Here is a 219,695-nt window from a genome sequence, read left to right on the forward strand (position 1 = left end):
ATTGCCGGTACTGGACGCGCGGCACATTCGTCGTGTCCCCGCTTTTTTGCTCTCAGACCGCTGTTTACGTGACGCCACGAGGCGGGGAAATATCAAGGCCAGGACAATGCCGGACCGCACCACCCGCTTCATCGCCCATTTCACCGCACCGTTCGTGCTCGGTGGCCTGGAAGGACAACTGCCGGCTGGCGACTACGACATCGATCACGACGAAGAGTTGATCGATGGCATGTCGCGGCTTGCCTGGCGCCGCATCGTCACCTTCATCCATCTGCCGGCAAGGGCGATGAACAACCCGCCCACCAGCCAGCTTGTCGCCATCGACTACATGGACCTCGAAACCGCGCTGATGCGCGACCGGGAGAATGCAGCATGATCCGTTTCCAACAGAATGCGCGTCCGCGCACCGACACGCCCTCGCATCTCTTCGCCATCGGCCAGACCGTGCGCATGAAAAGCCGGACCGGCCTGCTCAGCAAGACCGCGGAACTGTTCGAGATCAAGAGCAGGCTGCCGGTCAAGGACGGTTCCCCGCAATACCGTATCCGCAGCGAGCAGGAGACCCACGAACGGGTCACGACGGAAGACAATCTCGAACTGGCCGACAATCCGGTCACCTGAGCGGAAAGCCAGCCGACACGCCCAGCCAACGCGCATCAGGAGCAGTCATGTCCAAGGGTCAGCAGCGAAGCAATCGCGAGGTGCGCAAGCCGAAGAAGGACAAGGTGGTGGCCAAGCCTGCCTCCCCGTTCGGCTCGTCGGTCAAGCAGGCGGAGAGCGGCTTGAAGCCGAAGTCCAAGGGTTGATAGCCCGAGCGGCGCTGAGTGCGCACACCCGCTGCCGTGAGCAGACAATGGACTGACGCAACATGCTCACGCAATATTCCGCTCGGAGGCTTGCTTGAACTTTGTAATCGAATTCTACCGGTCGCGCGACACCGAGGAAGCGACGCTCGACAAGGTGTCGCTGGAGGCGCCGACCCTGCGTGCGGCGCTGCAATGCGCCACCGCGCTGTTCCACAGCCTGTCCATGCCGCAAACCCCCGACCGCCTGCGCATTTCCGACGAGCACGGCAGCGAGCTTTTATGCAGGACCCGCCGATGGGGCGTATCCTGCCTAGGCAGCCATGTTTGGATCTCGCCCGCCGCGCAACCGCAAGCGCCTTGTGACGTTGAGCGTGCACAACCCTATGCAGGAGTTCCGCAATGCCCCTTGCCGCCTTTGCCATCAATTGTTCGCTGAAAGCTTCCGGCGACAAGGAAAAATCGTCCACGGACAAGATCATCGCCGATCTGCTCGCAGCGCTCAAACCGCATGGCGTGAAGGGCCAGGTCGTGCGGGCTGTCGATCACGACATCAAGCCCGGCGTGCTCTCCGACATGGGCAAGGGCGACGACTGGCCTGGCCTGCGAGAAAAGATTGTCGCCGCCGATATCTTCATCCTCGGTCTGCCGATCTGGTTGGGCCAGCCGTCAAGCATCGCCAAGCGCGTCATGGAACGCATGGACGCCTTTCTCGACGAAACCGACGACAAGGGCCGCATGCCGGCCGCCGGCAAGGTGGCGCTGGTGGCGATCGTCGGCAACGAGGACGGCGCGCATCACTGCCACGCGGAATGCTTCCAGGCGCTGAACGACGTCGGCTTCACCATCCCCGCCAATGGCGGCGTCTACTGGGTCGGTGAAGCCATGGGCGACGTCAACTATGTCGACCTGCCGAAGACTCCCGACAAGGTCGCCGAAGCCATCGAAATGGCGGCTTCAAACGCCGCTCATCTGGCCGGCCTGCTCAGGACGAAGGCTTATGTCGGCGTGGAAGAATAACTGCAATTTCCGCTTCTTCGACAAGGAGGGAAGGTAAGTTCTCAGCACGGCCCTTCGCCGACGATGCGATAGTCCGAGGCGCGGGCCTCGCAGGCGTTGGGGAAGGTGCGCATCTCGCCATGCCGGCGGCCGCACACCGGCGCGTATTCGCGGGTGCAGAAGGCCTGCTGGCCGCCACCACCACCACCATCGCGGCAGGGGCTATCGCGCACAATGCGGTAACCCGCCCTGTCGGCAAGGCAGGCATTGGCGAAGGTCTGGCGATCGTCGCCGCGCCGGGCGCAGACCGGCTCGTACTGCTTGGTGCAGAATTGCGGTTCGGGGCGCGTCGGACGCGGGCGCGGTCCGTCATCGACGACGACCGTACAGGCGGCAAGAATTGCCGACAGGAACAGGACGCTAAAACCCTGCCGTGAAAAGATTGCCGCAAGTAACCTCATGATCGTCTCTCCCTCGATCCCCGTCCCGGTGCATACCGCCCAAGACTGCCTGGCGGTTCGCTGACAATGATATCGCTCAAAACAAGATTTAGATCAGTCGCCAATGGCATGATCCTCGCCATTCCACTGTCGATTGCAACCCCGCCCGCGGCCTCTATCGGGAAATGACAGCGGGATCGGTCGGGTCCGCCGCGTCGCCGGCAATCATCGCTTCTGGCCCATGCATGACCGGGGCTGTGGGCCGATGACCCCTCGGCCAACGAAGCCTATCTGCGGCCGGTCGACGCTTTGATCGGTCGATTTATGCGTCGGGATGCGCCCATGGCGGCGGCCCGCGGCGCTATCTTGCAACCTTCACGTTTCCGTGCGATAAATTCTGTGTTCGGGCATTTGCGACCCGGAGAGCGGAACGTTTTGGACGACCTTTCCCCGATACTGTGAATCTCTGACGGCCCCGTTTTTCGGCGGGGGGTTTGACCATGCGCCAATGCATGACTGCCGAAAGCAACCACCAGGAACTGCCCTCGACGCCAGGTGGCGGGCAGGACCACCAAGACTGAACGGGTGAAGGAGTTTCCCCAATGGCCCAGACCGGCACCGTTAAATTCTTCAATGCAACCAAAGGCTTCGGTTTCATCACGCCCGACGGCGGCGCCAAGGACGTGTTCGTCCACATTTCAGCGATCGAGGCCTCGGGCCTGCGCACGCTTGTCGACGGCCAGAAGGTCACCTTCGACGTCGAGCCGGACCGCATGGGCAAGGGCCCGAAAGCGGTCAACCTGCGCGCAGCCTGAGCGATCGGCGCACCGCACGTCCCAGGCGGATAAGCGAACGAGGAGCTTGACCAGCACCTGGGCAGGCAGACAGATTTTTGAAAGGCGCGGCGGTTTTCGCCGCGCCTTTTTCATGTCAGCAGTGCAGCATGAACGCATGTTACCGGCAAGTTCATCCGGGTCCCAGCCAATGACGCGCATCATAACAAGCACTTAAAGCGCGGCGGGCTTTAAGTGCCCGCAAAACTTTCTCTTGCCGATGACGCTAAAATAAAGGACAAATTTCCTCTCGGGCATTTGCCGGCCCGAGACTGGAGTTTATGGGATCAAAGGAGCTTCCCATGCCGCAGACCGGCACCGTCAAATTCTTCAACCATGCCAAGGGCTTCGGCTTCATCACACCGGATGATGGCGCGAAGGATGTCTTCGTGCATATTTCGGCCGTGCAGGCGTCGGGTCTTCCCGGTCTCGAGGATGGGCAGAAAGTGACATTCGACACCGAGCCGGACAAGCGCGGCAAGGGACCCAAGGCCGTCAACCTGTCGGTCGGCTGAGCCGGCTTCGGACGACGCCGGCTCCGGCAGGTCAGGTCCGCGCCCCGAGGGTGCGGCTGTTGATGCCGTGAAAGAATGCGCGTGGTCAAAATTTCGTTCAGCCCCCGTTCAGCCACGGTCTCATATTAGTCACTGGTAAAGCCGGACCGTATCCCCTGCAGACCTGCACGGCCCGGTACGAAGGAGACCAAGATGAACCGCATTTTCAAGACAGCCGTGCTGTCCGCCGCCGTGGTCGCCACCACGCTGGGGACCTTTTCGGCAGCCAATGCCGATGACTGGCGCCGTTGGCACCATCACGGCCATGGCAATGGCGACGCTGTGGCAGCCGGCGTTCTCGGCCTTGCCGCCGGCGCGCTGATTGGTGGCGCATTGGCCAATGACCGGCCGCCGCCCGATTCCGACCGTTATTACGATGACGGTTACTATGATCGTCAGGTGCTCGTGCGCCCGGCTCCGGTCCGCCGCTACTATGTGGAACCGCAGGTGGTCTATGCCGACCGCTACGCCGAACCCTGGACGCGCGGCTGGTACGAGTATTGCTCGGATCGCTACCGCACCTTCAATTCCCGCACCGGCACCTTCACCGGCAGCGACGGCGAACAGCATTTCTGCACCGCCAACTGAGGCTTCCCTGCCCCAGACAAAAAGCGCTGACCGCAAGGCCGGCGCTTTTTTTGTTGTCGGCTTGTTGGGCTTTCGAACCCAGGGCGGTCCAGACCTCATCATTCAGGTCAAAAATGGATTGGTCCGCCGTTCCTCGCCGAAGCGCCCGCCGGGGCCATGGCCGCAAATGAAGCCGATGTCGTCGCCGAGCGGCAACAGCTTGTCCTTGATCGAGGCGATGAGTGCCGCATGGTCGCCGCCCGGCAGGTCGGTGCGGCCGACCGAGCCGCGAAACAGCACGTCGCCGACATGGGCGAATTTGGCGGCGCGGTTGTAGTAGACGACATGGCCGGGCGCGTGGCCGGGGCAATGCAGCACCTCGAACACATGGCCGCCAAACGACACAGTTTCCCCTTCTGCAAGGAACCGGTCGGGCACGCAATTGCGCACGCCGTCGATGCCGTAGCGCCTGCCCTGGTTTTCCAGATTGTCGAGCAGCATCTTGTCGGCTTCATGCGGGCCGATGATCTCGATGCCGAGCGCCTCCTTCAACTCCATCGCGCCGCCGGCATGGTCGATATGGCCATGCGTGATCCATATCGCTTCGGCGGTGATCGCATTGTCCTTCAACACCGCCAGCACCTTGTCGATGTCGCCGCCGGGATCGACCACCACGCCGTGCTTGTCGTCCATGTCGAACAGGATGGTGCAGTTCTGCTGGAACGGAGTGACCGGCACGATACCGGCATTGAGTTGACCCATGATCGTCCTTTCGCTGTGTCAGCGATCATGTAGAGGCATCGGCCAAGACCGTCCACGTCCGGAAGGTCAAACAGTGCGTGTCCAAAAAGAAATGGGCGGCCGAAGCCGCCCATTCTGCCAGCCCGAGATTGGCAGGCTTACTTTTTCATGGCGCCCATGACCGCGCCGAGAATGCCGGTCAGGATCGCGCCGCCGCCTGCGCCACCGACGATGTTCTGCAGGTTGAGCGCGCTGCCCAGGCCGCTGGTGGCCGCCGCGGCTGCGTCAGGAGTGATCGCGCCACCGCCGAGCAGGCTGCCGAGGATCGCCGCGCCGCCAACGCCGCCGATGGCTCCGCCCAGGATTTTGGGAAGCTGACCCATCGCCGCCGTCTTGATCGCCGCGCCGACCGCCTGACCACCGATAATGCCTGTAATGATCTGAATGATGATCGGAAGAAGCGTGTTCATGTCCATATGATTAGTCCCTCCATAGCTGCCAGCCTCCCGGGCCGACACCATCATGAGACGCCGAATTGGACGAAAGTCAAATGCACAAACGCTTAAATAAAAGGGGCGGCCTGAAAACCGCCCCTGCTTGCGAGAAAAGCTGTGACTATCGTTATTCTGCGGCAATCGCATGCTTGGGTTGAACGGCCATAGAATAGTCGTTCATGAGATTCTTGGCGATCTCGCCGACCTCGAATCGGTAAGGGCCGATCTCCGAAACCGGGGTTACTTCCGCTGCCGTTCCGGTCAGGAAGCATTGCTCGAAGCCTTCCAGTTCTTCCGGCAGGATGGCGCGCTCGATGACCTCCAGGCCGCGATCCCTGGCCAGGCCAATGACCGTGCGGCGGGTGATGCCGTCGAGGAAGCAGTCGGGCTTAGGCGTGTGGATCTTGCCGTCCTTGACGAAGAAGATGTTGGCGCCGGTCGCTTCCGCGACCTGGCCCCGCCAGTCGAGCATCATGGCGTCGGCGTAGCCCTTGGCCTCGGCGGCATGCTTGGACATGGTGCAGATCATGTAGAGGCCCGCGGCCTTCGACCGCGACGGCGCCGTGCGCGGGTCGGGCCGGCGCCATTCCGCCACATCGAGACGGATGCCCTTCAGCTTCTGCGCCGGATCGAAATAGCTCGGCCACTGCCAGATGGCGATGGCGACGTTGATGCGGTTGTTTTGCGCCGAAACGCCCATCTGCTCGCTGCCGCGCCAGGCGATCGGCCTGACATAGGCGTCCTGGAAGCCCTGCTTCTTCAGGAGCGTGGTCGAGGCGTCGTTGAGTTCGGCCACCGAATAGGGAATCTTGAAGCCGAGCAGGCGCGCTGATTCATGCAGCCGCTCGGTATGCTCGTTGAGCTTGAAGATCTCGCCGCCATAGGCGCGCTCGCCCTCGAAGACCGCGCTGGCGTAGTGCAGGCCATGGGTCAGCACGTGGATCTTGGCGTCTCCCCACGGTACGAACTCGCCATTCATCCAGATGAAGCCGTCCAGTTGATCGAAAGGAACGGATGCCATGGTAACCTCCCGCGGACAACGGCCCGCATATCTCAGTGTCGTTGCGTGTTCTTTTTTGGCCGCGCCAGGTGATTGGAGACGCCGGCCGGTGTCTCGAAGCGTAAGCGGATAATCGCGCCCTGGCAAACTCAGGAAGTTCCGGAAAAACCGGCCTGCCTTGCCTTTTCGTTCGCAATCCGCCCAAAAGCTTGTCAAAAATTACCATTGCAGGGAAATTACGTCAATAGTACTGACATAATCTCCCGTTCCCATGGAGAAATGATGACGGATAAAAGCCCAGCTGCCGGAAAACCGATCAGGACCGCGATCACCAGCGAGGACGGCATCGACTTCGCCATCATCGAACTCTTCTTCTTCGCCTATCGCGACTTCACCTCCGATCCCGATCAGATCCTGGCCGATTACGGCTTCGGCCGCGCCCACCACCGCGTGCTGCATTTCGTCAACCGCCGGCCGGGCCTGACCGTCGCCGAACTGCTCGACGTGCTGAAGATAACCAAGCAGAGCCTGGCGCGTGTGCTCAAGCAATTGATCGACACCGATCACGTCGTGCAGTTGCAAGGCCCGCGCGACCGCCGCCAGCGCGAACTTTATCCAACGGCCAAGGGCCGCGCGCTGGCGCTGGCGCTGGCGCGGCCACAGTCGCGCCGCATCCATGCTGCATTGGAAGATTCCGGCGCCGCCGAACGGACCTTGGTGGAACGCTTCCTCGAAGCGATGGTCAATCCGGAACTGAGAGCTCAGATCGACGTTGGGTCCGCAAAAATGTCAGGAAAAAGCCATGGAGAGCACTGAGAGGATCGACCAGGCGGCCGCACCGGACGACGACGCACCGCATCTGCTCGTGGTCGACGACGACACCCGTATCCGCAATCTTCTCAAGCAGTATCTGACCGAAAACGGCTTTCGCGTCACCGTCGCCGGCAATGCCGGCGAGGCCCGCCGCAAGCTCGCCGGTCTCGACTTCGACCTGCTTGTGCTCGATGTCATGATGCCTGGTGAAACCGGCGTCGACCTGACAAAGTCGTTGCGCGCCGAAAAGAATGTGCCGATCCTGATGCTGACGGCCCTGTCGGAGACCGACAGCCGCATTTCCGGGCTCGAGGCCGGCGCCGACGACTATTTGCCAAAGCCCTTCGACCCGCGCGAGTTGATCCTGCGCATTAACAACATCTTGCGCCGGGGCGGCCCGGCGGCGACGCCCAAGGTCGAACAGTTGGTGTTCGGTCCCTACACATTCCAGATCGCCAGGCGCGAACTGAAGCGCGGCGGCGAAGCGCTTAAGCTGACCGACCGCGAACAGGAGATCCTGGCGATCTTCGCCGCGCGCGCCGGCGAAACCATCCCCCGCCACGAGCTGGTCGGTGACGATTCGGAAGTCGGCGAGCGCACCATCGACGTCCAGATCAACCGGCTGCGCCGCAAGATCGAGCGCGATCCGTCCAACCCGGTCTGGCTGCAGACCGTGCGCGGTATTGGGTATCGGCTCAGCGTGGAATAGAATGCCGGCGGCGGCTCAAGTGCATGATCCCGAAAACTGGGAACCGGTTTTCGGAAAGATTATGCTCCAACAAAGAGTTAGCCGCGGATGAAAAGAGCCAATGGCGACCACGGAACTGGAACAGCCGGACAATGACGGCCTGAGCGCACGCGCCACGCGGACGTTCAAGGCGGTGCCGCGCATCTGGAACCGGTTCTGGCGTCTCGTTTCGCTTTACATGCCCAAGCGCCTCTATGCGCGCTCGTTGATCATCGTCATCGCGCCGATGATCCTTTTGCAGTCGGTCGTCGCCTTCGATTTCATGGAACGTCACTGGGCAACCGTGACGCAACGCCTGTCGCAGGCCACCGTGCGCGACATCGCCGCCATCATCGACCTGATCGAGACCTATCCGCACGACGCCGACTACGCCAACATCATCCGCATCGCGCAGGACCGCATGCAGCTCAAGGTCGACCTCCTGCCGCCCGATCCGTTGCCGCCGCCCGGTCCAAAACCGTTCTTCTCGATCCTCGACGATGTTCTCTCCGCCGAAATTACCCGCCAGATCAACCGCCCATTCTGGATCGACACGGTCGGCAATTCCAACATCGTCGAGGTCCGCGTCCAGCTCGAAAACAAGGTGCTGCGCGTCTTCGTGCGGCGCAGCCAGGCCTATGCCTCCAACACCCATATCTTCCTGATCTGGATGGTCGGTACCTCGCTGGTGCTTCTGATGATCGCCATCCCCTTCCTGCGCAACCAGATCCGGCCGATCCTGGCGCTTGCCGAGGCCGCCGAGAGCTTCGGCAAGGGCCGGCCGATGCCGCGCGATTTCCGCCCGCGCGGGGCCGAGGAGGTGCGCCGCGCCGGCTTTGCCTTCATCCAGATGCGCGAGCGCATCGAGCGCCAGATCGAGCAGCGCACGGCCATGCTGACCGGTGTGAGCCATGATCTCAGAACCATCCTCACCCGCTTCAAGCTGCAGCTGGCGCTGGCCGGCGGCAAGGCCGAGACCAAGGCGGCGCTGGACCAGGATATCGAGGACATGCAGTCGATGCTGGAAGGCTATCTCGCCTTTGCCCGCGGCGAGGCCTCGGAGGATCCGGGACGTTTCGATCTCGAAGCCTATTTCCAGAAGCTCGGCGAGGAAGCGGGGTTGCGCAAATGCAAGCTGTCGACGACGCTTTCCGGCGATCCGACCGTGCATGTGCGGCCGAACGCCTTCGCGCGGCTCTTGTCCAACGTCATCGGCAATGCCTTCCGCTATGCCAAGACGGTGGAGGTCACCGCCAATCATGGCCGCGGCTCGCTTCTGGTCACCATCGACGACGACGGCCCGGGCATTCCTCCTGACAGGCGGGAAGACGTCTTCAAGCCCTTCGTGCGGCTCGACGAGGCCCGCAACCTCGACGCCAGCGGTACCGGGCTCGGCCTCTCGATCGCCCGTGACATCGCCCGCAGCCATGGCGGCGACATCACGCTCGACGACAGTCCGATGGGCGGCCTGCGCGCCGTAATCAAGGTTCCGGCCTGATTTCTATTTGACTAACTGAGCATGATCTTGCCTGAAAAACGGTTTCGACTTTCCGGGGGCGCGGTCTGCTTCATCCGCCCGTCATGAAACCATGGTCAAGAGCGCGCATGAAGCGCGCGACCGCACTTGATTCGTCCTTGCCGCCTCACTTCGACCCCGTGCCCGCCAGGGTGCGCTGGAGCGAAGCGAGGGCGGCCGCATGGTCGCCGTTCCGGTATCGTTTCAAGGCAACCGCAGACCTCCGAAGCAAAGGGCCGCCATGCGCATATTGATGGTCACCGACGCCTGGCGCCCGCAAGTCAACGGCGTCGTCCACACGCTGGAGCGGCTCACCGAGACTCTGAAGTCCTTCGACGTCGCGGTCGAGTTCCTGACCCCGAACATCTTCCGCACCCTGCCCTTGCCGACCTACCCCGACATCCGCCTGGCGCTGACCACGCCCGGCCATGTCGCGCGCCTGATCGACGGCTACAAGGCCGACCATATCCACATCGTCACCGAAGGGCCGCTGGGCATCATGGCGCGGCGCTATTGCCGCAATGCCGGCCGGCCGTTCACCACCAGCTATCACACCCGCTTCCCCGAATATCTCAGTGCCCGCCTGCCGGTGCCGGAGAGCTGGGCCTATCGCTGGCTGCGCGATTTCCACAATTCAGGCCAGGGCACGCTGGTCGCCACCCAGTCGCTCGCCGACGATCTTGCCGCGCGTGGCTTCAACAAGTTGAGGCCGTGGACGCGCGGCGTCGACACCGATCATTTCCGGCCAGACAAAAGGAAGGACCTCGGTTTCCCCGGACCGGTTTTCCTGTGCGTCGGCCGAGTCGCCATCGAAAAGAACCTCTCCGCCTTCCTCGATCTCGACCTGCCCGGCAGCAAGGTGATCGTCGGCGAAGGTCCCGAGCTTGCCAAGCTCAAGGCGAAATATCCGAAGGCGCATTTCCTCGGCCATCGTCCCAATGACGAACTGGCCGAAATCTATGCCTCGGCCGACGTCTTCGTCTTCCCCAGCCGCACCGACACCTTCGGCAACGTCATCATCGAGGCGCTGGCCAGCGGCACGCCGGTCGCCGCCTATCCGGTGACCGGGCCGATCGACATCGTCGGCGACGGTTTTGGTGGCGCGGTGTCGAACGATTTGCGCGAGGCCGCGCTTACCGCACTCAACGTCAGCCGCGACCAGGCCCGCGAGCGCGCCATGCGCTACAGCTGGAAGGCCTGCGCGGAAATGTTCCTCGACGCGGTTGAGGAAGCATTGGGAACGACACGCAAGCTGGCGGCCTGATAGAGCCGGCGCATAGGATGCGGTGAAGTTCAGGTCTGGTCAAACACGCTCCTTGCGAGAGCTTGTGCGACAGTTGCTTGCGGTGCATTATTCGGTGTGTGTAGTTCGTTGCGGGATGGACGCCGATTTCTACGCTGGACGACGTGCCTGCAGTATCATCGAAGCGCCGCGTCTTGCGCATCGGCAAGACCGTTGCGAGGGTGTTCGGCTATTGCCGCGCGAATGCCTGGCCGCTCTTCGTGGCCGCCTGGTTTCCCTGCTTTCTGACAACGCTTTGTCTGGCGGTGCTTGCTCTTGTTCTTTTTGCCGATCCGGGGAAGGCGCCAACCTGGCTTCTATCGCGGGGCTTTGACCCCAGGACTTGGCTTTCCGCGATTGTCGCCGCGCCGTTCTCGGCGATGGTCCTTGCGTTCGTTCTGGACCGTATGGGAAATGCGCCCGAGCATGGCCGGGTCGTCGTTCGGCGCGGCATTGAGAGTGTCAAGCGCTTCGCTATCCCAGGCGTGCGCTTTGAGCTCGACCGGCGGATTCTTTTGGCCGCCCTGCTTCTCGCAGCCATCCAGCTGTTTTGCGGCTTTGCGGTCGCCGGCGAGCACAGACTGCTTTTGGCCGGCCTGATGGCCACACAAGACCTGCCGCTCCGCCCCGAGGACGTCGCGCCTTGGGTGTCGGCGATGGGCGCCTTCAACCTCCTCGCGGGTGGTTTCGTCCTTGGCTGGACATATCTGTTTGTCGGCGATTTTCTGTGGACGGGATCGTTTGATCCAATCAGCTGCTGGCGTGCGCTGGACGGCAATCTTCTGCGTTTCACCGCCATAATGTTCATCGTTCTGGCAATAGTTGCCATACTCAAATATGGACTGGCCCTGGCCGGAGCTTTGATCCTGATTCCCGCGGATGGCGCGTCGCCTTCCTTCTTGACCCTTATGATGATCCATTTCGGACTGGCCTGGCCGTTCGACGTCCTGCATCTCGTGCTCTCAGCTGCAACGGTCGGAACCATTCTCGGCGCGTTCCGGCCTCGAGCTGTCGCTTCAATCCAGCCGGCTGCAGCACCACCAATGACGCTTGCCGGGGCTTCCTGATCTAGAATAGCCGCCCGCCGTCCGGCACCTTGCGTTCGATGGCGCCCAACACCACGGCGCCCTCTTCATCGGGAAAACCGAGCGTCAGCACTTCCGACATGAACGGGCCGATCTGGCGCGGCGGGAAATTGACCACCGCGAACACCTGGCGGCCGATCAACGTTTCCGGCGTATAGTATTTGGTGATCTGCGCCGACGACTTCTTGACGCCGATGGCGGCGCCGAAATCGATCTTCAGCTTGAAGGCAGGCTTGCGCGCCTCCGGAAACGGTACGGCCTCGATGATCGTGCCGGCACGGATGTCGACACGATCGAAATCGGCGAAGCTGATTTCGGGCTTGCGCTCGTTGCTTGAACTCATCTCGAACGCGTCTTGCTCAGGCGTTGCCGAAGGTCTCGAACAGCACGCCGGCGAGCGCGTCCTTGGCCGAGGTTCCCGACCAGACGACGAACTGGAAAGCCTGGAAGTAGCACTCGCAGGCTTCCAGTGCCGAGGACAAAAGCACCTCGACCTGCTGGCTCGAGGGTTCGACCCCGCCGGCGAGCAGCAGCGACTGGCGGAACATGATGGCGCCCTCCTGCTCCCAGAGGTCGAAATGGCCGAACAGCATCTGCTCGTTGATCAGCGACAACAACCGCATCACTTCCAGCGTGCGGGTTTCCGGCACCTTGATGTCGAAGGCGCAGGCCAGATGCAGCGCCTCGAAATCTTCCATCCACGAGAAGGAGACGTGATAGTCGGTCCAGCTGCCGGCAACCGAGATCGAGATTTCGTCGTCGCCGGCCCGTTCGAAGGACCAGTCATTGTTGTGGGCCACCTGCTCGATCACATCCACGGGATGGATTTCGCGGGAAAATTCGAGTTCGAGAAGTTCCATGGAATGCTTCCTGTGTTCAGGGGAGCGCCACACGCTCCGCGGGGCACACACGACGAACAATCTTGTCTAGAACTCGGACGGCCGGGACTTCTCAACGCAAAGACCCCAGACCGGACCCCACCGCCCGGCGGCATGACCCTGCTCCGAATCATGCAACAAATTCAGTCTATTGATCGGGAGTCGCGTGAACAGCCCAATTTTTCGCACTGCGTCATTCGCATGTGGAAAGGTGCCTGTCACAAAGAGTCACGCAATGCCGGTAAGCGATTCACGGCAAAGCGATTTTCAGGCTGGTGCTTTGTGGAAAAGTTTAACGAATTATTTTTTCGGCTTGGGCTTCGCCGGAGCCGCAGGTGTGGCCTGACCGGTCAGTTCGGCGATCCTGGCCTCGAGCGCCTCGATGCGCTCGGCAAGCCTGCCGTTCTCTTCTCTCGCCTTGGCGGCCATCTCGCGCGCGGCCTCGAACTCCTCGCGCTGCACGACATCCATGGAGTTGAGGATGCGCTCCGCCTGGCCCTTGAAGGCCGTCTCCACCTCGCGCCGCACACCTTGAGCGGCACCGGCGGCATCGGTCATCAGCTTGGCGAATTCATCGAGAATGCGGTTCGGTCCGGTCGACATGGCAAATCCTCGCTTGCTTGATTTGAGTTAGTGGTGCTGCGCGCCGAATGCAAGAACGTTGAGGCCGGTGCGGCATCACGTCGGCGCCAACCTCCCAAACGACTGGTAAGTCGAGCCAATAACTATTATTGTTTTGGAGGGAATATGCAGGAGCACCACCATGGCCATTAGCGCGGATTTGGGCACCCGGCTCGAAGACATCGTCAACCAGCTTGTCAACACAGGGCGCTACAACTCGAAGAGCGAAGTGCTGCGCGAAGGTGTTCGCCTCGTCGAAGAGCGCGAGAAACGCCTTGCGGCTCTCGATGCGGCTCTCGCCAAAGGCCTTTCAGACGCTGATGCTGGGCGCGTAAAGGCGGTTGACGAAGTGTTTGACCGCTTGGAGGCCAAGTACAAGGCAATGGCAGCCAAAAAGTGAAGCGGCTGGTCTTAACCGATCAGGCGGAGGCGGACCTTGAAGCCATTGGCGATTATATCGCGATGGACAACCCATTTCATGCCGTGACATTCGTGCAGGCATTGCGCCACGATTGTATGGAATTGCGCACCATGCCGGAGCGATATCCACTCTTTGAACACCATCGATCTTCCGGCATTCGGCGGCGTCCTCACGGCAACTATCTGATTTTCTATCGCGTTGGCGTAGAAACCGTTGAGATATTGCACATCCTGCACGGCTCAATGGACCTTAGAGCAATTCCGTTCCCGGATAACTGACGGATCGATACCCGAGCATGGACCGGCTTTCGAACGGCTCCTTCTGTACGGCATGGCGTCAATTCGCGTAGTGTGCTGTTTTTCTCACGACCTGCATCGAGCATGAGTCGCTTCCAATCAGGGTACCCAATGGCAACGCCCCCGCGCCGACCGACAAATGCGATGGAAGCCGCCGAAGCTGTCTTCAAGCCGGTCAAGAAGCCGGCCGCGGCTCCGCCTCGCGAACCCTCCACCGCTCCCAATGTCCGCGAGCTTGTCTCGATCAGGATCGACCGGGCCGTGCTCGATCATTTCCAGGAAGATGGTCCCGGCTGGCAGGATAGGATCAACGACGCCTTGCGTGAACTGGTGTCCGCCAAGCCCAGGGGTTGAGCACGCCCACCCGGCGACGGAGCTGGGAGCGATCCTGTTCACGGACCATGGACGGCCGTGACCTTGCCTTGACCCTGCCAAAACCCTGCCGCATGGTCCGCGCCGATCGCAACCGAGAGCTCCCCGTTGAACGAATATTTCCTGCTGCCGCTGGCGTCGCTGCCTTTCCCGAACATCAACCCGATCCTCGTCCAGATCGGGCCGCTGGCGGTGCACTGGTACGGCATCGGTTACATCGTCGGCATCCTGTTTGCCTGGTGGTATGCCAAGCGGCTCGCGGCAAATCCGAAACTCTGGCCCGACGGCGTCCTGCCGATGAAGCCGGAGGATCTCGACGATTTCATCGTCTGGGCGGCCATCGGCGTGGTTCTGGGCGGCCGCACCGGCTATGTCCTGTTCTATGACCTGGCGCGCTATATCGCCCATCCGCTCGATATCTTCGCCGTCTGGCAAGGCGGCATGTCCTTCCATGGCGGCCTGCTCGGCGTCATCCTCGCCATGACGCTGTTTTCCATGAAGCGCGGCATCCGCACATGGTCGCTGTTCGATGTCGTGGCAGCCGGCGTGCCGGTCGGCCTCGGCCTCGTGCGTGTCGCCAACTTCATCAACTCCGAGCTCTGGGGGCGGCCGACCGATGTGCCCTGGGCGATCGAATTCCCCAATGGCGGTCCGTTCACCCGCCATCCGAGCCAGCTCTATGAGGCCCTGCTCGAAGGCCTGGTGCTGTTTGTCGTCCTGCGCATCCTCACCCATTCGCGTCTCAAGCTGAAGACGCCGCGCTTTGTCGGCGGCGCCTTCATCTGCGGCTACGGCCTGTCGCGCATCTTTGTCGAGTTCTTCCGCGAACCCGACCAGCAGCTCGGCTATCTCCTCGGCACCAACTGGCTGACCATGGGCATGATCCTGTCGACGCCGATGGTGCTGGCCGGCATTTGGGCGATGGCGACAGCCAAGCCGGTGACCCAAGCACAACCGCAGGTGACATGACGCGACTGAAATCCCGCATCGTCGACCTGATCGAGGCGGTGGGCCCGATGCCCGTCAACGAATACATGGCGCTGTGCCTGTTCGATCCGCGCGACGGTTACTACACGACCCGCGAACCGTTCGGCGCGGCCGGCGACTTCATCACCGCGCCGGAGATCAGCCAGATGTTCGGCGAGCTCGTCGCCGTCTGGCTTTACCAGGCCTGGACAGCAATCGGCCGGCCGATGCCGGTCACCATCGCCGAGATCGGCCCCGGCCGCGGCACGCTGATGAAGGACATGCTGCGCACCTTGTCGCGGCTCGATCCGGCCTTGGCCGATGGCGCCGCCTTCGCCATGGTCGAGACCAGCCCGCGCCTGACGGAAGTCCAGAAACAGACGCTCGGCGAGACACCATTCGATGTTTCCTGGCACGAGATCATCGACACGCTGCCGCGGCAGCCGCTGCTGATCGTCGGCAACGAATTGTTCGATGCCGTGCCCATCCGCCAGTTCCTCCGCGCCGGCGCCGAATGGCGCGAGCGCATGGTCGGCCTGGACGAGGCCGGCAATCTCTGCTTCTTCGCCGGCGCCGGCTCGGTCGACCCGACGCTGCTCCCCAGGGATGCGGGCGACGCGCCGCAAGGCGCGATCGTCGAAGTCGCGCCCGCCCGCACCGCACTGATGGCGGCCATCGCCGAGCGCATGGCCAGCGACGGCGGCGCCGGACTATTCCCCGACTACGGCCATCTGCGGCCTGGTATCGGCGACACGCTGCAGGCCTTGCGCCGGCACAATCATGAAGATGTGCTGGCCAATCCCGGCGAGGCCGACCTCACCTCGCATGTCGATTTCGCCGCTCTTGCGGCAGTCGTGCGCGCGCATGGTCTCGACGCCCATCTGTCGACGCAGGGCGATTTCCTGCTCGGGATGGGCATTCTGGAGCGCGCCGGCCAGCTGGGCGCCGATGCCGGCCAGGCGGCACGCGACAGGATATCCAATGCCGTCGAGCGCCTCGCCGGCCCGCAAGCGATGGGCGAGTTGTTCAAGGTGCTTGCCGTCATGCCGCGTGGTATCTCCGTCAGGCCCTTCGCCACGGCGGATTGACTTTTTGCCGCTGCCCCTCCCAATCTCCCGTCCGGTAAGAGAGCGGCCGGACCGCCGGCTGCTTTTCCTTGACGAAACCGCCCACACGGACAACAACGCCCACATGCTCAATCAGACCAAACCGGATCCCGTTCGGTCGCCGCTGCTGGACAAGGCGCAGGCACAAGGCATCCGCCACGGCTATTTCACCCGCAATGGCGGCGTCTCCACCGGCATCTACCAGGGCCTCAACATCGGCACCGGGTCGGATGACGACCAGGCGCTGGTGGCCGAGAACCGGGCCCGTGTCGCCACCTGGATGGGCGTGCCCGCAAGCCATCTCCTGACCGCCTGGCAGATCCATTCGCCCGACGTCGTCATCGCCAGGGAACCATTCGCGGGCGAGCGGCCCAAGGCCGATGCCATCGTCACCGACCGGCCCGGCATCGCCATCGGCGCCTCGACCGCCGATTGCGGCCCGGTTCTGTTCGCGGATGCCGGCGCGCGCATCATCGGCGCGGCGCATGCCGGCTGGAAAGGCGCTTTCACCGGCGTGCTCGAAAACACCATTGCCGCCATGGAGAGCCTCGGCGCCCGTCGCGAAAACATCATCGCCGTGCTCGGCCCTTCGATCGGCCCCGACAATTACGAAGTGGGGCCGGAATTCGTCGCCCGCTTCGTCGAGGCCGACAGCGAAAATGCCCGGTATTTCGTGCCTTCGGCACATGCCGGCCATTCGATGTTCGACCTCGCCAGTTACACGGTCGACCGGCTGGCCAGGGCCGGCGTGACGGCCGAGGGTCTCGGCCGCTGCACCTATGCCGAGGAAGATCTGTTTTACTCCTACCGGCGCACCACGCACCGCAAGGAGCCCGATTATGGCCGGCAGGTTTCGGCAATCGTTTTGGAGAAGATATAATGACGCTGCATTTTGAACGATCGGAATTCGACGCGCGGCGCGACCGGCTGATGATCGAGATGGCCGAAAAGAAGCTCGACGCCATGCTGCTGTTCGCGCAGGAAAGCATGTACTGGCTGACCGGCTACGACACGTTCGGCTTCTGCTTCTTCCAGTGCCTGGTGGTGAAGGCCGACGGCTCCATGGTGCTTCTGACGCGCTCGGCGGACCTTCGCCAGGCGCGCAACACCTCGATCATCGACAACATCGTGCTGTGGACCGACCGCGACGGCGCCAATCCGGCGGTCGACCTGCGCAACCTGCTCAACGAACTCGACCTGCTCGGCGCCCGCATCGGCGTCGAATACGACACCCACGGCCTCACCGCCTATAATGGCCGCCGCCTGGACGAGCAGTTGCAGACCTTCGGCCAGATCGCCGATGCCTCCGGCATCGTCGGCCGGCTGCGCCTGTTCAAGAGCCCGGCCGAGGTCGCCAAGGCGGAAAAGGCCGCCAATCTCTCCGACGACGCGCTGGACGCGGCCCTGCCGCTGATCAAGCAGGGCGGCGACGAGGCCCTGATCCTGGCCGCCATGCAGGGCGCGGTCTTCGCCGGCGGCGGCGACTACCCGGCCAACGAGTTCATCATCGGCTCCGGCGTCGATGCGCTGCTGTGCCGTTACAAGGCCGGCCGCCGCAAGCTCACCAAGAACGACCAGCTGACGCTCGAATGGGCCGGCGTCTTCCATCACTACCATGCGCCGATGATGCGTACCGTGCTGACCGGCAAGGTGTCCAAGCGCCATCAGGAGCTGTTCGACGCCGCACGCGCCGCGCTTCTGGCTGTCGAAAAGGCGATGACGCCCGCGAACACCTTCGGCGACGTGTTCGACGCCCACGCCCGCACCATGGAAGCGCACGGCCTGACCAAGCATCGGCTGAACGCCTGCGGCTATTCGGTCGGCGCCCGCTTCACGCCGTCCTGGATGGACATGCCGATGTTCTACCAGGGCAATCCCGAGCCGATCGCGCCGAACATGACGCTGTTTGCCCACATGATCATCATGGATTCCGAGACCGAGACGGCGATGACGCTTGGCCGCACCTACCTGACCACCGAATCCCAGCCGAAGCCGCTGTCCCGCCATGATCTCGACTTGATCGTGCAGTGAATCCATAATGGGAGGCGTTCTTCGCCAAGGAGTTAGAAGGCAAATGAGACGATCGCACGTGACGACCGTGTCATTGCTTGTGGCATTGGCTTTGACTGCCTGCACCAACGCAAAGGACGTTCTCGAACCCTCCGCCATCACCCCGCCGGCAGCCTCGGCACAGCCAGCACCTTCCACGCAAGGCAGCGCCGCCGCGACCGTTCCCGCCCAGACGCCATCGACGGCCGCGCCGGCCTCCACGACGGCGGGCGCACCCGCTGCCTCGCCCGTCACCTCCGCCCAGGCCGCCGCGATCCTGTCGAAGACCCGGCTGCAGATCGCGCCGATCGTCGGCGCTTCGGTGGACGCCGCCACGCCGCTGACGGCGGAACTGCAGACACGCGCCAAGCAGCGCGGCATCACTCTGGCCGGCAGCCAGGACCAGGCCGCGACCCATGTGCTCAAGGGTTACTTCTCGACGATGACGGAGGGCAAGGACACCACCGTCATCTATGTCTGGGACGTCTACGACCCCTCCGGCAACCGGCTGCACCGCATCAACGGCCAGATGAAGGCGCCTTCGACCGGTTCCGGCGGCAGTGCGGCCGACAGCTGGAAGTCGGTCTCGCCAGCCACCATGCAGGCGATCGCCGACCAGACCATCGATCAGTTTGCGGCCTTTCTCAGCGGCAAGGCGAGTTGAGGTGTTGCCAGCCGGTGATGCCGAACAGCTTTCTTAGGCTTAGCCGGCGGATTCGCGATCACGGCGCTTGCAATAGCCGCGCGGGCCGCTAAAAGCCCGGTTAAAAGGCGCAGGAGAGTCTGTTGGGACTCTCCTTCCTCCACCAGGAACGGTGCATGAAACTCTTCGCAGGCAATTCCAACAGGGTGCTGGCCGAAGCGGTCGCTCGCTATCTCAACATCCCGCTGGGCAAGGCCAGTGTCAGGCGCTTCGCCGACCAGGAAATCTTCGTCGAAATCCAGGAGAATGTGCGCGGCGAGGATGTCTTCATCCTGCAGTCGACCTCGTTCCCGACCAACGATCACCTGATGGAACTGCTCATCATGATCGACGCCTTCATGCGCTCCTCGGCCAAGCGCATCACGGCGGTTATCCCCTATTTCGGCTATGCCAGGCAGGACCGCCGCGCTTCCGGGCGCACGCCGATCTCGGCCAAGCTGGTCGCCAACATGATCACACGCGCCGGTGTCGACCGGGTTTTGACGCTGGATCTCCATGCCGGCCAGATCCAGGGTTTCTTCGACATTCCGACCGACAATCTGTTCTCGGTGCCGGTGATGGCCCGCGACGTGAAGGCGAAATACAAGCAGCTCGGCAATGTCGTCGTGGTGTCGCCCGATATTGGCGGCGTGGTGCGCGCCCGCGCGCTGGCCAAGCGCTTCGACGCACAGCTCGCCATCGTCGACAAGCGCCGCGAGCGTCCGGGCGAATCGGAAGTCATGAACATCATCGGCGCGGTCGCCGGCAAGGATTGCCTTTTGATCGACGATATCGTCGATTCCGGCGGCACGCTGTGCAATGCCGCCGATGCGCTGCTCGCCAACGGCGCCACTAGCGTCACCGCCTACATCACCCACGGCGTGCTGTCGGGCGGCGCGGTTGCCCGCATCAGCGGCTCGAAGCTGCAGGAACTGGTGATCACCGATTCCATCCAGCCGACGCAAGGCGTGCTCGACGCCCCCAACATCCGCGTCATCTCGATCGCCGACCTGATGGGCGAAGCGATCTCGCGCACGGCGACCGAGGAATCGGTGTCGAGTCTGTTCGACTGAACCGGGACGCCCCTTTCCCGCCCATCGCCTGCATCGTGCCGCGAGCGAGATTTCCTTACGCGCTTGCCATGGCTGTTGCCCCTCCAAACAATGGAGGAGCAGCAGATGCCGATCATGCAATTCCAGGAACCGCTTTCGCGCTTTCCTGGAATTTCTCCATAGGCCCGAGATCAAGCGCCACTCCAGCGATCGGCAGGGACGCGGAGCAGGAGCATTCAACTGATGATCCGCTGCCGTTCGCCGGTCTCGTCGGCGCGTTCGATGGCGTCGATGACGCGATGACGCCTCACCGCTGTCGCGAAATCCGGCACCAGAGCGGTTCCCGAAGCAAGGTCGCGGGCGAGTTGCGCATAAAGCCGCGCGACATTGGCCGGCGGCCCGGCCAATCCGTCGATGCGGTGCCTGTAGGCCTGCGGTATCGCGATCGGTGCGAAGCCATCGCTTCCCCTTTGCCCGCTGATCGCGAGGTCAGCCATGTTGGCGTAACCGCTCCGCGCCTCGAGCACGAGGCTGCCCTCTCGTCCCCTGATCTCCCACACGAAGTCGCGTCCACGCGATGGGCCGGCGCTGTAGTGGATGGACGCCGCGACGCCGCGGTCGACGGTGGCATTAACCAGCACCTCTTCAGGCATGTCGGCCGGGACCGGCTGGCCATCGCTCAGGCGGATCACCTCGCCGCGTATCTTGAGCTGTGCCGAAAGCGCATCGACCTCGCCAAGCACCGAAACCAGCATCTCCAGCGCATGGCCCAGCACAACCGCCTGCAGCGTGGCGCCATTGTTCTTGTGCGCCATGAATTCGTAATGCGGATCCATGCGCCCGGCCCAGACATCGTCAGGCGCAAAACCCCTGATGTTGGTGCTGACCGGCTCGCCGATAAAGCCCTGCCCGATCAGGTCGCGGGCGAGATGCACCGCCGGGCTGAAATGCCCTTGCAGCCCGATGATGGTTTTCACGCCCGCTTTCGCCGCCTTGCGCTCGAGATCGATCGCTTCAGTGAGATTGCGGCCGAGCGGCCACTCGCAATAGACATGCTTTCCCCTGGCGATTGCATCGGACGCAATCTCGTGGTGTTCGGTCACCTTGACGCCGACCACAACAAGGTCGATCTCGGGCCGCGACACCAGGTCCCGGTGGTTGTCGAAGGCAAGGCCCGCGCCCAAAGCGCGCGCCGTGGCATCCGCCGTCTCCTGCCGCGTGGTGCTGACCCCACGGATTTCGAATGCGTCCAGGCCCCTCAGCGCCGGCAGATGCGCCACGCCCACCCAACCACGCCTGGAACTTGCCCCGACGATCCCGATGCCAATCTTTTTCATGTCTGCACACCAACTCCAATGCGGTCTTCAAGGCGCTGACCATCGGGGATGGCAACCGTGTTTTCCATGCTGGTTTGGCCGGAATTTCTTGCCGTTCGTCCGATCTGCCATCGAAGTTGCTTGAGCCTTCCGGAGGAACGGTGTTAATTTTCCGGCCATGCTTGATAATCTGTCCACATCGGCCTTCGCCTCCGAACGCGACCCGTTGAGCGAAGTGCTGCAGGATCTACGCATTTCAGGCGTCGAATACGGCTATTGCGGCCTGTCCAGACCATGGGCGGTGAGCGTGCCGGGCAATGCATGCTGCGCGTCCATTTCGTCATCAGCGGCGAGTGCTGGCTGCGCCCGCAGGGGCGGCCGCCGCTGAAGCTGGTGAAGGGTGATGCCGCGCTGCTTCCGGGCGGGGCAAGCCACATCGTCTCGGACCATCCGAGCCGCCGCGCACGCCCCCTGTCGGATTTCCCGCGTGAAGAGATCGGCGACCACATCTATCGGCTGAAGATCGGCCAGGCTGCCTTGTCGGCTGTGATGGTGTGCTGCGGCGTCGACTTCGCCGAGCCTGTGATGCATCCGCTGCGGACGCTGATGCCCCCGGCACTCGTCGTTCACGCGGCGAAGGGCATGGACCCGATGCTGCCGATGCTTCTCGACGCCATGGCCGACGAGATCGCCGAGCAGCGCATGGGCTCGGCGACGGTGCTGACCCGGCTTGGCGATGTGCTGATCACGCGGCTGCTGCGGTCCTGGGTCGAGGCCAGTTGCGACGACGCCACGCAAGGCTGGTCGGCCGCCATCCGTGACGCCCGCATCGGCCAGGCCCTGGCCGCGATCCACCGCGAGCCCGGCCGTCCATGGTCGGTCGAAGCGCTGGCCGGCGTCGCCGGCGCCTCGCGCTCGACCTTCTCCGAACGCTTCACCGCGCTGCTCGGCCTGTCGCCGGGCCAGTACCTCACCCGCTGGCGCATGCGCCGCGCCGCCGCCTGGCTGCAGACGGAACGGCTGAGCGTCGCGCAAGTGGCCGATCGGCTCGGCTATGAATCGGAAGCCGCCTTCAGCCGCGCCTTCAAGCGCGTCGTCGGATCGCCGCCGAGCGCGCTGCGCCGGAAATCTACCGCCACCCGCCCGCGGCCGTGATGCGCTCGCCGCTCACCCATCCCGCCTCGTCGGAGGCTAAAAACACCGCCACCTTGGCAATATCCTCCGACTGGCCGAAGCGGCCGAGCGGGGTGACCGCCACCAGCGCCTTTTCGTGTTCGCTACCAACGATGCCGATGCGCTGTAGCCCTTCGGTGTCGACGCCGCCCGGCGCGATCGAATTGACGCGGATGTGGCGGTGGCCGAGCTCGCGAGCCATTGACAGCGTGATCGAGTCTACGGCCGCTTTGGTGGCGGCATAGACCACCGAATTCGGCTGCGGATTGAAGCTGGCGACCGAACTGATGTTGACAATGCTGCCGCCCGTTGGCCCGAAATGCCTGGCCGCTTCCTGGGTGGCCAGCACGACGCCCAGCACATTGGTGTCGAACTGGCGGTGGAAAGCGGCCTCGGTGACCGCCTCCAGCGGCTCGAACTCGAACACGCCGGCATTGTTGACCAGGATGTCGACGCCACCGAACGTGGTTTTGGCCGCTTCGAACAGACCGCGCACATCGGCCGTCTTGGCAACATCGCCCTGCACCGCAACCGCGCGGCCGCCACCCGCCTCGATTGCCGCGACGACACGCTCGGCCCCTTCCCGCGACGAGGCATAATTGACCACCACGGCCGCGCCCGCCGCGCCCAAAGCTTTGGCTGTTGCCGCGCCGATGCCCTTGGAAGCGCCGGTGACGATGGCGACCTTGCCATTCAGACTGCTCATCAAATCTCTCCTTGTGTTGACGATGAGCAGCTATTTAAGATTGCTGGGAATTCATATTAGTCCGATATATGGCCCTTCTTTCCTGCCTGTAATTCCGTAATCAATTCCGTCTCGCCAAGCGATGTGCCGACATGACCACCATCCTCGAAAAAACCGCCGGCCTTGTCGCCTTCGTGCGCACGGTGGATGCCGGCTCTTTCCAGGCCGCCAGCCGATTGATCGGCTCCAGCCCGTCTGCCGTGTCGAAAAGCGTCGCCAAATTGGAGCGTCGGCTTGGCGCGAAACTTATCCAGCGCTCGACGCGGCAACTGGGGCTGACCAGCGAAGGCATCGCCTATTACGAGCGCGTGGCCCCACTGCTACGCGCGCTGGACGATGCCGGGGATATCGTCCAGAACACCGGCACGGCGCGAGGGCTGTTGCGCGTGACCGCCCCGGTGGAACTCGGCCGCGGCCTGATTGCCTCGTGGGCACAGCTGTTCCTCACCGAGCAGCCCGAGGTGAAGCTGGAGCTCAACGTCACCGACCGTCACGCCGACCTGATCCGGGAAAACTATGATGTGGCGGTGCGCATCGGCGCGCTGACGGATTCCGGCCTCACCGCGCGCGGCATCGCCAGCCTGCCCACCCTGCTGGTCGCCGCCCCCGCCTATCTCCAGCGACGAGGCACTCCCCCTCGATCGCGGATCTGCGGGCTCACGATTTCATCCGCTACATCAGGTCCGGCCGGCCGCTCTCGGTCACTTTCGCCGATGGTACCGAAATCATGCCCGACGGCCGCTTCGACACCGATGACGGTGGCGCCATCCGCCACGCCGCACTCGCCGGCGCCGGCATCGCTCACCTCATGCAATTTGCCGTGAAGGAAGACCTCAACGCCGGCCGCCTGCTGTGCGTGGTGCCCGACATGCCACTGCCGACCATGCCCGTGCATATAGTGCACGCCTTCGGCCGACAGTTGCCGGTGCGGGCAAGGTTGTTCGTCGAGTTTCTGGTGCGGCAGATGGGGCGGTTGGATCGATAGCGCCTCGAACCGGATGCAAAGGTAACAGTCTATAGATTCTCCGCAGCGGCCGGCGGCTGAAGAGGATGCCGTACGCTTGGGTGCTCCGATTTTGCATGATCAGGCGCAGCACCGTTCCCGGGATTAACTCAGGGTGCCGGAGCCTCGAGTCGAGGCTGAGTCCGCCGCATGGCTTCGCCATTGTCGCGCGCGCCGCGCATATAGCCGCGCGGCGAGGAGCCGAGCATGCGCTTGAACATGGTGATGAAGGCCGGCACGCTGTCATAGCCGAGATCGAGCGCCACCCTGGTGATCGGCTCGCCATCGGCGAGCCTCGGCAAGGCCGCGAACAGGCAGGCCTGCTGGCGCCACGTCGACAGCGACAGGCCGGTCTGGCGCTGGAAGGCGCGCGTGAAGGAGCGCCGGCTCATGCCGACAGTATCGGCCCATTCGTCGATCGTCGCGTGCGGCGAGGGTGCGGCGACGAAACGCCTGCAGAGCGCCGCCAGCTTGGGATCGGACGGGAACGGCAGGCCGAGCGGCCGCTCCGGCAATTGCGGGATCTCGTGCAGGAGCAGGTTCATGATCAGGCCGCCGCGTCCCTCCAGTTCGCCGCCTTGCGGCAGCTTCTCGGATTCCACGATCAGGCTGTGCATCAGGTCGGTGATGCCGACGACGCGCATGCCCTCCGGCAGGCCCGGGATCGCCTGCGGCATGACATAGACCGAGCGCATCGACACATCGCCCAGCATCTCGACGGAATGTTCGATACCGGCCGGAATCCACATCGCATGGTCGGGCGGCACCATCCAGCGCCCATGCCGCGTCGTTACCAGCACGACGCCGACCAGCGCATGCAGCAACTGGCTGCGGCTGTGGTGGTGGTGCGGCACGTGGTACCCGTCCGGATATTCCGTCGGCAACACCACCGCCGGCCCGACCGCCTGCTCGAGCCACTGCCAACGCAGCCCGTGCAATTGCCCGAGATCGGTGTGGCCGGCGCCGAAAATCTCCCTGGCTTTTGGCATTCGGTATGGCCCACTTGCGAAACTATTGGACCAAACCACGAAAGAAGTCGCTTGGCAACCGGACTATAAGGCTGCCTGCGGGAAGCGCCCGCCACGTCGCCTGCGGGAACAACCCGCCAAAAAGACTACGGAGCCTATCTTGACCGATACGACAGCCACCAGCGTCGCGCCGCCTGCGACCGCCAGTCACGCTTCAGCCCAGGCGACGGCCTTCACCGTCATCCTGGCGGTGAGCCTGTGCCACTGCATCAACGACATCATGCAGTCGCTGCTATCGGCCATTTATCCGCTTCTGAAAGACAATTACGGCCTCGACTTCTGGCAGATCGGCCTGTTGACCTTCACCTTCCAGGTGACGGCATCGCTACTGCAGCCGATCATCGGCGCGGTCACTGACAAGCGGCCGATGCCTTATTCGCTGCCCTGGGGCATGGCGTCCTCGCTGATCGGCCTGGTCGTGCTGGCCTATGCCGGGCACTACTACCTGCTGCTGATCGGCGCCTCGCTGATCGGCATCGGTTCGGCGATCTTCCATCCGGAATCCTCGCGCATCGCCCGCTTCGCTTCCGGCGGCCGGTTCGGCCTGGCGCAGTCGCTGTTCCAGGTCGGCGGCAATTTCGGCCAGTCCATGGGCCCGTTGCTCGCCGCCTTCATCGTCGTGCCCTTCGGCCAGACCAGCATCGCCTGGTTCGCCGTCGGCTCGCTGATCGGCATCGTCATCCTGTGGCAGGTCGGCGGCTGGTACAGCCGTCTGCGCGCCGCGCAAGGCAATCGCAAGACGGCAAGCTTCGTCTCGCCCTTCCCGCGCCGCAAGGTTATGTGGGCCTTGGCGGTGCTGACCTTGCTGGTGCTGACCAAGAACGCCTACATCGCCAGCCTCGCCAGCTACTACACCTTCTACTCCATCCATAAGTTCGGCGTTTCGGTGCAGATGTCGCAGGTCATGCTGTTCCTCTTCCTTGGCTCCTCGGCGCTGGGCATCCTGCTCGGCGGTCCGTTCGGCGACCGCTATGGACAAAAGGCGATGATCTGGTTCTCGATCGTCGGCGTGCTGCCCTTCACGCTGGCGCTCCCTTACGCCAACCTGGAATGGACGATGGTGCTGACCGTGCTGATCGGCCTCATCCTGTCGTCGGCCTTCTCCAACATCGTCGTCTTCGCGCAGGAACTGGTGCCGGGCCGCGTCGGCACGATCGCCGGCATCTTCTTCGGCTTCGCCTTCGGCGTCGGCGGCATCGCGGCCGCGGTGCTTGGCGTCGTCGCCGACATGAAGGGCATCGATTTCGTCTTCCAGATCTGCTCCTACCTGCCGTTCCTGGGGCTGCTGACGGTGTTCCTGCCCAACATGAAGCAAGCCCGCAAGGCGCAAGCAGCCGCTTAAATCATCCGGGCTGTGTCCAGGCAAAGGCACCCGCCTCATGGCGGGTGCCTTTTTCGTTCAGGCGGAAAGGTTTCAGGCCTTGAAGAAGGCCAGCAGGTCGGCGTTGATGATTGCGGCGTGGGTCGTGGCCATGCCGTGCGGAAAACCCTTGTAGATCTTGAGCTCGCCCTTCTTGAGCAGCTTGATGGTCAACAGCGCCGAGTCGGCGATCGGAACGATCTGGTCGTCATCGCCATGCATGACCAGCACCGGCACGTCGATCTTTTTGAGGTCCTCGGTGAAGTCGGTCTCCGAGAAGGCCTTGATGCAATCATAGTGCGCCTTGGTGCCGCCCATCATGCCCTGGCGGTACCAGTTGTCGATGACACCTTGCGAAACCTCGGCGCCCGGACGGTTGAAGCCGTAGAACGGGCCGGTGGGAACGTCCACGTAAAGCTGGGCGCGATTGCCCGCGACGCCGGAGCGGAAGCCGTCGAACACCTCGATGGGAAGGCCGCCGGGATTGGCCGGCGTCTTGAGCATGATCGGCGGCACCGCGCCGAGCAACGCTGCCTTGGCGACGCGTCCGCCCGCTCCATACTGGGCGACATAGCGCGCCACCTCGCCGCCGCCGGTCGAATGGCCGACATGGATGGCATCCTTGAGGTCGAGATGCGCGGCAAGTTCAGCCACGTCGGCGGCGTAGGTGTCCATCTCGTTGCCGACATCTGTCTGGGTCGAGCGGCCGTGGCCGCGGCGGTCATGGGCGATGACGCGGTAGCCCTGTGCCAGGAAGAAGAGCATCTGGGCGTCCCAGTCGTCGCTGCTCAACGGCCAGCCGTGATGGAAGACGATAGGCTGACCGGTTCCCCAGTCCTTGTAATAGATCTGCGTGCCGTCCTTGGTGGTGATCGTGCCGCTGCCTGAGCCTGATTTGGTCTGCGAGGTCATCTCAATCTCCGTTAAATTTGGTGTCGCGATAAACAATATCGCGATATCAATATTGCTAACGCAGCTTGATCCCCGTGTCCACAAAAAATATATATCGCGATATCATTTCTCGTGGTACATACTTGAGGCGCTTAATCGGCAAAGGACTGCCTCGTGCCTCTCCCGTTGGACAATCAGCTCTGTTTCACGCTCTACGCCACCAGCATGGCGATCAACCGCACCTACAAGCCGATGCTGGACGAGATGGGCATCACCTATCCGCAATATCTCGTGCTCAACGCGTTGGGCGAAGCCGACGGCATGTCGGTCGGCGCGATCGCGCACAGGCTCGCTCTGGAATCGAGCACCGTCACGCCGCTGGTCAAGCGTATGGAACAGGCTGGCGTGGTGACCCGCCAGCGCAATCAGGCCGACGAGCGCCAGGTACAGGTCGACCTGACATCCGCCGGCCGCAAGCTGCTCGTCCAGTGCAATTGCCTGAACGAGACCCTGATCGAGCGCTCGGGCATGACGCTGGCCGAACTCGACGCCCTGAACCGGCAGGTCCAGGCACTGCGCGATGCGTTGAGCGGCGACCGGTAGCGACGGCTCTTCGGCCGCCGCTTGCACCTGGGACCACCTTCCGCTATAGAGCCGCCACCCGCGTAGACACCCTTGGAGGCAACGCGGCGGAAGGCTGCCTTCCCCTTGTGATCCCGAACAAAGATCCGCTCGCTGCGGTTTCCGGCATTCGGACATCGAGGTCCGGCGGCTTTCGACGTTTACGGCCTGGCACATCGCCAACCGTAGGCGCTCCATAACACGCGAAAGGAAAAGCCATGAGCCACGATACTTACGAGCTCAAGGCCGAAGCGCGCGAACAGGTCGGTAAGGGGTCCGCCCGAGCAGTTCGCCGCAACGGTAAAGTGCCTGCAGTAATTTACGGTGACAAGCAGCCTCCCCTGGCGATCGCGCTCACCTACAAGGACATCTTCTACAAGATCCATGGCGGCGGGTTCCTGACCACGGTCGCCACGATCGATGTCGACGGCAAGAAGATCCAGGTCCTGCCGAAGGACTTCCAGCTCGACCCGGTCAAGGACTTCCCGATGCATGTGGATTTCCTGCGCATCGGCAAGGACACGGAAGTCAATGTCGACGTGCCTGTCCACTTCATCAATGAAGACAAGTCGCCCGGCATCAAGCGCGGCGGCGTGCTCAACATCGTGCGTCACGAGGTCGAGTTCCACTGCCCGGCCAATGCGATCCCGGAATTCATCACCGTCGATCTCACCGGCGCCGACATCGGCGATTCGATCCATATCTCGGCGGTCAAGCTGCCGGCTGGCGTCAAGCCGGTCATCTCCGATCGCGACTTCACCATCGCGACCATTGCCGGTTCGGCGGCGATGAAGCCGGAGACTGAAGAGACGGCTGAGGTTGCGGCCCCCGAAGCGGCTCCTGCCGCCGAAGAGAAGTAACTCTTTCACGCCCGGAGCAGACGATGCCAGGGAAGACGGCGCTTGTCTTTGCAGGCCTCGGCAATCCGGGCGCGAAATATGCTGAAAACCGGCACAATGTCGGCTTCATGGCGGCGGACGCTATCGCCCGCCGCCATTCCTTTTCGCCCTGGTCGAAGAAGTTCCAGGGCCTGATCGCCGAGGGCACGCTCGGCGGTGAAAAGATCATCCTGATCAAGCCGCAGACCTTCATGAACCTGTCCGGCCAGTCGGTCGGCGAAGCGCTGCGCTTCTACAAGCTCGACCTTTCCGCCCTCACCGTCTTCTATGACGAGATCGATCTTGCCGAAGGCAAGCTGCGCATCAAGACCGGCGGCGGTGCCGGCGGCCACAACGGCATCCGCTCGATCGATGGCCATGTCGGCAACGCCTATCGCCGCGTGCGCATCGGCGTCGGCCATCCCGGCGTCAAGGAAATGGTCCAGCATCATGTGCTCGGCGATTTCGCCAAGGCCGACCGCGACTGGCTCGACCCGTTGCTCGACGCGATCGCCGACAACGCTGCCATGATCGTCAAGGGCGACGAATCCGGCTTCATGAACAAGGCCGCCCTTGCCGTACAGGGCAAGGCGGGCGCCGAACCGGAAAAGCCGGCGCAAAAACAGGCTCCGAAACAGCAAAGCCATGTCCGCCAGGCCCGCCCCCAGCAGGCGCCCGCCAAGTTGCCCGAGACCGGCCCGATGGCGGCGATGCTGAAGAAACTGTTCGGCAACAAGGACTGAGCCGCGGGACCATCGGCGTTACAGGGCTTGACGTTCCCAACCCCTATCGCCCATAGCCCTCATCAAATTTCGCTTTTCCCGATAGGACCGGACAAAATGGGTTTCAAATGCGGCATCGTTGGCTTGCCCAATGTCGGCAAGTCGACGCTCTTCAACGCGCTGACGAGGACGGCCGCCGCGCAGGCCGCCAACTATCCGTTCTGCACCATCGAACCGAACACCGGCGAGGTGGCGGTGCCGGACCCGCGCCTGCAGAAGATCGCCGCGATCGGCAAGTCGAAGGAGATCATCCCGACCCGCATCTCCTTCGTCGATATTGCCGGCCTGGTGCGCGGCGCCTCTAAGGGCGAAGGGCTGGGGAACCAGTTTCTCGCCAACATCCGCGAGGTCGACGCCATCGTCCACGTGCTGCGCTGCTTCGAGGATGACGACATCACCCATGTCGAGGGCCGCATCGACCCCGTCGCCGACGCCGAGACGGTCGAGACCGAGCTGATGCTTGCCGACCTCGACAGCCTCGAGCGCCGCATCGTGCAATTCCGCAAGCGCGCCGGCAGCAAGGACAAGGAAGCCACCGCCGTGCTGCCGATGATGGAGGCAGCGCTCGAGTTGCTGCAGGCCGGCAAGCCGACCCGCATCCTGCTCAAGGGTATTTCGGCCGAAGATTTGCGCATCCTGCAGGGGCTGAACCTGCTCACCTCGCATCCCGTGCTCTATGTCTGCAACGTCGCCGAGGCCGATGCCGCGACCGGCAACGAGCACACAAAGGCTGTGGAGAAAATGGCCGCCGCGCAGGGCGCCGGCACCGTAGTGATCTCGGCGGCGATCGAGGCGGAAGTCGCCCAGCTTTCCGACGAGGAGGAAATGGAATTCCTATCCTCGCTCGGCCTCGACGAGCCCGGCCTGAACAAGGTGATCCGCGCCGGCTACGACCTGTTGCACCTCATCACCTATTTTACCGTTGGGCCGAAGGAGACGCGCGCCTGGACCGTGCACAAGGGCGACAAGGCCCCTCAGGCGGCTGGCGTCATCCACACCGATTTCGAGCGCGGCTTCATCCGCGCCCAGACCATCGCCTACAACGACTTTGTCACGCTGGGCGGGGAAGTGGCGGCCAAGGAAGCCGGCAAGGCGCGCGATGAAGGCAAGGAATATGTCGTCCAGGACGGCGACATCATGCTGTTCAAGTTCAACACGTGACCCTCCTGCCCAGTCGACAATGTCTGGGCGGAAGTAGAGCCGACGAAGCTTTCGTACCACCGGCTCCTCGACGAATTTTTCTGAGTGGCCGATGCCAGCCGGCCCTGCTCGGCTTGTCTTGATTTTGTCATGCCGCGGGTCTAAGCGGCAGCCACACGGTCGGCGTGCGACGAAAAACCGTGCAATCCGACACGATGCGTAACCTCAACGCGGCTCTGGCAGGGAGATTCGGCGATGATCAAGGCCTTCGTCGTCGACAATGATCGCCTGCGCCTCACCGACGACCTGCTGGTCAATGGCGACAAGGTCGTCTGGGCCGATCTCGTCAATCCGACCAAGGAGGAAGAGGCCACCATCGAAAGCTGGCTCGGCATCGCCATCCCGACCCGCGAGGAGATGGAGGAGATCGAGATTTCAAGCCGCCTCTATATCGAGGACGGCGCCTACTTCATGACCGCCACCTTGCCCGCGCAGACCGAGGTCGACGATCCCCTGATGTCGCCGGTCACCTTCGTGCTCGCCGGCGCCAGGCTGATCACCGTACGCTATCACGAACCGAAGGCGTTCAAGACCTTCCCGCTGCGCGCCGAGAAGGTGGCGACCGGCTGCAGCAGCGGCGACACCATCCTGATCGGCCTGCTGGAGGCGATCGTCGACCGCCTCGCCGACATCCTCGAGCGCGCCGGCCGCGATGTCGAAGTGATTTCGCGCGACATCTTCGAGGCGCGCTCGACCAAGGTGTCGAAGCGCAACCGCGACTTCCAGGAACTGCTGAAGGCCATCGGCCGCAAGGAGGACATCGCCTCCTCCATCCGCGACAGCCTGATCTCGCTGCAGCGGCTGGCGGGTTTCCTCGCCCATGTCGCGACTCTGACCAAGATGAGCAAGGACGTCCGCGCCCGCATCAAGACCCTGTCGCGCGACGTGCTGTCGCTTGCCGACCACGCCACCTTCCTGTCGCAGAAGATCTCCTTCCTGCTCGACGCCACGCTCGGCATGATCTCGATCGAGCAGAACGCCATCATCAAGATCTTCTCCGTCGCCGCCGTCATCTTCCTGCCGCCGACACTCGTCGCCTCGATCTACGGCATGAATTTCGATGTCATTCCCGAGCTGAAGTGGGAGTTCGGCTATCCCTTCGCCATTGCCATGATGGTGCTGTCGGCGATCCTGCCTTTCTGGTATTTCCGCCGCCGCGGCTGGCTCTGAACACCCGCTGCCTGGGCCTGGCTCACCAGAAAGGGCTTGACCAAACCGCCCGCGGCCTGCATCCGGGTTTTCCGATCCAAAGGGATCGCGCATTCTACAACCGGATTTGCTGACCATGACCGGAAAGACATGGGCGTATGAGGACTTCGTCGAGGGGGCCTCGTTCGACCTCGGCGCGAAAAAAGTAAGCGCGGCCGAGATCATCGAGTTCGCCAGCGAGTTCGACGCTCAGCCGATGCATCTCGACGAGGAGGCCGGCAAGGCCAGCATCCTCGGTGGCCTCTCGGCCTCGGGCTGGCACACCTGCGCCATGTTCATGCGCATGCTGTGCGATGCCTTCCTGCTGGATTCCACCTGCCAGGGCGCGCCCGGCGTCGATCAGGTCAAATGGAAGAAGCCGGTGCTCGCCGGCGATACGCTGCGGGGCAACCTGGTGGTTCTCGCCAGGCGCCTGTCGAAATCGAAGCCGCAACTCGGCTTCGTGACCATGCGCAGCGAACTGGTCAACCAGCGCGGCGAAAGTGTCTTCGAGCTCGAGAACTCCATCATGTTCCTGACGCGCGATGCCGCTGGGAGCCTGTCATGACATTGGACGAATTCTTCCGCATCGGCACCACGGTGACGCTGGGCTCGCACACATTCGAGCCCGAGGCGATCAAGGCGTTCGCCCGCAAATACGACCCTCAGATCTTCCATATCGACGAGGAGGCGGCGAGGAAGAGCGTGCTTGGCGGGCTCTGCGCCTCCGGCTGGCACACCGCGGCCACCTGGATGAAGCTTAATCTGGAAACCCGCCTGGACGCCGAAGGCTGGGACGGCCCGGTGCCCGAATTCGGCCCCTCGCCCGGATTCAAGAACCTGAAATGGCTAAAGCCCGTCCATGCCGGGCAAACCATCACCTTCGCACGCACGGCGCTTTCCCACCGCCCCATAGCGTCCCGTCCCGGCTGGCGGTTGCTGGCGCTGCTCTGCGAGGCCTCCGATTCGACCGGCGCCAAGGTGCTGGAATTCGAGAGCGCCGTGCTGGTGAAGGTGGAATGAGGTGTCTTTCCCTTCTCCCACAAGGGGAGAAGGGAAAAATGCTCAATGCCCCTCGAACCCGATCAGCGTCCTCACCGGCACGCCGAGCGCTTCGAGCTTGGCGCGTCCGCCCAGATCCGGCAGGTCGATGACGAAGCAGGCGGCGAGGATGTCGGCGCCGATCTGGCGCAGCAGCTTGACCGCCGCTTCCGCCGTGCCGCCGGTGGCGATCAGGTCGTCGACCAGGATGACCTTCTCGCCGGGCGCGACGCCGTCCTTGTGCATCTCCATCTCATCCAGCCCGTATTCCAGGCTGTAGGCGACGCGCACGGTCTCGTAAGGCAGCTTGCCCTTCTTGCGGATCGGCACGAAGCCGGCCGAGAGCTGGTGGGCGACGGCGCCGCCGAGGATGAAGCCGCGCGCCTCGATACCGGCGATCTTGTCGATCTTCTGCCCGGCATAGGGATGCACCAGCTCGTCGATGGCGCGGCGGAAGGCGCGTGCGTTGCCGAGCAGCGTGGTGATGTCGCGAAACAGGATGCCGGGCCTGGGATAGTCCGGGATGGTTCGGATCGACGCCAGCAGCGTGTCTTCGAGAGAGGATTTCATGAAGCGGCTCCGGGTGATCCAGCTGACAGAAGCGAAACGGCGCGGGGCCGATCGTAGCCCGGCGCGGCCGACAACGGCTAGCGCGATGTGACGGTCGACACAAGCACGTCCGGCAAAGGATATGGCGGCAAACGCGAGGCGATTTCCTTGCAGTGGGCGCAGGCCGCGGCCGACACGAAAAGGGGCGCCCGAAGGCGCCCCGCTCGGAAAGATGGCTACCGGCCAGTCCTACATGCCGAGGTCGGAACGAAGCTCCGCCCTGGCCACTTCGTACTCGGCCTTGAAATCCTCGCGGTTGAGCAGGACCGCGGCGATGACGCTGCCGGAAATCTTGCCCATCTCGACGTCGGACGGATAATGGATGCCGCCGACGATGCGGTTGTGGGCGAACTCGGCCGCGCGCGCCATGATCTGGGCCCGCTTTTCCGGAACCATGTCAGCCAGGATGATGCCCATCATCGTGCCGACGGTCGCATGGCCGGGCGGCCAGGAACCGGAGCTCGAGAGCTTGACCACCGGCTTGACGAGATCGCTGAGCTGGTGCGGACGCGGACGCTTCCAGACGTCCTTGGCCGGATCGACGACGGCGCCTTCGGTCTCCACCACGCGATCGAAGAAGGCGCTGAATTTCGGCAGCTTGTCCTTGTTGAAATCCGGCCCCATGACATCGGCGAAACGCCAGACGTTTTCCTCGGCATCGGCGATGGCGCGGGCTTCCATTTCGGGTGTGCGCGTGACTTGCATGGTCAGCACCTCGCCAAGCTCGGCCTTGGTCTCGGCCGAATCATTGGCCGGAGGCGGCGGCAGGATCATCGTCAGGTCGACATCCTTGTTGGTAATGAAGGGTTTCGCGTCTTCGGCGCGGGCCGCGGAACCAACGACGAGCAGCAGCAGGCCTGCCGCAAGCGATGCGTATCTTTTCATGGGCGTGATCCTTTGATGAGAGCACCGCAGGATCGCGATGTGCGATGACGGCCATGTGACACCGCCGACGCGTGGCCTGAGCTATCCACCCCAAAAGCAGAAAAGGGCACCTCGCGGCGCCCCTTTTGAATTCCAGACTATGGCATCGCTTAGTGAGCGACGGCTTCCCATACCTTACGCTTGGTCAGGTAGACCAGGGCGCCAAACAGAAGCAGGAACACCAGCACGCGGAAGCCCATCTTCTTGCGGTCTTCCATGTGCGGCTCGGCCGCCCAGGTCAGGAAGGCAGCCACGTCGCGGGAATACTGGTCGATGGTCTGCGGCGAGCCGTCGTCATAGGTCACCTGGCCGTCGGAGAGCGGCTTGGGCATCTTCAGCGACACGCCGGACATGAAGTACGGATTGTAGTGGGTGCCTTCCGGGATGACCATGCCGGCGGGCGGCGTCTCGTCGTAGCCTGTCAGCAGCGAATGGATGTAGTCAGGACCACCCGCATCATACTGGGTGAAGATGTCGAAGACGAACTGCGGGAAGCCGCGCTCGACGCCGCGCGCCTTGGCCAGCAGCGACATGTCGGGCGGCGCCGCGCCGCCATTGGACGCAGCGGCGGCTTCCTCATTGGCGAAGGGCGCCGGGAAATGGTCGGACGGCTTGCCGGGACGGTCGAACATGTCACCGGCATCGTTGGGGCCGTCGTGGATGGTGTATTCTGCTGACAGCGTCTTGATCTGCGCGTCGCTATAGCCGAGGTCCGACAGCGTGCGGAACGCCACCAGGTTCATCGAATGACAGGCCGAGCAGACTTCCTTGTAGACCTTCAGGCCGCGCTGCAGCTGCGCCTTGTCATAGGTGCCGAACGGGCCGGTGAAGCTCCAGCTCATTTCCTTCGGCTCGTTGATCGGGAAATGCGTGGGTGCCGCCGCGTTGTGCGCTTCTTCGGCCGCGAACGCCCAAGTGCCTGCAACCCCAGGGCCGGCGGCCACAAGGCCGACCAGCGCCAGCGAGGTGAGAATCTTCTTCATGCCAAATCCCCTTAGATTCTCTACCGCTCAGCCCTTGGTCTCGGGTGCTGCCGTGGCGCCCGCCGGATGTCCGCCGCCACCCTTGTTCTTTTCGAGCACCGCCTCGGTGATCGAGTTCGGCAGCCTGCGCGGAGTCTCGATCAAGCCGAGCACGGGCAGCGCGACCAGGAAGAAGGCGAAGTAGAACAGCGTCGCCATCTGCGCCATGAACACATAGCTACCTTCCGCCGGCTGCGAGCCCAGCCAGCCCAGCAGGATGGCATCGGCCACGAACAGCCAGAAGAACAGCTTGTACCAGGGCCGGTAGACCGCCGAGCGCACCTTGGAAGTGTCGAGCCACGGCACCAGGAACAGCATGACGATGGCGCCGAACATACACAGCACGCCGCCGAGCTTGGAATTGATCGGCCCGATGTTGAAGGTGATGGCGCGCAGGATCGCGTAGAACGGCAGGAAGTACCATTCCGGAACGATATGGGCCGGCGTCTTCAGCGGGTTGGCGACCGTGTAGTTGTCCGGATGGCCGAGATAGTTCGGCAGGTAGAAGACGAAGTAGGCGAAGACGAACAGGAACACGATCATGCCGAACGCGTCCTTGATGGTCGCGTAGGGCGTGAAGGCGACGGTATCGGTCTTCGACTTGACCTCGATGCCAGTCGGGTTCGACTGGCCGACGACATGCAGCGCCCAGACGTGCAGCACGACGACGCCGGCAATCATGAACGGCAGCAGGTAATGCAGCGCGAAGAAGCGGTTGAGCGTCGGATTGTCGACGGCGAAGCCGCCGAGCAGCAGTTGCTGGATCCAGTCGCCGACCAGCGGGATGGCGCTGAAGAAGCCGGTGATGACGGTGGCGCCCCAGAAGCTCATCTGCCCCCATGGCAGCACATAGCCCATGAAGCCGGTCGCCATCATCAGGAGGTAGATGATGCAACCCAGGATCCACAGCAGTTCGCGCGGCGCCTTGTAGGAGCCGTAGTAGAGACCGCGGAAGATGTGCAGGTAGACGGCGATGAAGAAGAACGAGGCGCCGTTGGCGTGCATGTAACGCAGGAGCCATCCGGAATTCACGTCGCGCATGATCTTCTCGACCGAACCGAAGGCGAGATTGGTGTCGGCAGTATAGTGCATGGCCAGGACGATGCCGGTCAGCATCTGCGCCACTAGCATGATCGCCAGGATGCCGCCGAAGGTCCACATATAGTTCAGGTTGCGCGGCACCGGATAGGCGATGAAGCTGTCATAGACCATCCTGGGCAGCGGCATGCGGGCGTCGAACCAGCGTTCGATACCGGTCTTCGGCGTATAGGTCGAGTGTCCCTCGCTCATCGAAATATCCCCTGCCTCAACCGATAAGGAGTTTGGTATCGGAAATGAACTTGAATACCGGAATCGCCATGTTCTCCGGTGCCGGGCCTTTGCGGATGCGGCCGGCAGTGTCGTATTGCGAGCCATGGCACGGGCAGAACCAGCCGCCGAAATCGCCTTCCTGGCCGAGCGGAATGCAGCCCAGATGGGTGCAGACCTGAACCATCACCATCCAGGCTTCCTTGCCGGGCGTGGTGCGGTTGGCGTCGGTCGCCGGCGCATCGGACGGCAAATTGGCGTTGCGGGCGATCGGATCCTTGAGATCGGAAAGGCTGACGGCCTCGCCGTCCTTCATTTCCTTCTCGGTGCGGTTGCGCACCACGACCGGCTTGCCGCGCCACTTGACGATCAGCGAGCTGCCGGGCGTCAGCGAGGAGACATCGACCTCAACCGAAGCGAGCGCCAGCGTCGAGGCGTCGGGGCGCATCTGGTCGATGAACGGCCAGGCGACGGCACCGGCGCCGACCACAGCGGCCATGCCGGTGGCGACGTAGAGAAAATCTCGACGGTTGGGATCGTGGATGTCGGTTGCGCTCACGGGTGCCTGATCCTTTCGCCTCTTCCGCGCCGGTGGCTGAGCCTTGTTCCCCGCTCAATCACGCCAACCCGACAGCGCATGGCGAACAGGCTAGCGAATTCCTCCGGCATTTGGACTTCGGTTTATGCGTGAAGCCCGTTTTTGTCCAGACGGGTCAAGGCACAAGGGCAGATTGTCGCGGGGACAAAATCCGCTGTCGCGCGGCAAGGCGGCGAATGGCCGCAAAAGGCGGCTAAACAACCGGGAAACAACCGCAAATCCGGCATCGTTGTTTGCCTCGACATAGGCTGCCCGAGTGATCTATTTTCCCTACCATGGTGCATGTCATCGATCGCGAGGAATGGTCTGTTCGTTCCAACCACTGGAAGGGCGAACTGCAAGGCGGCGTCTACGGCTCCAACTCCTGCCTGATCTTCAATTACTTGCCCGATGTCGGGGGCGGCCCGCGGCTGCACGCTCATCCCTATGCGGAGATCTTTATCATTCGCGAGGGAACCGGCCTGTTCACGGTCGGCGACCAGGAGATCGAGGCCTCGGCGGGGCAGATCGTCATCGTGCCGCCGCACACGCCGCACAAATTCACCAATCTCGGTCCAGGTCCGCTGGAAACGACCGACATCCACGAAAACGGTAGCTTCATCACCGAATGGCTGGAGTAATTCCTGCATAGCCCTGGCGGCGTCCCGGTTGGCGCCTAGATCTACGGCATAGGCGCCAACCGGAAGCCGCGAGGGCCAGGACATGCAAACCTCGACCATCGAAATCGAAGGGCTGAGCATTGCGACCCGCGAGGCAGGCCCCGCTGGTGCGCCGGCTTTCCTTCTGCTGCACGGATGGCCGCAAAGCTCCTACGCCTTCGAGCGGGTGATCGGCCGGTTGGCGGCCGACTACCGGGTCGTCGCCCCTGACCTGCCCTGCATCGGCGGCTCGCAAGGCGTACCCGAGGCTGGTGACAAGAGAACCTTGGCGAGGCTGATGAGAGGCGTCGCAGAGACTTGCGGGCTGCGCCAGCTCGTGGCCGCCGGCCACGATGTCGGCGGCCAGATCGTATTTGCCTTGTTGAGCGACCATCCTGAGATTCTTTCCGGCGCGGCGATCATGGATGTCGTCATTCCGGGCGTCGCTCCGTGGGAGAAGGTCATTCGCAATCCGCAAATCTGGCATTTCGCCTTTCACGCTATTCCAGCCTTGCCGGAAACGCTGGTCAGCGGCCATCAGAGCGCTTATTTCGACTTCTTCTTCAATGTGCTTTCGAAGGATCGAGCCTCGATCCCTGACGACGCCAGGGAAATCTACGCCAAGGCCTATTCCCGGCCGGAAAGCCTCCAGGCGGGGTTCGACTGGTATCGTGCCTTTCCGGAGGATGCCAAGGCCAATGCCGCGCGGCCCGCGAAGCCGATTGCGGTTCCGGTGCTGTATCTCAGGGGTGCGGCCGAGTCCGGCGACATCGGCGACTATGTCGATGGCCTGCGCGCGGCCGGGCACTCAAATGTCGAGGGCGACATCATAGCCGACAGCGGACACTTCGTTGCCGATGAAAATCCCGAAGCGCTTGCCGCCCGCCTGGCGCGTTTCCACAGGGAAATCAGCGCGGCAAGTTCCAACTCTACATGGCGCCAAGCCTGACCAGCACGGCTTTGGGGATGTTGTATTCGCGGATGACGGCGTCGTGCTTTCGAAAGCCGCACAATTCGCGCTGGATGAAATAGGCGTGAACGGCCGCGGCAGCCTCCTTGAGAAGCAAGGGACGCATGTCCTCGTCGGCATTGCTGGTTAGCCGGGCCAGCGTCTCCTCGACCTTTTGACCGGCGCGGCCAAGTGCCGCCGCCTTCTCGGCGAGGATTTCATGGCCAAGCGCGTCAAACGCCGCTTCGGCGGCCGACGCGCCGGCAAGATGAGATGGCGGACGCAAGGACATTTCAGTTCCCTTTCCCGAACACTATGCGGTGGGTGACGAATTCTTCGCCTTCCACGCGCTGAAAGCCAAGCCGTTCATAAAAACCGAAGGCTTCCGGCGGCGCGCGGGTGTTCAACACGGAGAAATATTGGCCGGCCCGATCGATCACGGTCTCGACCAGCATGCGGCCGAGGCCGTTGCGGCGGTGGCGTGCGCTGACGAACAGGTGCCGGACCCGGCCCTGGTCCCTGCCCTCGAAATAGGGATCGATGTTCAGCCCGCACACGCCGGCGAGTTCCCGGCCATGCCATATCCCAAACAGTCCCTCCCCTCGCTTCAGGAACTTGTTGCGGCCACTTGCCCAGCCGTCGCCCAGGCGTACCAGCATCCAGTAGCCTTCCAGCCGGCTCTCGTCCTTCAACGCGTCGAAGGCCGCCACGGTTGGTCGCAAACGCTTGAGCGCGTAGCCGACCCCTGGGCCGAGCTCTGGCCCGATCTCCGGGCTGACCTCTGGCGATCCAGCCATGCGCCTACTCCGCCGGCCGCGTCTCTTCGAGCACGCTTTCCTCGTGATAAAGGAAGCCGCCGGACTGGCGCTTCCACAGCCGGGCATAGAGCCCATCGAGCGCCACCAGCTCGTCATGCGTGCCTTGCTCGACGATGCGGCCGCCGTCGAGCACCACCAGGCGATCAAGAGCCGCGATCGTCGACAGCCGGTGCGCGATGGCGATCACGGTCTTGTTCTCCATCAGCCGCGTCAGATTCTCCTGGATCGCCGCCTCGATGTCGGAATCGAGCGCCGACGTCGCCTCGTCGAGGATCAGGATCGGCGCGTCCTTGAGGAAGACGCGGGCGATCGCCACGCGCTGGCGCTGGCCGCCCGACAGCTTGACGCCGCGTTCGCCGACAAAGGCTTCGTAGCCCTGGCGATCCCTGTTGTCGCGCAAGCTCAGAATGAATTCGTGGGCCTCGGCCTTCTTGGCCGCCGCGATCACCTCCGCGTCGGTCGCATCGGGCATGCCGAGCTTGATGTTGTCGCGCAGCGAGCGATGGAACAGGGCGGTGTCCTGGCTGACGACGCCGATATTGGCGCGCAGCGAATTCTGCGTCACACCGGAGACGTCCTGGCCGTCGATGGTGATCCGGCCGCTTTCGAGGTCGTAGAGGCGCAGGATCAGGTTGGCCAACGTCGTCTTGCCGGCGCCCGATGGCCCGACCAGCCCGACCTTCTCGCCCGGCTTGACGACAAGGTCGACGCCGTTGAGCACGCCAAACCCCTTGCCGTAATGGAACTCGACATTCTTCACGTCGATGCGTCCGCCCGTGACGACCAGCTCTTTCGCGTCCAGTGCGTCGGTCAGCCCCAGCGGCTGCGAGATCAGCGCCTTGGAGTTCTCCAGCACGCCGAGGTTTCGCAAGATACTGTTCATCTGCATCATCAGCCGGCCGAGCAGCATGTTGAGGCGCAGCACCAGCGACAGCGTGAAGGCGACGGCGCCGACGGTGATCGAGCCCTCGACCCAGAGATAGACGGCAAAGCAGCCGATCGCCGTGATCATGATGCCCGACAGCGTCGTCAGCGCCATGCGCACGCCGGTCAACCGGCGGGTGAAGGGGCGCAATGCGTCGAGATAGATGTCGAAGCCGTTCCTGATGTAGCGGTCGTCGCCGTCCGCCGCGAAAAGTTTCAGCGTCTGCACGTTGGAGTAGGAATCGACGATGCGGCCATTGATCATCGAGCCCGCCTCGGCCGTCGCTTCGGCGTGCTTGCGGATTGCCGGCAGATAGCGCCTGGCCAGAAAGCCGAAAGCGGTGATCCAGATCACCACCAATGCCGCCAGCCTGAGATCGAGTCCTGCGACCAGTGCCAGCGTCGTCACCGTATAGACGATCATGAACCAGACGACCTCGATGAAGCTTTCCATCAGGTCGCCGGTCGCCTGCCCCGCCTGCCAGACTTTCGTCGCGATCCGGCCGGCGAAGTCGTTCTGGAAGAAGGCGTAGGACTGGCGCGAGACGTGCCGGTGCGCCTGCCAGCGCACCAGATTGTAGAAGCCGGGCGTGATCGTCTGCTCGTCGACCAGCGCCGAGAGGGCCACGACCATTGTGCGGAGGACCAGCACCACTGCGACCATGAACATCAGTTCGGGGCCGGCGGCGGTCCATAATGCATGCCAGCTCCGCTCGCCGGGCAATTGATCGAGAATATCGACCAGCCGCCCGACGAAATAGAACAGCCCGGCCTCGACCAGCGGCGCGATGCCGCCGACGACCAGCATGGCGAAGAAGGCGAACTTCGCCTGGCCGACATAGTGCCAGAGGAAGCCGGCGACGCTGGCCGGTGGCCGAAGATGCGCCGGCTCCCTGAACGGATAGACCCAGTTTTCGAACCAGCGGTAGACGGCTGTCATCATGCGGCGGCCATCATTCTGCGGCTTGCCCCTTCGCGCCAATGTCGTTGGCGACACTGTCGTTGGCGGCGCCGACCGGACTGTCCTCGAACAGGAATCCACCCGACTGGCGCTGCCAGAGCTGCGCGTAGAGCCCGCCGCCGGCGACCAGTTCCTCGTGCGAACCCTCCTCGATGACGCGGCCCTGGTCCATCACGACGAGCCTGTCCATCGCCGCGATGGTCGACAGCCGGTGCGCGATGGCGATGACGGTCTTGCCCTGCATGAGCTTGTAGAGATTCTCCTGGATGGCGGCTTCCGCCTCGGAATCGAGCGCCGACGTCGCTTCGTCAAGGATAAGAATAGGCGCGTCCTTCAACATAACGCGAGCAATGGCGATGCGTTGCCGCTGGCCGCCGGACAGTTTGACGCCGCGGTCGCCGACATAGGCGTCGAAACCCTTGCGGCCGCTATGGTCCGAAAGCGCCGATATGAAATCCAGCGCCTCGGCCCGCCGTGCCGCCTCGACCAACATCTCATCGCTCGCATCGGGCCGGCCATAAAGGATGTTCTCGCGCACCGAACGATGCAGCAGCGAGGTGTCCTGTGTGACCATGCCGATCTGGGCACGCAGCGAATCCTGCTTCACGCCGGCGATCTCCTGGCCGTCGATCAGGATCCGGCCGGATTCCAGGTCGTAGAAGCGCAAGAGGAGATTGACTAGCGTCGACTTGCCGGCGCCCGAGCGTCCGACGATGCCGACCTTCTCGCCCGGTTTCACCGCCAGCGACAGGTTTTCGATGACGCCCTTCTGCTTGCCGTAGTGGAAGCGGATGTCCTCGAAGCGGATATCGCCTTTGGAAACGTTGATCTCCCTGGCATCCGGCCTGTCCTCGACGAGGCGTGGCAGCGAGATGGAGGCAATGCCGTCCTGCACCGTGCCGATATTCTCGAACAGGCCCGACATTTCCCACATGATCCACTGCGACATGCCCCACATCCGGAGCACCAGGCCGATGACCACGGCGACCGCGCCGATCGTCACAGCTTGCCCCATCCACAGCCACAGCGAGATGGCGGTGACCGAGAACAGCAGAAGCGCGTTCAGTATGTAGAGCGAGCCGAACAGCACCGTCACCAGCCGCATCGACCGGTAGACCGTGTCGAGGAAGCCCATCATGCCTTCCCTGGCGAAGGCGGCCTCGCGGCGCGAATGACTGAACAGCTTGACCGTCTGGATGTTGGTGTAGCTGTCGACGACGCGGCCGGTCATGGTCGAGCGCGCATTGGCCTGCTCCTCGCCGACCTTGCCCAGGCGCGGGATGAAAAAGCGCAGCAACAGGATGTAGCCGACCAGCCAGACCCCGAGCGGCGCGGCCAGCCGCCAGTCGGCCGAACCGACGATCAGCAGCATGCCGAGGAAATAGACGATGACGTAGTTCAGGACGTCGATCACCTTGATGACGCATTCGCGCACGGCGAGCGCCGTCTGCATCAGCTTGGTGGCGATGCGGCCGGCGAATTCGTCCTGGTAGAAGCTCATCGATTGCTTGAGCAGGTAGCGATGCACCTGCCAGCGGATGCGCATGGGATAGTTGCCCATCAGTGTCTGCTGGTTGAGCAGAGAATGCAGCCAAACCGTGCCGGGCAGCGCGAACAGCACGATGAACGCCATGCCGGCGAGCTTCCAGCCCTCCGTCTGCAGGAAGGTCTCGCGGTTCTGCCCCGACAACCAGTCGACGATGCGGCCGAGGAAGCCGAACATCCACACTTCCGCGATGGCGATGGCCGCCACCAGCACCGCATCGATAAGGATATAGGGCCATGCGCCGCGCGTATAATGCAGGCAGAAGGCAACCAGCGTCTTGGGCGGTTCGACCGGTTCCGCGGCCGGGAACGGATCGAGCCTTCTTTCAAACCAGCTAAACAACAACATTAGGGCATGCCTGTAAAATCTGTTTTCCGCTTACGCGGCTTGGCGACGTACAAAGTCCTCGGATCGCATGGCGTCGAGGGCCGACGCTCCGGAATCATCCGGAGCGTCGGCCCTGCTTCGCGCAATATAGGGGCTCGCCGGCTTTTCGCCGACAGCCACCTTTGTCGATGCGGACGACACAGCGCCACCAGTGCGGTTTTTCGCGCCCGGCCGCATCAGCCGGATGATGCGGCGCACCAGCGACGGTCGGCTCGGGTCGGGAACCGCGTGCGAGAAATCGACATCCGGCAGCATGCCGCGATGCGGACGCCGGCGCACTTCGGCATGAACCGCCGACGAATAGGTTTCGCCGATCAGCAGCGCCCAGGTCGGCAGCCGGTGGATATGCAGGCTCCTCGAGCCCGGTATTCTGTATGGATCGAACATCGGTCCGTCCTCCGTGTTGAAATAGAGATAAAAAGGATGATCGACATCGTGCCGCGGGATCGGCGGCTGATCAGTCGGGACGCGTTGAGACGGGGCCATCGGCCCCTTCGGCAGCTTGAAAAACATCGCAGGATTCCTTCGAAGACCAGGGTATGGTTTCGGCGGAGATCGGTGCGGAAGTGCCTAAAAGATCAGGAGAAACGTCGTACCGAAACCGCCAGGGCGCAAGTAAGCCCACGGGTGGGGCGCTGGATGTGCATGGTCATCATGAATTACCCCTCCATCGGTTCGGGTTGACAATGCTGGTCGTATACCCGACTTCGCAGAAAATGGCCACCCGCAGGTCCAGGAATTTCCAAAACCAGGAAGCTGCTGTGGCCGATCTGCCACTTATTAGAAGGACGCGAAAGTGAACCGTGGTCTCCGCATCGCGCTCTACCAGCCTGACATAGCCGGCAATACCGGGACAATCCTGCGCTTCGCCGCTTGCCTCGGCCTTGGCGTCGACATCATCGAGCCGGCCGGCTTCCCGCTTTCCGACAGAGCGCTCAAGCGCGCCGGTATGGACTATCTCGAAATGGCCGCCCTGACCCGGCATGTCGACTGGAATGCCTTCGAGGAGTGGCGCAAGGCCCGCGCGGACCGGCTGGTGTTGCTGTCGACCAGGGCCACGGCCCCCTACACCGACTTCAGCTTCACCGACCGCGACATCCTCCTGTTTGGCCGCGAATCCGCGGGCGTGCCGGATCCAGTCCATCAGGCGGCGGATGTTCGGCTGACGATCCCGATGCAGCCCACCGCGCGCAGCCTCAACGTCGCCCTTTCCGTGGCCATGGTGGCGGGCGAAGCCATCCGGCAACTCGGCTAGGGGATCGCCGGCAGCGCGGTCCGCGGTGATTTTTGCCCAGGCGCACATCCGCCTTCTCCTTCGTTTGCACATCCAGGCTTTCTTGGCTACAAGCTCAACTTAACTTGAGGTCAAGGGGAAAGTGCGAAGATGGCGCCGGTAACGGAATTGACGGTCGGCCAGGTGGCCGTGCGCAGCGGCGTGGCGGTGTCGGCGCTGCATTTCTATGAAGCCCGCGGGCTGATTCGCAGCCACCGCACCTCCGGCAACCAGCGCCGCTACGGCCGCGATGTCCTGCGACGCGTGGCCATAATCCGGATTGCCCAGGAGGTCGGCATCACGCTCGCGGAGATCGGTGTCGCACTTGAATCATTACCTGAAGGCCGCACCCCGACGCGCGAGGATTGGAATCTGCTTTCAACGGCTTGGCGCGATAGCCTCGATCAGAAAATCAGCCAGCTGAAGAAACTGCGCGACGGGCTGACCGACTGCATCGGCTGCGGCTGCATGTCGATCGACAAATGCCCGCTGAGGAACAAGGGGGATCGGCTTGCCGGGGAGGGAACTGGCGCGAGAAGGCTGTTGGTCGAGCGTTAATCCGCTGCCGGCAGGCGCCTGATCGTGAACTCGATCAGATCGCCCGGGCGCTCGAACCAGCTTTCGATCTCGGTCCAGTAGGCCTGCTTGGGAAAGCGCTCGAACCATTCCTTAGCCTTGAGCCGGGCATCGGAGCGCGGCAGGACGAACGTCTCGCGCAAAAAGCCGTCGCGTGGCATACGCGCGCGCTCGGCCCGGCTTTGGTCGAGCCTTTTCTTCAGGCCATCCAGCGGCGGTCTTGCCGGGGTGCGCACGAAGCAACTCCTTACACCCTAAATCAGACGGGACTTGACCCTGACCCTCAAGAGATTAGGGATCGCGCCGGCAAAAGACGAGTCATTTATCGGGAATCCCCACGACGGGTGGCCCACAACCGGAGACGGCACTTGGAACGACCCGAAATACCGGCAGGGCTGCCCGCCGACATCGAAGAGAAGAAGATGAAGGCCCGGCTCTGGTTCGAGGCGCTGCGCGAGCGCATCTGCGCCGGCTTCGAGCAGATCGAGCAGGACCTGCAGGGCCCGCTCGCCTCATGGTCGCCGGGCCGTTTCGAGAAAACGCCGTGGGAGCGCGATCAGGGCAAGGGCGGCGGGGGCACCATGTCGATGATGCACGGCCGCGTCTTCGAGAAGGTCGGCGTCCACACCTCGACCGTCTATGGCGAGTTCTCGCCCGAGTTCCGCAAGCAGATGCCTGGCGCGGAGGAAGACCCGCGCTTCTGGGCATCGGGCATCTCACTGATCGCGCACCCGTGGAACCCCAACGTTCCGGCCGTGCACATGAACACGCGTATGGTCGTCACATCCAGGCAATGGTTCGGCGGCGGCGCCGACCTGACGCCAGTGCTCGACCGCCGCCGCACCCAGGATGATCCCGACACGGCAGCCTTCCACCGCGCCATGCAGTTCGCTTGCGAGAAGAACGCCGACGTCGCCGACTATCCGAAATTCAAGGCCTGGTGCGACGAGTATTTCTTCCTGCCGCACCGCAACGAGCCGCGCGGCACCGGCGGCATCTTCTTCGACTGGCTGCATTCGGGCGAGGAGAAGGGCGGCTGGAACGCCGATTTCAACTTCGTCCAGGATGTCGGGCGTTCGTTCCTCGTCGTCTACGGCCACCTCGTGCGCGCCAACTTCAACGAGAACTGGACCGATGGCGACCGCGATGAACAGCTCATCCGCCGCGGCCGCTACGTCGAATTCAACCTGCTGCACGACCGTGGCACCATTTTCGGGCTGAAGACCGGCGGCAATGTCGCCTCGATCCTCTCCAGCCTGCCGCCGGAGGTGCGCTGGCCGTAGACGTCCGGTGACAGGACGGCGCACGCAGCTTTGATGCAACCATGCCGCCCCTCCCGTGTTATAGCTTTCGCCCCGCTTACGTCTGACCATCCGACCGTAAGCCAAAAGAGGCGGAGCCTCGACCGGCTCCATGGAGCAAGAGGAGAAATCCCATGAAGCAATTTCACTGCGGGTCGCTCGTTCCCGGCTGCGAATGGCACACACGGGCCGACGAGGAGGCCGAGGTGATGCGCCGCGCCGTCGAGCATATGCGCGAGACGCATGGCGAGACGACCATCCGCGAGACGATGATCGAGGCGATCCGCTCGCGCATCGAGAAGGTCCGCGACGCCGCGTAGGTGCGGCGGGGGGTTTTCAGGTAATAACAAAAGAACCGCGGTGCGCTTGGGTAACGCGTGCCGCGTCGATTTATTTGCGAGACAGTGCCTGCATCTCAAAAAATTATATTTGCTCCAGCTAAAATAAACCGTGCGGTAACCGAACCCGTGCGATCGTCGGACTGATTTCCAGACTACAGAGGGCTGCCAGAGAAGCCCGTCGCCGCCAAGCACTGGTCCGGAATCGGTGGGCGAGGTGTTCGCGCATGCGCGAAAAGTCCGGCAATCGTGCCAGTTTGTGCGCAACGGCGCTCCTGCCGTGGGCGCTCCTTGGCGCGTCGCCGGCGATTGCCCAGGACATGACGACATCGCTCATCGACATCCATCAGGGCTCGCCGGTCAGCGACAAGGCGAGAGGCCTGGGTGACGGCGGCTATGAGTTACAGACCGGAAGCCGGGTATCGTTCAACCAGTGGTACCAGACAAACTGGGTCGACACGCATGTGGACCTGATGACGCAGATCACGCAGGACACCGGTATCCTTTGGGGATTTGGCACTGGGGAACAAGGCGAGAAGTATCGCATCGCGCCCAGCCTCAAGCTCGGATTCCTCACACAGCTGCATCCGAGCGCGAACAGCATCCTGTCCCTGTCGTTCACCACGACCTTCGGCGGCAAGCTCAGCGAAAAGCCCTGCCAGGCCGATTATGGCGATCTGGGCACCTTCAGCGTCAATTGCCGGCTCGCCGCCGGGGAGATGGCACCCGAGGAAACCTTGAAATATCTGGCTAACGCTAAACCGGAGAGCCAGCATCTGTGGCTGAATTACCGTGTTACTTTCTGATCGCGAGGGGCCGGGCACGAGATGTCGCGTAGCCGCGGAAGATCCGCGATCCTCCGTCCTAGCTTCTGTTTGAACCGGGGTAAAAACATGTCAAATACGCATTGGAAATTCGCTATTGCCACGGCCCTCGCCCTCCTGCCGGCATCGATTGCCGTGGCTCAGGAAGCTGTCGGTCCAGATCCGCTGTCCGCGCTCTGCGGCGGCGGTCAATCCAACGCATCCATATGCCTGAGCGCAACCCTGCCGGCGGCCACGTCGCAGACCTTGCAAAACTGGATGAGCCCGGATGTCGGGGCCGCATGGCGTGCCGGTTACAAAGGCAAAGGCGTCACCATCACGATCGTCGACGACTTCTCCAGCACCTCGAAGTTCAGCGGCAATTTCGGCATCGGCACCCAGACCCAGCGCCATGGCGAATGGACCCGCGAAGAAGCCAGCATGATCGCGCCGCTGGCGACGATACGGTCGAAAGACTTCTCCACCAGTTCCTCGGTCGCGCTGGCGCCGGGCCTGAACGTGCTCAATCTGAGCTATGGCATGTACGCCAAGGCAGGCTACAGCCCAAGCCAGATCGGATGGAGCGCCGAGGAGGCCTCCATCATCTCCTATGCCACCAAGGGAACGGCCGTGGTTTCGAAGGCCGCGGGCAACGACGCGGTTGCCGTGGGCGGCGTCACCAGCGGCCAGCAGGATTATCTCGACCTCGCCTTGGTCGGAAAGGCATCCGCGATTTTCGTCGGCGCGCTCAACAGCAACGGCACGACGTCGAACAAGGCCACCATGGCCTGGTATTCCAACACCGCCGGCACCAACACGGCTGTGCAGAGCCATTTCCTGGTCGTGGGTGTCACCGGGGACAAGACCGGCCTTTACGGCACCTCTTTCGCCGCGCCGATCGTTGCCGGCTACGCCGCCATCGTGGGCAGCAAGTTCACCAAGGCAACGTCGACCCAGATCACCAACCAGTTGCTGAATACGGCCCGGACCGACACGTTGGCCAACTACAGCGCCTCCGTCTATGGCAAGGGCGAGGCAAGCCTTTCGCGTGCCCTGGCTCCGCTGTCGATCAAGTAGCAGGACGGAACAGCAGGGCAACACCGGCGGAGACCCGGCGTTTCCGACCTACGTGTCAAGCGCTTGCGCGGCGCGTTCGAGCAACGTGTCGCGATCAGGCGCAAATCCCGCCTCGACCCATTCGGCTTCGAGGTTCTTGAGGATTTCGCCGAGCTTCGGTCCCGGCTTTGCGCCGAGCGCCGTCAGATCGGCCCCTCTGAGCGGAAACTCGGGCCGTTCCCATTTGAGCGCAAAGCCAAGCAGGCGCGAAAAGCCGCCCGCTTGAAGCAATGCGTCATTGTCCTCGACGGCGCGCACCCGCGCCGCGGCAAGCGACAGACGCAGGCGGTCGACAAGCCCTTGCCGGTTGCCGCGATAGAGCCGTTTCGCCAGTTCGCCTTCGGTCGTCTTCGGCTCGACGGCCGTGGTGAGGGCCCAATGGAGCATGCGGTCGGCTTCGGCGGTCGAGAACCTGAGCCTCTCGGCCAGCGTCTTCATGCGCGCCGCATCCGGCGGCACGATTGCCTCCAGCCGCAGCATCGGATCCACCGCCCAGCCCAGGTCTTTCTCGGCCTTGGTCAACCCGTGGATCGCATCGATACCCCATTTCTCGCTTTCCGACAGCGCGGCGGTCAGGACACCAGCCTGGCGCATCCACAGCAGTGCGCGTGAGGGATCGGGGGCCGACAAAAGCTTCTTCAGTTCGGACCAGACGCGTTCGGCCGAGAGTTGGCCAAGGCCGTCCTTCAGCCGGGCGCAGGCCTTCAACCCCTCGGCATCCGGCCGGCCGTCGCCATACCAGGCAAAGAAACGGAAGAAGCGCAGGATGCGCAGATAATCCTCGCGGATGCGCGCCTCCGGGTCGCCGATGAAGCGCAGCCGGCGCGCCTCGATGTCGGAAATGCCGCCGACAAGGTCGACAACACTGCCGTCGGCCTCGGCGTAGAGCGCGTTGATGGTGAAGTCGCGCCGCTCGGCGTCGAGCTTCCAGTCGCGTCCGAACGACACCTTGGCGCGGCGGCCATCGGTCTCGACGTCGGCGCGCAAGGTGGTGACCTCGTAGGGTTTGCCGCCCGCGACCACCGTGATCGTGCCATGTTCGATGCCGGTCGGCACCGCCTTGAAGCCTTCCGCTTCGGCACGGCGGATGGTCTCCTGCGGCAGGCAAGAGGTGGCGATGTCGACGTCGGCGACAGGCTGGCCCATCAGCGCGTTGCGCACGGCGCCGCCGGCGATACGCGCCTCTTCACCGCCTTCGGTGAGCGCGCCAAGCAGGCGCTGCAGATGCTTGTCGGAGAGCCAGTCGGCCCTGCCCGCGATCGAAACACTCACGCATAGAGCCTTTCATAGAGCGTACGGATGATACCGGCGGTGACGCCCCAGATGCGCCGGTCACCATAGGGCATGTCGTAGAAGAACCATTCGAGATCGTTCCACATGCGGCTGTCGCGCTTGTGATTGGCGGCGTCCATCAGGAAGCGCAGCGGCACCTCGAAGGCGGCATCGACTTCGTCGGCGTTCAAAGCCAATTGGAAACCCGGCCGCACGATGCCGAGCACCGGCGCGATGCGGTAGCCGCTGCCGGCAACGTAATCCGGCATGCGGCCGATGATTTCGATACGATCCTGGCCAAGGCCGATCTCCTCGAAGGTCTCGCGCAGCGCCGCCGCCTCCGGGCTCGCGTCGGTCGCATCGATCGTGCCGCCCGGGAAAGCCACTTGCCCGGAATGATTGCGCAGTCTCTCGGCCCGTTTGGTCAGGAGAACCGTCGCCTCGCCGTCATGGTCGACCACCGGGATCAGCACCGCAGCGTTGCGCAGCGGCTTGCCCGGGTTGAGGCGTGGGTGGCCGGGATTGAAGCGGTGATCGCCATAGTCGTCGCCGGCATGCGCGTCCGGCTGCGCGGCGAAGCGCGCGCGAAAATCCGCCGATGAGAACGGCGCCGGCGATATCTGGTCCATCACGCGCTCAACCGCTTCAACTGATCCGCAGGCATGATCGGAAACACGGCATTCTTCGAGCGCACCGAAAACATCGTCCGGCCGTCGATCTCGATCTCCTCGCCATGCCCCACCAACTCATACATGACCGGCCGCGCCACCAGCGCCTCCAGCCTGCCGCGCACCAGCAGATATGGCTTCAAACCGCCCGTCTCGTTCTCGTCGACGAAGCGCAGCGGCCGCTCCGGCCCGGCCTCGACCACGTCGCCGACATTGGTGCGGAAGGTGATGACCTGATCCTCGCCTTCGCCCGAAACATCCATCTCGACGGCGATGAACGGCGCATCGGCGACGCGGATGCCGACCTTTTCCACCGGCGTCACCAGATAGGTCCTGCCGTCGGCGTCCTTGCGCAGCACGGACGAGAAAAGTTGCACCAGCGGCATGCGGCCGATCGGCGTGCCCAGGTAGAACCAGGTGCCGTCGGCCTTGATCTCCATGTCGAGATCGCCGCAAAAGTCGGGATTCCAGCGCTCGACCGGCGCCGCGCCCTTGCCGGCACGGGCCGCGCGCGAGATCAGCGCCTCGAGGCCTCGGGCCTCGGTGGCCTGCGTAAGGCTTTGTTGGCGATGTTCGTGGTGTTCGCTCATCGTCACGAAATAGTCACTGTTGTTCCGCTTGTCAGCCTAAGTCTGTGATTTAAGTTCCAGCATAGGCGCTCCGCGAGGCCGAATCGCGGCAACCTATGGTATGGTGCGGGCCAGTATTTCCAAACCATGGCATTTCCAACCAAAGGGATCGATGCGGCATGAGCGTGATGGTCAAGGAAAGCCCGATTAGCGAAACGGACATGGTCGCCGAGGCCGAGAAGGCGCTTGCAGACATCTCCAGGATCCGCGACGGGGTTGGCCGGGTGATCTTCGGCCAGGAGCACGTCGTCGAGCGCACCCTGGTGGCGCTGCTTGCCGGCGGCCACGCGCTGCTGGTCGGCGTGCCGGGCCTGGCCAAGACCAAGCTGGTCGAGACGCTGGGCATCGTGCTCGGGCTCGATTCACGCCGCATCCAGTTCACGCCCGACCTGATGCCGTCCGACATCCTCGGTTCCGAGGTCATGGAGCAGGACGAGACCGGCAAGCGCTCGTTCCGCTTCATCTCCGGCCCGATTTTCGCCCAGCTGCTGATGGCCGACGAGATCAACCGCGCCTCGCCGCGCACGCAATCGGCGCTGCTGCAGGCGATGCAGGAATATCACGTCACCATCGCCGGCGCGCGCTACGATCTGCCCTCGCCCTTCCATGTGCTGGCGACGCAGAACCCGCTGGAGCAGGAAGGCACCTACCCGCTGCCCGAAGCCCAGCTCGATCGCTTCCTGATGCAGGTCGACATCCTCTATCCAGAAATCGAAGCCGAGCGCCGCATCCTTCTGGAAACCACCGGCGTCGAGGGCGCCAAGGCCACCAACGTGCTGCAGCCGGCACGGCTGAAGGAGATCCAGACACTGATCCGCCGCATGCCGGTGCCCGAAAGCGTGGTCGAGGCGATCCTCACCCTGGTGCGCTCGGCGCGTCCGGGCCAAGGCAATGCCGACACCGACAAGCATGTCGCCTGGGGCCCAGGCCCGCGCGCCAGCCAGGCGCTGATGCTGTGCACCAGGGCCCGCGCGCTCTACGACGGACGGCTGGCACCCTCGGTCGACGATGTCAGGGCGCTGGCCGAGCCGGTGCTGCAGCACCGGATGGCGTTGACCTTCGCCGCCCGTGCCGAAGGCACCAGCGTGCGCGATGTGGTGGCGAAACTCGTGAAAGGTATTTGATGGCGCGTATCGGCGAGGTCCAGGCTCCGGCAGCGACGCGCGACGCGCTCGCCCGCGGCCGGTTGCGGGCTTCGCTCGTGCCTGACCTGCTGGTCGAGGCGCGCCGCATCGTCAACACCGTGATCGCCGGCTGGCATGGCCGCCGCAAGCGCGGCATCGGCGAGAATTTCTGGCAGTTCCGGCCCTATGTCGAAGGCGATTCCTCGCGCATCGACTGGCGCCGCTCGGCCCGCGACGACCACACCTATGTGCGCGACCGTGAATGGGAAGCCGCCCACACGGTCTGGCTGTGGGCCGATCCCTCGCCGTCCATGCTCTACAAATCGACCGGCGCCGGCGTTTCCAAGCAATCGCGCGCGCTGGTGCTGACGCTGGCCATGGCCGAGCTTCTGTCGCGCAGCGGCGAGCGCATCGCCTGGCCTGATCTGACCGATCCGTTCACCGCCCGCAACGGCGCCGAACGCATCGCCGCCCAGCTCATGCATGCCGGCGATCTGCCGGCAAAACCCGATCTCTCCGATATCAGGCGCTTCTGCGACATCGTCATCGCCAGCGATTTCCTCGATCCGGTCGAGGAAACCATGGCCTGGCTCAACGTGCTCGCCCGCCACGGCGTGCGCGCGCATCTGATCGAGGTCGCCGACCCGGCCGAGGAAACTTTCCCTTATGCCGGCCGCACCGAGTTCACCGATCCCGAGACCGGCGACAAGCTGACCGCGGGGCGCGCCGAAATGCTGGCCGACGAATACCGCCTGCTCTACACCGCCCGCCGCCAGGAACTGGCCAGTTGGTGCAAGCGGCTCGGCTGGAGCTTTACCGTCAACCACACCGACCGGCTGGCGTCCGACGCGCTGGTGCGCCTGCACATGGCGATGACCGCCGATGGCGGTAAGCCTGGCATTTCCGCCGATGGCGGTAAGCCTGGCATTTCCGCCGATGGCGGTAAGCCTGGGAAGGCTGTCGCATGAGCTGGCTGCCGCTCTCTTTCGGCGCCCCTATGGTGCTGTGGGGCCTGCTGGCGCTGCCGGTGATCTGGTGGCTGCTGCGGCTCACCCCGCCTAAGCCGCAGACCGAGGTGTTTCCGCCGCTGAAGATCCTGGCCCGTGTGCTGAGGCGTGAGGAAACCCCGCAGCGCAGCCCCTGGTGGCTGACGCTGCTCAGGCTGCTGATGGCGGCCCTCGTCGTCGCGGCATTGGCCGAACCGGTCTTCAATCCGCGTGAAAAGCTGCCGGCCGAGGGTGCCGCGCTTGCCCTGGTCATCGACAATGACTGGGCCAGCGCCGCCGACTGGAACAAGCGCGTCGCCACGGCCGAACGGCTGATCAACGACGCCGGCTCGAACGGCGTGCCGGTCGTTATCGCCTTCACCGCCGAAAAGCCCAATGCGGAGATCGGCCCCTTCGATGCCGCCGCTGCACTCGACCGCTTGCGCGCCGCCAAGCCGCGTCCGATCCCGACGGACCGGCCCGCCGTCTATGCCCGCGTCGCCGGCGTGCTGGGGGGCTTGCCCGGCGCCAGCGTCGCCGTGCTCGCCGATGGCCTGGCGGCAAAGGGCGACGAGGCCGCCTTCAACACGCTGTTGTCGAAAAATGCCGCCCGCGTCGTCTGGGCGGTGGCCGACCGGCTTTCCCTGACCGGCCTGACGTCTGCCGAAAACCAGGTCGATGGCTTTGCCCTGACCGCCGTCCGCGCGCCCGGCGATCCCGCCCCGGCTCAGGTCACCGCCGGCGCCTTCGACGACAAGGGCCGCCGCATCGCCGATGCGACCCTGACCTTCGCGCCGGGCGAGGCCGCGGCCACCGGCACCATGGCGGTGCCGTTCGAATTGCGCAACGACTTCGCCTCGATCGCGCTCGATGGCGAGCGGCATGCGGGTGCCGTGCGCGTGCTCGACGAAAGCTCCAAGCGCCGCCGCGTCGGGCTGTTGTCGCAAGCCGAGGCCGACCAGGCGCAGCCGCTTCTGTCGCCGCTCTACTACATCAGGCGCGCGCTGCAGCCCTTCGCCGATCTGGTCGAGCCCTCCAGCGCCGATCTCGCCGACGCCATCCCGCAGATCCTCGACCAGAAGCCGGCGATGATCGTCATGGCCGATATCGGCACCATTCCCGCCCAGGTTCGGCAAAGGCTGGTCGACTGGGTCGACAATGGCGGCACGCTGGTGCGCTTCGCAGGCTCGCGGCTGGCCGCCGCCGGCAATGATGACGATTTGCTGCCGGTCCGCCTGCGCACCGGCGAACGTTCGCTCGGCGGCGCGCTGTCATGGACCTCGCCGCAGCCGGTCACCGAATTTCCCAAGGCCGGCCCGTTCGCCGACCTGGCGCCGCCGACCGAGGTCACGGTGACCAGGCAGGTGCTGGCCGAACCGACACCCGACATCGTCGAGCGCACCTGGGCCGCCCTTGCCGACGGCACGCCGCTGGTCACCGGGCTGAAGAAGGGCAAGGGCACGCTGGTGCTGTTCCACGTCACGCCCGAGGCGACATGGTCGAACCTGCCGATCTCGGGCAGTTTCGTCGAGATGCTGCGCCGCATCGTGCAGCTGTCGCGCAACCAGGGTGCGGCGGTCGCCAATGCCGAAGCCGCCGCCACGTCGCTGGCACCCTATCGCATGATCGCGGCCGACGGCTCGCTGGTGCCGCCGACACCCGATGCACGGCCGCTTGTGCCGGGCGCGGGCACGCTGCCGGTCACCTTCGAGAACCCGCCAGGCCTATATGGTTCGGAGACCGGCGTCTTCGCCCACAATCTGCTCGATGTCGCAAGCACCTTCGAGCCACTGGCGCGCCCGCAAGTGACGGTGCCGGTCACCACCATCCAGTATGCCTTTGACGAATCGCGCAACCTGAAGGGCGCGTTGGTCGCCGCGGCTCTGTTGCTGATGCTGCTCGACACGTTGGTGGTGTTGTGGATGGGCGGCCTGTTTTGGCGCCGGCCGCGCCGCGCCGGTGCCGCTGCAACCACCGCCGCCGTGCTGATCGCGCTTGGCGCGCTGTTCGGCCACGCCGACCTTGCCCGTGCCGACGATGCCAAGCCGAGTGACCAGGGCGCTATCGAGGCAATTTCGAAAACCCGCATCGCCTATGTGCTGACCGGCGTGCCGGGTGTCGATTCGATCAGCCGCGCCGGGCTCGAGGGCCTGACCCGCTTCCTGATCGAGAAGACGGCGCTCGAACCAGGGGCGCCGGCCGGCGTCGACATTTCGAAGGACGAGCTGTCCTTCTATCCCCTGATCTACTGGCCGATCGACCCGGCGGCACCGATGCCGAGCCAGGCGGCCATCGCCCGCATCGACGCCTATATGCAGCAAGGCGGCACGGTGCTGTTCGACACGCGCGACCAGTTCGCCAACGGCATCGGCGCCGATTCCACCAGCCCGGCGACCGAGCGGCTGCGCGACATTCTCGGCAACCTCAACGTGCCGCCGCTGGAGCCGGTGCCGTCGGACCATGTGCTGACCAAGTCCTTCTTCATCCTGCCCGAATTTCCAGGCCGCTTCGCCGGCAGCCCGCTCTGGGTCGAGGCATCGCTCGATGCCAGCAATGCCGACAACCGGCCGGTACGCACCGGCGACGGCGTGTCGCCGATCATGATCACCGCCAATGATTTCGCCGGCGCCTGGGCAGTCGACGAGAATGGCGACCCGCTCTTGCCGACCGTGCCCGCCGACCCGATGCAGCGGGTCTACGCGCTGCGCGCCGGCGTCAACATCATGATGTACATGCTGACCGGCAATTACAAATCCGACCAGGTGCATGTTCCCATCCTGCTCGAACGTCTGGGGCAGTAGGATGATGCGTTTTCTTGCGCCCCTCACGATGATCGATCCTCCCCCGACGCGGGAGGATAGGGCATGAACTGGTCGATCTCCTTCGAACCGCTTCTATCCTGGCCGTTCTTGGCCCTGGTGCTGGTGCCGTTGGCGCTGCTGGCGCTCGTCGGCCTGTGGTTCCGCCAGCGCGGCGCGGTCCTGCGCTTCGTCGCCCTGTTGGCGCTCGCCGCCGCCCTCTTCAATCCGGTGTTCCTCAATGAGGAACGCGAGCCGCTGAAAAGCGTCGTCGCGCTGATCGTCGACCGCAGCCAGAGCCAGGATATTGGCGACCGCACCAAACAGACCGACGAGGCAGTGGCCGGGCTCCAGCAGCGTCTTGGCCGCTTCAAGCAGTTCGACGTCCGCGTCGTCGAGGCCGGCAAGTCCGACGCCGCCGAGGAGCGCACCGAAACGCGGCTGTTCGGCGCGCTGGAAGGCGCCTTCCGCGACGTGCCGCCCTCGCGCATCGGCGGCGCCATCATGATCACCGATGGCGAGGTGCATGACACGCCCTCGGGCATGCCCGATTTCAACGCCCCGCTGCATGCCTTGATCACCGGCAACGATCATGAAAAAGATCGCCGCATCCGCTTCGAGAACGCGCCGCGTTTCGGCCTTGTCGGCAAGCCGCTCGACATGAGCTATCGTGTCATCTCGACCGAAAACGAGACCGGACCGGTCGACGTCCGGGTCTCGGTCAATGGCGAGCAGGTTTCGGTCGAGCATGCCACTGTCGGCCAGGCCATGCCGCTGCAGGTGACCATCCCGGGTGCCGGCCGCAACATCATCGAACTGGCCATCGACCGCGAGCCGGGCGAACTGACCGACACCAACAACCGCGCCATCGCGCTGGTCGACGGCATCCGCGAGAACCTGCGCGTGCTGCTCGTTTCGGGCGAACCGCATGCTGGCGAGCGCACCTGGCGCAACCTGCTGAAATCCGACGCCTCGGTCGATCTCGTCCATTTCACCATCCTGCGGCCGCCGGAGAAGCAGGACGGCACGCCGATCAATGAATTGTCGCTGATCGCCTTCCCGACCCGCGAACTGTTCGTCGAGAAGATCAAGGATTTCGACCTGATCATCTTCGACCGCTACCAGCACCGCGACGTGCTGCCGATCCTCTATTACGACTACATCTCCGAATATGTCGAAAAGGGCGGCGCGCTGCTGATCGCTGCCGGTCCCGAATATGCCGGCGAGGCGTCGATCGCGCGCACGCCGCTGATGTCGGCCCTGCCGGCAATGCCGACCGGCGAGGTCGTCGACAAGGCCTTTTATCCCCGCCTCACCGAACTCGGCCAGCGTCATCCGGTGACGCGCGGCCTCGATGGTTCGGCCACCGAGCCGCCGCACTGGAGCCGCTGGTTCCGCACCATCGGCGTGCAGAACCCGCAAGGCGAAGTGGTAATGAAGGGTGCCGACAACCGGCCGCTGCTGCTGCTCGACCGCAAGGGCGAAGGCCGCGTCGGCATGCTTCTGTCCGATCAGGGCTGGCTCTGGGCGCGCGGCTTCGAGGGCGGCGGCCCGCATGTCCAGCTCTACCGGCGCATCGCCCACTGGCTGATGAAGGAGCCCGAGCTCGAGGAAGAACGGCTGACCGCCGAGGGACGCGGCATGGTGCTGGAGATCCGTCGCCAGACCATGGCCGACGATCCCGGCCCCGCGCAGATCATCACCCCCTCCGGCAAGACGCTCACCGTCAAGCTCGACAAATCCGAACCCGGCGTCTTTCTCGGCAGCGTTCAGACCAGCGAGATCGGCCTCTTCCAGGTCGCCAATGGCGATCTCACCGCGCTCGCCCATGTCGGCCCGGTCAACGCACCCGAATTCGCCGACGTCGTCTCCACGCAGGAGCGGCTGAAGGCGCCGGCGGAAGCCACCGGCGGCAGCGTGCGCCGGCTGGCCTCGTCCACGGGCAGCGACGTGACGCTGCCATCCATCGTGCCGGTGCGTTCGGCCGGCGAAGCGTCGGGCAGCGACTGGATCGGCCTGCGCACCACCGACGACAGCGTGTTGAAGGCCGTGTCGCGCGTACCGCTATTCGGCGGCTTCCTCGGCCTCGGCCTGCTGCTTCTGGCGATGGGCTCGATGTGGTACCGCGAGGGAAGGTAGCGGAGCGCTCTTCCCTTCTCCCCTTGTGGGAGAAGGTGGCCTCGCGAAGCGAGGTCGGATGAGGGGTGCTCCAGCTTGGCGCCGACGACACACCGGCACCCACCCCTCAACCGTCTCGGCGCTGCGCGCCGATCCACCTTCTCCCACAAGGGGAGAAGGAAAAAGCGCCCTCCCCTACTCTTCCGGTTCCGTCGTGAACAACAGCGGATAACCCTTCGCCTTGCCAGCGTCGGTCGCCCGCGTCGCCTTGGTCTCTGCGACATCCCTGGTGAAGACCGCGACCACGCAGACGCCGTGCCGGTGCGCGGTGATCATGACCCGGTGCGCCTGGTCCTCACTGAGCTTGAACTCGCCCTTCAGCACCGTTACCACGAATTCGCGCGGCGTGAAATCGTCGTTGACGAGGATGACCTTGTAGAGCTTCGGCCGCTCTGTCTGCGGCTTGACCTTTACGCGCGGTTTTGTGGCGATTTCAGGCATTCGAACCGACTGTTTCGCGATCGAGCTTAAGTCCGCATTTTGCCACGGGCGGCAGCGATCGTCCATTTGCGGACCGTCGGCGGGCACGCCCGGTCCTTCACGATCATGTGGGAAATGGTCTGTCGCGGTTCAACGGCCCTGACGGCCGCAGATGCGGCGACTAGCATCGGCATCCGCCCGGCGTTCCAGCCATGCCGCGATCGGCCATCCGGCAACGCAGATCAGTGTCGCGCCGGCGAGCACGATCAAGAGCCAGGCCTGCACGGGCGTGATGTAATCCCAATTGCTGGAAATCGCCGGCGCGAACAGCGAGGGCTCGGTGCGCCCACTTGCCGGATCCGGCACGGGGCTGGCGGTGAGCAGAATCAGCACCCTGGCGGCGCCGGTGGCAACCAGGCCGCCGATCACCATGGAGCGAAAAATGGACGAGGGCCGCTTCTTCATGCGGATTGTCCTACAGGGCCGGCATTGCAAACGGGTTAAGCACGATCGAGATGCGTGGCTGGAAGCCGCCGGTGTTCAGCTCATCGATCATGCACTTGGCAGAAGGCCGCCCCAGCCGGTTTGCGGCTGGAGCGGCCTTGCTAGAACTGACCTCGAAGCTGATCAGGGCTTCTTGGGAGCAGCCTTCGCGGGGGCCGCCGTCGCGGGAGCCATCTTCGCGGGGGCCGCCTTCGCGGGGGCCTTCTTGACCGGGCACTTGTGCTTCTTGGTCTCCTTGCAGACGGTCTTCTTGGCGACCTTCTTCGGAGCAGCCTTGGCCGGAGCGGTGGTCGTCGCGGCAGCAGCCGGAGCGGTGGTCGTGGTGGCGGCAGCCGGGGCAGCGGTCGTGGTGGCGGCTGCATAGCCGAGAACCGGCATCGAGAAGGCGAGAGCGACGGAGAGACCAAGGGCGGACAGGATGGACTTGTTCATGGCTTCATTTCCTTTTGTATGCGGGTCTTTTTGAGTGTCACTGGACCGGGTCGTTCGGTGTCACTCCAAGCAGCTTCAGAGCATTGGCGAGCATCCGGATGCCCTGCGCCTGTTTCTTGGCGGCACAGTACCGGTTGCCCTTCCTCTGAAGTGCCTTTGCCGCGGTGACCTGCGTTGCCGTGGCATGGGTTTCGAGGGCTTCATCAAATTGGTGGCTGAGATTGGCGCACCGTTCGCTCCGGGTGAGCGGCGCCTTTGCATCCGATTGGCCGACAGCGGCAGTGAGCAGGCCAAGGCCCAGCAAAACTCCCAACAAACTGATCGACAATCTTGGCATTGGTTTATCCGTGAACCCGGAGACTAGCGTCGCAGCCGATGACCTGACCGCCACGGCACCTTTATGCCGACCTACCTTTTCAGGAGTTTTTCCCGATTGTAGAATTTTGTTTCTGGATTGTGTCTGGCCAGGCCGGGGCCAGGCCGGCCGTCGCTTTCCATGTGGAGAAGGCGGAATTCATTCTCCCTTGAAAAGCAAGGCACTGGCCAACATATGGCCCGAATTCTATCGTGTGGCTCACCAGCCAAGAATGGCTTGGCCGGCAAACCAGACAGGGCAGCTGTGAAATCCGATGCGCACATACTGATCGTCGACGACGACAAGGGCATCCGCGACCTGCTTCAGGAGTTCTTCCAGAAGCGGGGCCTGCACACCTCGGTTGCCGCCGACGGCAACGAGATGGAAGCCATCCTGCGCCGCTCGCAGGTGGACCTCATCGTGCTCGACGTGATGCTGCCCGGCAGGAGCGGGCTGGAACTGTGCCGCGACCTGCGCGCCCAGTATACGACGCCTATCATCATGCTGACCGCCGTCACCGAGACAACGGACCGTGTCGTCGGCCTCGAGATGGGCGCCGACGACTATGTGCCCAAACCCTTCGACCCGCGCGAGTTGCTGGCCCGCATCCGCGCCGTGCTGCGGCGCAATGGCGCCACAGAGCCCAAGCGCGCCACCAGCAAGCAGATTTACCATTTCGCCGGCTGGACGATGGACTGCTCGCGGCGCCGGTTGACCGCGCCCGACGATGTCAGGGTCGAACTGACCATGGCCGAGTTCAACCTCCTGCACACCTTCGTCAAGAGTGCCCAGCGCGTGCTGACCCGCGACCAGCTCATCGAACTGTCCGGCGGCGACAGCGACTATTCCTTCGACCGCAGTATCGACATCCTGGTCAGCCGGTTGCGGCGCAAGATGGAAGATGATCCCAAGACGCCCAAACTGATCCTCACCGTGCGCAGCGGCGGCTACCAGTTCCTGCCCGAGACGACCTCCGAATGAGACGTTTCCTGCCGCAGACCTTGCCTGTCTGGGTGCTGCTGATCGTCATTGCCGGCCTGCTGATCAGCCAGGTCGCGACGCTCTACATCGTGTCGCGCGACCGCGCTGCTGCCAATGACGTGGTCGACCTCTACCGCCTCAACGACCGCGCCTTCTCGCTCGTGCAGCTGATGAGTGGCGCCACGCCGGAGGAGCGCAAGGCGACCGCCGCGGGCCTGTTCAACTCAACATACGCGCTCACCGTCTCGGACACGCCCGCCGTCACCTCCTCGATCGCCGGCGATGACGAACTGGCCGAGCTCGAGGACATTCTTGTCGGCCGGCTGTCGAAGTTCGGCATCACCGACGCGCGCGTGCGCCGCGATCCGGCGACGCGCGAAGCCGACGATGCCGGCGGCGCCGCGCCGGGCCCCGATATCGGCCAGGTCGAGCGGGACCTCCTGGTGCTGGCCGCCGATTTCGCCCAGAGCGACAAGCTGACGGCCTCGCTGCGCTTCGCCGACGGCCAGTGGCTGAACTTCACCGAACCGATAACGCCCGTCGGCCCGATCCTGAGCATCGACAGCCTGCCGCTCTATGCGCTGATCGCCGGGCTGGTGGTGATCATGTCGATCTGGTCGCTGCGCCGGCTGACCGCGCCCTACCGGATGATGGAAACCGCCGTCAACCGGATCGGCAATGATCTCAAGAGCCCGCCGGTCACCGAGAGCGGCAGCCGTGAGGTGCGCGCCGCCGCCAGGGCGATCAACGCCATGCAGAAGAGGCTGCGCGAATATGTCGAGGACCGCGAGCACCTCGCGGCGGCCCTTGCGCACGACCTGCGCACGCCGATGACAAGGATGCGGCTGCGTCTGGAACTGTTGCGCAGATCACCGGCACGCGAAGCGCTCGCCCACGATCTCGCCGACATCGAAGGCATCGCGAGCTCGGTGATAGACTTCGCCAAATTCGAGGTCACGGAAGAGAAGGCCGAGAGGATCGATTTCTGGTCGCTCGTGGAATCGATCGCCGACAGCTACGAGACCGTTTCCTTCGACAATGACGACACCCGCTCACGCGGCCTGATCTGCATGGCGCGGCCGGTGGCGCTCAAGCGCTGCGTTACCAATCTTGTGCAGAACGCCGTCACCTACGGCAAGCATGCGCATCTCAGCCTCAGCCGCTCGGACGGCACGATCACACTCGCCATCCGCGACGAAGGGCCGGGCATACCCCAAGCCCAGATCGACGCCGTGTTCGGCTCCTTCGTGCGCCTCGAACACTCCCGCAACCGCCAGACCGGCGGGCTCGGGCTTGGGCTGACCATCGCCCGCAACATCGCGCGGGCGGCGGGTGGTGAAGTGCGCCTGTCCAACCACCCGCAAGGTGGGTTGCTGACGGAGCTGAGGCTGCCGCTGGCGGCTTGAGCCTTGTCGCTTGGGACCTCTACCGCCGCAGCACCGCGCTCAGCACATCCCTGATGCCGATGGCGCCGACGAAGCGGGACTGGTCGTCGAACAACGCCACCGGCGCCGTCTGCGAGCGGTGCATGGCCAGCATCACGGTTTTCAGCGACGTGCCCGGATTGGCCCAGAACACCTGACCTGCTTCTTCGGGCTGGCCCTCTATCCCGGTGCACGACGTCCACACCGCCGGCTTGCCGTCGCGTTCGGCCGCCGCCACCAGCCCGTGCTCGTCGATCTTGAAACGGGTCGTCTTGCGTCGGTCGAGCCACACCCAGCCGTCCGTGCCCTGTTCGAGATCGCGGCGGTCGCGCATCACGTTCCATGCGGTCAACACCGAGAGCGGGTTCACATTGGCGATGAAGTCGCGGACATAGTCGTTGGCGGGACGCAGCACGATGTCTTCCGGCGCGCCCGTCTGGACGATACGGCCGCCCTCCATGATGGTGATGTGGCTGCCGATCTTCAGGGCCTCCTCGAGGTCGTGGCTGACGAAGATGATGGTCTTCTTCAGCTCCGCCTGCAGTTGCAGAAGCTCGTCCTGCAGCTTGGTGCGGATCAGCGGGTCGAGAGCCGAGAACGGCTCGTCCATCAACAGGATAGGCGCCTCGGTGGCGAAGGCGCGCGCCAGACCGACGCGCTGCTGCATGCCGCCCGAAAGCTCATGGGCGTATTTGTTCGACCATTGATCGAGGTTGACCAGCTTGAGCTGGCGATGCACCCGCTCCTTGCGCTCGGCATCCGGCACGCCGGCGAGTTCGAGACCCAGGCCGACATTCTCTTCCACCGTGCGCCATGGCAGGAGGCCGAACTGCTGGAACACCATCGCCACCTGTTTCTGTCGCAGCCGCCGCAAGGTTGGCTCGTCGCAGGTGACGACGTCGACCGTACGGTCGCCGTCCTTGACCAGCACTTGTCCGCGCGACACCACGTTGAGCCGGTTGACCGCGCGAAGCAGCGTCGACTTGCCGGAGCCCGACAGGCCCATCAGCACCGAGATTTCGCCTTCATGCACGGTGAGGCTGGCGCCGGCGCAGCCGAGCACATTGCCGGTCTTCTCGAGGATCTCGGCCCGGGTAGCGCCCTTGTCGATCATCGCCAGCGAGCCGGCCTGGTCGGCGCCGAAGACGATATCGACATTCCTGAAATCGACGGCGACGGTCATTTCTTGCCTCCAACGCCAATGCGGGTCATCCGGTCGAGCACGATGGCGAGCACGACGATGGCGAGACCGGCCTCAAGGCCAAGGTCGATGCGGCGCGAACCGAGCGCCCGGTTGATTTCCGTGCCCAGACCACCGGCGCCGATCAGGGCCGCGAACACCACCATCGACAGCGACAGCATGATCGACTGCGTCAGGCCCGCCATGATGGTGGGCAGTGCGGAAGGCAGCTCGACCTTCCACAACAGCTGGCTCTTGGTGGCGCCGAAGGCCTCGCCGGCCTCGATGATCGACTTCGGCACCGAGACGACGCCGAGATGAGTGAGCCTGACCGCGGTCGGGATGACGAAAATGATGGTGACGATGAGGCCGGGCGCGTTGCCAAGGCCGAACAGCGTCAGCACCGGGATCAGGTAGACGAAGGTCGGCAGTGTCTGCATCAGGTCGAGCACCGGCAGCATGACGCGGTAGACCTTCGGCTTGTGCGCCGCCCAGATGCCGAGCGGCACGCCGATGGCCATCGCCATGGCGGCGGCGGCCACGACCAGCACCAGCGTCTGCACCGTCTGTTTCCAGAGGTTCTGGTTGATGATGAAGATCAGGCCGAGGAAAACGCCGATGGCGAGCGGCCGCGAGCGCTGCAGCAGCCAGGCGACGACGGCGATCACCAAAGCGAGCAGCACCGGCGGCACCATCAGCAGGATGTTGACCAGCCCGTCGAGGATGAAATTCAGGCCATTCGAGAACGCCCTGAACACAGTGTCGAAATGGTCGGTGAGGAACCCGAAGAAAGCCTTGCCCCAGGGCCCGATCGGAATCTTGTAATCGACCAGGAATTTGGAAATCGGATCCATCTTGCCCCTCTTTGGCCTGCGCCGTCCTTGCCGGACGGTCATCTTCTCACAGCATATGAAAAAGGGCAGCCTTTTCCAGTGGCTGCCCTGTTTTTGAGGTCATGCCGAAATCAAAGTCGGCTCAGCTCCCGAGCGCGGTCTTGACCGCCGCCGCCGCGTCGCCGCCGTCGAAGGTGGTCACGCCGGCGATCCAGGGCTTGATCGCATCCGGGTTTTTCTTCAGCCAGTCGGTTGCCACCTTGTTGGCATCGCTGCCCTTCAGGATGGCGTCCATCATCTGGCCTTCCATATCCAGATTGAACTTCAGGTTGGTGATGAACTTGCCGACGTTCGGGCACTCGGTCGTGTAGCCCTTGCGCACGTTGGTCGAGACGGTGGCGGCGCCGAAACCGCTGTCGCCCATGCCGTCGAGATAGGTGATCTTCATGGCGCCCATCACCGGATGCGGCGTCCAGCCGAGGAAGGCGATCCACTCATTGTTCTTCATCGACTGCTCGGCCTGCGTCAGCATGCCGGCCTCCGAGGATTCGACCAGTTCGAACCCGTCGAGATTGTCCTTCGGGTTCTTGATCATGTCGAGGATGATGCGATTACCGTCATTGCCGGCCTCGATGCCGTAGATCTTGCCGTTGAACTTGTCCTTGAACTTGCCGAGATCGGTCAGCGTCTTGACACCGGCATCCGCGACATAGGTCGGCACGACTATGCCGTAACCGGCGCCGGCCAGGTTCTGGCTGACGGTCTCGACCGAACCGTCGGCCGTGTAGTCCTTGATGTCGTTGGTCATCGACGGCATCCAGTTGCCGAGGAAGACGTCGAGGTCCTTGTTCTTCAGCGACGCATAGGTCACCGGAACCGAGAGCTGGATCACCTGCGGCTCGTAGCCGAGCGCGGTGAGCAGTACCGAGGCCAGCCCGGTGGTGGCCTGGATGTCGGTCCAGCCGACATCGGAGAGGCGAACCGCCTTGCAGCTCGCCGGATCGCCGGCGAAGGCGGCACTCGTGGACAGGAAGGCCGCCAAGCCGAGGCCGGCGACGAAGGAATTCATACGCGACATCTGTATTCTCCCATTGCGATTCTTTGGCGGGGCGAAGTTACGGTTTTTGTGTCCGCCTTGTTTCGTCAGCCAAACACCATTCTGGAGTGGTTTCAAGCGCTAAGACAATCACGATCAACGGCGCTGGCTGGCCAATCAGCGACACCGCTGACGCTTTCCGTGCCAAGCCTGAGCGCAATCTGCCTCGGCAACGGCGGCTTTTTCAGGGGAATGCGGCGGCGGCCCCTCCCCGCGCGGCGGCAAGTCGGCTTAAGGTCTGTTTGGATTCAGGTCAGGCCGCGCCGAAAATGGTGGGCTCCGAGAACCGGAGTGGAGCGTACTTTGAGTACGCGAGCACCGGAAGCGGAGGAACCGCCTTTTGCAGGCCGGCCTCACCTGAATATGAACAGACCTTAAAGGGCGGCATGGCCAAGCTGTATTTCCATTACGCGACGATGAACGCCGGCAAGACGACCATGCTGTTGCAGGCATCGTACAATTACCGCGAGCGCGGCATGACGACGATGCTGTTCGTCGCCGGCCATTACCGCAAGGGCGATACCGGCCTGATCTCGTCGCGCATCGGGCTGGAGACGGAAGCCGAGATGTTCCGCGACGGCGACGACCTGTTCGCCCGCGTGGCCGAGCATCACCAGCACACGGCGGTGCATTGCATCTTCGTCGATGAGGCGCAGTTCCTGGAGGAGGAGCAGGTCTGGCAGCTTGCCCGCATCGCCGACCGGCTCAACATCCCGGTCATGTGCTATGGCCTGCGCACCGATTTCCAGGGCAAGCTGTTTCCCGGCTCGCGCGCGCTGCTGGCGATCGCCGACGATCTGCGCGAAGTGCGCACCATCTGCCGCTGCGGCCGCAAGGCGACCATGGTCGTGCGCCTCGGTCCCGACGGCAAGGTGGCCCGGCAGGGCGAACAGGTGGCGATCGGCAAGGATGTCTATGTCTCGCTCTGCCGCCGCCACTGGGAAGAGGAAATGGGCCGCGCCGCACCCGACGACTTCATCGGCTTTGTCAGCGGTTGAAACGAAGGCCCGCTGGACGTCGGCCTCGGGTAGCCGGCTGCCACCTCTTGCAGCCACGCCATTCTATGGTGCCTTTGTTAAGGTCAGCGCCGTATTTTCACGCGCTCAGCCAGAACTCTCCGGGGTCAGCCATGCTTCGAGCCGTCTTGTCCGCCAGCCTTCTTTTGCTTGCCACTTCCCTTGCCGCCCGGGCCGGAGGCGATCCCATCCTGGGCAAACATGTCTTCAATCGGTGCATGGCCTGTCATGAGGCGGCGACCGACCACGACAAGGTCGGCCCGCATCTGATGGGCGTCGTCGGCCGCAAGGCGGGGACCGCCGAAAGCTTCCTCGGCCATTATTCGGATGCCATGAAGAACGCGGGGGCTGCTGGTCTCGTGTGGGACGAGGCAAATCTTGCCGAATACCTCAAATCGCCCAAGCTGAAGGTGCCCGGCAACAGGATGGCCTTTGGCGGCCTGGGCAATGACGACGACATCGCCAACGTCATCGCTTATCTGAAAGCCGATCCCAAGCCCTGAGCAGCCGTTCGTTGTCGGACGGGGCGACTTGTGCGCGCCGGGTCGGGGCTGCAAAGCGCCAGTTGTTGTCGAGGTTCAGAACGATCCGCTTCGGCGTCGACTGATTGCTTTGCCGGCATGAAAGTTCAAAATCAGCTGAACCAGGCTTGGCCGGCCAGTTGATCCCGCCATGACCACGGCTCCATTACCATTCAAGGGTTCGGCCGAATATTTGTTTTCGCGCCGCGCACTCTCTTCACGTCTTTCAATCCCCTGATACCCCACATATATTCGCCGCTGTTCGCAACCAGCGAGCGGAAGCCGAAGCGGGAGGCCCCTATGGCGACATTGCAGAATTTCGATGCCGAAATTGCCAAGACCAAGCAGGTCGTCCAGGATATGCGCACCAAGATCGAGCAATCCGGCACCGTGCTCGACACGCTCGCAACCGCCGACAAGAAGATTGGCGACGCCAATTTCGACATCGAGAACGCCCGCATCGAGGATGTGCTGAAGCAGCAGAAGGTGATGGAAGGCAACATCGCCGACCTGATCATCGGGCTCGAGGACGCCACCAATGTCTTCGGCGCCGAGTTCGAGAGCATGAAGAACTATACCGGCTGGGAAAACTTCGTCGGCGTTTTTTCGGCGCAGCGCAAGCAGCGCATGCGCACCGACCGCGTGCGCAACATGTCGCTCGCCGGCAATTTGCAGGAACTGCTGGCCAAGTCCGACACCATCGTCGGCATATTGAAGGCGCAGAAGGAAGTTCTCGACCAGCGCTACAAGACCTCCGAGGCCAGCCTGTCGCAGGTTATCGAACGCCGCAAGACCACCATGACCAACCTCGAAGCCGTGCAGAAGCGCATCGAGGAGCTCAATCCGATGTTGCTCGACATTGAGAACAAGATCGCCGCCTCGACCAGCCAGAAGGACCGCACGCAGCTCGAGGGCGAGCGCTCCAAGCTCGCCACCGAATACAATGAAAAGCAGGCCAAGGAGCAGGAGCTGCTGGCCGAAAGCCAGACGCTGGAGCGCTACACCTCCATGTTCCAGACCTTTGTCGATTCGCTCAACAACCAGATCGCCGCGCAGTCGACGCTGATCAACAAGCTGACCATCGATACCGAGCAGCGCATCGTGCTGTACAAGGCTTTGGAAGATTCCTTGAAGACCGCCGCCCAGCAGGACGTCGCCCACAAGATCAACACGCTGGGCAGCCGGGTCGACAACACCGCCGAGGAAACCATGGCCGGCATCGGCGCCGCCTCGCAGAAGCACATTGGTGACCTGCTGGAGATGCACGAGAAGAACATGGTGGCCAGCGCCGACATCCAGCGCCGCAAGAAGCTGGCCGACGATGCCTTCGCCCGCCGCTTCGACGAGGTGCTGAAGAAGCACAATTCGGCCAACTACGTGCAGTCATAATTGCCGCGCGCACCGGTGCGACAATCCCAGGGCTGACAGCATGACCCCCGAAAACGACGCTGCGGCGCGGTATTTCTCGGCAATCACGGCCGCGCTCAGCGGCCTTGACGTGTTCATGCGCGACGACCGCTCGCCGCTCTACCGGCACGGCATCGTCGCCAGGATCGTTGCCGAATACATCGCCCGGCTCGACAAGTCCTTCTCCTGCTGGCGCAATCGGCTGGGCTTCATGGACACGTTCCGCATTTCGCGCGCCGAAAGCGGTTTCCCGGTGTTCCAGAACCTGCTCGAACTGGAGAACGACCGCCGGCAGGCTGATGCACGCCTTGCCAACATCCCGCTGGCCGGCGAACTGCGCGAGGAGATGGCCGACTTCATCCTGCGCCACAAGGCGTTCCCCGAGGCGCTGCAGAAATCGATGGCCGAGCGGCTCTATCTCGAGGACGTCAAGAGCGAACAGACCTTCGGTCCGTTCACGCTGGCGCAGACAGCCAAGGTGTCGGTCAATCCGAAGACGGCGCGGCCTTATTATCTGGTCCACTGGGCGACCTTCGACGGCAGCGCCAACTTGCCCTTGATCTACATGGTGACGGTGGAGGATTCCTCGGAAAGCATGGTCAGCCAGCTTGTCGACCGGAGCGGCAAGCTCAACGACAAGGTCGACATTCCGCTGCCGGTCGACGGCTTGCTCAACCCCGAGCTTGCCCACCGCTTCGACGATTTCACCGAGAAGAATTCGGCCTATACGCTGTCGCCGGCGACCATCGCGGTCAACCTCGACAAGGATTTCGAGCCACTGCACCCCAAGCAGCTGAGGCGCGTGGTGCTCGGTCCCTTCTATTCGGCGGGCATTACCGACAACAATTCGACGGTGACGGAAGTGCTGGCCAAGGTGCGCAAGCCGGAAAACGCCTGGCTTTTGACCTGGACCATCCAGGAGGTCTACTCCAAGGGCGAGAAGCCCGGCCGCAGGGGCCTATTCTCCAGCGAGAAGACGACGCAGGAATTCTTCATCAACACCGACGACCTGGAGGCCGCGCGCCAAGGCGTATCGAGCTACGAAAACCACGCGCTGATCCCGCACGAGGCCTACCAGGCGCTCTACGCCGCCGGCGAAGCGCAGAAGATTTTTGCCGGCTACAAGGTTCACATCCTGTCGAATGGACAGGTGATATCGGATGTTTAGGAACCTGCTTTGCGTCATTGAAAACCACACAGCACCGAGGCGCCAGCAATGACCGCCGCAGCTAAAATATCCGGCAAGAAGCGGCAGCTCGATGCGCTCAAGAGGAGAGTTCGGCCCGGCGCCCTGGAAGGCTTGGAACACAGCCAGCGTATCGACATAACGTACACGTCGAACGCGATCGAGGGAAATACACTGACGGCGGGCGAGACAGCCCTCGTTCTGGAAAAAGGCATCACGATCAGTGGCAAGCCGCTCAAGGATCACCTCGAGGCAATCGACCACGCGCGCGCATTGAGTTGGGTACTCGAAATCGCTTCAAAGGACGACCATCCGATCATGGAGGCGGACATCCGCAATCTTCATCATCTGGTCGTGGCGAATTCCAAGCCGGAGATAGCCGGCCAATACGCCGACAGCGCTCGTTACGTGAATACGAATGTCGGCGTATTCAATTTTCCCGCCCCCGTGGAGATTCCAGCGCTGATGGAGGTTTTTTGCCGGTGGTTGAGCGCAGCGCCAAGCACACCACGAACTGCCTTCGAGGCTCATCGGCGCTTTGTCGCCATTCACCCGTTCAACGACGGCAACGGACGTACAGCGCGCCTTTTGATGAATCTGGTGTTGGCACGCGGTGGATACCCGCCGGTAGCGATCCGCCCGGAAGATCGCCCCGATTACATTGCAGCGCTTGAGATCGACCAGAGCGGCGGTGGGCACATTGCTTTCGACAAGCTGCTTTTCGAAAGGCTGGATCAGACTTTGGACATCTATCTGGACGCAGCGCGTCAGGCGCAGGATCGTTCTGCGGAAGCCGGGAAAGTAATCCCGATAAGGAGCTGACCATGGACACCGGCCTGACCACCATTCCGGAAGCGGCGATCGAAAAGCACCGCGCCACCGCGCAGAGCTTCATCACCCGCATCGTGGTGCTGGAGGATCCCTCGCGCGAATCCGGCACCGCACTCGCCGGCACCAACCGGCGCTTCGTCTCCACCGTTTCGGTCGGCTCGGTGCGCCGCACGCGCGAGGTCGAGCTGTCGAAGACCGTCGGCGCCGTCCATCCCGACGACCAGTTGCTGACCATCCCGCAGCACACGCTGCTCTTTCGCGCCCGGCGCGGCACGGCGATCGCGCTTGCCGTATCGGACGTGTTCGCCGAAGGCTCCGATCTCGAGAGCCTGCAGGCCAGGAACACCCGCGCCCCGCTCGAAGGCGACGAGGCGTCCGCCTTCAAGAAACTGCTGTCGGCTTCGGCCTATATTTCGGCCTTCAGCCTGTCGTCCTATCTGTTCCAGCTGATCGACAGCGACGGCGAGGCGCCAAACGACATTCCGGAACCCGACTTCCTGTTCGACACGCCGCAGGATGCGGTGAAGTCGATCCTGGCAGGCCTCGACAAGGCAATAGCGGGCTCGTCCGACGACACCGACCTGATGACCAGGGCGCGTGCCTTTGCCCGCGTCGCCATCGACGGGCTTTTGGCGCGCAAGGGCCGCTTCGACGGCATCGGCCCGTTCGAGAACGCCCATATCCGCATCGACGCCGACGACTTCACCCTCGACGGCTTCGATGTCGCGCCGGGCAAACGCTCGAAGCCGCTGGTGATGACCTTCAAGACGCCGGAAGAGGTCGTCGGCAACCACATCGCCAAATACCAGTCGGTCAAGCTCGCCAAGATGCTGATGGCCTATGATTTCGAGCGCGAGCTGAACCCTTTCGTGGAACTCGGCGGCTTCCTGTTCACCTTCATCGGCGACGGCGCGCCCGGCACCGGCAAGACGACGCTGATCCAGATGATCGCCGGCCTCGTCAACGGCTATTGCCAGGTTGCCGGCTATCCCTTCGCCTATGAGAATTTCGGCGTCGACCAGATTTCGTCCTACCAGGGCAAGTCGGGCCAGAACTGCCGCCAGTTCATCAACAATGTCTTGAACCCGCGCGTCATCGGCTTCGGCACCATCGACGACATCGACCAGGTGGCCGCCAGACGCTCCGACGACCGCGCCTCGGCCGGCCAGCAGGAGATCACCGGCGTGCTGATGGATGCCTTCGCCGGTGCCGCCACCGTGGTGCGCGGCAATTGCTCGTTCGGCATGTTCTCCAACTACCCGGAAAACGTCGACGACGCGCTGCGCCAGCGCGCCGGCGCCCGCTGGCTGGTCGACGGGCCGCAGACGCGGGACGACTATATCGACATCTTCGTGCTACTCGCCGGCAAGAACCACGAGATCCCTCTGGGCAAGCACGAGCTATACGCGGCGCAGGAAATCCAGCGCGCCGTGACCGAGGCCTATGAGGAGCATGAAAAGCCGCAGGAGGAAGGGCTGATGCGGGTCTATGAGCGCTACATGAAGGAAAACGGCGCGCCCAGGACCATGGCCGACATCGGCACCTACCTGCATCTGATCAAGGATGCCGAACCGCGCTTCACCGGCCGCGCCATCAAGAACGTCACCGACGCCATCAAGATGCGCGCCATGGACATCGAGCTTCCCGACGACTGGTTCGAGAAGCCGGAAGCCTTCATGCACAAGAGCTACGACGACAAGAAAGCGATGATCGAGGACCTGCGCGGTCCGTTCTCGATGGACATGGTCATGCAGGAGATCAACCGCTACGCCGACAGCGAGTTCCGGTATTCCGACAAATCCGACGATGCCGCGGTGGAAAAGCTGCTGCGTGACGCAAGGCTGCGCGAACGCGCCGCGCGTGAGATGGAGGAGATGAAGAAGAAGGGTCTGTGGAATGCGTAAGGTGAGCCAGCCTTCCCTTCTCCCCTTGTGGGAGAAGGTGTCGCCGCAGGCGACGGATGAGGGGTGCTCCAGCTTGGCAAGGACGGTGTTCCTTCGCGCACCCCTCATCCGTCTCGGCGCTGCGCGCCGATCCACCTTCTCCCACAAGGGGAGAAGGGAAGCCCGCGCCCCTCATCCGCCCTTCGGGCACCTTCTCCCCGTAAGCGGGGAGAAGGCATAATGCCCCACGCCAAAAAAACCGACCTCCTTCGCGACAACGAACTCATCTACGGGCGTCTGCTCCCCGTCGACGAAGCCCATCTCATCCAGCGCTACAACAAGGCGCTGGCCGCTTTCGGCCTCAAGCCCACCAAGCTGAAGAGCTTCCAGATCGACCGCACCGGCTTTTCTCCCGAAGTGGCCGAGGAGTGTGGCGACTACGACTATCTCGACCCCAATGAGGTCAACCGCCGCTTCATCATCCTGACGCCGTCGCAGATCGACCTGCCGGTGGTGCACACCGCCTTCTCCAACACCTCGCAGCTGATGTTCGAGTTCATGTCCAGGAACCAGCGCGCCATCGACGCGCTGACCATCAAGGACGTCATCTACGGCGAGATCGAGGATTCCGTTCCCAAGGTCAACGACATCGAGGATCTGCTGTCGATCAACCAGGTCGAGTTCAAGGTGCTGTCGGCGGAAGACGTGCTGGGCAAGGCCGCGGAACTCGGCAAGCTCGTCGACCGGCTGAAGCAGGAGCCCGACGCCTGGCGCGACAATGCCATGCTGACCCGCATGGTCGAACTCGCCAAGGTCTGCGGCGACATCCGCGAGAACGCGCTGGTGCCGGACCAGGTGATCTTCCGCCACAACGCCTACTGGACCAGCCATTTCGGCGGGCTCTACGTGTTCGTCGATCCCGACATGACGACGGTGATCAGCGATCCGGCCGCTCCTGGCTTCCGCCGCTCGCGGCCCTGGCAGGTGAGCTATCTCTCGATCAAGGATGCCGACAAGGTGTTCAAATTCCTGGCAGCCACCGGCCGTATCGAACTGCCGCGCGCCTCCTGGATCGAGGCCTCGGGCTACCTTGAGCATCGCGCCGAAATGGTGGTGCGCGCGCTGATCCGCGACGCCGAGCCGGACCGCAATTTGACCGATGTCGACAAGGTCTGGCTGCAGACCTGGATCCAGAGCCACGCCGACCTGATCACCAAGGACGGCAATTTTCCCTTTCTCAACGCCGCCAAGCGCGAGATCGCGCAGCTCGGCCACCTCAAGATCGAGGATGTCTTCCCCGAGCAGCGCTTCCTGGTGGTCCGCGCCAAACCGGACCACCCCGACGCCTGGCTGACCAACCGGCTGATCTCGGATTTCGTGCCGTCGGACTTCGTCTCGCGCTACATCTTCAACAAGGACGGCTTCTACAAGGACTATGACGGCTTCAGCGACGCCTGGCGATCGCATGTTGTGGACGTTCTGAAAACCACATATTTGAAGGACAAGGTGGCGTTTCGCACACGCCTCTACGGCCTGACCGACTAGAACGAAATGAACCGTCATTCCGTTCTAACTTGTTGTTTTGGTGCATGATGTTATCCAAAAAGTCTGCAACTTTTTGGCATCATGTTGGGGGGTGACATCGCCATGCTCGATCCGATCGTGAACTTCTTCACCGGGATTTTCCAGTGGATCGGCCGCGGCATCGGCCTTTTGATCGGCGTGATCCTGTGGCCGTTCATGTGGGCCGGGCGCTGGTACGGTCAGCGCGGCTGGATCCTGAAGGCGATAGTCGGCCTGGCCCTTTTGGTGCTGATCGGCCTCTACGCCAACTTCTTCTACGCCACCCAGTGGTGGAACAATTTCAACCCGAACTACCCGGACACCTATACGTTCGAGAAGCGCAATGTTTCGGCCGGTGAGCAGGTGGCCGCCGGGACCGGCACGGACACGGCCAAGACTTGCGGCAACTCCGGCATCGCCCAAGTAGCGGCGGACCTGACGGACTTCAACGTCAACCAGAATGCCTGGATTTCGTCGATGATCCTCTACAAGCTCGGCCTGTTCGGCATCGACTGGGACAACACCCCGTGGATGGACAACAAGGCCTCTTTCCAGCGCGGCATCAACCAGGCGGTGCGGCGCACGGCGACCGAGCTTGCCGACAATCTCGGCCGCGTCCGCACCACCTCGCAGATCGACGCCGACCTGCAGGACGCGCGCGGCAATCTGCAGTTCGACGAATACACCTGGTATTTCGGCGTGAGCCCGTTCGGGCCGAAGACGCCGACACCGAGCTACTATCGCGACGCGGTGCGCAAGCTGCGTTCGTTCAATGCCCGGCTCGCCACCTGTCAGGCCACTTTCGATGCCCGCGCCGACAATCTGAAGCAGTATATCGACCGCATCGCCAGTGACATCGGTTCGACTTCCGCCATCCTCAAGGAGCGCGCCGAGAACCACAACAATGGCTGGTTCGACACCCGCGCCGACGACCGCTACTGGTTCGCCTATGGCCAGCTCTATGCCTATTACGGCCTTATGAAGGGCGCCCAGGCCGATTTCGAGGACGTCCTCAAGGAAAAGCACCTGCAGAGCCTCTGGGATACGATGGACGCGCAGTTCGTGTCGGCCCTGCGTATCCAGCCCTTCATCATCGCCAACGGTCGCGAGGACGGCTGGCTGCTGCCGACGCATCTGACGACGATGGGCTTCTACATCCTGCGGGTGCGCTCCAACATGGTCGAAATCAGCAACGTACTGACGCAGTAACGGCATTGGCGGGCAGCGACGGCCCAATGCATGTCGCCCAAAAGTGATCCCGGTTTTGGGAGAACGACATGCATCAGAGATGGCGAATTTGCGCCGTCGCGTCTGTCGCATTCCGTGCATTGTGCGGCTGTTTTGAGACGGCGGAAGCGTCCCTGCTCTGGCTTCTATACGGCGCGGCAAGCGGAGCCATAAAGAACCGGGGATAGCTCGGCCCGCCGCAGAGGAATTTTCTCTATAGGAAACATAGTTGCATGAAAGTTGACGCAACCGCAGCGACAGGGTTAGATGCCCGCGCGTCCGGTTCCAGCCTTCTTGCAAGAGACATCAACCCCGTCCCCTCCACCGTCCAATCCAGAGGAAAGCCGTCATGGCCGAAGTGAAGTCCGACATCGAGATCGCGCGTGGCGCCAAGAAAAAGCAGATCCAGGAGATCGGCCAGAAGATCGGCATCCCGACCGAGCATCTGCTGCCCTACGGCCACGACAAGGCCAAGATCTCAGCCGAATTCATCAAGTCGGTAAAGGGCAACAAGGACGGCAAGCTGATCCTCGTCACCGCCATCAACCCGACGCCTGCCGGCGAAGGCAAGACCACCACCACCGTGGGCCTCGGCGACGGCCTGAACCGCATCGGCAAGAAGGCGATCGTCTGCATTCGCGAAGCCTCGCTCGGCCCGAATTTCGGCGTCAAGGGCGGTGCCGCCGGCGGCGGCTACGCGCAGGTGGTCCCGATGGAGGACATGAACCTCCACTTCACCGGCGACTTCCACGCCATCACCACGGCGCACAACCTTCTGTCGGCGCTGATCGACAACCACATCTACTGGGGCAATGAACTCGGCATCGACACCCGCCGCGTGGTGTGGCGCCGCGTCATGGACATGAACGACCGCGCGCTGCGCGAGATCATCGCCTCGCTCGGCGGCGTCGCCAACGGTTTCCCGCGCGAAGCCGGCTTCGACATCACCGTCGCCTCCGAAGTCATGGCGATCCTGTGCCTCGCTACCGACCTGAAGGATCTGGAAAAGCGCCTCGGCGACATCATCGTCGCCTATCGCCGCGACAAGACGCCGGTTTTCGCCCGCGACCTCAAGGCCGACGGCGCCATGGCCGTGCTGCTCAAGGACGCCATGCAGCCGAACCTGGTACAGACGCTGGAGAACAACCCGGCTTTCGTCCATGGCGGCCCGTTCGCCAATATCGCGCATGGCTGCAACTCGGTCGTCGCCACCACCACGGCGCTGAAGCTCGCCGACTACGTCGTCACCGAAGCCGGCTTCGGCGCCGATCTTGGCGCCGAGAAATTCTTCGACATCAAGTGCCGCAAGGCGGGCCTGAAGCCGGCGGCAGCCGTCATCGTCGCCACCGTGCGCGCCATGAAGATGAATGGCGGCGTCAAGAAGGAAGACCTCGGCAAGGAAAACATCGAGGCGGTGAAGAAGGGCTGCGCCAATCTCGGCCGCCACATCGAGAACATCCGCCAGTTCGGCGTGCCGGCGGTGGTTGCCATCAACCACTTCTATTCCGACACCGACGCCGAGATTCAGGCGATGAAGGACTATGTCGCCTCGATGGGCGAAGAGGCTATCCTGTGCAAGCACTGGGCCAAGGGCTCTGCCGGCATCGAGGACCTCGCCAACAAGGTGGTGGCGCTGGCCGAATCCGGCGCCTCGCAGTTCGCGCCGCTCTATCCCGATGCCATGCCGTTGTTCGAGAAGATCAACACCATCGTGCAGCGAATCTATCGCGGCTCGGAGGCGATCGCCGACAAGTCGGTGCGCGACCAGTTGCACGCCTGGGAGCAGGCCGGCTACGGCAATCTGCCGGTGTGCATGGCCAAAACCCAGTACTCCTTCTCGACGGATCCAAACCTGCGCGGCGCGCCGACCGGCCACACCGTGCCGGTGCGCGAGGTCAGGCTTTCGGCCGGCGCGGGCTTCGTCGTCATCATCTGCGGCGAGGTCATGACCATGCCTGGCCTGCCAAGCAAGCCGTCGTCGGAGAAGATCTTCCTCAACGAGGCCGGCCAGATCGAAGGCCTGTTCTGATCCTTTGTCCCGACAATTGAAAAGGGCGCCGCATCGCCGCGGCGCCCTTTTTGTTTGCGGATCGTGCTACGCGGCGCTGCGCGCCAGTGCCCGCTGGTTGGACACGTAGATGGTGTCGCGTTCCGGCAGCGTGCCGGTCTTCAGGCAGTCGATCCATTCGGCGGTCTTGAGCACGGCAGCGAAACGGGATTGCAGGATGATGCTCACCACGCGATGGATTTCCTCGGCCGAGGCATAGCCGGCGCTGTTGGCGTAGGGCACCGAACCGGTTGCGTCGGACAGGAACTCGACCGCGAAGCCCATATGCACGGCGTGGATGATGGTCGACAGGTCGCAATTGTGCGTCATGTAACCGATGACCGCGATCGTATCGACGGCGTTGGCGCGCAGCCAGGCCTCGAGATCGGTGCCGGTAAAGGCGCTCGGCAAATTCTTCTCGACATAGTGGTCGCGACGACGCTTGGCGATCTCGGGATGCAGTTCGCCGCCATGGCTGCCCTTGGCGAAGATCGGCGACGTCTCGGGCGCCATCTGCTTGACGACCACCACCTTGATGCCGGCAGCGGCGGCGGCATCCATGGCGCGTGTCACGTTGACGACGCTGTCGCGGAACGGCGGATGCTGGATGGCCAGGTTGCCGCCGTCATAGTCGTTCTGGACGTCGATGACGACGAGCGCCCGGCGCGGCGCGGTGTTGGCTAGGTCAGACATGGTGTTTTCCTTCCGGCTTGAATGCGACGGACCGAAAATAGGATGGTTGGCGGGCAGTCAAAAGTGGCCCGATTGACATCATTCGAAAGAATTGGGACAATCCGCATTCACACTGGAAAATCGCCTCATGACCGCTCCCATCATCGCCGTCCTCGCCTTCGACGGCATCAGCCCGTTCCATCTCTCCGTGCCTTGCCTGGTGTTTGGCGCGGACCGCACCGGCCTTGGCCTGCCGCGCTTCGACTTCCGTGTCTGCGGGATCGAGGAAGGGCTGATCCGGACCGATGCCGGGCTGAGCATCATGGTCCCGCACGGGCTTGCCGCGATCGAGGACGCCGATATGGTCATCATCCCGAGCTGGAAGGATCTCGAGGCGCCCCTGGCCAAACCGCTCGAGGACGCGCTCGGCCGCGCCCACCGGCGCGGCGCGCTGATCGTGGGCCTGTGTCTCGGCACCTTTGCCATCGCCGCCGCCGGCCTGCTTTCGGGCCGAAAAGCCACCACCCATTGGGCCTATACGGAGCAGTTGCGGGCTCTCCACCCAGACATTTCGGTCGATGCCGACGTGCTCTATGTCGATGACGGCGACATCGTCACCTCCGCCGGCGTCGCCGCCGGGCTCGACTGCTGCCTGCACATCGTGCGTGCCCGCTATGGCGCGGAGGCGGCACTGCGGCTCGCGCGGCACGTCGTGCTTTCGCCGCACCGGCAGGGTGGACAGGCGCAGTTCATCGAACGCCCCGTGGCAAAAAGCGCCAAGGCCGACCGCTTCACCGGGGCGCTGGACGCGGTTCGCGCGACGCTTGGCGAAACGCACAGCCTCGACAGCGTCGCCGAAGCCGCCGGCCTGACGCGGCGCACCTTCACCCGGCGCTTCCAGAAATCGATCGGCACCAGTTTTGGCGACTGGCTGACCAGCCAGCGGGTCGAACTGGCGCAGCGCTTGCTGGAAGCGACGGAGAAATCGATGGACATCGTCGCCTTCGAGGCCGGCTTCGGCAGCGCCACCTCGCTGCGCCAGCACTTTTCGGCGCGGCTCCGGACCTCACCGGCGCAGTACCGGCGTGAATTTTCCAGGCGGAGCGAGCGGGACGAGCGCACGGCGGGCGCCCTGTCGCATTGATTGCCGACGAAAGCACCCTCAACCGCGCTTGATCACCCGCGCCGGATTGCCGACCACCGTCGTATTCGCCGCCACGTCGCGCGTCACCACCGCCCCGGCGCCCACTATGGCGCCTTCGCCGATGCTGACGCCGCCAAGGATGACCGCGCTGCCGCCGATCCAGGCATTGTCGCCGATCGTGACCGGCCGGGCGATCTCCAGTCCCGCCTGCCGGCCTGCCGGCTCCTTATGGTGCTCGGCACAATAGATCTGCACATTCGGGCCAAGCAGCGTCCCTTTGCCGACGCGCACCGAAGCGGTATCGAGGATGGTGCAGCCGGCATTGAGGAAGGCGCCGTCGCCGAGAAAGATGTTGAAGCCGTAGGCGCAATGGAAAGGCGCCTCGATGCGGGCACCCTCGCCCACGCCGCCCAGCAGTGTCCGTAGGGCTGGCCCGAGGTTCCCGCGCTGACGGGGCGGGAGCGTATTGTGTTCGAACACGGCATCCGCGGCCACGGCGCGCAATGCGCCAAGATCGTCATCCAGGCACCTGTACCATTCGCCGGCCGCCATTCTCGCACGTTCGCTCTGAACCATGGCAGTGCCTCCGTTTGACATCATTGCGAACAACGCCGAGGCAAGGACCAGGACATGAACCCATAAGCCAGGATACGCGGCCTTGCGGAATTGGTCACCGTGCTATCACGACCTTGATTGGAAGCGGCCATTCGCGACCTGCTCCAGCAAATGAAAATAGTTCAAGACCGCTGTCGATTTCCGGCAGGCTCATTCGTCTTCACGATAAGTGGCCGAAGAAATTCGCCCAGGCAAGGAAACGACCGCGATGACAATCACGATCACGGCTTTTGAACGATCGCCCGATGGCGGCAAGGGACTGGCGCGCGATACCCGCGTTCGCTGGGCGCTGGAAGAAGTGGGACAGCCCTATGAGGTTCGTTTTGTTTCCTTCGCGGGGATGAAGGCGCCTGAGCACCTGGCCATCCATCCCTTCGGCCAGATTCCCACCTATGAGGACGGTTCTCTCTCGCTGTTCGAGACCGGCTCGATCGTCTTTCATCTTGCCGAGCAGCATGCGGGCCTGCTGCCGAAGGATCGCAAGGAGCGCGCACGTGCGATCACGTGGATGTTTGCCGCATTGAACACCATCGAGCCGCCGGTCCTCGAATTGACCACGGCAAGGATTTTCGAAGCTGACAAGCCCTGGAGCGAGGAGCGCCTGCCGCTGGTAAAGGACCGTGTTCGCGCCCGGCTGGACAGGCTCTCGGCTCATCTGGGCGTCGCCGACTGGCTGGATGATGCGTTCAGCGCCGGCGATCTATTGATGGTGTCGGTGCTGCTGCGACTGAGAATGTCAGGCATTCTGGACGAGTATCAAAACCTGGCTGCCTATGTCGCGCGCGGGGAAGCACGACCCGCTTATATCAGGGCTTTCGCCGCGCAATTTGCGGTCAACGCACCATCAGTCAACTGAAACATTGACTCATGGAGCCGAGCATGTTCGCTCGGCGCTTCCAGCCCGGCTACGTTTGCACGCTTGTGAGTCTACGGCCTAGTCAAATATCCGGCCTATGGTAGCCTGCCGTCTCAGGGCCGTCCCGGCCCGGGATCGAGGGGGATCGACCATGCTCTACATTCTTGCACTTCTGATCGGCGTCATTGCCGGCCTGCGCGCCATGACGGCACCTGCCGCCGTCGCCTGGGGCGCCTATCTCGGCTGGCTGCCGGTTGCCGGCACCTGGGCGAGCTTCATGAGCCATTGGGCGGCTGTCGGCATCTTCACCATCCTGGCCATCGTCGAACTGGTCACCGACCAGCTGCCGTCGACGCCAAGCCGCAAGGTGCCGCAGCAGTTCGGCGCCCGCATCCTGCTCGGCGCCTTCTCTGGCGCGGTGATCGGCGCGGCCGGCGGCGCCACCATCGTGTGCCTGATCGCCGGCGCCATCGGCGCGGTCATCGGCACACTCGGTGGCGCCGAAGCGCGCGGCCGGCTGGCGGCCGCCTTCGGCAAGGACCCGCCCGCCGCCTTCATCGAGGACGCTGTGGCGATCATCGGCGGGCTGCTGATCGTGGCGGCGGTTGCATGACGACGAAAACCTTCGACGCCATCATCATCGGCGCCGGCCAGGCGGGGTCGCCATTGGCGGGCCGGCTGACGGCCGCCGGCATGAGCGTGGCGCTGGTCGAGCGCAAGCTGGTCGGCGGCACCTGTGTCAACACCGGCTGCATGCCGACCAAGACCATGGTCGCCAGCGCCTATGCCGCGCATCTGGCACGGCGCGCCGCCGACTATGGCGTGACCCTTCCCGGTCCGGTCGGGGTCGACTTTCAAAGGATCAAGGCGCGCAAGGACAAGGTGACGAACGACGCCCGCGGCAATCTGGAGACCTGGATCGCCGGCATGAAGGGCTGCACGCTCTATCGCGGCCACGCGCGCTTCGAATCCGCCAACACGGTGCGCGTCGGCGAAGACCTTTTGACCGCGCCGAAAATCTTCCTCAACACCGGCGGCCGTGCCTCGGTTCCGGACCTGCCCGGCATCCACGACATCGACTACCTGACCAATTCCTCGATGATGGATCTCGACGTGCTGCCGCGCCACCTCATCATCGTCGGCGGCAGCTATATCTCGCTCGAATTCGCGCAGATGTTCCGCCGCTTCGGCTCGGACGTCACCGTCATCGAAAAGAGCCCGCGCCTGACCGGCCGCGAGGACGAGGACGTCTCGGCCGTCATCCTGTCGATCCTCGAAAACGAAGGCATCGCCGTTCATGTCGGCGCCGACGACATCGGCTTCGCCAGACAGGGCGAGGACATTGCCGTGACTTTCTCCGCCGGCCAGCCGCCCGCGATAGGGTCGCATGTGCTGCTGGCGCTGGGACGCACTCCCAACACCGATGACCTCGGCCTCGACAGGGCCGGTGTCGAGGTCGACAAGCGCGGCTTCGTCATTGTCGACGACCAGCTGCGCACCAGCGTGCCCGGCATCTGGGCTATGGGCGATTGCAACGGCAAAGGCGCCTTCACCCACACCTCCTACAACGACTACGAGATCGTCGCCGCCAATCTGCTCGACAATGACCCACGGAGGATCAGCGACCGCATCGAGGCCTATGCGCTCTACATCGATCCGCCGCTCGGCCGCTGCGGCATGACCGAGACGGCGGTGAGGAAATCCGGACGCCGCGTGCTTGTTGGCCAGCGGCCGATGACGCGCGTCGGCCGCGCCGTCGAGAAGGGCGAGACGCAAGGCTTCATGAAGATCCTGGTCGACGCCGACACCAGGGAGATCCTCGGCTGCTCGGTGCTCGGCCCGGGCGGCGACGAGGCGGTGCATTGCGTGCTCGACCTGATGTACGCCAAGGCGCCGGTCGACACGCTGGCGCGCGCGATGCACATTCACCCGAATGTCTCGGAACTGCTGCCCACCATCGCCCAGGAGCTGAAGCCGCTGGCCTGAGCCACTCTCGTCAAGCTCCCGACTTTCTGCATTGCTGCATTGCGGCAATAGACGTTGTGCCCGGCAGGGATCCTCGCGCAGTCTGAAATTGAACCGATTCAGTCTGGACCTCCCATGCCTTTGCCGATCCTTGCGCTTGCCATTGCGTCCTTCTGCATCGGCACCACCGAATTCGTCATCATGGGCCTGCTGCCGGAGGTCGCCGCCGATCTCGGCGTGACGATCCCGGCCGCCGGACTGCTGGTCACGGGCTATGCGCTGGGCGTCGTCTTCGGCGCGCCCGTTGTGGCCATGGCCACCGCGCATCTGCCGCGCAAGCCCGTGCTGGTGGGGCTCGCCGCTTTGTTCGTCGTCGGCAACCTCTTCTGCGCCATCGCGCCCAATTACTGGCTGCTGATGGCGGCGCGCGTCTTCACCGCTTTCGGCCACGGCGCCTTCTTCGGCATCGGCTCGGTCGTCGCCGCAAGCCTGGTGCCGCGCAACAAGCGCGCCAGCGCCATCGCGCTGATGTTCGCCGGCCTGACGCTCGCCAACATCCTCGGCGTTCCGGCCGGCACCGCGCTCGGCGAAGCCTTTGGCTGGCGGGCCACGTTCCTGGCCGTGGTCGGCATCGGCCTGATCTCGGTCGCGGCCATCGCCTGGCTGGTGCCGTCGGACGTCACGGAACCGAGCGGCGGCGGTCTGCGTGCCGAAGTCCGCGTGCTTGGCAAGCTGCAGGTGTGGCTGGCGATGCTGATCGCGGCACTGACCTCGGCCAGCCTGTTCGCCGTCTTCACCTATATCAAACCCTATCTCACCGACGTGTCGGGCCTGTCGACAGCGGCGGTCACCTGGGTGCTTCTGCTGTTCGGCGCCGGCATGACCATCGGCAACATCATCGGCGGCAGGCTGGCCGACTGGAAACTGATGCCGACGGTGATCGGCACACTGCTGCTGATGGCCCTGCTGTTCCTCGGCTTCATCCAGTTCGGCGCCATCGCCAGCGTCGCCATCGGCATCGTCTTCCTGTGGGGCGTGCTCATCTTCGTCGTCGTGCCGCCGCTGCAGATCCGTGTCGTCGAGGCGGCGTCGGAAGGACCGAACCTTGCCGCCACGCTGAACCAGGGCGCCTTCAATGTCGGCAATGCCGGCGGCGCCTGGATCGGCGGCGTGGCGCTGTCGGCGGGCGTTTCCTATGCCGATTTGCCGCTGGTCGGCGCGGTGCTCGCCCTGCTGGCGGTTGGCGTGGCGGTGCTATCGCAGGCGCTGGACAGGCGCGCGCCGGTCGCCGCCCTCCAGCCTGCCGCCGAATAACTGCCTGTCCTCCCAAAAGTGCGCAGCGGTTTTGGGTCAACGACATGCGGCAAGGCAAAAGACTACTCTTGCGCCCATAGCGCGGCGGGCTGGACCAATCGACATCGGCACCTTCAAATGGGCATGTCTTCTCGCTCTTGATGGAGAACGTCATGCAGAAATCGATCGAACGCATCGCCGGTGACAGCGACGGGGTTTCCTACGAATTCCCCGTGTTCCGCTTCGACGGCGCCGACAAGGCGGCCCCGTCGACCTACCTGCAGGCCGCACTCCATGCCGGCGAATTGCCGGGCGTCGTCGCCATCGATGCGTTGATACCGATGTTGAGCAAGGCCGAGGCCGAAGGTCGTATCAAGGGCAACATCACCATCGTGCCCTGGGCCAACCCGATCGGCCGCGCGCAATATCATTTCGGCGAGCACCAGGGCCGCTTTCATCTGGGCACCCGCACCAACTTCAACCGCGGCTTTCCGCTGCTGGCCGCGCCCGACGCCAGGCTCTTGCCAGACGCCACCTTTGGCGGCGCCGACCAGCGGCTGAAGTCGCGCCTAGTGCAGCTTTCGCTCGGCCACGACATCGTGCTCGACCTGCACTGCGACGACGAGGGCCTTGCCTATCTCTATGTCCACTCCAGCCTCTGGCCAGCCATGGCCGATTGCGCCGCCGCCATGGGCGTCGATGCCGTCGTGCTGTGGAGCGAGGACACCGACGGCACTTTCGAGGGCGCCTCGATCATGCCCTACCAGAACGCATCAGCCGATGTGGCGAAGCTTGACAGGCGCGTCGCCACCACCGTCGAATATCGGGGCATCCTCGATGTCGATGGCGCGCTCGCCTCGGCCGACGCGGCAGGCCTCTACCGGCTGCTGGCGATGCGCGGCGTGATATCCGACACCACCCTCCCCGCACCCGGCCCGTTCACGGGTGTCGCGGCGCCGCTGGAAAACATCGACATGATGCCCGCACCCCGTGCCGGTGCCGTCCTCTATGACGTGAAGCCCGGCGACCGCGTCGCCAAGGGCGCGCGCCTCGCCACCATCGTCCACGCACCGGGCGAAGCCGATGGCCGCACCGAAGTGTTCGCGCCGCAGGACGGCATCATCCTGACGCGGCGCTCGCGCCGCATCATCCGCGCCGGCGAGGACCTGTTGAAACTGGTCGGCGACAGGAAGAGCGGCGACGCCAGGTCGGGCACGCTGGAAGACTGAGCCTCCGTCGAATCCAGTTGCGCCGCCGCCCAATCGCCGCTAAGGGAATCGCCATGAACATGCGTTCGACCAAGACCATTTGGTGGTGGGCCTGCTGACAGCGGCCTGTTTTAACGCGTGCGCGTGAAAAGAGAGGTGGCCGCAACGGAATGTCCGGGCGGCCATTTGTTTTTTTCAAGCCATTCCCGGGTCCGTTGCCCAAGTAGCTGATGGAGACGGCAATGACGTTGAAGGTTCTGGAAAACGGCGCTGAAAGCTTCGTGACGGCGGGTGGCATCACCATCACCCGCGTGCGCCACGACCGGCCCTATGAAGGGGCGATCGACACTTATGTCGATGGGCTGAATTCCCGTCGGGGCGCGGTGTTTTCCTCCAATTACGAATATCCCGGCCGCTATACGCGCTGGGATACGGCCATCATCGATCCGCCGCTGGTCATCTCCGCGCGCGGCCGTGCCATGCGCATCGAGGCGTTGAACGGCCGTGGCGAGGCACTGTTGCCGGTCATCGGCAGGACGCTCGGCGGTCTCTCCGAGGTCACGATCGCCGAGACTTCGAAAAAGCTGATCCGCCTCGACGTCGCCAAGCCCGGCCGTGTCTTCACCGAAGAGGAACGCAGCCGCGTTCCCTCGGTCTTCACCGTGCTGCGCGCCATCACCGCTCTGTTCAAGACGGCCGAAGATGCCAATCTCGGCCTCTACGGCGCCTTCGGCTACGACCTCGCCTTCCAGTTCGACCCGGTCGACCACACGCTGGTTCGCAAGGAAAGCCAGCGCGACCTGGTGCTGTTCCTGCCCGACGAGATCCTGGTCGTCGACCACTATTCGGCCAAGGCCTGGACCGACCGCTACGACTATGCGGGCGAGGGTTTTTCGACCGAAGGCCTGCCGCGCGACCAGATCGCCGAGCCGTTCAAGACCGCCGATCGCATCCCGCCGCGCGGCGATCATGAGCCCGGCGAATACGCCAATCTGGTGCGCCGGGCGATGGACTCTTTCAAGCGCGGCGACCTGTTCGAGGTCGTCCCCGGCCAGATGTTCTACGAGCGCTGCGAGACGCAGCCATCCGAGATTTCGCGCAAGCTGAAGTCCATCAACCCGTCGCCCTATTCCTTCTTCATCAATCTGGGCGAGAACGAATACCTGATCGGCGCGTCGCCTGAGATGTTCGTGCGCGTCAACGGCCGCCGCGTCGAGACCTGCCCGATCTCCGGCACCATCAAGCGCGGCGACGACGCCATTTCGGACTCCGAGCAGATCATCAAGCTGCTCAACTCCAAGAAGGACGAATCCGAGCTCACCATGTGCTCGGACGTCGACCGCAACGACAAGTCGCGGGTCTGCGATCCAGGCTCGGTGCGCGTCATCGGCCGCCGCCAGATCGAGATGTATTCGCGCCTGATCCATACGGTCGATCATATCGAGGGGCGGCTGCGCGAGGGCATGGACGCTTTCGATGCGTTTCTCTCGCACGCCTGGGCGGTCACCGTCACCGGCGCGCCGAAACTGTGGGCCATGCGCTTCATCGAGCAGAACGAGAAGAGCCCGCGCGCCTGGTATGGCGGCGCCATCGGCATGGTCAACTTCAACGGCGACATGAACACCGGCCTGACCTTGCGCACCATCCGCATCAAGGACGGCATCGCCGAGGTGCGCGCGGGCGCTACATTGCTCTTCGACAGCATTCCCGAGGAAGAAGAAGCCGAAACCGAACTGAAAGCATCCGCCATGCTCTCCGCCATCCGTGACGCCAAGACGGGCAATTCGACCAGCACCGAGCGCGCATCCGCGCGCGTCGGCGACGGTGTCAACATCCTTTTGGTCGACCACGAGGACTCCTTCGTCCACACGCTGGCCAACTACTTCCGCCAGACCGGCGCCAATGTCTCGACCGTGCGCACGCCGGTGCCGGAGGAAGTCTTCGACCGGCTGAAGCCCGATCTCGTCGTGCTGTCGCCCGGACCCGGTACGCCCAAGGATTTCGACTGCGCGGCGACCATCAGACGAGCGCGCGCCCGCGACCTGCCGATCTTCGGCGTCTGCCTTGGCCTGCAGGCGCTGGCCGAGGCCTATGGTGGCGAACTCAGGCAGTTGCACATTCCCATGCACGGCAAGCCGTCGCGCATCCGCGTCTCGAAGCCGGGTATCATCTTCTCAGGCCTGCCGAAGGAAGTCACCGTCGGCCGTTACCACTCGATCTTCGCCGATCCGGTGCGCCTGCCGGATGATTTCATGGTGACAGCCGAGACCGAGGACGGCGTCATCATGGCCTTCGAGCACCGCAAGGAGCCGATCGCAGCGGTGCAGTTCCATCCGGAATCGATCATGACGCTCGGCCACAATGCCGGCATGCGCATCATCGAGAACATCGTTGCGCATTTGCCGCGCAAGGCCAAGGAAAAGGCAGCCTGACGGTAATGGCCGAAGCCGAGAACACCATGGCGATCACGGCGAGGGCCGCCGCGAAGCGCAAGGTCGCCACCCTTGCCTTCTGGTCGATCGTGATCGCCTTTGTCGTGCTCGCGCTGAAAGCCGCCGCCTGGTACATAACCGGATCCGTGGCGCTCTATTCGGACGCGCTGGAATCGATCGTCAACGTCATCGCCTCGGTCGCCGCCTTCTGGGCGATCCAGGTCAGCTACAAGCCGGCCGACCAGGATCACCCCTTCGGCCACCACAAGGCCGAGTATTTCTCGGCCGTGCTCGAAGGCGTACTGATCGTGCTCGCGGCGCTTTTGATCCTGAACGAAGTCTGGCGCTCCTGGCAGGCGCCGGCTCCGCTCGAACAGCCTTGGAAAGGCCTTGCCGTCAACGGCGTCGCCACCGTCATCAATGCCTTCTGGGCCTGGGCGCTGATCCGCGTGGGCCGAGCCGAAAAGTCACCGGCGCTGGTCGCCGACGGCAATCACATCATGACCGATGTGGTAACCTCGATCGGCGTCTTCGGCGGCTTGGTCGGAGCAATCCTGACTGGCTGGCAAATCCTCGACCCGGCACTGGCCGTCATCGTCGCGCTCAACATCCTGTGGCAGGGCTGGCATGTCATCGGCTCGTCGATGAACGGCCTGATGGACCGGGCCGTCGGCACGGCGGAGCACATGCGCATCCGCGACATCATCTCGGCCAATTGCAAAGGCGCGATGGAGGTGCACGACCTCAAGACCCGCATCGCCGGCCGCGCCACCTTCATCGAATTCCATCTGGTCGTCGACGCCGACATGTCGGTCGGTGCCAGCCACGTCATCTGCGATCGCATCGAGGACGCGCTGAAGGCCGAACTCCCTTCGGTGCGGGTGACCATCCATGTCGAGCCGGATGATGAGGCAAAACTGCCCAAGGGTACGACGGCGGTGCCGTTCGCCTGAGGCGGTTCACCAAGTCTCGATTGAGAGGCCGTTGATGCGCTCGAATTCCCGGACGTTGCGGGTGATCAGAATGAGGCTTCTAGCGCGCGCCTGCCCGCCAATGAGCGCATCATAGGGGCCAATTGGCGTCCCCAACGCTGCAAGCGTTGCCCGAATCTCTCCGGCATGCCTCGCGTCCTCTCGATCGAATTCAAGCACCGGGAATTGCAAAGCTTCGATGCGCGCCAGATTTTCAGCTCTTCTCTGGCTCCTTTCGGCACCATAGTACAGTTCATGTGCCACGATCGCCGAAAGCGCAAAATCCTGCGGCGTGTGCTGTTTCAGAAGCGCGAGTAGACTCGCGTCACCTTTGATGACGGCAATAACGGCGTTGGTATCAAGCAGATAGATCACTTGAAGATGTCGTCCAAGGCAGGTCTATCCTGCCCCTCCTGCCGTTCCAGCGCCGCTTCGACAAAATCCTCGTCGACTGGTCCGATCACCTGGTCAAGCCACGCCCAATCCTGCACGAGTGGCTCAAGTATGACAGTATGCCCATGGCGACGGATCGAAACCTCGTCCGTTTCGAAACGAAACTCTTTGGGCAGACGCACAGCTTGTGACCGGCCCGACCAGAACACCTTTGCCTTGTCCATCATGCCATCCTCAAATGAGATATAGCAAAGATATATCCCTTCGCGGCATTGTAGACAAGCCCGTGCTCACGGCGCACAAGCCGATTGTGGCATCGCCTGCAGCCGATAGACCTTGTCATCCGACTTCGTCTTGCCGTCGGCGGCTTTCGAGCACAGGTCGACGATTGCAATGCTGCTGTTGGGATTGGCCAGCATGATGGTTCCGTTGGCGCCGCGCTTGAGGAAGATTTCCTTTTGCGCGATGTCGCAGGAGAAATCGCTCATCTTGGCGCTCGCCGCGCAGCGCCACTGGTCGGCCTCGCCCTGGCAGGAATAGGTCTGCGTGACCTTGGCCCCCTTCTGCCGCGTGGTGACCGAGATGGCGATGTCGGCGCCGTCGGGCCAGTTCGCGATATCGCCGCCGGAAGCGAAGGATGCCAGTTCAACCGGTCCGCGGAACACCCGGATCGACTGCGTCAACTGGTCGGGATGCGAACTCATATGCGCGGCGTCATAGTCGTGCCCGTAGCAGAAGGCCTGATCGGGTTTGAACCGCTCGCGCAGTGGCGGCCCAAGCGCCGGGTCGATCGGATCGATGCGTGCGAACTCGGCCTTGCAGGTCGCCGCCGGCATCGGGTCGAGGCGAAAATTGTCGTCCTCCGAACCGAGCGCCTGCCTGACATATTCCGCCTTGCCGAGCTGCTCCTCCGAATCCGGATCGAGGTAGATATCGGAAGACAGGTCCGACAGGATCAGCCGGCCCTTGTCGTCGACCTTCAGCGACGCCAGCGTACGGTCGCAATCCATGCCGCAGCGGATCGGGCCCGATTTGTCGTCCTCGGACTCGTGATTGCACCAGCCGCCGGCCCATTCCGGCGCCTTGGCGCCACGCACCGTGGTGGTGAGGAAACCATTGTAGGACGTATCGGAATTCGCGCTCGGTTCCTCATTCGGACGGCTGACCGGATCATGGCCGTAGTAGAAGAAGATCCGCGCCACTTTCTGCTTCGGATGCGCCTTGAGGTGCGCCGCGTCATAGACCCGGCCGAAACAGGCGTCCGCCCCGTTGGGGCTGAGTTCGGTGAGCTTGAGCGTATCATCGGCAAAAGCAGAACCCACAAGTCCGCCAAGCAGTGCGGCGCCAAGTCCGGCGCCGGCGAACGTCTTCCATTCCCAGAACGCCATGTGCCCCCCTCCTCCGCCTCGACAGGACGTAAGGTCAATTTATGCTAGTATTGCGGCAGCGGCCACGCAAATTGCGCTGCGCCGGCAAGCCAGGGAGGGGACGCCATGCGCCGACGTGACATGTTCCGGGCGGTTCTCGCCGGAGCCGGAACGCTTCTCGGCCTGCGGGCGGTCCGGGCGGCAACCACCGAGCCTGCCAGGCTGAAGGTCGTCTATCACCTCAGCGACCTCGACAAGGTCAATTTCGTGCTTGGCAACATCAAGAACCACTATGAGGGCACCGGCGGCAACGTCGAGATCGCGCTGGTCGTGCATGGTCCAGCCCTTGCCGGCTTCAAGTCGAAGGGCATATCGGCGGCGATTTCGGGTCGCTTTGCCGGTCTTGTCCAGCAAGGGCTCGACCCGCATGCCTGCGGCAACACCATGCGCGGCATGGATATTACGCTCGCCGACCTGCTCGACGGCTTCCATGCCGCCGACCAAGGCGGCGTCGTCAAGCTCGCCGAATTGCAAAGCCAGGGCTATGTCTATCTCAGGCCTTGAAGCGGCACCGCCTCGAATGCAAGGGTGGCAAGACCCGCCAACAATATCGGAATCCCCGGAGGAACAGCAGTGCCAGAGACAGCCCTTGGTCTTGTCATCCCCGATCTCGCCGGCAAGGCGGTGCTGGTCACAGGCGCCTCGACCGGCATCGGCGCGGCGCTCGCGCTCGCCTATGCCGAGCAGAAATGCAGGGTGGCGCTGCACTACAATTCCAGCCGCGACGCCGCCGAGAAACTCGGCCAGACCATTCGCGACCGCGGCGGCGAGGTCTTCCTCGTCCAGGGCGATTTTTCTCTTCCCGCCGATGTCGAGCGCGTCGTCGAGGACAGCGCGCGACATTTCGGCCGCCTCGACGGGCTGGTCAACAATGCCGGCGGCATGCTTGGCCGCATCCCCTATGCCGAGCAGACCGAGGCGCATTACGACGCGGTGATGGATCTCAACGCCCGCTCGGTGCTGACCGCCTCGCGCAAGGCGATGCCATGGCTGAAGAAACAGGGCGGCTTCATCGTCAACACCTCGTCGATCGCCGCGCGCAATGGCGCCGGCGGCGGCGCCGGCCTTTACGGCTCGGCCAAGGCCTTCGTCTCCAACGTCACGCGCGGCATGGCCAAGGAACTGATCGGCTTCGGCATTCGCGTCAACGCCGTGGCGCCGGGCACCATCCTCACTCCCTTCCACGAACGCTATTCGACCGACGAGCAGATGAAGGGCATGGTCGCCACCATTCCGCAGGGCCGCGCCGGCACGGCGCAAGATTGCGTCGGCGCCTATCTGTTCCTCTCATCGGACCTGTTGAGCGGCTACATCACGGGCCAGGTGATCGAGGTCAATGGCGGCCAGTTGATGCCTTGACCAGCGACCGGCATACTGGACACACTCCTTTCGCGCCAACCCTGGGGGAGACGACGACATGTACGGACTGATCGGCAAGATGCGGGCGGCGCGCGGCCAACGCGACGCTGTCATGACTGTGCTGCGCGAGAGCACCGGCGCCCTGCCCGGCTGCCTGAGCTATATCATCGCCACCGACCCGGCCGACGCCGACGCGATCTGGGTGACCGAAGTGTGGACCGATCAGGCAAGCCACAAGGCCTCGCTGCAGCTTCCGGAAGTCCAGGCGGCCATCGCCAAGGCGCGGCCCTTCATCGGCGGCTTCGAGTTCCAGGTGGAGACGCATCCCGTCGGCGGCTTTGGGTTGGCTGAGGCCAAAACCGGCTGAGGCGCCGGGACCTGCTTTTCCGGTACGCCGGGGTTCGCATTTTTCGCATCCCGGTCTAAGACCAGAGCATGGATTCCGCGGCCGAGCAGCCACCTCCCGACCAGCCCGCCGTCGAGCGCATGACGCGGCTGGGCAAGCCTTGGCAATGGCTGATCCTGCTGGTTATCTCCGCGCTGTTTGCCGGTGCGCTGGAACTCGCCGCCTTGCCGGCGGCGCTGCTGATCGGACCGATGCTGGCGGCCATCGTCGCCGGCACCAATGGCGCCACGGTGCGTGTGCCGCGCCTTCTGTTCGGCTCCGCCCAGGCTATCGTCGGCTGCCTCGTCGCGGCTTCGATCTCGGCCGATATCTTTCCGGTCTTCTACAAGGAATGGCCGCTGTTCCTCGGCGTGGTGATCGCCACGGTCGCGGCCTCCAGCCTGCTTGGCTGGCTGATCAGCCGCTGGCGCATCCTGCCCGGCACCACCGCCGTCTGGGGCTCTTCGCCGGGGGCGGCTACCGCCATGGTGCTGATGGCCGGCGCCTTTGGCGCCGACCAGCGCCTTGTCGCCTTCATGCAGTATCTGCGCGTCATCTTCGTGTCGATGACGGCGGCCCTCGTCGCCAAGATGTGGGTCGACACCTCGGGCATCGAGGTCCCGGCCATCGTCTGGTTCCCCGAGATCGATCCGCAACCATTCGCCGCCACGATCGGCATGGCAATCATCGGCGGCCTGGCCGGCAGGCTTTGCCGGCTGCCCTCGCCCTTCTTCCTCGGCAGCTTCATTTTCGGCACCATCATCCATCTCGGTCTCGGGGTGCCGATGCAATTGCCGCAATGGCTGCTGGCGCTCAGTTACGCGATGGTCGGCTGGTCGATTGGCCTGAACTTCACCAGGCCGATCCTGCGCCATGCGGCGCGCGCGCTGCCGCAGATCATCGCTTCGATCGTCGCGCTGATCGCCTTTTGCGGCGGCCTTGCCTTTCTCATCAGCCGTCTCGCCGGCGTCGACCCGCTGACCGCCTACCTGGCGACCAGCCCCGGCGGCATGGACAGCGTCGCCATCATCGCCGCCGCCGCGCACAACGTCGACATCTCCTTCGTCATGGCGCTGCAGTCGGCGCGCTTCCTGATCGTGCTGCTAGTAGGCCCGAGCATCGCGCGGCTGGTGGCCAGGAGCATCAGGACGTGAAAGCCCGGCACCGGCGAGTTACCGCGCCGCCGCGAGCCGTTCGGGAAGGAAATCGACGAAGACGCGCACCTTTGGCGACAAATGGCGGTTGGATGGCCACAGCATTCGGAACTGGCCACGGCCATCGACCTGGTCGTCGAGCACGGTACGCAATTTTCCTTCGCTCAGCGCCTCGCGCACCAGGAAATCCGGCATGCAGGCGATGCCCAGACCGGCGATCGTGGCGCCCTTCAAGGCTTCCATATTGTTGCAGGTCAACATCGAGCGGATCTCCGGCTCGGCACTCCCGGTGGCGAACGGCCACTCCAGCAGCCTGCCGCTGTTGAGATAGCGAAAATTTATGCCGAAATGCCTGATGAGGTCGGCCGGCGTGCCGGGCATGCCGTGACGGTCGAGATAGGACGGCGCCGCGCACAGCATCATGCGGAAGGGGGCAATGGGCCTCGACACCAATCGTGAATCGGGCAGCTCGCCGCTGCGGATGGCAACGTCGATGCCTTCCTCGATGACGTCGACGATGCGGTCGTTGAAGTCGATATCGAGCTCGATCTCGGGATAGCGCGCCATGAACTCCGACAGCACCGGCAGCAAGAGGTGGTAGGTGACGATCGGGGTCGAGACGCGAAGCCGCCCGCGCGGCGTCTCCCGTGTCCGCGACAGCATCGCCTCGGCATCGTCGATGTCGTCCAGGATGCGCCGCACGCGCTCATTGAACAGCTTGCCCTCTTCGGTCAGGCCGATCCGCCGCGTGGAGCGCTGCAGCAGCCGCACGCCGAGCTCCTGTTCGAGCCGCGCGACACTTTTGCCTACCGCTGAAGCGGAGATGCCGAGTGCCCGGCCGGCGGCGACGAAGCTGCCGAATTCGGCCGTGCGGGCGAAGGCCAGAAGGCCGCTGAGGCGATCCATCGGGTTGCTCCATTCGAGCGTTTCAGTCCGTTATGTCGAGATATTTAACACTATTTTTCCGGAACTGTCGCTGACCTATCTTGGTCGTCATAGCGGCGCCGCGATTGCGCGGGCCGCCGGTGCAGACTGCTTCAGATAGGAAAATCCATGACCTCGAAGACCACCAGCGGCCCAGCCGAGAGATGGCTCGTGCTTTTGTCGGTATGCCTTGCCGCCATGACGATGCCCCTGACCTTCACCGGCCCGGCCGTCGCGCTCTCCCGCATCGGGGCCGACCTCGGCGGCAGCCCGATCGCGCTCAACTGGGTGACCAACGCCTTCATGCTGACCTTCGCCGCCAGCCTGATGGCGGCGGGCGCGCTTGCCGACAATCACGGCCGCAAGCGGATCTTCCTCGCCGGTCTCGGCCTCTACGTCCTGGCATCGCTCGGCGCGATGCTGGCGCCCGACATCGCCTGGTTCGACATTTTCAGGGCAGCGCAGGGCTTGGGGAGTGCCCTGGCTTTCGCCGGCGGTGCCTCCGCGCTTGCCCAGGAATTCGAGGGAGCGCCGCGGCTGCGCGCCTTCAGCTTCCTCGGCACCAGTTTCGGCATCGGCCTCGCCTTCGGTCCGATCGCGTCGGGCCTGCTCATCGCCGCGTTCGGCTGGCGGTCGATCTTCCTCCTGGTCACCGCGCTTGCAATTGCAGCCGCCCTGCTGGGCCTGCGCACCATCAGGGAATCGCGTGATCCGGATGCGACAGGACTGGACTGGGCGGGCGCCGGCACGTTCACCGTCGCGCTGGCCTCGCTGACCTATGGCGTGCTGCAGGCGCCGCAGAGCGGCTGGGCCGATCCTCTCGTGATAACGCTTCTGGGCGTGGCCGTCCTTTGCTTTGTGCTGTTTGTCGTCGTCGAGCGGCGCGTGCGCCGGCCGATGCTGGATCTCACCCTGTTTCGTTATCCGCGCTTCGTCGGCGTGCAGTTCCTGGCGGCGGCGCCCGCCTATGGCTTCGTCGTCCTGCTCGTGCTTTTGCCGATCCGCTTCATCGGCATCGAAGGCATGGGCGAGATCAGGGCCGGACAATTGATGATCTGCCTCTCCGGGCCGTTGCTGGTCCTGCCCTTGCTTGCCGGCCAGCTGGCGCGCTGGATCGCTCCGGCCACCATCTGCGGCGCCGGCCTGCTCGTCGCCGCGGCCGGCCTGGTCTGGCTGAGCCTGACGCCATCGGTCGGCGCCGCCCTGGTCGCGCCGCTGATCCTGATCGGCGTCGGCATCGCTCTGCCCTGGGGGTTGATGGACGGGCTCGCCGTCAGCGTCGTGCCGACCGAGCGCGCCGGCATGGCCGTCGGCATCTTCAACACCACGCGCGTCGCTTGCGAGGGCGTGGCGCTGGCCATCGTCATGGCGACCCTGTCGGGCTTCACCGCCGCTCAGCTCACCGCCCGGGGCGCGGCGTCTTCCAGCGATGCGTCCGCGGCGGCGCAATTGCTGGTGACCGGCAATGTCGGTGAAACGGCACGGCATCTGCCCATGGCCGGCGCCACAGTTCTGGTCGAGGCCTACGAGACGGCGTTCGACAGGCTGCTGATCGTGCTGGCCGTAATCACCATCGTCACCGCCCTTGTCGTCTTTCTCGGCCTGCGGCGCGCATCGGCGGCGGAACACGAGGCGGTCCCGTTGCCGGCATGCCAGGAAGCGTGATCATCGGCTAGAACATCAGGTGATGACGAGGCTCGCTATGTGGTCACCATCCAGGGTGAAAGTCATGTCGCCCTCGCCATTGAAGCCCTTGCCCTTGACGGCGATGCGGACGCGATAAGTGCCGTCCGCCGGCGTGATGCTGACGATGCCCAGACGTGACTTCACGCCGATATTGTCCGACTGGTTCCATCGCGCGATCTGCTCGCGACCCTGGAACGATCGACCCCAGTCGCTCAGGAACGCGTTGTCGGCAAAGGTATCGAGAAAGGCGTCCGTGTCGCCACTGTTGGTGGCCTCGACAAAGCGGCGGATGGGATCCGGTGTGGTCATCAGTCCAGCCTGTGCATCAGGTCGTCATCCAGCCAGCGGCCGAAGAAATAGACCAGTTGCTTGTGCCACCACGGCCAGTCATGGCTGACGTCGCCGCCCCAATAGTCGACCCAGGCGGGAATGGACTTGTCGCGCAGGATCTGTTCCAGCTGGCGCGTCTCGACCAGCATGCGCTCTTCCCAGGCGCCCTGCCCGCAGCAGAAGATAAGCCTCAGCGCCTTCAGCCGCGCCAGCAATTTCGGGTCGACGATGCCGGGCAGATAATCGAGCGGCGAGTTGTAGAAGATGTCGCCGTCGAGCGCCTTGCCGAAGAAATCGCGGGCCGAATAGACACCCGACAGCGAGATGACGCCGCTGGCGAGTTCGGGAAATCGGAAGACGAAGTTCGAGGAATGGTAGCCGCCCATCGAACAGCCTGAGAACAAGGGCTTCAGCCGCCGTCCGCCATTGGCCTGCGCGGCGGTTTCCAGGAATTCCGGCAGCGCCTCCTCTCGCACATAGCGGAAATAGGCCTCGTGGCGGGCGATGCGGTGCGCGGGGTCGGCACGCTTGTCGAAGAAGGATTCCGAATCGATGCCGTCCACCGTGAACAACTGGATGCGGCCGGTGTCGATGAATTCGGCGAGCGCGCCCACCCCGCCGGAATCCTCGAACTGGTAGAACCGGCCCTGCGAGGTCGGGAACACCACGACGGGCCGGCCGGCATGGCCATAGCGCTTGTACTCCATGTCGCGGCCGAGATTGCGGGCGAAAGCCTTGTGATAGGAAATGTCCATGTCCTCAAGCCTTTTCCGCGTGGATATAGGCAACCGCCTCGCGCAGCTCCGCCTGATCCTTCGAGCGCATCTGGTAGGCGTAATCTCCCATGGCGCGGCTGAAAACCTTCTCGATGGCCTGATGGTGGACGATCTTGTCGCGGTGCGCGGCTAGCACGTCCGCATGGCTGTGCAAATAGTCGAGGTGGCGCTTGCGGCTGGCATAGGCGGTGAAATACTTGCCTTCATAGGGGCCGCCGGCTGCGTCCCTCACGACCATGTCTGCCCAGGCCGCATAGACGTCGATGTCGAACGTGTAGTTGATCGCGTCGGTCATCCAGGCGCCGGGCGGGCGCATGTTGACCTCCAGAGCGATGATGCGGTCGTCCCTGGTCTCGAACAGTTCGATGTGGAAAAAGCGTTCGCGCACGTCGAATGCTTTCAGGATCTTGCCGCCGGCCTCCTCTACGACAGGCCTGATCCGGGGAAAGCAGGTGTAACTCATGTGGCGGTCCTTGTTGACCACCTCCATGACGCTCTGGTCGTAGCGATGGCTGGCCGCCAGCACCACCTCGCCGTCGCGGTTGACCAGCCCGTCATACGTCACCACCAGCCCCTCGATGAACTGCTCCATGACGAAGGTCACATCCTCCGGCTTGTCCCGGAAGAACTGGTCGAGCTCTTTCGCATTCGAGATCTTGAACGTGTTCGAAGCGCCGGAGCCAGAATCCGGTTTTACCACCACGGGATAGCCGACGCGGCGGATGAAGGTCATGGCGCCGGCCCGGTCGGAGCATTTGCGCTGCGCGATGGTCTCGACGCCGCTCTTGCGGAAGAAGGCGCGCATGCGGCTCTTGCGCTTCAGATTCTTCACGAAATCGAGCTTGGTGCCGTAGATGTTGAAGTCGGTGCGGATGTTGGCTTCCAGTTCCAGCCAATGCTCGTTGAGCGATTCGAACCGGTCGATGCGGCCCCATTTGTGGATGAAATGTCCGATCGCCCGGAACACCGCATCGTAGTCTTCCATGTCGGCGATACGGTAATATTCCGAAAGCGCTGCCTTCAGCTTGCCGTCCAGAGCGTCAAAGGGTGCGTCGCCAATCCCGAGCACGGTCGCGCCGGCCTTCTTCAGCCGGTCGCAGAAATCGGCGCCGTTGGCGGGAAAATGCGGCGAGAAGAACACGAAATTCATGGATGACCCCTGCCGGCGGCACCCCGCCACCGTTCAAGTCTGGCGCATTTGCAGCGCGCGGGGAAGAGCATCCGCGTTAGGGATAAAATTCGACCGGGCCGGCCCCGCTTGCCTCCAACAGGCCGCTCCTGTATGAGAGCGGCCATGAACACGCGCGCCACCACCGCTTCCCGTCAGACCGGCTTTGCCGGCGAGACCGTTCGCGCGCTTGCCTCGACCCTGCTTCTTCTCGGCCTTATCGGCGATCGCCGGGTTCGCTGAAGGAGCGCCCGGCGGTCGAACCGCCGCGCAAGCGCATGCTCCTTGGCAAATCATATCAAGCGAACGAAAATCTGGTAAAGGCGCCGCTTGGCACCACATCCGCCTGAAAGGTGGACCGCCAGCCGCCGGGAGAAACGACGATGAACGCACGAGAAGACATCCGCGCCAGCGAGGCCGCGACCGGCAAGCAGGTCGGCCGGGGCATGCCGGACGCAGCCCGAAAATACCAACCTTATCCTACGGTCGGTCTCACCGACCGGACCTGGCCCTCGAAGGTGATCGACAAGGCCCCGATCTGGTGCTCGGTCGACCTGCGCGACGGCAACCAGGCACTGATCGATCCGATGGGCCACGAGCGCAAGGCGCGCATGTTCGCGCTGCTGCTCGACATGGGTTTCGAGGAGATCGAGATCGGCTTCCCGTCGGCTTCGCAAACTGACTTCGACTTCGCCCGCTGGTGCATCGAGGAAGGCAATGTGCCGGCCGATGTGTCATTGCAGGTGCTGGTCCAGTGCCGGCCCGAACTGATCAGCCGCACCTTCGAGGCGCTCAACGGCGCCACCAACCCGATCGTGCATTTCTACAACTCGACCAGCGAATTGCAGCGCCGCGTCGTCTTCGAGAAGGATGTCGGCGGCATCAAGCGCATCGCCACCGACGCCGCCAAGATGATCACCGACATGGCGGCCAAGGCGGGCGGCGGCTACCGTTTCGAATATTCGCCGGAGAGCTTCACCGGCACCGAACTCGAGGTCGCGCTGGAGATTTGCAACGCCGTCACCGAGATCGTCAGGCCGACGCCTGACAACAAGCTGATCATCAACCTGCCGTCGACCGTCGAGATGTCGACGCCCAACATCTATGCCGACCGCATCGAGTGGATGTGCCGCAACCTCGACGCCAGGGAAAACCTGATCATCTCCCTGCATCCGCACAATGACCGCGGCACCGGCATCGCCACCACCGAACTCGGTCTGATGGCTGGTGCCGACCGCGTCGAAGGCACGCTGTTCGGCAATGGCGAGCGCACCGGCAATGTCGACATCGTCACCCTGGCGCTCAACATGTACACGCAAGGCGTCGATCCGGGCATCGACTGCTCCGACATCAACCGGATGAAGGACGTCTATGAATATTCGAATCAGCTGAAGATTCCCGAGCGCCATCCCTATGTCGGCGAACTCGTCTACACGGCCTTTTCCGGCTCGCACCAGGACGCCATCAACAAGGGCATGAAGGCGCTGAAGAAGGCCAACACGCCGCACTGGGAAGTGCCCTATCTGCCGATCGACCCGGCCGATGTCGGCCGCAGCTACGAGGCGATCATCCGCATCAACTCGCAATCGGGCAAGGGCGGCATCGCCTATGTGCTGCAGGCCGATTACGGCCTCAATCTGCCGCGCAACCTGCAGATCGAGTTCAGCCAGGCGATCCAGGCGATCACCGATGCCGAAGGCAAGGAGGTTCCGGCCAAGCGCATTTACGAGCGCTTCCTGGAGACCTATGTCGACCAGCCGGGCGCGCGGCTGAAATTCCTCGACCACCACACCTATCCCGATACCGAGGTCAAGGGCCGGCGGGTGATCGAGGCGGTCATCCTCGACAATGGCAAGGAAGTGACGATATCAGGCACCGGCACGGGCCCGATCGACGGCTTCGTCGATGCGCTGTCGCGCCATGTCGGCGTCGACATGTCGGTGCTCGATTATTCCGAGCACTCGTTGCAGCGCGGCTCGAACGCGTCGGCCATCTCCTATGTCGAGATGGAATATCCCGGGGGCAAACTGTTCGGCGCCGGCATCAACACCAACATCGTCGCCGCCTCGCTGGAAGCGGTGACGTCAGCGGCGAATCGTATCGTCGGTCGCTAGCATCGGCCGGTCGGCGGCGCGGGAGGCAGGAACAGCTCCCCACGCCGCCATTTTTCAAGCCCTCGAAAGGCTTTGCCTCGACTGGCTGATGTTGGCTCTCACGCCCATGCACTGGCCGATACCGGCAGGCTATTAACCACCGGAGAATTCTCCGGTGAGGTACGCGATCGCATAATGGGTGCAGACTTGTGTGCCGGTGCGGGAACTATATGATCGCACCTCAACCTGTGCCGACTTCGAGAGGATCGACACTTGCAGCATGCCACGCCTGCCGCCCCCGCAGTGCGCGAGACACTAGAGCGACTGCTTGCCAGCGAAACGTTCGGACGATCCGAGCGTGCACGCAAGCTGTTGCGTTATCTTGTCGAGCGCGAACAGGCAGGCGAAGCCGACCGGCTCAAGGGCTTTTCCATTGCCATGGATGTCTTCGGCAAGGATGGCGATTTCGATCCTTCGACCGACGCGGTGGTACGCGTGCAGGCGGGCAGGCTACGCGAGCTGCTGCAGCAATATTTCGCCAATGAAGGCGTCGCGGAGCCGTTTCGCATAGCGATACCGCGCGGCAGCTATGTCCCGGCCTATGAGCTCAACGCGATCCGCTTGCCGGAACCTGCGAAACCCGCCGAGCAGATCGAAGCCGTAGCGGCACCATCCGAGCCCCCCGGTGATGCCATTGCCGCCGCTGCATTGCTGGCACCGGCGGCGGCGCCGGAGCCCTCGGTGGCACGCCATCTCCGTTTCTTCTGGATGGCGATCGCCGTGGTCATAGCCATGCTCGGCGTTCTGATATTGCGTCAGGGCAGCGGTGCGCTGCTGGCAGGCGGCGACCCTGCGGCAACGCTCGAGACCGCGACCCTGACCGGCAGCATCGCGCCGTCCGCCGCCAGCGAGGCTTTGCCGCTGGTCTACATCGCCGTCAAGGCCAGTGGCACGGATGCCAGCCGTGTCGCCGCAACGCTGCGTGCCGGACTGAGCGGCTTCGATACGATCGACTTCATCGGTCGCGACATCGTCAACAAGGCCGATCCGGTCGCTAGCGCGACGAGCTTCATCTTCGATATCCTGCCTGGACCGGATACGGGTGACATCACGATCGAACTGCAGAGCGTGGCCACCGGACGGGTGCTTTTGTCGCGCAACCTGACCGCCGCCGACAGCGCGCCGACCACCGTCGAGAGCCGTATAGCCGGCATCTTGACGTCCGCTCTTCCCGCTTCCGGCACGATCTACGGCTATCTCGAACAGAGCGGCATACAAACCGCCCTCACGCAATGCCTGACGCTCAACGACAAATATTATCTCGACCAGAACGCCAGGACCCACGAGGCCGCCTATCGCTGCCTCGAAACCCTCGCCGAAAACGGCGCCAAATCACCGTTGGTCTATTCGGAAATCGCCTCGCTCCACCTGGAGGCCGTGAACGACCACTACGCCTATCCGCCGGATGCCACGATCGAGAAGGCGATGACATTCGCCCATCGCGCCGTGCAGATGGGGCCGACCAGTCCCTACGCGCATCGTTCCTACGGCTACATCAATTCCCGTCTTGGCAACGCCGACGAGGCGCTGCGCTGGATGCGCAAGGCCTATGACCTCAATCCCTACGATCTCGCCATGGCCGCCGCTTATGGCTACGGGCTGATTTTCGCCGGCCGCTATGCCGAGGGGACGCCGATCCTGGCCCAGGCGGTGGACGCCTCCAGCGGTCATCCGACATGGTGGGATTTTGGACTTTTCGCCGGCGAACTCATGCTTGGCGACACGAACAAGGCCGCGATTGCCAGTTCCTCTTTGAGAACAACCGCAACGAAGTCGCACTATCTTGCCGCCCGGCTGATCGGTGCCAAGATCGCCGGTCAGGACAATCTGGCGCGCAAGCTGGTCGACGAGCTGACCGCCAAATTTCCGAAATTCGCCGCCGACCCGCGCGCGACCTTCATCGACCGGAAATATCCGCCCGATCTGACCGAGCGGCTGGTTGGAGCCCTGCGCGCGGCAGGCCTCGGCAACGCGAGCTGACGTCCTCCGAACAGGACTGTTTGGACCAATCGAATTGTTGGCCGCCGAAAGCAGGTGGCAAAGTCCCGATATGACTGATTTGCCGGCTTTGTCGCGCGAACCCGCGAGATCGAGAGGTCGCAAGCGCTAGTCGTCGTGAAGATTTTACTGGCCATCGTTCTGGACAAGGAGCAAACCACCCGCATTTCCTACCTTGCCGTTCCGCAATAAAGCTCTCAGATTTCATGATCGCATCGCTTCACGCCGCCGAAAAGGGTGTTGGCTCGAAGGCCATCGTCTTGCTGCATGGCTTCGGCGGCTGCCACGATATTTGGCGCGAAGTGATCCCGGCGCTGTCGCCTGCGGTGCGCACACTCGCTTATGATTTGCCGGGGCACGGGCTGTCGCTCGATTTCCCCGGTGCCGGCCCGGCCAAGCTGGCGGCAAGGGCCGTCCTGGCCGATCTCACCGCGCGATCGGTAAAGCGCGTTCATCTGGTCGGCCACTCGATGGGCGGCGCTGTGGCGGCGCTGATGGCGCTGGCCGAGCCCGAGAAGGTGGCGTCGCTGACACTTCTGGCGCCTGGCGGCTTCGGCGCCGAGATCAACGGTCCGCTGTTGCGCCGCTTTGCCGCCGCAAGGGACCCATCCGACATCCAGGCGTGCCTCTCGGCGATGTCGGGACCACAGACGCGGCCCATCGATCACGCCGTGGACGCCCTTGGGGACATGCGCGGGCGGCCCGGCCAGGTCGAGAAACTCATCGAGATCGCTGCCGCCATGACCAGCCAAGACCGGCAGGGCGTCATCCCGCGCGACCGCTTGGAAACACTGACCATGCCGGTGATGGTGGTATGGGGAAGCGATGACCCGATGCTACCCGTTGCCCACACCGACAATCTGCCCGTGCAATTTCATGTGCACCACGTCCCGGGGGCTGGCCATATGCTGATCGAGGAGGCGCCAGAGCTGATCGCCACGATCATCCGGCGCAACATGAACCGCCGTGCCAGGCCCTTGCGCCCGAATTAGCCGAGACCGGCTGGGCCAGCGCGACACCACCCGGGCGCCTCGCCGTCTTGATCGCGCCAGTGCATTTTGCCGGCGGCTGTGTTAACTGCGTGTTAACCAACCCCGCGAGGCAGACGCCGATGAAGGACACAGGCGAGAAGATCGATCCGTCAAGCAAACTGTCCGATGCCATCCGTGACGTGAAGAACGCCTTCGCTGACCGCGACGATGTCGTCGTCGACATGCGCGAGGCGCACCGCATGCGCCTCGACCTCCTGGCCGCGGACCTCGCGCCCGTCTTTGCCGATGTTCCGGCCGACATGGATAATTTCGACTTTGTCGTCTCCTCGGGCCTACAGCCGCGCCTGTGGATCGACGCCGTCAGCCATGTCGCGATGGGGCGCGACCGCCGCACCTACCGCTTCCTCAAGGACACTCGCATTGGCCGTGTCGTGCTTGCCGAATCGACCGAGATGAAGCCGGTCGCCGATTCCGTGACGCGTTATGTCGCCGAGCGCATCGTCGAACGCCGGAGAATGATGGAGGGTGGCGTCGAGCCGGCGGTCGCCGGCATGAGACGCGCCGAGGTCACGGAAGCCGAGCCGCCGCTGCGAGCCTCGACGCAAGGCAAGGGCTGGTCGGCCTTCCTGTCGGGCCTTGGGCTGGTCGCCGCCGGCGGACTTGTTGGTCTCGCGGTGTCGGCGGCGCTGTTGTGGGACCGCGTCTCGGCCATGGTTCTCAACTGGCGACCATAGCCGCGTCGGGCTCGACACCGAGTTCCACGGTCTGCAGATCGGAAGGCGGTATGGACGGTCCGGTCAGGCCGCGTCGCGTCAGGCGGATGCGCCAGTTTCCCTTTTCGCCGTCGATGTCGAACAGATTGTACTGTGCTGCCGGGTGATTGCCGCCCGGCGCCTGGCCGGCGGCGGCGACCCCGACGACCGGGACCTTTGCATCGCGAGGCCCGATCTGGAACAGCGACGGCAGGTGCGAATGGCCGTGCAGCACGAGCTCCGCGCCATGGCGGCGGATGATCTTGTGGAAGCGGGCGATGCCGAACAGCCGCTTGTGCTGGGAGACGGCGCCCCGCACCGGCGGGTGGTGGATCATGATCGCACGGAACAGCCCTTGCTTCGCCGCGCTCTCGAGGATCTTGCCGAGGCGAGCCGCCTGCCCCTCCATGAAGAAGCCATTGGCCATGAAGGGCGCCGTGGCGCGCGCCGTCGAGACGCCGATCAGCGCGACATTGCCGCGCACGCGCAGATAGGGAAATGCATTGCGATCGACCGGCGTGTTGACACCGTCGCCGCTCATCCACGCCGCCCATGACCGGCAGATCTTGTCGAAGGCACCGGGCACATAGGCGTCATGGTTTCCCGGCACGACCGAAACGTCATGCGCCGACCCCAGCGTCTCGAGCCAGTGTTTGGCCATCTCGATCTCGCCGTCGAGCGCCAGGTTGACGAGGTCGCCGGTGACAGCGAGATGGTCCGGGCTTTGCGCCTTGATGTCGGCGACGATGGCGTCGATGACGGCATCGTGCATGTGGCGGCGGCGGTTGCGCTGCCAGTTGACGTAGCCGAGCACGCGCTTGGAGGCGAGATCGCGATAGGATACATCGGGGAGCGGCCCCAGATGGACATCGGAAATATGCGCGAGCCTGAACATTCCTCCTTCATAGGCGACGTGCACGCCGCTTTCCACCCACGGTTTCGCTACTGATGCCGACCGACGACGAAGCCGCGTTCCGCCAGACCGGCTGGGCGGGGTTGAGGGCCCGGCTGTTCCATCTCTATTTCGTGCTGCGGCGGCCGATGACGCTCGGTGTGCGCGGCCTGATCCACGATGCCGCCACCAATTCCGTCTTCCTCATTCGCCACACCTATGTGCCCGGCTGGCAGCTTCCCGGCGGTGGCGTCGAGGTTGGCGAGACGCTGGCCGAGGCGCTGGCCCGCGAACTCGCCGAAGAGGGCAACATCGCCATGGCCGCCACGCCGGTGCTGAAGTCGATGCACTTCAACCGCCGCGCCAGCCGCCGCGACCATGTCGGCTTCTATCTCATCGAAAATTTCAGCCAGACCGCGCCGAAACGGCCCGACCATGAAATCGCCGAGGCCGGCTTTTTTCCACTCGATCGCTTGCCGGAAGGCACCACACCGGCGACGCTGCGGCGGATCGCCGAGGTTTTCCGCGGCGTGCCAGCATCGCCCTATTGGTAGATCAGGCCGCCGCCCTCGCGAACTTCGCCCGATCATGCGGCGCGCCATAGTCAAGCTCCGGTCCCGCCGGCACGATCCGCGTCGGATTGATCGTTTCGTGGCTGCCGTAATAATGCGCCTTGATGTGATGCAGGTTCACCGTCCCCGCCACACCGGGCACCTGATAGAGGTCGCGCAGATAGTTCGACAGGTTCGGATAATCGGCGATGCGGCGCAGGTTGCACTTGAAATGGCCGACATAGACCGGGTCGAAGCGCACCAGAGTGGTAAACAGCCGCCAGTCGGCCTCGGTGATGCGGTCACCCACCAGATAGCGTTGCCTGGACAGGCGGTCCTCCAGCCCATCGAGCGTCGAAAACAGCTCGCCGAACGCTTCTTCATAGGCCGCCTGCGTGGTGGCAAAGCCGGCGCGGTAGACGCCGTTGTTGACGGAGGGATAGACCAGCGCGTTGATCGCGTCGATCTCGCCGCGCAGTGCCTGGGGATAGAAATCGAGGCCGGCATCGCCCCATTGATCGAAGGCTGAGTTGAGCATCCGGATGATTTCGGAGGATTCGTTGGAGACGATGGTCTGTTCCTTTTTGTCCCACAGCACCGGCACCGTCACCCGGCCCGAATAGGCGGAATCCGCCCTGGTGTAGATCTGGTGCAGCAACTCGAGGCCATAGAGCGTGTCGCCGGTGGCGCCGTCCTCGGCGACAAACGTCCAGCCGTTGGCGCCGAGGAAATGATGCACGATCGAGACGGAGATGATGCCTTCGAGCCTCTTCAACGCGCGAAAGATCAGCGTCCGGTGCGCCCAGGGACAAGCGAGCGAAACATAAAGGTGATAGCGGCCGGGCTCCGCCTTGAAGCCTCGGCCGCGGCCTTCCGCCGGTGCACCGTCGCGCGTGATCCAATCTCGCCACTGCGATTGCGGCCGCACGAACCTGCCACCGCTGTCCTTGGTGTCATACCAGCGGTCTTGCCATTTACCGTCGACCAACAATCCCATGGAATATCCTTTCGCGTTTCCACCTCATGTAGAGCGCGATGCGGCAAGACGGAATTAGTCAGAACTGAACAGATCGTCAATCGATAGGGCCAGCGGACGGGTCGATTGCGGCGGCGCAAAATTGATGCTAGCGGACACTTTGCATGTTCGATTTTGCTTTGATCCGGTTTGACCGACGACGAAAGGGCGCCCGCGCTTGATGAAGCGCTGACTGGCGAATGCTGCCGTTGCAGCAACCTTTCCTCCTCTACCGGAACGCAAAGACCATGAGCCTTGCCGACGTGAAGTACCTGCCGGAAACCCCGGCGCACGATCCTGAAATCGAAGCAATCAATGACGAGGCCTTCGGGCCCGGCCGTTTCGTGCTGGCCGCCTACAAGATCCGCGAGGCCGGTGGGCATGAGCGTGCTCTGTCCTTTGTCGCGGTCGACGGCGACCTCGTCGTCGCCTCGGTGCGCATGACGCGCATAGCGGCCGGTGCCGGCCGGGCGCTGATGCTTGGGCCGCTCGCGGTACGGCCCGCCTTCAAGAATCTCGGCATCGGCCGCCGGCTGGTGGCGATCGCACTGGAGGCCGCCGCCAAGGCCGGTGCACCCGCCGTGATCCTGGTCGGCGACGAGCCTTATTACGGGCCGCTCGGCTTCAAGCGCATACCGCGCGGCCAGATTTCGATGCCGCGGCCTGTCGACCTCGACCGGCTGCTGTCGCATGAGATCACGCCAGGCGCGGTGGCCAGGCTTTCGGGCGAGGTCGGCCACGCCAGCCAGGCCAGGATCGTCGAGCACGCCTGAAGCAGCTTCGCGAAGGGTATGAACGGGGCTGCGTTCGCCGTTTCTGCAAGACGGCGAACTGCTCCATCTTGACCTCGTCGGTCGATCCGGGCCTGATCCGTCCCCGTCTCATAGGAAGCCCGTTCTCACAGGAAGGATGACACCATGAATCCCAGCGGCCAGATCGCGATCGTGACCGGCGGCGGCTCCGGCCTTGGCGAGGCAACCGCGCGCGCGCTTGCCGCCAAGGGAGCCCGTGTCGCCATCCTCGATGTCGGCATCGAGCGCGCGGCCAAGGTCGCGGCCGAGATCGGCGGCATCGCCGTCCGGTGCGACGTCGCGAGTGCCGACAGTGGTGCCGCCGCCCTCGCCGATGTCGCCGCCAAGCTGGGCGAGCCCCGCATCCTGGTCAATTGCGCGGGCATCGCCATTGGCGTGAAGACGATCGGCAAGGACGGCCCGCATCCGCTCGACCAGTACCGCAAGGTGATCGAGGTCAATCTGATCGGCACCTTCAACATGATCCGCCTGGTTGCCGACCGCGCCGCCAAGCTCGAGCCGCTGCAGGGCGGCGAGCGCGGCGTCATCGTCAACACCGCCTCGGTCGCCGCCTATGACGGCCAGATCGGCCAGGCGGCCTATTCCGCCTCCAAGGGCGGCGTGGTCGGCATGACGTTGCCGGTGGCGCGTGATCTCGCCCGTTCCGGTATCAGGGTCTGCACCATCGCGCCCGGCATCTTCAAGACGCCGATGATGGCCGGCATGCCGCAGGACGTGCAGGATTCGCTGGGCGCCGCGGTGCCCTTCCCCTCACGCCTCGGCGAACCTTCCGAATATGCCGCACTTGCCCTGCACATCATCGAAAATCAGATGCTGAACGGCGAAACCATCCGCCTCGACGGCGCCATCCGCATGGCGCCGAAATAGTGCGAGCCGAAGTTGGCGGAAGACCGAATCCGGCCGGCAACACCGACAAGCGAGACAAATTGTGGCGAGCGCTTCGATGCAGCGAAATCAAGATAGGGATGTGATCCGAGAGACCGACGCCGAGGCGATCCGGTTGGCGAAAACGCTTCTGCGCAGTGCCCGCTTCGGCGCCCTGGCGGTGCTGGAACCACGGACCGGGGCGCCGCTGGCGAGCCGGGTCGGCGTCGCGACCGACATCGACGGCGCGCCGCTCATTCTGGTGTCGATGCTCGCGGCGCACACGTCGGCCCTGCTTGCCGATCCGCGCTGTTCCCTGCTGCTTGGCGAACCCGGCAAAGGTGATCCGCTGGCGCATCCGCGGCTGACGCTGGTCTGTCAGGCATCGCGGCTGGAGCGCGGCTCGCAGGCGCATGCCCGCGCCGAGCGCCGCTATCTCAACCGCAATCCCAAGGCGAGCCTCTATGCCGGGCTCGGCGACTTTTCGATCTTTCGCCTGGAGCCGCAACGCGCCAGCCTCAACGGCGGGTTCGGCAAGGCCTATCTGCTCGAACGGGCCGACCTCCTCACCAATGGGCCCATCATCGAGGAACTTGCCGGAAGCGAACAATCGGCCGTCGAGCACATGAATGCCGACCATCTCGACGCGATCGCCATCTATGCCCGTCATTTCGCCAAGGCACCTGGTGATGGCTGGACGATCGCCGGTTTGGACGCCGATGGCATGGATCTGGTGTCGGGGGACAATGTCTGCCGGGTATTCTTCCCGCAACCGCTGGTAAAGGCTTCGGAATTACGTCCCGCCCTGGTCGAAATGGCCAGGATCGGCAGGGCCGCATCGGAGGCATAAGACGAAACTAAATTGCATTTGATCAAAAGCAACCCTTGAGATTTGAAAGAAATGTTCTAGGCTTAGCTGTGGTGCTGACTCGTCGGCACCTTCACAAGTGAATTTATGGATTCAGGCACCATTGCCCCCATGGCGCCTCGATGAGCAAACAGCATGGGGCATCAATGGTCTCGACAAAGCTAATCGCGAACGCCGAATCGGCTGCCGAATTTCTGATGCTGATGGGCAACGAAAAACGGCTGTTGATCATGAGCTATCTGATCGACGGTGAAATGTCGGTCGGCGCCATCGCCGAAAAGGTGATGCTCAGCCAATCCGCCCTCTCGCAGCACCTGGCCAAGTTGCGGGCGCTCGACCTCGTGGACACCCGCCGCGATCGTCAGATGATCTACTATTCCTGCAAATCCGATGCGGTGCGCGAACTGCTCGCCGTGCTGGACGGCATCTTCGGCAGCAGCAAGGAAGATCTGTCCCAGATGGCGCAGAGATTGCGCCGCGCGGGGACTTGACCGGACGCTGCCGCGGCCGTTTACCTCGCTGACGATTTCCGGAGCGTGGCTCATGTGTCTTTCGCGGCACACGAGCCACGCTCTTTATTGTTGAGCGGGACATGGACCCAATTCGCATCGACGATCCACGCGACCCACGTGTCGCGGCCTATCTTGATATCCGCGAGCGCGACCTGGCCGGCCGGCAAGGCCGCTTCGTCGCAGAAGGCAAGGTGGTGCTCGACCTGCTTTTGTCGTCGAGCCGCTTCAGCGCCGAATCCATCCTGGTCTTGGAAAACCGGCTTGGCGGCCTGGAGGACATACTGCGCAAGACACGAACGGACCTGCCGGTCTATGTCGTCGCCGGCGCGGTGATGGACGCGATCGCCGGATTCCACATGCATCGCGGCATCCTGGCCATCGGCCGCAAGGAGACACCCCTGCCGTCTGGGTCATTGCTGGATGCCTTGCCCGCTCAAGCCCTGGTCGTGGTGCTTGTCGGCATCGCCAACCATGACAATATGGGCTCGATCTTCCGCAACGCCGCCGCTTTCGGCGCCGATGCGGTGTTGATGGACGCGACATGCTGCGATCCGCTGTACCGCAAGGCGATCCGGGTTTCGGTCGGCGCCGCGCTCAAGATCCCTTTCGCGTCCTTCGCCGACACGGCGGACTTCACGGCGGATCTCGATCGGCGGGGTTACGACCAGTTCGCGCTGTCGCCGCGCGGCCGGATCGACATACGCGATGCACGGCGCGGCGAGCGCCTGGCGCTCTATCTCGGCACCGAGGGCGAAGGCCTGCCCGAAAGCCTGCTTGCCCGCTTGCAAACCGTGCGGATCACCATGTCGAATGGCTTCGACAGCTTGAACGTCGCTGCCGCCTCGGCCATCGCCCTGCATCATTTCTCGCGCTGACGGGCGCCGTCTGAGGCCAAGACGCCGGCAGGCCGCCAGCCCGCACCGCGTCAGTTGGCTTCCGCCTTCTGCAAGGCGCGCACGCGGTCGGCGAGACTGCGGTCGTGGCCGGCGGAGCGGTTGTCCTGCGGTGCCGCCAGCGCCTTGGCGATCGGTGAATCCGGTCCTTCGAGCTTGGCTGTCAGGTGGACGACCTCCGCCGCCAGTTCGTTCATCTGCTCACGCAGCGCGGCGCCATTGCCATTCGTCAAACCCGACGATGCCACAGCGCCGAGATCCGCCTTAAGCCGCTTGTTCTCCCGCGCCAGCGCCGTCAGCCTGGCCTCCAGCCGCTCGCGGTCGCTGTCGAGCTTGGCAATCGCGCGGTCCATGTCGTCGCGCTCGCCTGCCTCGTCATGCCGGTCCGACTCATCGGGCTTGCCAACCAGCCGCAAGGCTGGGGCGCCGTCCTCGGCTTTCGTTTTTTCCCGCAACCGCGCCAACTCCTTTTCGCGCCGATCAAGCTTGTCCTCACGGTCGGCGAGCGTTGCCAGCAGCCGCTCGACCTTCTTGTCGAGTTCGGCGGCCCTTTTCTTTTCGGCCTTCAAGGCATCGCGCGCGGCCTTGCTTTCGGCCGCGATCTCCTGGCCGCGCCGATCCGCTTCCTTGCGCTGGCCACGCAGCAGCGAGATGTCGCTGGCGAGCTTCTGCAATTCGGATTCGCGGGCCACCAGTTCGATCTGGCGGCTGCTGGAGGCAAAACTGGCGTCGTCATACATGCGCTCCAGCTTCTCGAGCTCGAGCGCCCGCCTTTCCAGCTTTCGTTCGGTTTCCTTGAGCCGCTCCGAAAGCTGATGCAGTTCCTCTTCGCGCCGCCGCAACGCTTCGCCCTTGGCGCCGAGTTCGGCGAGCGCGTGGTCCTTTTCCGCGCGCTCGACCGCGAGCCCCTTCAGCGCCTCGCGGCCCCGGTTGATCTCGACGAGCTGTTCGGCCACCTTTTCGCGCAGCGTCTTGACGTTGATTTCGAGCCGCCGCGTCGTCATGGCGTACTCGGCCCGGACCCGGTCCTTGTCGGCCTGGATCTCGGCTTGCGTCAGCGGGATGGAGGCCTCGATGCGCCTGCGGGTCAGGGCGACGGCGCGCCGCCAGACGGCCGGAGCCACCATCAGCGCCAGAAAGCCGGCACAGAGAAAGCCGAGGGCAAAGAACAGGACCGACTGAACCAAAGGACTACCCGTTATCGACGACAACTTGGAAGGCTGGACTGTGCCATCTTGGCATGGCGGAAATCCGGCACCGCGGCAAGGGCTTGCCGCGGCTCATTCGGGGCGTGGGCTCGGGAATCCGGTCAAACTGTCCGCGATTCGATCATGTTGGACAGATCAGAACGGGTTCCAGGTCGCCCGCTCGGTCAGTTTCAGATAGCCGAGATTGACGCCGAGCCGGGCGCCGACGCCGGTACGGATCGGCACCAGCAGCACATTGTTGTTCTTCAGCACGTTGAAGCCGACACCCGCCACCACATAGGCCGAACCGGCGACGCCGCCATAGCGATTGTAGAGGTTGCCGACATCGTCGAGATTGTAGACCAGCATCATCACGCGTGACCCCTCGCCGCCGAAATCCCAGCCCAGCGACGGGCCTTGCCAGAACACTTTGTGATCGCCGGCATTCTTGGTGTAGAGCGTGCCTTCGCCATAGGTCAGGCCGCCGATCAGCGCACCGGATCCCTCCTCGCCGAGCAGATAGCCATTGGGCAGACCGTAGGAGGCGAAAATCTTCTCCACGACGGTGGCCAACCCGCCCGACGTCGCGCCGAAGAACTTGTGGCCGGAATCGATAATTTCCTGAGCGGTGTACTCCTGGGCCCGCAAGGGCGATGTCGTGAAGACGAGAACGCCCATGAGCGTGATCGCCATTGAGAGGACGCGGAGAAAACTCCGGTCATAGAATCGGGAAAACATGCTTCCAATCTCCGTCATGAAGCACTTTCGCCGACGCCTCGCATCCGTACGGCTCTTTTTAGGCGGCCGTTAAGGATGACTGTTAGGGGCAAACTATGCCGTAATCCTTTTTCAACCATTAAATTCCCACATGAAGATGGCGGTTCGAAGGCTGTTTGGGGAGCGCGCGGGGCCGGCAGCCTGGGCGAACACGCCATTTGCCCCGACGACAATCTTGGATTTGTTGCTGTACGAACGAGTGCTGTGTATTCAGAAAGCCTCGGGTTGGAACGTGATTCGTGTGGGTAGCGCGATAGCAGGTCGCCCGGTCACGACTAGTGGAATTTGCAGGGATTTTCACCGATGGCCGATCTGTTCACCCTCACCGCCCCCGATCTGGCGGCGCTCTTGTGCAGCCGCGTCTGCCACGACATCATCTCGCCGGTCGGCGCGATCAACAACGGGCTTGAACTGCTCGACGAAGGTGGTGCCGACGAAGACGCCATGCGGCTGATCCGCCAGAGCGCAAAGAACGCCTCCGCCCGTTTGCAGTTCGCCCGGATCGCCTTCGGCGCCGCCGGCTCGGCCGGCATGATGATTGACACCGGAGATGCCGAGGCCGTCGCCATCGCCTTCCTCAAGAACGAAAAGCCGGAATTGGTCTGGAACGGCATCCGCGCGCTGCTGCCCAAGAACAAGGTCAAGCTGCTGCTCAACCTGCTCCTGGTTGCCAATGCCGCCATTCCGCGCGGCGGCAAGCTGGTGGTGACGCTCGAAAATCTCGAAGCCGAGCCGCGTTTTTCGCTTTCGGCCAGCGGGCCGATGCTGCGTGTGCCGCCGAAATTCCTCGAACTGCATTCCGGTCACAAGCCGGAGGAGCCGATCGACGCGCATTCGGTGCAGCCCTATTACACGCTGCTGCTGGCCCGCGAGGCCAACATGACGATTTCGATCCATGCGACGGCTGAAGAAATCGTCCTTTCGGCGGCCTGAAATCGACGCTGGCAGCGCGATCGAACAAAGTATTTCAATCTGAAATATTTCATTGACGCCCCAATCGGGGTGCGATGAACTTTGCCTGCGCGGCAACGCCGAAGCATCCGCAAGGAAAAGCGCGTCGAACGGTATCTTTGCAAAAATTTTACCTAACGGCTTTTCGGCTTCTTTACCAGATCGGTCTAGGCTACGCCGCAGATGCCCCGCACGACCGGATTGCCAAAGGGCAAAGAGGACCCGGAAAATGAAACGCTGCATGTTCGTCGACGATTCAAGCGTCATCAGGAAGGTCGCTAAACGCATCCTGGGCGGTTCCGACATGATGGTCATCGAGGCAGCCAGCGGGCTTGACGCACTGGAGATGTGCGCGGCCGACATGCCCGACATCATCGTCGTCGACGGCGCCCTGCCGGACATGCAGGCGATCGACCTCATCCGGCGCGTGCGCGCCATGGAAAGCCCGATCAAGCCGCAGATCCTGATCTCGCTGGTCGAACTCGATATCGCGTCGATCATGCGCGCCAAGCGCGCCGGCGCCCAGGGCTATCTGTTTAAGCCCTTCAATCGCCCGCAACTGCTCGAGCGCTTTCGCGCCTTGAAGATCGCTGCCTGAACGCTGTTCCAGGAGAACCGCGGCGGCCTGCCGTCTGTCCGGCAGTGCGCAAAAACAAATGATCATCGGCCTACAATGCAAAAACCCGGCCATGGCCGGGTTTTTTTAGAAAAGCTCTGCCGGCTGCGCTCAGGCGCTGACGCGGATGTCTTCCGGTTCGCGCAGCACATAGCCGCGACCCCAGACGGTCTCGATGTAGTTCTGGCCACCGGAAGCGGCGTCGAGCTTCTTGCGCAGCTTGCAGATGAAGACGTCGATGATCTTCAGTTCCGGCTCGTCCATGCCGCCATAGAGGTGATTGAGGAACATTTCCTTGGTGAGCGTGGTGCCCTTGCGCAGCGAGAGCAGCTCCAGCATCTGGTATTCCTTGCCGGTCAGGTGCACGCGCTGGCCACCGACCTCGACGGTCTTGGCGTCAAGGTTGACCACCAGATCGCCCGTGGTGATGACCGACTGGGCGTGCCCCTTGGAGCGGCGCACGATGGCATGAATGCGCGCCACCAGCTCGTCCTTGTGGAACGGCTTGGTCATGTAGTCGTCCGCGCCGAAGCCGAGGCCGCGTACCTTGTCCTCGATGCCAGCCATGCCGGAGAGGATGAGGATGGGCGTCTTTACCTTGGAGAGGCGAAGCGTTCTCAAGACCTCGTAGCCGGACATGTCGGGCAGGTTGAGGTCGAGAAGGATGATGTCGTAGTCGTAGAGCTTGCCCAGATCGACACCCTCTTCGCCGAGGTCCGTCGTATAGACATTGAAACTTTCCGATTTCAGCATCAGCTCGATGCTTTGTGCGGTTGCACTGTCATCTTCTATCAGCAGAACACGCATTTCATTCCCCTTTTCTGCCGCCGGACCATTTCACGACCCGTCCTGCCCCGGAGCAGTGGTTGCCTTGTAGAGAGGCTGCCATCGAATGGTTAACAAAACCTAATTTCCCGTTCATTACGGTATCAGATTTTTTAACCCCTTTCTACACCCTCTTGAATCTAATAACGAATCACAGACCAAAATTCCTAATGCGACACATTAATAACCTGGACTAAGTGACTCCAGGGACTCATCGACGCGGCTTCGCTTCGGCGGCCGGAATTTTTACCCGGCCTTAAGCCCTGACCCGTATGATTAACAATGCCCGTAAACGAATTGTTACCGCCGGCAAAAAACTTTAGGGTTTTGTTTCCCATAGTGCGGGGAAAGCCGGTGGATACGGGCAGTGCTTGGGCCTTTCCAAGTGGTTTGGACGATATGTGCGGGTGTGCGTTTCCGGGAGTACCGAATCATGAAGTCACGTGAAAACCTCGTCCGGCTGAAGCAGTTTCAGGTGAATGAGAAGCGGCGGCAGATGCTGCAGCTCGACATGATGATCGCCGAGTTCGAGCGCATGGCCGTCGAACTGGAGCTTCAGATCACCGCCGAGGAAAAGAAAGCCGGCATCACCGATATCAACCATTTCGCCTATCCGACCTTCGCCAAGGCGGCGCGTCTGCGCCGCGACAATCTCAGGAACTCGCAAGGCGACCTCGCCCAGCAGCGAAGCGCCGCCGAATCATTACTCGGCGAAGCTGAAGCGGAGCTTTCCAAGGCTGAGATGCTGGAATCGCGCGATACCAAGATTCGCGAGGCCGAAACCGGCGGCCGCAGCGCCATGATCGGCTGAACCGGCCGACATCGGCGCTATTCGGCACGCGCACAAGCGCGCCCGCTGTCGGGACGGCAACCTGAACCAGCGCCGGCTGGCGCCGCGAAGTGCTGCTGGCGCACAAGACCTAGGCCGCCCAGTCCGCCTCATTTCCGTTGGTCGCCCTTGCCCGGGCATCCTTGATATCGGGCGCATGCTGCTCCGCCCACGATCTGATCTGGGTAAGCAGTTCCGCCAGGTTCTGGCCGAGCTCGGTCAGTTCATATTCCACGTGTGGCGGAATGACCGGATAGACCTCTCGCCGCACCAGGCCGTCACGTTCCAGCACTCGCAAGGTCTGGGTCAGCATCTTGGGCGTGATGCCTTCGAGCTTGCGGGCAAGCGCACCATTGCGCATCCGGCCTTTGCGCAGCGCGCAGACAACCAGATAGACCCATTTGCTGGCCAGCATTTCCAAAACGGTGTGCGACGGACATGTCCGCCGGAACGCGTCATAGCCTAAGGGGGAGTCGCAATCACTATCCATGAGGTACCTATGTATCAATAAGGTGCATACTAGACAATAGCTCCTTACTCTCCAAATGATAGTGGCATCGATCAGCAGGAGAGATTCATGCGTGCCGTTACCCAGAATGCCGTCGGCGGACCCGACGTTCTTGTCATCGCCGAATTGCCCGATCCCACGCCGAAGGCCGGCGAGGTGCTGGTCCGCGTCAAGGCGGCCGGCATCAATCCCGTCGATGGCGCGGTGCGCGCCGGCTACTATCCGCTGCTCGGCGAGCCGCCTTTCATCCTTGGCTGGGATATTTCGGGGACGGTCGAGGCCCTGGGCGCCGGCGTCACCAGCTTCAAGGTCGGCGACGACGTGTTCGGCATGCCGCGCTTTCCCAAGCAGGCCGCGGCCTACGCCGAACTGGCGGTGGTGCCGGCCGATGAGATCGCGCCGAAGCCGAAGAGGGCGGACCACACCTGGGCCGGCGCATTGCCGCTGGCCGGTCTCACCGCCTGGCAAGGCCTTGTCCGCCATGGCGCACTGCAATCAGGCCAACGCGTGCTGGTGCACGCCGGAGCTGGCGGCGTTGGCCATCTGGCCGTGCAGATCGCCAAGGCGCGTGGTGCTTACGTCGTTGCCACGACCAGCCCGGGCAAGCTCGACTTCGTGCGCAAGCTGGGCGCCGATGAGGTGATCGACTACACCAAGGGTGATTTCACCAGCCAGATCAGCGACATCGACCTGGTGCTGGAGCCGCTGGGCGGCGACCATGCCGATCGCTCCCTGAAGGTGCTGAAGCCCGGCGGCGTGCTGGTGTCATTGCTCAATGTCAACGACGCCACGCGCGCCGACGCCAGTTCGCGCGATATCAGGGTCGAGCGCATGTCGGTGGTGCCCGACCGCGAGGGCCTGCTCGAGCTCGCTGGGTTGATCGACGCGCAAAAGCTTGCCGTCCACGTGGCCAGGACTTTTCCCCTCGACCAGGCGGGAGCCGCCCACGCCTTTCTCGCCACCAGGCCGATCGGCAAGGTGGCACTGACGATCTGAGCGGCGACACCGTCGCTCCGAAAGAAAAAGGGCGCGGCTTGCCGCGCCCTTTGATCGTAGTGAGGCCGGCCTAGTGCCGGTATTGCTGGATACGCGTGGTGCGCAGCCCGGCAAGGCCGTATTCGTCGATCGACGCTTGCCAGGACAGGAATTCCTCCGTGGTCAGCTTGTAGCGCTGGCATGCCTCTTCAAGGCTCAAAAGTCCGCCGCGCACCGCTGCAACCACTTCCGCCTTGCGCCGGATGACCCAGCGACGCGTGTTCGTCGGCGGCAGATCGGCAATCGTAAGCGGGCTGCCGTCAGGCCCGATAACATATTTGACTCTAGGTCTAACCAGATCGGTCATCGTACTCTCTACAAAAAACTCAAAGACCCAATCCCCGCCACGTTACCGCCACAGCTTTAAAAATTGCCTAAGCAGACCCTAATGACTAGGTAAGGATCGTGAACGCCGCGTTAGTCTTTTAGCGGGCATTTGAAATATGCGGCTGGAAGCCCTGTTTTGGCCGGGAGAAATGTATCCATTCGCAGCGTTCGCGACGCGCCGCCGGTCGCCCTGCAAGCTGGCGCAGCAGGAAAGCTTGACCTATATTCTCGACATTGGCATTCAGACGCCGCGTTAGAATGAAAGCACCATGAACAGCCTCGACCTTCCCGGACGCCCAGAAAACACCCGCATCGTCGTCGCCATGTCGGGCGGCGTCGATTCATCCGTGGTCGCCGGCCTGCTGAAGCGCGAGGGCTACGATGTCGTCGGCGTCACCTTGCAGCTCTATGATCATGGTGCGGCAACGCATCGGGCCGGATCATGCTGCGCCGGCCAGGACATCGACGATGCCCGCCGCGTCTCCGAGACGCTGGGCATTCCCCACTATGTGCTCGATTATGAGGAGCGGTTCCGCAAGGCGGTCATCGACCCCTTCGCCGAGAGCTATGTCGCCGGCGAAACGCCCATTCCTTGCGTTTCCTGCAACCAGACGGTCAAGTTCGCCGATCTCCTGGCCACGGCCAAGGATCTCGGCGCCGATGCGCTCGCCACCGGCCACTACATCCGCTCCGGCGCCAATGGTGGCCACCGCGCCCTCTACCGGCCGGTCGACGCCGACCGCGACCAGAGCTATTTCCTGTTCGCCACCACGCAGGCGCAGATCGACTATCTGCGCTTTCCGCTTGGCGGCCTGTCGAAGCCGCAGGTTCGCGCCATCGCCGAGGAGATGGGGCTGACGGTCGCCGCCAAGCAGGACAGTCAGGACATCTGCTTCGTGCCGCAGGGCAAATATTCCGACATCATCGCCAAGCTGAAGCCGGCCGCCGCCAATCCGGGCGACATCGTCCATATCGACGGCCGCGTGCTCGGCCGCCACGAGGGCATATTGCGCTACACGATCGGCCAGCGCCGTGGCATCGGCATCGCATCGGGCGAGCCGCTCTATGTCGTCCATCTCGATGCCGAGCGCGCCCGCGTCGTCGTCGGCCCGCGCGAGGCGCTGGAGACGCACAAGATCTATCTGCGCAACATGAACTGGCTGGGAGACGACGCACTCGCCGATGTTCCCGCTGGCGGCATCGAGTTGTTCGCCAAGGTGCGCTCGACCAGGCCGCCACGGCCGGCGGTGCTGCGCCACGAGGCAGGCGTGACCTCGGTCGAACTGGCCGATGGTGAATCGGGCATCGCGCCCGGACAGGCCTGCGTGCTCTATTCCGACGACGGCAACGAGGCCCGCGTCTTCGGCGGCGGCTTCATCGAGCGTTCCGAGCGCGGCGCCGAGGCCGAGGCGATGCTGAACCGGCTCGCCGCCAAGCCGGCGCGGGTGCCCGCCGAATAAACACCCTCTCAAAGACCGTTTCGAAATCCACTTTAGGCAGCCATCAGATGGCCGCCCCAGTAGAATTTCCAAACAGTAGAATTTCCGAACAGTCTCAGGATTTGGTGTGAGTGACGGTGCCAGCGGTCAGGATGCGCAGCACCCTGATCGCTTCCTCGCCGCTGGTGCGCGGTTCGGCGCGCGTCTCGATGCACTGGATGAAATGCTCCAGCTCGCGCGTCAGCGGCATGCCCTGGGCAACCGCGACATAGGACGGCTCGTTGGTGGTGAACGCCCACTGGCCGCTGTCCTGCCACACCGCGTGGCGGTAGACCGCAAGCTTACGCTCCCATGGCTCGACATCGTCGAACACAGCCATCGCCTTGGTACCGACCACGGTCAGCCGGCGCTCGCGATAGGGGTTGAGCCGCGACGTGAAGAGATGGCTGCGCAGCCCGTTGGGAAAGCGCATATGCAGGTGCGCGAAATCGCTGAGATTGTCGAGGAGGGCCGCCCCCTCGCCGCGCACCTCGATCGGCTCGGTGCCGGTGATGGCCAGGATCATCGACAGATCGTGCGGCGCCAGGTCCCATAGCGCATCGTTCTCGGTATGGAACTTGCCGAGCCCCAGCCGGTGCGAATGGATGTAACGGACCTCGCCGAGCTCGCCCTTGTCGATCAGCCCTTTCAGCGTCTCGAAGGCGGGATGGAAGCGCAGGACATGGCCGACCATGAATACACGCTTATTGTCCTTGGCCGCCTGCACCGAGCGCTCGGCATCGGCCACCGTCAGCGCGATCGGCTTTTCCACCAGCACGTCCTTGCCGTTCTCGACGGCGCGCACGGCGAGGTCGGCATGGAACTGCGGCGGCAAGGCCATGATGATGGCGTCGATGTCATCGCGCACGAACAACTGGTCCGGCTCGATCGCCAGGCAGTCCTGTTCGCTGGCGAAACCTTCGGCGCGGGCACGATTGGTGTCGGAAACCGCGTGCAACGCGCCGAGCGCCTTGAGGGTGCGGATGTGGTTTGAGCCCCAGTATCCGCAACCGAGGACTGCAATGCGCGGCTTCATCTGTTTCAAACTCTAAAAACTCGTGGCCGAGACATAGCGACGTGCCCCGTCGAACTCAACCCCGGCGGCCGCATCCAGGTGTTCGCGCGGCAAAGCTTTTCGCCATCGAGAATATGCGGCCCTATCGAATGCATCGAAGCTTGACAGGCTCGCCCTCCCAACCTTATATCCGCCCGACCTTGGCGAACGCCTCGAAATGCCTTGCGATTTAAGGCGGATTTCGGGCCTTTCGCCGCCCTGGCGGGGTAGCTCAGTTGGTTAGAGCACGGGAATCATAATCCTGGGGTCGGGGGTTCAAGTCCCTCTCCCGCTACCAGCCCTCTCTAGGGCCTCCAAAAAACCTAATAAAATCAATGGGACGCCCCTTCCTTGTGTCCCTATACGTCCCAATGCATCCCTTGATGTGGATTCATTTGTGGGTATGTTGGCCATCTGTCGAGTCCACAGTTGAGTAGATCGTAGCCATGCCTCTAACTGACATTCAGTGCCGGAACGCCAAGCCGAGCGGCGACGGATCGCTCGTGAAGCTCGCGGACGGTGGCGGCCTTTTCCTCGCCGTCACCCCGGCCGGTGGCAAGTACTGGCGCATGGCCTACCGGTTCGAGGGCAAGCAGAAGCTGCTCTCGATCGGCGAGTACCCTGACGTTGGGCTTGGGGATGCAAGGGCGCTGCGGGCTGCCAACAAGAGGATACTCGACAACGGCAAAGACCCTGCCGTGAACAAGGCCATCGCTGCCACGGGCGGCCCGGAGGCGTTCGAGACCGTTGCACGCGAATGGCTCGAAGCGCAGAAGGCCGCCTGGGTGCCAGAGCACTATCAACGCGTGCTTGGGCGCTTCGAGGCCGACGTGTTTCCCGAGATCGGCGCCATGCGCTGCCGCGACATCTCTGCGGCCAAGGTGCTGGAAGTCCTAAAGAAGGTCGAGCAGCGCGGCGCGCTCGATGTCACCAAGCGTATACGCCAGTCAATCGGCAAGGTGTTCCGCCTGGCCATCGCCACGGGCCGAGACGAGCGCAACCCCGCTGCCGACCTGGTGGACGCGCTCAAGGCCCGGCCGAAGGTCAAACATATGGCGGCGCTCGAAGCAGACGAGATCTGCGAGTTCATGAGCAAGTTGGCGGCCTACGACGGCGAACGGCAGACGCGCGTGGCCATTGAACTGATCATGCACACGATGCTCCGCACCAACGAGCTTCGCTTCGGCAAATGGACCGAGATCAAAGGCGACCATTGGCTCATCAGCGCCGAGCGCATGAAGATGTCTCGCGACCACAAGGTGCCGCTCAGTAGGCAGGCAAAGGCGTTGTTGGGCGAATTGAAGGCGATTGCCGGCAACTCGGAATGGATCGTCCCCGGTGCCGGCCGCGAGAAGCCGATCAGCCAGAACACGATGATCTTCGCGCTTTACCGGCTCGGATATCACAGCCGCCTCACGGTTCACGGCTTCCGGTCGACGGCATCGACGATCCTGAACGAGTCCGGCTTGTGGAGCCCCGACGCGATCGAGCGCCAGCTTGCGCACGTCCACGGCGACAAGGTGCGCTCTGCCTACAACCGTTCGGAATATTGGGCAGAGCGTGTCAGGATGATGGAGTGGTGGAGCAACTACCTGACCGAGCGCAATTCGAACGATCTGTCGGCGCTCCTGGCGTAAGTGCGGCTGGTGGTACTCACCCCATTTTTCCGCTGCGTTGTGACCAGCGGCACCGCGATCCAATCAGGTGATGAAAGCTTCGTCGCAGCGCTCACAGTGCGCTAAAATGAAACCTGGCGCTTCGCGGACAGACCTTGTGCGATCGTTCCCTTGGCATTTTGGGCATGGGCGCATTCCCCATTCCTTTGCGACCGTTCGACTTCCCATGCGCCACTGCCGCCAGTGGCTGACAGCGTAGCGCTTGTTGTAGCTTCGGATGTAGTCCGCTTCGGTGATTGCTCCCATCACCCCGCCCGCAGAATTTTGTCCAACGTATCTTTGCGAACCTGACCTCGAAGGTTGACATCGATACAGCCTACCGAGCGAGTTGGCCCTTGCGGGTACTTCGAATCGTCAATGACGCGAATGAAGTGCGAGTAGAAACCGCGTTGCTCGAACGGCCTAAAACCGGCAGCCTCGATCTCTGCCTTCGCGTCCTGTTTCTTCATGCGAGCAAATCCTCCAAACTCAGGCTGCCAGAAGCCACGTCAGCAACGGCTTCAAGTTCAATGGTACGATGTTCGAGGCAGGCGTCAATGAAATCGATCGTGGCTTCCGCGTCGATCGCGTTGCCGTAGGCTTTGAGCATCCCTTGGCGCGACTTGCCCGCATAGGGGCTGCCGCTGTCCACTCGGAAGGAAGCCCCATCAACCAGCGGGAATGATCCGGGTCTAATTGGCCGCCACTTCTCATCTCGGCAGAAGACCCAATCAGCATCTCGCCAGAAGCCGTTAGTCGGGCCGGGCCGAGGGTGCGAGCGATCTGATCCATACCCATCTCGTCCTTCCGCTCGCCTGAGCGGCTGCGAAAATTGTCCACGGCCGGCGTCGGCCAACCCGTCAAATGAACATCGATCCCCAATTCCGACGATTTGTCCGGCCGCTCCAAAAACCTGTCCGCCGCTTCCGACGATCTGCGGGCCATCTGCTCGTCCGCAGCTTTCGGAGTGGGCCAGCCGGTCAACGCTGCCGCGTGGTTCAGAGTGAACTGTATCTTCCCACCATTCTCGCGAGTCAGATTCAACAGGTCCTTCGGAGTTCGCCCACCGCTGCCCATGTTCGCGTCTGTCGTCGGCCAGCCGGCCAAGTTCGCCTGACGCGGCAACTGATCGAAGCGCTGCTTCCCGGTGTCCTCCCTCGGTGGCAAATCCTCCCCCGAATCCTTCCAGTCGCGGCTCGATGCCGTCGACCAGCCAGACAGCATCACCTGATCGTTCAGATTGGCCATCCCATGGCCCTCGGCCTTCTTCGCGGTGATGTAGTCCTCGCTGTGGGCCGGAAAGTGATCCCGTGCCTGCGGGGTCGCCCAATGCGCCTGCGGCAGGTCGAAGATCGTAGGCGTAGATTCGGAGGCGTTGGCGGATGTGCGGCGCCCCACTGCCCGCAGAGCAGGTATCGAGCGCCCCGATGGCATATCCCTCCGCTTCCATGTCAGTTTGTACAAGGTCGAGCCAACCAAGGCCGTCCTTGCTCGCAACCTGCTCTCCAAAGAAGCGCTCAGGGCGGCGCTCTCGGATGAGATGTAGGAGGGCTGGCCATAGGTGCCGCTCGTCATCCATCCCATCGCCTTTGCCTGCCGCGCTGAAAGGCTGGCAGGGGCATGATCCGGTCCACAGAGCAGTATCATCCGAGATGCCCGCGCGACGGAGGGCGTAACTCCAAACGCCGATGCCAGCGAAGAAATGAACTTGTCGGAATCCTCGGAGATCATCCCCTCGAATATCTTCAATGCTTCGTCGATCGACAATCCCAGGTGCGATATGGCCGAGCCGGATGAGGTTTTCGAGCCAGTCGGCGGCGTAGTCGTCGATCTCGTTGTAGAGAGCATAGGCGGTCATGGAAGCTCCGTTCAGGGAGCTTCACATTATCACGTTTACCGTGACTTTCAACTATAAACGTGAAAGTCACAATCTTTCGGAAAACGTCTTCACTTCCTTGAAGGCGTGCGTGTCGGCAAGGCGAACCTCATAGCTATCGCCCTTCCTGGTGCCAACCTTCTCGATCGTCTCCCAATCAAGCTCGTAAATGACAACTTGGAAGTTCGGCTGCGGCACGACGCCAAGCACGATCACATCGCTGCGGGCCTCTGTCGGCACCACGAAATAGCCGCCGCGCTCGCCGATGATGGCAGCAACGTGAAAGCGATAGTGCGCCCCACGGATGATCGCATAGAGGTTGACCTTGTTGGCCTGCGCCACGCCATCGTTTTCCTCGGGGAACGACGGGTGTCCGCCGCCGATCTGAATGAAGCCCGCGACCAGGTTCACCGCGCCGCCTGCAACCACGTTGTGCGTCTTGCGCTGCGCTTCCGACAAATCGGGCGCCCGGCCCGCTGACAGCCAGCCTTCGTCGATCTTGAGTATCTGCGCGAGCGCCTTCATCGCGGGATGGCGCGGCCTGGTCTCGCCTGCAAACCATTTGCGGACGGTCTCCTTCGCCACCTGCACCTTATGCTGTTCGAGCCTATCCACGAACCAGCCGAGGCGACCATGGTTCAACGGCGGGACATCGGGGTTGCCATCGCACGCCTGCTCCAAGCGGCGACCAAAATCAGGATGAGCTATATCTTTCAATTGTGTCTCCTTATCAAAATGTCCCCGAACCGCAATCAGTATCCTTTCCGCCGAATCTACAACGTGGAAATGTGCACATTATAAGTGAAAGTCAAGTGCGAAGCGTGAAATTTCGAATGATGCGATCTTGAGTGGCATCTCTGTCGTTGAGGATGGTTAAGGCCCGTTCGTCGTAGGTCCCCTCGGCGATGATTGGATAAATTAGCACTTGCTCACGTTGTCCCGGCCGTGGCAATCGCATGTTAGCCTGCATCCAAAGCTCCAATGAGAAAGTCAGCCCGTACCAGGCGGCCAAGTGCCCTCCATACTGCAAATTTGTGCCATGGCCAATGGATGCGGGATGCGCAAGGCCAAGTCTAATTTTGTTTTTATTCCAGTCGCTTACGAAATCCTTGCTCTCGTTTGCGACCACGGCGTGAGGATAACGTTTTCTAATGGCGTCCTTGTCGAACTTGAAGCCGTAGAAGACGAGTAGGTTTTCCCCTTGAGCGGTCTCGATCAGTTCGTCAAGCGCTTCCATCTTCGCGTCGTGGATATGCACCACTGAGCGATCTTCCTTGTACATATGGCCGTTGGCGAACTGCAGTAACTTATTCGCGAGCACCCCGTTCGAGACCGCCTCCACGTCGTATGGTTCACACAAAAGTGTCCGCTCGAATTCCCGGTAGTCGTGCATTGCCCGTTCCGGCAGCCGCACTTTCATCGGAACGAATTGCGCATCTTCGCAGACTTTTTCCTGCGGAATTGTGACGAGCAGGTCCTGCAGCCGTTCGAGAATGTCCGCCTCGGCACCAGGCTTCGGTTCGACCGTGTGGGTGTATTCATCCTTGTCAAACCAGCGCCGCTCGAACTCGGACTTGTCTCGGCCAAGCCGCTGCCCCTGATCGAGCAGATATGCCTGTGCCCAAAGATCGATCAGCCCCTTCGGCGCCGGGGTTCCCGTCAACTCGATCACGCGGCTGATTTTGCGCCGTGCGGTCGTCATGATCCCGAACCGGGTCTGATTGCCGCCCTTGCGGACCTTGTGGACGATCTTGCCCTCGGCGGTGACGGTCTTGACCTTCGCCGGCTTGGTGCGTCCCTCGCCGCTTTTCATGCGGGACGACTCGTCGATAACCACGGTGTCCCAATACCAGTTGTCGACCGTGCGTATCGTCTGAGCGAGCCAGGGCAGGTTCTCGAAGTTGATCGTGGTGATCTCGGCCCGGCGCTTTATCGCCGCCAGCCGTTCCTCGGGCTCGCCCACGGCGACGGCATAGGAGAGCGCGCGGGTGTGTCGCCAGGTGTTGATCTCATCTGGCCAGGTGTTCGCCGCGACGAAGCGGGGAGCGATCACGAGGACGTGCTGAACCTCGAAGCGGCTGAGCAGATCGTAGAGCCCATCGAGAGTGGCGCCGGTCTTGCCGCTGCCCATGCCGCTGATGATGAGCTTCGCCGGATCGCCCTTGACGATGCTCGAAATGATCCGCTGTGCGTTGCGCAGATCGGAGCGCTGACGGACGGGTGCGTTCATACGAGCAGGTCCGACATCTTGCTCTTGAGGAAGGCAATAGCGTCCTCGCCGGTATAGAACACATGCACCGTCACGCCCACGGCCGCGAAGCGCTTGAATTCTTCCTTCTGGCCTTCCGATAGCTTGCCGTCGCGCGAGGGCGTTTTGCCCTTCCGCTTCATCTCGATCAGGAACAGTTGGCCATAGCCGGCAAACAGGCGATCCGGCGCGCTGCGGCGACCGATCCACTGGAGCTTTCGCACCACCCAACCGTTGTTCTCGGCCCACGCCACCACGTCGAGTTCTTCATTTTGCTCGACGCGACGCTCGGTGAAGTCGAAATCGTCGAGCACCCTCACGCCGGCAGCGCCTGGCGCTGAGCAAGGAAGCTTTCGGAGGCTTGCCTGTTCATGAGCGCCTTGTTCTTATGGAGCGACCAGCGCGGCGACTGGTAGCCGGATCGTTCCCACGTCAGGGCTATCATTCTGTCGGCGAACGCTTCCTCACGAGCCCAATACGCGGCGTCTTGTTCAAGCTGTTCTGTCGTCCAGTACTTGCGGGCACTGCTCATGCTGCTAGGCTCCAAAGTGCGTAGAAAATGAAACGGTTCGCCTTCGTCAGACGGATCGGCTTGCGCGGCTCGACCTTGGGTCCGTAGAAGCCGAGATCGGAAAGCATTTCCTCGGCCTCGGCGATGTAGCGGTCATAGTCGATGTCGGCCGGAAACTCGTCGGGCAGCCTCATGCACTCAATGGCGCCGTCCGACTTCGGCACCTTGGCGAAGTTGCCCGTTGTCTCGTGCGGCTTGGCCTTGAAGATCGGCTCGCCGTCGAGCCCATAGTAAAACCGAACGGTCTTGCCCAAATACTCGCCGCGCCAGGTCGCGCCACCGGTTGCCTTGATGACCGTGACGAACTGCCGGATGTCGCGGCAGTTTCGGATGGTTTCCTCGACTGGCGTGCCGTTCTTGATTTTCGCCAGCGCCGCGTCCGAGCAGATCGTCGTCTGCGGGTTCTTCATCAACTGGCCGCGCACCGGATCGAAATCGTCGGGGTGCTCGCTCCACGGGTTGCCGAGCGGCCCTTTGCGCTTGTGCCCGCCGTCCTGCTTGATGGCGAAGTAGGAATTGACCGACTGGTTGTAGATCGCCTGGTACTGGCCGAATTCGAGATCGAGCGTGGTGTCGCGCTCCCACTGCTCGCAGATGTCGGCGAGCAGGGATGGCTTGAGACGGTCGCCGTCGAGCCCGGCGAAGTGCTCGCGCGGGCAATAGAACATCACGCCATCGGTGTTGCCGCTGACAACCTTGATGCCGGCGCGCTCGGCGCGCTCGATCAGCATCAGCAGCGTCAACTGACCGGTCAGCGTCACCGAGATCAGCAGGTGCGGCGCGTAGAGGATGCTGTGCCGGCTGCCGAGCTTTCCATACACACCGTTGAGCGCGATCTTGAAGCCCTTGTCCTTGACCTTGCAGCTTTCGAGTTCGGCTTCGAGCGCCTTTTTGCGGTCAGGGTCATTGACCTTTTTCAGTTCGTCCTTGATTTCCTTGGAGCGCTTTTTCGCTTTCAGGCGCTCGGCCTTGATCTCGCGATAGACTTCCAGGAAATGCGGCCCGAGGGCCTTCGGGTAGAGGCCGAGCAACAGGATGATGGCGGGATACTGCGACGCCACGTCGGCATCGACGAGCACATGCGTGTCGTTGGTTTGCAGGGCGCGATTGGCTTCCGTCGAATGCAGCCCGCCAATGCCCATCGTGTAGGTCGTGTCGCCGATGGTGACGGACGTTTCCGCCAGCCACTTCGGCATGTCCACCTTGCCCTCGTCGGTGATGGTGAAGTCCGTGTCGCGGAGCCGATCGAGGACCGACTGCAACTCGGGCGTCTCGAACTTCATGAATTCGGGGATGGGGTAGCGGAACGTCGTGCCGGCCTTGATCGAAGCCTTTTCCGGCCGGCTGCCGCTCAACTGCTCGACGCGCGTCTTGACGATCATTTCGCCGATCTGCGCGTCCGACTTGGACATGAAGTTCTTGCCGTACAGCGGCCCGAGCGCCCGGCGCAGTTCCAGTGGTTCCGCGAGCGCGTTCCAGAGGTTGTGCGTGGCGTCGAGATCGGAATGCAGGCAGTAGTTGCCGATGATGTCCATCTGCTCGGATGTCGGCCGTAGATCGGGGTCGAACGGCAAATCCTGCAACTGCTTGCCCTGCATCCGGCCATTGAGCGTCTTGAGGCTGGCAATGGCGTTCGGCTGCGGCTCGATCAGGTCGATATGCTTCTGCTTCAGGTCGAACGGAATGCGGATGCCGAGCAGGTCTTCAACCTCCCACCAGGGTACCCTGCCCTTGATGATGCGATCCGACGCCGCCTTCAATTTCTCGTTGGTCACGCTCTCGTCGAGCGAATACCAGAGCATCGGCAAATCGTAGGAGAGGCTGTTGAAGCCGACCGTCGTGTTACGCAGGAGCACGCTGCGGACATAGGCCCGGTCATAGTTCGGCTGGCGCCGGCTGAACTCGACGCCAACGCGCTTCCCGTCTTCCTCGCGCTTGAAGCCGATGTAGAAATAGTCGTGGAAGCACTCGATGTCGGTAAAGATTGTGCTCAAGGCGGACCCTCAGAGCCCGTCGAACGAAAGTGTGCCCTTCGCGGGCATGGCTTCGCCGCGCTCGATCTTTTGGGCGACTTCCAGGTTTGCCCTGGCTATATCGTGGGAGTTCGCGGCGTGCTGCATCTGCCGCTGTTTGCGGATGATGTAGGACATCAACGCAAGCTCCTTGGTAGGATATGCGTATCGCCTGCCCTCTGGATTTTTCAGGACGAACCGATCGACTCCATATTCGTCCAGAACGACGCATTTCGCGGTATGTCGAGCCACGGGCAGTTCCTGCAGAAATGGAACCTCGCCTGCCGTCCACGGGTCCACATACCGATAGTAAATTTCAACCATTTTGCGTGATTTTCCCGTAAAAAGTGAAAATGGGTGCGGCCGAAACCGCACCCAATTGCCGGATCAGATATCCAGATCGAAATCGTCCGACTTCGGCTTGCTCGATGTGCCCGAGGTCGAAGGGCCTTCGTCGAAGCTGTCGTCGGCTTCCAGCGTGTCGAAATCGTCGTCATCCACGTAGATGCCGCCGCCGCCGAGACGATCGCCGACCTGGCGCGAGCGAATTGCTTCGACCGAGCAGGTAATGCGCGGCGTGCCGCCGTTCTCGGTGCCGTACCACGACACGATCACGTCGCCGTAGGTTCCATTGTAGACGACTTCGGGGATTTCGCTGACTTCGATGACGCGCTTGTTGCGATCGCGAATCTGCGGGCGCTTGAGGCCACCACTCGGCCCCTTCGCACTGACGACAATGTTGCCTTCGTAACCCTTGTAGATTTCGCCGGCATCCGTCTTGAACCGATCGCCCTTCTTGAAGGAAAGGTTATCGGGCTTGTCATCCCACAACTGCTTCCACCAGTCCTCTGGCTTCTTGAACTCGCGTCCCGCAGCCTTCATCGCGGAGATGCAGGCGGCCTTGTTGCTGTCGTAGTCCGGCGTGCCCTTTTCGAGAATGAAATTGGCGCCGTGCTTCGGCTTTGCATTCGGGTCCTTGTTCTTCTTCGGCAGCGACGCTGTATGCAGCGAGTCTGCGAAGGAGATGCGGACGTTCGTCAAGGTGACGGTTCGGCCGGTTTTGTCTTTCTCGTTTACTTTTCCCATGGTCTCAGTTCCTTGGTATCTCGGTTGCTAGGTTTCTCAGGTTTCGGCGGTATCGAGGTCGTCAAAATCATCGTCCCACTGCACAAGTGCAGGCTTCGGATGATCTTCTGGCACCAGCTTTGGCTTTCCCGGTGGACGAACCAGAAGGGTTTGCAGGGCCTCCCACGTCTTGGGATGACCTGCCCTTTTTCTACCCGGCTTGACGAGCTTTTCGATCTCGCCGATGCCGATGAGTTCTCGGGGCTTGTATGCCTTGTCGCCGAGTGCGGCGGTCAGCAGTAACTCACCCTTTTTGACATCCTTGATGCGACGATCGCCAAGGTCGCCGTCGACTGCCTTCGAGCCCGGATCGGGCTTTCCATCCAGCGCGGCGCGCAGCGACTCGTCATGCAATTCGGCCAGTCTGGCACGAATGTCGGGAGCGTGCTTGACCACCAGCCAGCGGCGCTCGCCGACCAGGTTCTGCCGCTCGTAGCCGGGAATGATGGTGTTGGGCAGTTCTGGATAGGCGTCCGCCGCCATCTCCATCAGCCAGCGGTCACGCGGTGGACAGCCGCCAGGTGCCTTGCGAACTTCGCACCACTTGCAAGCTTTCTCGCTCGGCTTGAACTCGACATCGCCGGATTCAATCTTCGCGTAGACGGCCTTCATTTCCTCGCCGAACGCGAGCAGTTCGTCGAGCGTGATTTCCCAATACTTCATGCCGCCCGCGCGCGGCTGATCGATGTTGATCACGATCTTCTCGACGTGCGGGCGACCGAGGAAGTGCCACATGCCGAGGGCGTAAAGGCGCAACTGCTTGTTGCCTTTCGCGTCAACAGGAACGCCGGCCCCAAACTTCAAATCGGAGATGTAGAGCACGACGCCGGAACTGAGCGCGGTGCTTGACAGCCAGCCCGTGTCGCAGGTACCGAACTGATCCGGCAGCCATGGCGACAGGTCCACCTGGATTTCGACATGCGGCGCGCCAGTGTGCTCGCGGACCCAATCAATGCCGGTCTGCAGATGATCGGCCATCGTATCATCGACGACGTAGGTGAAACCGTCTGCGCTGATCGTGGCGCCGACGAAGTGCCGCGCATCCAGCCCGAAGACCAGACACATCTCGCGGACTTCGTGCGCAACGGTGCCCTCGGCAGACCAATCAGACGCGTCTCGATCGCCGATTGCGCCGTCAACATGCAGCTTGTCGAGCAGCCCCACGGATGCTGTGCATGTTGACCAGCGATCGCAGCCGGAAGGGGAGAGACGCGCGTGCGAACCCATCAGAAAGGAATCTCGCCCATCGGTTCAGGGATTGAACGTGGCCGCGCCTCTACATCAACGATGTATATGGGTTCATGCCGAACACCCCGTTCGTCGATGATATGGAGACAGCCTTCCTCGCCCTCGTGGAGAACACCTCGCCACGCGCCGTTGATGACATAGAAGGCATGTGCCGTTCCAAATTCGGCTTGGATGCGGCGGTCAGTCGGAGCGCCGCCGAGCCAAGCGATTGTTCCTGGCGTGAGTTCGTCGAAGGCGATGTGACGGGAGATTTCCATTATGCGAACACGTCCCTCACAATGGCCCACAGGTCCGCGTCGCTCATCACGGCATGACGCACGAAGCCGTTGTCGGGCTTCTTGCCGATCGGGCAGAAGACGCGAACGGGGATCGGCCGCACGTCGCCCTTGAGCATCAGCGTCGCGGTGGGCTGGTTGACGAAGGTCTCGTGGACCCTGCCGGCCGGCAGCCGGTAACTTTCCCCGGCCGGCACGACCTGCGCATGATAGGGCGTGAGCCTGACCGGATCGCCGAGCGGGACAAGAACAGTGTCCTCGCCCTCACGAACTTGCGGCGTGTAAACGTCATGCGTGACCGGCAAAGCTCGTGCAGGATAAGCCTGGTAGGTCGCGTTGACCATCACGCCGCGCAGCACGAAGCTGTAGAAATCGAACCGGTGGTCGTGCAGTTGCGTCGCCTGGCTCTGGCGCGGGATCGCATGGTGGCCCCACACGTTGACCCGCTTGTTATCGGGCAGGTCGATCTGGATGAAGCCGTTGCCGTGGACGCGGATGCCGCTGCCCTGCTTCCTGATCTCGTCGAACGTGATCATGGCCTGTTCTCCATGTCGCCCTCGGCGGTGAACGGCCCCTCGAAGGAGACCGACCGATCGCCCCACTTGCGACGCGTTGACTTGTCGAAGGCCCCGACCGGGGTGCAGTAGACGAAGGGCGTTTCATCGACGATCCTCGCCGGGAAACGCTTCTCGCCGAGCACGACTAGGTGCCGGTATGCGGGGAAGATGTCGGGCGACATCAGAGCGAGCCGAACTGATACTTCAACTGCTCGAAAGGAATGCCCGAGCGCTCGGCCATTTTGGCGCAAACACGCTTCTGACGGTCGGTCTCAGCAGCGGCGGAGGCGGCACGCACCATGCGCTTGCGCTGGCCGCGCGTCGTGCCGAGCGTGCGATGCACTTCCGGCTCTTTGGCAGGGGTGCGGAAGCCACGGCCGCCGCGCATGATCGCGAGTGCCGACTTTCGCGCCAAGAAAGCGCCGCTGCCTTCGCCGAGCGGGTTGCCGAGTGTCTGACCGATCTCGCGGTTCATGATCTTGGCGAAGACCGTCTGGCCGAATAGGGATTTGCCGAAAAAGTTCACTGCTGTCTCCTTGTTTTCGAGGCGCTTGAGAAGCGAGCGGGAGGCCGCAGGGAAACAGCCCGCATCCGAGAGCTTGGGAGGACAATTCTCGGAGCCCGCTCGCCACCGAAGCGCCTCCCGGCGTGCTGCCGGGAGGACTGCGACAGGCGAATTCGGATCAGAGGTCGAGGTCGTCGTTGGACTTCTTCGGCGCCTCGGTGATGTCGCCCTTGGCGATGAGCTTCGCCACCTGGTCCTTGAACAGCGGGATCGCCGATTCCATGATGTGGTCGGCTGCCGATGCCTTCTCGACATCCGGCTTCTTGATCTTCTCGTGGTTCAGCAGGTTGCGCATCTTCTCCTTGCGCGCCTCGCGTTCCTCGGGGCGATCGGTGCCGGTGATGTAGCCGGCGATCAGGTCCTTGATGCCCTCATAGGGGTTGGTGCGGTTCTCGGGATCGGTCGAAATCTGACCCTTGCCGGCATCCTCGCCCTTCGTTTCGTCCTTCTTGCCGGCGTCGTCCTTCGCCTTGTCCTTGCCCTTGCCGGTGGCGGCGACTGCGGCTGTCACCTTCTCGACGGCATCGGTGCGCAGGGACAGCAAGTCCTTGGTGGCAGCGAGAAGAGCGTTGGTGGCGGCGGTGCTTTCTTTCAGTGCGGCCGTGTGTTCGGCGATTACAGCTTCGAGGCTCATAGTGTCTCCTGGTGGATGGGTTGAAAATCACGATTAACGTGAATGCATGGTCGTTAAATCACGTTTAAAGTCACGTTTCAAGCCCCATGTGCAATAATTTCACGTTTAACTTGATTTTGCGGAACAGCGGCGTTAAGGTCGCCTCAAATCCAACCAAGGGGACGTGATGGAACCGAATTCACAGTCGGCGGAACCGAAGCCAGCCTATACCGGCCGCCCGCGCAAAGACGACAACTTCAAATTCTACGATGGCGCTTTGAACAAACTCCTGCTCGACAAGCTGCCATCGGCCTGCATCAAGTTTGGCCGCATCGACACGCTCGCGCTGGCCAAGGCCACGGGGAACGCCCGTTTCACCATCTACCGGTGGCTGAATGAGCAGAGACTTTCCAAGAATGCCATCCGGTCGCTGCTCAAGGTCTCTGCCGAGACCGAGGAACGCAAGAAAAAGGGCAAGTTGAAGAAGGACGATCTGATCCCCTTCTTCGATCTCGGCGACGACCTCTGATTCCCGCAGGGGAAGGCGTAACATGGCAAGTGCTCCCACGCTCGACAGCGTGCTTGATTCCGTCCGTCCGCTAATCGAGGCCGGCGCGGCGCTGCATTGGTTGGTGCCGTTCGAAAAACGGCCAATCGCGAGAGATTGGTCAGCCGCAGCCGTGCAAACGGAGGCGTCGCTTCGCGCGAGCTACCGCGACAACGCCAACATCGGCATCCGGCTCGGTGAGCCGTCGAAGACCGAGGCTGGCTACCTTCATGTTTTCGATCTCGACATCCGAAAGCCCGAACTCGCCGCCGAGGCGTGGGCCGCAGTCGAGGCGCTTTGGCCCGGCGCGCGCACGCTGCCATCGGTCATCAGCGGTTCGGGCGGCGAGAGCCGCCACCTGTATTTTGTCGCCGAACAGCCATTGCGCAAGAAGACCCTGGCTCAGTCGAATGGCTTCGAGAAGCTGTGGGACGATCGGCAGCAGAAGTTCGTCGTCAAGCGCGACTGGATGATCGACCTGTTCGGCACGGGCGTCCAGGTCGTGCTGCCGCCCTCGATCCATCCCGACACCAAGCTTCCCTACCGATGGGAGCGCCCGCTCGATCTCGACATGATCGGCTTTGGCATCGGCCCAATCATTCCCGCCGAGGCGATCGAGAAATGGGGCGTGAAGACCTCCGTCGTCGAGGCCGGCGACGAGGAAGACGAACTTTTCGATCTCACCCGCTCCGAGCCAATGGACCTGGACGCGGCGCAGATCAGCGACATTCTCAAGCACATTCCCAACGACGGGGCCGGCGCCCACTATGACGACTATGTGCAGGTCGGCATGGCCTTGCATCACCAGTTCCGGGGCTCGAACGAGGGCTTCGAACGCTGGTGCGAATGGGCGAAGCAATCGGAGAAGTTTGACGCCAAGAACGCGGCTCTGCGCTGGCGTTCGTTCAGTCAGGATTCCAAGAACCCCGTCCGCATGGCGACGCTGATCCAGATCAGCCAGACCAACAAGCTCAAGGCCGAGTTCGATTTCGACGATGACGATGACGACGGCTTCGACAACCTGCCCGCTGTCATCGAGAAGAACGACCTCTCCGATTTGCTCGGCGTGGCTGACGGCAACGATCTCTCCGATTTGCTCGGCGACGGTCCCACGTCCGCCGCGAAAGCGGACAAAAAGGACGCTGTTGATCCTGACTGGCTGAGCAAGTTGCATCGCAACGAGGAAGGCGAGATCAAGAGCACCCTGCCCAACGTCGGCTTGATCGTCAATAATGACCAGCGGATGCGCCTGGTCGCCGCGTTCAATCAGTTCAGGCAAGAAATCGTGCTGATCGCAGAGCCGAAGCAGGCCCGAAAGAAGCGCGACTCAAGTCACGATCCGGTCAATCTGGAAGGCGAAATCTGGAAGCTCAAGGACCCGCTGAACGGCGACAACTGGACCGACAGCCACGACACAGCGATTCGCCACATCATTGAGTCCAAGACGCAGTTGAAGGGTTACGGGATCAAGGTCACTGACCGCGATCTGCGCGGTGCAATCGACATGAGCGCGCAGAAGCGCTCCTTCCACCCCGTCAAGAAGCTGCTCGCCTCCGAGACATGGGATGGCAAGCCCCGCGTTGAGAGCCTGTTCATTGATTACCTCGGCTGCGACGACAACGAGTACAACCGCCAGGCTTCGTTGATGACGTTCGTCGGCGCCGTGGCGCGCGTCATGCGGCCGGGCCACAAGTTCGACTTCGTGCCGATCCTTGAAGGCGCCCAGGGCAAGGGCAAATCCACGTTCATCGAAATCCTCGGGTTGCAGTGGTATAACGAACTGACCGGCGACATCAGCGACCCGAAGCAGATGGTCGAAGTGATGCAGGGCTCGTGGATTTTGGAAATCGGCGAGCTTTCCTCCATGGCCCGCGCCGAAGTCAACGACCTGAAAGCCTTCGTCAGCCGCACACACGACAAGGTGCGTCTCGCCTGGGAGAAGCGAGCCAAGGAATTCCCTCGGCAGTGCATCTTCATCGGCTCGACCAATGACCGCGAGTACCTGCGAGACCAGACCGGTGGCCGGCGCTTCTGGCCGATCGTCTGCAAGCTGGTGGGGCAGATCGACAATCCCCGGCTGCGCCGGGAAATTATGCAGGTATGGGCCGAGGCGCTGCACATCTTCCACGAGATGGAGAAGCAGTACAACGGCACCCTGCCGCTGTTCCTGACCGACCAGGCCGCCGAGCAGGCCCTCGTCATGCAGGAGAGCCGCCGCGTCGAGAGCAGTGAAGAGATGCTGGCGGGCAAGATCGAGGCGTGGCTTGACCAGCCTGTCGGCACCGACGAGGACTTCGACGATCTGGACCCGAATGCCCCGAAGACCTTCCGCAACGAGACCTCGGTTCAGCAGATTTGGGAAGAGATGCTGCGCCGCGACGGCTCGGTCCCGCACACCGAAGCCATGAAGATCGGCAAGGCCATGCTGATCGTCGGGTGGCATCGCACCGAGGGTCCGGTTACAGCCCGAGAAATCAACAAAAAATACGGAAAGTGTCGCGTCTACGTGCGACCCGGAACTGAGATATAATCGATCATCGAATAGGATTGAATTGACCCGCTTCGGCGGGTTTTTTCATGCCAAATGCAATCTGTTGCATGATGGGTTCCATCGCATCTGCGCTTTTCCGCGAAATGGAATGTATTCCACTTTCTCCCCGCCATTCTCAGCCTCTCACGCTCTCAGGCGGATTCCCATATAGTTTGCAGCGGCACCTTACGACCAGTCGGCTAGGCGTATGCCTCTCCTTCAGATCCTCCTTCTTATAAACTATATCTATTTTAGGGTGAGAAGGCTGAGAGAGTGAGACAGTACTGATTTAATTGAGCTTTTTCGCTCACCCTAGTCAAAATGAGACTGAGAATGACTGAGAAGCGGTTTTGCTGCGCCGAATTTAACCGAAATCACGTTAAGATTGAAATATTCCCATCTGCTACCCCGTTTTCGTGAGCATTCCTCATATTTCCGGGGGATTGTGAGTGATCCTCACGTTTGATCTCGTTTCTCTGCGCTGAATTTCACATTTCGCGTGAATCGCGCTCAGCGCCTCCCGCAGCCGATCGACCCACCCAGGAAGGACCCAAAGCCACCATGCTATTGATTTCATTGCGCTTTTCGTCGTCGATGAAGCGCGGACACAATCGATCATGCCGCCTATCGAATGTGCTAACCAATTGAATTCATTATGCAAATGTGTCCTATCCCCTGCCATGCATCATGCATCGGGCAGCGCTGCAGCATGTCAACGCGTTGAATCCGTTGCACAAAAGGCGATTGATCCTATCGCATTTGGACCTGCCACCATGCCGGCGCGGCCGGCCTAGTTGCCACGGGGCAAAGGCTGCAGAAGCGATGCGGGATATCCCGTTTCGGGCAGCGCCTCGACCTGGCAGCATCGAGCACGGCAGCCTCGACCACGGCAGCGCCTCGACCACGGCAGCGCCTCGACCACGGCAGCGCCTGGCCGCTGGCAAGCCCGAGCACATGGCGCAATGCTACCAGGCAGCGCGGCAGCCGGCTCGGGCAGCCATGGAAGGAATCCCGCGCGCGGCCTGAGATCACATTCCCGCGCCTCGGCAGCGATAGCGCGGCACGGGCAAAAGCTGGACGCATGGCCAAGCGCAACAATGCGCCGGTAGACATTGCCCTAGCTGGCGCCGCGCCTTGGAATGAGCGCTATATCACCACGGCAAGCCCGAGCGACTTCCACGCTTCCGGCTATCGGTTCGAACGGTTGGAATAGACCGCTTGACTCGGCAGCTAGTTTCACGTTTAATGTGAAAGTCACTAAACGGAGTCACGCTATGCAATTCGATCCTTCATACAAGCCGCGCCGCGACGGGCTGCCCGAAATGATCGCGGCGAAGATGGACTCCATTTTCTACGCTCGCCGCGCCGCTGGCTTGAATGTCCAGTTTGTGCGCGAAAGCGACGGGCAGCTTGACGAATGGTCGCTTGCCGATACTGAGCGGCGCGACGCGTTTACAGCTTCACTGCAGCGGCAAGGCATTGCCTTTGCCATTTCCCACTAGGAGTCGAGATCATGGCCACAATTCAGGAAAAGATTAAGCTTGCGCGCGCCTTCGGCAGCCTGATTCAAGGCGAACTATCCCCGCGCCAATTCCGCGCCATGTGCGACGCAAACAAGGCCGAACCGGAAGACTCTGGCGTATGCCACTCGCACGACTACGTCGACGCGAATATGACCATGCTTGCCGCCTTTCAAGCGACGTTCAACCGCGATCCGGCATTCCTGAGCGACTCGGAAGAAACGGCAGATTTGCAGCTTTGGAATGACGCATGGGCGATTGCCAAAGCTGCCGATTTCTTCGCCTGAATAGACTTTCACCTTTAACGGGAGATTCACCAATGCTTGCCAAATTGCTTGCAACCGCTTGCGCCACGGGCATTAGCGCCTTTGCGCTTGTGTATCGCATTCCAGCCCTGCCCGAGACGGCGCCACGGTTCGAAGTTCGAGTCGTCACCTATGACGGGCAGCTATTCATTGCCGGAAGCGGCGACGATTGCCGCGCGGCATGGCAAGGCGCCGAAGTGCCGAAGGGCTGGCAGTCAATCGAATGTGTCGACGCAAATGCGCCGCGCTTCGCCTTTCACTTTTAACGGGAGATTCACGACGATGGATCACAAACACGCCATTTCCCTTGTCACGCTGGCGCGCCACGCATGGCAGAACGGTTTCCCTATCACTGCCGACGTTTACATGCGGCAGGCGCTGGCTTGCCTCAATAGGACGCGCGACACGCGGCACAAGGCAGCGCTTTTCACCATTCGCAACAAAATGCGGCCGCGCGTCCAGGCTGCCCGCAATCCGTCGCCAATTGGAGCTTGAACCGTGTCCAAATATTTCCATGTCTCGCAAGGCTTGCGCGGTTGCTACATGCCCGACTCGGCCTATTGCATCAAAGTCGACACGCGGCGCGACCTGAAAAACGCGTTGGAATGGGAAGCGCGCGACATTCGCGACGCTGGATTCATTGGCTGCAGCAAAGCGGCCGTTGCAAGCCTTGCGGCTGCCGCATGGCGAGAAGCTCACAAGCGCAAGCCGTCGCTTTATCCGCACGTGGCGCCCTACGGCAGCCGCGACAATCGACATTCGGCGATTCATGTGTCGGTTGCGACGCGTGCCGAGTATCTGGAATCGCTTGACGACGAATAAGCCGGCCGCGCTTTCCCCTTCACAATTTCAAGGAGTCAAGATCATGAATGACCTGCTTTTGAACGCGTATCGCTTCCACCGCTTTGAAGCTGTTGGAAACGTCTATCCTGCCCGCAAGGGATATCGCCGACACAATCCCGCGAATGAGGCGCTAAAGGCTGCCCGTCGCGACGTTGCGGCCTATGCCGAGGCGCTTGCAGCCGGCGACACGAAAACCGCAAGCCGGTTCCGGCGATATCCGCGCGACCATTACGCGGCCGTGACATGGCAGAAGCGCGACACTGAGTCCCCTTCCTATGCCAAACGTGCCGAGTGCATTGCATTCGTCCAGGATTTCAGCGGCGCCGGCTTGCGCCATGTTGGCAACGTGGAAGCCGATACACCGCGCGGCAAGATTTGGAGCAACCGCGACTCCTGCGGCTGGTATAGCGACTATGACCAATCGGAAACGATTTATGGAGTCGTCTATCAGCTACCAGGCCGCGACGGCAAAGCGCGGTTTGTGGCAGGCTATGCCAGCGCGGGAGATTGCGACGGGCTGCCGACTCTCGACTTCGGCGCAGTCTATTCCGAAGATATGCGCGGCGATCGATACAATGAAAGCGCGCAAGATTTGGACGCTGCCCGCGACGCTGCCCGAGCGGCCGATTCCATGGCGCAAAGCGCGGCCGAAGATGAACGGGCATATAAAGCCGCTTGGCAGGCTGGCAGTCAGTTTGCCGAGCGTGCCGAGACCATTGCAGCCAATCGCAAAGCCGCGCTTGAATTGCTTGCCGAGCGGCGCCGCGCTGCCACGGCAGGCAAAGGCGAGGCATTCCAGGCGATTTGCGGCGCGATCCGCGACAAGGTGGACTCGTTGCTTGCCGAGATCGCAGAAGCCCGAGCCGAGCGCAAAAAGCTAAAGGCCGGCGACTATATCAGCGAATGGCTGCCCGGCTTCTATAGCGGCGACAAGCGGTTAAAATCGGCTTTTAATGAAGGCGCCGGCAAAACCATTTTCCCCTGTTGACTCGCAACGTGATTTCACGTTTAATGTGAAAGTCACGAAACGGAGTTAGACCCAATGGCACGCAAATCAAGCCTTCGCCGCAATCGCCAGCGTCGCGCCACAACCGCGCTAAACGTTGCAATCGCTTTCGCCTATGTCTCGGCAGCGATGGTTGTTGCGACGTGCTTGATTGCCTTCGGTTCTACACTCTAACTTTCACGATTAACGTGCATATCAACAAAAGGAGTCATGCCATGAAATATGAATCGCCCTATCGCCGCGACACTTTCGCAAATCGCACTGAAGGCCGAATCCGTCGCGACACGCGGCGCAACGCAATTGCCGCAAAGCGGCACTGGCTCGAGTCCTAGTCGGCCGCGCCTTCCATCCTTCCAAACCGTCAAACTCAGGGAATCCAAACCATGTCGACCATTGTTAGAAACGAATTCGCCGGGCAGGTCTTTGGCGTTGACGGCCGCTTTCACAACGTCGTTTTGTGGGGCGATGCTGCCACGTTCGCTAATCAGCATTTCACCACGGAAGCGCGGCCGGTCTCGGGATATGGCAAAGGCGCGACCATCCGGGCAGAATTGCGCTTCGATGATAACCCGCGCAACGGCCATAACACCTTTGCCATTACCGGCGAAGTGCGAGACCCTAGCGTTAGGCAGGATCGCGGAATCGTCGCTTGCGGTTGCTTGCACGACGAAATTGCAAAGGCTTTTCCTGAGCTTGCGCCGCTCATCCGCTGGCATTTGACGTCGACAGATGGTCCGATGCATTACGCGGCCAATGCCGTCTTTTTGGCAGGCAATCGCGACTATTGGGGAAAGCTTGCTGGCGAAGTCTCGGCGACGGAAACCGTTGTGCGCTTCGGCGATAATCCGATTTCCCATAGGCTGAAAAAGCCGTTTCTGGCCTTCCTGCAATCGGCGGCCGAAATCAATGGTCAAGGCCGGTTCGACTTCGAAGTTATCGCGGTTGCGCACGAAACCAGGCGCGGCGAGTCCTACAATTTCAAGCCGAAATACACCTTCGGAGGCTATGGCGTTGACTGGTATGGCTGCCCGTTCGACTCGGAGCGTGAGGCGCTGGAATTCCTAGGCGCTTTGCAGCGCTGCAATCCCCATTTTGACACGGTTGCGACTGCATGGGGCGAAGGCAAGGCGCGCGACCTGGACGCGGCGCGGCGTGCCGCCATTTGGCCGGAAGCAAGCGACGCGGAATTGAGCGTTGAACCGGAAGCACTGAAGGCAGCGCTTGCCGCTCGGCTGCCTGCTTTGATTGCCGAGTTTCGCCGCGACATGGAAACGGCCGGTTTCCTATGGCAGGCGCCAAACGCTTAACCGTTTTTCGGTTAATCCACCTTTCACCTTTAACGGGAGATTCACGCTATGCCCGAATTCATTTTGGACTCATCCGGCCGCGTTGACATGCCGCCACCTGCCGCGCCGCTCAGCTTTTCGGACCTGGACGCTTTCACGCAAGGCTATATCGAAGCGATTTTCTTTACCAATGAATGCCCGCAAGTCGACACGGAAGAATTCAACACGGCCGAGCATCAAGCCGCCATGGTGGAAGGCGCGGCCGATGGAGTCTTGCCGTGCGATGTCGGTTTCGCCGATTTGGCGCCCGAGACCTTGCAAGCGATCATTGCCGATTGCAGCGCCTGGCAGGTCGCAAACGCGGAATTGCTGGCGGCAGCCTATGCCCGCAACTATGAACCCGAGCAAGCCGGCCGCGACTATTGGTACACGCGAAACGGCCATGGAGTCGGCTTTTGGGATAGGTCCGAATTGGAACCGGACTCGGCCGAATATGAAGCGCTTACGGCCGAGATGGTCGAAAACCGCGATATCGCGGCAGCATGGCAAGCTGCCTATGACAAGCGCTCAGTTTTGAATGAGGAGTCGCTAGGCGAAAAGCTCAGCAAAGCCTGCCGCTATCGCACGGTTGACGTGTATTTCGGCGACGATGGAAAGGTGCATTTGTCATGACCTGGCACACATTCAACCGCGCGGACCTGGAGGCGTTCAAAGCGACCTGGCCTTGCCACGGGCTGCCCGACTCGCTCAATTCGCTTTCGTTCGAATTCGGCAGCAATGGCGATTTGGTCGACATCGAAGCCAAAGCCCGCAACGGGCGCCCGCTCGACTCGGCAGCCTTTGACGGACCTGCCATAGTCGCGCTTGCCGACGACGCCAAAAAGCTGGCAGCCGAGCCCGTGACTCCCGTGCTCTTTCGCGTTCATCGTGCGCCTAAGACCCATGGCGACGACGTGACGGCCGTTTTCCCTGCCGAGCCACACGACGCGGCCGGCCGCTATATGACCTGCTTTGACGGCAGCCACGGCGCTTGCGGCTGGGATTGGTACCGCCGCACGCGGCCGGCGACTCCCGCCGAATATGCCAGCTTGAAAGCTGAACTTGAAGCCGAGCCATATAACTATCGGCTGCAGGTTTTCCAGCGGATTCAGCCCGCGCACCGCGACACACTCCGCGCGGAAGTTCAGCGGCTGAATTCCAGGGAGTCCGTGTCATGACGGCGCTGCCATGGGATGACTTGAAAGTTTGTTTTGCGTGCGGCGACAATACAGAACGCCTTTGGAACGCGATGGATAGCGGGCGATTGACGCTGCCAACGGGCTGGCAATTGAACGAAACCAGTATTTCTGGAGCATCTGGCTATGTCGCAATTTTCCGCGTCGACGTGCTGCCAGTTCCGGCCGATGCTTACAGGGTCAAAGCCGAATTGAGGCGCTGGACAAGATGACGGCGCTGCAAATCGGCCATGGCGTCGCTATCCCCTGGCGCTACCTGTCACGGCATATCGGCATTTTTGGCGCTACAGGAACGGGCAAGTCGACGACGCTAGGCGCCATTGCCGAGCGTTCGCCTTGCCCGGTTTTGGTTCTGGACGCGAAAGGCGATTTGGCGTCGCTCGGGCAGCATCTCTTGCGGCCGGCAATGCGCGTCGACGCCATGGGCGCCGATTTGATCGCACGCGCGCTAGACCTGAGTGAAGCGCAAGCCGGCGCCCTTCAAATCGCGCTTGCATGGGCGGAAGATTCCGGCCGCGCCGTTGCCACACTGGCAGACTTGCGCGACCTGTTGAATGACGCCACGCGGCACGATTTAAGCCGCGACTATGGGCTGTTATCTCCCGTTTCCGTGGCTGCCGTCCAACGTGCTCTATTGCGCTTGGAACGCGGCGCCGCATGGGTCTTTCAAGACTCGCGCCATGATCCGCGCGACACGCAAGGAATCACGGTTTACGCGGCAGCCGAGTTGACGGCGCTACCAGGTCTTTATGGCGCCTTTGTCGCTCATACGCTGGAACGGCTTTATTCCGGTCTCGGCGAAGTCGGCGACACGGCAGCGCCTGGACTCATGGTCCTAATCGATGAGGCGCATTTGATCTTTGACGGCGCCACGGCTGCAATCGTGCGACGGATCGAACAAATCACGCGACTCATTCGATCGAAGGGAGTCGGGCTTATCTATGTCACGCAATCCCCTTCTGACTTGCCGCACATTGTCGCCGGGCAGCTTGCCACGCGGATTCAGCACGCGTTGCGCGCTTCCACGCCGCAGCATCACAAGGCGCTAAAGGCGGCTGCCGAGACCATGCCGGGCAGTATCAACGCGGCAAGCATTCTCGGGCTTGCTACCGGGCAGGCAATGGTTAGCACGCCAGACAAGGCCGGCAAGCCGCTACCAGGTCGAGTCGTCGCAATCCAGCGCGGCCGGCTGCCATTGCACGCGGTTGATTTGCCGCCTGCCAGCGTGCCACGGCAGCGCCTGAGACCTGGCGAGCCGAGCCGAGCGGCGCCGGCCGCGACACGTCCTAAACCGTGGTGGCATTGGCCGCTAATCCTGGCGGCCGTCCTATGGGGACTCGTGGCGCTAGGTCTTGTGAAGTGAATTGAAGCCCGGTTGCAAGCCGGGCTTTTTCTTTTGGCCGCGCCTAGCCTCTAATGCATTCGTGTTTGATGGAGTCCGCGAAATTGCGGGCTGCCAGCGCCTTTGCGTCGCCGCTTGCCGCTATCGGCTCGGCATAGGCGCGGGATACGATTTCCAGCCCGTCGCCGCTTGCCTGGCGCATGGCGGCCGACTCTTCGGTTCCTATCTGCCGTAGCGCCATTGCAGCGCCTGCCGCTTCGGCAAGCCGGTTGCACCTGGCAAAGTCGATTTGCGCCACGGGCGCCGGCCGTTCTGGAATCTTGACCATGGCATTGGCAGCCGCGACGGCCGCGCCTATCGCCACGAGTCCCCATAGCTTGCGCATTGCGATTTCCTCCCCTGCCCGGTCTCGATCCCGCTTCAGTATCACGGCTGCCCGGCGCCCGTCGATAGCGTAATATTATAACATATCAGAGGCGCTGCCGGCGACCTGGCGCGCGCTCGACCTGCGAGATTGAACGGCGCTCGATGCCGCCTTGGCGGCGGGGACCAGGTGGCAGGGTCGGCGGCCCCGGAGAAATAGACCCCGGAGAAATAGACCCAGGTCGCCCCGGAGAAAATCACACGGCGACCCCTCAGAGAAAATCATTTCGACCGCGCCAGGATCGGAACCGTTTTGGACTCCAAATCGTAGCTGCCGGTCTTTGCCGACTCGACGCGTCGAGCCCCTTCACGCAGAAGCACATTGGAATTGGTGCGTTGCGTCAGCGCGGCCTCGAACGCTGCTTTGGCCACGGCGAAATTGTTCATCTCGCCAATGCGCTCGACGGTTGCCCCCTCCCCGTCGACACATTCGATCTGATAGCTGTAATCGTAGACACGTCGTGGTCCCATGGCGATGCTCCTTTAGGGTATCGCCGCAACGAGTTCGAGCAAAGCATGTTCCACTTTCGTTCTCAAGATGGCGTCGGAGAAATAGGGGCTCCGAGGAAAATCAGACGGGTGTCATTTTTCACTTGACGGGTTAGAGATATTCACGTTAAAAGTGAAATTAGCACAGGGAGACAGATCGTGACCTACAGCCCAACCGCCGAGAAACTGATGCTCGCCAAGCGCCTCCTGATGGATGCGTACAAGATTGGCTATGCCGAAGGTTTGCCTGAGACGATGCTGCGCCAGATCGACGCCCTCGCAGGCAAGGCCGAGGGTCTTCAAAACCGTATCGAGCAGAGGGGGCCTACGCGGAAATGAGCGCCGAAGAACGCATCCGGCAGCAGATTGCCGCGCAGGTCGAGACGGACATGTATAGAGCCATTTATGGCGTCGCGACGACATCGACGGTGACAGCAGAGGAAAAGCCGTTTCAGGTCGGCAAGATGCTAGCCTTGTGGGAAAACATCATCCGCGAGACGCGGCGAACTCAGGTGACATTTCGCGTCGATCTGGCTCACCCAGGTTCGATGTTGAAGTACGAGACGACCGACGAAGGCACCGTGATCGAGATGTCGTTCGTGCAGGCGCAGCAGCTTCATCAGAAATGGCCAATGCGGCTGCACAAGATACTGGACACGAACAGCGCTGAGTTCACGCCGGTAACGCCGTTCGACGTTTTCGTGCCGACAATCCTGCCGATGCCTCCATTTGTCATGCAGCAAGAGACGGAGACCGAGTCATGAGCGATAACGCCCTACCCGATTGGGTGAAGCCCGGCGCCGTCTACAGGGTCGGCGACCGCAAATATCATGTGCGCGGAATCGTCGATGGCATGGCCGTCGTCCGTTACTGGCGGCGTGCCAAGCAGCGGTGGGAATACAGCGTGGAAGACGACACTTATTTCGCGGTCTATGGCGACCGCGTGGTTGTCGAGAAGGCTGTCGATGTCGTCCTCGATCCGGCGCCGGGCACAGTCATGCACACGCCCTTCGCCACTGCTGAGCGACTGAAGGTCGGCGACCAGGTGAGCCTTAACGCCGATGGCAAGTTGCAGAAGGCGGTGCCCGGTCAGCATCATCTCGGCGTCCTGCCGCCCGGCACGATCTTCGGCGAAGGATTCGTCCAGGTGCCGGAAGATTGGTTCAGGTTAAACGCGAGCACGGAAGTGCTGCACAACATCAAGGTCGCGATCCTATGAGCCCGCAAGCCGTAAAACACATCGCCGCTCACTATCTCGACTACACGAGGCAGCGCGCGGCCGAAATAACCAGGGCTCGCGATCCTTATGAACAGGCGGTCGCCGCCATGGATCGTGCCTTCGGCCTCGGCGCGGAAGAAGCTCACGCCATCCTGCGCACCGATGCGGAGGCAAAGCGCATCTACGATTGTGCGCTGCAGGCGTTGATGGAGCAGCAACAGTCATGAGCCAGTGGGCCAAGTCATTCGTCTGCGAGGGCGTCACGGTATCCTGCCACGGCGAGACCTGGCGCGTGTCGAGCAAGAAGGGGAAGTTGCAATGAACAATCGTGAACTTCCCGGCAGCTTCGACGACGTGATCCGACTCGTCATGATCGAGATCAATAAAGCGGTCGCCGAAGGCACGTCGATTGAATCTGCTGTGCGGACGGCACTCTTTCCGGTGCTAGTGGGGCCGGTTCCCGAAAAGAAATCCACGCCGCATTTGACCGACGAACAGATTGAAGCGGTTCGCAACAGGGTGCGAAAATCGGATGACCGCCGGCCAATTGCCGACCGTCGATTTTTCCCGAAGACTGCCACTGAACGCGCTGTTTTGGAGGGTGACGGCTGGAGCACTCGCGAAGACGGCAGCATGTTCGAGCCGCAGACGGCAGGAAGGAAGCTGAAACGATGACCGCAAACGCTGAGAAGAAAGCCACCATAAGCGGCGCCGAGAAGAAGCGCGGCCCATGTCAGTATGCGGAAATCCAGCCAAATCGGGCAGGCAAGATCGTGATGCGCGCAGACGCAGTTTGGCCGTGCTCCGCGCCGCTGCCAGACCTTCCAGCGCTGCCGGTTTCGATCACGAAAAGCTATGGCTACAACTGGCCGCCGCGCCGCACCTATGTCGATCGAGATGACTGCGCGGACTGCCCGTGCTGGACTCCCCGCGAGGTATTGCCGCCTGTCGATCACGTTGCGGCTGCCGTCGCTGATGGATGGATTCGCCATGACGGTGGCGAGCGCCCTGTCGGCCCGAAGGATCGCGTTCACTTCCGCACTCTGCAAGAACTTGCGGACACGCGACCAAACATCTCAGAAAATGCTGATGGGCGAGCCGCCGACACGTTGCGATGGGAATGGAAGACGTTCGCTGACAGCGATCCGCACAACGACAACATCGCCGTCTACAAGGTAGTCGGCTGATGGCTGAGATCGAGACCACCTATCGCGGCCACCTGATCCGCTACGGCGAGAATTCCGACACCTGGTACGCGCATGACTTGGGCTTCGAGGCAAGCAACCAGTCGCTGGCCAAGCTCAAGACGCAGATCGACAAGATGTACCTCGATCTGCGGAAGAAGGCTGCGGTGAAGGCGTTCGAGATCAGACCCGGCTATATGGGCCAGCTACCAACGTGCGCCGAAGCGACCGTGACCGAGTACCTGAAATCGTTCTCCGAGAAGGACTACCGAACTGGCGGGCAAACTTTGACCCGCCATAAGGTTGCAGTCGTCGCGTTGCGCAGGGACAACGACCGCGCGAGCCGGGCAGAGAAGGAACTTTCGGACCTAATGCCCAACACGCCGGAAGCACAAGCCGCCTATGACGAGGCGCTGCGGCTCTACGAAGTCACAAAAGCCGCGCAGAAGGCCGCCGACGAGGCGTTCAAGGCTATCCCTCGCCTGTCGATCGACGACATCCGCGAGCTTGTCAGGATCAAGGAGAGCGAAGCAGCATGAGACACCAACGTCCAACCGCCAAGATGCTGCGCACCAGCGATGTGCAGACCACGTGGATGATCGATTGGCCGCTCGGCCCGCAGAAGTCCTACTATGCGACGACCTACCCGAACAGCGAACTCATTTCCCTCGAAACTTCCGCCACGCGACGGCCGGTATCGGGCCTGGTCGGCCGCAAGATCATGCCGCAAGTCCGCGACGCGATCGAGCGTGCCGGCTGGAAGTTCGCGGCGCCTGTCAAAGCGGCCAGAGAAACCGCCTACATGATCGTGCGCCATCTCCAAGTCGGCGACGAGGTTGTCATTGGCCTGTATCACCAGCAGGCGAATGCCGACGCCAGAGCCACCAGAGAAAACGACGCTGACGGGCCAAACTCCAAGAACGTGGAAGTCGTTCCTATCGAATTCGAGGATGAGCGAGCATGATCGCCTACACACTGCAGCAGCGCGACGGCGAGAGGATCGTGAAGCACGGCCGCTTCCGGGTTAAGACGACCACGCTGAAAAGCTATGACGTGATCGGCGCTGAAGGCCAAATCCTAGGCCAGGTTATGCACGAGATGGCGACCTTCGAACGCACGACGCGCGGACGAATGTACGTCAATTCGCGCTGGCAGTCGCCGCGCTGGTTTTATCGGCCTGCTGGCGAGTGGAGGCGCAGCATCGAATATACGTCGCGCAAGCAGGCGATCGAGGCCCTGTTGTTCGATGTCGCCTCGAAGCAGCCCTGATTTTTCCTCTCGTAACTTTCACTTTTAAATTGACATTCACCATTATTCGTGTGAATTGAACCATCGAAAGAGAGGCGAAGTGATACCTGTCGAAGTAGCAGCCGTCGCCATCATCCTCGGCGTCATTGTGCTCAATATCCTACTGCCTCTGGCTGTCACCAAGATCATGGAGAAATGGCTGTGAGCGTTCATTATCTGGTCGCCGGAAGCATGCGCCACGCGGAAACGACGGCCATCTGTGACTGGGGTTGGCGCCCTGATCACCTGCTTGGGCACAGGGGCTTCCGCAGACCGGATGGTGATTTCGTCATTCCGATAAGCGACCTTCAATATCTGCGAGGCGTCAGGGCGCCCTCCGAAATCTACCTCGGCTATGCCGCGCACTCGCTCCGATATCTTTCCGAAGCGCTGCACAGACTTCGGCTCGCCGGCTGCAAGGTGCATGACCAATGAACAGCAACCGTGAGACTAGGGGACTGCTCGCATGACAATGCTTCTGAAATTGGTGCTTATATTGGCGGTGCTCGCCGCCAGCGCCTTTGGATTTGCTCATTTCACTTTGTTTGCCGTTGCCGGCCGTCGCAAATCCCTTTGGTGGGCACTTGTTTTAATTCTCTCAGCCTGTCTGCTTTCCTCTTTGGCAACGAAGCCGGCCAAAGCACAAGACACCGCGTTTCTGATCGACGGTGACATGGGCGGCGCGGTGCTGCGCTATCATGCGAAGGCCAAGATCATCGGCCGCTCCAAGGTGATCGTCGATGGCGTTTGCCTGTCAGCCTGCGCGCTGTATCTGCGCAAAGATTGGAACCTCGACATTTGCTACACGCAGGCCGCGACATTCGGCTTTCACAAGCCGTACCAGGTGCTCGACAACGGCGCCATTCTGACCGGAATTTCGGCCATTACAACGGCTGACGCCGATTGGCGCCGCGAGTTCTATGATCAAATGCCTGCCGGCATCAGGGCCATGCTCATCGGCAAGCAGATTCCCGAGCCCGCCGCTGGCGATCCGCCCGACCGCTTCGTCTACATCAAGGCCCGCGACTTGGCCGGCGTGCTCAAGGCGTGCCCGAAGAATTGGGCGGCGAAGTACAAGACGCTCGTCGATGTTCACACCATGACCATCGGCACGGGAGCGCAGTGATGTTCAGGCTCAAAATCACACCACCAGACGTTCTGAATTTGGCGTCCGCCGTCATGGCCGAATGCCAGCAGCCGAGACCGAGCTATCACCAGGCAAACGGATGGGCCTGCAAGCTTTGGTTCGACGAGAGCAACGCTCTCGCTGATCGCATCATGTTCGAGAGCGGAAACCGATGACCTGCATCGTCGCAATCGTCCATCAGGGCGCCGTCTATGTCGGCGGCGACAGCGCGGCCAGCACCGATGTCGCAGTGGAGACCCGTCGCAACGCCAAGGTCTTCAACAACGGCGACTATCTGTTCGGCTACACCGGTTCCATCCGCGTCGGCCAGCAACTGGAATACTCGGAGGCGGTGCAGCCCCTGCCGGAGGGCACCGATCTCGTGCGCCATTTGGTCGTTCACCTGGTGCCGCTGCTGCAGAAGCTCGCAGGCAAGGAAGGCATCGACGAACTGATCGTCGCTCACGGCGATCGGCTCTGCAAGATCGCGGCAGACTACTCGGTCGCCGACTATCCCGAGCACGCGGCGGCCGGTAGCGGCGAACAATATGCCATTGGAAACCTGTTCGGCAGCCACGATGCGCCCGTGGTGCGGATACGCCGCGCTTTGGCCGCAGCCGAAGCCAACTGCCCCGGCGTCCGTGCGCCGTTCGTTATCAAATCAACGCAAAGGAGACAGTCATGAAAGAGCTTTTGGAATTCTACGTCTCGGGCTTCGGCACCTGGGCCGGCCTGACCATCGGTCTCGCCATCGTGTGCGGCGGCGTCCGAAACTCGTTCTGCTTTCTGCTGAATGTGTGGCGCTCATGAGCGAAGCATTGCTCCTACACCCGTCGCGCCATCCGACAATTCCAATCTTCAACTTCGAACGGGAGCCCCGTAACATGCATTTCATTCTCGATTGCGACGGCGTGCTGCTCGACTGGACGCGCGGCTTCCGGCATTGGGTCTTTGCCAACCACGGAATCAAGCCGAGCGCCACCGGCCCACGTTCCTGGTCGCTGTTCAAATGGCTGGGCCAGCCCGAGGCGCGCTGTTTCGAACTGATCCAGGAATTCAACGCGTCGCAGGCATTCGGCGAACTTTATCCGCTGGACGGTGCCAAGGATGCTGTCGCCAAGCTCAAGGCGGCCGGCCACAAGCTGACCGTGCTGACAAGCTGCTCGGACGATCCTTTTGCGATCAAGCGCCGCAAGCAGAACCTCGATCGCGAGTTCGACGGCGCCCTCGATCGCGTCATCTGCCTCGCCCTTCGCGAGAGCAAGTCCGCCTGGCTCGAAGTGCTGCGCGGCGGCATCTGGATCGAGGACAACTACAAGAACGCCATGATGGGCGTAGAGGCCGGCCACAAGACGATCATGTTGCGGCAGTCGCACAATCGCGACGACGAACGCAGCACCGATCCCCGCATCCACTGGGTCGATGATTGGCGTCCGGTGATTTCACTTTTTAGTTGATTTTCACTCAGTAACGTGAAAGTCTGAGAACAACAGGAGACACCATGCCAAACACCGATATCACCTTCTTCCACCCCGGCCTGAGCGAACTCGAACTGGCCGCATTCGACGGACTGCGCGCCGCGCAGAAGCTCGCTCACGAGACGGCCACCAACGCCGGCTGGTACGTCGATCGCGAGACCGGCAAGCCGATCGAGCGCAACTTCGGCGAAGTGATCGCGCTCATGCACTCGGAACTGTCCGAAGCGCTTGAGGCCGATCGCAAGGGCAAGCGTCGGGACGACAAACTGCCCCATCGCGGAGCGGTGGAGGTCGAGTTCAGCGACGGCATCATTCGCATTCTGGACACCGCTGCCGCGAACCGCATCGACGTGGCGTCGGCGATGATCCACTGCATTCGGCATCTGGCGCTCTACGGCGATCTGCCGAAGCGGTTGCCGGGCGTGGATCAGTGCGCGGTCAACTTCGCCAATGCCATCGTTCGCATTCTCGAAGTGTCGCAGGCAAACGGCTACGACCAGGCCGGCTCCGTGCTCGACAAAAATGCCTACAACCGCACCCGTGCGGATCACCAGCTTGCCAACCGGCAGGCCGAGGGCGGGAAGCGTTACTGAATGCGCCGCCACCTAGCCACCATCAAGCACCTGTGGCGCGGCCGGCGCGAGTTCCTTTTCGCCATGCGTCCCGTGCTCGTGGCCTACGCCTGGCACGCCGCCTTCGTGACCGTGCTGACCTTCGTCGTCGGTGACTTCACCACTGCGGCGCTCGGCTGGCTCGTCTTCTGCAACGCCGGCCGCGACGCGGCGCTCGGCTACGGCTTCATCAACCAGCGCCAGTTCTGAGCGCTCCAATCGAAGGAGACACGAGAAATGAGTATCAAGCATCTTTGGATCATCGGCGCCATGTTGCTCGCGGCCGGCTGCACCAGCACCGGTACCCATGGCAACCGCGACTATGCGCGCAATTGCGGCAACGCCATGGACGAACTGCTGCTCTGCAACGGCAGCTATGTGTCGCCGCACGAGTTCTGAGCCATGGAAAACGTGCCTGTCAAAGTGAAGCCGCTCGATCTGTCCACGGTGCTGCGCGACGCGTTTCTAGCCGGCCGTGGGCTCACGACTGGCGACAAGCTCAGCGAAGCCGATCAAGCCGCCTGGACGGAATATGATCCGACCAGGATGAACGCCTTCAACCGGATCACCGGGGCGCTGGAGGCATCCGAAAAACCTCTCGCCAACGCCGTCGCCCTCGTCGACAAGCACATCAACGCGGCCGTGCGGTGCAAGGACGAACCGATCTACAAGAACGGCGTGCCGATCGGCATAGTGATCCAGGACTACCGGGAACTGCGCGAGAGCATCGCAGCGCTCGCCGACCACCCGGCGCCGATCGCCTTTGTGAAAGCATTGGAATGGGACGCCAACAATCGCGCCGATGTCTACGCAGTCAGCGACTCCTACGGACAAGGCCCTAAGCCCTACTTTCTTTCCCGAGGCAGTCGCATAATCGGATGGTTCGAAACCGCCGAAGCCGCGAAAGTCTTTGCCCAAATCGATTTCGAGACGCGGACCCGTGCGGCTCTTGTCGATGCGGAGCGTCAGCCGGGACAACCGTTGCAGGTTGAAGTCGTAAGCGGTCGTCTGGTGATTTCGATCGGGGTTGCGGCGCTCGCGTTCGCAGTTCAGCACGCCGACAACCAGTGGCCCGAAGACATCTACATCACGGACCCCTACGACTTCGCAAAGGATGTCGCGCGGCAACTGAAAGCCGAAGCTGAAGACGGCACGACGCCTGTTTACGTCATGCTCGATCAAGCGGCTGTAAAGGCGAGCGAGCAAGGCTCTGACGGCGCTGACTATGGGCCTGTAACCGAAGGGATCGAGCTTGCTCGTATCCTCATGGAAAAGGGGCGGCGCTGATGCACACCGCCGTACAGATTGGTCTCGGATACGACCAGTGGGGCAATGCTCCTGAACTGCTCACCGAGGCCGACAAGCGCAACATCGATCGAGGGCGTTACTTGCGAGTTGGCGGTGACGCGCCTTGCCCCGGTTGCCGGGAAGCCTATCGCCTTCATCCGCAGGTCCAGGGCGCACTTTGGCTCAGGCGCGGCTGCCACCAACTGGTGAAGCTCTGATGAAACGCGTCCGCATCACGCTGCTTGTCACGGTCAGCGATGATCACGACGACGCGATGCCAACCATCGCTGAAGTCGGCGCCCATGTCTGCCGCGAAGTGAATGCGGCCAAGGGGCAATACCCGCTCGAAAGCTGGCAGCACGAAGTCGCGGCGACCGTCGAGCGGGTCAACCTGGTGAGGGATACATGAGTCTCACTGTTACCATGCCTATACGGTTTTCACCCACCAACACTAGGAGTTGAGAAATGTTTGACATCGTAGAGCCTCATGATGGCCCGGTAGTCGTCGGCCTTGAAAAGTTCGAAACGGTCTATGCCAAAGACCAACCTCAATATCGTCCCTTACGCACTCTACCGGGTCGGCGAGGGGATAGCGCTATCGCTCGTTTCCACTTCACCGATGAGCAGCGAAGAGCCATCGCGGAAGGGGCGGACATCTACCTTGAATTGCTGCATTTCCGGGGGCCGCTCGCGCCGAGTTTGATCATGGTCATGAGTGAGCCGGCCGATACGCACAATTTTCGCTCATGGTGGAAGGCTCAGACCAGCGCCCCATACCAATTGGATGCCGCGCCGGCCCCCACCGATCCTGGCCGCCCCGTCCCTGAACATGGATCGGGGCCATGAGCACAGGATGCAGGACCATAGGAATGGTCGCCGGAAATGCGCGACGTTTTAGGACCTGAAACTGAACAATTAGGAGAGCCAACAGTGCCACCGGAGATCAGCAATAAAGAAGCCATCCAGATGATGAGCCGCTGCAAGGATGAGATTTTGTCCCTACGAGCGCGCATCGATCATCTCCAGCCGAAGGCCGATGCCTACGACAACCTCGTTACGGTGTTGGGGCTACTGCCTAAGAAGAGCATCGGCATGGGCGAAGACTTGGTGTGGATATTGAACAGGCGCATCGGCGAGTTGGAGCCGAAACCAGAAGCGACGCAACAGACATGACCACAACATCTAGGGGTGTGGGTAGCAACCGGATAGGCATGACTGTTACCATCTCGTGGTGGGTTCTTCCGCTCACCACAACCATCGTCGCCTTCGCTTGGGCTTTGTGGAATGGCGACTACCGGCCGGCCACCGGCTACGGCTCAATTGGCAAGGGAATGGCAAACGCATTCCTGCTTGCCGTGGCGCTGATTGCGTCGCTGATCGCATGGCTGATTTGGGCCTTGCTGGCGTGACCCTACTCAGCCCGCCAAACCTTGGCCTCTTTCGCGGCAGCTTCAAACGCCAGGCGCGCCTCATCTACTGTGTGTTTGCCCTCCATCACGCCGTAGCAGATCGGATAGGCTGCCTTCAGCTTCGGGCCGACCTTCGGCCACGTCCGCATCTGCTCGATCGCCGTCTCGACCGACTTCACACCAAGCGCATGGCCGGTGGCGGTGTCCTTCACGTAAACGGGCGGCCAGAACCAAAGCATCCCTAATATTTGTGCCGGCCACGTCGGTTGGCAAGAACATGAGCAATATTCACGTTTAACGGGAAAGACACGAAAATGAACACGGTAATTGTTTACGGACCACAGGGCTGCGGCAAGACGACAAACGCGCAGGCGCTGCTGAAGCACTTCGGATGCGACAAGCTGCGTGACGATTGGACTTTATCCCGGCACCTGACCGAAGGCGCATTGCATCTTACGTCTGACGAAATGTCGGCAGAGGCAACGACGTTTCGTCAACTTTTCAGCAACGTTCGCGCGAAGCTGGTTTCATTCGATGAGGCCGTGGCCGAGATCAACGCTATGCTTGCGAAACCGACTGATGGCTCTAAAGCCAGCAACCCAAAGGATTCTGTCGGAGCCCGCAAGTGGCGCCAGTACGCCACAGTGCCAGCCACGGTCATCGCCGAACTCGGCGTCGCGATGCTCGAAGGCGCGGCAAAATACGGGCGTCACAACTACCGCGTAGCCGGCGTCCGCGCCTCGGTGTACGTCGATGCCGCGAAGGGTCATATCGACCAGTGGTGGGAGGGCGAGGACTATGACCCCGACGTTCCCGGCCAACGCCTGTCCCACATCACAAAGGCGATCGCCAGCCTGGTCGTCCTGCGCGATGCGATGATCCAGGATATGCTGAATGACGATCGGCCGCCGAAGGCGAAACTCGACAAGGTGCGGGCTGACATGCAGGTCACGGTCGAAGCGATTCTGGACAAGTACCCCGAGCCAAAGGCGCCCTTCACCGAGATCGGCGTGAAGAACGGCCAGGGTGTAACCGAGGTCAGGGTCGACGCCAACATCCATCTGACCGATATGAACTTCAATAAGGTGATAAGCGGCATCCTCGTACCAGGCAAGGGGATGGCGTGATGAGCCGCCGTCCTTTCAGAGCCGCAGCGCTCCACTTCCTGGTGCGGCGCTTTGTCAAGTCGGTCGACGGCAACTGCACCTATCGCGAGATCGAGGAAGGCACGGGAATCAACCGCGAGACGGCGCGTCGCATCTGCCATCGCTACGGCTATCCGATCGAGCACGATCGCGCAGCCCTGCCGCCTCCGGTCATGGCCGTTGACAGATTTATGGCTACCGGACGCACTTTCTCCCGCAATTCGTATTGACGGGCTCAATTTCACGTTTATAGTGATTTTCACCAAATCGGAGACATGGAATGCCATATCCCAAGAACAGCGACGACGACGATATCACCGAGACCAGCCAGACAGTCGCGGCCGGTCAGCTTCGCGCTCTCATCGAGCGCATCGAGCGGCTTGAGGAAGAAAAGAAGACCATCGCCGACGACATCAAGGAAATCTACGCGGAGGCAAAGGGGACCGGTTTCGACACGGCTGCGATCCGCGTGCTCGTCAGATTGCGCAAGAAGGATCAGGCTGAGCGCCAGGAGGCCGAGGCGATCCTTGATCTCTACAAGGCCGCGCTCGGCATGGTCTGACCGCCACCCTTTCACCAACTCAACATCTCGGAGACACCATCATGAAGCTCGGCGAACTGCGCGCGGCGATCCGCAAGACGAAGGAAACCCCGTTCGTCAACATCTACCCCTTCCCCGGCACCGACAAGGGCTTCCGCTTCGCCTTGCAGAAGACGCCACTGCTCGCCGAACTCGAAGTCGTCTATCCGGGCGGCAAGGCCGTGGAAACCCACCTGGAATTCGACGTGGCGACGGGCAAGCTTTTCTGTCCTACCTACGAGTCGTACATGGGCACCACGAAGGAGGAAACGGCCGCCGCCTTCGAAAATTCGACCGTGCAGCCCGGTTCCGACTCGAGCGACGACGATCTCGACCTCGACCTCGGCGATGTGCCGGTACGCGGCGTGAGCCCCGTCGAACGCAGCAACGATCTCGACGACCTGTTGGTGTGATCCATGACCGACGCTGAACTCGGTCTCAAGCTCGTCACGGCGCTGCGCTCGATCTCGGACTCGCGGGATGCTCGCGGCGCCCCGGTGAGAGGCAAGCTCACCAGCCTCGCCTTGAACATCGGGCCGGAAGGCTGGCAGGCCATTTCCCAGTTCTGGTTGACCAACGACTGGAACGTTTGCGTTGGCAAAGACCCGGCCGCTTGCCTGCTCGACGTGCTGACCAAGCAGCCCGATCTGTCGGAGCCCTACGATCCGAAGAAGCGGCTCATCGCTGCGGCGAAGCCGGTGCTTCCGGCGAAGGAGATCATGGTCGCCGGCAAGGCTGCGATGAGCGAGGCGGCAGCGGTGTTCCCGCCACCTGCGTCAAGCGCCAACGACCTGGACGATTTGCTTGTCTGATGCGGCGCTTTTCCTACGAGTGGATCGAGGAAGAAACGGAGCCGCATTGGACCGAAAACCTCTATGCGATATTTGACTCCGTACACGGACACAGCGAACAATGCGCCGTGGCCTATACAATAACGCGGGACGACGCAGAACGTATCGTTGACGCGCTGAACTTGGCTTACGACAATACGGCCACCACCAAATCCAAGCCGAAGACCAATATATACGATCTTAGCGATCTTCTTAACTAAGAGTTCACTTTTAACGGGACATTCACGAGATGGGCGGCAGGGTAACACTACATGCGGGCGACAACCGTGTCAGCTTGCGCCGCCTTATCGATCAGGGCGTCCGCGTCCATTCGGTTGTGTGTGATCCGCCCTACGCCTTGACCAGCATCACCAAGCGCTTCGGCAAGAAGGGCTCGGCCTGCGCGCGCACCGAAGGCAACGACGGCAGTTTCGCGCGGCTGTCGGGTGGCTTCATGGGAAAAATTTGGGATGCCACCGGCATCGAGCGCGATCCTGAATTCTGGAAGCTTGTCTACGAAATCCTGCTGCCGGGTGGCTACGTGTTCGCCTTCTCTGGTGCCCGCACTGGCCACTGGCAGGCTTGCGCCATGGAAATAGCCGGCTTCATCATGCACCCGATGCACGGATGGGTGTACGGCCAAGGCTGGCCAAAGCCGACCTACATAAAGGGCGTTCCTGAATGGGAAGGATGGGGCTACGGCACGCAATCGCAAAAGCCGGCGCTTGAGCCGATCTACCTCGGCCAGCGCCCCTTCAGCACCAAGACTGCCATGCCGAGCATCCTCAAGCACGGTGTCGGCGCCTTCAACATAAAGGGCTGCACCGTTGGCGATGGCAGCGAAAGCATCTCGCGCGATGGCGAAGCCGCCATGGATCGTCGCTACAACGAGAGCGGTGCAACGGACTTCGCGGCGCTGCCTGGTGCTGCCCGTGGCGGCTCACCGGAAGGGCGCGGGCCGGCCAACCTGATCCTGGACGGCTCGCCGTCCGTCGTAGACCTGTTCCCTGTCACGCGCAGCGGCAAGCCTGGTGTGATGCGCAAGGGCCGCAACGACGGAGCCACATACGGCGCCGAGAGCCGCGCGCCAGGCACAGCGATGACCGGCTACGGCGACGAAGGCTCGAACGCCAGGTTCTTCCACCAGTTCGCGCCGACCGAGGAAGACTACCAGTGGGCGATCGATGCCGGCCGGATCTCCGACGACCGTGGCGACGCCATCATTTACAACGCAAAGGCGAACAAGGCTGACCGCGCGGCATCCAAGCATCCGACCGTCAAGCCGATCGCCCTGCTGCAATACCTCATTCGCCACATCACCCCGGCCGGTGGCGTCGTGCTCGATATGTTTGCCGGGTCAGGCACGACCGCCGAGGCCGCGAAGCGCGAGGGGTTCGACTGCATCCTCATGGAAGCGGAACCAGAATACCTTGAATTTTTACACACCCGCTTTCATTTTGCGAGTGATACTGATATAGGAATAAATGCCTTGGCGCAGAAAGGAGCAACTGATGAAAATTTCATCAATGCCGATTTATGTCTGATTGACATTCTTGGTGAAAACGTGTTGTCGACGCGAGACGGCTTTGAGCCTGTCGCGCAGCCCGGATCGTTAGATTTCGCAGGCCACGATCTGACAGCCTTGTTGTATTAAGCCTGCTTTTCAGGGATCAAAGGCATGAAATTCGAAGAACTCACATTCGTGGGGATTGATAGCAGCGGGGAATTTCCGAAACCGTTACCGTGGAACCCGAAACGCACTGGAAACTATTCTGAAGACTGCGCCACCGGACGCGAATGCTTCCGTGAGTTGCATGAGTTTATGCTAATGTGCGACAACCCCTCTTTCCTGGTGCGCGTTTTGAGCGCTCAGGTGCAGGGCGGAACCTGGGAGGGTGTCGAGATCGGCTTTAGCCAGGCCATGAGCGAGAAGCTTTTCCTCGCCTGAACTGGGCTTCCCACCTTAGACGACCTGTCGATGTCTCACCGGGAACCGAGGGCTTGCGCCCCGGTGGACATCGACAGATTCAGAACCACTCGGTGAACCGCGCCCTCTGGCCTATCGTCGGGTGATAGACGAAGCACTCCACACCTTGGCGATTGACGTACGCATTGCGATCGTGCCAGCCGTCCGGTGCCGAGGGCGAGCGAACATACTCGATATTCAGATGATGGCCTTCACCCATCGGCGTTCCGCTGATGTGCGCGGTCATGCCGTTGTGGTCCTTCTCGCGCAGGAACTCGATCTCGCCCCTGGTCTTCCTGATCTTGTGGTGGACGTGATGCAAGAGCCAGTAGAGGTTCAGGCAATCCGAGATGTGCTCCCGAGCTTCCTTCACCATCACGCCGTAGAGCTTTTCTTCCTTCGCGCCATCACCATGGGTGAGGCCGAACAGGTTGCGCTCGAACCTGTAATATTTGCGATGCGCTTCCGACAGATTGTAGTCCGTGGCACGCACACGCGGATTGCCACGGAGCCGGCCGGCGACTGCCTGACTGAGAGCCCATCCCATCAGCCAATCGTGGTTCGACATGCAGTGGATGAGATCAACGTCAGCGAGGCCCGACGCCTCGTTGATGGCGACTTCGAGCGCCGCGCCGGCATCCTTGAAGCCTTGGAAGATCGTGCCGTCCGAGTCCTGATATGTGCCGCTCGTCGTGGATGTGCGGGGACCGTCGACATGGAGGATATCGTTGCCCATGACGAACAGGATGCGGCCGATGCCCCATGGCTTTGCCATGCGGAGCAGGGATTTGGTGCCTTCGATCACGCGGTGTCGAGCCACTTCGCGATTGTAGACGTGGCCGGTCTCTGATTGGACGCAGAGCTTCAGGAAGTGAACGTCGGCCAGGTCGATGACCAAAAGGTGGTCGCCAGCGGGCTCGATCAGACGTGGCGGTAGATGACTCAACTGCGTAGGCGTTTCCAGAATGGTTTCCCGCACCAGGTCTTCGATACGGGTATCCCGGCCGGTGCGCGGATTCTTCACGAACAGCGAATAACCACTGCCCGTGTCATCCTTCACGATCTTCCAGAAGTGCGATAGGTTGCGCGGGTCCTCGATCCCACCCGCCTCGGCAGCTTCGAGGATTGCCGCATCGTCAACGACTTGTTCGCGGGCAGCCTCGGCGCCCAACATGCCGCGCTCTCGGGCACGCGTCAGGCGGTTCTTGAAGGTCTTCAGATTGAGCCCGAGGGCGTTAGCCGCGTCTACGGCGCTGCCATGTGTGATCATGGCATCGGCCGCAGCCCTGGCTAGGTCGTCTGGCAATCGTGGTGTTGGCAAAATTATGCTCCAACTCGTTTGCGCCTGTCGCTCATGGCGACGGAGTGCCTTTGATGGCGAGCCAGATCAGCCCGAGGATGCCTGCGGTGACGACGGCGGCGGCCGTAAGCATGGTTTGGCGCTTCACGGTGCCCGTGGACTCGCGCCAATTCCGCAGGAACTGCATGTCCGCCTGCGCTTCGAGCGGCTTGTCAGGGTCGAGCCCGAGCGTGATGAAGGTTTCCTTCACAGCTTCGCGCGCCGCCTGCCGGGCGATCTCGTGAATTTGAGCCTCGGTCACGGCTTCGGCTCCCGAGCCTTGAAATTTTTGTCGTACCAGGCGGCGCATTCGTCGGTCTGCTTGTTCGCATCGCCGAGCGCGTTGTCGGCCTTCTGGTTCGCGACATCGAGACGATCGTGCAGGGTCACGCCGCTGTGGTGGTGTCTGCGGCAGTCGGTCGGATAGACCGGCATCCGCCGAGCCTCCAGCACGCGCTTCTCGGCCTCGGCGAGCGCCACGCGAACGGACTCGGCCTTGGCCTTGTCGCTGTACGCCTGATTGAGCCGAAACCTATCGGTTCCGCAGCCGCTCAAGCAGACGCTGGTCAACGCGGCAGTCAGCAGCAACCGGCTGCGCTTCGATCTGTGCCAGTTCATCGGCCTGGTTCTTTCTGTCGATTTCGGAAATGGTGAGTTTCGCTTCGAGATCGAAGCGCGAGCGACGTTCGGTCTCGGCGATCTGGCTGGCTTGGGCGGCGGCGCTGTCGCTCCACTCGCGGATGCGACGCTCCGAGTCGAGCTTGGCGTTCAGCGCCTCGATCTCGGCGCCCGCAACGAGTTTGGTGACGGCCCTGTCAACCGCCGTGCGGACGGCCGACGACTTGTCGAAATAGAGCCATGCGCCCGCGACCAGGAAGACCCACACGGGCAACGTGATGCCGAAGGTGAGGACGGGCAGCACCCACTTGCGCAGGAAGGCGACGACTGCGAGCCAGGTCATCACTGACCCCTTTTGGGGAGGCTGCTCATGCAGACCTCGCCTTCGCCAATGCGCGCTTCGTCACCCATACCCCGACGCCTGTTAAGGCCCTCGATCTCTTCGCCCCCGGCCTTGTTGAAACGAAGCTGAGCAGCGCAGCCCTTCGCGTATTCGCCGGCCATGTGGAACCGGGTCGCCGATGAGCCGGCCATACCCTTCCTCGACTTGATCGAGCCAACGCCGAAGTTGTAGGCACCGGAAAGCATCGCTGCTTGGACACCGACCGGGAAGTTGAGGAAACCGGGGACCTCGCGAACCAGCGGGAGCCAGTAGTCATGGTAGATTTGCTCGCGGGTCATTTGCTCACACTGCGGGCGCGTGAATGACATATTCGGGCCGACCGGCTTGCCGTTGATGCGGGTGATGCCGGCGCAGATGTCGTAAATCTTGGCGAACCGGTCCCAATGCGACTTCAGCACCATGCCTTCCCAGGGAAGGATCAGATAGTCCGTGGCAAGGATGACGGCCGGTGGGAGCACCTTCGGCGTGGTGTCACGCTGCGACTGCCAGCCGCCGAGGGCAGCGGCAACGATAGCAGCCGCGATTGCACCCTTGCCACGCTTCGTGGCAACGATCTTATTTATCGGCATCGGGGGCTCCCGAGAGTTGCTTTTGAACGATGACGCGCGCCGGGATTGCCAGGGCGGCAAACAGACCGGCAAGTAGGGCGAATGGGACAGGCGAGATCGGCACGTAGCCGCCAAGCAGCGGCCAGGCATATTCTGCGCCACAGAGCACCCAGCAAACGAAGCCGAAGGCGTTCAGGTGCAGGCTGTGGGAATGCCGCACTACCTTGCCGGTGTTAGGAAGGAGCTTCATCCTTGGAACTCGCCGCTCAGACAGGCGGCCTCGATCGGCTCCTGAATGTGTCGCCACTTGGCCAGTTGCAGCGCGCAGTGGTTGGGCTCGATCAGCCGCGACAGGATGCGGCAGAACAGACATTGGGCGCCGTACCGCTCGGCGATCCTGGCGCACAGCGTCTGGTCTCCGCGTCCGCCGCAGAGCCGATTCAAGAGTCCTGAGAGCCGATAAAAGTTCATGGGTTGCCCGCCACGCGGTCAGGTGGAAGGCCCACTTATCGCACGTTCAAACGTGATTATCAAGTTAAACGTGATTTTATGCCACGGAAGGCTTCAACGCTTGAATAGTGCTGCAATTTAGGCAATGAGAATTCAATGCACACGGCCTACAGCAATCCAGACCCCGCGAAGACAGATCAGCTTGATGGCTTGCGTTTTTTCGCTTTTGCCGCAGTGTTCTTCTTCCATTTCCAACCTTCGCCTGAATATTCGTCCGTGCTTATGTTTCAAAAGCAGGGCTGGGTCGGCGTCGAAGTGTTTTTCGCTTTGTCGGCATTCCTGCTTTTCCGATTGTTCGAGCAGGAACAGCGACGCAACGGCAGGATCAGTTTCTCGCGATTCTATGCGAGACGCCTGCTGCGCATTTATCCATTGATGATCCTTTTCCCGATCGCCATGCTCCTGGCCTACGGAGCACAAGGCGCGGAGGCATACGGGTGGCTGCTCAGCCTCGCCTCGTTCGTCAGCAACTATCTCTACTGGTTTCCAGAAAAGGCTCGCTCCATAACCAACACCGGCCACTTGTGGACGCTCTCCTACGAGTTCCAAATCTACCTGGTTCTCCCGATGCTGTTCCTCACCTATCGAGCCATCGGCACAAGGGCATTCATGCTTGCCCTATTGTGCGTCTTGCCGGTGTGCTTTCTCGGCCGTGCTTCGTTTGCACTCAGTGGGATGTCCGTCCAGTGGGTCTATGTGACGCCCATGCTCAGGCCAGAATCAACGGTGGCAGGTCTTCTGGTCGCTCTTGGGCTGGGGCGCAATCTACCAATTCCCGTTGTAAGCATTGCCTTCCTGGCAAGCTGCGCCGGTCTCGTTCTGCTCCCCGATATGCACACCCAACTCGGCTCGGTTTTCGTCTATCTCACCGCCGCGATCTTCACAGGATCGCTGTTGCACCTGGCACTCTATGCCAAAGCCTTTGCGCAACTCCTACGCTGGCGCCCCCTCGCGTACCTTGGAAGAATCTCGTTCGGCCTATACGTCTTTCATCTATGGGCCTTTGTTGAAGGAATGAGCCTGCTTCGCATGACGCCCATTCCAGAGAATTACGCTACTCGATGCCTGGCGGGCATGTCGCTCTGCATCGTGGCCGCGACGGTCAGTTATTACCTACTCGAACGCCCAATTCTGCGTTTGAAGCCTCGCGCTCAGTCGGCGAAGATCACGGTCGGATCGCCGCCGATCAGCGCAAGCATTGCCAGGGCTGTCGGATCGGTTGAGTAGATATCAGTGCGGGCGTTCCAGCGTTCCTGCGTATAGAGATCGGCAGCTTCGAGTACCGTTTTGGCTGCGGTGAGTAGTCCCGCTGTGTGTAGCCTGTCGATGATTAAGCGTTTTGGCACGAGCCGTGGCGGTTTCTGGTCTGCCGGCAAGCCTTCGGGGAAGCGTGTACGCAAGACCTCCCAAAGCTCACTTTCGCTGGCGATCCGGGTAGGTACGACATCGACCAAATCGCTCGAAAGACAGCCGGCGTTTAACGCGTCATCGACCGTGAGAAACATATCTGCCGGCAAAACGACGTAGGCCGCAGCCTCGCTCGACCATACGCGGCTCTCGTCCGCGCCGACGATCCAAAATTGACGCATCATGACCCCTCTAATTGTAAAGGCCGAACGGCGTAACGCTCGGATTTGTGCCCGTGCCAGCAGCATTCCCAGGTAGATAGGAAGTGCCGGCGTTGTTGGTGTTGATGACGCCGTTCAAAGCTGCATTATATCGCGATCCTGTCGCGCTGCCCACAAACGTATTCACTGGAACGTTGATGTATCCGCCGAAGGCGTTGGCAAATTGGGTGCCGAAAGCCGGTGTCCCAGTGATGGTGATGGTCTTGCCAACACAGGCGACGAGGCCGTATGCTTCTGCCCACCAGTGCTTTGATGCCGCCCCGGTAATGTTGTAATTGGCATTTACGGTGATCGCTGCGTCATTGTCGGCCAGCATGTGACCGCCAGCGCAGGCGCCAAAGTCCATCTTGCCATCAATAGTAATCTGACTTTTGTTAGTCGCCCAAATACATTGACCGGACGTTGCTGTCTGGAGCTTGACACCACTAATCGAAAGTCGGACACCAACGCCACTAGTTGAAAAACATGTGTTGCCAGTTGTCGACACTATGACGTTCGAGGGCGTTGTCGGATCGCCGACGACGTAAACCAACCCGCCCACGAACGGACTTATAACGTTAACAGCCCCGGTATACGTTCCCGCACCGACCTGAATGTTGACGTTGAAACCCGCCAAGTCTAGCGTGAGTGCAACATTGATCGCCTTTTGTATTGTCAGGAAGGCGCCGCCGCTACTGTCCACAAGGCCGGTATTGGCATCGTTGCCGTCTGTTCGGACATAGTAGGTCCGGTTTGCAGTCAGAACCTCGCGGCGTGCCCAACCGAGGATGGTGGCGACACTTGTTGAAAGATCACTGATCTGTTTCTGCAACTTCCCGACTGCCGACAGAACCGTGTCAGTCGCCGCAATGACACCGCCTGTCGCGACGGAAAGTCCCGTCAGAACGGCAGCCCTGACTCGCGCATCGGTATAATACTTGTTGGTTGCACCCTCGGGCACCGCGTCAGTCGAACCCGGCGAAGCGACGAGTTGGATATAGACCGAACCGCTCCAACGGTATTCGGCGTTGGTGTCGAGCGTGATGTAAATCTTGCCAGTCTCGCCGGTTCCAGGAAGCGCGGCAAAGTTAGCGAACTCCAGCACATCGTCCACGTAGGACGGCAGAACGGCCGCCGCAATCTTGCCACTGCCGTCGAGCACCGGAACGTTGCCGGCCGACGTACCTGCGCTGAGTGCTGCGGCTGAGCCAAGCGTCGGCTTGCCGGCCAGGTCGGCATAGGCGCCCGTGGTGGCCACGGCGGCTAGTTCTGCCGAGAAGGCTGCACTGTCGGCCAGGTCCTTGATGCGGCCACGCAGATCGGCGGGAGAGATTTCCGCCGACGTGTTGTCGGGCAGAAGCGTGTCGGCGTCGCTGTTGATCTGTGCGCGAGTTCTAACGGTCATATGCTGAATCCTTTAACCAAAGCCGGTGTTGAAACCAGGCGAGAAACTTGATCCGACCTGCATGGTGCGTTTCATGCCCTGCAGCGATTGCTTGCCGTCGCGCTCGGCCGTCACTGTGATGGCCAGTTGTTTGCGGCCATTCAGGTCGGCGAGCGGGATCACCTTCGACGTGCCCGTGAGCCCCGAGTAAGAGACGATCGGATTGCCGGCGAAGTCAGTGACGGTGATCTTCGTCGTCTGGCCCGCCTCGCCTGCCACGTCCGCGTCCGTCCACTTCATGGCCTGAGTGGACTCGAGAATGCGGTTGCGGTTCGACCAGGTGACGGTGATGTCGGAGATTCCGACGCCACTGATCGCGCCGAAGGCAACGCCGTTGACCTTCACGTTCGCCGGTCGGTTGGGTTGGTACGGCCGCTCGCTCAGCGTGACGTTCACTTGCGGGGCGTCCGCAAGTGCGAGCAAGCCATTGGTCGTCCGCGTCAAAATCCAGTAGGACGCATCTTCGAAAGCCGAGCGGACGGTCGGATCGGCAACCGTGTCGCTGGCCGGAATGACGAACGCTTGCGTGCCGGCCGTCCATGCCCGTGGAATGGTGTCGAGCATCCCCCGGTTGATGTGCACACCATCCACGTCGATCGATTGCACCGTGGCGATCTCGGTGAATTCGTCGGCTCCCGTGCCGATCATCATAAAGTCGCCTGCGGACGGAGAATATCCGCGCAGCCCGCCGAAAGTGGCGATCGTGCTCGTCGCTTCCGCCGCAAGATCAGCATCCAGTGCCCATGCGCCACGATAGGGCCGCGTGCCGAGGCTTGCCTGCGATGGCGTGCCGTTGACATCGGTGACGTTCGACACCAGGTCGAAGTTCACGTCGTCGTCGCTGTCGGGGCCGACGCTGACGGCGCTGAGCACTTCCGGGTACACGAGTTCCGAAGGATCACTAAGGTTCAGCGCTGCTGCCGTCATGAAGGCCGGCGCGGTGCCGATTTGATAAACCGTGGCTGGCGACGGCGGAACGGAGGGATTCACCCATCCCGTGTCGCCTGGCGTCAGGTAGCTTGCCGAGTCGAGGCCGAAGATGTCTTCGTAGAGCGACAGTTCGACGGTGTTCTCGCCCTTGCTGACTTCGGAGACGCGGAACACGATCTGGTCGATGTTGCGTTCCGGCCAAGACAACTTCACCACGTCGCTGCTGACGGTCTTGAAGAACTCGCGCGAGACGGTCGCGGTGCACGTGGCAATCGGGTTGACCATGGTCGCGAGATCGCGATCGGCAACCTTGATGGCCAGCGCCTGGTGAGGAACGCCGTAATAGTTCTGGCCGCTGGAAACGACACCACCCTCGGCCGCGATGCCGGCCAGGTCTTGGCTCGTCACAGAGGCATCCTTGCCGGTCTCGGCATTGGTGTAGGTGACGACGACTTCGTTGGAGATGTCACCCCAAGTCTTGCGCTTGAAAGTCGACAGTTTCGCGTTGCTCGGATCGATGACGGGCAGCGTGTCAACGTCATAGTCGCCGCGCAGCAGTTTGAGCGTGTGCTTGCCGGTCGACGGATCGACGAACGCCGCGCCGCGAATATGGGTTAGAATCTCGCCGACGAACTTCCCGACTTCGCTCTGTCGGGTCCAGATCATGTTGAGGCACATGCCCTCGTCGTAGAGGGTCTGAGCGGCAGTCTCGAAGGCCGCTTTGTTGATCGCGGACGGAAGCTCGCCCATGCCCCAATCGGTATTGGTGAGGCATTCGTAGATCATGTGGCCGGGGTTCGAGGCGTATTGCTGGTTGCCGTTCGAATCGTCAGGAATGCGGATGAGCGCGATGGCCGGATTGAGGCCGATCGACGGGCGCCGTACCCGCGCTGCCAGCGCGCGCAGGTAGGGATTGTTGGCCCCGAAATAGAAGCCCGCCTTGTTGTTGGCGGGGTTGCCCATGAGGCCCATGAGAATGCCGATCGACCACCATGGCGGGTTGCTCGGCTCGGCGGCGCCCCTGATGCCCGTGAGAAAAAAGCTGGCCAGCCCTCGAAAGCCGGGGCAGGTCGCGCTGGTGAGCCCTAGCTTCTTGGCTAGTGTTTCCGGCAGCACCTGATCGGATTTGCCGGGCAGCCACCACAGCAGGCCCTTGACGCCGCCTTCTTTCTTGACGCCGCCGAACAGGTCGCCTCTGTTAATCGGGAATAGACCTTGGTCGGCGGCTGCGCCGCGCCAGAACTCCTTGTCGCCGTATTTCAAGGCGACCAGGTTCAAGCCGTCGCCGGCAGCACAGATGCCCACATGCTGGGACATCGTGTATTCGTGGATTTCGATCTTGTTATCGGATTTACCGCCCATCGCCAGTGTCCCTGGCTTGGATCATTTCCACCGCGCGATCGATCTGCGCGTCAAAGCCGTGGCCCATCAATTCGGAGGCCGACGCCCCTTCCCTGATGAACCTGGCGAAATCCACCCCGGCCGCGTCGAGATGCTTCTTGATGCCCTTGACGCAGTAGAGGACGCGAAGGTCCGCGATCGTGATGTGCGGATCATTCGTCATGCATCGACCTGCCTGGTGGTGGTCGCCTTGTCGCCGAACCAGATGATGTTGACGCCCGTCACCCACATTTCGCCGAACACGACCGGAATGGGGCGACCACCCTCTGCCGTTGGGTTATCCATGTCGGTCACTTCCTGGGTCTTGTCGCTCTTGGGCTTCGGCATCAGCAGATAGCCGAGCACTTGCAACCCGACGCCGATGAGAAGGTTGATCAGCAATGGCAGGAGGAAGAACGGCATGGCACTCTCATCGCACTTTTTTGCGTGATTGTCACGTAAAACGTGATTTTAGTAGAACTGGTTCTTTTGCGAAAGAGGATTTTCCAAGGGGATGAAGGGCTGGCCGCCGTAGTTGTGAATGTTGTTGGCGACGCCCGTCACGCTGTTGGTGTGCTGGCTGCAGCCGGTCATCTGGCGGTTGCAGCCTCGGATCACCGACAGCGGCGTGCCGGGAGCCAGGCCCCGCGCTATGCCACGGATCGTGACTTCCGTGCCATCCGGGCGCACCGACGAGATCGTGCGAAGTTCCTTGCGCCCGTTGTCGGAGTTCGCCCATTCGAGCAGCCCGCCGACATAGCGATCCGCGTTCGCGACCGCCGTATCAAGCGTGATCTTGTTTCGGGTGACGGATGCCACGGCCTTGGTAACGGTCGCCGCCGTCTTGCTGGCGCGGCACTGCGGCCCGAACAGCACATGCGGGCACCCGACCTGGTAGTTGCGCCGCAGCCCCGGCTGCTTGATCTTGGTCGAGATCGGGAGACAGCTTAGAAGCTGCTCGTTGGTGTCGTTGTAGGCGCCTGAAACGATGCGGCCCATCCACGTCGCCGGGAAGTTTTCCTCGGTCACGGCATCGCCGATATGGCCCTCAAAGATCGTCAGGTTGACCACTTGTGACGGCGGATAGGCGAGGAACAGCGTGTCCATCTCTGGATGGCCGAATGACATGGTCACGGTGATGTCGGACTTGTCGAGCGTGCCGTCATGCGAGATGTCGCTGTTCTTGATCGGCCATGGGTCGAAGACGACGTTGACGGGATCGCCATTGTCGTCGAGCACCGGCCGCGTGATCGGCGCCTCGCCATTGTTGAAGGCGAACGGCCCGAGCGGCACGTCGTCGCTAAGGTTGGCGCCCTGGATGAGGTACAGCTTGACCGGCTGCCCGGTGTAGCGGCTTGATTCGCGCGTATCGACGGTCATTGTAGCCCTACTTAGAGATTTTGAGGCATGGCGAAGACGTAATAGCGGAGACCGAGCGGCGGCGTTGCTGGGAAGCTGCTGCCCCCGGCCCAACGCTGTGCATAGCTGACATCGTAGCTCGATCCGTTCCACTGAATGGCCACCGGATTATCACCCGACATATAGAAGTCGACGGCATCCTCGGTCGCGTGAATGTTCGCCCAACAACTGTCACAACTGGCCCGCCCTATCCACGCACCCGCGTCTGTGAACACGCGATGAAGGCCAGCCATGAGCCCGTTAGGCGAGGTTGGAGATGGGAAGACAACAATCGTCTTGCAGAATAACTTGAATTTAGGCGACGGATTGGCGATGGACACGGTGGCCATCCGCTCTCCCTTATAGCGTTCGCTACCAGTGATGACTGTCGGGAAGTCGGTCGACCAGTTCAAGAAGCCCTCGGCCACAATCGACAGGTACGCCAGGCGACTGTCGGCGATGATGTCGTTCAGGTTCGGAGCGAGATCGGATGAACCCGGCCGCTTGATCTGCACAAAATCCTGCGTGCCGTCGTTGTCATTATAGAACACTTTCTTGCCACCAGTGGTGTAGGCGTCCTCGCTGTCGGCGAAGATAATGTAGCGAACGGTGATTGCCGTGCTGGTCCCGTTGGTAATCGTGATCTTCTGGTTCGCCACGTCGACAAAGTAAGAGAAGCCATAGTTACCGGCCGACGAGATGCCATTGTAGAAGGGCGGGTGCCAGAACTCCGCGTCCGTTTGCTTTTTGACGTGAAAGTCCATGTAGGTGAACTGCGTAATCGGCAGCGCGCAGTGGATGTCGACCGTGCCGCTGCCGGCAACATTGATGTCGCCAGCGGCCATTATTTTGGCGGGTATCTTGTTCTCGTGGAAGACGAAGTGCTCAGGATTTGCGTCGGACACGTCGCGACCGGCCAAGGCGAGTCGGGCCGTATTTTGGTCGATGCGCATCTGTTCCTGACCTGATGCAGGCGTCGCAGAGTAATCCGGCAAAGCATCATTCCGGGCTGGCAATTGCAGAACGGATAGCTGCCACGTAAATCGCGAAATGCTCGCGTTGGTACTACTTTGCAGTGGCAGGTTATATGCCTCGCGTTGCGCTGGCGTTGCACCCGTCGAAATCATTGTCGTCTGACACGTGTATGCAACAGTGCTCAACACGTAGCCAACCAAGCCACTGTTGGTGAAATAGCTCACCGAAGGACCAGCGAATACACCGGCCGCTGCTCCGGTGCGATCTCGATACTCTACGATCGGCAAGTAGCCCCACGGCCACCAGTCAGGGAACATAAAGAGGGTCTGCCTGCCTTGCGCGTTGTTGCTCCATTGGATCGTTGCGGCAGACGTGCCGAACGCGCTCTGGCTCGTGCTGACCACCGTGTCGAGATCGCCATTGGCGAACGAATAGTACCGAGTAGTCCCGCCGTTGTTGTAGCGACTGTCGTAGCCCTGTTGATAGATATCGTAGACATAACTGAGCTTTGTGCCCGCCGCCGTGTCGAGCTTAAACTTGCCGATATTGGCAGCACTCTCGTATACAAGATCGGTCGCGTAGTCATAAGCGCTCCGAAGGCATGGAACGCCTGCGGAGTTGACTCCATATCCGAAGTTTATCGTCATGGGCGTTTGACCGAAATGAAGCCAACGTCGAGATCGATAGTCATCGTTCCTGTCGCACTTTGCAGTTTGCCGGTGGTCAGGACGCCCACATTGGCGGTGATGGCTGACAAGCTGGTCACGTTGAGCATTGCGGCAGTGATTGAACCGGCGACCAGGATGTTGGTGCGGAACGACGCGATATCGGCCTGCGTTGCAGTGATCGAGCCCGTCTTTATCTGTGATCCGTCGATGATCGTGCGGCCGTAGTCAGCCACCAGGTCTAGCGCACCCTTGTAGGCGGCCAGCACCACGCGATCCGACTGGAATGCCGTCGCCACGGTCGAGGTCGCGGCAAGGACCGTGGTGCCCTTCACGAAATAGACGTAGAGCGTCCCGGTGGACCAGGTGGCGTTGCCGGCCGTGATGTTGAAGGTCGCAATGTTGCCGTCGTCGCCGATGTACTTGATCGTGCCAGCGGACCAGGAAACCTTGTTGGTGGTCGGGCTGTTCGCCTGAAATTCAATCCCCTCGATCGTGAGACCGCGCTGCCCGAACACCGCCTTATCAGCGGAGATGCTGCCGGCGCTGATCATTGCGCCGTCCATGTAGGTGCCGCCGCCAGCGATCCAGTTCGACAGGGACGTGCCGCTGGAGATGTAGATTTGACCGGGCAGCACCTTCGTCGTGCCACCGTTGACGAGCGCGCCGCCGTCGTCCAGCCGGTATGCGCCGTTGACCAGCAGCGAGCCGGTCAGGGTCGTGCCGGCCTGCAACTTTGCCGCATCCAGGTCGATGATCTTGGCGCTGCTGATAATGCCGTTCGCGATCTGCACGGTGCCGGTAATAACCGCCGAGTTGGCAACCAGTTGATTGGCGCCAATCGTCTGCGCCAGGATCAGCCCGCCGTCCTGGTATGCCTTGCCGAGTACAAGCTGGAAGTCGTTGCCGCCCTTGTAGACGCCGAGCACGATGGCGTCATTGGCGTAGAGCAGCGTCAGCGAAGTGGTCGTGGTGATTGCCGCATCGCCAGGCACGTAGCAGACGTAGGTCGTGCCCGCGATCCAATCGACTTGACCGCTCGGCAGCGCCTGCTCGGTAGGCACGTCGCCGGCCACACCATAGCTGATGCTACCAGAACTCCAAACCAGGCGATTGCCGCTCACATACTGGCCGGGCAGGAACGTGACCCCGCTCAGCGCGACCTTGATCTCGCCTCGGATTTTCCCGGTCTCGTCATTGACCGGCGCCGACCACGGCGAGGCGTTGCCGGAAGTGTCGACCGCGCGAACCCAAAAATACAGATTGGTTTCCATTGCGAGGCCGGCGCGCACGAAACTGTTCGCCAGGGTTGCGTGCGAAGGCGTGGCGCTGTCGAGCGGAGTCGTGCTGCTGGCGCTCTCGTAAATCTCGTAGCGTGCCAGATCGGCTTCCGTGTTCGCCACCCAGGTCAGCCAGATTGAATCGAGACCGGCGTTGCTGTGGAAGCCGATCGGCATGGCAGGCGGGATCGTGTCGCGAGCCGTCGTGTGGGTGACGACAGCGCAATAGATCGAGGCATTGCCGCTCTTGTCCACGGCGCGGATTTTGGCGCTGTAAGTGACGTTGGGCTTGACCGCGAGCGTGTAGGTCTCGGCGGACGTTTGAATGCCGACCCATTCGCCACTGCCTTCCTTGATCTGCAAATCGTAATAGAGGAAGTCCGTCTCGCTGTTGAAGTCCCATGCGATGGTCAGCACCGTCGCGCCGTCCGCGACAGCCGAATCCATCACCAGGCCAGATGGCACGGCTGGTGGATCGTGGTCGAACATGGAAGCGAGTTCTTCCGGGCTCACCGAACCGAGGGAGCCGGCCGCCGCGCCAGCGATCAGCAGATTGATCTTTTCCCTGACGCTCAGGCCGGGTTCGCCGTTCTCGATCGGTGCAATGGAAACCGGCATCGCCTAGTCCTCCCACACCGAGCCGTCCTGCCACTGGCCGGTATCGCGCCAGTGGCCGGTGGCCAGAATCCAGTTGTTTCCGAAGCTTTCCTCGGCAGCCAGGTTGGCCAGCGTCACGAACGACAAGGCGATGTTGGCGACGCCGTTCGTGACCCACTGGATGGTCAGCGAGTCCGTGGCGAAGCGGGACACGAACATCCACGAAATGAGTTCGATCTGCGCTGCCGTCGCGCCGATCGGCGTCTCGGTGGCGATCAGCGTGTCGCCGCTGTCGATCTGCCAGTTGCTGATCTCGTGCGGGATCAGGCTGCCGTCCGTGGTTCGGATCAGGATCGCCTGGTGCGCCGGATCGGCATGATAGGCGTCATAGAAATCGGTGCCGGCGAAACGGATGTTCGATCCTGACATGCCCTTGATTGGCGGGAAATCCTGCGCCCATGTCGGCACGTAGATTTCCGCAGCCCTGCCACGGGCGCGGACAAACACGTCAAGCATGGTCATCACATCGGCGTGCGAAACGCCCATGTAGGTCGCGGTGAGCGTGCGAGAGATCAGTGGAACCGGCGTATAGGTCTTGGTAATGCCTCGGCCATAGTCCACGGTCTCGAAGGCGATGTTGAAGGCCATCTGCGGCTGCTGCACGTAGTTCGGCTTCCGCAGCAGCACATAGCGGCCGTAGAAAAGCGCGGCTGGACCGAAGACTTGAGTCGTCTCGCCCTGCGGGCCGCCGTCGAAAGGCAATGCATCGGCGACGCGCACGACGGTGCCCGGCTCAACGTCGAGCTTGATGGCGGACGTGGCAATCGCCGTGGTGTAGATCGAAAGCGTATTGGTGTTTTGGAGCGACGCCGGCACCAGTGGCAGAAGCGTTGCGCCCTGCCCCACGGCACCGACCACGCCGGCAGTCAGAACGACTTGGTTGCCGGATACGAAATCCACGGTGATCTTGCGAGCCTTGCGTCCGGTCAACAGCGCGCAATCCATGCTGCCGTGCAACCAGGTTGGCACGCGATCGAGCTTCAGCACCGTTGCGCCGTCCGATACGGTCTCCACGAGCGTAGCGCTGTCGGCCGAGAAGTCGCTGACCAGAACCTTGCCATCGCGGGCCAGATGCAGAGCATCGGCGAAGGTGCGAAGGCGGTCGCCGTCGAGCAGAATGGCGGCTTCTATCGTGCGGCGCGGCTGGACGCGTTCAGACCGACGCTGTTCACTGCCATCGCGGCTGGTGAAAACGTCGGTCTTGAATTCGTAGGTGTCCCGCACACCGTTTTGCCAGTTGGGGACGATTGGGAGAAAAACGGCCATGCCATGCTTTCACGTCTGAAAAGTGAAAATACCGTCTAACGTGAAAATTTGCAATGGCTACCCGCCTTGAAGTGCCGCAGAAATCTTGCGCGCGTTCCGCGTCATGTGGTTGAGGATGACACGTTCGCCGGCCACGGTAGCCAACGCCTGCTCAAGCACGTCGGCCGGGTCGAACAGGTTGACGTTCTTCACGTTGAGCGCTTGACCGCGACCGCCGCCGCCGTTGTTGACGTGACGCGGATCATCCTGTGTCAGGACTTCCTCGCCCTTGAGTCCAATGATCGGAACTTCGTTCGACTTGAGACCCATGACGCCGCCCGTGTGATGGCGAGCCGCGTTGGCGAAGATTGCCGGGTTGACCATCTTCGTGCCAGAACCTTCGCCGCCGATGACGCCACCCTCGTGGAACAGCGACGTGATCCAGCCGGCGATGCCGCCACCGAGGCCACCGCTGCCGCCGCCGCCTGCGCCGCCCGAGATCGCGTTGAACAGCGCCTGCTTGACGATCGCCTTGCCGATCTCGATCAGGAAGTCGGCGATGCCCTGCAACAGCGCATCGAAGAAGGCGTGTGCTGCGTTCTCCCCGTTGGCGAGCGCCTGTGCGAACGCACTGAATGCATTGCCACCGATGTCGGCCAACTGCTCGTTGATCTGCTGCGCCTGCGGGAGGAACTGCTTGTCGATCTTTTGCAGCGTCTGGCCAATGCCCTCCTGGATCGCCTGCAACTTGGCGATCTCCTGATCGGCACCGGAACCGCCGATCGCCTGCCAGAACGCGATGGCTGCCGGGATGGCCTCTTTCAGCTTGTCCTCAACCTGACCGATCTGGTCGATAGTGCTGGCAACCTTGCCCTGGTCGCCGGCCGCCTGCGCGATCTGCAAGCTTTGGAACAGGGCCGTGCGCTGCGCGACAAGTTGGTTCACCTGATCATTGGCATGGGCGCGGTCAAACTCGGCGCCGGCCTGCTGTTTCACCAGGTCGAGTTGCTGTTGCGTCAGTTCGACGCCGGCCTTCTGCGCCTTGTTGGTTTCCTCGACGACGGCCTTGTTGATCGCGGCCTGGCGCGTTTCCTTGGTCTTGTATTCGAGCGTCGCGGCTGCCGCGTCGGTGCGCGCCTTGAAGTCCTTCTCGTAGTCGGCCGTGAGCTTGGCCTGCTCCGAGATGCCCTTGTAGGCAGCAAGAAGACCTTCGGCGTTCGCTGCATGGTCGCCCATCTGACCGGACACTTTGTCGAGCACAGTGCCGGGCGCGCCGCCGTTCTTCTCGTCGGAGGCGTAGATGTTTTTGGCGTTGCCAGCGTTGATGGCGGCATAGATTTGCAGCAGACCGTCGCCGGCCTTCACGCCAGCGTCGGTGAGGTACTTGGCAACAGCCTGCATCTGGCTTTCGATGCTTGAATCCTTGCCCACGCCATACCGGGCGCGAGCAGCGGGACCGAACTGTATCAGTCCTTCATAATTGTTCCCGGCACCGCCCACGATCGAGGGATTGAACGTGCCTTTCGTCTCATAGGAGATAGCGGTCAGAACGTCCTTCACGTCGATCTTCAACTGATCGGCAATGATCGTGGCGAACTTGACGATATCGCCCATCTGCTGTGCGGACGCCGAGCCGGAATTGCGCTGCGCGACGTAATCGGCCTCGTAGTTCTTGTGCGTCGAATCGAAGGCCATGCCCGCCTGAGCGCGAATCTGCTTCGTCTGCTCGGCGGTCAGCCCGAGAATATCCTGATTGAGCCTCTTGGCTTCTTCCAGCGCCGCGTTCTTCGCCTTCAGCAGTTCGCCTTCGATATAGCGCTCACGGTTCGTCAGATTGGCCTGACGCGTTTCGTCGCTCAGCGCCTTGCCCTGCTTGTCGATGATCGCCTGAATGTCGAGGCGGGCCTTCTTGTCGGCTTCCGTGAGATCGGCAGCATTCCGCTGCTCTGCCGAGCCGTCTTTGATGGCCTGCAACTCATCCTGGCGCTTCTGCACGATGTCGGCCAGTGCCACGCGCTGCGCTTCGAGGGCGCCCATGTCGGCATAGACGGTCTGGCCGGCCTCCAGTAGCGCCTTCTGCTCGGCAAGCTGGCCGTTGATTTCTTGGAGCTTCGCGCGAACGGCTTCCAAGTCCGTCGTATCGACGTTGCCCATGAGAAAATTGGCAGCGCTTTTGAGTTGCTTGGCGTTGCGCAACGCATCGTTGGCCGCGTTGTTCAGATCGTCGCCGAACTTGTCGAGTTCCTTGCTGACGCGAGTGAGCAAGCCCGACTGCTCGATGATGGTGAGCAGCGCGTCCCACGCCTTGCCGGCAGCCTTCGCGGCTTCCGACCAGGAATTGGTCTTTTCGGCAGTGAGCGCCAGCTTTCCGGCAAGGATATCCTGCGCGAGCGTCATGGCACCGGTCGTGTTGCCGGCCTTGGCCATCGCCTCTATCTGCGCGTATTGCGTCTCGGTCAGGAAGTTGAGTTCCTTGTCGAGATCGCGAACACTTTCAACCGAGCCGGTGAAGGCAGCCGACAGCTTCTTTCCAACTTCGGTAACGTCGTCACCGGAAATGGCGCTTAGCCGCTCGGCCATCTGCGCAAGCGGGGCAAAGTCCTGCTGCTGGACTCCGTCCTTGATGAACTGTTTGACCAGGCCACGGGCCTTGTCGGTCGCAACGCCGAACTCGCCCATCTTGTCGGTGATCTTGACCAGTTCTTCGGCGCTGTAACGGCTACCGTCCGCCGAAAGTGCCAGTTCCTTGTTGAAGATCGCGAACGAGTCGGCGGCTGTCTTGAGACGCAGGGCCTCGGCGATAAACGGCGCCAGCACAGCCGTGGTCGCGGCAATGACCGGGATCGATCGGGCAAGCACGCCCATGACATTCGGCCAGACTTGGATGATCTGGCCGGCCTGCTGGGCAAAAATCTGCATCGGCCGCTGGCCGGAAGCCAGCCCCGAGATCACGTCGTTGACCTGGTAGCCGAGGTTGGTCAACTGATAGGGCCGCAGCCCGAACGCCGTGATGTTCTGTGCCTCGCCCTTGGCATTGGTTGGGCTCAGCGACGTGCTGCTGCGAAGCGCATCGTTCTTCCGCTTGAGAACGTCCTGCGCCTTTGACGCGGTATTGGAGGCGGCAGAGAGCTTGTTCAGTTGCGCAACGACATTCGCCGTCGCCGCAGCCTCCCGGTTGCTCGCGTCGATTCGCCGAATCCAGTCGCCGTAGCCCGACTCGCTCGTGGCGTTCAACCTGGCCTGAATTTGAGCCTTCAGGGTCGCTACCGCGTTGGCCTTTTCGTCGGCGGCGCGGTTGCGGTTCACGGCGTCGATGTAGCGCAGCCAGTTGCCGTAACCGGACTGGACGCTGTTGTTCAGACGCTCCTGGATTTCCGTTTTTCTGGCCGCAACAGCAGCGGCCTTTTCCTCGGCGGCCGAGGCTGCGATGGCAGCCGACGCCGCAGCCTGCGACGCAGCCGCCTCCCGCTCCATCGACGTGGCGAGGCGATTGAACGCGGCAAAGCCGGTCGCTGCGGTGCTGGTGATCTGATTGAGGGCCGCGCGCTTCTGATTGAGCGTATCGACGGCTTCACGGGATCGGTCGCGGACTAGCTTGATGGTCTCGGCAAGCTCGCGCATCTCCGCTTCGTTGAGACTGCCTGACTTGCGCCCGCTGTCGAGCGCCGCCTGGTAGCGCGTGACATCTGCCGTGAGTTGCTTGTAGCCGGCAACGGCTGAGTCGATCTCGGACTGAGCGACGCCGAGGACATCGCGACGGCTGGACGTTTTGGCAGCAGCAGAGAGTTTTCCCTGCTGCTGCTCGATGTCTTTGAGAACCTTCGAATACTGGTCGCGAGCCTTAACGGTAAACTCGACAACTCTCTCGTTAGCCATCCGTCAGTTCCTTCAACTGCTTCGCCAACTCGCTGGCCATTCGTTCGGTGCCGTGGCCTGCTACGCTCTGGTTCGGGATGCTGGAGAGCGCCATCTGAAAGAGGGAGATTTCGGCGGCCAAGTGAGCGTTGATGCGCTTGACCACGAAACCCGCCTCTACAAAAACCTTCGAGACTGGATAGCTGAATGCGTTTGGGTGTCCGTGATCGAGCAAGAGGCTGATCTGGCGATGGACACCCTCTATCCAGTGATCGATGGTTTCAGGGATTGCAGCTTCGTCGTTGCTGCAGTTACCCTGGTGACGATCTCCATCAGTTTTCCCGGCCCACCTTCGGCTGCCAGTGTCAGGCGGATGATTTTGTCCAGCGCGTCGATCTGAACGGCGGTCGGCAACCCGATCTCGCTCAGCCGCTTCGCGTTTTCCGGCTCGCCGAGGCCACAGGCAATGACCAGCGACACCAGCGGCGCGAAGTCGTCCATCAGCGCCACCGCGATTTCCTCGGCGCTGCCAGTGAGGTTCCCCGCGATGGCCTGCGCGTACAGGTTGGCAACAACGTCCCTATGATGCCGCACGATGAAGGTGATGTGGGGAAGGCTGAGTCCGTAGACCTTCAGCGCGTTGGCGCCGAAGGTCACGGTCTCGAACGGAATGGTCAGTGTCTCCAACTGGCTCATTGTCGTTCCTTACGCGGCCGGGCGGCCGTCGCGGTAGGCCAGCGCCAGGTTGCCCTTCTTGAGCGCCGTCACCGTGAGGCCCATCGTCTGCCAGGCCGGCGACTCCGGGTCGTTGACCAGTGCCAGATCGCCGTTCGGGGCGATGCTGACACGCGGGAGCGTGATGTCGGCCTGCTCGCCAGCGGCGTTGAAGGAGATGAACTTCAACTCGCCTTCGACGAGGCTGACCGTGGAGGCGATCTGCTGACGGGTCGAAACCAGGGTGTCGAAGCCCACGACCCATTTCGCCGCGTCGACCAGTGCGGTGACGAGACCGAGTTCTGCGTCGAGTTCGTAGTCCGTCCCGAGCACGAGCGGTGTCGGCGTGACAGGGGCGCCATCGGTGACTTCGACGTTGGTCAACTTGCGGGCACCAGTCGGATTGCTGTCGGTGCGGCCAAGCTGAAACGTGTCGCCGGCCTTGACCAGAAGATAGGTTTCGCTCTGATCCGTCAGCGCCGTGGCCGTTACCGTGCCGACTGCGCCCATGAACCAGTAGGACACATTCTCGGGACGCATGTCGTTGGTGCGGATGGCGCCGTTCAGGGCGGTGGTGATCGGAATCTCCGCATCGAGAACCTGAAGGCCGGCCTGCGATCCGTAGTTTTTCAGGGTGGTGCTGGCGGCCGTCAGGGTCAGTTCCGGGCAGTTGCCGAGTTCGCGCAGCGGGCCGGGCGTCTGCGTTCCGGCCAGGTAGCGGGCAAAGAACGCCTTGCCGCGCGGAACGACGAGATTGCGAGATTGGGTATCCATGTGGCAGTCACTCCTTTTTCGTGATTATCACGTATAACGTGATTTTCGGTTAAGCGAAAGGTGTCTCAAGATTTTCTGCCAAGATGAGCGTCACCGGGACCAGAAAATATGCGACGGCGGAAACTTCATCGTCGGGCGGCCGATGAACAGGCTCTCCGATCTGCACGGCGATGACGCAAGGCGCTACCGAACCGAGACCGAGAATGTTGTAGTCCTTGGCGACCCTGGTCTTGACGAGCGCGGCAATCACATCGGCTGACGCACGGTAGGCCGGGTCAAGCGGATGATCCTTGTCGTCTTCGACAAAGCCTTGCACCAAGAGCCGAAACTGGTTGGTGGAGAGGCCAGACGCCATTGCGCCGTCAACCGGCTCACGCGAGCGCGGGTCTTCCAGCAGCGACAGCATGGGCAGCGGATCGCTATCCCCATAGATCGTGCGACCCCGAAACACACGTTCCGCAGGGCGACCGGCCGCGTCCACGAAGTCCGAGAAGTCGTGACGATAGCCGTTTGTCGGCGTGATTGTCTTGAGGGCTTCGCCGAGCGCCATGACCGCGCGCAGGCGGAACGGATCAGGATAGTCGGCCATTCTTCATCAACTCCATTTGGCGGGTGAACTCGGCTTCGAGATCGTCCAGCGTTTCGGGCGTCATTTCTTGAAAGATACCGCCCTCGTTCGATGCGGCTGCCAACGCCTGGTCGACTGACGGGCCGTAGAGCAGCCACAGATTCTTGCCGATCGACTTTGGCTTGTAGGCGCCGGCCGGGGCTCCACCGCTCGTGCGGACGGCAAGCCCGAGATTGTTGTTCTTGAGCCGAATGATGAAGGCGCGGGAAATCGATTTCGTTTGACCGGGCTTCACGGTGACGTTGATCTTGCCACCGACGTGGCGCGAACCGCCTGAAAGGACGCCCTGCCGGCTGAAGCGTGCAAGCGAGGTTGCCTGGCCACGGCCCTCGATCGTAGCGATGAGCGCGCCGCGTCTGGCGCGAGTCTTGACCCACAGGCGCTTGCTCGACGGTGAGACATAGGACGCTGGAAAGGCGACCTGTTCCCGCGCGGCGCGCGCGGCCCGAGTGCGGCTTCGATCTGCGGTGCGGTTGATAGCGCGCACCAATGCAGTTTCCACGTCGGCCGTCACTTCGCCGATGGATGGCAGTTGAGCAAATTCGACGACAACCACTGCTGCGCTCAAGTGATGATGCCTTCCCAAACGGTGCCCGTCGTGTCGAGGCCGGCAAGAAGTGCGTCCAGGTCAGCTTGAGAAACCTCGCTTACTTCCGCTGCGACATAACCCTCCCGCTCCGGGCGGCTGGTCGACGTGCGATAGGCTTCGGAGTTTCCAAAGATGACATATGCCTTGCCGAGTGGCTTCACGCCTTGGGCAAGCTGGAAGACAATGCGATTGGTGAGATCGAGCAGCGTGGGGCCGTTTCTGAAATCCTCGGCCTGGTTCTGCGATGCCACCTGCGCCTTATGCAAACGGACGGTGACGCGAACAGGCGTCCCTGCGGCGTGTGTGATGTACACCGCAGGAATCTCGAAGGTCTCGTGGATGTCCGCGAGAGCCGTCCGTTTCTGTTCGCGCCAACCGGCCATGGCCTAGATGTCCAGGTCGTCGCTGTCGGCGGCCTTCTTGCCACCCTTCTTCTTGGCAGCAGCTTCCGCCGCTTCCTTCGCGGCCTGCTCCTTGGCAGCAGCTTCCGCCGCGTCCTTCTCGGCCTGCTCCTTGGCGGCAGCTTCCGCCGCGTCCTTCTCGGCCTGCTCCTTGGCGGCAGCTTCCGCCGCGTCCTTCTCGGCCTGCTCCTTGGCAGCAGCTTCCGCCGCGTCCTTCTCGGCCTGCTCCTTGGCGGCAGCTTCCGCCGCGTCCTTCTCGGCCTGCTCCTTGGCAGCACGCTCATCTTCTTCCTCGGCCGAGGAAATGATGCCGGCCTTCACGAGGTCCGCTTCGGTTGGAATGACCGCCGCGCGAACGTCTGGACGTAGAACGTAGTCCAGTTCCGCGCCTTCCAGTTCGACGATCTGGCCGGGCAGCACGACCGGAGGATTCGCTTTCGGATCGCGCTGAATGGTGTGAATTGCCTTGATGTACATTTGAGATGTCTCCGTTGGGAAAAACGGCCCGGCAGTGGTTAGCCGGGCCGTGGGGGATCACATCGCTGCCGGCTTACGCCAGCACGCGACCCTTGAAGGTGCGGTTCGGATACAGCGGCACCGGCAGCGGCGAAGCCTGGTGCATCAGGAAGTCTTCGCCCGGATCGTCGGTCTTGAACTGCTTGCCGAACACGCGCGCGTTCGCCAGGCCGCTCTTGATCGCCTCGTTGTCGAAAATCGCGCCGTAGCACTTGACGCCGGTCGCACCCGGAGCAACGAGCAGGATATCCTTTTCGTTGAACAGGTCGATCCGGGTTGCGCCACCAGCGCCATCCGGCACGTCGACCGTATCCTTGTAGGCCCAAACCGTCAGACCATCGGCAAGCTGGCCGATGTAGGTGAGCGGCTGTTCCTGGCGCAGGATGCCGAGCGAGATGTTCACGGTATCGTTGCCGCGATAGCGCGTGTCGAGCGCGTCCTTGATGCCGTTGTTCTTGCGGAACACCGGGGCAACCTGAGCACCCACGATCAACTGCGCGGCAGAGCCGCCGCCGTTGGCCAGGTACATCGTGTTCATCCAGCTTTGGAGATCGCCGAGGATGTCGGTGGTCGGGTCGCTCCAGTAGTTGCTCGACTTGGTGACGGTGTGACCGGCCGCGCGACCGAAGTCCAACAGGACAGACGGGTTCTTGGCGCCCTGCTCGCGGTCGTAGTCGATCTGCACTTTGCCGTCGATGAAGGCGCGAGCCGCCATCCAGGCTTCCCGCACGTCGATCGCGCGGTTGTGCATTTCGGTGATCTCGGCGATACGCATATCGTACTTCTCGGCGAGCGTCGGAGCGCGGCCGGCGTTGATGAAGATTTCCGACGGACGGATGTTCTTCAACTCGGTCGGGCGCACCGCGTTCTTGAGCTTGATGTACGGCGCCGTGATTTCGGAGATCGTCTCGGCCTTGGCATTCTGCATCGGCCGCCCCTGTTCATAGGGCAGCGTGAAGGGTGCCAGGAAGCGGGTCGATGCCGGCAGGTCCGCAAAGCGGATCGCACCGTCTTCCGAGAAGTGAGTCTGCGTGAAGAAGGTGTCCAGCCAGTAGGACGGAATCGACTTGTAACGGTCGTCCTGCCGCAGGGTGTAGAGGTCTTTCGGAGTCCAGAGTTCGATACCCATGGGATAACTTTCCTTCGAGTTCGAGGCTTACAGGGCCTGCGGGGTTACGGGGCCGCCACGGTCGAGCCGAAAAGAACTTCGCGCACGACGATGGAGGACGGGGTGGGAGCGCCAGCGAACGCGTTGAACTTCTTCGCGTCGGTGTCGAAGCTGACCGGCCAGTTCAGCATATGCTTGGCCAGGCAGCCGCTGCGCAGGACCGGGATGCCGGGGTTCTGACCGTTCGGAATCACGATCTTGAAAAGCGTGATGCCGATGGCCTTGATGCTGTTGGCCGGCGTGACGGTATCCAGCAGCGCCGGGACCAGGTTGCCTGAACCGTCGAGGCCGACAGGGGTGAAGGCTTCCAGGGTCTGGTTGGCTGCGGCCTGCAAGTCCTGAACGACCACGGCCGGCGTCTCGCCGACGATGAGTCCTTCCAGGACGGGGTTGATGCTGTCGGTCCACTGCGACGGGAAACCAGCGGTGGGACCGAGCCTCGGAAGATTGACAGTCATTTCGACTTCTCCTTGCGTCTACGGTTGAGCCTTGGGCCGTTAGCCCTTGACCATTGCGAGCGTCTTTGCGGCGCGGCTCATTTCCGTTTTGTCGGTTTCGGCGTTGGCGTCGGACTCGATGCCGGCGCCTTGGCCGCGCATGGCGTCACGCAGCATTCCTTCCGGTGCGCCTGCCGTGGGCTTGGACTCTTCGCCCAAGGTGGCGAGGAACGCGCCCGCTTCGTCAGCGGACATGCTGGTCTTGAGGGCGGCGTTGAGCGCGGCGGTCGGCCGAGTTTTGCCGGCGTCGGAGCCGAGGATCGCGCTGATGCGAGCCATTGCTTCAGCCGCGCCCTGCTTGATGCCTTCCGCGAGACCTTCGGCCTTACCGGCTGCCTTGGAATTGTCGAGGTCGACCTGGGTGAGTTCGGCCATTTGTTCATCTCCTTCTGAGAGTGTGGCCCCAAAGGCCGTGATAGCGTCGTCAAGGGCTCCGATTTCATCTGCCAAGCCGTTGTCGATCGCCTGTTGAGCCATGAAGGTGCGCGCGCCGGTCGCGTTGACCGCCTCGACACTCATGTCCCGGTTTCTCGCCACCGAAGCGGCGAATTGCTCGTGGAATGCATCCACGCGCTCCTGAATCCGCTCGCGCGCCCCCTCGGACAGTTTCTCGTAGGGGTTGCCCTCCATCTTGTCGGGCTGCGAGCGGATGATGTTGACCGTGATGCCCGCTTCTTCGAGCATCTTGGAATATTCGACGGCGACCACGACGACGCCGATGGAGCCGACGCCACCAGTGCGGGCGACCGTGATATGATCACTCGCGGAAATGATGTTGTAGGCGGCCGAGTAGGCGTGTTCTGCGGCGAAGCCACGGATCGGCTTCTTGCCTCGGAACGCGTAAATCTTGTCCACCAGGTCGAAGTTGCCCGAGACCATGCCGCCGCCAGAGTTCACGACCAGGGCGATGCCCTTGACGTTGGTGTCCTCGACGCCGCGCTTGATGGCCTGGTAGATATACTCGTAACCGGTCGCCCACGCCCCGTATGCGTAGGGGAAGTCGTTCAGCAGAAGGCCCTTCACCGGCACGTGGAGGATGCCGTTCTTCACGACGTAAGGGCGAAGGTATGAGCGCCAGTCGTCGCTCGCATACCAGAAGTTGTCATCTGCCTTTTCAGCACCGGCCTTCTCGATGACGCCCATGCGCTCGCCGAAAGCGCTCAACAGCGTCTGCAGCCAAGCGCCCTGCCCCTCGTCGATGAGTGCGGGCTGATCCTGGAATTGTGCGATGATAGGGTTCACTGCTTGCCTCCATCGCTTGGCGTGGCCGTAAGCGCGTTCTGCATGTCTTTGCTGTTCTGGTCGTAGATCGACGGATTGCCGTAGGACTCGTCGAGCTTGCGCTCGCGGGCGATCTGGCGAGCGGTCTTGCGCCAGTCGCCGCCTGACATTTTGGCGATCTCGATTTCCTTGGTGGAAAGGCCGTTCACGATCTTGAGGACCGCAGCCTGCGTTTCCTTCAACGGATCGATCTGACCTTGGCCGGCGCCGATCCACTCGCACGCGCTGAACGCCTCGGCGTTGAGTCCGTCATAGAAACGCGGCACGTCGCGGCGCTTGAAGCACTCAAGTTCGTTGTAGTTGATCGCTTCCTCAAGCCAGAGGCGATAGACGAAGTTCGCCACCTTGTCGGCGACGGCTCGCTTGATCGCCATCATGGTCTTCAAGGTCTCGCCGAGCGATGCTCGGGCCGACGAATAGTTTGTCTGCGTGTAGTCGCGCGACAACTGCTCGTAGGAAACGCCAAGCGCAGCCGCGATGTAGCGCAGCAAGCTCTGCTCGAACTTGTCGCCGGCCGGGCTGTTCGCACCGGGGTTCTGGATTTTGAGTTTGGTGCCAGGTGCAAAGATCGGAATCTTCGCGCCATCCATGTGCAGGTTCTTGGCGCCGCTGGCGTACTCGGAAATCGTATTTAGGTACGCGTTCATCCAGGTCGTCGTTGCGTTGCCGTCCCCGGCACCAGCGCCGAGGGCTGCCGACACGTCCTGCGGAATCTCTGACTCGATCGACGCGGCATAGGTCGCTGCAACGACGGCTCGTTCCAGTTCCGTCTTGCGGAAGTGCTTGGTCATCCGCATTTCGCTGAGCGCGGACACCATTGCCGCCACGCCGCGCGTCTGATCGGGACGCAGTTCCTCGAAGACGTGGTTGATGATCATCCGGCCCCACGACTTGCGGGCAGGAATGCGCTTCCATGTCGGCGTCACGATCAAATTCGAGCGATAGTCGCTCGGATGCGCGTTGCGAATGTAATAGGCGATCGGTGCGCCGAAGGTATCGGACTCGACACCCTTGCGGAGTCGGCTGCCCTTGTACGGCGTAAAAATGCGGTCGCGCGGGTCGGACAGCCGAGCCGGATCGATCATCTGCACGGCGCTTGCGAACGGTCGGCCATCGTCGAACCATTCGGCCGACTGCAACACTTCGCCGCTCATCAGATGCACACCAACCGCGAGACGAACGATATCGGTCAGGGTCTTGGTGCGCCTGGCATCGGGCCAGCACTGATCGCTCTCAGCCCACAGCGTGAACTTGGTCTCGATTTCTTCCTGCGCCTCGGCTTCCCACTTCTCGTCATCCTTGCCGAACAGGACTTTGGTTTCCGGCTTGGCGTTCAGAAGAAAACGGGTGCCGACGATCGAGTCCTTGCGGATTGTCGCGCCGCCAGACACGTAGGCGTCGTTGCGCACCGTATCGAGCGCACGGGCATCCAGGTCGTCCTTGAGCGGGAGCAGATCGGCATCAGCCGAACGCAGCGCGGGCTGCCAGCCTGCGAGCCGGTTCAGCTTGTCGGCGCCGTCATAGGCGACACCGCCCGCTGCCACCGCCGAGGCAACGGGCGGCTGCACTACCTGGATCGCCGGGGAGACACCGGCATCCGATCCAAGCAGGTCCGAGAGATCGAGGTTGCCGCTCATCCCCACACCGGCCTCAACGGACGCGTCGGGCCGGTGCAGCCTGCGACTTCCTGTTCGAGTTCGCGGATATAGGCTTTCAAACGGCTGGCGTTGGCTGGCGTGTAGCGAACCGATTCGCCATTGGCGTCGCGCACTTCCACCGCCGACGTGCCGGTTTGCAGTCGGTGGTAGGCGGTCTTGGCTTCGGCAAGAAGGTCGGCGGTGGTCGCCATCGGTCATCCAGCGTGAATTTCACGTATAGATACCGTAAACGTGAAACTAAAGCAATATAGAATTGATTTTCAATAATATAGTGAAATTCTAGGCGAGCTTGGCCGCGAGGTCTGCGAATGTCATTTCACCCTTCTTTGCCGTGGTTGGCTGAGCCACTGCCTCGCCGCCGAACACGAGATCGTTCTCATCCCACGGCGCAGCCCATCCGGGCGGCTCGTCGTAGTTCAGCCGATCGATGTTGAAGGTGACATAAGGCACCGTATTTTCCAGCGGCCGGATCGCCAGGCCGAGCGCATAGTACGCCAAGTCGAACGCTTCGTTGCGGCGCTTGCGCGGGTTTTCCCAGCCCTTCTCAGTCCGTATTTCCGTGGTCATCTGGTTGTAGAACCATTCGGGCATCCAGTCGGGGAATCGCAACATGCCGCCAACGGTGTCATCAGCGCCGGTATCCTCGACGCGGCGCGCCAGCATGACCGAGAGGCGATCCTTCATCAGGTTCGAATTGAGCAGGATCACCGGCACGTCGCCCTTGGCGATGGCGAGTTTTCCCTTCTGGCTGGAATCCGGCCAGGTGGTGCTCGCGTGCGGCTTGGTCTTCGACGGTTCACCCTTGATCAAACAGAACCGACGATGCAACCCGTCTCCCTGCTGCCGCAGCCGGCGCCAGAAATTATAGGCGTGACCCGTGACACCCTCGGCGCCGCCCGAGTCACTTCCGGTCGCCCGGATACGCATTCGCCGGCCGCTGCCGTCCGCCAATGGGTAGGTTTTCAGGATGACCTGTTCTTTCAGTACATCCCAATCCTCGGCGAACGCGGCCGGGTCAATTGGCAGTTTCTCGCCAGCGCCGTTGAGACGATCCGACAGACGCACCTTGAAGCCGTCGATCACCACCATGTCGCCGGTCGCAGTGAAGCCGTGCACCTGGACGACAAACGCGGACTTCTGCACGTCAACCGTGGCAATCGCAAAACGAACGCCGTGCGGCACCGATGGTTCGTCCTCGGTCGATCCCCAGTCCTCGGCATTGGTCTTCAGGTCTTCCGGCGACCGCTCGGACAGGCGCGACGCGGGAATGTAATAGGAGCCCTGGTCAGTCGTGACCGTTTTGCGCAGCGGCGCGTCGTCGCCAGTGTCGGCCAGCGCCTTGATCGCCCGCAGATGCTTTTCGACCAGTTGGCCCCAATCCTGATAGGCCGCAGCCGGCCCCTTCATCCAGAATGACGCGATGCTCGACCGCGCTGCCTTCATGCCGTTGCGCTCGACGATCTTCTGCTCGGCAGGCAGCCAGATCAGGCCGTCCTTCACCCAGCGTCCACCCTCGTTGAGTTCGTCCTTCATCTGAGGCTCAAGCACGCCGCCGCACTGGTACGTCGGACAGAGCATGTATGTCTGCTCGCGCGCCTCCATGATGTCCTCGCTATCGGGATAGCGAAGCAGCTTGAAGTCGGGTTCGAACGCCTCATTGCAATGCGGGCACGACCAATACCAGCGGCGCCGGTCGCCACGGTTGTACAGTTCGAAAATGCCTCGGATCGGCGGCGCCTCGTGCGGGGTGCTTGGCGACCACTTTGGATCAGTGATCTCCTTGTTCGGGTTTGGCGATGCCTCCGCGAAGGTCATGCCGAATCGCTTGAACGTCGTCGTTCGCATCTGCGCCAAGTCAAAGGGGTTGCCTTCGCCGTCTACGTTGTCGTCCATGCGCTCGTAGTCGATCAAGCCGACGCGCGGCATGGTGATGCCGGACAGGTTGCTGGCCGTTGGATAGGTCAACAGCAAGCGCATCCCCGAATCGAATTCCTTGTCGAAGGTGTTGTCGTCCTTGCGGTGTTTAAGCTGGTGCTCGCGGACAGATGTCGATGCCTGCAAATAGCGCTCAAGATCGCCCTTCGACCACTTGCGCGCGTTCTCGCGATCCATGTGCACGAGCATCATGTCGGCCGGATCGGTCATGACAGTGTGCGATGTCCAATTCAGATGGATCATCGTCTTGCCCGTTCGAGCGGGACCGATGAAAACGCAGCCCTGAAAGTCGAGGCTGGTCAGTTCGTCCTGCGGCTCTTGAATGTAGGGCGTGCGCTTGCGAGACCACTTGACGCTGTGACCGCCGCCGCTTCCGATGCGGGTGTATTCCTCCGCAGCCTCGGTGACGCTCATGCGCTTTTGCGGCTGCAAGGTCTCGAAGCCGCGAGCAACGATGCTCTCTATGGTCTGATGCTTCGCTTCAGCTATCAGTTCCGCCACTGATGGCGGTCGCATTCTCGCGGTCATTCGTCACCAGGGATCATCGTGGGCCGCGTGTCGGTGTCGGCCAGTTCCTTCTCGATCTCGCGAGAATGCGCGTTGGTCTGAAATTCGCGCGGGAAGTCTTCGAGCTTCGTCTTGATCTGCGCGTTCATGTCGGCCACGCGATCGACGAGGAAGTTGTACTGCTCGTCGCTCAGCTTCTCACGGCCGGGCATATCCTCGATCCACATCTTGCTCTCGTGCCGGATCAGCATCGAGACGCGGGCGAAGGTCATCAGCACATCTTCATCGTGCCAAAGCTGGCCGGCCGCCGTGAGCGCCCGGATGCGGGCGTTGGTCATCTCCCAATATGCCTTGGAAACGATTGGCGGAAGCGACGCCTGGTTCTGCTGCGCCAGCCAGTCTTCGATGCTGCCCTGTGGCGCGATCAGATACGACATTGCCGTGAGGAAATCGTACATCGGCTGCTGCTTGCCGCCGTGAGTTGTCCAGTCTTCGACGGGACAGCGTTCGAGCCGCTTCTGAATTTGCTTGGGATAGGCGCCGAGAATGTTGGCGAAGAAGGTCACACCCTGCGGGCGACGGAATTCCGTGTAGTGAGGCAGCTTCTTCGCAGCCTGCTCCTGCAGCCGGCGCGCTGCTTCTTCCTTGGTCGGTCGGCCGCGCCTGGGGCGACCCGCATCAGGATTGTATGCCGGCTCGTCGTCGCCGAGCAGGTCGGAGAAGTCGTTGTCTTCGATCATCCGTCGTCCCTGTCCAACTCGTCGAGGAACGGGCTCCGCTCCACCGCGCCGCCGCTGCCGCAAAGATCAGGGTGCCAGCGGCGCCCGTATGGCCCTTTCTCAGGAAGCCATTTCTTCCGTTGCGGCTGTTCCCGCTTGGGCTGCGGTTCGGATTTGTCAGCCACCGAAGACCGCCTTCTGATAAGCAATGACTTCGCTGGCCCGCCACACCGAAACCTTGTGCGATCTCCGCGTCTGCCTCGGGAATTTGCCGGCCTTGATCTGGCGATAGATTTCGCTTCGAGAGAGCCCGGTGATCGCGATGACCTGCGGGAGTCGAAAGCTTTGGTCGATGTCCATTTCACGTCTCCAAGTGCTGCTATCTTGATAGTCACTTTTAACGTGACAATCAAGCAGAAACACGATAAACGTGAAACATCAGGTCGGACGCTGAACCCGAAACGATGGAGAGTTCGTACCGCCAGGGGCGGGGTGAGCGTCAGTCCCGCATTGCGATTGTTAAGGAGGCGACCATGACTTAGGCGGCTAAAACCGCCCTCAACCTGAATTTTTCGATTGTGAAAAGGTCGTCCGAGTCAGAACCGGGCGGCCTTTTTGCTATGTGTCGGTCTCAAGCCTATATACGTGGAGTCTTTCCACGGTCGAGCAGGCACAGGCAGTATGGCAATTATCTACGAGCGCGGCACACGGGCCAATTTCACACCGACGAATATGGACAACGTGGACGGAACCAGGGCATTCCTGTCGCACTATAACAATTACCTGTTTTTGAAATTCGTAGCCAACAACCCGGAATCGACCCTGAGCGAAAAACTCGACGCCGAGGGCGAACTGCTGATTTGCGAGAAGAAGCTGGAATTTTGGGAGAAGCACCCCAAGTTCGTCCTGTCCGCCGCGCTGAACCAGATCAAGACCTTGAAGTCCCACTACCGCATGGATTTCGGCGATCTGAAATACCCTACCTTGGCCCCCCGTGGCGTTGAGAAGGGCAAGACGCCGTTCGTGGAATTCCGCTCTGGCGAAAGCCGGCGTGCTCGTAAGAGGTAGCGGAAATCGAACCTATTGCATTTGCTTTGTGGACTCATTTTTTCAAAAATGCGGACTGCTTCCTTATAACCTATTGATTTTATTGACGATGTAAGTCCCTCTCCCGCTACCACTTCAAACCCACTATCGCACGCAATGTTTGTATTGCGGCGGCCGATTGATGCGGCCCTCTTTTCGGCATGCGGGGTCGCTGGGTGGAGAGCCACGGTCGAGGGCGGCCCAAGATCGCAGGCGCCGCCCACATCCCGGCATGTTTTCGGCAGAGCGCAAAATGGCCGGTACAACCGGCCCATCCTCGATCAATCCTCCTCAACGGGTGCCGGGACCTCATCCGGTAGGATTTGCGGTCCAACCCGGTCGGCAACGAGCATCGAAAGCATCATCTCGACAAGGCCGTTGGCGGCCCCCTTCTCGCCACCGGTAGCGCCGATCTGGATCTGCGGCACGAGCGGTAGCCTGCCATTTTCGATCGCCTCGGCGAAGCGCATGAGAACCTGCGAGTTGAGCTGATAGTCCGGGCCGCCGAAGGCCGCGACCTTCTTCTCGGTGGCTTCGGCCTCCGCCAGACCGATGGCACGAACCCTCTCGGCATCCGCAAAACCGGTCGCCTTGATGCGTTCGGCATCGGCAAGCGCGATAGCCTTGATCATGTCGGCCTCGCCCTGGCCGCCGAGGCGCACCTTCTCGGCCTCTGCCTTGGCCGTGACCTGAATGGTTTCCGCCTGCTGGCGGGTGCGGGCGAGTTGCGCCTTGCCCTCGTTCTCGCTGATCTCGATGGTAAGCGCCGAAGTCGTGATCTTGGCTTGCTGTTCGGCGAGCGCCTCCTTCTCACGCAACGTGCGTTCCTGGATGGCCGCCTTCTCCTGCAATTTATAAGTCTCGACCTTTTCGACCGCAATCTGGCGCTCGCGTAGCTGGATAAGGATCTGCTCTATGCTGTTCTGGCCATTGCCGGCACGTGGCGTACCAATCAACACTTCCTGCAGCTCGAGGCTGTAGGAATTGAATTTCTCGCGCATCTCCTCGCCCGATTTACGCTGGATATCGCTACGCTCCTGCAAAAGCTGGATCAGCGTCTTGGTCTGGGCGATATTCTTGAAATAAGCAGAAACCATCGGATCGAGCGTTTGTTCGACAAGCCGCTTGATGTCGCCGAAACGCTGCACCACGAGTGGCGCCTTCATATAGTCGATGTGCACGACGACGGACAGCGGCAGCACAGGCTCGAACGCATCCTTGGTGATCAACGACACTTCAGACAGGTTCTCGTCCAGCCTGTGTTCGCCAAACTGCTCCTTCGTCCATTTGAGCACGAAGTTGGTGGTCGGCACGGTGATGATATTGCCGGCATAGGTATTGAACGCATACTTGCCTGGCAGCAGCGGCGTCGACCAGACACCGCGTGCGCCGATTTCGACCAGCTCGCCGTGACGGTATGCCTGCCCGGAAATATCCGTGCCGTGGCGGCCGTTATAGGAGACGACGACACCCACCGTGCCGACGTCAATGATCGTCTTCTCGACCAGTTCGACAGTCGCGAAAATGCGATTGAGGAAGTAGCTGCCGTCGGCCAGCACCTGCAACTGGCGGCCACGGTAACCACCGGCATCGAGAAACTTCTCCGGGTCCTGGAAATTGTTGTGGAAGTTCGGGTCGTTCGGATCGTTGGCGACGGTCGGTGCGATGATCTCGCCGTCCGGCAAGGCCGGACCGTCATGGATGGTGACGATACCGATCATGTCCTCGGCATTGTGGATGACGACTGGCTCAAAGCCGCCCCGCTCCGAGATCATGCTGGACATATTGGTAAAAAGGTTTTGTTCCGACGAGCTCAGATTAACGGAATGGATTGACTGGGCGGTGAGCACGATGAACTGTGCGAGATTGATGGCATAGGTGCCTTCACGCAAGATCTTGCGTTGGGGTCCCTTCTGTCCACCTTTTTCGAGAAAGCCGCGCACATCCTGGAAATCATCGGCATCGGTGTTGGAAGCAAGTGTCTGCGTCGGAGGCAGCGGCTTGCCATCACGGGCAAAGACATAGCCGATCTGACCCTGCGGGATGGTGACAAGATTGGCGCGATGCATCGAATATTGGAACGGCATGAAGAAATGCAGGCCGCCGCGCACGACTTCCGGCTGATAGCCTGCCTCACGGTTGAGCGCGATGAAGCCATTGCTGACCGAGCCGCGAAAACTCCATAGTTTTTCCAAGATGCCGAGCCTGTCGTTCGGGATGTAGCGGACCACGCCGCTCCACCAGAACAGGATCGCCAGCACGATGACGAGCACGGCCACCTCGATAGCCACCCATTCCATCGGGCCGAGATATTGTAGGGCTTCCATCTTTTCTCTCCTATGGGGCGCGCGAGTTCGTTCACCCGACGGTCACCCGGTTGGTGTTGATCTATGACGCGGGGAGACTGCGCGCCGACACGCTCGACGCGCTAAGGGCGTGTCGAACGTTTGGGCTGCTCATTGTATGGGAAAATGACCGCGCATCCCGAGTCCCCACTGAGGGCAGGCGTGGCCGTGAGCGATGTTACATCGGTGTTGCCTTGATAGACATAACAGAGAATGACGTAGGGATCGCGCCTACAGGTTTAAAGATATTCCGCGCGAAAATCGTATAAATCGCTGAAACAGCATCTCGCTTACACTACTACGGACTCACTCTAGATGAATATCGCTAGAAGTGGGGTTTGAAGCCGGATTACGCGATGGTTGCGCCGAACTGCGCGGCTCAAATGTCCACGCTCGCGAAGGGCGGCGGTACTCGAACGCAAACCGCGGTTGCCCCCCGCCAAAAAAGCTCTTCCCATGCGGCCGTTGGTATCTTGTCGCTTGGAGTGTGCCTCCTTTGCTGGCGACATGATATTTCTCGCGCACTGAGGGGCTACTGCCGAGCGTTTCAGCGATGGCTAAAGGAACCGAACGGCGATCGCCGAATTTTGCTTCAAGCGGATCTCGAAGGATCCGCGTTTCTGGAGCACCTGCATGAGCAACACGAGCGTCGAAGTCTCTGGGAAACAGGGCAACATTCGGGCAAAAGGGCCAGTCCAGCGATTCCTGCGCACAATCGGACCTGGCTTCATCACAGGCGCTTCGGACGACGACCCTTCGGGCATCGGCACGTACAGCCAAGCGGGCGCCCAGCTGGGGTTCAATGTCGGTTGGACCATGGTATTCACTTTTCCGCTCATGGTCGCGATCCAGGAGATAGCGGCGCGGATAGGGCGGACGACAGGTCGAGGTATTTCCGGCAATCTCTCCCGATACTACCCGCCTGCCCTGATGTATTTTGTAGCCTTGCTTTTGTTCGCCGCCAACGTGATCAACATCGGGGCGGACCTGAGCGCGATGGCTGATGCGCTGCGACTGCTGGTGGGCGGCCCAAGCTCGCTTTACGTTGTTGCGTTCGGCGTGGTATGCGTTCTGGCGATCGTCTTTCTCGACTACAGCCGATACGTCACGGTCCTGAAATGGACAACGCTGAGCCTCTTTGCCTATGTGGTGGCTGCGTTTCTGGCTGATATCCCATGGGGCGAGGCCCTCAAGGGGGTCGTTCTCCCGCACATGGAATGGAACCGAGCGTTCTTCACGACGCTTCTGGCCATACTCGGCACCACGATTTCTCCCTACCTGTTCTTCTGGCAGGCGTCGCAAGAGGTCGAAGAGGAGAAGATCGACCCGAAGGCCAAGCCGCTGAGATGGGCACCGTGGCAGGCGTCGGGCGCCTTCCAGCGCATTCGCGCCGACACCTTGGTGGGCATGGCTTTTTCGAACCTGATAGCCATTGCAATCATCGTCACGACCGCCGCCACCTTGCACAAGGCCGGAGTGACCGACATCAATTCCTCCACCGATGCGGCCAAGGCGCTGGAGCCGGTCGCGGGCAAATTCGCATTTGCGATCTTTGCAATGGGGATTATCGGCACCGGCCTTCTCGCGGTTCCGGTTCTGGCGGGCTCGGCCGCCTTCGCCGTGGGTGAGGCGCGCCGTTGGCCAGTGGGACTGGAGCGCAAGCCGAAGGAAGCGATGGCATTTTATGCAACCTTGGCCGCTGCTGTGGCGCTGGGCATGGGGATCATGTTCACGCCGATCGATCCCATAAAGGCGCTTTATTGGAGCGCTGTCATCAACGGCATATGCGCCGTCCCTGTAATGGTCGTCATGATGCTGATGACCGGGCGCTCCGACATCATGGGCGAATTCCCCGTTGAGGGTTGGCTGCGCTTTCTCGGATGGCTTGCGACAGTCACAATGGGACTGTCCGTGGTCGGCCTTGCGCTGCAGTGGGTCTTTTGAATGCCGCGAGTCCCAACCGGGTTGGGGAAGCCTACCGCAACACCGTCATCAGCAGGGGCGTGTGGGGCCGTTCGGTCGATCTAGCCCCACTTAGCCTGCGAACGAGTACGGAAAGCCCCGCTTTCGTCGAGTCGATCCACATAGCCTCAGGCGGGTCCCTGTCGCCCGCAACCTGCCGGCCGTGGCTGTCGATGTGTCGATGGCCTCTAATGCCGGATCATGCCCGCATCGACGTTGAGCGTCTGGCCGGTGATCCAGCGCGCGTCATCGGATGCGAGAAATGCCACGACATCGGCGATGTGTTCGGGCTGGCCCTTGCCCTTCATCGCCTGCAGCATCTCGACGAAGCCGAACGCCTCGTTATGCGGGCTGGCCTTGACGCCATCGCTCTCGATCAGACCGGGCGTCACCGCATTTGCGGTGATGTTGTACTTGCCAAGCTCGGTAGCCAGCGCCCGGGTGAAACCGATGACGCCGCCCTTGGCCGCGACATAGGCCGCCATGTTCGGTGTGCCAGCGAAGAAGGTATTGGAGGCGATGCTGATCACGCGTCCGGCCTTGCCCGCCGCCCGCATCTGGTCGGTCGCCGCCCGGGTGACGATGAACGTCCCTGTCAAGTTGACGTCGATGATCTTGCGCCAATGGTCGAGGTCGACATCGTCCCAGGCGACGAACGGCACGATGCTGGCATTGTTGACCAGGATGTCGGCGCCGCCGGTCAGCGCCTGGATCTCGCCGAACAGCGCCTTGACCGAGGCCGGATCGGAAATATCGGCGGCGACAGCCTTCGCCTTGCCGCCGATCGCGGCGGCCACGGCCTTGGCGCCTTCGGCATTGATGTCGCTGACGATGACGGTCGCGCCGTCGGTCGCCAGCCGTGCTGCGATCGCCTTGCCGATGCCCTGTGCGGCGCCCGTCACCAGGGCCGTCTTTCCCGCAAGCCGTTCAGTCATGAAATTTCTCCCTCGATACGTATCTTGTGATGTCTGTTCAGGCGTCGGCGTCGATCACGGCCAGTGCCGCGTCGATGCCCTTGCCGACCGGAAGCTTGCGGCCAGCCGCATTCATGGCGCCGCCAAGCGCCGCCAGTGCCGCGATCGCATAGATCGGCTGCGCCGTCGGGCCCATATGGCCGATGCGCGTCAGCTTGCCCAGCGTTTCGCCGCGACCCGACGAAAACACCACGCCGTAGCGGGCGCGGGCTGCCTGGCGAAGTGCTTTCTCGTCGACACCATCCGGCGTCCGGACAGCGGTCGTCGTCGGCGAGGCGATCTTGTCGTTGGCGGCCCAGATCGACAGGCCCATCGCGGTGACGCCCGCACGCATGGCCTTGGCGGTCAGGGCATGGCGCGCCCACACCGCTTCCGGCCCCTCGTTGAGATAGAGGTCGAGCGCGACATCGAGCCCGTTGATTTCCGAGACCGATGGCGTGAACGGAAACGGCTTTTCCCTCGACCAGGCATTTTCCCAATCGACGATGCTCAGCATCGATGCGCGCGGCGCCAGCGGATTGGCCTTCATCTTGGCCCAGGCCCGCTCGCTGACGCCCATCATGGTCAGGCCGGGAGGTGCGCCGAGGCACTTGTTCGGCCCGGTGACGTAGATGTCGGCCTTGCAGTCCTCCGGATGCGTCTTCATGCCCCCGAACGACGAGACGGCATCGACGATCAGGTAGCCGCCATGCGCCGATACCAGCGCGCCGATGGCATCGATCGGATTGATCGTGCCCGACGGGGTGTCGTGATGGCAGACGGAGACGACCGTGATTTCCGGATGCGCCTTCAGCATGTCGGCAACCGCCTGCGGGTCGATCGCCTCATTGTAGGGCACCTCGATCTCGAGCAGATGCGGCGAATAGCGTTTCGCCCAGTAGCCGAACCCCTTGCCGTAGACACCCGAGGCAAGGTTGAGCACCACGTCGTCGGGCGTGATCAGCGACGCTGCCGCCGCTTCCAGGCCCAGCACCGGCTCGCCATGCAGGATGACAGGCTTGTTGGAAAGCCGCATCGCCTTCTGCGCCTTGTCGACGACCTTCTCGTAGAAGAGCTGGAAGGCCGGGTCGTAATCGTAAAGCACGGTGCGGCCGAGGCCCCGCAGCACCTCGGCATAAGCGTTCACCGGTCCAGCGGTCAGGGTGATGACCGGATCGGCGTGTTCGAGATAGCGCATGGTCTTGGTCTCCGGATTGGCGGCGGTCAGCCGTAGAACTGCGTGCCGGTTTTGTAGGTCTTGAAGTTGTCCATGTCGTGCGAGTACATCAGCTCGGCGCCGTGATCCTCGGCGAGCTTCTTCACCTTGCGCATCGAATTGACGCCCGCGACCGGGTCGATATGGAAGGCTGCCTGGCAAAGCGTTTCAAGGCTCTTCTGCGTATAGGCGGCGTCGATCGTGAACATGATCGGCTTGCGCTTGGGAAACTCGACCAGGAGGCTGTAATGACCGATCGAGTGCCCGGGGGTCGAGATCAGCTTGACGCCCTTGGCGAGGTCGACGTCACCGTCAATGCCCTCGAAGGTCGAGTTGGCGCGCGTCGTGCCCTCCAGCAACTGGGCGGTCGCGCCACGCGCTTCGGCCGCCTCGGCCGAGAAGCTCAAGTCGGAATAGCCGAGATGTTCGAAGGGCTGCGGATTGCAGGCCTGCGGGACCTCCGTGCGATGGCAGATCTTCTTGGCGTGCGGAAAATACTTGTTGCCGCCGCAATGGTCGAAATGGAAATGCGAGTTGACGACGACGTCGATGTCCTTCGGCTCCAGCCCGAGCAGCGCCAGCGCGCCGGGAATGGTCTGGTGCTTTTCCTGGATCGGCTTCTCGAAGGGCAGCACCTTCATGACGTGGTCATAGTCGTAGCCGGTGTCGATGAGGAAGCGGCCCTCGGCATGCTCGATCAGGATCGAGTAGACGGGGAAGCGCACTTCGCCGCCCGGGCCGCGGTTCCAGAAGACATGATAGCCGTCGAGGACGAGCGAGCCGCCGTCGAGCAGGTAGACCTTGGTATCCGACATTGTTGCCTCCGTTTCCGGCGCGGGTCCCATCCGCGCATCTGGTTTCTGTCAGCGCGCGCCGCGCTCGTATGGAATGCCGAGCGCCGCCGGCAGGCTGGCCCGCCGCCCGAACAGCACCAGCATGATCATCACCGCCAGGAAAGGCAGCATCTGGATGACGTCGGTCGGGATGTTGATGCCCGCCACCTGCATGGCCGTGGTCAGCGACAGGCAGACGCCGAACAAAAGCGCCCCGAAGAGCACCCAGATCGGACGCCCGCGCGCCAGCATGGCCAGCACGATGCCGAGAAAGCCCGCGCCATTGGTGATGAACGGAATGAACAGGCCCGCCCCGACATTGGCGAGGTAGGCGCCGCCGAGCCCGGCCAGCGCGCCGGTCGTCAGCACGGCGATGGTTCGGGTCCTGATGACGTCGATGCCGGCAACGTCGAGCGCGGCCGGCTTGTCGCCGGCGGCCTGCAGATTGAGGCCGAGCTGCGTGCGCCGGTAGAGGTAGCCCATGCCGAACACAAGGGCGACCGCCAGATAGACGATCAGATGATGCTTGAAGAAGGCCGGGCCGATGATCGGAATGTCCGACAGCAGCGGAATGACGGTTGCGTCCGCCGCCGGCAGGCGGGGATAACTGCGCGAGAACTGGAAATGGTGAAGCAGCGCCGTCAGGCCTTCGAGACCAAGCGTCAGCGCGATGCCGATGACGATCTGGTTCAGCCCGATGCGCACGCAAAGCAGCGCCATGATCAGCGCCACCGCGATGCCGCCGGCCGCACCCGTGAGGAAGCCCAGCCACAGCGATCCCGAATAGAAGGCGCCGACGAAGCCGAGATAGGCGCCGGCCAGCATCATGCCTTCGATGCCGATGTTGAGCACGCCGGCCTTTTCCGACATCTGTTCGCCGAGGCCGGCAAGCAACAGCGGGATGGCCGCGGTGATGGCGCCAAACAGCAGCGCGCTGAGAAAGACTTCGCTGAACAGCCCGGTCATGTCAGGCCTTTCTCGACTGATGATAGCGGTGGTCGACATACTCGGCGAGAGCGAGCACGATCAGCACGATCGAGACCAGCACCAGCGTGAAATGATTGGGCACGCCAAGCCGCCGCGCCGCGCTCTCGCCGCCGATCGACAGCACCGAAAGCAGGAACACGAAGCCTATCGCGGCAAAGCCGTTCATGCGGGCGAGAAACACGGCCGGAATGACCGCCAGCCCATAGGCGGGGTTCCAGTCGGCGCGGACATTGCCCTGCACGCCGATGATGTCGACAGCGCCGGCAAGGCCCGCGAGTCCGGCCGAAATGGCAAAGACCGCAATGGTCAGCCCGGGCACGCCCAGCCCCGCATGAACCGCGGCGCGCGGGTTGGCGCCGACGATGCGCAATTTCAGCCCGAATGCCGTGCGCGTCATCACCAGATGCACGATGATGATTGCCGCCAGGCCGAGCAGCAGGCCACTGGTGATCGTGGTTTCAAACAGGCGCGGCAGCCGGTCTTCCACCGGCAGCGTGCGGGTCTGTGGCACGGTCGTGCCTGGATCGCGAAACACCAGCTTGACCAGCACATTGGCGAGCGACGTGCCGAGGAACGTCATCATCAGCGTGGTGATGATCTCGTTGACGCCCTGATAGGCGCGCAGCAGCGCCGGCACCAGCGACCAGATCATGGCCACCAGCATGGCGATCAGGAACGAACAGAAGAGCGCCAGCCAGGCGGGCAATATCTGCACCAGCACCGGAGCGCTTGCGGCCGCGGTGACCGCGCCGAGCAGGAACTGGCCGTCGCCGCCCAGATTCCACATGCCGGCGCGAAAGGCCACGATCAGGCCGGCGGCGAGAAACAGCAGCGGCGCCATGCGCGTCAGCGTCTGCTGGACGCCGAGCGGCGAGAACAGGCCCTTTTCCAGCACATAGCCATAGTAGGCGAGCGGGTCGACGCCCACGGCAAGCAGGATGCAGCCGGCGATGACGAGAGCGGCAAGGATCGGCCCAATCGTCATCAGCAGCCGATGCAGAATGTCACGGCGCGTGGCCGCCCCGCTCGTGGCATCGAGTGCGGTGGCGCTGGCGGCGGGTGCGGTGTCGATGCTCATGCGGCAAGTCCGATCATCAGGCGGCCGACCCTGGTGCGGGCGTCGTCGGCATTGGCGACGGTGCCGACCAGCGCGCCATTGGCGATCACCGCGATGCGGTCGCACATGCTGAGCAGTTCCTCGAGGTCGGTGGAGATCAGGAGCACGGCGAGGCCGCGTGCCGCCGTGTCGCGGATGCGCTGTCGCGAGGCCAGCGTGTTGGCGAGATCGAGCCCGTAGGTCGGCTTGTTGAAGATCACCACCTTCGCGCCTTCGGCCAGTTCGCGCGCCAGCAGCACCTTCTGGATGTTGCCCCCCGAAAGCCGCGCCACCGGCGTCTTCAGGCTTGGCGTGCGCACATCGTATTCGCGCACGAGCTCGGCGGCGCGCTTGTCGATCTCGGCGCGCTGCTCGACGCCGCCGCGCCAGAAGGGCGCCGCGCCGACCTGCTTGAGGAAGAAATTGATGGAGACCGGGAACGTGCCGACAGTGCCCTCGCCCAGCCGGTCGTCGGTCAGGTAGCGAAGACCGCGCTGTCGGCGTTCGCCGACGCTCAGGCCCTCGATGGCGGTGCCCTCCAGCCGGACCGAACCATCGGTCGCCACGCGCTGGCCGGCCAAGGCCTCCGCCAGTTGCTTCTGGCCGTTGCCGTCGATGCCGGCAATGCCGAGTATCTCGCCCGGACGGATGTCGAAGGAGATCGACGACAGGCCGGGCGCATTGTCGGTCGGCGCGACCGTGAGATCCGCGACCTGAAGCAGCGGCGCGGCTTGCGCATCGACCGCGCGGGCCGGACGTTCGACCGCTTCGGGATCGTCCTTCTGCTTGCCAAACATCAACTCCACGATCTCGGAAATGATCTCCTGTTCGCCAAGCGCGCGAAACCGCTCGGGTGGTATTTCGCCGACCTTGCGGCCGAGCTTCAACACCGAGATGCGGTCGCCAAAGGCGGCCGCTTCCTTGAGCTTGTGGGTGATGAAGACGATCGCCAATCCTTGCTCGACGAGGCGGCGCATCAGTGCGCCAAGTTCCTCGATGCCCTTCGGTGTCAGCATCGAGGTGGATTCGTCGAGGATCAGCAGGCGGCTGTTGCGCACCATGGCGCGCAGGATCTCGACCTGCTGCTGCTCGCCGAGCGAGAGTTCCGAAACCCTGGCATGCAATTTCACCGTGATGCCGAGGCTGCGGGTGATCTCGGCCACGCGGGCCTCGAGCTCCTCGGTCCTGGGACGCTGCCACCACGGCCCGCCAAGAAGCAGGTTCTCGGCGACCGTCAGGGTGGGTACCAGCATCATGTGCTGGAACACCGTGCCAATGCCGAGCGCCAGCGCATGGCGCGGCGATGTGATCGGCGTCGGCTTGCCGTCGACAAGGATGCGCCCCTCGTCCGGCTGCTGCAGGCCCGACAACATGCCGATCAAGGTGGATTTTCCCGCGCCGTTCTCGCCGAGCAGCACATGCACCTCGCCAGGGCGGATCGACAGGTCGATGCCGTCATTGGCGACAATGCCGGGAAAGCGTTTGGTCACGCCTTCAAGCGCGACGATGTCGCTGATATCGACGGGCGATGAAGAAAGACTGCTCATGAAAGCCCAGCACCAGAAAATGGGAACGGTCCGGAGGAGCGAACCGATCGCCCCTCCGGCAGCCGACTTTGATCGCCTTACTGGGCGACGCTTGTCATCAGCGCCCTGACGGCGGCCGCGTCATAGACCGGCTCGACCTTGATCTTGCCGGAAATGACGTCCTCGCGCAGCGCCTGGATTTCGCCCCAGACCTTGTCCGGGATGGCGGCGGTCTTCAGCAACTGCACGGAATCGTCCTTGAGGCCGATCGAATAGTGCTTGGTACCGAAGGTGTCGGCCTTCAGGTCGGCGATCATCGCCGCGTAGACCGGTTCGATGTTCCACACCACCGACGACAGCAGGAAGCCCTTGTCGATCGGCGACTTGTCGCCGATGACGTCGATGAAATAGACCTTGCCGCCATCCGCGGCCTTGGTCGTCTCCACCGCCTGCAGCATGCCGAAGCTGGAACCGTTGCCCTGGCCGAAGATGATGTCGGCGCCCGAGGCGATAACGCTTTCGGTGACGCGCTTGCCGCCTGCGGCGTCACTGTAGGCGGCCGGCCCGATCACCGCATAGGTGATCTTGACGTCCGGGTTCTCCGCCTTCACGCCCTGCGCGAACGCCGCCGACTGCGAGTTCCACGATGGCGGTTCGCCGGAGACGACGATGCCGACCGACTTCGAGCGCGACATCTTGGCGGCGAGACGGCCGGCCAGATAAGCGCCCTGGTGACCGCTCAGCGTGTAGTCGGCGACGAGGCCCTTCTCCAGGCCGTTCGGCGTGTCGACGATCGCCACCGGAACCTTCAGTTCCTTGGCGATCTCGGGCGCCGAGGTGTTGTAGCCGCTGGCATGCGCGATCAGCAGGCTGGCGCCGTCGGACGCGAGCTCGCGCAGCGTCGGACGGACATCTCCATAGCCGAGGCCTTGGGCCACGACCACCTCGACGCCGGCGGCCTTGCCGGCTGCCTTGGCGGCGTCGATGCCCTGCTGGTTCCAGCCATAATCCGTGCCCTCTTCGGGCGTCAGGATGGCGATCGACTTGACTTCGCCGGCAAGCGCGCCGCCCATCAAGACACCGCACAATATAAATGCACTTACACTGCTCTTAAGGATCTTAAACATATTACCCTCTCTGTTTGATTTTCCAATCAATATTCTTGTTGTTATTGCGCCGAAGCGAGATAGACTGCCTGAGAAAACTACCCCATGGAGCTCAGGCAAAGTGAAAATCCGTTATGCCCTTCCCGTGATTTTGGCGTTCACATCGCTCGCCAACGCGGTTGAGTTGCACCATGTGATTGTCCGCAAGGGCACCGACGGGCTCGACATGGTGCCGTTGACGATTTCGAATGCGGGCACGGAAGGCGTGTCCTGCAACGCCGACTTTGCCCACTGGTATTCGGAAGGGATCGCCACGATCGAGCCGGGCAAGAGCGCTCGCATCGAACTCTGGTTCGACCCCAAGACCGGCACCTTCACCATTCTCAACGACAAGCGCGAGAACCTGCCGGTCGAGCGGCTGTGGTGCGGCCTGGCTGGCCGCGCATACGCCACCCGCGCGCAGATCGCGCTCGACCGGACCGACGCCGCCAAGGGCGCGCGCGCGGTGTCCTGCAGCATGCTGCAGGACGGCCTGGCGTGCCGGTAGGCGCTCATTGATGCGTCCGCCCGGAACATCGTGCCTTATTCCTTCGCCAGGAACTTGTCGGTGAAGACGTCGTCGGCCGACAGCGCCGCCTTGAGTACGCCCTGGTCGGTGAGCGTCTTCAGGGTTTCCTCCCACTGCGTCTTCGTCATCCAGCCGAGGCCATGGTCCTTGGTGTCGGGGCTGTTGAAGGTCGAGGCGATGTCGGCGTTGATTTGCGCCAGCAGCACATCCTTCTTGTCCGCATAGCCCGGAGCAGCCTTTGCCGTGATCTCGGCAGCTTCTTCCGGATGGGCGACGACATAGTCGAAGGCTTCCCTGTAAGCCTTGACGAAGCGGGCGGCGACGTCGGGCTTGTCCTTGATCATCGCCTCCGAGGTGAACAGGCCGGAGCCATAAGCCTTCCAGCCATGGTCGGCGCCCATCATGATGCTGAGCGAACCCGGACCGCCCGCCTTGGCCTCCAGTTCGGGCACCTCGGCGTCGACATAGCCGACCACGGTCTGGACCCGGCCCAGAAGCAGATAGCTCTCATAGGGCGGCGAGACGCTGTTCAGCGTCATGTCCTTCTCGGTCAGGCCATTGGCCGCCAGGAAGCCCTTGAAGAAGATGTATGTCGAGCCCGCCGGATGGATGCCGATGGTCAGGCCCTTGAGATCAGCCGGCTTGGCGAGCTTCACCGTCTTGGCGAGCGACATGATCGCCAGCGGCGAGTGCTGGTTGACGGCGGCCACCGCCACCACCGGAACGTTCTGCGAGCGCGCGACGGCAAGCGTGGGAAGATCGCCGAAACCGAAATCCGCGTTCCCGTTGCCCACCAGCCGCATGGCATCCGGCGAACCCGAACCCTTGCGGATTTCGGCGACGTCGATGTCGTTCTTGGCGAAGAAGCCTTTTTCCTTGCCGACGAAGAACATGGCGTGGTTGCCACGAACGACCCAGTCGAGCTGGACAGTGACCTTGTCCGCCGCCAGCGCCGCGTTCGAGAAGCCAAGCGCCCCGGCAAATGCCGCAAGCGTGGCTACCTTGATAAGTGAGCGTCTCAGCATTTTTGTTCCCTTTTATTGTCGGTGGTTGATCGAGAGGCCTAGGCCTGGCTGAATTTGGGTGCCCAGGGCACCACGATGCGTTCGAGGATTTCGGCCGCGTAGTAGAAGGCGATGCCGAGCACGGAGACGAGCAGCAGCGCCGCGAAGACCAGCGCGGTGTCGAGCTGGGTCGAGGCGAACTGGATGACGTAGCCCAACCCGTCCGAGGCGCCGGCGAATTCGCCGACGATGGCGCCGATCACGCTCAGAGTGGCCGCGATCTTGGTTCCCGCCATCAGGTTCGGCAGCGAATGCGGGACGCGGATCCTGAACAGGATCTGCGTCGGGCTGGCGCCGACCGAATTCATCAGCGACAGCAGCGAGCGGTCGACCGATTGCATGCCGGCCAGCATCGACAATGTCACGGGGAAGAAGGCGATGACCAGGATCAGCCCGATCTTGGGCGCGAGCCCATAGCCGAACCAGAGGATGAAGATCGGCGCCAGCGCCACCTTGGGCACGTTCTGGAACAGCACCACCAGCGGATAGAGCGCTCGCCCCAGCCAGTCGAAGCGCACGATGACCAGCGCAATGGCGACGCCGACCACGACGGAGACAAGGAAACCAAACAGGATCTCGCCCGCCGTCACCAGGGTCGCCTGCATCAGCGTTGCCCATTGCGCGACCAGCGACTGCGCGATCTCGGACGGGGCGGGAATGATGTAGGCGGAGATGGCGAAGATCCGCACCACGGCTTCCCATACGACGATCGTCGCCAGCAGAAGTATGACCGCCGGGAGCCAGCTGCCCGTAGCCGCACTCCAGCTGGAAGCAGGCCGCGTCTCGGAGAGGTTGGTGATGGGTTGATCGCTCATGACGCGCCTCCCGGTTGATGGCTGGCGCGCAGCATCGTGCGCAGTTGAACCACCAGCCTGACGAACTCCGGATCTTCCGTCACCGACAGATCGCGTGGATAGGGCAGGCCAATGTCGAGGCTCTCGGTGATCCGGCCGGGCTTGATCCCAAGTACATGGACATGGCGGGACAAATGAATGGCCTCGTCGATCGAATGCGTGACGAGAACGATGGTCTTGCCGGTGCGTTGCCAGATCTCCAGCAGCGACTGGCCCATCGAATCGCGGGTAATGGCGTCGAGCGCGCCGAACGGCTCGTCCATCAGCAGCACCGCCGGATCGAGCGCCAGGGCCCGCGCGATGGCGACGCGCTGGCGCATGCCACCCGACAATTCGTTTGGACGCTTGTGGGCGGAATCGCCCAAGCCCACCAGCTCAAGCATCTCCTGTCCGCGTGCCCGCAGCTCCGCGCGCGACAGCGACTTGTCGGCGATGCCGAGCAGCATGGATGCGTTGTCGACGGCATTCTTCCACGGCAGCAGGTTGGCGTCCTGGAAGACGAGGCCGATCATGCGCTTGCGCGCCGCCTCGACTGGCGAAAGCCCGGCGATCGAAACGCTGCCGCTTGTCGGATTTACCAGCCCGGCCAGAACCTTGAGCAAGGTGCTCTTGCCGCAGCCGGAAGGACCGATGAGAGAAACAAACGATCCCTTCGGCACCGAAAGATCGATGTTCTGCAGAACCAGTTGCCTGGCCATGACCACCGAAACGCCCTTGGCGGAGATCAGGTCGTCGTGACGGATATGGGCCGGCCGGCCGCCGGCTGCTCGAATGGTCTCAACACGCATGGTTTGATCCTCCATGCGGCGCCAAAATCCGACCGGCCTTGTGAGCACGATGTGTCATTGGCTACTCCCGGCCTTCCAGGATGCGCCGCACCGCGACGAGTTTGCCCGCCCGCTCGCCTTGCAGCGCCTTGATCTGCTCGGGCGTATAGGAGAACATGCCCTCCCCCGACTTGATGCCGAGCTTCGACGCATTCGTCTTTTCCAGCACCATCGGCGCGACGTCGTCGCGATTGGAAAGATCGGCGTTGAGGAAGGACGAGACGGATTTGTAGATATCGAGGCCCGCCATATCGAGCAGTGCCATCGGCCCGATCACGGCGATCTTGTAACCGATGCCCCAGGACACGCAGGTGTCGAGATCTTCCGGCTCGATGACACCGCGCTCGACGAGGTCGACCGCCTCGCGGAGCAGCGCATAGAGCACGCGGTTCTCGACGAAGCCCGGAACGTCCTTCTTGACCACCACCGGCAAGAGGCCGATCGAGCGGATCAGGTCGCGGATAACGGCCACGGTCCGCGGCGCCGTCTTCTCGCCGGCGATCACCTCGATCATCGGGATGATGTGCGGCGGGTTCGACCAGTGCATGCCCACCATCCGCTCGGGATGCGAGATATGCGCCTGCAGCTTGGTGATCGGGATGCCCGACGTGTCGGACGCGACGATCGTGTCCGATGCGATCAGGCTGTCGATCGTGCGATAGACATCGGCCTTGATCGAGATGTTTTCAGGAACGTTCTCGATGACGAGGTCGGCACCCGATACCGCGTCCGCGATATCATCCGTGAAGCGGACCGTTCCGGCACCGGCCGGAGGCACCGCGATACCCAGGGAATCCAGAACGGTCTCGGCCACGCCCAGCATGGCCCCCGCGCGCTCGATCGCCGCCGGGGCAACATCGTAGGCGACGACCTGCAGGCCTCCCCTGGCGAGCCGGGCGGCTATGCCTGGCCCCATCGTCCCCAGACCGATGATGGCGATACGTTGGATCATCACGCTGCCCTGCTTTCCGTTGCTGCTTTTGATGCCACGATGAGGTCGGCGGCCTTCTCGGCAATCATGATCACCGCCGCATTGATGTTTCCGCAGACCAGGTCGGGCATGACCGACGCGTCCACCACCCTCAGGCCGTCGACGCCGCGAAGGCGCAATTGCGGGTCGACGACCGAGGCCGTATCGGCCCCCATCCGGCATGTCCCGGCCGGATGATGCACGGTGATGGAGGTCTTGCGGATATGCTCGTCGATCTCCTCGTCGCTCTGGCATTTGGGACCGGGAAAGAACTCCGCATCGATGAAGGGCTGCATGGAGGGCTGCGCCGCGAGATCCCTCGCCACCCGGAAACCGGCCCGAAGGGATTCCCAGTCTTTCGGCGAAGCGAGGAAATTCTGATGGATCAGCGGCGCCGCGAGAGGATCGGCCGAGGCCAGTTTCACCGCCCCCCGGCTTTCAGGCTGCGTCGCCACGATCCGCGTGGCGAAACCGTCCGGAAATGGCGCCTTGAACGGCTTGAGGTATGGCCACGCGGCAAGCGGAGCCGCCGTGAACAGCAGTTGCACATCGGGTAACGGCCGTTCCGGACCGCTTTTCAGGAAGGCGACAACGCCGCCGGGAACATCGCCCGAGAAACCCCGACCCGTGAAGTAGGTCTTGGCGAAATCGAACCCGATCCGATCGGCACGCATGTTGCGAAGGAAAGGGCCGCCCGGAGCCCGGCGTCGGTACATGAGGATGACCGAGACGTGATCCTGCAGGTTCTTGCCCACCGCCGGCAGATCGACCCGCGTCTGGATACCGTGCGCCGCGAGTTCCTCTGGCGCCCCGATGCCGGACAGCATCAGGAGTTGCGGCGTGTTGATGACGCCGCCCGAGAGCAGGACTTCCTTGCGGGCGACGACCGTCCGTTCGCCGCCGCCGTGGTTCATCACCACCCCGGTGGCGCGCGTGCCCTGCAGGGTGATCTTCGTCGCCGTCGCTCCGGTCAGGACGGTCAGATTGGGCCGCTTCAGGGCCGGCCGCAGATAGGCGGACGCGGTCGAGCTGCGCCGGCCTTTCGAAATCGTCATCTGCAGGCGGCCGAACCCTTCCTGCCGCTCACCATTGTAGTCGTCCGTCTGCGGATAACCCGCCTCGACGCTGGCTTGCGCAAAGGCGTCGATCAGCGTGTCCTTGTAGCGGCAGAACTGCGTGCTGACCGGACCATTGCCACCACGAAAACGGTTGCCGCCCCCTTCCCAGCTTTCCTGCTTCTGGAAATACGGCAGCACCTTATCGTACGACCAGTCTTGGAGCCCGCTGGCCGCCCAACGGTCGTAGTCGCCGCGATTGCCCCGCACATAGGCCATGGCGTTGGTCGACGACGACCCGCCGATCACCTTGCCGCGCGCGCACTCGACCCTGCGGCCGCCGACATTGTCTTCCGGCTCGCAGAAATACATCCAGTCATGGCGGCGCTCGGTCAGGATTTTGCCCCAGCCGAGCGGTATGTGGATCATGGGGTCGCGATCCCAGCCGCCGGCCTCCAGCAACAGCACCGAACGTCCGGGGTCGGCGCTCAGCCGGTTGGCGAGCACGCAACCGGCCGATCCGGCCCCAACGATAACGTAGTCGTAACTTTCCGCGTGCGGCATGCTTTTGTTGCTTTCGCCTGACGCTCGGGCGCCAGAGAATTATCGAGATCGAGACCGGAGAGCTTGGCTCGGACCAAGCTCTTCCAGGCCATGTTCAAGGATCAGGCAAGGCCCACTTGCCTGAGACGCTGCGACCAGTGATTCCATCCTCGATCGATCTGGGCACCGACGAGTTTTCCTGCGGTCTTTATCTCGCCCGGCGACAGATATTTGACATTGCCGATCCGCAGGCCGGCCGTGAGCGCTGCCGCTTCCTGTTCGAGATAGAAGGCGCGGAAGACGACCTCCCGCACTGAGTTGCCGACATTGACGACGCCATGCCGCGCCATGAGGACCACGGTCTGGTTGCCGAGACTTTCGGCGATATCCGCGCAGACCCCGGGGCTGCCGCCGAAGAGATCCGTCTCGTCGCCATTCTTGTCGCGAATCTCGTAGACCGGGACCGACTCGCCGATGAATGCGCCCATGTGGGTGACCGGCCGAAGCGGCGTATCGACGAAGCAGTACGGCAGGACAGCCGGAGAATGGGTGTGGAGCACACACTGAACGTCGGGCCGCGCCTTATAGATCTCGCTGTGGATGTAGCGCTCAAGATAGGAGGGTCTGTTATCCGACGTCTCGCCGTCGAGATTGAAACGCTGGATGTCGTCGACGGTAATCAGGCTCGGAGCAAGCTTCTGGGCCAGGAAGAAGCTTTCGGGATCCTTCGGGTCACGGGCGCTGATGTGGCCGAACGTATCCATAATGCCTTCGTTCAGAAGGATCTTCGTCGCTGTGACCAGCTCTTCGAAGACCTTCTGGTGCACGGGGCCGTTGTCTCTCATTTCCAATTCTCCCATTGCGGTGACAGCGACCATTCTTGTTGTTGTTATCGGTCGCCGGCGCCGCGGATTTCACTTGTTTTCGTAGATGCCGACGATCCGATTCTGCTCGATGATGTTGCCGGCATATTTCTGCAGGAACTCCTCCCTGGTGGGTGACCCTTCGACGTGGGTGTCCAAGGCATAGACCCAGAAGTAGTAGTGATGTTCGCCATGGCCAGCGGGCGGCTGAGGCCCGTAATACTGCTTGCCGCCGGCGCCGTTGGGGCCGACGCGGAATTTTTCCTGCGCGTCCGAAAGATCGGTGGTCGACGGATCGATGCCGTAGACGACCCAGTGCGTGAAGCCGTTGGGCAAGGGCGCATCGGGATCATGGCAGATGACCGCGAGTTCCTTCGCGCCTGCCGGCACGCCGCTGACCGTAAGCCTGGGCAACACATTGCCCTTGTCGCCGGCATGCTCGTCGCGCAATTTCCCGAGCGGCTTGAAATCAGCCGATGTAATCTTGAGGTCCTTGATGTTCAGGGGCATGGAATTCGTCCTTCGCCAATTTCGATCGAACTAGACACCGACCTTGAGGTCGGCGACGGTTTTGCCTCCGACGCGCTGATGCACGCGCGGACCCGATGCGACGGCGACGCAGATCAAAAGCTCATCGGGGCGCGGGCCATCCGGCACCGAAAAGGTGACCGCATCATAGTGGGAACGGATGTAGAGCTCGTCCTTGTGGGCGAGTGGGATATCGATGGATGTGCCGGCGGCGGCGACCTTGCTGACTGACGAAATCCAGGCCTTGCCGCCCCCGACCTGCTGCCGCAGCGGATCTCCGAACACCGTGGTGATGCAGGCGACGACATGCTCCTGTTCGCCTGATGTGCCCGCGATACCGCCCTTGCCATAGCTTTCGACCGGCCTGTTGCCGAGCAGCGCCACGGCCCGCTCACCGAGCGCATGACCGATGGCTGAGCTCGGATTCGTCAGCTCGGACAGTTCGGCGACGAACTTTCCGGCGTACGGATTGCGTATGACGACGCCAGTCGCGACTTTGACGAGGGTCTCGCCAGGCTGGCCGCCGTCATGCCGGCTTTCCTGGACCGAGGCGTACCAACCCCTGACGTCATAGTCCCGTTCGACTTCACTGGAATAGTTCATTTTTATCTCCTGAAGGGTGCGCGCAGTTTCCGCACGCGCCGATTAATTCGTTGACCGCCGGTCCGAGCTTACTGCGGCCATGAGAAGACGCCGCGCAGCGGGTCGTAGCGGGCCGCTTCCAGAGCTGCCGGCGTGAACATGTTTCCCTTCGAGAGCGAGCGGTTCGCCGCGTAGTCGCCGGACAGCGCCTGGCAGCGATCGGTGATCGGGCGAATGCGCTTTTCCCACGCGACGAGCGCGTCCTCGACCGAAGAGCCCGCCTCCAGGTCCTGCGAGAGGCTGAAGGCATTGACCATCGCGCAACCGGCGCCCTGGGCAAGAGCCGGGCACATCGCATGCGCGGCATCGCCCACGAGGGCGACCTTGCCTCTTGTCCAGCTGTCCAGCTTGGTCGTTTCGTACTTGTCGTACCTGGCGGTTTTCAGCTTCGCCGCCTCGATCAGGCAGGGCTCCAGGAAAGGAAACATCTCGACCCAAACCTCGAGGTCGATCGGAACCTGCGACCCCCGCGGATCGGCGGCCGGAGCCATGAGGCCGAGATAGAGCTCATTCTCGTTGCAGGGCGAGTAGAGGATGCGCTGAACGCGTGGCCAGAAGTTCCACATGTCAATGGTGTTGTCCCACTCGCCGTGACCGAGTTCCTTCTTTTTGCGAGGGACAATCAGTCGGATGAGACCGTCTTTGGAAACCCATCGGTCCTGTTTGAAGCCGATGGAATCCCTGACCTTGGAGCCAACGCCGTCGGCGCCGACGATCAGGTCGGCCTCGAGCACCTCTCCGGTCTGAAGCGTCAGGCGGCCTTCCGGATCGGCGGCGACCGCCTCCGAATTGACCGATATGTCGACGCCCAGCGCACGGGCGCGGTTGACCAGGGCATCATGCAGATGGCTGCGGGTCATGATGCGCCAGGGCAGACCGTTGAACGTCTCCTTGGAAACCGACTTGTTGTGCATCCAGGTCTCGTAGGTGGGAGGCGTGTGCGAACCTTGGAGAACATCATCCAGGGCGCCCAGTCCCTCCAGCACGCGAAGGCCATTGTGCCAGAGATAGATACCCGCGCCGAAGGCCCGGAGCTCCGAGCTCTTTTCGTGCAGCCTGACGTCCCAGCCGTTTTGCCTCAGAGCGATGGCCGCTGTCAGGCCGGCAAAGCCGCCGCCAGCGACCTCGGCACGGCGCGCCTTACCCTGGGTTCTGTTTACATTGGCCATTTTCTATCCTGATGCTGCGTACAAGAAGACGGCGTGCTGGGCCGTCAGGCGTCGATGAAATTCGTGATGGCTTTCAACGTGATCTCGGGAGAAACCTCGTTGACGTAATGGTCGGCGCCCGGAACGACGACCACGGGCAGATCCGGCCGCAACCGGCTTGTTTTTGCAAGCGCCGCCGCCGAAACCAATTTGCTCGCCTCGCCCCGAACGATGAGGACGGGCTTCGTCACGTCCCGATAGGCGGGCGCCAGGTCTGATCGCAGGCCCTTGGCTGTCCGGGCCATGGCCTCGGGCGACGCCAATGGCCGCAGCCCGCCGTCGACCCGATGATAGCCGCTCTCGGCTCGGATCTTGATGGCAGCGGCGGGAATGTTGGTATAGCGGCCGGCAAGATAGGCTTCGACGGCATCGATATCCTGGAAAAGCTGGCTTCCCGCATTCACGCGGGCTTCCAGCGCATCAAGCGCCTCGGTCTCGATATATGGCGTGAAATCGATTGCGACGACCGAGCGCACCAGATCCGGATATCTCACGGCGGCGGTGACGGAGTTCCTCGCGCCAAGCGAATGTCCGACGAGGATGGCAGGACCCCGGTCGAGCGTGCGGATCAGGCCGGCAATGTCGTCAGCATAGTCATTCGCCTCGTAGCCGCTTTCCGGCTTGTCGCTGAGGCCATGCCCCCTCTGGTCGACAGCTACGGTCGTGAAACGATCCGAGAGCCGAGCCATCAACGGCGTGAAGACCGCCGAGTTGGAGGTTATGCCGTGGAAAAACAGCATCAACGGGCCGTTGCCCGTCTCGCGCACGTTCAAGGCGATGCTGCCGGTGTCGATGCGTCGCGAGCCAAATGGGTCGCAAGCTATCTCTGCCGCCATGTTCATGATCCTCACCATCACTGCCCGTCTCCTTCAAAAGGATCATACAGCCGGGAGCACGTCAAGAAGATTGTCTGACATTCTTGCAATCTTCAGATTTGACAATCTGGCTATTTTCCACCGCGTCGCGTATGGTGCCGCGGAGATTGCGACTCAAACCTATGAGACGTTGCCCATGCCTCCAGATTTGAATTTGCGGATTTCGCCACGGACGGTGCAGCGGGAGACCGTCGACAAGTTACGGCTCGCTATCTTCTCCGGAGTGTTCCAGCCGGGAAGCCGCCTCATCGAAAGTCAGCTGTGCACACAGCTCGGCATCAGTCGCCCGTCGCTGAGGGAAGCTTTGCGCAGTCTCGAGGCCGAGCGCCTGATCGAGATTGTACCCAACCGCGGGCCATCAATACCGTCACTTTCGTGGGAGGTGGCAACCGCCATCTACGAGGTTCGAGAGCTGCTGGAAGTCGAGGCGGCGGGACGATGCGCGTCGAGAATTTCCCCGGAGCAGTTGCTTGAACTCGAGAAGTCTCTTTCCGCGTTCGAAGAGGCGGCATCCAGCAATGACAGCCTGGCGCAGGTCACGACCGCCGCGGACTTCTATTCGATCATACTCTCGAATTGCGGGAATCCCATTCTTGAGGAAGTCCATCGCGGCCTGGTGGCCAGGATCAGCTTCTTTCGAGGACGATCGATGTCATTGGAAGGCCGGGCACAAAGCAGCCTGGCGGAGATGAAGGAGATATTCGAATCCATCGCCGCCGGCGATGAGAAGGCCGCGCGCAAAGCCTCGAAGAATCACCTGTTGAAGGCGAAAGCGGCAGCGAAGATGTCCATGGACAGCGCGATTTGAGTTTTTCGGAAGGCGGTTGCTCCGTCTGAAAACTCGAAATCCTTCATGACGTTGCGGATCGAGGGTCCGCCGAACGCGAATCAGGCGGGGCTCACCCCGTCGGGGTTAGACATGCCGGCCGTCAAAGCCGGCAGATGGAGTGATGATGACCAGGGCGAATTTTGAGCGCGAACGGGATGCCGATATCGTCATCGTCGGCGGCGGGTCGGCTGGCGCGTTGCTTGCAGCACGACTGAGTGAAGAGCCGGACAGTCGCGTTCTGCTGATCGAGGCGGGCGAAGAGGCGGCGGACCCCGACATCTGGAACCCCGCCGCCTGGCCGGCGCTTCAGGGGCGCGGCTACGATTGGGACTATCGCACGGAGCCGCAAACCGGGACTGCGGGCCGGGTGCATCACTGGGCGCGCGGGCGGTTGGTGGGCGGCTCGAGCTGCCTGCATGCGATGGGCTACATGCGCGGCCATCCCCTCGACTTCCAGGCATGGGTCGACGCGACCGGCGATGACAGGTGGAGCTGGAATGGATTGCTGCCCGCGTTTCAAGCCATCGAGGATCACCCGCTCGGTGGCTACGGCCTTTACGGCAAGGGCGGGCCGATGCCCGTCCATTTGCCGACCGACGAGGTAAGTCCGGTCGCACGCGCGTTCATCGAAGCCGGCGCTTCGCTCGGCCTGCCGCGTCTTGAGGGTCACAACAGCGGACAGATGATCGGCGTCACCCCGAACTCTTTGAACATTCGAGACGGTCTGCGGGTCACGGTGGCCGACGCCTGGCTCACGCCGGCGGTTCGAAGCCGCAAGAACCTGACCATTCTTACGGGATCGCGGGTGCGGCGGCTCAAGTTGGAGGGCAATCAGGTCCGCGGCCTCGAGGTCGTGGGGCGGCAGGGTCGGGTCGAAATCCTTGCGGATCAAATCGTGCTTTGCGCCGGCGCGCTGGAAAGTCCGGCCTTGCTGATGCGCTCGGGCATCGGTCCGCACGATATACTCGACGCCGCGGGCGTCAGCTGCGTGATCGATATGCCGGAGATCGGCCGAAACCTTCAGGACCACCTGCTTGGTGCCGGCAACCTCTATGCGGCCCGCAAGCCCGTTCCCCCCTCGCGCCTCCAGCACTCGGAGTCGATGGCCTATATGCGGGCCGACGGGTTTACCGGCACCGGCCAGCCCGAAATTGTCGTTGGTTGCGGCGTCGCGCCGATCGTGTCCGAACGCTTTCAGGCGCCGGCCGCTGGCACGGCATATTCGCTGCTGTTCGGGATCACCCATCCGACGAGCCGCGGCAGTCTGCGCATAAGCGGGCCGGAACTCGACGATCGATTGATCATCGACCCCGCATACCTGCAAAGTGGTCGGGACCGTGCGCTGTTTCGCGGGGCGCTCGAGGCAGCCCGGACAATCGGACATCGAGATGAACTCGCTGGCTGGCGAGAGCGCGAGCTCCTGCCAGGCACCCTGAACAGTGCGGCTCAAATGGATGACTTCATCGCGCGGTCGGTCATCACGCATCACCATCCCTGCGGCACTTGCAGGATGGGCAAGGACCCGGACGCCGTCGTCGATGCGAATCTCAAGCTCAAGGCGCTCGACAATCTTTTTGTCGTTGACGCGTCGGTCATGCCCAGTCTCACCGCGGGGCCGATACACGCCGCGGTTCTCGCTATCGCCGAGACCTTCGCTCGCCGGAAAATCCTGCTGTCTTGATCCGAGGGCTGCGCGTTCGTTCCTTCGCTACAAGGCTCGGGCCGCTGTCGCCTTGCTCCTCAACGCGCGCTGAGCGCGACCATGCGATCAAGGGCGGCGCCAAGGCCTTTCAGCGACACCGGAAAACTCAGCGGGGTCTCGGCCGCTGTGGTGACGTCGAGCTTGAGCTCGCTACCTGCCTTGAGCTTCTGCATCAGCGCCCGGTCGATCGGAAACAGCGCCACGCAGCCATTCGGCAGGCAGGTCCTGAACTTCAACGGCCCGACAGGCGGCTGGTCGTCGATCTGGGCCGCCACGCCGGGATCGAACAGGATGCCGAAGGGCAGCAGCAAGGTTCCGATCAATCCGCCCTTCTGCGCCGCGCGCAACTCCACGGCCAGAAGCCTCTGGCCGTTTTTCTGCGTCTGGTCCTGCGTGACCGTGCAGACCCGGGCATTGTCCTGTATGACGCAGGCCAGCTGCCAGTCCTGATAGGTTTCCTGGAGCGACGATGCGCCATTCGGAAGCGACCCAGCCTGCTGCTGTTGCGCGAAAGCAGCCGGTAGCGAAGCGGAGAAGGTCGCCGCGCAGATGGCGGCTGCCTTCAGCGAAAAATGTCTACGAACCAATGAATGCGGCCTTCTCTTCGGTGCCGGGCAAATGCCCAAAGTGTCGGCTTCGAGACGCCGTTATTCTCACGTACAGACCCATTCGCGGATCTTGCATTGGATCCCCCCTGCCTCGCAGGCCTGCAAGGCGAGATCTTCGGCTTCGCGGCGCGTTTCGGCGGAGTTCACGCCCCAGGGGGTGAACCGGTGCTCCACCTTGTCGGCCACGGCGAGCGCCCCGCAGTGCTTGTAGGGAAATCCGGTCTCGTCGTCGTCCGTCCAATGGCGGTGATTGCGGAACACGGCAACGACATTGCAGGCTTTTCCACCGGCATTCTCGCAATATTTCTGCGCAATGTCCTTCGCTTTCTGCCGCTTGTCGGCGCCCCAGAAGAAGCCGTACTTGGTGTCGGTCTGGGAATAGGCGATTGCCGCCCAGATGCCTTTCTCCTCCTGTGGCGGCTCGGACGGCTCCACCAGATCGGCCGAGACGACCTGCCCGCTCCACAGCAAGGCCATGCACAAGACTGTCAAACGTCGCGACTTCATGGTCCGCAATCCTTTCCAGGGCGTCTCGCCCATTCGCCTGACATCCTCACTTGGCCGCCGATGCGATGGAAATCACCACGCATGTGTTGCCCGTCGGCAGCAGAAGCGCTTCGCCCGTGTTGCCGCCAAGCTCGTACACTTCGACCTGTCCGAGGTGGTCGGTGATCTTGCTGCCTTGCGGAAGAACGGACGGAATGTCCGCGCACGGGCTGGCGAACGGCGCCACCCGCACCATCGCGCCCTCGCAGCCAGAAGCGGTGGGCGATGCGAACACCACGCCGGCCGCCGGCCCGCTGTAACGGTCCGTGGCATAGTCCATGCCGACAAAGGCCTGGACGGCGTGCTTGTCGGCGGCCTGGTCGTTCCACAGGGATTTGACGCTGTATTTCGAGCCCGTCGTCAAAAGCTGTCCGAGCACCGGAAAGACGGTCGAGCAGGCCTGCACGCCGGCCTGCTTGACGTGCTGGAGAAAGGGCGAGTCCGGCAGCGCGGGAGGGGCGGCCGCCTCGGCCTGAGCGGCCGTCGGGCTGCCGACCAGACCGGCGATCGCGGCATAGTTCGCGCCGGCAAAGCCAATGCCCATCATGGCCAGCCCCAGCAGCGAAAATCCAATGACTCGCGGCCACCGCCGCGGCGGCTCGACGGTTCTCTTGCGGTCCGGCTCGACAACCCGTCGCCGATCCGGCTCGACGGTCGGATTGCTGCGCGTCGCGGAGATGAACGGGTCTTGCTGGCTCACGGTGCTGCCTCGGTTATTTGATTGGCGCAAGGGCCTCGGACAGCCCCTTGAGCGTTGCGGTCACGGTAATGGTCTGGCCATCGGCGGTCGGGTAGGAGATAGCCGGCGTCGCCTTCTGCGCTATCTCCTGGCGCATCAGGGGTCCCACCGGCAGCATGCCGACGCAGACCATTTCGTTGCAGCCGTTCAGATGCACATCGATCGGCTCGGCGCGCCCATCGAACTTCAGCGACACCAGCCCATCGCTCCTGGCGTTCGGCGCGGTGCGCAGGATCATGTAGGGCTTGCCGTCCTGGGTGGCGGCGAGCGACCAGCTGAACGCCATCTTGCCGGCGCCGTCCTCGATCACCTGCGAGACATTGCAGACTTTCTTGCGCGCCTTGAGGTTCTCGTCGCAGATCAGCGTCCAGTTCTCGAAAGGACGGATGGTGCGCTGATATTGTCCGAGCTTCACATCGGGAGGCACGACCACCTCGGAGGGCTTGATCCTGTAGGGCGAAGCCACCTGCCCGGCAGCCGGCGCCAGCCCGCCGGCAAGCGCCAGGCAGGTCAGGCATGCCATGGCAAATCCAGGAAAGCCAAACGGCTTTCCCGAGTCTGCGTCTAGCCTGTCATGGCCGGTTCGCCTTTTCATTGCCGCCCTGTTGTCCGCCTCAGTTCAAGGTGAAGCTCAGGCCGGCGCCGACACCGACATTGCCGCCCGCCGCCGTGCCCGACAAATTGCCACGGATGCGGCCATCCTCGCTGGTGTAGCCGGCGCCGAAGGCAAAGGCGCTCGAATCCCGCCAGAAGCCGCCGCCGGCTGCCACGCTCAGCTTGCCGGGACGGTCGTCATAGCGCAGCGAGGCTGCCGCCAGTCCGATTGCCGCCGCCTGCCGTGCTTCGTCCCTGATGCCGCTGATGTCGGAATTCAGCTGGCTGAGCTTCTGGTCGGTATAGTTGTTAGCCTGCTGCAGGGTGGTTGCAGCCACCTTGTCGGTATAGGTGTTGGATGTGTTGATGCTCGTGGCCAGCCCCTGGTTCAGCTGGTTGACGTTGACCGCGTCGGTGCCGGTAACGCCGGGGCCGACATTGGAGATGACGACAGGTGCATTCGGGTCGCCGCCCTGCAGCGTTATCTTGTTGGTCTTGGTCGTCGATCCGTCCGGATTGTTGACGGTGTCGTATTGCACGGTGTTCTGGACGGTGCCGCCGATGCCGCCGATCGTCTTGGTCAGGTCCTCGATCGCCGTGTTGGTGGCGTAGAGCTGCGACCCGTTGATCGCATCGGTGCTGCCGGAGGAAACGCGCCCGGCGGCGACATTGGTGATCGTCCGCTCGGTTCCGGCATCGCCGACGCTGACGGTCCCGGTCGGGTTCGTGCCGGCGAAGGCGTAGGTCTTGCCGTTGATGACCGTGCTGGACGTGCCGACGGCGGTCTGCGACACCGAACCCGAACCGAGCGCCACATCGCTGGCGTTGTTGGCCTTGGCGCCTTGGCCGAGTGCCACCGCGCCCTGCCCCGTGGCTGTCGAGCCATTGCCGGCGGCAAGGCTGTTGGTACCGCTGGCCACGCTGGCCGGCCCGATCGCGACGCTGTCGGTGCCGCTGGCGGTGGAGTCGGCCAGCGTCGAATTGGCGTGGAAATACTTGATGCCACCGCCATTGTTGATGTTGGTCAGCGCATTGTCGACGGCAGTGAAACCATCAAAGACGGTCGAATAATTGTTGCCCTGGATGGTGTAGGTCGGGCCGGTGATCGAGCCGTCGGGATTGACCGTGGTGCCGCCGCCGAACAGGTTGGAAACGTTTTGCGAGACGCCGCGCAGCTGCGAGACGTTGACGGCATCGGTCCCGGCCGAGCCCGCCGCGACATTGGTGAGCTTGCGCTCGGCGCCCGCGGCGCCGATCGACACTTCGCCAGCCGAGGTCTGCGGAGCGGTCAGGCCAAAGGCGGTGTAGCCGGCCTGCGCGCCAACCGAGGTGATCGACGAGGCACCCAGTGCGACGCTGTTGGCGAAGGTGCTCTGGGCGCCGGCGCCGAGCGCCACCGACTGGATGCCCGATGCGGTCGAGTCGGTGCCGAGCGCGATACCGTCGGCCAGCATCACATGAGCGTTCTGGCCGATGGCCGTGCCGCCTGGCGCCGTCTGGTCGACGATGGCGCCATTGCCGATGCCGACGCCGTTGTCGCCGTTGACGACCGTGGTCGGACCGACCGCGACCGATTCCGCTCCGACCGCCAGCGAATCGCCAGCGGTCGAATTGGCATGGAAATATTTCGTCGAGGTGGCAGAGACCGCAGCGATCGCCCCCGCCAGTTGGCGCACCGTCACGGCGTCCTGGTCCTGCGTGCCGTCGGCGACGTTGGTGATCTGCCGGTAGGAGGTGGCGGTACCGACCGAAACGGCGCCGAGCAGCACCTTGTCGGTGGTGTTGTACTGGATGAAGTTCGACGGACCTGCGGCGATCTGCCCGGAAGCGGGAGCGATCGCGCGATCGGACACCGAGCCCGAACCGAGTGCCACGCTGCCGTCGATGCTGGCCGCGCTGTCGCGGCCGAGCGCCAGCCCGCTGACGCCGGTCGCGGTCGCCTGGTAGCCGACGGCCGTGGAGCCGACGCCCTGTGCGAAGGAGTCCGTTTGCGCCAGTCCGGCCTCGTTGGTGCGGGCATAGCGGATGCCCACGCCATTGGCGTCGGTATAGGCGGTCGAGGTGTCACCGGCGATGTTGTTGATCGTGTTGCCGAGATTGGTCACGCCGCTGCC

General features: G+C 62.4%; 253 protein-coding genes, 1 tRNA gene and 1 pseudogene (1 of these 255 only partly in view). 134 read left to right on the plus strand and 121 right to left on the minus strand.

Annotated elements, in window-relative coordinates; translation table 11 throughout:
- Positions 1-106: 106 nt before the first annotated feature.
- From EN804_RS05140 to EN804_RS05155, 5 genes are all read left to right on the plus strand, one after another.
- Complete coding sequence (locus EN804_RS05140; RefSeq protein ID WP_135918804.1) at positions 107-376, plus strand: hypothetical protein; 270 nt, start codon at positions 107-109, stop codon at positions 374-376.
- Positions 373-621 (plus strand): hypothetical protein, encoded by a 249-nt coding sequence (locus tag EN804_RS05145; protein ID WP_127278406.1) that lies wholly within the window; start codon positions 373-375, stop codon positions 619-621. Before EN804_RS05140 ends, EN804_RS05145 begins: the two co-directional genes overlap by 4 nt.
- A gap of 47 nt (positions 622-668) precedes the next feature.
- Positions 669-806 carry a hypothetical protein gene (locus tag EN804_RS37135; RefSeq protein ID WP_167498789.1) on the plus strand — a complete coding sequence of 46 codons (138 nt, stop codon included), beginning with the start codon at positions 669-671 and terminating at the stop codon, positions 804-806.
- Between the two features lie 94 nt (positions 807-900).
- Positions 901-1,242 (plus strand): hypothetical protein, encoded by a 342-nt coding sequence (locus tag EN804_RS37895; protein ID WP_245511697.1) that lies wholly within the window; start codon positions 901-903, stop codon positions 1,240-1,242.
- Complete coding sequence (locus tag EN804_RS05155; protein WP_127869748.1) at positions 1,206-1,823, plus strand: NAD(P)H-dependent oxidoreductase; 618 nt, start codon at positions 1,206-1,208, stop codon at positions 1,821-1,823. Before EN804_RS37895 ends, EN804_RS05155 begins: the two co-directional genes overlap by 37 nt.
- 41 nt (positions 1,824-1,864) lie before the next feature.
- Here EN804_RS05155 and EN804_RS05160 read toward each other — a convergent pair whose 3' ends face one another.
- Positions 1,865-2,263, minus strand: coding sequence for a Kazal-type serine protease inhibitor (locus tag EN804_RS05160; protein WP_127869749.1), 399 nt, complete (start codon positions 2,261-2,263; stop codon positions 1,865-1,867).
- A gap of 581 nt (positions 2,264-2,844) precedes the next feature.
- Here EN804_RS05160 and EN804_RS05165 point away from each other — a divergent pair.
- The 3 genes from EN804_RS05165 to EN804_RS05175 all read left to right on the plus strand — a co-directional run bounded on the left by EN804_RS05165 (position 2,845) and on the right by EN804_RS05175 (position 4,217).
- Positions 2,845-3,057, plus strand: a complete 213-nt coding sequence (locus EN804_RS05165) for a cold-shock protein (protein WP_006202520.1) — start codon at positions 2,845-2,847, stop codon at positions 3,055-3,057.
- A 320-nt stretch (positions 3,058-3,377) separates the two neighbouring features.
- A complete protein-coding gene (locus tag EN804_RS05170; RefSeq protein ID WP_008877668.1) occupies positions 3,378-3,590 on the plus strand; it encodes a cold-shock protein in 213 nt (70 codons plus the stop codon).
- A gap of 192 nt (positions 3,591-3,782) precedes the next feature.
- Positions 3,783-4,217, plus strand: a complete 435-nt coding sequence (locus EN804_RS05175; protein WP_127869750.1) for a BA14K family protein — start codon at positions 3,783-3,785, stop codon at positions 4,215-4,217.
- 102 nt (positions 4,218-4,319) lie between these two features.
- Here the strand turns inward: EN804_RS05175 and EN804_RS05180 are convergent, their stop codons facing one another.
- From EN804_RS05180 to EN804_RS05190, 3 genes are all read right to left on the minus strand, one after another.
- Positions 4,320-4,958: an MBL fold metallo-hydrolase gene (locus tag EN804_RS05180; RefSeq protein ID WP_127278401.1), complete on the minus strand. Its 639-nt coding sequence runs from the start codon at positions 4,956-4,958 to the stop codon at positions 4,320-4,322.
- A gap of 137 nt (positions 4,959-5,095) precedes the next feature.
- On the minus strand, positions 5,096-5,413 hold the full coding sequence (locus tag EN804_RS05185) for a hypothetical protein (protein WP_127278400.1): 318 nt from the start codon (positions 5,411-5,413) through the stop codon (positions 5,096-5,098).
- 145 nt (positions 5,414-5,558) lie between these two features.
- A complete protein-coding gene (locus EN804_RS05190; RefSeq protein ID WP_127869751.1) occupies positions 5,559-6,452 on the minus strand; it encodes a branched-chain amino acid aminotransferase in 894 nt (297 codons plus the stop codon).
- A gap of 261 nt (positions 6,453-6,713) precedes the next feature.
- Here EN804_RS05190 and EN804_RS05195 point away from each other — a divergent pair, with 261 nt between their 5' ends.
- The 5 genes from EN804_RS05195 to EN804_RS05215 all read left to right on the plus strand — a co-directional run bounded on the left by EN804_RS05195 (position 6,714) and on the right by EN804_RS05215 (position 11,836).
- Positions 6,714-7,247, plus strand: coding sequence for a MarR family transcriptional regulator (locus EN804_RS05195; protein WP_167531318.1), 534 nt, complete (start codon positions 6,714-6,716; stop codon positions 7,245-7,247).
- Positions 7,234-7,953, plus strand: a complete 720-nt coding sequence (locus tag EN804_RS05200; protein WP_127869752.1) for a response regulator transcription factor — start codon at positions 7,234-7,236, stop codon at positions 7,951-7,953. Before EN804_RS05195 ends, EN804_RS05200 begins: the two co-directional genes overlap by 14 nt.
- A 100-nt stretch (positions 7,954-8,053) precedes the next feature.
- The gene (locus EN804_RS05205; RefSeq protein WP_127279699.1) at positions 8,054-9,469 is read left to right on the plus strand and encodes an ATP-binding protein; all 1,416 of its coding nucleotides are present in this window, start codon (positions 8,054-8,056) and stop codon (positions 9,467-9,469) included.
- Positions 9,470-9,728: 259 nt separating this feature from the next.
- On the plus strand, positions 9,729-10,751 hold the full coding sequence (locus EN804_RS05210; RefSeq protein WP_127869753.1) for a glycosyltransferase family 1 protein: 1,023 nt from the start codon (positions 9,729-9,731) through the stop codon (positions 10,749-10,751).
- Positions 10,752-10,924: 173 nt separating this feature from the next.
- Positions 10,925-11,836: a hypothetical protein gene (locus EN804_RS05215; protein WP_135918805.1), complete on the plus strand. Its 912-nt coding sequence runs from the start codon at positions 10,925-10,927 to the stop codon at positions 11,834-11,836.
- 1 nt (position 11,837) lies between these two features.
- Here EN804_RS05215 and EN804_RS05220 read toward each other — a convergent pair whose 3' ends face one another.
- The 3 genes from EN804_RS05220 to EN804_RS05230 form a co-directional block, all read right to left on the minus strand.
- Complete coding sequence (locus EN804_RS05220; RefSeq protein WP_127869754.1) at positions 11,838-12,197, minus strand: tRNA-binding protein; 360 nt, start codon at positions 12,195-12,197, stop codon at positions 11,838-11,840.
- Positions 12,198-12,213: 16 nt separating this feature from the next.
- Positions 12,214-12,714, minus strand: a complete 501-nt coding sequence (locus tag EN804_RS05225; protein ID WP_027143347.1) for a YbjN domain-containing protein — start codon at positions 12,712-12,714, stop codon at positions 12,214-12,216.
- A 318-nt stretch (positions 12,715-13,032) separates the two neighbouring features.
- Positions 13,033-13,335, minus strand: a complete 303-nt coding sequence (locus EN804_RS05230) for an accessory factor UbiK family protein (protein ID WP_127280606.1) — start codon at positions 13,333-13,335, stop codon at positions 13,033-13,035.
- Between the two features lie 160 nt (positions 13,336-13,495).
- Between EN804_RS05230 and EN804_RS05235 the strand changes: the two genes are divergently transcribed.
- The 9 genes from EN804_RS05235 (at position 13,496) to EN804_RS05275 (ending at position 20,318) form a co-directional block, all read left to right on the plus strand.
- Positions 13,496-13,753, plus strand: a complete 258-nt coding sequence (locus EN804_RS05235; protein ID WP_127869755.1) for a type II toxin-antitoxin system ParD family antitoxin — start codon at positions 13,496-13,498, stop codon at positions 13,751-13,753.
- On the plus strand, positions 13,750-14,052 hold the full coding sequence (locus EN804_RS05240; protein WP_210237360.1) for a type II toxin-antitoxin system RelE/ParE family toxin: 303 nt from the start codon (positions 13,750-13,752) through the stop codon (positions 14,050-14,052). Before EN804_RS05235 ends, EN804_RS05240 begins: the two co-directional genes overlap by 4 nt.
- A gap of 129 nt (positions 14,053-14,181) precedes the next feature.
- Positions 14,182-14,424 carry a BrnA antitoxin family protein gene (locus EN804_RS05245; protein ID WP_127280608.1) on the plus strand — a complete coding sequence of 81 codons (243 nt, stop codon included), beginning with the start codon at positions 14,182-14,184 and terminating at the stop codon, positions 14,422-14,424.
- A 126-nt stretch (positions 14,425-14,550) separates the two neighbouring features.
- Positions 14,551-15,411: a prolipoprotein diacylglyceryl transferase gene (gene lgt / locus EN804_RS05250; RefSeq protein ID WP_127869757.1), complete on the plus strand. Its 861-nt coding sequence runs from the start codon at positions 14,551-14,553 to the stop codon at positions 15,409-15,411.
- Positions 15,408-16,496 (plus strand): class I SAM-dependent methyltransferase, encoded by a 1,089-nt coding sequence (locus tag EN804_RS05255; protein WP_135915196.1) that lies wholly within the window; start codon positions 15,408-15,410, stop codon positions 16,494-16,496. The genes lgt and EN804_RS05255 overlap by 4 nt, the downstream gene beginning before the upstream one ends.
- A gap of 103 nt (positions 16,497-16,599) precedes the next feature.
- Entirely contained in the window at positions 16,600-17,394 is a 795-nt protein-coding gene (gene pgeF / locus EN804_RS05260) for a peptidoglycan editing factor PgeF (protein ID WP_135918806.1), read from the plus strand.
- Positions 17,394-18,545 carry a Xaa-Pro peptidase family protein gene (locus tag EN804_RS05265; RefSeq protein ID WP_135918807.1) on the plus strand — a complete coding sequence of 384 codons (1,152 nt, stop codon included), beginning with the start codon at positions 17,394-17,396 and terminating at the stop codon, positions 18,543-18,545. The genes pgeF and EN804_RS05265 overlap by 1 nt, the downstream gene beginning before the upstream one ends.
- 43 nt (positions 18,546-18,588) lie before the next feature.
- Positions 18,589-19,227, plus strand: a complete 639-nt coding sequence (locus tag EN804_RS05270) for a hypothetical protein (RefSeq protein WP_135918808.1) — start codon at positions 18,589-18,591, stop codon at positions 19,225-19,227.
- Between the two features lie 155 nt (positions 19,228-19,382).
- Complete coding sequence (locus EN804_RS05275) at positions 19,383-20,318, plus strand: ribose-phosphate pyrophosphokinase (RefSeq protein WP_019860650.1); 936 nt, start codon at positions 19,383-19,385, stop codon at positions 20,316-20,318.
- Positions 20,319-20,533: 215 nt separating this feature from the next.
- On the opposite strand, the gene EN804_RS05280 is transcribed toward EN804_RS05275, so the two are convergent.
- Positions 20,534-21,634 (minus strand): Gfo/Idh/MocA family oxidoreductase, encoded by a 1,101-nt coding sequence (locus tag EN804_RS05280; RefSeq protein WP_135918809.1) that lies wholly within the window; start codon positions 21,632-21,634, stop codon positions 20,534-20,536.
- A 255-nt stretch (positions 21,635-21,889) separates the two neighbouring features.
- Between EN804_RS05280 and EN804_RS05285 the strand changes: the two genes are divergently transcribed.
- Positions 21,890-22,768: an AraC family transcriptional regulator gene (locus EN804_RS05285; protein ID WP_135918810.1), complete on the plus strand. Its 879-nt coding sequence runs from the start codon at positions 21,890-21,892 to the stop codon at positions 22,766-22,768.
- Here the strand turns inward: EN804_RS05285 and EN804_RS05290 are convergent.
- The gene (locus tag EN804_RS05290; RefSeq protein ID WP_135881203.1) at positions 22,743-23,492 is read right to left on the minus strand and encodes a glucose 1-dehydrogenase; all 750 of its coding nucleotides are present in this window, start codon (positions 23,490-23,492) and stop codon (positions 22,743-22,745) included. The genes EN804_RS05285 and EN804_RS05290 overlap by 26 nt on opposite strands.
- 131 nt (positions 23,493-23,623) lie before the next feature.
- Between EN804_RS05290 and EN804_RS38595 the strand changes: the two are divergent.
- Both EN804_RS38595 and EN804_RS38600 read left to right on the plus strand, forming a co-directional pair.
- A pseudogene (locus tag EN804_RS38595) lies at positions 23,624-24,142 on the plus strand (LysR family transcriptional regulator); the annotation flags it as partial.
- Positions 24,143-24,207: 65 nt separating this feature from the next.
- On the plus strand, positions 24,208-24,516 hold the full coding sequence (locus EN804_RS38600; protein WP_246693576.1) for a LysR substrate-binding domain-containing protein: 309 nt from the start codon (positions 24,208-24,210) through the stop codon (positions 24,514-24,516).
- 128 nt (positions 24,517-24,644) lie between these two features.
- On the opposite strand, the gene EN804_RS05300 is transcribed toward EN804_RS38600, so the two are convergent.
- A complete protein-coding gene (locus EN804_RS05300) occupies positions 24,645-25,523 on the minus strand; it encodes a helix-turn-helix transcriptional regulator (protein WP_135918811.1) in 879 nt (292 codons plus the stop codon).
- 139 nt (positions 25,524-25,662) lie between these two features.
- Here EN804_RS05300 and EN804_RS05305 point away from each other — a divergent pair, with 139 nt between their 5' ends.
- The gene (locus tag EN804_RS05305; RefSeq protein ID WP_189343780.1) at positions 25,663-26,904 is read left to right on the plus strand and encodes an MFS transporter; all 1,242 of its coding nucleotides are present in this window, start codon (positions 25,663-25,665) and stop codon (positions 26,902-26,904) included.
- 72 nt (positions 26,905-26,976) lie between these two features.
- Here EN804_RS05305 and EN804_RS05310 read toward each other — a convergent pair whose 3' ends face one another.
- On the minus strand, positions 26,977-27,834 hold the full coding sequence (locus tag EN804_RS05310) for an alpha/beta hydrolase (RefSeq protein ID WP_135918812.1): 858 nt from the start codon (positions 27,832-27,834) through the stop codon (positions 26,977-26,979).
- A gap of 153 nt (positions 27,835-27,987) precedes the next feature.
- Here EN804_RS05310 and EN804_RS05315 point away from each other — a divergent pair, with 153 nt between their 5' ends.
- The 7 genes from EN804_RS05315 to EN804_RS05345 all read left to right on the plus strand — a co-directional run bounded on the left by EN804_RS05315 (position 27,988) and on the right by EN804_RS05345 (position 33,505).
- The gene (locus EN804_RS05315; RefSeq protein ID WP_127278808.1) at positions 27,988-28,416 is read left to right on the plus strand and encodes a MarR family transcriptional regulator; all 429 of its coding nucleotides are present in this window, start codon (positions 27,988-27,990) and stop codon (positions 28,414-28,416) included.
- Positions 28,417-28,652: 236 nt separating this feature from the next.
- Complete coding sequence (locus tag EN804_RS05320) at positions 28,653-29,294, plus strand: 50S ribosomal protein L25/general stress protein Ctc (protein ID WP_135867490.1); 642 nt, start codon at positions 28,653-28,655, stop codon at positions 29,292-29,294.
- 23 nt (positions 29,295-29,317) lie between these two features.
- A complete protein-coding gene (pth, locus tag EN804_RS05325) occupies positions 29,318-30,055 on the plus strand; it encodes an aminoacyl-tRNA hydrolase (RefSeq protein ID WP_127869760.1) in 738 nt (245 codons plus the stop codon).
- Between the two features lie 96 nt (positions 30,056-30,151).
- A complete protein-coding gene (gene ychF / locus EN804_RS05330) occupies positions 30,152-31,255 on the plus strand; it encodes a redox-regulated ATPase YchF (RefSeq protein WP_127276055.1) in 1,104 nt (367 codons plus the stop codon).
- Between the two features lie 234 nt (positions 31,256-31,489).
- On the plus strand, positions 31,490-32,464 hold the full coding sequence (gene corA / locus EN804_RS05335; protein ID WP_127276056.1) for a magnesium/cobalt transporter CorA: 975 nt from the start codon (positions 31,490-31,492) through the stop codon (positions 32,462-32,464).
- A gap of 115 nt (positions 32,465-32,579) precedes the next feature.
- Positions 32,580-33,050, plus strand: coding sequence for a MaoC family dehydratase (locus EN804_RS05340; protein ID WP_167531307.1), 471 nt, complete (start codon positions 32,580-32,582; stop codon positions 33,048-33,050).
- Entirely contained in the window at positions 33,047-33,505 is a 459-nt protein-coding gene (locus EN804_RS05345) for a MaoC family dehydratase (RefSeq protein WP_127276057.1), read from the plus strand. The genes EN804_RS05340 and EN804_RS05345 overlap by 4 nt, the downstream gene beginning before the upstream one ends.
- 42 nt (positions 33,506-33,547) lie before the next feature.
- Here EN804_RS05345 and EN804_RS05350 read toward each other — a convergent pair whose 3' ends face one another.
- From EN804_RS05350 to petA, 5 genes are all read right to left on the minus strand, one after another.
- The gene (locus EN804_RS05350) at positions 33,548-34,093 is read right to left on the minus strand and encodes an adenine phosphoribosyltransferase (protein ID WP_027143364.1); all 546 of its coding nucleotides are present in this window, start codon (positions 34,091-34,093) and stop codon (positions 33,548-33,550) included.
- A gap of 228 nt (positions 34,094-34,321) precedes the next feature.
- A complete protein-coding gene (locus EN804_RS05355) occupies positions 34,322-35,017 on the minus strand; it encodes a phosphatase PAP2 family protein (RefSeq protein WP_135918813.1) in 696 nt (231 codons plus the stop codon).
- A 149-nt stretch (positions 35,018-35,166) separates the two neighbouring features.
- Positions 35,167-36,039 carry a cytochrome c1 gene (locus tag EN804_RS05360; RefSeq protein ID WP_135918814.1) on the minus strand — a complete coding sequence of 291 codons (873 nt, stop codon included), beginning with the start codon at positions 36,037-36,039 and terminating at the stop codon, positions 35,167-35,169.
- Positions 36,040-36,066: 27 nt separating this feature from the next.
- Positions 36,067-37,368: a cytochrome b N-terminal domain-containing protein gene (locus EN804_RS05365; protein WP_135918815.1), complete on the minus strand. Its 1,302-nt coding sequence runs from the start codon at positions 37,366-37,368 to the stop codon at positions 36,067-36,069.
- Positions 37,369-37,384: 16 nt separating this feature from the next.
- Positions 37,385-37,945, minus strand: a complete 561-nt coding sequence (gene petA, locus EN804_RS05370) for a ubiquinol-cytochrome c reductase iron-sulfur subunit (RefSeq protein WP_127276061.1) — start codon at positions 37,943-37,945, stop codon at positions 37,385-37,387.
- 314 nt (positions 37,946-38,259) lie between these two features.
- Here petA and EN804_RS05375 point away from each other — a divergent pair, with 314 nt between their 5' ends.
- Together EN804_RS05375 and EN804_RS05380 are read left to right on the plus strand one after the other, a co-directional pair.
- Positions 38,260-38,604 (plus strand): cupin domain-containing protein, encoded by a 345-nt coding sequence (locus EN804_RS05375; protein WP_127276062.1) that lies wholly within the window; start codon positions 38,260-38,262, stop codon positions 38,602-38,604.
- A gap of 82 nt (positions 38,605-38,686) precedes the next feature.
- Positions 38,687-39,571, plus strand: coding sequence for an alpha/beta hydrolase (locus EN804_RS05380; RefSeq protein WP_135918816.1), 885 nt, complete (start codon positions 38,687-38,689; stop codon positions 39,569-39,571).
- On the opposite strand, the gene EN804_RS05385 is transcribed toward EN804_RS05380, so the two are convergent.
- From EN804_RS05385 to EN804_RS05405, 5 genes are read right to left on the minus strand one after another with little or no spacing between them, the layout of a single operon-like run.
- Positions 39,552-39,863, minus strand: coding sequence for a DUF6665 family protein (locus EN804_RS05385; protein ID WP_135881211.1), 312 nt, complete (start codon positions 39,861-39,863; stop codon positions 39,552-39,554). The genes EN804_RS05380 and EN804_RS05385 overlap by 20 nt on opposite strands.
- Position 39,864: 1 nt before the next feature.
- Positions 39,865-40,368 (minus strand): GNAT family N-acetyltransferase, encoded by a 504-nt coding sequence (locus tag EN804_RS05390; RefSeq protein WP_135918817.1) that lies wholly within the window; start codon positions 40,366-40,368, stop codon positions 39,865-39,867.
- 4 nt (positions 40,369-40,372) lie between these two features.
- Positions 40,373-42,256 carry an ABC transporter ATP-binding protein gene (locus tag EN804_RS05395; protein WP_135918818.1) on the minus strand — a complete coding sequence of 628 codons (1,884 nt, stop codon included), beginning with the start codon at positions 42,254-42,256 and terminating at the stop codon, positions 40,373-40,375.
- A gap of 10 nt (positions 42,257-42,266) precedes the next feature.
- Positions 42,267-44,168, minus strand: coding sequence for an ABC transporter ATP-binding protein (locus tag EN804_RS05400; protein WP_127869767.1), 1,902 nt, complete (start codon positions 44,166-44,168; stop codon positions 42,267-42,269).
- 30 nt (positions 44,169-44,198) lie between these two features.
- Positions 44,199-44,720, minus strand: a complete 522-nt coding sequence (locus EN804_RS05405) for a hypothetical protein (protein WP_189524471.1) — start codon at positions 44,718-44,720, stop codon at positions 44,199-44,201.
- 283 nt (positions 44,721-45,003) lie between these two features.
- Between EN804_RS05405 and EN804_RS05410 the strand changes: the two genes are divergently transcribed.
- Positions 45,004-45,462, plus strand: coding sequence for a tRNA (cytidine(34)-2'-O)-methyltransferase (locus EN804_RS05410; protein ID WP_127276068.1), 459 nt, complete (start codon positions 45,004-45,006; stop codon positions 45,460-45,462).
- A gap of 129 nt (positions 45,463-45,591) precedes the next feature.
- Positions 45,592-46,038 (plus strand): redox-sensitive transcriptional activator SoxR, encoded by a 447-nt coding sequence (soxR, locus tag EN804_RS05415; RefSeq protein WP_135918819.1) that lies wholly within the window; start codon positions 45,592-45,594, stop codon positions 46,036-46,038.
- Here the strand turns inward: soxR and EN804_RS05420 are convergent.
- Complete coding sequence (locus EN804_RS05420) at positions 46,035-46,292, minus strand: hypothetical protein (RefSeq protein ID WP_023770299.1); 258 nt, start codon at positions 46,290-46,292, stop codon at positions 46,035-46,037. The genes soxR and EN804_RS05420 overlap by 4 nt on opposite strands.
- A gap of 132 nt (positions 46,293-46,424) precedes the next feature.
- On the opposite strand from EN804_RS05420, the gene hemF reads away from it, so the two are divergent.
- From hemF to EN804_RS05440, 4 genes are all read left to right on the plus strand, one after another.
- Positions 46,425-47,339, plus strand: coding sequence for an oxygen-dependent coproporphyrinogen oxidase (gene hemF / locus EN804_RS05425; protein ID WP_135915188.1), 915 nt, complete (start codon positions 46,425-46,427; stop codon positions 47,337-47,339).
- 152 nt (positions 47,340-47,491) lie between these two features.
- Positions 47,492-47,677 (plus strand): DUF1059 domain-containing protein, encoded by a 186-nt coding sequence (locus EN804_RS05430; protein ID WP_027047304.1) that lies wholly within the window; start codon positions 47,492-47,494, stop codon positions 47,675-47,677.
- A 245-nt stretch (positions 47,678-47,922) separates the two neighbouring features.
- Positions 47,923-48,501, plus strand: a complete 579-nt coding sequence (locus tag EN804_RS05435) for a hypothetical protein (protein WP_127869771.1) — start codon at positions 47,923-47,925, stop codon at positions 48,499-48,501.
- 87 nt (positions 48,502-48,588) lie between these two features.
- On the plus strand, positions 48,589-49,575 hold the full coding sequence (locus EN804_RS05440; protein ID WP_127280919.1) for a S8 family serine peptidase: 987 nt from the start codon (positions 48,589-48,591) through the stop codon (positions 49,573-49,575).
- Between the two features lie 48 nt (positions 49,576-49,623).
- On the opposite strand, the gene EN804_RS05445 is transcribed toward EN804_RS05440, so the two are convergent.
- From EN804_RS05445 to EN804_RS05455, 3 genes are read right to left on the minus strand one after another with little or no spacing between them, the layout of a single operon-like run.
- The gene (locus EN804_RS05445) at positions 49,624-50,886 is read right to left on the minus strand and encodes a CCA tRNA nucleotidyltransferase (protein ID WP_135881219.1); all 1,263 of its coding nucleotides are present in this window, start codon (positions 50,884-50,886) and stop codon (positions 49,624-49,626) included.
- Entirely contained in the window at positions 50,883-51,515 is a 633-nt protein-coding gene (locus tag EN804_RS05450; protein ID WP_127869773.1) for a CoA pyrophosphatase, read from the minus strand. Before EN804_RS05450 ends, EN804_RS05445 begins: the two co-directional genes overlap by 4 nt.
- On the minus strand, positions 51,515-52,144 hold the full coding sequence (locus EN804_RS05455) for a DUF1285 domain-containing protein (RefSeq protein WP_127280907.1): 630 nt from the start codon (positions 52,142-52,144) through the stop codon (positions 51,515-51,517). The genes EN804_RS05450 and EN804_RS05455 overlap by 1 nt, the downstream gene beginning before the upstream one ends.
- Before the next feature lie 158 nt (positions 52,145-52,302).
- Here EN804_RS05455 and EN804_RS05460 point away from each other — a divergent pair, with 158 nt between their 5' ends.
- From EN804_RS05460 to EN804_RS05475, 4 genes are all read left to right on the plus strand, one after another.
- Positions 52,303-53,307: a MoxR family ATPase gene (locus EN804_RS05460; RefSeq protein WP_135918820.1), complete on the plus strand. Its 1,005-nt coding sequence runs from the start codon at positions 52,303-52,305 to the stop codon at positions 53,305-53,307.
- Positions 53,307-54,275: a DUF58 domain-containing protein gene (locus tag EN804_RS05465; RefSeq protein WP_135918821.1), complete on the plus strand. Its 969-nt coding sequence runs from the start codon at positions 53,307-53,309 to the stop codon at positions 54,273-54,275. The genes EN804_RS05460 and EN804_RS05465 overlap by 1 nt, the downstream gene beginning before the upstream one ends.
- Positions 54,272-57,094 (plus strand): DUF4159 domain-containing protein, encoded by a 2,823-nt coding sequence (locus EN804_RS05470; protein WP_127280676.1) that lies wholly within the window; start codon positions 54,272-54,274, stop codon positions 57,092-57,094. The genes EN804_RS05465 and EN804_RS05470 overlap by 4 nt, the downstream gene beginning before the upstream one ends.
- A gap of 63 nt (positions 57,095-57,157) precedes the next feature.
- Positions 57,158-59,230, plus strand: a complete 2,073-nt coding sequence (locus tag EN804_RS05475) for a hypothetical protein (RefSeq protein WP_135918822.1) — start codon at positions 57,158-57,160, stop codon at positions 59,228-59,230.
- 174 nt (positions 59,231-59,404) lie between these two features.
- Here the strand turns inward: EN804_RS05475 and clpS are convergent, their stop codons facing one another.
- The 4 genes from clpS to EN804_RS05495 form a co-directional block, all read right to left on the minus strand.
- The gene (clpS, locus tag EN804_RS05480; RefSeq protein WP_127278085.1) at positions 59,405-59,710 is read right to left on the minus strand and encodes an ATP-dependent Clp protease adapter ClpS; all 306 of its coding nucleotides are present in this window, start codon (positions 59,708-59,710) and stop codon (positions 59,405-59,407) included.
- A gap of 129 nt (positions 59,711-59,839) precedes the next feature.
- Complete coding sequence (locus EN804_RS05485) at positions 59,840-60,154, minus strand: hypothetical protein (protein WP_135918823.1); 315 nt, start codon at positions 60,152-60,154, stop codon at positions 59,840-59,842.
- 162 nt (positions 60,155-60,316) lie between these two features.
- A complete protein-coding gene (locus tag EN804_RS05490; protein ID WP_127278087.1) occupies positions 60,317-60,625 on the minus strand; it encodes a hypothetical protein in 309 nt (102 codons plus the stop codon).
- Between the two features lie 37 nt (positions 60,626-60,662).
- On the minus strand, positions 60,663-60,962 hold the full coding sequence (locus EN804_RS05495) for a hypothetical protein (protein ID WP_127278088.1): 300 nt from the start codon (positions 60,960-60,962) through the stop codon (positions 60,663-60,665).
- 282 nt (positions 60,963-61,244) lie between these two features.
- Here EN804_RS05495 and EN804_RS05500 point away from each other — a divergent pair, with 282 nt between their 5' ends.
- Both EN804_RS05500 and EN804_RS05505 read left to right on the plus strand, forming a co-directional pair.
- Positions 61,245-61,961, plus strand: coding sequence for a response regulator transcription factor (locus EN804_RS05500; protein WP_127278089.1), 717 nt, complete (start codon positions 61,245-61,247; stop codon positions 61,959-61,961).
- The gene (locus EN804_RS05505) at positions 61,958-63,367 is read left to right on the plus strand and encodes an ATP-binding protein (protein WP_127278090.1); all 1,410 of its coding nucleotides are present in this window, start codon (positions 61,958-61,960) and stop codon (positions 63,365-63,367) included. The genes EN804_RS05500 and EN804_RS05505 overlap by 4 nt, the downstream gene beginning before the upstream one ends.
- 19 nt (positions 63,368-63,386) lie before the next feature.
- On the opposite strand, the gene choV is transcribed toward EN804_RS05505, so the two are convergent.
- From choV to EN804_RS05520, 3 genes are all read right to left on the minus strand, one after another.
- Positions 63,387-64,568, minus strand: coding sequence for a choline ABC transporter ATP-binding protein (gene choV / locus EN804_RS05510; RefSeq protein ID WP_127869780.1), 1,182 nt, complete (start codon positions 64,566-64,568; stop codon positions 63,387-63,389).
- Positions 64,565-65,419 (minus strand): choline ABC transporter permease subunit, encoded by an 855-nt coding sequence (gene choW / locus EN804_RS05515; protein WP_127869781.1) that lies wholly within the window; start codon positions 65,417-65,419, stop codon positions 64,565-64,567. The genes choV and choW overlap by 4 nt, the downstream gene beginning before the upstream one ends.
- Positions 65,420-65,540: 121 nt before the next feature.
- Positions 65,541-66,476 carry a choline ABC transporter substrate-binding protein gene (locus tag EN804_RS05520; RefSeq protein ID WP_127278093.1) on the minus strand — a complete coding sequence of 312 codons (936 nt, stop codon included), beginning with the start codon at positions 66,474-66,476 and terminating at the stop codon, positions 65,541-65,543.
- A gap of 404 nt (positions 66,477-66,880) precedes the next feature.
- Between EN804_RS05520 and EN804_RS05525 the strand changes: the two genes are divergently transcribed.
- The 9 genes from EN804_RS05525 to EN804_RS05565 all read left to right on the plus strand — a co-directional run bounded on the left by EN804_RS05525 (position 66,881) and on the right by EN804_RS05565 (position 78,157).
- The gene (locus EN804_RS05525; protein ID WP_127278094.1) at positions 66,881-67,492 is read left to right on the plus strand and encodes a thymidine kinase; all 612 of its coding nucleotides are present in this window, start codon (positions 66,881-66,883) and stop codon (positions 67,490-67,492) included.
- A 131-nt stretch (positions 67,493-67,623) separates the two neighbouring features.
- Positions 67,624-68,013, plus strand: a complete 390-nt coding sequence (locus tag EN804_RS05530) for a cytochrome c family protein (protein ID WP_127869783.1) — start codon at positions 67,624-67,626, stop codon at positions 68,011-68,013.
- A gap of 318 nt (positions 68,014-68,331) precedes the next feature.
- The gene (locus EN804_RS05535) at positions 68,332-69,420 is read left to right on the plus strand and encodes a hypothetical protein (RefSeq protein WP_135918824.1); all 1,089 of its coding nucleotides are present in this window, start codon (positions 68,332-68,334) and stop codon (positions 69,418-69,420) included.
- 40 nt (positions 69,421-69,460) lie between these two features.
- Positions 69,461-70,606, plus strand: a complete 1,146-nt coding sequence (locus tag EN804_RS05540; protein WP_135918825.1) for a hypothetical protein — start codon at positions 69,461-69,463, stop codon at positions 70,604-70,606.
- A 48-nt stretch (positions 70,607-70,654) separates the two neighbouring features.
- Positions 70,655-71,446 (plus strand): Fic family protein, encoded by a 792-nt coding sequence (locus EN804_RS05545; protein ID WP_127281006.1) that lies wholly within the window; start codon positions 70,655-70,657, stop codon positions 71,444-71,446.
- Positions 71,447-71,448: 2 nt separating this feature from the next.
- Entirely contained in the window at positions 71,449-73,359 is a 1,911-nt protein-coding gene (locus tag EN804_RS05550) for an ATP-binding protein (RefSeq protein ID WP_127869786.1), read from the plus strand.
- A gap of 219 nt (positions 73,360-73,578) precedes the next feature.
- On the plus strand, positions 73,579-74,883 hold the full coding sequence (locus tag EN804_RS05555; RefSeq protein ID WP_135865434.1) for a DUF6638 family protein: 1,305 nt from the start codon (positions 73,579-73,581) through the stop codon (positions 74,881-74,883).
- A gap of 102 nt (positions 74,884-74,985) precedes the next feature.
- Positions 74,986-76,110 carry a DUF2333 family protein gene (locus tag EN804_RS05560; RefSeq protein ID WP_127279963.1) on the plus strand — a complete coding sequence of 375 codons (1,125 nt, stop codon included), beginning with the start codon at positions 74,986-74,988 and terminating at the stop codon, positions 76,108-76,110.
- Between the two features lie 367 nt (positions 76,111-76,477).
- Complete coding sequence (locus tag EN804_RS05565) at positions 76,478-78,157, plus strand: formate--tetrahydrofolate ligase (protein ID WP_127869788.1); 1,680 nt, start codon at positions 76,478-76,480, stop codon at positions 78,155-78,157.
- Between the two features lie 66 nt (positions 78,158-78,223).
- On the opposite strand, the gene EN804_RS05570 is transcribed toward EN804_RS05565, so the two are convergent.
- Positions 78,224-78,868, minus strand: coding sequence for a cysteine hydrolase family protein (locus tag EN804_RS05570; RefSeq protein WP_127280886.1), 645 nt, complete (start codon positions 78,866-78,868; stop codon positions 78,224-78,226).
- Between the two features lie 127 nt (positions 78,869-78,995).
- Between EN804_RS05570 and EN804_RS05575 the strand changes: the two genes are divergently transcribed.
- Positions 78,996-79,991, plus strand: a complete 996-nt coding sequence (locus EN804_RS05575) for a helix-turn-helix domain-containing protein (protein ID WP_135918826.1) — start codon at positions 78,996-78,998, stop codon at positions 79,989-79,991.
- 18 nt (positions 79,992-80,009) lie between these two features.
- Here EN804_RS05575 and EN804_RS05580 read toward each other — a convergent pair whose 3' ends face one another.
- A complete protein-coding gene (locus EN804_RS05580) occupies positions 80,010-80,567 on the minus strand; it encodes a sugar O-acetyltransferase (RefSeq protein ID WP_135918827.1) in 558 nt (185 codons plus the stop codon).
- 247 nt (positions 80,568-80,814) lie between these two features.
- Here EN804_RS05580 and EN804_RS05585 point away from each other — a divergent pair, with 247 nt between their 5' ends.
- From EN804_RS05585 to EN804_RS05615, 7 genes are all read left to right on the plus strand, one after another.
- Positions 80,815-81,462: a glutathione S-transferase family protein gene (locus EN804_RS05585; RefSeq protein WP_135918828.1), complete on the plus strand. Its 648-nt coding sequence runs from the start codon at positions 80,815-80,817 to the stop codon at positions 81,460-81,462.
- A gap of 151 nt (positions 81,463-81,613) precedes the next feature.
- Positions 81,614-82,075, plus strand: coding sequence for a DUF4126 domain-containing protein (locus EN804_RS05590; RefSeq protein WP_135915173.1), 462 nt, complete (start codon positions 81,614-81,616; stop codon positions 82,073-82,075).
- A complete protein-coding gene (locus EN804_RS05595) occupies positions 82,072-83,448 on the plus strand; it encodes an FAD-containing oxidoreductase (protein ID WP_135915172.1) in 1,377 nt (458 codons plus the stop codon). Before EN804_RS05590 ends, EN804_RS05595 begins: the two co-directional genes overlap by 4 nt.
- Positions 83,449-83,562: 114 nt before the next feature.
- Entirely contained in the window at positions 83,563-84,741 is a 1,179-nt protein-coding gene (locus EN804_RS05600; protein ID WP_135865443.1) for an MFS transporter, read from the plus strand.
- A gap of 152 nt (positions 84,742-84,893) precedes the next feature.
- On the plus strand, positions 84,894-85,949 hold the full coding sequence (locus tag EN804_RS05605; RefSeq protein ID WP_127869794.1) for a succinylglutamate desuccinylase/aspartoacylase family protein: 1,056 nt from the start codon (positions 84,894-84,896) through the stop codon (positions 85,947-85,949).
- Between the two features lie 221 nt (positions 85,950-86,170).
- Entirely contained in the window at positions 86,171-88,360 is a 2,190-nt protein-coding gene (locus tag EN804_RS05610) for an anthranilate synthase (protein ID WP_127278958.1), read from the plus strand.
- Positions 88,361-88,365: 5 nt separating this feature from the next.
- Positions 88,366-89,313: a cation diffusion facilitator family transporter gene (locus EN804_RS05615; protein ID WP_127278957.1), complete on the plus strand. Its 948-nt coding sequence runs from the start codon at positions 88,366-88,368 to the stop codon at positions 89,311-89,313.
- A 6-nt stretch (positions 89,314-89,319) separates the two neighbouring features.
- On the opposite strand, the gene EN804_RS05620 is transcribed toward EN804_RS05615, so the two are convergent.
- The 3 genes from EN804_RS05620 to EN804_RS05630 form a co-directional block, all read right to left on the minus strand.
- Positions 89,320-89,706 (minus strand): type II toxin-antitoxin system VapC family toxin, encoded by a 387-nt coding sequence (locus EN804_RS05620; protein WP_127278956.1) that lies wholly within the window; start codon positions 89,704-89,706, stop codon positions 89,320-89,322.
- A complete protein-coding gene (gene vapB, locus EN804_RS05625) occupies positions 89,703-89,948 on the minus strand; it encodes a type II toxin-antitoxin system VapB family antitoxin (RefSeq protein WP_127278955.1) in 246 nt (81 codons plus the stop codon). Before vapB ends, EN804_RS05620 begins: the two co-directional genes overlap by 4 nt.
- Positions 89,949-90,014: 66 nt before the next feature.
- Positions 90,015-91,112 (minus strand): hypothetical protein, encoded by a 1,098-nt coding sequence (locus EN804_RS05630; protein ID WP_127278954.1) that lies wholly within the window; start codon positions 91,110-91,112, stop codon positions 90,015-90,017.
- Between the two features lie 105 nt (positions 91,113-91,217).
- Here EN804_RS05630 and EN804_RS05635 point away from each other — a divergent pair, with 105 nt between their 5' ends.
- The 4 genes from EN804_RS05635 (at position 91,218) to EN804_RS05650 (ending at position 94,049) form a co-directional block, all read left to right on the plus strand.
- Positions 91,218-91,655, plus strand: coding sequence for a DsrE family protein (locus EN804_RS05635; protein ID WP_127278953.1), 438 nt, complete (start codon positions 91,218-91,220; stop codon positions 91,653-91,655).
- Positions 91,656-91,724: 69 nt separating this feature from the next.
- The gene (locus EN804_RS05640) at positions 91,725-92,510 is read left to right on the plus strand and encodes an SDR family oxidoreductase (RefSeq protein ID WP_127278952.1); all 786 of its coding nucleotides are present in this window, start codon (positions 91,725-91,727) and stop codon (positions 92,508-92,510) included.
- A 58-nt stretch (positions 92,511-92,568) separates the two neighbouring features.
- A complete protein-coding gene (locus EN804_RS05645) occupies positions 92,569-92,877 on the plus strand; it encodes a putative quinol monooxygenase (RefSeq protein WP_023770344.1) in 309 nt (102 codons plus the stop codon).
- Positions 92,878-92,945: 68 nt separating this feature from the next.
- Positions 92,946-94,049: an AbrB family transcriptional regulator gene (locus EN804_RS05650; protein ID WP_135918829.1), complete on the plus strand. Its 1,104-nt coding sequence runs from the start codon at positions 92,946-92,948 to the stop codon at positions 94,047-94,049.
- Positions 94,050-94,067: 18 nt separating this feature from the next.
- On the opposite strand, the gene EN804_RS05655 is transcribed toward EN804_RS05650, so the two are convergent.
- Positions 94,068-94,955, minus strand: a complete 888-nt coding sequence (locus EN804_RS05655) for a LysR family transcriptional regulator (protein WP_127278815.1) — start codon at positions 94,953-94,955, stop codon at positions 94,068-94,070.
- Positions 94,956-95,102: 147 nt separating this feature from the next.
- On the opposite strand from EN804_RS05655, the gene EN804_RS05660 reads away from it, so the two are divergent.
- On the plus strand, positions 95,103-96,638 hold the full coding sequence (locus EN804_RS05660) for an MFS transporter (RefSeq protein WP_135865448.1): 1,536 nt from the start codon (positions 95,103-95,105) through the stop codon (positions 96,636-96,638).
- A gap of 15 nt (positions 96,639-96,653) precedes the next feature.
- Here EN804_RS05660 and EN804_RS05665 read toward each other — a convergent pair whose 3' ends face one another.
- Genes EN804_RS05665 through EN804_RS05675 form a run of 3 tightly spaced genes read right to left on the minus strand, consistent with a single transcriptional unit; the run spans position 96,654 to position 98,915 of the window.
- A complete protein-coding gene (locus tag EN804_RS05665; RefSeq protein WP_127278817.1) occupies positions 96,654-96,968 on the minus strand; it encodes a nuclear transport factor 2 family protein in 315 nt (104 codons plus the stop codon).
- On the minus strand, positions 96,968-97,744 hold the full coding sequence (locus EN804_RS05670) for an alpha/beta hydrolase-fold protein (protein ID WP_127278818.1): 777 nt from the start codon (positions 97,742-97,744) through the stop codon (positions 96,968-96,970). The genes EN804_RS05665 and EN804_RS05670 overlap by 1 nt, the downstream gene beginning before the upstream one ends.
- Positions 97,745-97,748: 4 nt before the next feature.
- Positions 97,749-98,915 (minus strand): ATP-grasp domain-containing protein, encoded by a 1,167-nt coding sequence (locus EN804_RS05675; RefSeq protein WP_127869801.1) that lies wholly within the window; start codon positions 98,913-98,915, stop codon positions 97,749-97,751.
- 401 nt (positions 98,916-99,316) lie between these two features.
- Between EN804_RS05675 and leuA the strand changes: the two genes are divergently transcribed.
- The 4 genes from leuA (at position 99,317) to EN804_RS05700 (ending at position 104,810) form a co-directional block, all read left to right on the plus strand.
- Positions 99,317-101,047: a 2-isopropylmalate synthase gene (gene leuA, locus EN804_RS05685; RefSeq protein ID WP_135915163.1), complete on the plus strand. Its 1,731-nt coding sequence runs from the start codon at positions 99,317-99,319 to the stop codon at positions 101,045-101,047.
- 252 nt (positions 101,048-101,299) lie between these two features.
- The gene (locus EN804_RS05690) at positions 101,300-103,066 is read left to right on the plus strand and encodes a hypothetical protein (protein WP_135865451.1); all 1,767 of its coding nucleotides are present in this window, start codon (positions 101,300-101,302) and stop codon (positions 103,064-103,066) included.
- 224 nt (positions 103,067-103,290) lie between these two features.
- Complete coding sequence (locus tag EN804_RS05695) at positions 103,291-104,076, plus strand: alpha/beta fold hydrolase (protein ID WP_135918830.1); 786 nt, start codon at positions 103,291-103,293, stop codon at positions 104,074-104,076.
- Positions 104,077-104,195: 119 nt separating this feature from the next.
- On the plus strand, positions 104,196-104,810 hold the full coding sequence (locus tag EN804_RS05700; protein WP_135918831.1) for a hypothetical protein: 615 nt from the start codon (positions 104,196-104,198) through the stop codon (positions 104,808-104,810).
- On the opposite strand, the gene EN804_RS05705 is transcribed toward EN804_RS05700, so the two are convergent.
- The gene (locus EN804_RS05705; RefSeq protein ID WP_135915263.1) at positions 104,794-105,723 is read right to left on the minus strand and encodes a metallophosphoesterase; all 930 of its coding nucleotides are present in this window, start codon (positions 105,721-105,723) and stop codon (positions 104,794-104,796) included. The two genes, EN804_RS05700 and EN804_RS05705, sit on opposite strands and share 17 nt — an antisense overlap.
- A 53-nt stretch (positions 105,724-105,776) precedes the next feature.
- Here EN804_RS05705 and EN804_RS05710 point away from each other — a divergent pair, with 53 nt between their 5' ends.
- On the plus strand, positions 105,777-106,274 hold the full coding sequence (locus tag EN804_RS05710; RefSeq protein WP_135918832.1) for an NUDIX domain-containing protein: 498 nt from the start codon (positions 105,777-105,779) through the stop codon (positions 106,272-106,274).
- A 1-nt stretch (position 106,275) separates the two neighbouring features.
- Here the strand turns inward: EN804_RS05710 and EN804_RS05715 are convergent, their stop codons facing one another.
- On the minus strand, positions 106,276-107,268 hold the full coding sequence (locus EN804_RS05715; protein WP_135918833.1) for a glutathione S-transferase family protein: 993 nt from the start codon (positions 107,266-107,268) through the stop codon (positions 106,276-106,278).
- Between the two features lie 266 nt (positions 107,269-107,534).
- Between EN804_RS05715 and EN804_RS05720 the strand changes: the two genes are divergently transcribed.
- The 5 genes from EN804_RS05720 to EN804_RS05740 all read left to right on the plus strand — a co-directional run bounded on the left by EN804_RS05720 (position 107,535) and on the right by EN804_RS05740 (position 111,217).
- Positions 107,535-108,059: an N-acetyltransferase gene (locus tag EN804_RS05720; RefSeq protein WP_127280713.1), complete on the plus strand. Its 525-nt coding sequence runs from the start codon at positions 107,535-107,537 to the stop codon at positions 108,057-108,059.
- A 144-nt stretch (positions 108,060-108,203) separates the two neighbouring features.
- Positions 108,204-108,965: a 3-hydroxyacyl-CoA dehydrogenase gene (locus tag EN804_RS05725; RefSeq protein ID WP_127280714.1), complete on the plus strand. Its 762-nt coding sequence runs from the start codon at positions 108,204-108,206 to the stop codon at positions 108,963-108,965.
- Positions 108,966-109,041: 76 nt separating this feature from the next.
- A complete protein-coding gene (locus tag EN804_RS05730; protein ID WP_135918834.1) occupies positions 109,042-109,812 on the plus strand; it encodes a HugZ family protein in 771 nt (256 codons plus the stop codon).
- 164 nt (positions 109,813-109,976) lie between these two features.
- Positions 109,977-110,321: a metalloregulator ArsR/SmtB family transcription factor gene (locus EN804_RS05735; protein ID WP_127280947.1), complete on the plus strand. Its 345-nt coding sequence runs from the start codon at positions 109,977-109,979 to the stop codon at positions 110,319-110,321.
- A gap of 101 nt (positions 110,322-110,422) precedes the next feature.
- The gene (locus EN804_RS05740) at positions 110,423-111,217 is read left to right on the plus strand and encodes an RNA methyltransferase (protein WP_127280946.1); all 795 of its coding nucleotides are present in this window, start codon (positions 110,423-110,425) and stop codon (positions 111,215-111,217) included.
- A 50-nt stretch (positions 111,218-111,267) separates the two neighbouring features.
- Here EN804_RS05740 and EN804_RS05745 read toward each other — a convergent pair whose 3' ends face one another.
- On the minus strand, positions 111,268-112,422 hold the full coding sequence (locus tag EN804_RS05745; RefSeq protein ID WP_135918835.1) for a hypothetical protein: 1,155 nt from the start codon (positions 112,420-112,422) through the stop codon (positions 111,268-111,270).
- 156 nt (positions 112,423-112,578) lie between these two features.
- Entirely contained in the window at positions 112,579-113,115 is a 537-nt protein-coding gene (locus EN804_RS05750; RefSeq protein ID WP_245458768.1) for an EipA family protein, read from the minus strand.
- A gap of 387 nt (positions 113,116-113,502) precedes the next feature.
- Here EN804_RS05750 and EN804_RS05755 point away from each other — a divergent pair, with 387 nt between their 5' ends.
- Both EN804_RS05755 and EN804_RS05760 read left to right on the plus strand, forming a co-directional pair.
- On the plus strand, positions 113,503-114,132 hold the full coding sequence (locus EN804_RS05755) for a histidine phosphotransferase family protein (RefSeq protein ID WP_135915160.1): 630 nt from the start codon (positions 113,503-113,505) through the stop codon (positions 114,130-114,132).
- 247 nt (positions 114,133-114,379) lie between these two features.
- Positions 114,380-114,748: a response regulator gene (locus tag EN804_RS05760; RefSeq protein ID WP_135881250.1), complete on the plus strand. Its 369-nt coding sequence runs from the start codon at positions 114,380-114,382 to the stop codon at positions 114,746-114,748.
- Positions 114,749-114,877: 129 nt separating this feature from the next.
- Here EN804_RS05760 and ctrA read toward each other — a convergent pair whose 3' ends face one another.
- Complete coding sequence (ctrA, locus tag EN804_RS05765) at positions 114,878-115,573, minus strand: cell cycle two-component system response regulator CtrA (protein ID WP_006203583.1); 696 nt, start codon at positions 115,571-115,573, stop codon at positions 114,878-114,880.
- A 451-nt stretch (positions 115,574-116,024) separates the two neighbouring features.
- Here ctrA and EN804_RS05770 point away from each other — a divergent pair, with 451 nt between their 5' ends.
- Positions 116,025-116,402, plus strand: a complete 378-nt coding sequence (locus EN804_RS05770) for a flagellar export protein FliJ (protein WP_027146385.1) — start codon at positions 116,025-116,027, stop codon at positions 116,400-116,402.
- Positions 116,403-116,511: 109 nt separating this feature from the next.
- Here the strand turns inward: EN804_RS05770 and EN804_RS05775 are convergent, their stop codons facing one another.
- On the minus strand, positions 116,512-116,910 hold the full coding sequence (locus EN804_RS05775) for a helix-turn-helix domain-containing protein (protein WP_135918836.1): 399 nt from the start codon (positions 116,908-116,910) through the stop codon (positions 116,512-116,514).
- Between the two features lie 87 nt (positions 116,911-116,997).
- On the opposite strand from EN804_RS05775, the gene EN804_RS05780 reads away from it, so the two are divergent.
- Complete coding sequence (locus EN804_RS05780; protein ID WP_135865474.1) at positions 116,998-117,924, plus strand: NADP-dependent oxidoreductase; 927 nt, start codon at positions 116,998-117,000, stop codon at positions 117,922-117,924.
- Positions 117,925-117,994: 70 nt separating this feature from the next.
- On the opposite strand, the gene EN804_RS05785 is transcribed toward EN804_RS05780, so the two are convergent.
- On the minus strand, positions 117,995-118,270 hold the full coding sequence (locus EN804_RS05785) for a DUF1153 domain-containing protein (protein WP_006203587.1): 276 nt from the start codon (positions 118,268-118,270) through the stop codon (positions 117,995-117,997).
- Positions 118,271-118,559: 289 nt separating this feature from the next.
- On the opposite strand from EN804_RS05785, the gene mnmA reads away from it, so the two are divergent.
- Positions 118,560-119,750: a tRNA 2-thiouridine(34) synthase MnmA gene (mnmA, locus tag EN804_RS05790; RefSeq protein WP_135918837.1), complete on the plus strand. Its 1,191-nt coding sequence runs from the start codon at positions 118,560-118,562 to the stop codon at positions 119,748-119,750.
- A 94-nt stretch (positions 119,751-119,844) separates the two neighbouring features.
- Here mnmA and EN804_RS05795 read toward each other — a convergent pair whose 3' ends face one another.
- Positions 119,845-120,804 carry a Gfo/Idh/MocA family oxidoreductase gene (locus EN804_RS05795; protein WP_127869816.1) on the minus strand — a complete coding sequence of 320 codons (960 nt, stop codon included), beginning with the start codon at positions 120,802-120,804 and terminating at the stop codon, positions 119,845-119,847.
- 239 nt (positions 120,805-121,043) lie between these two features.
- On the opposite strand from EN804_RS05795, the gene EN804_RS05800 reads away from it, so the two are divergent.
- A tRNA-Met gene (locus EN804_RS05800) sits at positions 121,044-121,120 on the plus strand.
- Positions 121,121-121,268: 148 nt separating this feature from the next.
- Entirely contained in the window at positions 121,269-122,459 is a 1,191-nt protein-coding gene (locus EN804_RS05805) for an integrase arm-type DNA-binding domain-containing protein (protein WP_135918838.1), read from the plus strand.
- A 284-nt stretch (positions 122,460-122,743) separates the two neighbouring features.
- On the opposite strand, the gene EN804_RS05810 is transcribed toward EN804_RS05805, so the two are convergent.
- The 15 genes from EN804_RS05810 to EN804_RS05875 all read right to left on the minus strand — a co-directional run bounded on the left by EN804_RS05810 (position 122,744) and on the right by EN804_RS05875 (position 133,588).
- Positions 122,744-122,947, minus strand: a complete 204-nt coding sequence (locus EN804_RS05810; protein ID WP_135918839.1) for a hypothetical protein — start codon at positions 122,945-122,947, stop codon at positions 122,744-122,746.
- On the minus strand, positions 122,944-124,335 hold the full coding sequence (locus EN804_RS37900; protein ID WP_135918840.1) for a DNA cytosine methyltransferase: 1,392 nt from the start codon (positions 124,333-124,335) through the stop codon (positions 122,944-122,946). Before EN804_RS37900 ends, EN804_RS05810 begins: the two co-directional genes overlap by 4 nt.
- A gap of 66 nt (positions 124,336-124,401) precedes the next feature.
- Positions 124,402-124,878, minus strand: a complete 477-nt coding sequence (locus tag EN804_RS05820; RefSeq protein WP_135918841.1) for a hypothetical protein — start codon at positions 124,876-124,878, stop codon at positions 124,402-124,404.
- Positions 124,879-125,161: 283 nt separating this feature from the next.
- Complete coding sequence (locus EN804_RS05825; RefSeq protein ID WP_135918842.1) at positions 125,162-126,583, minus strand: SNF2-related protein; 1,422 nt, start codon at positions 126,581-126,583, stop codon at positions 125,162-125,164.
- Complete coding sequence (locus EN804_RS05830) at positions 126,580-126,915, minus strand: hypothetical protein (protein ID WP_135918843.1); 336 nt, start codon at positions 126,913-126,915, stop codon at positions 126,580-126,582. Before EN804_RS05830 ends, EN804_RS05825 begins: the two co-directional genes overlap by 4 nt.
- A gap of 2 nt (positions 126,916-126,917) precedes the next feature.
- Entirely contained in the window at positions 126,918-127,133 is a 216-nt protein-coding gene (locus tag EN804_RS05835; protein ID WP_135918844.1) for a hypothetical protein, read from the minus strand.
- Complete coding sequence (locus tag EN804_RS05840; protein WP_135918845.1) at positions 127,130-129,166, minus strand: DNA polymerase domain-containing protein; 2,037 nt, start codon at positions 129,164-129,166, stop codon at positions 127,130-127,132. The genes EN804_RS05835 and EN804_RS05840 overlap by 4 nt, the downstream gene beginning before the upstream one ends.
- Before the next feature lie 9 nt (positions 129,167-129,175).
- Complete coding sequence (locus tag EN804_RS37030; protein WP_145972886.1) at positions 129,176-129,508, minus strand: hypothetical protein; 333 nt, start codon at positions 129,506-129,508, stop codon at positions 129,176-129,178.
- 63 nt (positions 129,509-129,571) lie between these two features.
- Positions 129,572-130,270, minus strand: a complete 699-nt coding sequence (locus tag EN804_RS05845; protein ID WP_135918846.1) for an ssDNA-binding protein — start codon at positions 130,268-130,270, stop codon at positions 129,572-129,574.
- Positions 130,271-130,306: 36 nt separating this feature from the next.
- Entirely contained in the window at positions 130,307-131,536 is a 1,230-nt protein-coding gene (locus EN804_RS05850) for a DUF2800 domain-containing protein (protein WP_135918847.1), read from the minus strand.
- Positions 131,536-131,814 carry a hypothetical protein gene (locus EN804_RS05855; protein WP_135918848.1) on the minus strand — a complete coding sequence of 93 codons (279 nt, stop codon included), beginning with the start codon at positions 131,812-131,814 and terminating at the stop codon, positions 131,536-131,538. Before EN804_RS05855 ends, EN804_RS05850 begins: the two co-directional genes overlap by 1 nt.
- Positions 131,814-132,368, minus strand: a complete 555-nt coding sequence (locus EN804_RS05860; RefSeq protein WP_135918849.1) for a hypothetical protein — start codon at positions 132,366-132,368, stop codon at positions 131,814-131,816. The genes EN804_RS05855 and EN804_RS05860 overlap by 1 nt, the downstream gene beginning before the upstream one ends.
- Positions 132,365-132,571, minus strand: coding sequence for a hypothetical protein (locus EN804_RS05865; protein ID WP_135918850.1), 207 nt, complete (start codon positions 132,569-132,571; stop codon positions 132,365-132,367). The genes EN804_RS05860 and EN804_RS05865 overlap by 4 nt, the downstream gene beginning before the upstream one ends.
- The gene (locus EN804_RS05870) at positions 132,571-132,915 is read right to left on the minus strand and encodes a hypothetical protein (RefSeq protein ID WP_135918851.1); all 345 of its coding nucleotides are present in this window, start codon (positions 132,913-132,915) and stop codon (positions 132,571-132,573) included. The genes EN804_RS05865 and EN804_RS05870 overlap by 1 nt, the downstream gene beginning before the upstream one ends.
- 157 nt (positions 132,916-133,072) lie before the next feature.
- The gene (locus EN804_RS05875) at positions 133,073-133,588 is read right to left on the minus strand and encodes a hypothetical protein (RefSeq protein WP_135918852.1); all 516 of its coding nucleotides are present in this window, start codon (positions 133,586-133,588) and stop codon (positions 133,073-133,075) included.
- Between the two features lie 166 nt (positions 133,589-133,754).
- Between EN804_RS05875 and EN804_RS05880 the strand changes: the two genes are divergently transcribed.
- From EN804_RS05880 to EN804_RS05940, 13 genes are all read left to right on the plus strand, one after another.
- On the plus strand, positions 133,755-134,096 hold the full coding sequence (locus EN804_RS05880; protein WP_135918853.1) for a hypothetical protein: 342 nt from the start codon (positions 133,755-133,757) through the stop codon (positions 134,094-134,096).
- Between the two features lie 22 nt (positions 134,097-134,118).
- On the plus strand, positions 134,119-136,644 hold the full coding sequence (locus EN804_RS05885) for a VapE domain-containing protein (RefSeq protein WP_135918854.1): 2,526 nt from the start codon (positions 134,119-134,121) through the stop codon (positions 136,642-136,644).
- Between the two features lie 1,081 nt (positions 136,645-137,725).
- The gene (locus EN804_RS38605; protein ID WP_281404924.1) at positions 137,726-137,857 is read left to right on the plus strand and encodes a hypothetical protein; all 132 of its coding nucleotides are present in this window, start codon (positions 137,726-137,728) and stop codon (positions 137,855-137,857) included.
- A gap of 61 nt (positions 137,858-137,918) precedes the next feature.
- On the plus strand, positions 137,919-138,146 hold the full coding sequence (locus EN804_RS05895; RefSeq protein WP_135918856.1) for a hypothetical protein: 228 nt from the start codon (positions 137,919-137,921) through the stop codon (positions 138,144-138,146).
- Positions 138,147-138,157: 11 nt separating this feature from the next.
- Positions 138,158-138,451 (plus strand): hypothetical protein, encoded by a 294-nt coding sequence (locus EN804_RS05900; RefSeq protein ID WP_135918857.1) that lies wholly within the window; start codon positions 138,158-138,160, stop codon positions 138,449-138,451.
- 150 nt (positions 138,452-138,601) lie between these two features.
- Positions 138,602-138,964 (plus strand): hypothetical protein, encoded by a 363-nt coding sequence (locus EN804_RS05905; RefSeq protein WP_135918858.1) that lies wholly within the window; start codon positions 138,602-138,604, stop codon positions 138,962-138,964.
- Between the two features lie 3 nt (positions 138,965-138,967).
- Positions 138,968-139,291, plus strand: a complete 324-nt coding sequence (locus tag EN804_RS05910; RefSeq protein WP_135918859.1) for a hypothetical protein — start codon at positions 138,968-138,970, stop codon at positions 139,289-139,291.
- Between the two features lie 43 nt (positions 139,292-139,334).
- Positions 139,335-140,300, plus strand: a complete 966-nt coding sequence (locus EN804_RS05915; protein WP_135918860.1) for a hypothetical protein — start codon at positions 139,335-139,337, stop codon at positions 140,298-140,300.
- A gap of 401 nt (positions 140,301-140,701) precedes the next feature.
- Complete coding sequence (locus tag EN804_RS05920) at positions 140,702-141,625, plus strand: hypothetical protein (RefSeq protein WP_135918861.1); 924 nt, start codon at positions 140,702-140,704, stop codon at positions 141,623-141,625.
- Between the two features lie 48 nt (positions 141,626-141,673).
- A complete protein-coding gene (locus tag EN804_RS05925) occupies positions 141,674-142,276 on the plus strand; it encodes a hypothetical protein (protein ID WP_135918862.1) in 603 nt (200 codons plus the stop codon).
- The gene (locus EN804_RS05930; RefSeq protein ID WP_135918863.1) at positions 142,273-142,821 is read left to right on the plus strand and encodes a hypothetical protein; all 549 of its coding nucleotides are present in this window, start codon (positions 142,273-142,275) and stop codon (positions 142,819-142,821) included. The genes EN804_RS05925 and EN804_RS05930 overlap by 4 nt, the downstream gene beginning before the upstream one ends.
- Positions 142,818-143,051, plus strand: coding sequence for a hypothetical protein (locus EN804_RS05935; RefSeq protein WP_135918864.1), 234 nt, complete (start codon positions 142,818-142,820; stop codon positions 143,049-143,051). The genes EN804_RS05930 and EN804_RS05935 overlap by 4 nt, the downstream gene beginning before the upstream one ends.
- Positions 143,048-144,202 (plus strand): helicase HerA-like domain-containing protein, encoded by a 1,155-nt coding sequence (locus EN804_RS05940; RefSeq protein WP_135918865.1) that lies wholly within the window; start codon positions 143,048-143,050, stop codon positions 144,200-144,202. The genes EN804_RS05935 and EN804_RS05940 overlap by 4 nt, the downstream gene beginning before the upstream one ends.
- 43 nt (positions 144,203-144,245) lie before the next feature.
- On the opposite strand, the gene EN804_RS05945 is transcribed toward EN804_RS05940, so the two are convergent.
- Positions 144,246-144,566 carry a hypothetical protein gene (locus tag EN804_RS05945; RefSeq protein WP_135918866.1) on the minus strand — a complete coding sequence of 107 codons (321 nt, stop codon included), beginning with the start codon at positions 144,564-144,566 and terminating at the stop codon, positions 144,246-144,248.
- Between the two features lie 260 nt (positions 144,567-144,826).
- A complete protein-coding gene (locus EN804_RS05950; protein ID WP_135918867.1) occupies positions 144,827-145,075 on the minus strand; it encodes a hypothetical protein in 249 nt (82 codons plus the stop codon).
- A gap of 177 nt (positions 145,076-145,252) precedes the next feature.
- Here EN804_RS05950 and EN804_RS05955 point away from each other — a divergent pair, with 177 nt between their 5' ends.
- The 22 genes from EN804_RS05955 to EN804_RS06045 all read left to right on the plus strand — a co-directional run bounded on the left by EN804_RS05955 (position 145,253) and on the right by EN804_RS06045 (position 154,694).
- Entirely contained in the window at positions 145,253-145,432 is a 180-nt protein-coding gene (locus EN804_RS05955; protein ID WP_135918868.1) for a hypothetical protein, read from the plus strand.
- Positions 145,429-145,857 carry a hypothetical protein gene (locus EN804_RS05960; RefSeq protein ID WP_135918869.1) on the plus strand — a complete coding sequence of 143 codons (429 nt, stop codon included), beginning with the start codon at positions 145,429-145,431 and terminating at the stop codon, positions 145,855-145,857. Before EN804_RS05955 ends, EN804_RS05960 begins: the two co-directional genes overlap by 4 nt.
- Positions 145,854-146,312, plus strand: coding sequence for a hypothetical protein (locus tag EN804_RS05965; protein WP_135918870.1), 459 nt, complete (start codon positions 145,854-145,856; stop codon positions 146,310-146,312). The genes EN804_RS05960 and EN804_RS05965 overlap by 4 nt, the downstream gene beginning before the upstream one ends.
- Positions 146,309-146,539, plus strand: coding sequence for a hypothetical protein (locus EN804_RS05970; protein ID WP_135918871.1), 231 nt, complete (start codon positions 146,309-146,311; stop codon positions 146,537-146,539). The genes EN804_RS05965 and EN804_RS05970 overlap by 4 nt, the downstream gene beginning before the upstream one ends.
- Positions 146,540-146,630: 91 nt before the next feature.
- On the plus strand, positions 146,631-146,987 hold the full coding sequence (locus tag EN804_RS05975; RefSeq protein ID WP_135918872.1) for a hypothetical protein: 357 nt from the start codon (positions 146,631-146,633) through the stop codon (positions 146,985-146,987).
- On the plus strand, positions 146,984-147,499 hold the full coding sequence (locus EN804_RS05980) for a hypothetical protein (protein ID WP_135918873.1): 516 nt from the start codon (positions 146,984-146,986) through the stop codon (positions 147,497-147,499). The genes EN804_RS05975 and EN804_RS05980 overlap by 4 nt, the downstream gene beginning before the upstream one ends.
- Complete coding sequence (locus EN804_RS05985; protein ID WP_135918874.1) at positions 147,499-148,035, plus strand: hypothetical protein; 537 nt, start codon at positions 147,499-147,501, stop codon at positions 148,033-148,035. Before EN804_RS05980 ends, EN804_RS05985 begins: the two co-directional genes overlap by 1 nt.
- A gap of 23 nt (positions 148,036-148,058) precedes the next feature.
- A complete protein-coding gene (locus tag EN804_RS05990; RefSeq protein WP_135918875.1) occupies positions 148,059-148,460 on the plus strand; it encodes a hypothetical protein in 402 nt (133 codons plus the stop codon).
- The gene (locus EN804_RS05995) at positions 148,457-148,765 is read left to right on the plus strand and encodes a hypothetical protein (protein WP_135918876.1); all 309 of its coding nucleotides are present in this window, start codon (positions 148,457-148,459) and stop codon (positions 148,763-148,765) included. Before EN804_RS05990 ends, EN804_RS05995 begins: the two co-directional genes overlap by 4 nt.
- 484 nt (positions 148,766-149,249) lie before the next feature.
- On the plus strand, positions 149,250-149,909 hold the full coding sequence (locus EN804_RS06000; protein WP_135918877.1) for a hypothetical protein: 660 nt from the start codon (positions 149,250-149,252) through the stop codon (positions 149,907-149,909).
- 172 nt (positions 149,910-150,081) lie between these two features.
- Positions 150,082-150,594: a hypothetical protein gene (locus EN804_RS37140; protein WP_189524468.1), complete on the plus strand. Its 513-nt coding sequence runs from the start codon at positions 150,082-150,084 to the stop codon at positions 150,592-150,594.
- Positions 150,591-150,719 carry a hypothetical protein gene (locus tag EN804_RS38610; protein ID WP_281404923.1) on the plus strand — a complete coding sequence of 43 codons (129 nt, stop codon included), beginning with the start codon at positions 150,591-150,593 and terminating at the stop codon, positions 150,717-150,719. Before EN804_RS37140 ends, EN804_RS38610 begins: the two co-directional genes overlap by 4 nt.
- Positions 150,720-150,793: 74 nt before the next feature.
- On the plus strand, positions 150,794-151,366 hold the full coding sequence (locus EN804_RS37145) for a hypothetical protein (protein WP_189524467.1): 573 nt from the start codon (positions 150,794-150,796) through the stop codon (positions 151,364-151,366).
- A gap of 44 nt (positions 151,367-151,410) precedes the next feature.
- Positions 151,411-151,980 carry a hypothetical protein gene (locus EN804_RS06010; RefSeq protein WP_135918879.1) on the plus strand — a complete coding sequence of 190 codons (570 nt, stop codon included), beginning with the start codon at positions 151,411-151,413 and terminating at the stop codon, positions 151,978-151,980.
- Positions 151,981-152,208: a hypothetical protein gene (locus tag EN804_RS06015; protein ID WP_135918880.1), complete on the plus strand. Its 228-nt coding sequence runs from the start codon at positions 151,981-151,983 to the stop codon at positions 152,206-152,208.
- A gap of 27 nt (positions 152,209-152,235) precedes the next feature.
- Positions 152,236-152,397: a hypothetical protein gene (locus EN804_RS37150; RefSeq protein WP_189524466.1), complete on the plus strand. Its 162-nt coding sequence runs from the start codon at positions 152,236-152,238 to the stop codon at positions 152,395-152,397.
- 3 nt (positions 152,398-152,400) lie between these two features.
- The gene (locus EN804_RS06020; protein WP_135918881.1) at positions 152,401-153,285 is read left to right on the plus strand and encodes a hypothetical protein; all 885 of its coding nucleotides are present in this window, start codon (positions 152,401-152,403) and stop codon (positions 153,283-153,285) included.
- Positions 153,285-153,503, plus strand: a complete 219-nt coding sequence (locus tag EN804_RS06025) for a hypothetical protein (protein WP_135918882.1) — start codon at positions 153,285-153,287, stop codon at positions 153,501-153,503. The genes EN804_RS06020 and EN804_RS06025 overlap by 1 nt, the downstream gene beginning before the upstream one ends.
- Positions 153,503-153,694 carry a hypothetical protein gene (locus EN804_RS06030; protein ID WP_135918883.1) on the plus strand — a complete coding sequence of 64 codons (192 nt, stop codon included), beginning with the start codon at positions 153,503-153,505 and terminating at the stop codon, positions 153,692-153,694. The genes EN804_RS06025 and EN804_RS06030 overlap by 1 nt, the downstream gene beginning before the upstream one ends.
- A gap of 56 nt (positions 153,695-153,750) precedes the next feature.
- Entirely contained in the window at positions 153,751-154,131 is a 381-nt protein-coding gene (locus EN804_RS06035; protein WP_135918884.1) for a hypothetical protein, read from the plus strand.
- A 36-nt stretch (positions 154,132-154,167) separates the two neighbouring features.
- Positions 154,168-154,458, plus strand: coding sequence for a hypothetical protein (locus EN804_RS06040; protein ID WP_135918885.1), 291 nt, complete (start codon positions 154,168-154,170; stop codon positions 154,456-154,458).
- 38 nt (positions 154,459-154,496) lie between these two features.
- Positions 154,497-154,694 (plus strand): hypothetical protein, encoded by a 198-nt coding sequence (locus tag EN804_RS06045; protein ID WP_135918886.1) that lies wholly within the window; start codon positions 154,497-154,499, stop codon positions 154,692-154,694.
- 2 nt (positions 154,695-154,696) lie between these two features.
- Here the strand turns inward: EN804_RS06045 and EN804_RS06050 are convergent, their stop codons facing one another.
- Positions 154,697-154,906, minus strand: coding sequence for a DUF982 domain-containing protein (locus EN804_RS06050; RefSeq protein WP_189524465.1), 210 nt, complete (start codon positions 154,904-154,906; stop codon positions 154,697-154,699).
- A gap of 102 nt (positions 154,907-155,008) precedes the next feature.
- Here EN804_RS06050 and EN804_RS37155 point away from each other — a divergent pair, with 102 nt between their 5' ends.
- The 7 genes from EN804_RS37155 to EN804_RS06090 all read left to right on the plus strand — a co-directional run bounded on the left by EN804_RS37155 (position 155,009) and on the right by EN804_RS06090 (position 159,197).
- Complete coding sequence (locus EN804_RS37155) at positions 155,009-155,821, plus strand: dATP/dGTP diphosphohydrolase domain-containing protein (protein ID WP_189524464.1); 813 nt, start codon at positions 155,009-155,011, stop codon at positions 155,819-155,821.
- The gene (locus EN804_RS06065; RefSeq protein ID WP_135918888.1) at positions 155,821-156,069 is read left to right on the plus strand and encodes a hypothetical protein; all 249 of its coding nucleotides are present in this window, start codon (positions 155,821-155,823) and stop codon (positions 156,067-156,069) included. Before EN804_RS37155 ends, EN804_RS06065 begins: the two co-directional genes overlap by 1 nt.
- A gap of 50 nt (positions 156,070-156,119) precedes the next feature.
- Positions 156,120-156,401, plus strand: a complete 282-nt coding sequence (locus EN804_RS06070; protein ID WP_135918889.1) for a DUF2312 domain-containing protein — start codon at positions 156,120-156,122, stop codon at positions 156,399-156,401.
- A 41-nt stretch (positions 156,402-156,442) separates the two neighbouring features.
- Positions 156,443-156,832 carry a hypothetical protein gene (locus EN804_RS06075; RefSeq protein ID WP_135918890.1) on the plus strand — a complete coding sequence of 130 codons (390 nt, stop codon included), beginning with the start codon at positions 156,443-156,445 and terminating at the stop codon, positions 156,830-156,832.
- 3 nt (positions 156,833-156,835) lie between these two features.
- Positions 156,836-157,231: a hypothetical protein gene (locus EN804_RS06080; RefSeq protein ID WP_135918891.1), complete on the plus strand. Its 396-nt coding sequence runs from the start codon at positions 156,836-156,838 to the stop codon at positions 157,229-157,231.
- A gap of 268 nt (positions 157,232-157,499) precedes the next feature.
- Positions 157,500-158,903: a site-specific DNA-methyltransferase gene (locus EN804_RS06085; protein WP_135918892.1), complete on the plus strand. Its 1,404-nt coding sequence runs from the start codon at positions 157,500-157,502 to the stop codon at positions 158,901-158,903.
- Positions 158,904-158,927: 24 nt separating this feature from the next.
- Positions 158,928-159,197: a hypothetical protein gene (locus EN804_RS06090; RefSeq protein ID WP_135918893.1), complete on the plus strand. Its 270-nt coding sequence runs from the start codon at positions 158,928-158,930 to the stop codon at positions 159,195-159,197.
- A gap of 79 nt (positions 159,198-159,276) precedes the next feature.
- Here EN804_RS06090 and EN804_RS06095 read toward each other — a convergent pair whose 3' ends face one another.
- The 7 genes from EN804_RS06095 to EN804_RS06125 form a co-directional block, all read right to left on the minus strand.
- The gene (locus tag EN804_RS06095; RefSeq protein ID WP_135926982.1) at positions 159,277-160,389 is read right to left on the minus strand and encodes a hypothetical protein; all 1,113 of its coding nucleotides are present in this window, start codon (positions 160,387-160,389) and stop codon (positions 159,277-159,279) included.
- A 178-nt stretch (positions 160,390-160,567) separates the two neighbouring features.
- On the minus strand, positions 160,568-160,816 hold the full coding sequence (locus tag EN804_RS06100; protein ID WP_246693371.1) for a hypothetical protein: 249 nt from the start codon (positions 160,814-160,816) through the stop codon (positions 160,568-160,570).
- Positions 160,813-161,172 carry a hypothetical protein gene (locus EN804_RS06105; RefSeq protein WP_135918895.1) on the minus strand — a complete coding sequence of 120 codons (360 nt, stop codon included), beginning with the start codon at positions 161,170-161,172 and terminating at the stop codon, positions 160,813-160,815. The genes EN804_RS06100 and EN804_RS06105 overlap by 4 nt, the downstream gene beginning before the upstream one ends.
- On the minus strand, positions 161,087-161,515 hold the full coding sequence (locus tag EN804_RS06110) for a hypothetical protein (RefSeq protein ID WP_135918896.1): 429 nt from the start codon (positions 161,513-161,515) through the stop codon (positions 161,087-161,089). The genes EN804_RS06105 and EN804_RS06110 overlap by 86 nt, the downstream gene beginning before the upstream one ends.
- Positions 161,515-162,144, minus strand: coding sequence for a glycoside hydrolase family protein (locus EN804_RS06115; RefSeq protein WP_135918897.1), 630 nt, complete (start codon positions 162,142-162,144; stop codon positions 161,515-161,517). The genes EN804_RS06110 and EN804_RS06115 overlap by 1 nt, the downstream gene beginning before the upstream one ends.
- A complete protein-coding gene (locus EN804_RS06120) occupies positions 162,131-162,373 on the minus strand; it encodes a hypothetical protein (RefSeq protein WP_135918898.1) in 243 nt (80 codons plus the stop codon). Before EN804_RS06120 ends, EN804_RS06115 begins: the two co-directional genes overlap by 14 nt.
- Positions 162,370-162,594: a hypothetical protein gene (locus EN804_RS06125; RefSeq protein WP_135918899.1), complete on the minus strand. Its 225-nt coding sequence runs from the start codon at positions 162,592-162,594 to the stop codon at positions 162,370-162,372. The genes EN804_RS06120 and EN804_RS06125 overlap by 4 nt, the downstream gene beginning before the upstream one ends.
- Positions 162,595-162,729: 135 nt before the next feature.
- On the opposite strand from EN804_RS06125, the gene EN804_RS06130 reads away from it, so the two are divergent.
- On the plus strand, positions 162,730-163,860 hold the full coding sequence (locus EN804_RS06130) for an acyltransferase (RefSeq protein ID WP_135918900.1): 1,131 nt from the start codon (positions 162,730-162,732) through the stop codon (positions 163,858-163,860).
- On the opposite strand, the gene EN804_RS06135 is transcribed toward EN804_RS06130, so the two are convergent.
- The 24 genes from EN804_RS06135 to EN804_RS06250 all read right to left on the minus strand — a co-directional run bounded on the left by EN804_RS06135 (position 163,785) and on the right by EN804_RS06250 (position 189,816).
- On the minus strand, positions 163,785-164,225 hold the full coding sequence (locus EN804_RS06135; protein WP_135918901.1) for a hypothetical protein: 441 nt from the start codon (positions 164,223-164,225) through the stop codon (positions 163,785-163,787). The genes EN804_RS06130 and EN804_RS06135 overlap by 76 nt on opposite strands.
- 7 nt (positions 164,226-164,232) lie before the next feature.
- Positions 164,233-165,645: a hypothetical protein gene (locus tag EN804_RS06140; RefSeq protein WP_135918902.1), complete on the minus strand. Its 1,413-nt coding sequence runs from the start codon at positions 165,643-165,645 to the stop codon at positions 164,233-164,235.
- Positions 165,646-165,657: 12 nt separating this feature from the next.
- Positions 165,658-167,976, minus strand: coding sequence for a phage tail protein (locus EN804_RS06145; RefSeq protein ID WP_135918903.1), 2,319 nt, complete (start codon positions 167,974-167,976; stop codon positions 165,658-165,660).
- Positions 167,966-168,178 carry a hypothetical protein gene (locus EN804_RS06150; RefSeq protein WP_135918904.1) on the minus strand — a complete coding sequence of 71 codons (213 nt, stop codon included), beginning with the start codon at positions 168,176-168,178 and terminating at the stop codon, positions 167,966-167,968. Before EN804_RS06150 ends, EN804_RS06145 begins: the two co-directional genes overlap by 11 nt.
- On the minus strand, positions 168,175-168,417 hold the full coding sequence (locus tag EN804_RS06155; RefSeq protein WP_135918905.1) for a hypothetical protein: 243 nt from the start codon (positions 168,415-168,417) through the stop codon (positions 168,175-168,177). Before EN804_RS06155 ends, EN804_RS06150 begins: the two co-directional genes overlap by 4 nt.
- 48 nt (positions 168,418-168,465) lie before the next feature.
- The gene (locus tag EN804_RS06160; protein WP_135918906.1) at positions 168,466-169,374 is read right to left on the minus strand and encodes a phage BR0599 family protein; all 909 of its coding nucleotides are present in this window, start codon (positions 169,372-169,374) and stop codon (positions 168,466-168,468) included.
- 11 nt (positions 169,375-169,385) lie between these two features.
- Positions 169,386-171,014 carry a hypothetical protein gene (locus EN804_RS06165; protein ID WP_135918907.1) on the minus strand — a complete coding sequence of 543 codons (1,629 nt, stop codon included), beginning with the start codon at positions 171,012-171,014 and terminating at the stop codon, positions 169,386-169,388.
- Positions 171,011-172,930, minus strand: coding sequence for a fibronectin type III domain-containing protein (locus EN804_RS06170; RefSeq protein WP_135918908.1), 1,920 nt, complete (start codon positions 172,928-172,930; stop codon positions 171,011-171,013). The genes EN804_RS06165 and EN804_RS06170 overlap by 4 nt, the downstream gene beginning before the upstream one ends.
- Before the next feature lie 3 nt (positions 172,931-172,933).
- Entirely contained in the window at positions 172,934-174,235 is a 1,302-nt protein-coding gene (locus EN804_RS06175) for a hypothetical protein (RefSeq protein ID WP_135918909.1), read from the minus strand.
- 57 nt (positions 174,236-174,292) lie between these two features.
- The gene (locus EN804_RS06180; RefSeq protein ID WP_135918910.1) at positions 174,293-178,090 is read right to left on the minus strand and encodes a phage tail length tape measure family protein; all 3,798 of its coding nucleotides are present in this window, start codon (positions 178,088-178,090) and stop codon (positions 174,293-174,295) included.
- A complete protein-coding gene (locus EN804_RS37160) occupies positions 178,083-178,235 on the minus strand; it encodes a hypothetical protein (RefSeq protein WP_189524463.1) in 153 nt (50 codons plus the stop codon). Before EN804_RS37160 ends, EN804_RS06180 begins: the two co-directional genes overlap by 8 nt.
- A gap of 95 nt (positions 178,236-178,330) precedes the next feature.
- On the minus strand, positions 178,331-178,765 hold the full coding sequence (locus tag EN804_RS06185; RefSeq protein ID WP_135918911.1) for a hypothetical protein: 435 nt from the start codon (positions 178,763-178,765) through the stop codon (positions 178,331-178,333).
- A 9-nt stretch (positions 178,766-178,774) separates the two neighbouring features.
- Complete coding sequence (locus EN804_RS06190; protein ID WP_135918912.1) at positions 178,775-179,557, minus strand: hypothetical protein; 783 nt, start codon at positions 179,555-179,557, stop codon at positions 178,775-178,777.
- 49 nt (positions 179,558-179,606) lie between these two features.
- Entirely contained in the window at positions 179,607-180,146 is a 540-nt protein-coding gene (locus EN804_RS06195) for a hypothetical protein (protein ID WP_135918913.1), read from the minus strand.
- The gene (locus tag EN804_RS06200; protein WP_189524462.1) at positions 180,130-180,753 is read right to left on the minus strand and encodes a phage tail protein; all 624 of its coding nucleotides are present in this window, start codon (positions 180,751-180,753) and stop codon (positions 180,130-180,132) included. Before EN804_RS06200 ends, EN804_RS06195 begins: the two co-directional genes overlap by 17 nt.
- On the minus strand, positions 180,750-181,157 hold the full coding sequence (locus EN804_RS06205; RefSeq protein ID WP_135918915.1) for a hypothetical protein: 408 nt from the start codon (positions 181,155-181,157) through the stop codon (positions 180,750-180,752). The genes EN804_RS06200 and EN804_RS06205 overlap by 4 nt, the downstream gene beginning before the upstream one ends.
- 3 nt (positions 181,158-181,160) lie before the next feature.
- Entirely contained in the window at positions 181,161-181,652 is a 492-nt protein-coding gene (locus tag EN804_RS37165) for a hypothetical protein (protein ID WP_189524461.1), read from the minus strand.
- A 73-nt stretch (positions 181,653-181,725) separates the two neighbouring features.
- The gene (locus tag EN804_RS06215) at positions 181,726-182,820 is read right to left on the minus strand and encodes a major capsid protein (RefSeq protein WP_135918916.1); all 1,095 of its coding nucleotides are present in this window, start codon (positions 182,818-182,820) and stop codon (positions 181,726-181,728) included.
- 44 nt (positions 182,821-182,864) lie between these two features.
- A complete protein-coding gene (locus EN804_RS06220; RefSeq protein ID WP_135918917.1) occupies positions 182,865-183,317 on the minus strand; it encodes a head decoration protein in 453 nt (150 codons plus the stop codon).
- A gap of 39 nt (positions 183,318-183,356) precedes the next feature.
- Positions 183,357-184,598, minus strand: coding sequence for a S49 family peptidase (locus EN804_RS06225; RefSeq protein ID WP_135918918.1), 1,242 nt, complete (start codon positions 184,596-184,598; stop codon positions 183,357-183,359).
- Entirely contained in the window at positions 184,595-186,493 is a 1,899-nt protein-coding gene (locus tag EN804_RS06230) for a phage portal protein (RefSeq protein ID WP_246693372.1), read from the minus strand. Before EN804_RS06230 ends, EN804_RS06225 begins: the two co-directional genes overlap by 4 nt.
- An 81-nt stretch (positions 186,494-186,574) precedes the next feature.
- The gene (locus tag EN804_RS06240) at positions 186,575-188,644 is read right to left on the minus strand and encodes a terminase gpA endonuclease subunit (protein WP_189524460.1); all 2,070 of its coding nucleotides are present in this window, start codon (positions 188,642-188,644) and stop codon (positions 186,575-186,577) included.
- A 110-nt stretch (positions 188,645-188,754) separates the two neighbouring features.
- Entirely contained in the window at positions 188,755-189,540 is a 786-nt protein-coding gene (locus EN804_RS06245; protein WP_135918922.1) for a hypothetical protein, read from the minus strand.
- 93 nt (positions 189,541-189,633) lie between these two features.
- Complete coding sequence (locus tag EN804_RS06250) at positions 189,634-189,816, minus strand: AlpA family phage regulatory protein (protein ID WP_189524459.1); 183 nt, start codon at positions 189,814-189,816, stop codon at positions 189,634-189,636.
- A gap of 321 nt (positions 189,817-190,137) precedes the next feature.
- Between EN804_RS06250 and EN804_RS06255 the strand changes: the two genes are divergently transcribed.
- The gene (locus tag EN804_RS06255; RefSeq protein ID WP_135918923.1) at positions 190,138-190,524 is read left to right on the plus strand and encodes a hypothetical protein; all 387 of its coding nucleotides are present in this window, start codon (positions 190,138-190,140) and stop codon (positions 190,522-190,524) included.
- 299 nt (positions 190,525-190,823) lie between these two features.
- Here EN804_RS06255 and EN804_RS06260 read toward each other — a convergent pair whose 3' ends face one another.
- Positions 190,824-192,869 (minus strand): flotillin family protein, encoded by a 2,046-nt coding sequence (locus tag EN804_RS06260; RefSeq protein WP_135918924.1) that lies wholly within the window; start codon positions 192,867-192,869, stop codon positions 190,824-190,826.
- Positions 192,870-193,520: 651 nt separating this feature from the next.
- Between EN804_RS06260 and EN804_RS06270 the strand changes: the two genes are divergently transcribed.
- Entirely contained in the window at positions 193,521-194,831 is a 1,311-nt protein-coding gene (locus tag EN804_RS06270; protein ID WP_135918925.1) for an Nramp family divalent metal transporter, read from the plus strand.
- 206 nt (positions 194,832-195,037) lie between these two features.
- Here the strand turns inward: EN804_RS06270 and EN804_RS06275 are convergent, their stop codons facing one another.
- The 7 genes from EN804_RS06275 to EN804_RS06305 all read right to left on the minus strand — a co-directional run bounded on the left by EN804_RS06275 (position 195,038) and on the right by EN804_RS06305 (position 202,587).
- Positions 195,038-195,784 (minus strand): SDR family NAD(P)-dependent oxidoreductase, encoded by a 747-nt coding sequence (locus tag EN804_RS06275; RefSeq protein WP_135918926.1) that lies wholly within the window; start codon positions 195,782-195,784, stop codon positions 195,038-195,040.
- A 37-nt stretch (positions 195,785-195,821) separates the two neighbouring features.
- Positions 195,822-197,000 (minus strand): alanine--glyoxylate aminotransferase family protein, encoded by a 1,179-nt coding sequence (locus EN804_RS06280; protein WP_127275678.1) that lies wholly within the window; start codon positions 196,998-197,000, stop codon positions 195,822-195,824.
- A gap of 26 nt (positions 197,001-197,026) precedes the next feature.
- The gene (locus tag EN804_RS06285; protein WP_135918927.1) at positions 197,027-197,833 is read right to left on the minus strand and encodes a 4-pyridoxolactonase; all 807 of its coding nucleotides are present in this window, start codon (positions 197,831-197,833) and stop codon (positions 197,027-197,029) included.
- A 48-nt stretch (positions 197,834-197,881) separates the two neighbouring features.
- Positions 197,882-198,817, minus strand: a complete 936-nt coding sequence (locus EN804_RS06290) for an ABC transporter permease (RefSeq protein ID WP_135918928.1) — start codon at positions 198,815-198,817, stop codon at positions 197,882-197,884.
- 1 nt (position 198,818) lies between these two features.
- Positions 198,819-199,916 carry an ABC transporter permease gene (locus EN804_RS06295; protein ID WP_135918929.1) on the minus strand — a complete coding sequence of 366 codons (1,098 nt, stop codon included), beginning with the start codon at positions 199,914-199,916 and terminating at the stop codon, positions 198,819-198,821.
- On the minus strand, positions 199,913-201,481 hold the full coding sequence (locus EN804_RS06300; RefSeq protein WP_135918930.1) for an ABC transporter ATP-binding protein: 1,569 nt from the start codon (positions 201,479-201,481) through the stop codon (positions 199,913-199,915). Before EN804_RS06300 ends, EN804_RS06295 begins: the two co-directional genes overlap by 4 nt.
- A 77-nt stretch (positions 201,482-201,558) precedes the next feature.
- The gene (locus tag EN804_RS06305) at positions 201,559-202,587 is read right to left on the minus strand and encodes a BMP family protein (protein ID WP_127869825.1); all 1,029 of its coding nucleotides are present in this window, start codon (positions 202,585-202,587) and stop codon (positions 201,559-201,561) included.
- 100 nt (positions 202,588-202,687) lie between these two features.
- On the opposite strand from EN804_RS06305, the gene EN804_RS06310 reads away from it, so the two are divergent.
- Positions 202,688-203,113, plus strand: coding sequence for a hypothetical protein (locus EN804_RS06310; protein WP_135915092.1), 426 nt, complete (start codon positions 202,688-202,690; stop codon positions 203,111-203,113).
- A 35-nt stretch (positions 203,114-203,148) separates the two neighbouring features.
- Here the strand turns inward: EN804_RS06310 and EN804_RS06315 are convergent, their stop codons facing one another.
- From EN804_RS06315 to EN804_RS06360, 10 genes are all read right to left on the minus strand, one after another.
- A complete protein-coding gene (locus EN804_RS06315) occupies positions 203,149-204,159 on the minus strand; it encodes an ABC transporter substrate-binding protein (RefSeq protein WP_127869827.1) in 1,011 nt (336 codons plus the stop codon).
- A 38-nt stretch (positions 204,160-204,197) separates the two neighbouring features.
- Positions 204,198-205,013, minus strand: coding sequence for an ABC transporter permease (locus EN804_RS06320; protein ID WP_135918931.1), 816 nt, complete (start codon positions 205,011-205,013; stop codon positions 204,198-204,200).
- A complete protein-coding gene (locus EN804_RS06325; RefSeq protein WP_135865500.1) occupies positions 205,010-205,840 on the minus strand; it encodes an ABC transporter ATP-binding protein in 831 nt (276 codons plus the stop codon). Before EN804_RS06325 ends, EN804_RS06320 begins: the two co-directional genes overlap by 4 nt.
- A 61-nt stretch (positions 205,841-205,901) precedes the next feature.
- Positions 205,902-206,831: a 5-formyl-3-hydroxy-2-methylpyridine 4-carboxylate 5-dehydrogenase gene (gene fhmpcd1, locus EN804_RS06330; RefSeq protein ID WP_135918932.1), complete on the minus strand. Its 930-nt coding sequence runs from the start codon at positions 206,829-206,831 to the stop codon at positions 205,902-205,904.
- Positions 206,831-208,468 (minus strand): choline dehydrogenase, encoded by a 1,638-nt coding sequence (locus EN804_RS06335; RefSeq protein ID WP_135918933.1) that lies wholly within the window; start codon positions 208,466-208,468, stop codon positions 206,831-206,833. The genes fhmpcd1 and EN804_RS06335 overlap by 1 nt, the downstream gene beginning before the upstream one ends.
- Before the next feature lie 101 nt (positions 208,469-208,569).
- Positions 208,570-209,325, minus strand: a complete 756-nt coding sequence (locus tag EN804_RS06340) for a class II aldolase/adducin family protein (RefSeq protein ID WP_246693373.1) — start codon at positions 209,323-209,325, stop codon at positions 208,570-208,572.
- 36 nt (positions 209,326-209,361) lie between these two features.
- Positions 209,362-209,820, minus strand: a complete 459-nt coding sequence (locus EN804_RS06345) for a YbhB/YbcL family Raf kinase inhibitor-like protein (protein WP_135918934.1) — start codon at positions 209,818-209,820, stop codon at positions 209,362-209,364.
- Between the two features lie 30 nt (positions 209,821-209,850).
- On the minus strand, positions 209,851-210,441 hold the full coding sequence (locus EN804_RS06350) for an amino acid synthesis family protein (protein WP_127275691.1): 591 nt from the start codon (positions 210,439-210,441) through the stop codon (positions 209,851-209,853).
- Positions 210,442-210,509: 68 nt separating this feature from the next.
- The gene (locus EN804_RS06355) at positions 210,510-211,649 is read right to left on the minus strand and encodes an NAD(P)/FAD-dependent oxidoreductase (protein WP_127869832.1); all 1,140 of its coding nucleotides are present in this window, start codon (positions 211,647-211,649) and stop codon (positions 210,510-210,512) included.
- Between the two features lie 44 nt (positions 211,650-211,693).
- A complete protein-coding gene (locus tag EN804_RS06360) occupies positions 211,694-212,530 on the minus strand; it encodes an alpha/beta hydrolase (protein ID WP_127870023.1) in 837 nt (278 codons plus the stop codon).
- Here EN804_RS06360 and EN804_RS06365 point away from each other — a divergent pair.
- Positions 212,529-213,371: a GntR family transcriptional regulator gene (locus EN804_RS06365; protein ID WP_246693374.1), complete on the plus strand. Its 843-nt coding sequence runs from the start codon at positions 212,529-212,531 to the stop codon at positions 213,369-213,371. The genes EN804_RS06360 and EN804_RS06365 overlap by 2 nt on opposite strands.
- A gap of 145 nt (positions 213,372-213,516) precedes the next feature.
- Entirely contained in the window at positions 213,517-215,073 is a 1,557-nt protein-coding gene (locus EN804_RS06370) for a GMC family oxidoreductase (protein ID WP_135918935.1), read from the plus strand.
- A 59-nt stretch (positions 215,074-215,132) separates the two neighbouring features.
- On the opposite strand, the gene EN804_RS06375 is transcribed toward EN804_RS06370, so the two are convergent.
- The 5 genes from EN804_RS06375 to EN804_RS06395 form a co-directional block, all read right to left on the minus strand.
- The gene (locus tag EN804_RS06375; RefSeq protein ID WP_135918936.1) at positions 215,133-215,681 is read right to left on the minus strand and encodes an invasion associated locus B family protein; all 549 of its coding nucleotides are present in this window, start codon (positions 215,679-215,681) and stop codon (positions 215,133-215,135) included.
- A 66-nt stretch (positions 215,682-215,747) separates the two neighbouring features.
- On the minus strand, positions 215,748-216,209 hold the full coding sequence (locus EN804_RS06380) for a DUF4189 domain-containing protein (RefSeq protein ID WP_135918937.1): 462 nt from the start codon (positions 216,207-216,209) through the stop codon (positions 215,748-215,750).
- 46 nt (positions 216,210-216,255) lie between these two features.
- Positions 216,256-216,948 (minus strand): hypothetical protein, encoded by a 693-nt coding sequence (locus EN804_RS06385; RefSeq protein ID WP_135918938.1) that lies wholly within the window; start codon positions 216,946-216,948, stop codon positions 216,256-216,258.
- Positions 216,949-216,961: 13 nt separating this feature from the next.
- Positions 216,962-217,510, minus strand: coding sequence for an invasion associated locus B family protein (locus EN804_RS06390; protein WP_135918939.1), 549 nt, complete (start codon positions 217,508-217,510; stop codon positions 216,962-216,964).
- Between the two features lie 91 nt (positions 217,511-217,601).
- A protein-coding gene (locus EN804_RS06395; protein ID WP_246693396.1) for a YadA-like family protein crosses the window boundary here: on the minus strand, positions 217,602-219,695 show its 3' end. It continues 2,118 nt past the right edge of the window; the window shows 2,094 of its 4,212 coding nt (coding positions 2,119-4,212); its start codon lies off the right edge, out of view; the stop codon is at positions 217,602-217,604.

The sequence above is a fragment of the Mesorhizobium sp. M8A.F.Ca.ET.161.01.1.1 genome (genome assembly GCF_004792105.1).
Lineage (GTDB): Bacteria > Pseudomonadota > Alphaproteobacteria > Rhizobiales > Rhizobiaceae > Mesorhizobium.

Excerpts from the sequence above, each read along its gene's own strand:
- EN804_RS05610 (WP_127278958.1), top strand. The coding sequence starts at position 86,171 with ATGACGTTGAAGGTTCTGGAAAACGGCGCTGAAAGCTTCGTGACGGCG.
- EN804_RS05600 (WP_135865443.1), top strand. The coding sequence starts at position 83,563 with ATGCCTTTGCCGATCCTTGCGCTTGCCATTGCGTCCTTCTGCATCGGC.
- EN804_RS05950 (WP_135918867.1), bottom strand. The coding sequence starts at position 145,075 with ATGGGACCACGACGTGTCTACGATTACAGCTATCAGATCGAATGTGTC.
- EN804_RS06360 (WP_127870023.1), bottom strand. The coding sequence starts at position 212,530 with ATGAACATGGCGGCAGAGATAGCTTGCGACCCATTTGGCTCGCGACGC.
- EN804_RS05200 (WP_127869752.1), top strand. The coding sequence starts at position 7,234 with ATGGAGAGCACTGAGAGGATCGACCAGGCGGCCGCACCGGACGACGAC.
- EN804_RS05590 (WP_135915173.1), top strand. The coding sequence starts at position 81,614 with ATGCTCTACATTCTTGCACTTCTGATCGGCGTCATTGCCGGCCTGCGC.
- EN804_RS37150 (WP_189524466.1), top strand. The coding sequence starts at position 152,236 with ATGAGTATCAAGCATCTTTGGATCATCGGCGCCATGTTGCTCGCGGCC.
- EN804_RS06325 (WP_135865500.1), bottom strand. The coding sequence starts at position 205,840 with ATGCGTGTTGAGACCATTCGAGCAGCCGGCGGCCGGCCGGCCCATATC.
- EN804_RS06345 (WP_135918934.1), bottom strand. The coding sequence starts at position 209,820 with ATGCCCCTGAACATCAAGGACCTCAAGATTACATCGGCTGATTTCAAG.
- EN804_RS06350 (WP_127275691.1), bottom strand. The coding sequence starts at position 210,441 with ATGAACTATTCCAGTGAAGTCGAACGGGACTATGACGTCAGGGGTTGG.
- EN804_RS05385 (WP_135881211.1), bottom strand. The coding sequence starts at position 39,863 with ATGTCCTTGCGTCCGCCATCTCATCTTGCCGGCGCGTCGGCCGCCGAA.
- EN804_RS05975 (WP_135918872.1), top strand. The coding sequence starts at position 146,631 with ATGAACAATCGTGAACTTCCCGGCAGCTTCGACGACGTGATCCGACTC.
- EN804_RS05310 (WP_135918812.1), bottom strand. The coding sequence starts at position 27,834 with ATGACCTCGCAGACCAAATCAGGCTCAGGCAGCGGCACGATCACCACC.
- EN804_RS05205 (WP_127279699.1), top strand. The coding sequence starts at position 8,054 with ATGGCGACCACGGAACTGGAACAGCCGGACAATGACGGCCTGAGCGCA.
- EN804_RS05390 (WP_135918817.1), bottom strand. The coding sequence starts at position 40,368 with ATGGCTGGATCGCCAGAGGTCAGCCCGGAGATCGGGCCAGAGCTCGGC.
- EN804_RS05925 (WP_135918862.1), top strand. The coding sequence starts at position 141,674 with ATGCCCGAATTCATTTTGGACTCATCCGGCCGCGTTGACATGCCGCCA.
- EN804_RS05525 (WP_127278094.1), top strand. The coding sequence starts at position 66,881 with ATGGCCAAGCTGTATTTCCATTACGCGACGATGAACGCCGGCAAGACG.
- EN804_RS06300 (WP_135918930.1), bottom strand. The coding sequence starts at position 201,481 with ATGAGCAGTCTTTCTTCATCGCCCGTCGATATCAGCGACATCGTCGCG.
- EN804_RS05960 (WP_135918869.1), top strand. The coding sequence starts at position 145,429 with ATGAGCGCCGAAGAACGCATCCGGCAGCAGATTGCCGCGCAGGTCGAG.
- EN804_RS05540 (WP_135918825.1), top strand. The coding sequence starts at position 69,461 with ATGACCCCCGAAAACGACGCTGCGGCGCGGTATTTCTCGGCAATCACG.
- EN804_RS05805 (WP_135918838.1), top strand. The coding sequence starts at position 121,269 with ATGCCTCTAACTGACATTCAGTGCCGGAACGCCAAGCCGAGCGGCGAC.
- EN804_RS06155 (WP_135918905.1), bottom strand. The coding sequence starts at position 168,417 with ATGCCGTTCTTCCTCCTGCCATTGCTGATCAACCTTCTCATCGGCGTC.
- EN804_RS05775 (WP_135918836.1), bottom strand. The coding sequence starts at position 116,910 with ATGGATAGTGATTGCGACTCCCCCTTAGGCTATGACGCGTTCCGGCGG.
- EN804_RS05340 (WP_167531307.1), top strand. The coding sequence starts at position 32,580 with ATGACCGGAAAGACATGGGCGTATGAGGACTTCGTCGAGGGGGCCTCG.
- EN804_RS06275 (WP_135918926.1), bottom strand. The coding sequence starts at position 195,784 with ATGACTGAACGGCTTGCGGGAAAGACGGCCCTGGTGACGGGCGCCGCA.
- EN804_RS05980 (WP_135918873.1), top strand. The coding sequence starts at position 146,984 with ATGACCGCAAACGCTGAGAAGAAAGCCACCATAAGCGGCGCCGAGAAG.
- EN804_RS06170 (WP_135918908.1), bottom strand. The coding sequence starts at position 172,930 with ATGCCGGTTTCCATTGCACCGATCGAGAACGGCGAACCCGGCCTGAGC.
- EN804_RS05755 (WP_135915160.1), top strand. The coding sequence starts at position 113,503 with ATGGCCGATCTGTTCACCCTCACCGCCCCCGATCTGGCGGCGCTCTTG.
- EN804_RS05455 (WP_127280907.1), bottom strand. The coding sequence starts at position 52,144 with ATGAGCGAACACCACGAACATCGCCAACAAAGCCTTACGCAGGCCACC.
- EN804_RS05230 (WP_127280606.1), bottom strand. The coding sequence starts at position 13,335 with ATGTCGACCGGACCGAACCGCATTCTCGATGAATTCGCCAAGCTGATG.
- EN804_RS05655 (WP_127278815.1), bottom strand. The coding sequence starts at position 94,955 with ATGGATCGCCTCAGCGGCCTTCTGGCCTTCGCCCGCACGGCCGAATTC.
- EN804_RS05965 (WP_135918870.1), top strand. The coding sequence starts at position 145,854 with ATGAGCGATAACGCCCTACCCGATTGGGTGAAGCCCGGCGCCGTCTAC.
- EN804_RS37155 (WP_189524464.1), top strand. The coding sequence starts at position 155,009 with ATGAACACGGTAATTGTTTACGGACCACAGGGCTGCGGCAAGACGACA.
- choW (WP_127869781.1), bottom strand. The coding sequence starts at position 65,419 with ATGGATCCGATTTCCAAATTCCTGGTCGATTACAAGATTCCGATCGGG.
- EN804_RS05190 (WP_127869751.1), bottom strand. The coding sequence starts at position 6,452 with ATGGCATCCGTTCCTTTCGATCAACTGGACGGCTTCATCTGGATGAAT.
- EN804_RS05165 (WP_006202520.1), top strand. The coding sequence starts at position 2,845 with ATGGCCCAGACCGGCACCGTTAAATTCTTCAATGCAACCAAAGGCTTC.
- EN804_RS05265 (WP_135918807.1), top strand. The coding sequence starts at position 17,394 with ATGACGCTGCATTTTGAACGATCGGAATTCGACGCGCGGCGCGACCGG.
- EN804_RS05665 (WP_127278817.1), bottom strand. The coding sequence starts at position 96,968 with ATGACCACACCGGATCCCATCCGCCGCTTTGTCGAGGCCACCAACAGT.
- EN804_RS05560 (WP_127279963.1), top strand. The coding sequence starts at position 74,986 with ATGCTCGATCCGATCGTGAACTTCTTCACCGGGATTTTCCAGTGGATC.
- EN804_RS06190 (WP_135918912.1), bottom strand. The coding sequence starts at position 179,557 with ATGGATACCCAATCTCGCAATCTCGTCGTTCCGCGCGGCAAGGCGTTC.
- EN804_RS05360 (WP_135918814.1), bottom strand. The coding sequence starts at position 36,039 with ATGAAGAAGATTCTCACCTCGCTGGCGCTGGTCGGCCTTGTGGCCGCC.
- EN804_RS06355 (WP_127869832.1), bottom strand. The coding sequence starts at position 211,649 with ATGGCCAATGTAAACAGAACCCAGGGTAAGGCGCGCCGTGCCGAGGTC.
- EN804_RS06080 (WP_135918891.1), top strand. The coding sequence starts at position 156,836 with ATGACCGACGCTGAACTCGGTCTCAAGCTCGTCACGGCGCTGCGCTCG.
- EN804_RS05185 (WP_127278400.1), bottom strand. The coding sequence starts at position 5,413 with ATGGACATGAACACGCTTCTTCCGATCATCATTCAGATCATTACAGGC.
- EN804_RS05405 (WP_189524471.1), bottom strand. The coding sequence starts at position 44,720 with ATGTTTTTCAAGCTGCCGAAGGGGCCGATGGCCCCGTCTCAACGCGTC.
- EN804_RS05900 (WP_135918857.1), top strand. The coding sequence starts at position 138,158 with ATGGCCACAATTCAGGAAAAGATTAAGCTTGCGCGCGCCTTCGGCAGC.
- EN804_RS05810 (WP_135918839.1), bottom strand. The coding sequence starts at position 122,947 with ATGAAGAAACAGGACGCGAAGGCAGAGATCGAGGCTGCCGGTTTTAGG.
- EN804_RS05635 (WP_127278953.1), top strand. The coding sequence starts at position 91,218 with ATGCGCCGACGTGACATGTTCCGGGCGGTTCTCGCCGGAGCCGGAACG.
- EN804_RS05225 (WP_027143347.1), bottom strand. The coding sequence starts at position 12,714 with ATGGAACTTCTCGAACTCGAATTTTCCCGCGAAATCCATCCCGTGGAT.
- EN804_RS06175 (WP_135918909.1), bottom strand. The coding sequence starts at position 174,235 with ATGGCCGTTTTTCTCCCAATCGTCCCCAACTGGCAAAACGGTGTGCGG.
- EN804_RS05905 (WP_135918858.1), top strand. The coding sequence starts at position 138,602 with ATGACGGGCAGCTATTCATTGCCGGAAGCGGCGACGATTGCCGCGCGG.
- EN804_RS06035 (WP_135918884.1), top strand. The coding sequence starts at position 153,751 with ATGTTTGACATCGTAGAGCCTCATGATGGCCCGGTAGTCGTCGGCCTT.
- EN804_RS05785 (WP_006203587.1), bottom strand. The coding sequence starts at position 118,270 with ATGACCGATCTGGTTAGACCTAGAGTCAAATATGTTATCGGGCCTGAC.
- EN804_RS05235 (WP_127869755.1), top strand. The coding sequence starts at position 13,496 with ATGGCCATTAGCGCGGATTTGGGCACCCGGCTCGAAGACATCGTCAAC.
- EN804_RS06305 (WP_127869825.1), bottom strand. The coding sequence starts at position 202,587 with ATGTTTAAGATCCTTAAGAGCAGTGTAAGTGCATTTATATTGTGCGGT.
- EN804_RS05175 (WP_127869750.1), top strand. The coding sequence starts at position 3,783 with ATGAACCGCATTTTCAAGACAGCCGTGCTGTCCGCCGCCGTGGTCGCC.
- EN804_RS05630 (WP_127278954.1), bottom strand. The coding sequence starts at position 91,112 with ATGGCGTTCTGGGAATGGAAGACGTTCGCCGGCGCCGGACTTGGCGCC.
- EN804_RS05845 (WP_135918846.1), bottom strand. The coding sequence starts at position 130,270 with ATGGGAAAAGTAAACGAGAAAGACAAAACCGGCCGAACCGTCACCTTG.
- EN804_RS06090 (WP_135918893.1), top strand. The coding sequence starts at position 158,928 with ATGAAATTCGAAGAACTCACATTCGTGGGGATTGATAGCAGCGGGGAA.
- EN804_RS06040 (WP_135918885.1), top strand. The coding sequence starts at position 154,168 with ATGCGCGACGTTTTAGGACCTGAAACTGAACAATTAGGAGAGCCAACA.
- EN804_RS05825 (WP_135918842.1), bottom strand. The coding sequence starts at position 126,583 with ATGAACGCACCCGTCCGTCAGCGCTCCGATCTGCGCAACGCACAGCGG.
- EN804_RS05715 (WP_135918833.1), bottom strand. The coding sequence starts at position 107,268 with ATGGGATTGTTGGTCGACGGTAAATGGCAAGACCGCTGGTATGACACC.
- EN804_RS05935 (WP_135918864.1), top strand. The coding sequence starts at position 142,818 with ATGACGGCGCTGCCATGGGATGACTTGAAAGTTTGTTTTGCGTGCGGC.
- EN804_RS37165 (WP_189524461.1), bottom strand. The coding sequence starts at position 181,652 with ATGTACATCAAGGCAATTCACACCATTCAGCGCGATCCGAAAGCGAAT.
- ctrA (WP_006203583.1), bottom strand. The coding sequence starts at position 115,573 with ATGCGTGTTCTGCTGATAGAAGATGACAGTGCAACCGCACAAAGCATC.
- EN804_RS06365 (WP_246693374.1), top strand. The coding sequence starts at position 212,529 with ATGATCCTCACCATCACTGCCCGTCTCCTTCAAAAGGATCATACAGCC.
- mnmA (WP_135918837.1), top strand. The coding sequence starts at position 118,560 with ATGAACAGCCTCGACCTTCCCGGACGCCCAGAAAACACCCGCATCGTC.
- EN804_RS06290 (WP_135918928.1), bottom strand. The coding sequence starts at position 198,817 with ATGACCGGGCTGTTCAGCGAAGTCTTTCTCAGCGCGCTGCTGTTTGGC.
- EN804_RS06390 (WP_135918939.1), bottom strand. The coding sequence starts at position 217,510 with ATGGCATGCCTGACCTGCCTGGCGCTTGCCGGCGGGCTGGCGCCGGCT.
- EN804_RS05580 (WP_135918827.1), bottom strand. The coding sequence starts at position 80,567 with ATGGTTCAGAGCGAACGTGCGAGAATGGCGGCCGGCGAATGGTACAGG.
- EN804_RS05350 (WP_027143364.1), bottom strand. The coding sequence starts at position 34,093 with ATGAAATCCTCTCTCGAAGACACGCTGCTGGCGTCGATCCGAACCATC.
- EN804_RS06260 (WP_135918924.1), bottom strand. The coding sequence starts at position 192,869 with ATGGAAGCCCTACAATATCTCGGCCCGATGGAATGGGTGGCTATCGAG.
- EN804_RS05570 (WP_127280886.1), bottom strand. The coding sequence starts at position 78,868 with ATGTCTGACCTAGCCAACACCGCGCCGCGCCGGGCGCTCGTCGTCATC.
- EN804_RS06220 (WP_135918917.1), bottom strand. The coding sequence starts at position 183,317 with ATGACTGTCAATCTTCCGAGGCTCGGTCCCACCGCTGGTTTCCCGTCG.
- EN804_RS06010 (WP_135918879.1), top strand. The coding sequence starts at position 151,411 with ATGCCAAACACCGATATCACCTTCTTCCACCCCGGCCTGAGCGAACTC.
- EN804_RS05645 (WP_023770344.1), top strand. The coding sequence starts at position 92,569 with ATGTACGGACTGATCGGCAAGATGCGGGCGGCGCGCGGCCAACGCGAC.
- EN804_RS06370 (WP_135918935.1), top strand. The coding sequence starts at position 213,517 with ATGACCAGGGCGAATTTTGAGCGCGAACGGGATGCCGATATCGTCATC.
- EN804_RS05170 (WP_008877668.1), top strand. The coding sequence starts at position 3,378 with ATGCCGCAGACCGGCACCGTCAAATTCTTCAACCATGCCAAGGGCTTC.
- EN804_RS05660 (WP_135865448.1), top strand. The coding sequence starts at position 95,103 with ATGACCTCGAAGACCACCAGCGGCCCAGCCGAGAGATGGCTCGTGCTT.
- clpS (WP_127278085.1), bottom strand. The coding sequence starts at position 59,710 with ATGCCTGAAATCGCCACAAAACCGCGCGTAAAGGTCAAGCCGCAGACA.
- EN804_RS37140 (WP_189524468.1), top strand. The coding sequence starts at position 150,082 with ATGACCTGCATCGTCGCAATCGTCCATCAGGGCGCCGTCTATGTCGGC.
- EN804_RS05670 (WP_127278818.1), bottom strand. The coding sequence starts at position 97,744 with ATGGACATTTCCTATCACAAGGCTTTCGCCCGCAATCTCGGCCGCGAC.
- EN804_RS06025 (WP_135918882.1), top strand. The coding sequence starts at position 153,285 with ATGCACACCGCCGTACAGATTGGTCTCGGATACGACCAGTGGGGCAAT.
- EN804_RS05575 (WP_135918826.1), top strand. The coding sequence starts at position 78,996 with ATGACCGCTCCCATCATCGCCGTCCTCGCCTTCGACGGCATCAGCCCG.
- EN804_RS06075 (WP_135918890.1), top strand. The coding sequence starts at position 156,443 with ATGAAGCTCGGCGAACTGCGCGCGGCGATCCGCAAGACGAAGGAAACC.
- EN804_RS37900 (WP_135918840.1), bottom strand. The coding sequence starts at position 124,335 with ATGACCGCCTATGCTCTCTACAACGAGATCGACGACTACGCCGCCGAC.
- EN804_RS05695 (WP_135918830.1), top strand. The coding sequence starts at position 103,291 with ATGATCGCATCGCTTCACGCCGCCGAAAAGGGTGTTGGCTCGAAGGCC.
- EN804_RS05675 (WP_127869801.1), bottom strand. The coding sequence starts at position 98,915 with ATGAATTTCGTGTTCTTCTCGCCGCATTTTCCCGCCAACGGCGCCGAT.
- EN804_RS06135 (WP_135918901.1), bottom strand. The coding sequence starts at position 164,225 with ATGATGCGTCAATTTTGGATCGTCGGCGCGGACGAGAGCCGCGTATGG.
- EN804_RS05855 (WP_135918848.1), bottom strand. The coding sequence starts at position 131,814 with ATGGAAATCTCCCGTCACATCGCCTTCGACGAACTCACGCCAGGAACA.
- fhmpcd1 (WP_135918932.1), bottom strand. The coding sequence starts at position 206,831 with ATGATCCAACGTATCGCCATCATCGGTCTGGGGACGATGGGGCCAGGC.
- EN804_RS06120 (WP_135918898.1), bottom strand. The coding sequence starts at position 162,373 with ATGAAGCTCCTTCCTAACACCGGCAAGGTAGTGCGGCATTCCCACAGC.
- EN804_RS05435 (WP_127869771.1), top strand. The coding sequence starts at position 47,923 with ATGCGCGAAAAGTCCGGCAATCGTGCCAGTTTGTGCGCAACGGCGCTC.
- corA (WP_127276056.1), top strand. The coding sequence starts at position 31,490 with ATGATCAAGGCCTTCGTCGTCGACAATGATCGCCTGCGCCTCACCGAC.
- EN804_RS05460 (WP_135918820.1), top strand. The coding sequence starts at position 52,303 with ATGAGCGTGATGGTCAAGGAAAGCCCGATTAGCGAAACGGACATGGTC.
- EN804_RS05475 (WP_135918822.1), top strand. The coding sequence starts at position 57,158 with ATGAACTGGTCGATCTCCTTCGAACCGCTTCTATCCTGGCCGTTCTTG.
- EN804_RS05395 (WP_135918818.1), bottom strand. The coding sequence starts at position 42,256 with ATGATGACAGCCGTCTACCGCTGGTTCGAAAACTGGGTCTATCCGTTC.
- EN804_RS05865 (WP_135918850.1), bottom strand. The coding sequence starts at position 132,571 with ATGTCGCCCGACATCTTCCCCGCATACCGGCACCTAGTCGTGCTCGGC.
- EN804_RS05875 (WP_135918852.1), bottom strand. The coding sequence starts at position 133,588 with ATGAGCCTCGAAGCTGTAATCGCCGAACACACGGCCGCACTGAAAGAA.
- EN804_RS06230 (WP_246693372.1), bottom strand. The coding sequence starts at position 186,493 with ATGACCGATGGCGACCACCGCCGACCTTCTTGCCGAAGCCAAGACCGC.
- EN804_RS05535 (WP_135918824.1), top strand. The coding sequence starts at position 68,332 with ATGGCGACATTGCAGAATTTCGATGCCGAAATTGCCAAGACCAAGCAG.
- EN804_RS06185 (WP_135918911.1), bottom strand. The coding sequence starts at position 178,765 with ATGAGCCAGTTGGAGACACTGACCATTCCGTTCGAGACCGTGACCTTC.
- EN804_RS05735 (WP_127280947.1), top strand. The coding sequence starts at position 109,977 with ATGGTCTCGACAAAGCTAATCGCGAACGCCGAATCGGCTGCCGAATTT.
- EN804_RS05550 (WP_127869786.1), top strand. The coding sequence starts at position 71,449 with ATGGACACCGGCCTGACCACCATTCCGGAAGCGGCGATCGAAAAGCAC.
- EN804_RS06295 (WP_135918929.1), bottom strand. The coding sequence starts at position 199,916 with ATGAGCATCGACACCGCACCCGCCGCCAGCGCCACCGCACTCGATGCC.
- EN804_RS05730 (WP_135918834.1), top strand. The coding sequence starts at position 109,042 with ATGCAGCGAAATCAAGATAGGGATGTGATCCGAGAGACCGACGCCGAG.
- EN804_RS06130 (WP_135918900.1), top strand. The coding sequence starts at position 162,730 with ATGCACACGGCCTACAGCAATCCAGACCCCGCGAAGACAGATCAGCTT.
- EN804_RS06320 (WP_135918931.1), bottom strand. The coding sequence starts at position 205,013 with ATGAGCGATCAACCCATCACCAACCTCTCCGAGACGCGGCCTGCTTCC.
- EN804_RS06165 (WP_135918907.1), bottom strand. The coding sequence starts at position 171,014 with ATGACGATAAACTTCGGATATGGAGTCAACTCCGCAGGCGTTCCATGC.
- EN804_RS05750 (WP_245458768.1), bottom strand. The coding sequence starts at position 113,115 with ATGGCGATCACGCTCATGGGCGTTCTCGTCTTCACGACATCGCCCTTG.
- EN804_RS06255 (WP_135918923.1), top strand. The coding sequence starts at position 190,138 with ATGGCAATTATCTACGAGCGCGGCACACGGGCCAATTTCACACCGACG.
- EN804_RS05780 (WP_135865474.1), top strand. The coding sequence starts at position 116,998 with ATGCGTGCCGTTACCCAGAATGCCGTCGGCGGACCCGACGTTCTTGTC.
- EN804_RS05520 (WP_127278093.1), bottom strand. The coding sequence starts at position 66,476 with ATGTCGCGTATGAATTCCTTCGTCGCCGGCCTCGGCTTGGCGGCCTTC.
- EN804_RS06015 (WP_135918880.1), top strand. The coding sequence starts at position 151,981 with ATGCGCCGCCACCTAGCCACCATCAAGCACCTGTGGCGCGGCCGGCGC.
- EN804_RS05195 (WP_167531318.1), top strand. The coding sequence starts at position 6,714 with ATGACGGATAAAAGCCCAGCTGCCGGAAAACCGATCAGGACCGCGATC.
- EN804_RS05465 (WP_135918821.1), top strand. The coding sequence starts at position 53,307 with ATGGCGCGTATCGGCGAGGTCCAGGCTCCGGCAGCGACGCGCGACGCG.
- EN804_RS06250 (WP_189524459.1), bottom strand. The coding sequence starts at position 189,816 with ATGGACATCGACCAAAGCTTTCGACTCCCGCAGGTCATCGCGATCACC.
- EN804_RS05970 (WP_135918871.1), top strand. The coding sequence starts at position 146,309 with ATGAGCCCGCAAGCCGTAAAACACATCGCCGCTCACTATCTCGACTAC.
- EN804_RS05710 (WP_135918832.1), top strand. The coding sequence starts at position 105,777 with ATGCCGACCGACGACGAAGCCGCGTTCCGCCAGACCGGCTGGGCGGGG.
- EN804_RS05380 (WP_135918816.1), top strand. The coding sequence starts at position 38,687 with ATGCAAACCTCGACCATCGAAATCGAAGGGCTGAGCATTGCGACCCGC.
- EN804_RS05915 (WP_135918860.1), top strand. The coding sequence starts at position 139,335 with ATGAATGACCTGCTTTTGAACGCGTATCGCTTCCACCGCTTTGAAGCT.
- EN804_RS06280 (WP_127275678.1), bottom strand. The coding sequence starts at position 197,000 with ATGCGCTATCTCGAACACGCCGATCCGGTCATCACCCTGACCGCTGGA.
- EN804_RS06335 (WP_135918933.1), bottom strand. The coding sequence starts at position 208,468 with ATGCCGCACGCGGAAAGTTACGACTACGTTATCGTTGGGGCCGGATCG.
- EN804_RS06110 (WP_135918896.1), bottom strand. The coding sequence starts at position 161,515 with ATGACCTGGCTCGCAGTCGTCGCCTTCCTGCGCAAGTGGGTGCTGCCC.
- EN804_RS05920 (WP_135918861.1), top strand. The coding sequence starts at position 140,702 with ATGTCGACCATTGTTAGAAACGAATTCGCCGGGCAGGTCTTTGGCGTT.
- EN804_RS05945 (WP_135918866.1), bottom strand. The coding sequence starts at position 144,566 with ATGCGCAAGCTATGGGGACTCGTGGCGATAGGCGCGGCCGTCGCGGCT.
- EN804_RS37030 (WP_145972886.1), bottom strand. The coding sequence starts at position 129,508 with ATGGTTGAAATTTACTATCGGTATGTGGACCCGTGGACGGCAGGCGAG.
- soxR (WP_135918819.1), top strand. The coding sequence starts at position 45,592 with ATGGCGCCGGTAACGGAATTGACGGTCGGCCAGGTGGCCGTGCGCAGC.
- EN804_RS05835 (WP_135918844.1), bottom strand. The coding sequence starts at position 127,133 with ATGAGCAGTGCCCGCAAGTACTGGACGACAGAACAGCTTGAACAAGAC.
- EN804_RS05555 (WP_135865434.1), top strand. The coding sequence starts at position 73,579 with ATGCCCCACGCCAAAAAAACCGACCTCCTTCGCGACAACGAACTCATC.
- EN804_RS05850 (WP_135918847.1), bottom strand. The coding sequence starts at position 131,536 with ATGGGTTCGCACGCGCGTCTCTCCCCTTCCGGCTGCGATCGCTGGTCA.
- EN804_RS06030 (WP_135918883.1), top strand. The coding sequence starts at position 153,503 with ATGAAACGCGTCCGCATCACGCTGCTTGTCACGGTCAGCGATGATCAC.
- EN804_RS05220 (WP_127869754.1), bottom strand. The coding sequence starts at position 12,197 with ATGAGTTCAAGCAACGAGCGCAAGCCCGAAATCAGCTTCGCCGATTTC.
- EN804_RS05595 (WP_135915172.1), top strand. The coding sequence starts at position 82,072 with ATGACGACGAAAACCTTCGACGCCATCATCATCGGCGCCGGCCAGGCG.
- leuA (WP_135915163.1), top strand. The coding sequence starts at position 99,317 with ATGAACGCACGAGAAGACATCCGCGCCAGCGAGGCCGCGACCGGCAAG.
- EN804_RS06020 (WP_135918881.1), top strand. The coding sequence starts at position 152,401 with ATGGAAAACGTGCCTGTCAAAGTGAAGCCGCTCGATCTGTCCACGGTG.
- EN804_RS05770 (WP_027146385.1), top strand. The coding sequence starts at position 116,025 with ATGAAGTCACGTGAAAACCTCGTCCGGCTGAAGCAGTTTCAGGTGAAT.
- EN804_RS05585 (WP_135918828.1), top strand. The coding sequence starts at position 80,815 with ATGACAATCACGATCACGGCTTTTGAACGATCGCCCGATGGCGGCAAG.
- EN804_RS38605 (WP_281404924.1), top strand. The coding sequence starts at position 137,726 with ATGGCCAAGCGCAACAATGCGCCGGTAGACATTGCCCTAGCTGGCGCC.
- EN804_RS06095 (WP_135926982.1), bottom strand. The coding sequence starts at position 160,389 with ATGTTGGGCGCCGAGGCTGCCCGCGAACAAGTCGTTGACGATGCGGCA.
- EN804_RS05375 (WP_127276062.1), top strand. The coding sequence starts at position 38,260 with ATGGTGCATGTCATCGATCGCGAGGAATGGTCTGTTCGTTCCAACCAC.
- EN804_RS05290 (WP_135881203.1), bottom strand. The coding sequence starts at position 23,492 with ATGAGCAGTCTGAATGGCAAGGTCGCCATCGTCACCGGCGCTTCCAAG.
- EN804_RS05300 (WP_135918811.1), bottom strand. The coding sequence starts at position 25,523 with ATGCCAAAAGCCAGGGAGATTTTCGGCGCCGGCCACACCGATCTCGGG.
- EN804_RS06070 (WP_135918889.1), top strand. The coding sequence starts at position 156,120 with ATGCCATATCCCAAGAACAGCGACGACGACGATATCACCGAGACCAGC.
- EN804_RS05495 (WP_127278088.1), bottom strand. The coding sequence starts at position 60,962 with ATGCCAAGATTGTCGATCAGTTTGTTGGGAGTTTTGCTGGGCCTTGGC.
- EN804_RS05860 (WP_135918849.1), bottom strand. The coding sequence starts at position 132,368 with ATGATCACGTTCGACGAGATCAGGAAGCAGGGCAGCGGCATCCGCGTC.
- pgeF (WP_135918806.1), top strand. The coding sequence starts at position 16,600 with ATGCTCAATCAGACCAAACCGGATCCCGTTCGGTCGCCGCTGCTGGAC.
- EN804_RS05255 (WP_135915196.1), top strand. The coding sequence starts at position 15,408 with ATGACGCGACTGAAATCCCGCATCGTCGACCTGATCGAGGCGGTGGGC.
- EN804_RS05245 (WP_127280608.1), top strand. The coding sequence starts at position 14,182 with ATGGCAACGCCCCCGCGCCGACCGACAAATGCGATGGAAGCCGCCGAA.
- EN804_RS05990 (WP_135918875.1), top strand. The coding sequence starts at position 148,059 with ATGCTGCGCACCAGCGATGTGCAGACCACGTGGATGATCGATTGGCCG.
- EN804_RS05440 (WP_127280919.1), top strand. The coding sequence starts at position 48,589 with ATGTCAAATACGCATTGGAAATTCGCTATTGCCACGGCCCTCGCCCTC.
- EN804_RS06195 (WP_135918913.1), bottom strand. The coding sequence starts at position 180,146 with ATGGCCGACTATCCTGATCCGTTCCGCCTGCGCGCGGTCATGGCGCTC.
- EN804_RS05880 (WP_135918853.1), top strand. The coding sequence starts at position 133,755 with ATGGAACCGAATTCACAGTCGGCGGAACCGAAGCCAGCCTATACCGGC.
- EN804_RS05720 (WP_127280713.1), top strand. The coding sequence starts at position 107,535 with ATGAGCCTTGCCGACGTGAAGTACCTGCCGGAAACCCCGGCGCACGAT.
- EN804_RS05505 (WP_127278090.1), top strand. The coding sequence starts at position 61,958 with ATGAGACGTTTCCTGCCGCAGACCTTGCCTGTCTGGGTGCTGCTGATC.
- EN804_RS05940 (WP_135918865.1), top strand. The coding sequence starts at position 143,048 with ATGACGGCGCTGCAAATCGGCCATGGCGTCGCTATCCCCTGGCGCTAC.
- EN804_RS06240 (WP_189524460.1), bottom strand. The coding sequence starts at position 188,644 with ATGAGCGTCACCGAGGCTGCGGAGGAATACACCCGCATCGGAAGCGGC.
- EN804_RS06160 (WP_135918906.1), bottom strand. The coding sequence starts at position 169,374 with ATGACCGTCGATACGCGCGAATCAAGCCGCTACACCGGGCAGCCGGTC.
- EN804_RS05160 (WP_127869749.1), bottom strand. The coding sequence starts at position 2,263 with ATGAGGTTACTTGCGGCAATCTTTTCACGGCAGGGTTTTAGCGTCCTG.
- EN804_RS05145 (WP_127278406.1), top strand. The coding sequence starts at position 373 with ATGATCCGTTTCCAACAGAATGCGCGTCCGCGCACCGACACGCCCTCG.
- EN804_RS05760 (WP_135881250.1), top strand. The coding sequence starts at position 114,380 with ATGAAACGCTGCATGTTCGTCGACGATTCAAGCGTCATCAGGAAGGTC.
- EN804_RS06065 (WP_135918888.1), top strand. The coding sequence starts at position 155,821 with ATGAGCCGCCGTCCTTTCAGAGCCGCAGCGCTCCACTTCCTGGTGCGG.
- EN804_RS05430 (WP_027047304.1), top strand. The coding sequence starts at position 47,492 with ATGAAGCAATTTCACTGCGGGTCGCTCGTTCCCGGCTGCGAATGGCAC.
- EN804_RS06105 (WP_135918895.1), bottom strand. The coding sequence starts at position 161,172 with ATGAACTGGCACAGATCGAAGCGCAGCCGGTTGCTGCTGACTGCCGCG.
- EN804_RS05365 (WP_135918815.1), bottom strand. The coding sequence starts at position 37,368 with ATGAGCGAGGGACACTCGACCTATACGCCGAAGACCGGTATCGAACGC.
- EN804_RS05280 (WP_135918809.1), bottom strand. The coding sequence starts at position 21,634 with ATGAAAAAGATTGGCATCGGGATCGTCGGGGCAAGTTCCAGGCGTGGT.
- EN804_RS05885 (WP_135918854.1), top strand. The coding sequence starts at position 134,119 with ATGGCAAGTGCTCCCACGCTCGACAGCGTGCTTGATTCCGTCCGTCCG.
- EN804_RS05795 (WP_127869816.1), bottom strand. The coding sequence starts at position 120,804 with ATGAAGCCGCGCATTGCAGTCCTCGGTTGCGGATACTGGGGCTCAAAC.
- EN804_RS05355 (WP_135918813.1), bottom strand. The coding sequence starts at position 35,017 with ATGAAAAGATACGCATCGCTTGCGGCAGGCCTGCTGCTGCTCGTCGTT.
- EN804_RS06340 (WP_246693373.1), bottom strand. The coding sequence starts at position 209,325 with ATGGTCGCTGTCACCGCAATGGGAGAATTGGAAATGAGAGACAACGGC.
- ychF (WP_127276055.1), top strand. The coding sequence starts at position 30,152 with ATGGGTTTCAAATGCGGCATCGTTGGCTTGCCCAATGTCGGCAAGTCG.
- EN804_RS05275 (WP_019860650.1), top strand. The coding sequence starts at position 19,383 with ATGAAACTCTTCGCAGGCAATTCCAACAGGGTGCTGGCCGAAGCGGTC.
- choV (WP_127869780.1), bottom strand. The coding sequence starts at position 64,568 with ATGACCGTCGCCGTCGATTTCAGGAATGTCGATATCGTCTTCGGCGCC.
- EN804_RS37145 (WP_189524467.1), top strand. The coding sequence starts at position 150,794 with ATGCATTTCATTCTCGATTGCGACGGCGTGCTGCTCGACTGGACGCGC.
- EN804_RS06315 (WP_127869827.1), bottom strand. The coding sequence starts at position 204,159 with ATGCTGAGACGCTCACTTATCAAGGTAGCCACGCTTGCGGCATTTGCC.
- EN804_RS05615 (WP_127278957.1), top strand. The coding sequence starts at position 88,366 with ATGGCCGAAGCCGAGAACACCATGGCGATCACGGCGAGGGCCGCCGCG.
- EN804_RS06045 (WP_135918886.1), top strand. The coding sequence starts at position 154,497 with ATGACTGTTACCATCTCGTGGTGGGTTCTTCCGCTCACCACAACCATC.
- EN804_RS05650 (WP_135918829.1), top strand. The coding sequence starts at position 92,946 with ATGGATTCCGCGGCCGAGCAGCCACCTCCCGACCAGCCCGCCGTCGAG.
- EN804_RS05180 (WP_127278401.1), bottom strand. The coding sequence starts at position 4,958 with ATGGGTCAACTCAATGCCGGTATCGTGCCGGTCACTCCGTTCCAGCAG.
- EN804_RS05705 (WP_135915263.1), bottom strand. The coding sequence starts at position 105,723 with ATGTTCAGGCTCGCGCATATTTCCGATGTCCATCTGGGGCCGCTCCCC.
- EN804_RS06125 (WP_135918899.1), bottom strand. The coding sequence starts at position 162,594 with ATGAACTTTTATCGGCTCTCAGGACTCTTGAATCGGCTCTGCGGCGGA.
- EN804_RS05450 (WP_127869773.1), bottom strand. The coding sequence starts at position 51,515 with ATGGACCAGATATCGCCGGCGCCGTTCTCATCGGCGGATTTTCGCGCG.
- EN804_RS06145 (WP_135918903.1), bottom strand. The coding sequence starts at position 167,976 with ATGGGCGGTAAATCCGATAACAAGATCGAAATCCACGAATACACGATG.
- EN804_RS06205 (WP_135918915.1), bottom strand. The coding sequence starts at position 181,157 with ATGGCCGGTTGGCGCGAACAGAAACGGACGGCTCTCGCGGACATCCAC.
- EN804_RS05470 (WP_127280676.1), top strand. The coding sequence starts at position 54,272 with ATGAGCTGGCTGCCGCTCTCTTTCGGCGCCCCTATGGTGCTGTGGGGC.
- EN804_RS05490 (WP_127278087.1), bottom strand. The coding sequence starts at position 60,625 with ATGAACAAGTCCATCCTGTCCGCCCTTGGTCTCTCCGTCGCTCTCGCC.
- EN804_RS05210 (WP_127869753.1), top strand. The coding sequence starts at position 9,729 with ATGCGCATATTGATGGTCACCGACGCCTGGCGCCCGCAAGTCAACGGC.
- EN804_RS05895 (WP_135918856.1), top strand. The coding sequence starts at position 137,919 with ATGCAATTCGATCCTTCATACAAGCCGCGCCGCGACGGGCTGCCCGAA.
- EN804_RS05545 (WP_127281006.1), top strand. The coding sequence starts at position 70,655 with ATGACCGCCGCAGCTAAAATATCCGGCAAGAAGCGGCAGCTCGATGCG.
- EN804_RS06270 (WP_135918925.1), top strand. The coding sequence starts at position 193,521 with ATGAGCAACACGAGCGTCGAAGTCTCTGGGAAACAGGGCAACATTCGG.
- EN804_RS06180 (WP_135918910.1), bottom strand. The coding sequence starts at position 178,090 with ATGGCTAACGAGAGAGTTGTCGAGTTTACCGTTAAGGCTCGCGACCAG.
- EN804_RS05605 (WP_127869794.1), top strand. The coding sequence starts at position 84,894 with ATGCAGAAATCGATCGAACGCATCGCCGGTGACAGCGACGGGGTTTCC.
- EN804_RS05565 (WP_127869788.1), top strand. The coding sequence starts at position 76,478 with ATGGCCGAAGTGAAGTCCGACATCGAGATCGCGCGTGGCGCCAAGAAA.
- EN804_RS05140 (WP_135918804.1), top strand. The coding sequence starts at position 107 with ATGCCGGACCGCACCACCCGCTTCATCGCCCATTTCACCGCACCGTTC.
- EN804_RS05530 (WP_127869783.1), top strand. The coding sequence starts at position 67,624 with ATGCTTCGAGCCGTCTTGTCCGCCAGCCTTCTTTTGCTTGCCACTTCC.
- EN804_RS05345 (WP_127276057.1), top strand. The coding sequence starts at position 33,047 with ATGACATTGGACGAATTCTTCCGCATCGGCACCACGGTGACGCTGGGC.
- EN804_RS05400 (WP_127869767.1), bottom strand. The coding sequence starts at position 44,168 with ATGTTGTTGTTTAGCTGGTTTGAAAGAAGGCTCGATCCGTTCCCGGCC.
- EN804_RS05985 (WP_135918874.1), top strand. The coding sequence starts at position 147,499 with ATGGCTGAGATCGAGACCACCTATCGCGGCCACCTGATCCGCTACGGC.
- EN804_RS05725 (WP_127280714.1), top strand. The coding sequence starts at position 108,204 with ATGAATCCCAGCGGCCAGATCGCGATCGTGACCGGCGGCGGCTCCGGC.
- EN804_RS37135 (WP_167498789.1), top strand. The coding sequence starts at position 669 with ATGTCCAAGGGTCAGCAGCGAAGCAATCGCGAGGTGCGCAAGCCGAAG.
- EN804_RS06115 (WP_135918897.1), bottom strand. The coding sequence starts at position 162,144 with ATGCCGATAAATAAGATCGTTGCCACGAAGCGTGGCAAGGGTGCAATC.
- EN804_RS06285 (WP_135918927.1), bottom strand. The coding sequence starts at position 197,833 with ATGTCGGATACCAAGGTCTACCTGCTCGACGGCGGCTCGCTCGTCCTC.
- EN804_RS38610 (WP_281404923.1), top strand. The coding sequence starts at position 150,591 with ATGAAAGAGCTTTTGGAATTCTACGTCTCGGGCTTCGGCACCTGGGCC.
- EN804_RS05930 (WP_135918863.1), top strand. The coding sequence starts at position 142,273 with ATGACCTGGCACACATTCAACCGCGCGGACCTGGAGGCGTTCAAAGCG.
- EN804_RS05270 (WP_135918808.1), top strand. The coding sequence starts at position 18,589 with ATGAGACGATCGCACGTGACGACCGTGTCATTGCTTGTGGCATTGGCT.
- EN804_RS06380 (WP_135918937.1), bottom strand. The coding sequence starts at position 216,209 with ATGAAGTCGCGACGTTTGACAGTCTTGTGCATGGCCTTGCTGTGGAGC.
- EN804_RS06215 (WP_135918916.1), bottom strand. The coding sequence starts at position 182,820 with ATGGGTATCGAACTCTGGACTCCGAAAGACCTCTACACCCTGCGGCAG.
- EN804_RS06085 (WP_135918892.1), top strand. The coding sequence starts at position 157,500 with ATGGGCGGCAGGGTAACACTACATGCGGGCGACAACCGTGTCAGCTTG.
- EN804_RS05820 (WP_135918841.1), bottom strand. The coding sequence starts at position 124,878 with ATGAAGGCGCTCGCGCAGATACTCAAGATCGACGAAGGCTGGCTGTCA.
- EN804_RS06000 (WP_135918877.1), top strand. The coding sequence starts at position 149,250 with ATGACAATGCTTCTGAAATTGGTGCTTATATTGGCGGTGCTCGCCGCC.
- EN804_RS05995 (WP_135918876.1), top strand. The coding sequence starts at position 148,457 with ATGATCGCCTACACACTGCAGCAGCGCGACGGCGAGAGGATCGTGAAG.
- EN804_RS06140 (WP_135918902.1), bottom strand. The coding sequence starts at position 165,645 with ATGACCGTTAGAACTCGCGCACAGATCAACAGCGACGCCGACACGCTT.
- vapB (WP_127278955.1), bottom strand. The coding sequence starts at position 89,948 with ATGGACAAGGCAAAGGTGTTCTGGTCGGGCCGGTCACAAGCTGTGCGT.
- EN804_RS06150 (WP_135918904.1), bottom strand. The coding sequence starts at position 168,178 with ATGACGAATGATCCGCACATCACGATCGCGGACCTTCGCGTCCTCTAC.
- EN804_RS05485 (WP_135918823.1), bottom strand. The coding sequence starts at position 60,154 with ATGAAGAAGCGGCCCTCGTCCATTTTTCGCTCCATGGTGATCGGCGGC.
- EN804_RS05700 (WP_135918831.1), top strand. The coding sequence starts at position 104,196 with ATGAAGGACACAGGCGAGAAGATCGATCCGTCAAGCAAACTGTCCGAT.
- EN804_RS05155 (WP_127869748.1), top strand. The coding sequence starts at position 1,206 with ATGCCCCTTGCCGCCTTTGCCATCAATTGTTCGCTGAAAGCTTCCGGC.
- EN804_RS05740 (WP_127280946.1), top strand. The coding sequence starts at position 110,423 with ATGGACCCAATTCGCATCGACGATCCACGCGACCCACGTGTCGCGGCC.
- pth (WP_127869760.1), top strand. The coding sequence starts at position 29,318 with ATGCCAGGGAAGACGGCGCTTGTCTTTGCAGGCCTCGGCAATCCGGGC.
- EN804_RS05320 (WP_135867490.1), top strand. The coding sequence starts at position 28,653 with ATGAGCCACGATACTTACGAGCTCAAGGCCGAAGCGCGCGAACAGGTC.